Raw genomic sequence first — 227,148 nt, forward strand, 5'->3', positions numbered from 1 at the left:
CATCAGCCTTGCCCGCTTGTCGCGTCCAACACTTGCTTCCCTCCAGCCACAGTGAAAAGCCGATGACCCCGACCGGCCCCCTCAGCGGAATCCGCGTTCTCGATCTCACGAGCGTGCTGTTCGGTCCCTACGCCGCACAGATGCTCGGCGACTGGGGCGCCGATGTCATCAAGGTCGAGCCGCCCGCCGGCGACACCTGGCGCTACACCGGCGTGTTCCGGAACCGCGGCATGAGCGGCCAGTTCATGGCGGTCAACCGCAACAAGCGCAGCCTTGCGCTCGACCTGAAACATCCGGACGGCAAGGCGGCGCTGGCGAAGCTGATCCCGACGGTCGACGCGCTCGTCACCAATGTGCGGCCGGCGGCGATGGCGCGGCTCGGCTTCGGCTATGGCGACTGCGCAAAGCTCAATCCGCGGCTGATCTATGCCGCCGCCACCGGCTTCGGCCAGGACGGCCCGTGGGCCGCGCGGCCCGCCTTCGACGAGATCATCCAGGCGGCGTCGGGTCTGGCGTCATCGATCGGATCGGACGACGAGCCGGCATTCGTTCCCAGCCTGATCGGCGACAAGATCTGTGCGATGGCGATGGTCGGCGCGGTGTCCGCCGCCTTGTTCCGGAGCGAGCGCAGCGGGCAGGGCCAGATGGTCGAGGTGCCGATGCTGGAAACCATTGCCGGCTTCAACAGCATTGAGATGCTGGGCGGTCACGCGTTCGATCCGCCGATCGGCCCGACCGGCTACAAGCGGATGAAGAACCGCCGCCCGGTGCAGACCAAGGACGGCTGGCTGACGATGCTGCCTTACTCGGGCGATAATTGGTGCGCCTTCTTCGAGGCCGTCGGCCGCCGCGAGCTGATCGAGGAGCTTGGGGTGCGCGATCCCGTGCTGCGCTCGCAGAACATCGACAAGGTCTACGACCGCATGAGCGAGATCGGCCCGACTCGCACCACCGCGGAGTGGGAGGAATTGCTGCTGCGGCTCGACGTGCCGCATACGGCGTTTGCCCGGCTCACCGAGATCGGCGAGCAGCCGCATCTCGCTGCGGTCGGACTGTTTGCGGATATCGATCACCCCACCGAAGGACGCATCAGACAGGCCCGCCCGGCGACAAAGTTTTCCGAAAGCCCAGCCGGCCTTCATCGCATGGCGCCGCGCCTCGGTGAGCATTCGCGCGAGGTGCTGCGCGAGGCGGGCTTGAGCGAGACGGAAATTCAGGCGGCTATCGACAGCAAGGCGGTCGGCGCCGCCGTTCAGGAACCGTAATTGCGGAGCGCGGTGATCAGCACGACCGCGAGCACGGCCAGCGACACCGATACGGTCAGGCTCTTCGTGGTGTTCCGGGGAAAGACGACGAAGCCGGTGGTGAGAAGCGCCACTCCGGCCACGACAGAAGCAATCTGGGAGAGAATGTGAGACATCGGCTCGCGCTCCGATAGGCAGCGCCCAGGCTACGACCGACATTATGGCCCGATGACACAATTCTCTGTGATCACCGTCACATGCTGCTGCCGGCGGCGAGCGTACGATGGGGTCGTTCATCTTCGCCCCGGATCAGGTCATGACCGCCACCGACTTTGCTTTTGTTTTGCGCAAGCTGGGTCTTGCCGCTGCCCTCATCTGCGTTCTTCTGAGCCTCACGGTCTTCTCGGTCCTGCTGATCGTGGAGAGCGAACCGGTCGGGCAGGCCGCCTCGCAGGCTCTGCCGCTCATGATCTATGCGCTGTTCGGCCTGTTCGGCGCCGCAATGACCCGGCTGATCGGGCGCCGCACCCATTAACCGGACATTGTGCCGCAGCGATTCGTGACCAGCTCCCGGCCAGCCCCGGCCCCGGGCCATCTTCCGCCTTTTCGAGCCGTCGTATATGAGAGGCGTTGCCGCTGGTCCGTCCCGAATCTCGCCGGATACGGAACGCATGGTGGCTGCGATTTCTTAATCTAGAGATCGCAATCTGATCGAGATAGGCGCGGACTGGTACTGGACCGGGGTATGGCATGAAAGACCTGATGACGACGGCGCAATCCACCACGGCGATGCGGCGTTGGCGGCCCCCCGGACTTGTTGCGCTCGCCACGGTCGCCGCTCTGACGGCACTGGCCCCGGCCAACGCGGCCAAGCAGGCGCGCCAGCCGGCTGAGGCAGTGGCGCCGCGCGAGGCCGGCGAGCCGGTCATGGCGATCGTGTCGATCAAGGGCCAGCAGGTCACTTTCTACGATGCCGACGGCTGGATCCTTCGCGCGCCGGTCTCGACCGGCACCACCGGCCGCGAGACGCCGGCCGGCGTCTTTGCCATCGTCGAGAAGGACAAGGACCACCGCTCGACCATGTATGACGATGCCTGGATGCCGAACATGCAGCGCATCACCTGGAACGGCATTGCGCTCCACGGCGGGCCGCTGCCGGGTTATGCCGCCTCGCACGGCTGCGTGCGCATGCCCTTCGGCTTCGCCGAGGGCCTGTTCGACAAGACCAATATCGGCATGCGGGTGATCATCTCGCCGAACGACACGGCCCCGATCGAAATCGCTCACCCCTCGCTGTTCGTGCCGAAGCGCGAGGCCATCGCGGCCGTGCCGGGCCGTGCGGACAAGCTTTCCGCCGAAGCCGAGCAGGCGACCCAGGCTGCCGCCGAGGCCAAGAAGGCTGCGGCCGCGGCCGCGAAGGAGGCCGTGTCGCTCCCGGCGTCGCTGCGCAAGCTGGAACAGCAGAAGGCCAAGGCCGATGCCGAGCTCGCCTTCGCCGACAAGAAGCTCGCGAATGCCAAGACCGATCAGGCCCGCGCGCAAGCCGAGGAGCTGAAGCAGAAGGTCGCCACCAAGGCCGCCGACGCCGCCTCGGCGCTCGATGCGGCCAAGGCTGCTGCGCAGCCGAAGCGCGATGCGGTTGCCGCCACCAAGGAAGCCGCGAAGGTTGCCGCTGCCAGGAAGACCGAGGCGGTGACGGCTGCGACCGATGCCAAGCTCGCCCTCGAGCCGGTGTCCGTTTACATCAGCCGTGCGACGCAGAAGCTTTACGTGCGGCGGAACACGCACAAGCCGGCGCCGGACGGCGGCGGCGAGGTGTTCGACACCAGCATCGAGGTGCCCGTCACCATCCGCAATCCCGACCAGCCGCTCGGCACGCATATCTTCACCGCGATGGCGAAGACCGATAGTGGCCTGCGCTGGAGCGTGGTCACGATCGAGAGCGGCGACGACGCCAAGGACGCGCTCGACCGCATCACCATCCCGCAGGAGGTGTGGGACCGCATCGGGCCGACCGCATTGCCGCGCTCGTCCATCGTCATCTCGGACGAGCCGCTGAGCGCCGAGACCAACTACCGTACCGAGTTCGTGGCCGTGCTGAGCAATCATCCCCAGGGCGGCTTCATCACGCGCAAACCGACTGCGCCGCCGCCGATGGAAATGGCGAGCGACGACGGCTGGGGCGGCAACGGTTTCGGTGGCTTCTTCTTTCAGCCGCGCGAACCGCAACCGGTCAACCCGCGCCGGCAGCGCGGCCAGTATCAGTACTACCAGCCGCAGCAGCCGATGCAGCGGAGCTTTTGGTAGGACGCTCGACCGCGCGCCGGGCTGACTACCGGCGCGCCTCGATCACGATTGCCTGGATCTTGCCGTCGCAGGCACCGTTGCCGTGACTCGCTCGCAGCGCTTCGGCAACAAAATCCGTTGCCGCCTGAAGCTTGCTGGCGTCCCTGGCCTCGATCTCGCTGCGCAGCGGCGTGCCCTGGCAAAGCGCGGTCGCGACATAGTCGGCCGACGGCGCGCGGCTGATTTCGGATCGCGTTTCGATCGCGATGTCGCGGAATCCCGCACGTTCGAGGTCGGCCTTGATGACGGCCTTGTCGTGATAGCCGTGCGGCGTGCGGACCATGAAGCGGGGCGGATCGTCGGGAAACATCTTGCCGAGCGCGATCGTTGCTTCGTGCGTGACCTCGTTGTCCTCGATGCGGTCCCAGACGTTGAACACGAAGGTGCCGTTGCTTTTCAGGACGCGCTTCACTTCGCCGTACGCCTTGACACGATCCGGAAAGAACATCGCGCCGAACTGGCAGCAGACCAGATCGAACTCGGCGTCGCCGAACGGCAGCGCCATTCCGTCCGCCTGGCGCCATGTGATGCGATCGTCACCCGCCTGACGTTGCGCGGCGACAGCGAGCATCGGTTCGTTGAGATCGGTCGCGACATAACGAACGCCGCGCGGAAGCGCCGCCGCCACGGCGCGTGTCACGGCACCGGTGCCGGCCGCGATCTCGAGAAGCGTCGACGGAGAGCGTGCTGCGACGCGTCTGGCGATATCCTCCGCGTAGACGGAGAAAATCATCGGGACCAGATACTCGTCATAAAGTTTTGGGATCGAGCCGGCGAAAACCTTGTCAGTGCTGGACATGATTGCCTCGCTGAAGGTTCGGACGCGAGGCCTATGTTACCACGGATCGCCGCCTACCGCGCCAGCAGCGCGGTGAAACCCGCCGGTTCCTGCATCGCCTTGCGCGCCTCCAGCGACATCGGCTCAAAGCGGCCACCGCTGGAAACGCTGAGCCGGCTTTCGATGCCGTTCGATCCGGCGTAACAGCCCTCGGGCGTGTAGCTGACAAAGCCGTCGTCGCCGAAGCCGATCGCGGTGAGGAGCACGCGCCGTTCGGCGATGTCCCAGACCTTGATGGTCTTGTCCTCGCTCGCCGAGATCAGCCGCGTGCCGCCCGGGAAGAACGCGACCGCCTCGATATCCTCCTGATGGCCGGCGAAACTTGCGAGCAGGCGGCCGCTGTCGGCGTCCCACAAATTCACCGATTTGTCGCGCCCGCCGCCGCCGGTGACGATGCGCTTGCTGTCCGCGGACCAGCTGGCCGACACCACGTAGTCGCGATGGCCGGCGAGGGGCCGCGAGGAACCGGTTCTGACGTCAAACACCTTCGCCGAGCCGAGCTCCGCATCCGAGCCGGCCGTGACAACGCGCGTGCCGTCGGGCGAATAGGCGACCCGCAGCGCCTTGCGGCCGTAGGCCTCCTTCGTCTCGATCGTGCCGCTGGTGCGATAGAACCTGATCTTGCCGTCGTAGCCGGCCGAGACGAATTCGCCGGAGCCCGACGGCGCGTAGCTCAGCGAGCGCACCGCCGCGCGCGCGGGATCGGGGCTCTGGTGATCGAGCCTGCTCCTGGCGAGCTCGCGGGTGCCGAGATTCCAGATCCGGACGACACCGTCCTCGCCGGCCGAGGCCAGATATTTCAGCGAAGGCTCGGGCGCAAAGGCGACCGCGTATTGTTTGGCACCGGCATCGAATGTCAGGCTCTGGCCATCGCTCTTGAGATCCCAGACCTTGACCTTGCCGTCCCATCCGGCGGACGCGAGCAGCGTGCTGTCGGCCCAGTAATCGAGCGCATAGACCGCGCCGGCATGTCCGCGCAGCACGCGCATTTGCCGGAACGAGGACGCATCCCAGAGCCGGATCGCACCGTCGTCACCGGCGGTGGCGATCTCGCGGCCGTTGGGCGAGACGGCGATGGTGCGGACACTGGCGCCCTCGACATTCGGCTTGATCGAGACCGGAATGAAGGGGCCGCCGACGGCATCATTGCCACGCCGCGCGATCCGTGTGGTGCAGCTCGACGACGGGATAGCGGCGACGCTCTTGGTCTCGGCGACCGGCGGCGTGGTGAGCGCGAGCGGCGTGACGGTCGCAGGAACAGCCGCGAGCTTCGGCGCGACGACGGGCTTGGTCGCCTCCGGCGGCGGTGGCAGGACGGGTGTCGTCTGCACCTTCTTCGTTTCGATCGCGACCGCGGCCGGCGCTGGGGCAGGCCGGGTTGCGGCAAGCTTGTTGCGCTGAACCCTTGCGAGATCGGTATAGAACCCGCTCGGGTGCGCGGCGATATAGAGATCCCAGGCCTCCACCGTGCCGACGCGCTCGGAAAATTCGTAGTCACGCGATGCACTCGTGTCGGTGGATGCGATGGGCGCGGGTGGTGGCGGAGGAGGCGCCGCGGCCGGTGCCAGCACGACATCGTCGCCGCCGAGCGAGCCATAGATAAAAGGCTCCTGCTTGTTGGTGGTGGCCTGAAGCACCTCGTCGCGGACATAGCCGAACGCCTTGCGCAGATCGAGGCCCGGCGTCGCCAGATGATGTGCCAGCGCGGTGGCAAACGGGCTGTTCTTGCCGTCGCCGTCGAGCGCGGTGAGGCCGGCCTTCGCGGCGAACGCCACCAGCGTGTTCGGGCTTGACGGCTCGACCTTGGCAAGGCCGCGCGCGACCGCCCGCGACGCCATCGTGCGCTTCATGTTCTTCGAAAACGGATTGTCGCGGCACGCATCGAGGATGACGAGACGCAGCTTCTTCGCCGGTTCGATGGCGACAAGGATACGGTCGAGCCCGATGGTCTCGTCATAGACGTCGGTGTCGTTTTCGAGCTGGGCATCAACCGGCACGATATAATTGTTGCCGTCGATCTCGATGCCATGGCCAGCGTAATAGACCACGGCGATGTCGGCGCTGCGGGCCTTGGCACCGAAATCGCGCAAGGTCCGTCGCATGTCCTGGGCCGAGAGGTCGTTGCGGGCATCGACGACCGTGAAGCCGGCCTTCTTGAAGGTCTCGACGAGAAGGCCCGCGTCGTTCGTGGCGTTGGCGAGCTTGGGCGCGCGTTGATAGGCCGAATTGCCCATCACCAGCGCCATGCGCTGGTCGGCAAATGCCGCTTCCGGCTGGAAGGCGAATGCCAGCGCGCTGAAAACAAAGAGACAAATGAACTTCATCACGGCCCCCAAGCCGGGATCTGGAAATGCCGGCAAGAATATCCGACCGGGGCCGCAATACAATTTCTATTTGGTTTCGTCCGGCGCTTCTGGCCGACGACCTCGGGCGAACACATACGACGTCGTCATGCCCGGGCTTGTCCCGGGCATCCACGTTCTTGGCGCCGCGTGAAGATCGTGGATGGCCGGGACAAGCCCGGCCACGACGCCGCGGGAGCATCGATACGCCTAATGCTCACCTCAATGCGAACGTCCAAGCGGGTGATTGATCCTAGGTCTTCGTGACGACCTCGCGGATCGGCCGCGTGCCGTCCCAGTTCAAGGCCGCCTGCCGGACCTTCTCGAAGAACGGCCCCTTGGTGCCGCTGATGTCGGAGATCTCGATGATGGTCCCCGGGTGCGCCTGGGTGTCGAAATAGGCAAAGCGTCCCTTGTCGCCGCCGATCTGTCCCTCATGCCCGATCCTGTAGCCGAGCCCGAGGGCTTTGTCGTGGAGGGCCTGGTAGTCGTGGCTCCAGTACGACATGTGCTGGAGGCCTTCGTGGCCGGCGTCCAAAAACTCCTTGTACAGCGAGGGCGCGTCGTTGCGTTGCTGGATCAACTCGATCTGGAGATCGCCGGTGTTGGCGAGCGCGATGCTCATCTCGACGGCGGAGTCCTGGCCGCGATGGCGGAACCAGTCGGTCTTGACGCGGTCCATGTAGTACCAGGGACCGACGCCCATCACCTCGACCCAGTGATTCATCGCGGCCTGGATGTCCCGCACCACATATCCGTTCTGGCGCACCGCGCCGAAGATGCGGCTCATGCCCGCGCTCCCATTCTCAACCTGCTCACTTGACCTCGATCACTTGACCTCGATGCCGGCGTCCTTGGCAACCTGCTTCCAGGCTGCGATATCGCGGGCGTTGATGTCGCGCTGCTCGTTGCCCGGCACGAATTGCGGGGTGATGCCGAGGCCCAGAAGCTTCTCTTTCACCACGGCATCGCCGAGCGCATCCTTCAGCGCCGCCGACAGTTTCTCCGCGATCGGAGGCGCGATCCCCGCCGGGGCATACATCGCCCAGGACAGGCTGCGGTCGAACGCCACGCCCTGCTCCTTGTAGCTTGCGACATCGGGCAGGCTCGGCGAGCGCTCGCCGCAGGCGGCCAGCGCCTTGATCGAACCGTCCTTCACCAGCGGCGTCGCGGTCGCCACGTCGAGCGTCGCCAGCGAGATGTGGCCGCCGAGCAAATCGCCGGCGAGCTTGGCGATGCCGTTGAACGGCACGTGCTCCATCTTGATGCCGGTCTGCTGCATCAGGATTTCCGCGCAGAATTGCCCGGTCGAGCCGATGCCCCAGCTTCCGTACTGGATCGGCTCGCCCTTCTTGGCCATTGCAATCAGGCCCTTGATGTCGTTGGCGGCAAAATCCCTGGTCGCCACCAGAATGATCGAGGAGACGCCGACGCGGCCGATCGTCGTGAAATCCTTGATCGAATCGTAGGGCAGCTTCGGATAGATCGCCGGCGCCAGCACATGCGTGGTCATGCCGCCGACGGTGATGGTGTAGCCGTCATTCGCAGACGTCGCGACCATCTGCGTGCCCAGCGTGCCGGCAGCACCCGTGTGGTTCTCGATATAGATGCTCTGTCCGAGCGTCTTGCCCATCTTGTCCGCGAGCAGCCGCCCGACCACGTCGCCGCCGCCGCCCGCCGCGTAAGGCAGCAGCATGCGGATCTTGCGGGTGGGATAGGCCGCGGGATCTTCGGCGTGTGACGGCAGTGCTGCCGACAGCAACGCGAGAAACGAAAGCGTGACGGTGCGCAGCATCATGTTGGCATTCCCTAATCTTCGAAACGAAATCTGTAGGCCTCGCCATGCCGGATCACGTGGCCCGCGGTCGGTGCCGGAAAATGTCCGGTGAACAGATAGCTTGGCGTGTCTGCAAGCTCTTCCAGCAGCGCCATCCGCGTCGCGACCGCCGCGGCCGGATCGACATCGGCGGCATTCGACAGCCACGGCGCGGCGCACTGGATCGGGTGATGGATGACGTCGCCCGACATGACAGCGTGATCGTGGCCGCCATTGAGGTGGATCTGCATGTTGCCGGCGGTGTGGCCCGGCGCCGGCGCGAACCGCAGGGCGGCGTCGCGGTCGCTGAACAGGCGATGGTCGGTCTCGACGAACTCGGCGAGGCCCGCCGCGACCACCGGCAGCACGGAATCCTCGAATGAGCCGTGATTGACCGGGCTCTTCGGCGCGGCCTCGTGCGCGGCTTCGAAATGGCGGTACTCCTCGCGCCCCATCAGATAGCGCGCGTTTGGGAAGGTCGGCACCCAGCGGCCGTCGATCAAGCGCGTATTCCAGCCGACGTGATCGACATGCAGATGCGTGCACATCACGAAGTCGACCTGTTCGGGCGCAACACCCAGCGCCTGCATGTTCCCGAGATACGGCTGGTTGAGATCGTTCCACACCGGCACGCGCGGCCGCGGTTTGTGGTTGCCGCAGCAGGTGTCGACGATGGCAGTCCAGCGCGGCGTCCGCACCAGATAGGAGTGATGGCTGAGGATGAAGCGGCCGGTCTCGGGCTCGATATAGCGGTGATCGAGCCAGCTCCGGTTCTCCGCGATCACCGCGTCGGTGACGTTGGCGAACAGCCAGGTCTTGTCGAACGCAAGCGAAGGAATCTCGCTGACGAGATCCACCCGCATGCTGCCGATCTGGACCTGCCGCATCGGCTCAGTTCTTCAGGAGGTCGCCGAACGGCACCCAGCGCGTGCCGTCGAACCGGATCAGCTGGAGGCTCGTCATCGGCGTGTAGCGCTCCGGCGAGTTGTTCACCGCGGTGCCGTTGATCAGCATCGGCAGCTTGACGTCCTTGAGCGTCGTTGCCTGCTTCATCACATTGGCGCGGGTGAGGTCGTTGCCGGAGGCCTTCAGCACCGTCACCAGCGTCTGCGCGATGGTGTAGCCATAGACGTTGAGCCAGTCGCTCTTGTTGGCGTCCGGCATGTACTTGTCCATGAACGCCAGCCATTCCTTGTAGCCGGCATCGTCCTTCGACGCGGGATCGGTGGCGTCCTTCAGATACTGGCTGGAGATCACGCCGGTGGAATTGTCCTTGCCGGCCGGCTCCAGCACGCCGCTGATCGAGGCCGAAACGTTGGAGATGATGGTCACGGGCTTCCAGCCGATCTCGCCGATCTTCCGGATCGCCTGCGCCGCGAATTTCGGCGTCGCGGCGACGAGCACCACGTCGGCGCCCGCGGTTTTCAGTTGCAGGATCTGCGTGTCCACCGTCGGCGCAGATGTCTCGTAAGCGGCGCGCGCGACGATCGCCTCGCCGCTGCCGAGCCCTTCCTCCAGCGCCTTCAGATAATCCTTGCCGAGATCGTCATTCTGGTAGAGCACGCCGATCTTGGCGCTGGCATGGCTCGCCTTGATGTACTTCGCGTAGGCGATGGCCTCGTCGCGATAGGTCGGTTGCCAACCGACGGTCCACGGGAAGTTCCTGGGATCGTCCCATTTCGCGGCGCCTGAGCCTAAGAAGAGCTGCGGCACCTTGCGGTCGTTGAGATATTTGTGCACGGCGCTGTTGGTCGGCGTGCCGACGCCGCCGAAGATCAGCAGCACCTCATCGCTCTCCACCAGCCGTCGCGTCTGCTCCACCGTCTTCGGCGGGCTGTAGGCATCGTCTGCGATGATCATCTGGATGCGCCGTCCGTTGACGCCGCCGTCGTCGTTGATCTTGCGGAAGTAGGCTTCCGCCGATTTCGCGATCTGCGCGAACGCGGACACCGGGCCGCTCAATGGCGCGGTGGTTCCGATCTTGATGGTCTTGTCGTCGGCGCCGGGATCGTACTTGCTTTGGGCAGAGGCGGCGCTGGCTGCGAGCAGCGGCAACAGGATGCAGGCCGCACCAAGGCTGGCAAAGCGCGCCATGAAATCGTCTCCCCAAATTGCTCCCCGCCTCTCACTGGGGCGGAGTTGAAACGCGAGAACAGCGTCCGCGGACTTGCGGGCTGCGATCGTTGCCGCCAGACTGGCGAAACGAACGATCGTTCGTACGGTTGACTAGCGAACGATCGTTCGTTAGTCAAGCCATCATGGCTGTCCACACGACAAGCGCGGCGGAAGCGGCTGCGCCCACGACGCGCGAGCGCATCCTAACCGAAGCGCTCGATCTGTTCGCGCAGAGCGGCTATGGCGGCGCCTCGATGCGCGAGCTCGCACGCCGCGTCGGGATCCGCGAGAGCAGCCTCTACAATCATTTCACCGGCAAGGCCGCGATCCTCGAAGCGATCGTCAGCGAGCACGGTCCTGCCAGCTCCGCGAGCCGGCTGGAAGAGCTGCGCTACAAGCAGCTGTCGCGCCAGCCAGCCGCGTTTTGCCGGCAGTTCGCGCTCGACCTCGTCGAGCAATGGTCCGATCCGCGCGAGCACCAGTTCCAGAAGGTCATCACCGCCGAACGCAACCGCGTGCCCGGCATCCGCGCCAAATTCGCCGATCATTTCTATGCGCGCGAACAGAGCATGATGACCGACTATTTTCGCGGTTTTGCGCTCGCCGGCTTGGTCAAGACGCCCGATCCGCGCGAGACCGCACGGCTGTTCGCCGCCGGCCTGATCTATATCCGGCTCGAGCATTACGTGATGGGCGCGACGCCCTCGCCACGGCCGAAGGTGATCGAGGCGATCGACCGCTATCTCGCCTTTTTCCTGTCGCTGATCGCGGCGGGCACTGAAGACTACAGCAAGAAACGAAAACCCAAGGGAGAGACGCGTGGCAAGGCTGCCCCTGATTGATCCGAAGACGACGAGCGGCGACATCCGTGCCTCGTTCGACCGCATGCCGGTCAAGCTCAACATTTTTCGCATGATGGCCCATGCCGAGGCCAACATGATCCCGGCGATGCGGCTCGGCAATTCGATCCTGCACAAGCAGAAGCTCTCGGCGGTCAACCGCGAGCTGCTGATCCTCCAGGCCGCCCAGCTCGAAGGCGGCGCCTATGAATGGCGCCAGCACGTGCCGATCGCGCTTGGCGTCGGCTGCACGCAAGGCCAGATCGATGCGGTCGAGCGCAGCGATTACGACTCCGCCGCGCTGAACGAGTCCGAGCGCGCGCTGCTGAAGTTCGGCCGCGAGGTGGTCGAGAACGTTCGCGTCCCGGAAGCGACGTTCGCGGCCGCCCGCGCGCATTTCAGCGAGCAGGAGATCGTCGAATCCATCGTCGCGCTCGGTTTCTACATGATGATGGCCCGCCTCACCGAGGCGACTGAGACTGATCTCGATCCGGCGGCCGGCATGAAGGTCTATGACGGCGGCAAGAAGTAGGCGTTTGAGATGACGGAAACCGACAGCAAGCCGGAACGCTACGTCCGCCCACCCAGCGCAGAGTCGCTTGGCGAAGCGCCGGGCAGGGGGCGCCTGAAGGGGCGTCGCATCCTGATCGTCGGCGGCGGTCAGCGCGTGTTCGAGGCCGCCAGCGATCCGATCGGCAACGGCCGCGCCATGAGCATTCTTTGCGCGCGCGAGGGCGCGAAGGTCGCCGTCGCCGATCTCAACCACACCTCCGCCCAGCAGACCGTCAAGCACATCACCGACGAAGGTGGCGAGGGCTTTGCGATCACGGCCGACGTCACGAGCGAATCCGACGTTCAACGCATGATCGCCGAAGCCCACCGCGCCATGGGCGGCCTCGACGGCATGGTGCTGAACATCGGCACCTTCGGCAAGACCGGGCTCGACAATGTCAGCCCCGAAGAGTGGAACAGGATCTACGACGTCAACGTGCGCGGTCCCATGCTGTGCTGCCGTGCGGCGATGCCGGGATTCGACAATGGCGGCGCCATCGTCTTCATTTCCTCGATCGCCGCGCTGAAAGCGGGTTCGCAGATGGCGGTGTACGACTCGTCGAAAGCCGCACTCGGCGGCCTGATGCGCAACATCGCCCATCACGGCGCACGCCGCGGTATTCGCGCCAATCTCGTCTATCCAGGCCTCGTCGACACCCCCAACGGCCGCGAAGCCGGTGCCGGCCGACCCAACCGCGGCAAGGGCCACGTCCCCTTCGGCCGCCAGGCCACGGCGTGGGAGATCGCCTACGCCGTGCTGTTCTTCCTGTCGGACGAAAGCGTGTATGTCACCGCGCAGACGCTTGCCGTGGATAGCGGCCTGAGCGGGATGTAAGCCGCTCGCGCGGTCCATCGAGGCTACTGCCCACCACACCTCTTAACGTCATCCCCGCGCAACCGCAAAGCGGTTGTCGCTGGAGGTGCGAGCGGCGCGATGCGTAGCATCGTGCCAGGAGCCTCGAAGGATGGGCCACAGGCGCTCGCAGCTCATCCTTCGAGGCGCGCAAGAGCGCGCACCTCAGGATGACGTCTCGCTCGTAGATGCGAAAAGTCGTAAGCCGCATGAGTCCGTAGCCCGGATGGAGCGAACGTAATCCGGGACCGGCGCCTCTCCGCGCGAACTGCCCCGGATTTCGCTGCGCTCCATCCGGGCTACTGCCCACCACACCCCTTAACGTCATCCTGAGGCGCGAGCGGCGCGATGCGTAGCATCGTGCCGGGAGCCTCGAAGGATGGGTCACAGGCGTTCGCGAGGCCCATCCTTCGAGGCGCGCAAGGGCGCGCACCTCAGGATGACGCCGAGGTTGTGGCCACAGGACGCCCCCCGAGATTCACATTGCACCCGCTAGCCATTCCCTCTAATTATCTTGGACAAATGACCAAATAACATGGTCACGCGCCGAAGGGCGTGGTTTGGGATGGAAAGTGCAGCATGTCGCAGGATGGATTTCGGCTGGCTGGTGTGATCGGCATGCCGGTCGCGCATTCGCGTTCGCACGTGGTCCACAATTACTGGCTGAGGGCGCACGGCATTCGCGGCAGCTATGTGCCGCTCGCGGTGAAGCCGGAACGGCTTGAGGATGCGCTTCGCGGACTGGTTGCGCTCGGCTTCCGCGGCTGCAACGTCACCATGCCGCACAAGCAGACGGCGATGCCGCTGCTCGACCGCGTCAACGAAACTGCAAAACGCATCGGTGCCGTCAACACCATCGTGGTCGAAGAGGACGGCACGCTCTCCGGTTTCAACAATGACGGCAACGGTTTTGTGCAGAGTCTGCGTGACGCCAAGGCCGATTGGCGCGGCGATGCCGGGCCGATTCTGCTGCTGGGGGCAGGCGGTGCATCGCGCGCCGTGGTCGTCGCGCTGCTCGAAAACGGCGCGCGCGATATCCGCATCGCCAATCGCACGGCGGAGAAGGCGCAGGCGATCGCGACGGAATTCGGTCCGGCCGTCGGCGCCGTTGCATGGGACGATCGCGGCGTCGCGCTCGCCGACGTCGCGCTGCTGGTCAATTGCACCGACCGCGGCATGGTCGGCAAGAGCGCGCTCGAGATCGACCTCTCGCGCCTGAGGCCTGAAACGCTCGTCGCCGATCTCATCTACACGCCGCTTGAGACGCTGTTCCTGGCGGAGGCTCGCGCGCGCGGTTGCACCACGGTGAACGGGCTCGGCCTGTTGCTCAACCAGGCGCGGCTTGCCTTCAAGGCCTGGTTCGGCGTGATGCCCGACGTGACGCCCGAACTGATCAAGGCGATCGAAGCGACGTTCTGAACCACGCCGGGAGCTTTGTGCCATGACAATGCCGGCGGCCCCCAGGATCGACTGCCACATCCATGCCATCGATCCCGTCCGTTTTCCTTACGCCGATGATACGCCGTATCACCCGAGCGGACAGGAGATCGCGCCTGCTGCGCAGCTGATCCGCGTGTCCGACGCGTTCGACGTCAGGCACGCGCTCGTCGTCGCCACCAACACTGGATACGGCAGCGACAGTCGCATCCTGCTCGACACTTTGAGGCAGGGCGGGGGGCGCTTCAAAGGCGTCGCCGTGGTCGAGAACGACGTCGAGATCGAAGAGCTGGAGCGTTTGAAAGCCGCAGGCATCATCGGCGTGGCCTTCAATGTGCCGTTCCACGGCGCCGATTATTATCTCAAGACAGCGTCGCTGCTGGAGAAGCTGACAAGCCTCGGCCTGTTCCTTCAGATCCAGGTCGAGCAGGATCAGTTGCTCGACCTGCTGCCGCTGATCGAGAATTCAAATGTGCGTCTGGTGTTCGATCATTGCGGGCGCCCCTCGGTCGCGCAGGGCGTGAGCGGCAGGGCCTTCCAGACGTTGCTCGCGATCGGCCGGGAGCGCGACGCGCACATCAAGCTCTCGGGTCACTATAAATTCTCGCGGCAGGCGCATCCGTACGAAGACACCTGGCCGTTCATCGCTGCGCTGGTCGAGGCCTTCACGCTCGATCGCTGCGTCTGGGGCTCGGACTATCCGTTCCTGCGTGCACCCGAACGGCTCGACTACGGTCCGCTGCTTGCGGTGCTGACCAAACTGTTTCCGGACGCGAGCGATCAGCATCGCCTGCTCTGGCGAACGCCGGCGAAGCTGCTCGGCTTCGACCAATCATAAAAAACAAAGCAAAGGGGAGGAGGACATCATGAGGCATCTTGCAGGGACACTCGGCATCGCGGTTGCGGCATCGCTGTTGTCAGGTGCGGCCGGCGCGCAGAGCACGGTCTACATCCCCGACGTCATCGAACTCTCCGGCCCCGGCGCGGTCTCCGGCACCAACTGGCGCGACGGCGTCGCGCTTGCCGTCGACGAGATCAACGCCGCAGGCGGCATCCTCGGCCGCAAGATCCAGACAGAGCATCTGGACACCCAGAGCAATCCCGGCATCTCGCGCGCGCAAGTGCAGAAGGTTTTGGACAAAGACCCTTATGTGGTGCTCGGGCCGATCTATTCCGGCTCGGTCAAGGTCAACATGGCGCTGACGCAACAGGCCGAGATTCCGCAGATCGTCGGCGCCGAGGCCGCCGACATCACGACGCAGGGCAACCCCTTCGTTTTTCGCACCGCCTTCGGCCAGCAATTCTCGATGCCGAAGATCGCCAATTATCTGCACGACAAGCTCAAGGTGAAGTCGGTCGCGGTTCTCTGGGTCAACAATGATTTCGGCAAGGGCGGCCACGACAATTTCGTGAAGGAGATGAAGGTGCGCGGCATCGAGATCGCCGCCGACATCTCCACCGAGCAGGGCCAGGTCGATTTCGGCTCCGACGTCATCAAACTCAAGGGTGCCAAGGCCGACGCGATCTTCGTCTACACCAACGAGGAGGAGAGCGCGCGCTTCCTGATCGAGGCCAGGCGGCAGGGCCTGACGACGCCGCTGTTCGGCGAGACCACGCTGCTCAGCCAGAAGGTGGTCGAGCTCGCCGGGCCCGCCGCCAATGGCGTGCGCGGCCATGTCGGTCTGTCCGCCGATGCGCCGGCGCCGGCGATCGAGGCGTTCACGACGACATTCAGCGCGCGCTTCAAATACCGGCCCGACCATAACGGCATCAAGGGCTACACCGCGGTCTACCTCGTCAAATACGTCACCGAGAGGATCGGCAAGTTCGACAGCAAGGCTTTTGGCGCGGCCATGAAAGGTCTCACGCTGACGCCCGACAAGGCGCCCGGCATGCTGATGGAGGCGAGCTGGGACCAGAACGGCGATATCGATCGCGCCAGCTTCCTGGCTGAAATCGTCAACGGCAAGCAGAAGATCGTCGAGACCCTGCCGAAGCTGAAAGGCGGCAAGGAGTGAGTGAGGGCCTGTAGCCCGGATTGCGCTGCGCTCCATTCCGACTACGATAATGTGCTAACACATCCGCGCACGCCCTCCCGGACAGTCCCGCCCCATGAAAACCACGCTGCTCAAATCCGAAGATTACACCCGCTCGCCCTGGAAGAACGGCGGCGGGGTTTTCACCGATATCGCGGATGCGCATCGTGCAGGCAGCCCCCATAAGGATTGGGACAGCCTGCTTTGGCGCTTCGCCTCGACGCCGATCGTGGCGCGCGGCCCGTTCTCCTACATGCCCGGCATCGACCGGCTCCAGATGGTGGTCAGCGGGCGTGGGCTGGTGCTGAAGTCGCCCACGCAGGATTTCGACGAGCGTGAACCTTTTACGACGGTGCGCTTCACCGGCGAGATGGAGATCGTGACCGAGCTTGAGGCCGGGCCCGTCGAGGTTGTGAACCTGATGGCCCGGCGTGGCGCGGTGGAGATCGAGCTTGTGGCGCTGAGGCAGCCCGGCGACCGGTCGTTGCCGGTCGGCACACATCTGGTTTATGCGGTTTCCGGCGATTGCAGCATTCGCCTCAATAACGAGGAATTTGTCATTCCCGGCGGCGGCACGCTGAGGGTCGAGCTGACCGGGGCATCCGGACTGACGTTGGTGTCCGGGCTGGCCGTGCTGGGATCGATTCGGCTCGTCGCCTGAACGATAGGCCGTCCCGATCGGGCGATCGCATAATCCATGCAACTGGCCAGGTTGACGCCGCACGGCCGGAGCACGATATGTGCCACATGACCTCGCCTGATCAAGATCCCCCCGCTACGCTGTCCGACGGCGTTGTCCACTGGCTGACCAACGGCACGCGTAACGAGCGCTTCATCGACAATATCTTTGCCGAGATGTGCAACCGCCTTCAGCAGGTGGGCATTCCGCTCAAACGGTCCACGCTTCATATCCTGATCCAGCACCCGCAATGGCTGGGGGCCCGTTTCAAGTGGTCCGACGGCGCGCGCGAGGCGGAGACGTCGCTGGTCGATTTCGACGTGCGGGGGCGCTCCGAATATATCGGCAGTGCCGCCAACGAGATACAGGACGGCGCGAGCGAGGTGCGCGAGAGACTTGGACGCGACCCGGCGCTCGGCCGCAAGCACGCGCTCTATGACGAGATGCGCGCGAACGGCCTGACCGACTACGTCGCCTGGCCGCTCTACCATACCCTCGGCAAGCAGCATCTCATCACCTTCGCGACCGACCGGCCCGGCGGTTTCGATGACGCGCACATCGCAGCGTTGAAGAACCTGTTGCCGGTGCTGGCGCTGGTCAGCGAGATCCGCATCAAGAACCGCCTGGCGCGCACGCTGCTCGAAACCTATGTCGGCGCCCACGCCGGCCAACTGATCCTGGCCGGCGCCACCAGGCGCGGCACCGGCACCACGGTGCGCGCTGCGATCATGATCTGCGATCTGCGCGAGTTCACCAGGATCTCCGACAACTGGCCGCGCGACGACGTCATCGATCTGCTCAACGATTATTTCGACGCGATGTCCGAGCCGATCGCGCGGCACGGCGGCGAGATCCTGAAATTCATCGGCGACGGCCTGCTCGCGATCTTCCCGTTGAGCGAGCCGAACGCCTGCGCCAACCTGCTGCATGCGGTGACCGAGGCGAAGGCGGCGATGGTCGCGCTGAACGAGCGCAACAGTGCCACGAGCCGCGCGCCGCTGAACTACGGTATCGGCGTCCATGTCGGCGACGTCATGTACGGCAATATCGGCTCGTCCAGCCGGCTCGACTTCACCGTGATCGGGCCCGCCGTCAACATGGCCTCTCGCCTCGAGGCGCTCACCAAGCAGGTCGGACGGCCGGTGCTGCTGTCGCGCGATTTCGCCGAGCAGGTCGAGCCGGCGTTCGAGCTCGAGCATGTCGGTCAATACGAGGTGCGCGGCTTCAGCGATCCGATCGAGCTGTTCGCTTTTCACGGCTGAACGATCGTGCCTCATTCGAACGGATGAGCCGCCAGATCATTTCAAGGCCGGGCTTTTTTCCGCGCATGCAACGCACGCCCGCGAACGACAATGTTTCGCGGCCCGGCAAGCCCGCCCGATCGCGGCTACTGCTTTGCCCCGGTCCAGGTCCCCGTGCATCCGTCGGATCGCCGGAACGTCCCTGAACCGCTACGGCCCGAGAACCGGCCGGACATGGTCCAGCTCAGGCCGCCGGCGGCGCCGGTTCCGGAGACGCCGCCGTTCGGACTGACCTGACCGGTTCCGTATTGCCCCACCATTTTGCCGCTGGTGACGACCACCGTGTCGGTCGAGCCGGCGCAGGTCGCACCGGCGCTGGTGAGCGTCCACGCGCCGTCGAAATTGCCGCCTCCGCCACCTCTCTGCGGCGCGCGGCTGGGCTCGTCGTTCGCGGGCTTGCTGCGTCGTGCAGGCCTTGCAGGCTCGGCCGCCGCAGGTGCCGCGCGCGAACCGGACAGCGATTTTTCGTCATTGCCGATGCTGCCGCCGGCGCTTCCCGATTGCGCACGCGCCAGGTCAGGGGAGGCGGCGATGGCGAGCGCGGCGGACAACAAGGCGGCTTTACAGAAATAGCGAAATGGATTCTGCATCATGGCTCTGGTTTCAAATGGACTTGTTCTGACGGCGGATCGTATTGCCAATGCGGGAGTGTATCATTACGCTTGAGCTTGAGTAGCCCAAATGGTCCTTCGACTGGCCGCGTGTTCATGCCAAAGTTTCTTCGCATCGGAATCCATTGGTCGAACGTGTCGGGATACACGTCGAAGGCGTGGTGCGTCAGGCGCGCCGGCTCGGTGGTCCTCCTGAAGTGGGGCGCCGTGGAGGTCCATGGCGCCGGCGAGGCGCGAAAGGTCTCCTGGTCGCGCCAGCCGCAGGAGAAGACGGTTCGCTGCGGCACGGCGCAACGCGCCCAGGATTACGCCAGGGCCGCGATCGCGCGGCGTCGCAACCATCGCTATGAGCCGCTGGCCGGACCGATCGCGAACCAGCGCAAATCCGCACGCGCCGGCGCCGAGCTCAAGCAGGCGCTCGCCACCATCCTGATCGTCGATATCGTCGGCTCCACCGCAAAGGCCGCAAAGCTCGGCGATGCGCGCTGGACGAAAATCATGGGCCATTATTACGCGGCCGTTCGCAAGGAGCTGAAGAGCTCACGCGGCAAGGAGGTCGTGACGACCGGCGACGGCGTGCTCGCGACATTCAAGCTGCCGGCCGCCGGCGTCACTTGCGCGAGCGCAATCCAGAAGGCGGTGCGCACGCTGGGGCTCGAGATCAGGGTGGGGCTTCACCACGGCGAGTACACCATGAGCGGCGGCGAGATGGTCGGTCTCGCCTTCCACATCGGCACCCGCGTCGCCGCCAAGGCGCGCGGCGGCGAAGTCCTGGTGTCGAGCGCAGTCAAGGACCTCTTGAAGACGCAGTCCGCGATCCGCTTCGCAGATCACGGCACGCATCAGCTCAAGGGCGTGCCGGAGCGGTGGCGGCTGTGGCGGGTCGAGGGGTGAGGGAGCTTCTAAGCTTCCTTCCAGGCCAACGGTCCAGCGCGAACCGCCCGCGGCCTTGAAACCCGGCCGCGCTGCGACCGTTCGAGCGCTGTCAATGACGGTTGCGCATCTCCGCTGACGGTGCGGGTATCGAGGTGACCTGGACCCTCGTCCGGCGCTGTGGCGCGTCATATCATGGCTGATGCCGGGATCGCGGACGTGGTTTCCAAGCCCATGCATTTATGCGGCTTTCCGACCGAGTGGCAGGCGCCCGGCCGGCCCGCGCGGGGACGTCTTAGCATTTGCAGCAAGTCGTAGGTGATGCTACAGATTAAAGCATAAGACGTGAGATGAGCTGAAAAGGGAATCCGATGCAATTTCGTACACTTATGCGCCGTCGCTTCGGATCGACCGGTCAGGCGACGTGCTCCGTCCCGGCCGTGGTCATGTTTGTCCTCATCGGCGCGATGGGGCCTGCGCTTGCGCAGCAGGGTTCCGAGAGCGCGGCTGTCGCGACACTCCCTCGCGATCTCAGTCCCTGGGGCATGTTCATGCAGGCCGACATCGTCGTGAAGGCCGTCATGGTCGGGCTTGCTTTCGCTACGCTGGTGACCTGCACGGTTTGTCTGTCCAAGACGATCGAACTGCTGGGTGCACGCCGCAACGTGAGGCGGGCCCTGCGCGAGCTCGCGGTGGCGCGGAGCCTGGACGAGGCGGTGCAAGCCGTCCGCGAGGGGCCTGTCGCGCGGTTGCTCGAGGGGACCGTCGCCGAACTCGATCTGAGCACCGATCGGATGGACAGAGACGGAATCAAGGCGCGGATCGCGTCCCGCCTGCAGCAGATCGAAGCGGCTGCAAGCCGGCGCATCGCGTTCGGCACCGGCGTGCTGGCGACCATCGGCGCAACCGGTCCATTTGTGGGCCTGTTCGGCACGGTCTGGGGTATCATGAACAGCTTTATCGGCATCTCGAAATCGCAGACCACCAACCTCGCGGTCGTCGCGCCCGGCATCGCGGAAGCGCTGCTGGCAACCGCACTCGGGCTCGTCGCCGCCATCCCGGCGGTGGTGATCTACAACCTGTTTGCCCGCCAGATCGGAGCGTATCGCGCTTTGCTTGGCGACAGCTCGTCGGAGATCGCGCGCCTGGCAGGCCGGGATCTCGATGGCGGCACTTTCGCTGCCAGGCGGTTGCGGCTCGCGGCGGCGGAGTAGGCTGGTGGCGATCAATCTCGATCAGGCCGGCGGCGATCTCGCGGAGGTCAATGACATCAACGTGACGCCGTTCATCGACGTCATCCTCGTGCTTCTCATCATCTTCATGGTTGCCGCGCCACTGGCGACGGTCGACATCGCCGTCGATCTGCCGGCCTCGAGCGCGCAGCCGCATCCGCGTCCGGACAAGCCGGTCTATCTCACCGTGAAGCCGGATCTCTCCCTGTCGGTCGGCGACGAGACGGTCAGCCGTGCCGCGCTTGCCGGCGCGCTCGATGCCGCCACCAACGGCCAGAAGGACACGCGAGTCTTTCTTCGCGGCGACAAGATGGTGCCCTACGGCGAGATCATGCGGGTCATGAACGGGCTGCGCGCGGCCGGCTATCTGAAGGTGGCGCTGGTCGGGCTGGAGCAGACGACCGAACCATGAAGCATCTCGTTGCCGAAGATGCGTCGGACCTGAGGCGCTGGACGTTCAGCAGCCTCGCCGTCCTGACCATGTACAGTGCGCTTGCCGCTTCGATCGCGACGTGGCAACGGCCGGACGATCTCGATCCGGCCGAGCCGGCGGGCGCGGTGGTGGTCGAGCTTGCGCCGCTGTCCGCCGCGCCATCGACGACGCCGACCGACATGCCGCCCGGGCCGGAGCAGGTGATGTCCGAGGCACGCCCCGAGGCGAAGCCCGAGGTCGCACAGGCCGACGATGCGCCCGAGCTTCCGCAGGCCGCCAATCCGGAGGCCGTCGTCGATGCGCGAACCCAGGCGCAGCCGGACGCCGCGCCGCAGCAACAGGCCGCGGCCGCGACCTCGGCGCCGTCGACCTTGCCGGACCGCGTCGCGCCGGTGGCGGTGGCGCCGACACAGGGATTGCAGGCTCAAAGGGATTCGCAGGCGCTCGCGACCTGGCGTTCGCAGATCGCGGCACTGGTCGAACGCAACAAGCGCTATCCGGACGCCGCGCGATCACGCCGCGAGCAGGGCATCGCGCAGGTCCGGTTCACGCTGGACCATGGCGGCATGGTCGGCGATGCCCGCGTGATCCAGAGCTCGGGCTCTGATACGCTGGACGGCGAAGCTCTCGCTTTGCTGAAGCGCGCGCAGCCGTTTCCTGCGCCGCCCGATGCGTTCGGCAACGTCGTCGTGGTGAGGTTGCCGATCCGCTTCACCGTCAAGTAGGACCGCCGTCGCTGGCTTCAGTTCTTGTCGACCGTCGCAGCGAACTTGTAGTTCACGCCGACGCGGACGGTGTCGGTCCTGACCTGGGCATCGGAATCGAACGATGTTGCCATGCCGCCGGCCACGTTCGGCGTGGCGCGGAATGAGCCGAGATCGGCGTGAAGATACTCGATCCGTCCGGTCCAGTTGCCGGACAGCCGGCTTTCCAGTCCGGCGCCGACGGCCCAGCCGAAGCGGAATGTATCCACATTGAAGGGCGTCGTCGTCGCGGCACCGGTCGTGGTGAAACCCGACACCGATCCCGATGAACTCACGGTCCCGAACGGCACGCCGGCCGTGACATAGGCGAGGGTGGACGGCGTGACCGCGACGCCGACGCGGCCCCGCAGCGAGGCCATCCAGTCGAGCCGATAGGTCATGCTGGCCGTCGTCGCGGCATCGAGCGGAAGCAGCGCCGCATTGCAGGCCGCCGTCGGGCACGTCGTCGACGACTGGCCGTGCTGGTTGGCGTAGACGAAGTCGCCTTCGATGCCGGCAACCATCCGCCCCATCGTCCAGTTGTAACCGGCCTGGACGCCGAGGCCCGCATGATCGAGCCCGGCGCTCGGACGTTCGCCGTAGAGCGGGTTCTGGCTCGCATTGTCGATGAAGCCCGCATGGGTCCTTGCGGCACCCCATGCGTAGCCGGCATTGCCGCCGGCGTAGAAGCCGCTCCAGTCCCACGAGGCGGTCGCGGGCGCCTTGCGGAAGATCGACGGCGTGTCCTGTGCCCGCACGGCGCCAATTCTCGTATTCGCCGGCGCGTCGGCGCCGTATTTGACATTGAGGAACAGCTTGACGGTCCGGCCCGGTTGCAGGATCTCGTCCTTGTGGAACTGCACCGAGTTGCGGATGTCCGCATTGAGAAGATTGTCGCCGATCAGGCCGGTTGCCAATTCCACCGCGCCCCAGGGCGAATCCTTCCAGCGCTGCCGGTGCTCGATCTGGAGCTTGAGCAGATTGTAGCCGTCGGTCGTCGTGTCGAACTGCGCAAAGTCGTTCTGCCTGAAGGCGTGCAGCAGGTTCAGCCGTGCATACCAGGCGTCGCTGCGCCAGCTGACACCGCCACCGAGCCGCATCGGCGGGATGCGCGGCACGTTGCTGCCGTCGGTGAAGGTGGCCCGCACCATGTCGAACTGGCCTTCCAGTCCGAAGATGCCGCCGGCGAGCGGCGACACGTCCCATTGCCACGACAATTCGCCGCCGCGGAAGATCGCATCGCGCTGGGAGTAGGCGACCTGGATGTAGTCGCCGGTGCCGCCGGCCGCGCAGGTCGCAAACGTCGCCCCGCAGAAATTACCGGTCGCCTGGCCGACGATGAACTTGTCGTAGCGGGTGTAGTAGAGGTTGGCGTCGAACCTGACATCGCCGCGTGTCCGCTTCAGGCCGATCTCCGCGGTGTTGGCGGTCTCGAGGGTCAGGTCGGGATTGCCGATCTTGAAGGTCTTCTCCGAATCGTCGGGGCCGCTCGCGAACAGTTCGAGCGCGCGTGGCGCGCGCTGGATGCGCTGCATCGTCACGCTTGCCTGGAGATACGACGGCAGATCCTTGATCACGCCGAAGCTGAGGCTGGTCGGCAGGAACTCGGAGCGCGACGCCGAGCTTGTCGGCTGGCCCGGCGGCGGCAGGTAGGTCGACGGAAAGCCGAACGAGGTGCCGGCGACGTCGACGGATTCGACGCGGGCGGCGAACTGGGTTCGCAGCGTGTCGGTGTGCTTCATGTCCTCGAAGAGATATCCGGCGGCGGTCGTGGTCTGCGCCGGCAGCAGGATGGCCTGGCCGAGCGTATCGAGGCGCTGGTAGGCGGCTTGCACGCCGACGATGCTGGTCAACGCGCCGAGCGGCGTCGCGACGGGCTGGCTCTCGACTTCGATCTTGCCTTCGGTCGCGCGGTTCTTGAACGTCGCGCCGATGGTTTGGAAAGTCCCGAAAGCGGTCTTGTTGACGTCGATCTCGTCGTGCCGGTAGTCGGAGTAGCCGAGCCAGTAGCGGACGGCGGCGAGCGCCGTGGCGTCGGGACGATACTCGCCCTTGCTCATGATCTTGGTCTGTTCGAGATCGTTGTGCTGCTGGCTGTCGGCCGATGCGATGCCGGGGACGTGGTAGTCGCTGGTGAAGCGGGAGATCGACAATCCGGCATAGCCGCCGTCGAACAGATAGGAGCCGCCGATCGCGGCGCCCGCGCTCTGCATCGCGGAGTTCGGCTGTCGTCCGTTGAAGGCCGGCGCCGGGACGGGCGGAACGAGATAGGGATAGCTCGGGACGCGATAGTCCTGGGCGCCGCGGCCATAGACGTCGGCGTGCACGGCCGCGTTGCCGGCGCCGGCGTCGAGCAACAGGCCGCTTTCCCAGCCGCTGTCGACCGAGGTGACGGCCGACCGCAGCTCCGCGGCCACGCCGCCGACCGGCGCAGCAACGGGAATCCGGTTGTTGGTGACGTCGACGACGCCGCCGACCGCCTGCGAGCCGAAGCGCAGCGCGCCCGGCCCGCGAAACACTTCGGTTTTCTGAAGGGCCAGAGGATCGAGCGGCACGCCATGATCCTGCGCGATGTCGGAGACGTCGACGCTGCCGATGCCGTTTTCCTGGATCCTGACCTTGGCGTCGGACAGCCCGCGCAGAACAGGACGCGACGACTGGGTCGACAGGCCGGCCGAGGTCGCGCCGGGGGCGGTGAAGAACAGATTTCCGAAGCTCGGGCTCGTGCTCGCCTGAATCTGGTCGCCGGTCAGCGCCGATGGCGCGAAGGGCGGGGCAGCGGATGCGGCCGCGGGCGGCGTTGCAGGCGCGGGGGCCGGGCGCGATGGGGCTGGCCGGCCCGCCGGCTCGTTGCTGCCAGTGCGGCGCGTCGCGCGGGGCTGCCGGCCCTCGACCGTCACCTGGGGAATGTCGATTTCCGCCGGACCGCCGGCCTGTGCCGGCGATGATGGTGCGGGCGGTTGCGCGTTCGATGCGTCCGGCGCCACGGGCGGGGACTGGGTCGCGGGCGGGGTTGACGGCGTGTCGGTGGCGGGAGGGGAGGCGGTCTGGGCTGCCGCGATCCCGTGCAGGCAGATCAAGGCGACCGACGTCGTGCCCAACAGGGGCCGACGAGCAACGCAAACACGCATTCCCAACCTCCAACGCGCCTTCAACACGCTTAGTAAAGACACCAAGATGTAGCTAAAGCTACAATTGCGAGGCATCGGCTACGATGTCAAGGTGGGGCTGTTGCAATTGCGAAGCTGTTGCAGGAAGGCGACAGGATCAATCGCCGCCTTGCAATGTCCTGCCGGGGAGCCCATGGTCCGCCGACCATGAACGCGGATTCTCCCAGGAGCCGGAAGGCTTCACCTGCTCGCAAGGCCGCGCTGCATGCCCTCCCGACGGAGCAGGCGCAGGCGCGGCGCTTTGGCAAGGCCCGTACCGCGCGGTCGACGGCGATCCTCGAGGACTATGTCGAGCTGATCGCCGATCTGATCGAGTCGACGGGTGAGGCGCGCGCCACCGACATCGCGCGACGGCTCGGGGTGTCGCATCCCACCGCGATCAACACGATCGCGCGGCTGAAGCGCGAGGATCTCGCCACGGCGCGCCCCTATCGCGGCATTTTCCTGACCGAGAAGGGCGAGGCGCTCGCCAGGCGCGTGCGTGCGCGCCATCGTCTGGTTCTCGAAGTGCTGCTCGCGCTCGGCGTGCCGAGGGAGGCCGCCGAAGCGGATGCCGAAGGCATCGAGCACCACGTCTCGGAGGCGACCCTCAAGGCCTTTTCCGATTTCCTCAAGGGATCGCGGGTCAAGAAAGCCAGTTGAGAGCGGCTTCGTTGCGCTTTTGGTCCAGGACTTGTCTCGACAGGGCTTGTCGCGACAGGAGCAGGTCGGCCATCGCACCGACGGACCCGGCCGATTCTCAAATCAGGGACGCTGCCTCGCGCTGGACGGCATGCCTGTCACCTGGAGCGGCTCACCGGGCGCACGATCCAGCGGCGGGTGCGGCCGCGCAAGCCCGGTCGTGCCAGGTGGTGCGTCGATACTGGCTGTGCGCGTGTTGACGCGATCCATCGTGACCGTAGACGCGACCACAATGGCGACCGCCAGGGCGATAGCGCTCAAAACCAGGGTTGTCCGATTCTGGTCTTCCATAGCGAGACCTCCGCGAAACGGCTCCGTAGCGGGGATAACGCGGCGCTGACGATTTGGTTCTTGCGGTGGCTGCCGACGGTCGGAGCTTCCGTTTTTAAGCCAGCCGTGCCCGATAGCAGGCATCGAAACGGTGGCCGTCGCGACATTCAGGGTATCCGAGGGGCGATCGCCTCGACGTCACCGCAGGCCCGTGCCCTTGCAGCGCTGGCACTTCACCACCTTGTCGCCCTTCTTGAGCAGGCCCTTGCCTTCACAGTTTTTGCATTTCTGCTTCTTCTTGATGTTCGGACCTTTTTCACTCGTCATGAAGTTCTCCTGCCGCCAGAGGGCGCTCTTGTGCGGGTGCTCAGCAGAGCAGCCGAGCGGTGCCGGTAAGCCCTACACCGATGCCGGCTTCGGCACCACCAGCACCGGAATGCGTCCGTCCACCAGCACCTCGGATGTCTGGCTGCCCAGGAACAGCTTCCTGAGGCCGCGACGCCCGTGGGACGCCATGACGATCAGGTCGCATCCCCTCGACCTCGCCGTCTCGATGATCGCCGTCGCCGGGTGCGCATTCGGAACATGCAGGAATTCCGCAGCCGTGCCGATCTGCTCCGACATCGCGCGCGCCTCGTCGAGAACCTTGCCCGCACGGGCCTTGCTGGCCGCGTCGAAACTGTCGATCTCGTCCTGCGTCGGAATCCATCCCGAGGCGTGTCCGCTGCCATAATCGATCTGCAGCGCTTCCGTCACGGTGATGATCGTGAGCCTGGCGTTCAGGGCCTTCGCCAGCGCAATGCCATGCTCGACGCCTTTTCGCGCGACGTCGGAGCCGTCCGTGCTCAAGAGGATGTTGGCGTACATGCGTGGCTCCTTTGCTCGGAGAACAAAGTGATGCAGAGGGAGTATGAGGTGAAACGGGAGGAGTGTCTATGCGCTCTATTGGCATTCCGATGTAGTCACAGCGCTCGGCTGTATTTGATCCAGAGTCTCCGAATCCATGCGGCCGGCCCATTGAGCCTATTGCCACCGTTAGGCCTGCTCCATGCGAGCGCCCATTATTGATTCTCCGTGACTACACCCTCGAATTTGAGTGGCGGTACCTTGAGTAAGTTGGAAAGAATTCTATAGCGTTCTTTGATGCTCGATGCATCGTTCGTACCTTGCTGATTTAGCCGATCAAACTCGAGAAGTTCGAATGATGCGGATGGGTAGTTGTTAGCTGCCTCCTCCCGATTCTCAGCCAATTTTAGCCTGAAATTGAGAAGCTTCCTTCTGGTAATGTGACTTAGTTGGCCGGCCTCCAGGGCGCCTTTGAAAAGCAAATAGTAGACTACCATAATGCCTTGCGCCTGCAGCAATTCATCTTTGTTCGTAAACTCCTCACTCATAGCATCGAGGGTCGATGCCACCGTCGCCTTCAACTCCAGCGCCTTCTTTTTTTCCTTCGTGTGATAACGGTGGGCCAGCGCATCCAAGTAGACCTTCTTGGTGTCGACTAGGTTCGAGTGGTCTCTAATGCTTTCTTCAATGAGAAGAAAACGGGCAGCGACTTCTTTGTGCTGATAGCGGCCATTTCCAAATCGTACTTTCTCAGTAAAAAATTTATGCTTTGATAAATCGGTAATGATTGAGACCATGCGGCCACCGAACGCATTTCGTTTTTCTGCTGCGTTGAGCGGCACGGCTTCGTTAAGCCGGGAAAACATGTCTTCAATCAGATCTAGGTCTTCGTCTTGAATTGCGACGGTGACGACCGGCAAGACAAACGAGTCGAATTTAACCCTGATCTTTGGATGTTGCTTCGCTATATCAGCGTAGCTGAGTTTAGCTAAATCTAACGACTTGTCCCGTTGATACTCGAAGTCTGGCGACAACGTAAATTTGCCATCCATAAATCCCCAAATCGCCTCCAACCTTTGTCGACCATCAATCACGGCGAAGCGCTTGCCGGTTTTCTTCGCTGTAGAGGTGGTCAACGAATGAAAATAAATCTTGGGGATGTCGTAGTCATTCAAGATAGAGTCGATAAGCAGACGACGTTTCTCAAGAGTCCAAATGCCGCCCATGCGCTGATAGTCCGGGGACATGTCTATATCGTCGCGCTCCGAGTAAAGGAACATAATGGTACTGTTCTTCATCGAGGCTGTTTCGACGTAACTCATGCCATCATCTCCCGAAGAATAAATCCGACGCTGGTAAGTTCGGGGAAGAGGCTGAATTGGTTGAGCCCCAGCAACTTTAGTTCTCTCCGGATTGTCTCGCGCGCATTGCTGGGGATTACGTACTTGGTCACATGCGACTTGTCGCCCACGGCTTCAATTGCAACCTTCTTGGTGTGATGAATAGTGAAAGTGCCCATCTGCGCTTGGATTCGAGGGTTATTTCGGGTCGCGATCGTTGCGACCGGCAGGAGGCCGACGTTTGGTACATTGAGTTTTTCTGTCGCGTAGGGGCCGAGTTCTGGGGCTTCGAACGACGGAATGTAGTTAGCTTCGAGCGGATTAGAGATGCTGGCATTTTCGTTGAGAGCGGTCGGCTTGAGACACCAAACCGCAGCATCGGTATTTTTGTGCTTCTCAAGGTTATCGACGGAAAAAAATAGAGCGACGAGAGGGCTCTCGGTCCAGTCGAGCAGCCGAGTTGGCACACCATAGTGTTGCATCAAGAACGTCCAATCAAAGGCGGTGCTTGGTGTTCGGTCGGTTAGCATGGCCGCACTTTGTTTAAAGCGCGCCAGCGCAGACGCTTCCGTGAGCCCTGGCTTGGACCTCATAATTCCTGGCAGTAGCGGCCACTTGGCGTTGGCATGGCCACGAAACCATCTCGTGCTGCCGTCCTGATCGGCTCTCAAGGCGTCAATGAAGTTGGCGATATTTCTTACCTTGCGAATTGTCAAAATCGCGCCTTTCCGAAGCCGCCGCGTTTAGTTGATCTGCAATGTTTATCAACTAATGAGGGTGTTATTACAAGCGCTCGCGATTTAGTAAAGGTGCTCGGGAGATAACGGCACCCATATATGATAGTGAATTCAATTCATAAGCCCTCGAGTTCGCGAACCTGGTTGGGCCAGTCGAGCGCTAGTCACCGTTATCGAGGCGGCGAATGCAGTCACGTTCGTCGCGGGAGAACGGTACCGCGAGAGAGCGGCTCACACGCCTGCTCTAGCCTGCGAAACATCGATCACGTGGCGGTCCGTCCCGACCGTTATGATGATCGTGTAAGACTTCGGTCCGCCATCGCCTTGGTCGGTTGGTGGCGCAACATGCAATTGACCTCCGTACCATTCGCCCGGCATCAGAGTGTTGTCTTTGATCACCGATTGCTCAAGCACGGCCATATTGCGCTGACCGGTCTCCACTGTTGCTGAAATCATGGCATCGTTCTGCGCTGCGGCATTACCTTGCGCGATAGCCGCTGCCGTCGGGCTATAGAAGGTCCCTGTGCGACCGTGCGGTGTCGTATAAGTGCCGTACCCAGCGCGGGAAGCACTATATGCGTTCGCGCCCGCTGCTACACCGGTCAACAAAGCCGCGGCGACCTGGCGATTCTTCTCCTCCTGAACCAACATTTCATAAGTGACGATCTTCATCTCAAAGTCGGAACCAGCGACGTGCTGTGTTGCCTCAACCTGAGCAACCCGGAAATCCATGGGCTGACGGACTAGATTATTGATGCCGACAACGAATACTGGCCGGCCATTCATCTGGAGCTGTCGCGAGGCGGGGCGTACGAGTACGAGTGAGCCTTTCTGACGAGAGACGAGAGCAGGTTGCCCGTCTCGCATGAGTGCCTGCTGTTGTGGATTGGACGCCTTAAAGGAAACCGTCTCGCCGGCGGTCATACATCCGGTCAGTGCGACACAAATTGCCGCTATCGCTAAAATGCGCATGCTGAAATTCCTCCCCCAAGGAAAAAGATCATGCAAGCGCAACCGATGCGCGAGGGCAAGAGGAGTTTGCGCCCGAAGGTATCGAGGCACTCAGTCAAAAAGTCTAAGGCGATAGACGGTTGTCACTATTCGTTGCGAGTGACGTGTTCAGAAGGTTTGCGCAGCTCCTACTTCACGCTCGCAAAAACATCCGCCGCATAAACGGCCTTGCCACCCACGACCGTCAGCAGCGACGCCGTCGCGCCAATCTGCTCGACGGGCACCGACATGAAATCCCGGTCGAGAATCGCGAAGTCGGCGAGCTTGCCGGTCTCCAGCGTGCCGCGCCGGGTCTCGTCGAAGCAGAACCAGGCGCTTCCCACGGTGTAGAGGCGCAAGGCCTCTTCGCGGCTGGGTGTCTGGTCCGGGCCGCGCGTCGACAGGCCGCCGACGGTCTTGCCGTCGAGCATCCATTGCAGCGCGACGAACGGATTGTAGGATGCGACCCGATGCGCATCCGTGCCGGCGCCGACATGGACGCCGGTGCGCAACGCCGTGACGATCGGTGGCATGCTGCGCGCGGCATCGCCCGCCTGCGCGACGATGCGGTCGCCTCCGAGATACATGGCGTCCTGCATGGTCCAGCCGATGCCAAGGGCCTTCATCCGCGCCAGCGTCTCGGGCGAGGTGTTGTCGAGATGGGCGATGGACCAGCGCAGCGGCGCGATCGGAATCTCCTTGTTGACCTCTTCATAGAGGTCGAGGAGGTGATGGACGGATTTGTCTTCCTGCCAATGGATGGTGACCGTCAGCCCTTGTTTGGCCGCCCAGCGAATGATCTCGAGGAACTTGTTCTTGGCGGCCGCATCGGGTGCGTTGTTGTTGTACATGGCGCCGGTGATCCGCTCGCCGATGCCGTTGAAGCGCAGCATGTCGTCGCCGAATCCCATCGGCAGGAACGGCGTGAGAGTCTTGTACTCCTCGAACTCCGCGCCGACATTCTGGGCGAACAGGCTGTAGGCGACCCGCACCGACAGTGATTTCTCACGCCAGAGCTTTTGCAGGGCGGCGTAATGGCTGGGATAGATGCTGAAGCCGCCGGGATCGACGAGCCCGGTAATGCCGAGGCGATTGAGCTCCGTGAAGAACTGCCGGGTCCCGGCGACATTGTCCTCGAAAGTCGGCCGCGGCAGGCGATCGAACAGCGCGGAGATGCTGACGATGGAGCCGTTGAACCAGCCCGTGGTCTCGCCCGATGCGGCGCGCTCGGAGGTGATGCCGGCCGGTAGCTGATCCGCTGAGATCCCGAGCGCTTGCTGGGCTTTCGGCGTCATCAGCAGCGCCGAATAGAACAGCTGGATGTAGGCCGGATTATCAGGAACGGCCGACATCACTTCGGCCAGCGTTGGCCGCCGCTTCTCCGCGAACTGCAATTCGCTCCAGCCTCCGGCCACGATGATCCAGGATGCCGGGCGCGCTTTTGCTGCCTGCTGCAAGCGTTCCATGGCCTCGGGAATCGTCTTTGCGCCGATCCAGTTGACCTCGGTTGCGTAGGTGAGGCCGGCGCGCACGGCGTGAATATGGGAATCGATCAATCCCGGGATGACGGTGCGTCCGCCGGCGTCGACGCGGCGCGTCGCAGGCCCGATCAGGCCTTCCACGGCGTCGTTGCCGCCGACGGCGACGATCTTGCCGTCGCGGGCGGCGAGGGCCTGCGCGATGGTCGATGCGGGGTCCAGCGTCACGATCTTTGCGTTCGTGACAACGAGGTCGGCCTTTTGGGCGTGAGCCAGAGTGGCCCAGCACGAGATCACCAAAATCGCCAGAAGCTTGCGCATGTTCAGTCCTGAAATGAGAGAGGCAGGAGCGGGAGAGGCAGGATAACTGATTTTTGCAGTCCGTCTTCGCTTCCGCTGCGCTCTAGCTACGCCGGACACCACGCTTCGCCCTGCGTTCTCCGCGTGGCTGCGCCACGCGTAGCCCGCAGGGCGAAGCGTGGTGGGCCCGGCAGGACTTGAACCTGCAACCAGACCGTTATGAGCGGCCGGCTCTAACCATTGAGCTACAGGCCCCGCCGCGAGACGGCCGCTGGAGTGCGCGGCCGGCAACGGTGCGCGGTTCGTTTACAGGGATGGGGGCGGGGGTGCAATGCTGGCGCGGGCGGCGCGGAACGCCGGCGCGGCCACGCGAGCGGTTTTTGAATATCCGAAATTTGCGATTGTGCCCTTATAAACCTGTTTTGCCCGACGGGTCAACTCGGCTCTGCCGAGGCTTGTCGCATCATCTCCGTAACCCCTTGAAATCACTGGCCCCGTCTACTGTGCATGGGGTTGTTTTCTTAATTTTGGTGTGCGGGGGATCGCTGGATCCCCCGCATGTCGTGCCCGCAGGCGGACGACGCCGTCAGTCAACGGTCCTAGTCCACCGAAACCCCGGCGAACTCCACCACCTTCTTCCACTTCGCGGTCTCGTCCGCGACCAGCTTGCCGAACTCGGCCGGTGTCATCGGCTTCGGGATGCCGCCGTTCTCGGTCAGCCGCGCGATCACCTTCGGGTCCTTCAGCGCTTCGCCGACGGCCTTGTTGAGGGTCTCGATGATCTCGGGTGGCGTGCCCTTCGGCGCGGAGATGCCGTAGAAGCCGACCGATTCGAAGCCCGGCACGGTCTCGGCGATCGCGGGCACCTCGGGCACGGTCGGCCAGCGCTGCGGCGAGGTCACGCCGAGCGCGCGGACATTGCCGCCGCGCGACTGCTCGAGCGCGGAGGGAAGGTTGTCGAAGATCAGCTGCACCTTGTTGGAGATGATGTCGGGGAAGGCGATCGCAGATCCACGATAGGGCACGTGGATCATGTCGCACTTGGTCATCGCCTTGAACAGCTCCGCCGACATGTGCACCGAGGTGCCGTTGCCGGACGAGGCATAGGAGATCTTGCCGGGGTTGGCCTTGCAATAGTCGATGAACTCCTGGACCGTCTTCGGCGGAAATGCGTTGGCGACCACCAGCATGTTGGTGAGCTGCATGATGCTCGCCACCGGCACGGTGTCGCGCAAAAAGTCGAACGGCAGCTTCTTGTAGAGCGAGGTCGAGATCGCGTTGTTGGGCGCGACGAACAGCAGCGTGTAGCCGTCGGCCGGCGCGTTGATCGCGGCCGCGGCCGCGATGTTGCCGCCGGAGCCGGCCTTGTTCTCGACGATGAATTGCTGGCCAAGCCGATCAGACAGCGCCTGCGCCATGATCCGCGCCACGATGTCGACCGGGCCGCCGGCGGCGAAGCCGATCATCCAGTGCACGGGGCGGTCGGGATAGGCGGCGGAGGCGGGAGGGGAGGCGCCGAAAAGTGCTGAAATGATCGTGAGCCCAAAAAAACCGTTACGCAAAATTCGCAACATGACGTCTCCCATTGTTCTATTGTCGTTGGGCTGCACACTTCCACAAAAACGGGCCGCTGCCTACATCGCCGCAAGTCGGTGTTGACGCAGGCCTGCCGGGACTCATCATGAGATTCGCAATCACCATTCTTGTTGGCGCGGCGTTGCTCTCGAGCCCCGCCGCTGCTCAAACCGGAGGCAACGCCATTCCGACCACGACACTCAGTCTGGGTACCGCGACGCCCGGCGGCGGCTTCCCGCTCTATGGCAACGCGTTTGCGGAAGCGATGAACGCGGCCGATCCGCACATCACCATCGCCCCCCGCAACACCAAGGGCAGCAACGAGAACATTCCGCTGCTGGAAAAAGGCGAGCTCGATCTCGCTTTGGTCGCGGGCGAGCCGGCCTACGAGGCGTTCGCGGGCATCGGCCGCGCACCGGTGCGGCTGAAGATTCTCACGGCGATCTATTCCAATCCCGGCATGTTCGTGGTGCGCGCCGACAGTCCCTACAAGACCATCCGCGATCTGGTCGGACAGCCCGTTGCGTTCGGCGCCAAGGGCTCGGGCCTGCCGATCCTGGCGCGCTATGTGCTGGATGGGCTTGGCCTGAAGCAGGACGAAGACTTCAAGGCGATCTATCTCGACCGCGCCGGCGATGGTCCCGCGATGGTCGAGGACGGCCGCGCCGCAGCGCTCTGGGGCGCCGGCATCGGCTGGCCCGGCTTTGCCGCGGTGGCTTCGAGCCCGTCAGGCGCACGCTTCATCGCGCCGAGCGCGGAGGAGATCATCCGCATCCGCGCCAAGCATGCGTTCCTCAAGCCGCTGCTGGTGCCGGCCGGCTCCTATCCGAAGCAGGCCGCGCCGATCGCCTCGCTCGGCTCCTGGAGTTTTGTGCTGACGCGCGAGGATCTGCCCGACGATGTCGCTTATCGCCTCGCTAAGACCTTGCATGCGGTCGAGGCGACCTTCTGCAAGCAGCTGGCCCAGGCCTGCGAGACGACAGCGTCGAACACGGTTGCGGCGGCACCGAAGCCGGAACTGATCCATCCGGGCGTGATGAAATACTTTCGCGAGATCGGCGTGGTGAAGTGACGGTCGCCTGAAGCGGCCATCATTCCGGGGCGGTGCGTAGCACCGAACCCGGAATCTCGAGATCCCGGGTTCACGCTTCGCGTGCCCCGGGATGACGATCGCTTTAAACGATCGTCACTTCTTCACCATCGAACACGCCGGGTCCGGCGGGCCGAACGCCTTGTCGCCCGAGATGGTCGCGAGGATCTTGTAATAGTCCCACGGATATTTGCTCTCCTCCGGCGTCTTCACCTGCACCAGCCAGAGGTCGTGCACCATCAGATTGTCGTCGCGCAGTTTGCCGTTGCGGGCGAAGAAATCCTCGACCGGTTTTTCGCGCATCTTCGCGGCGACCTTGAGTGGATCGTCGGTGCCGGCGTCCTTGATGGCGTTGAGATAGTGGATCACGCTGGAGTAGACGCCGGCCTGCCACATCGACGGCATCTTGTTCATCTTGGCGAAATAGCGCTTCGACCATTCGCGCGTCTTGTCGTCCATGTCCCAGTAGAACGAGGTCGTCAGCAACAGGCCTTGCGCGGCCTGCAGGCCGAGGCCGTGGATGTCGGTGATCAGCGCGAGCAGCGCCGCCATCTGCTGGCCGCCCTTGAATACGCCGAACTCCGAGCCGGTCTTGATCTCGTTCATGTTGTTCGGCGGGCCCGCCGCGATGCCGATGATCTTGGCCTTGGAGGCCTGCGCCTGCAGCACGAAGGAGGAGAGATCAGGCGTTGCCAGCGGCGGCTTCACCGATCCCAGCACCTTGCCGCCATTGGCGGTGATGACGCTGGAGGCGTCGCGTTCCAGCGAGTGGCCGAAGGCGTAATCGTCGGTGATGAAGAACCAGCTGTCGCCGCCGCGCTTGACCACGGCGTCCGCGGTGCCGACCGCGAGCGCGCGGGTGTCGAACACCCATTGCATGGCGTAAGGCGAGCAGAACTTGCCGTGGAAATCCGCGGTGCCGGTGGAGTGGGTGATGAACAGCCGCTTCTTCTCGTTGGCCATGTTCTGCACCGCGAGTCCGACCGCGGAGACCGGCACGTCGACGATCAGATCGACCTGGTCGACGTCGTACCAGCGCCGCGCGATCGCGCCGCCGATGTCGGCCTTGAGCTGATGGTCGCCGACCACGATGCTGATCGGCTTGCCAAGCACGGTGCCGCCGAAATCGTCGATCGCCATCTGCGCCGCGGTCACCGAGCCCTGGCCGGTCGGCGCGGAAGCGGGACCGTTCATGTCGGTGAGCACGCCGATCTTGACGATGTCGTCGGACACCTGTGCTGATGCTGCGCCCGGCAGCAGTACTGCCGCGAGCGCAGCCGCGACCGGCAGTCCAAATCGAATTGGATTCACGCTAGTCCTCCCCTGATCCGGCGCGTTGGCCGAAGTTGCTTTTGCCGGGTGCAGCCCGGCTGAATTGGTTTCTTTTGCAACTATTTTGGGGTGGGCGTCAATCTCAGGCCGCGAAGCGGATTTGTCCGGCCGGCGAGGGATCGTAGCCGGTCAGCTCCTCGGCGCGCTGCCGCAGCCGTCTTTCGCTGAGGAACCGGATCAGGGCCTGCATCGGCGGCCTGAAATAGCTGCGCTGCCGCATCGCAAGGTCGAAATTCTCCCAGACCAGCGGCACGAAATCGAGCCCGGCCGAACGCGCGGCCGCGCGCGTCGCGACGCCGCAATCGGCTTGCCCTGCGCGGACCACTTCGGCGAGATCGGGCCCGGTGAGCGCCGGCGTCTCGATCCGCCGCAGATCGCGCATCGAGGCGCCCGCGCGCGTCAGCAGCACGTCGAGCAGCATCTGCGCGCCCGTGCCCTGTTGCCGCATCGCCATCTTGGCACCGAGCGAGAGCACGTCGGACAGGCCGCGCAGCCGCTTCGGATTGCCCGGCGGCAGCACGAGACCCTGCTCGCGGCGCACGAATGCGACAAGCACCGCATCATGCAGGTCGGGAGCGTCACGCAGCACCGTCGCGCTGGCGTCAGCGGCAAGATTGCCCTCGGTATCGAGGCTGTGGAAGTGCATCGCCACCGCCATCACTTCGTCGCGCTGCAAGCGCTCGAGGCCGCGCGCGCTGCCTTCGCTCATCGATCCCAGGCCCGAGCCGGATTCACGCAGGCTCCAGTCGAGCAGTTCGTCCTGGCTGCCGCCGACGACGGGTGGCGGCTCAGCCGTCAGCATGCCGGCCGGACGCGCCATTCCCGACAGCACCCAGAGATCGAGCTCATGGCGCGGGAAGAGCCATTTGCCGGTCACTTTGGTGCAGGGGATCGCTCCGTTGGTGACGAGTTCGTAGAGTTTACGTTCGCCAAGCCGGAGATAGTCAGCGGCTTCGCTTGTCGTCAGGAATTCCATCCTGCATTCCTATGCAAATTCTTGCTTCTTTTTGAACGTTCGTCGCAGGTGGAATTCTGCAGTTCAATTTTGGTCCGTGCGAACCATGCCTGATCATCTCGTTGCTTTGCAACACATGCTGACCGGCGATTTCGTATTGGGTTTACAATCTGCACCGCGCAAATGGTGCGGGCCTTGCGATCGCAATCGACATGCGCACCAATGCGTTGCCGAACTTTCCCGATCGTCGTGCGATTACGCAATGCGCGGGGCGTTCGGCAGGAGCCGCCGTTGGTGGTGGTTCCGCTTCCACTCTATCTCTTGTTGTCTTCGGCGGGTGCCGACAGGCAACGCGCGTCATCAGTGCGGCGCAATCGGTCATCATGATCGTGTCCTGTCCAATGGAACCCGCTTATGGCCGTCCGCCGTCTCTCCGCTCTCTTCGCGCTTCTCTGCGGCCTCGCCGCGGGCGTTGCAACCTCGTCCGCGGAGGACCGCGCGATCGTCCTGGCGACGACGACGTCGACGCAGGAGTCCGGCCTGCTCGATCATCTCCTGCCGGTCTTCCGCGCCAAAACCGGCATCGACGTCAAGGTGATCGCGCGGCGCGCCGACGAGGTGCTCGATGGCGCGCGCAAAGGCGAAGCCGACGTCGTGCTGATACATGCGCGCCCGCAGGAGGAAAAGTTCGTTGCCGACGGTTTTGCCGTGAAGCGCTACGACGTGATGTACAACGACTATGTGCTGATCGGGCCGAAGGGCGACCCTGCCGGCGTCAAGGGCAAGGACATCGCGACTGCGCTGAAGGCGATCGAGGCCAAGGGTGCGGCATTCGTGACGCGCGGCGACCGCTCCGGTACCCATGCGGCGGAGCTTGCGCTCTGGATCGTCGCCGGCATCGACATCGCCGCGGCCAAGGGCGCCTGGTATCGCGAGGCCAGGCAGGGCATGACGGCCGCCCTCGATGCCGCACGCGCGGCGAACGCCTATGTGCTGTCCGACCGTGGCAGCTGGATCGCCTTCAGGGAGCGCGGTGATCTCGACATCGTCGTCGAAGGCGACAAGCGGCTGCTCAACCAGTACGGCGTGATGCTGGTGAACCCCGAAAAATTTCCGGGCGTGAAGAAGGAACTGGGGCAGGCCTTCGTCGACTGGCTGGTCTCGTCCGAGGGACAGGCGGCGATTGCCGGCTACAAGGTCGACGGACAGCAATTGTACTTTCCCAATGCGGAAAAGCCCGGCGGCTGAACTCGACATGGCGGGCGGTTGCCAAACCGGACGAGGCGTGGTCCATCATGGCGCATGACCCAGCGCCTGCCGCCATCGCTGACGCCGCTCGACGCTGCGCTCGCTGCGTTGCTGCGGGACGTTGGTCCGGTCGCGCCGGTGGAATTGCAACTGGCGGAGGCAGCGGGATGTATCGGGGCGGGTACTTCCCTGGTCGCGTATCCGTCCAGTGACATTGCGGTCGCTGATGGCTGGGCGTTGCGCGCCAACGATCTCGTCGGCGCGTCCGCCTATTCGCCGCTGCCGCTCACAGAGGCTCCTGCCTGGGTCGAAGCTGGCGATGCGATGCCTGCGGGGTGCGATTCCGTGCTCGATGCCGACGCGGTCGATGCATCGGGCCCGCTGGTGCAGGTGCTCGCAGAGGGCGTGCCCGGACAGGGTGTCAGGCGGGCCGGAAGCGACATCGCCGGGCGCGCGCCTGTGATGGCAGAAGGGCATCCGGTCACTCCGGCCGCTCTGTTGCTCGCGCGTGTTGCCGGACTGAACCGGCTGAGGGTGCGGCGACCGCGACTGCTTGTCGTGAATGTACCGGGCGCCACGGCGACGATGCATATGATTGCCGAGATCGCGCGCGCCGCCGGGCTGGAGGTGCAACTGCGCGAAGCCGCCGCCCGGGATGCAGCATCGGTCGCAGAAGCGCTCGATGTGTCCGCCTGCGATCTCCTGCTGACTATCGGCGGTAGCGGTGTCGGCCGACACGATGCAGCCGCGACCGCGCTGGCGCGGCACGGTGATGTGCTCGCCCATGGTCTTGCGCTCCAGCCCGGACGCACCGTCGCGGTTGGGCGCCTTGGAAAGGTTCCCGTCGTCGCCTTGCCGGGTTCGCCGGATCAAGCGCTCGCGGCCTGGTTCGCGCTCGTGCGTCCGCTCGTCGATCGCCTGTCGGCGCGACAGCTGCGCCGGCAGGTGACCTTGCCGCTCGCGCGCAAAATCGCGTCCGGTGTCGGCATCGCCGAGATCGCTCTGCTGGTCGAGGAACATAAAGCATGGATGCCGCTTGCCGTGGGCGAATGGCCGCTCCAGGCGATTGCCCGTGCGGACGCATGGCTGCTCATTCCCGCCGGCGACGAGGGTTTTGCGGCGGGCGATCCGGCCGATGCTTATCTGATGCAGGAATGATAGGAATTCCGGCATGACGATGATCCCCAAGCCACCCGACCGCAACGGGCTCGAACAGGAGCAGTTTCTCAAGATCCTGTCGCGCGAGGATGCGATCGCGCGTTTCGAAGCCGCGCTATTTCCGCGCCGGATCCCGAGCGAAGCGCGCAAACTCGGCGATGCACTCGGCGGGGCGCTCGCCGAAGACATCACCGCGCCGATCGACGTACCGCCGTTCGACCGTTCCAATGTCGACGGCTTTGCCGTGCGCTCGGCCGATCTTTCAGCCGCTGGTGAAGGCGCGCCCGTTCGCCTCGCGCTGAACGGCGAGATTATTCACTGCGGCACTGCGTCGAAGCTGCAAGTCGGAACGGGAACCGCGACACCGATTGCGACCGGCGGTCCGCTGCCACGCGGCGCCGACGCCGTCGTCATGGTCGAGCACACCCAGCCGGCCGGCTCGGATGCGATCGACGTTCGCCGCGCCGTGTCGCCGGGGCAATTCGTGTCCTATGCGGGATCCGACATCGCGCGCGGCGAAGCCTTGCTGCGCGCCGGCACGATCGTCGGTTCGCGCGAGATCGGCATGCTGGCGGCTTGCGGCATTGCCGAGGTGAAGGTCGCGCGCAAACCACGCGTCGCGGTGATCTCGACCGGTGATGAGCTGGTGCAGCCTGGTGAGGCGCTTGCGCCCGCGGCAATCTACGACACCAACGGCGCGATCGTCGCGGCTGCGATCGATGAGAATGGCGGCGATGCGATCTTCCTCGGCGCAATTCCCGATGATGAGGCCGAGCTCGAAGCCGCCATGCGCAGCGCGCTCAGGGATGCCGACATGCTGGTGCTCTCCGGCGGGACGTCGAAGGGCGCGGGCGATGTGTCCCATCGCATCATCGGCCGGCTCGGCCAGCCCGGCATCGTCGCCCATGGCGTGGCGCTCAAGCCCGGCAAGCCGCTGTGCCTCGCGGTGTGCGACGGCAAGCCGGTGGTGATCCTGCCGGGCTTTCCGACCTCGGCGATGTTCACCTTCCACGACATGATCGTGCCGGTGTTGCGCAGGATGGCCGGATTGCCGCCGCGCTCCGATGCCAAGGTGAATGCGACCGTGCCGGTGCGCATCGCCTCCGAGCTCGGCCGCACCGAATTCGTCATGGTCTCGCTGGTCGAGGGCAAGGACGGCCTGATCGCCTATCCCACCGGCAAGGGCTCCGGCGCGATCACGTCCTTCGCGCAGGCCGACGGCTTCTTGCGCATCGACGCGCTCGCCGACCAGCTGCCTGTTGGCACCGAAGCCGAGGTAACGCTGTTCACGCCGCATGTGCGGGTGCCCCATCTCGTCATCGTCGGCAGCCATTGCACCGGCCTCGATCTCGTCACGGCACAGCTCGCGCATGCGGGCCTCACCGTGCGCTCGATCGCAGTCGGCAGTCTTGGCGGGCTCGCGGCGGCGAAGCGCGGCGAATGCGATCTCGCGCCGATCCATCTGTTCGACGACAAAAGCGAGACCTACAACACGCCCTATCTCGTCGAGGGACTCGAGCTCATCCCGGGCTGGCGGCGCATGCAGGGCATCGTCTTCCGCAAGGGCGACAAGCGTTTCGAAGGCCTCGGCGCGAAAGAAGCCGTTGCGGCCGCGCTCGCGGACCCCGCCTGTATCATGGTCAATCGCAACCAGGGCGCCGGCACGCGAATCCTGATCGACCGTTTGCTCGGCGGCGTGCGTCCGGAGGGTTACTGGAACCAGCCGCGCTCGCACAATGCTGTCGCCGCAGCGGTCGCGCAGCATCGCGCCGACTGGGGCATGACCATTGCGCCGGTCACCCATGCGGTCGGCCTCGGTTTCATTCCGTTCGCGGAAGAGCATTATGACTTCGCGCTGGTGACGGCGCGCAAGCAGCGGCCGGCCGTACAAGCCTTTCTTGATGCACTCGGGTCGGACGAGGCGCGCACAGCGTTGGAGCAAGCCGGCTTCCGGCCCGCCTAAGCAGACGGCGACGCGGCATTCAAGCCGCGCGGAAAATGGGGTGGGGACGCGATGGCAAGGCGGCTATCGGTTGCGATCGTCGGTGCCGGCATGGGTGGGCTCGCGACCGCCGCAGCACTCAGGCGCGTCGGCATCGACGTGATGGTCTACGAGCAGGCCTCCCGGTTCGCCCGCATCGGCGCCGGCATCCAGATCGGCTGCAACGCCATGAAGGTGTTGCGCGCGCTGGGCTGGAGGCACGGATGCGAGATCAGTCGTTCTACCCGCGCTCCTGGAACAACCGCGACTGGAAGAGCGGCGACATCAAGTTCGACATGATTTTTGGGGAGAGCGCGGAGCAGAAGTTCGGCGCGCCCTATCTGCTCGCCCATCGCGGCGATCTGCATGCGGCGCTCGCAAGCGCCGTGCCGGATGAGTTCGTGAAGCTCAATCACAAGCTGGTCGGTCTCGATCAGACCGGTGAGGGCGTCCGGCTGAGCTTTGCCGACGGCACCAGCGCTGTCGCCGATGCCGTTGTCGGCGCGGACGGCGTGCATTCAGCCGTGCGCGACATCCTGTTCGACACCGCGCCGGTGAAGTTTACCGGCCGCATCGCCTATCGCACGACCTATCCCGCCGCACTGCTCGGCGGAGAGAAGATCGACGACTGCACGAAGTGGTGGGGCGATGACCGCCACATCGTGATCTATTACGTCAAGCCTGATCGCAGCGAGGTCTATCTCGTCACCAGCCAGCCTGAGCCGGACTTCTGCATCGAGTCCTGGTCGGCAAAAGGCGATGTGCGCGATCTGCGCGCTTCGTTCGAGGGGTTTCATCCGCAGGTCGGACAGGTGCTGGCGGCGTGTCCCGACGTGCACAAATGGGCGATCATGGACCGCGACGCCCTGGCGTGCTGGTCTGACGGCAAGGTCGCACTGCTCGGCGATGCCTGCCATCCCATGACGCCCTATATGGCGCAGGGCGCGGCGATGGCGATCGAGGATGCCGCCGTGCTCTCGCGCTGCCTCGACGGCGTCGACCGCGATGGCATTGTCAATGCATTCCGCCGCTTCGAGGCGACGCGCAAGCCGCGCACCACGCGCGTGCAGGAAACCTCGCGCGCCAATATCTGGCTGAAGGAGCGGACCGATACGAGCTGGGTCTACGGCTACGACGCCTGGGAAGTGCCGCTGGCGGCCTGACTAGGCCGCGTCATCCAGCGCCGCCAGCCGCTCGGCTTCGGCGATGTCCTCGACCGTGTTGGCGTTGAAGAACGGATCCAGCGGCTCAGCCGGCCAGGTCACCGTCGCTAGCGGATAGCGCGCGGTCCAGCGGTCGATCTTGCGGAGGTCCTCGACGACCAGCGCGTGACGCAGCTCGTCGCGCAAGGCAACGCGCCACAGGCCGATCACCGGATGCGACTGATCGCCTGATGCAGCCACCGCAAGCTGTGCATTCTCCCGCGTGCGTGCCTCGTGCAGGCGCACAACGAGATCTCGTGGCAGGAACGGACAGTCGCCGGCGGCGCTGAGCACCCATTCGATGTCAGGACGGTTGGTCGCGGTCCAGTCGAGCGCGGCGAGGATGCCGGCGAGCGGGCCGGGGAAGTTGGGCACGTCGTCTGCGATCACCTGCAAGCCGAACTCGGCGAACCGCGCGGGATCGCCGTTCGCATTGAGGATCAGTCCGCTGCATTGAGGCGACAGCCGCGCGATCACGCGTTCCAGAATGGTGCGGCCGCCGATGGTGCGCATCGGCTTGTCGCCGCCGCCCATGCGGCGTGCGAGGCCGCCAGCGAGCAGCACACCTTGTGTTGCCGGAATCTCAGTCGTCACCACCTTCACCCTTGCGCTTGTGCTTCGCCGACTCCTCCTCGACATAAGCGAGGTTCTGGTCGTAGACGATCCGCTCCTCGCCCGCGAGCACGATGAAGCGCTTGCCGCGGGCGCGGCCGACCAGCGTCAGTCCGACCTGCCTCGCGAGATCGACGCCCCAGGCGGTGAAGCCGGAGCGCGACACCAGGATCGGAATGCCCATCCGCACCGTCTTGATCACCATCTCCGAGGTGAGCCGTCCCGTGGTGTAGAGGATCTTGTCGGAGGCATCGACGCCGTGGCGGTACATCCAGCCCGCGATCTTGTCGACGGCGTTGTGGCGGCCGACATCCTCGGTGTAGCAGAGCGGCTCGCCTTCCTTGCACAGCACGCAGCCGTGGATCGCGCCGGCCTCGAGATACAGCGAGGGCATGGTGTTGATGGTCTGCGTCATCTGGTAGAGCCAGGAGGTGCGCAGCTCGGCCTTCGGCAGCGCGACGCTTTCGACCGCCTCCAGCAGGTCGCCGAAGGCGGTGCCCTGCGCACAGCCCGAGGTCTGCGTGCGCTTCTTCAGCTTGGCTTCGAAATTGGTATGGTGCTCGGTGCGCACGACGACGACCTGAAGGTCGTCGTCGTATTCGACCTCGGTGACTGCGTCATTATATTTCAGCATGTTCTGGTTCAGCAGGTAGCCGAGTGCCAGATATTCCGGATAATCGCCGATCGTCATCATGGTGACGATCTCCTGCGCATTCAGATAGAGCGTCAGCGGCCGCTCCATCGGCACCTTGATCTCGACCTTGGCGCCGGATTGGTCGGTGCCGGTCACGCTCTGGGTCAGGCGCGGATCGTCCGGATTGGGGACGATCAGGGGCACCGGGGCTTTGTCGATCTTCATCATGGCCGCGACGTTAGCATGACATTCGGGTCAAGCCGATATAAGCATGCCGTGGAGAGAACGAAATGCCTCCGTTCGTCATTGCGAGCGCAGCGAAGCAATCCAGAATTATATCCGCGTTGGCAGTCTGGATTGCTTCGCTGCGCTCGCAATGACGGGGAGGGGACGGTGGTTCCATCAGGCATGGGGTCACGCGCGGATACGGAGCTGGAATGAAAGTCATCGGCCTTGCAGGCTGGAGCGGCGCGGGCAAGACCACGTTGTTGACGCGGCTGATCCCGCTTTTCAACGCGAAGGGCCTGCGCGTCTCCGTCATCAAGCATGCGCATCACCAGTTCGACGTCGACGTGCCCGGCAAGGATTCCTGGCGGCATCGCGAGGCGGGTGCGGCCGAGGTGCTGGTGGCCTCGTCGAACCGCTGGGCCCTGATGCATGAGTTGCGCGGCGCGGCGGAGCCGCGGCTGCCGGAACTCCTGAGCAAGCTGTCGGCCGTCGATCTCGTCGTGGTCGAAGGCTTCAAGCGCGAGCCGCATCGCAAGATCGAGGTGCATCGCGCTGCCAACGACAAGCCATTGCTGTTTCCCGACGATCCCGGCATCGCCGGGATCGCGACCGACGTCGCCATTGAAACCCGGCTGCCGACTGTCCATCTCGATGACATCGAGGCTGCCGCGGCGTTGCTTTTGCGCGCGGCGATGCCGGTCGAGGAAGCGGTGGCGAAAAGCGCCGCGATGCGCTGACGAGGCACCATGGCGCAACTGTCGGACGATTGTTTTGCTTTCGGCGGACCGATGATGTCGGTCGATGAGGCCGTTGGCCTGATCACAACCCGCGTCAACGCGATCGCCGATCTCGAAACGGTGGCGCTGGTTGATGCCGACGGGCGCGTGCTGGCGCGCGATATCGCCGCGCCGCTGCCGCTGCCGCCCTTCACCAACTCGGCCGTCGATGGTTACGCCGTTCGTAACGCCGACCTTCCGGAGAACGCGGAGCAGGCGTTGCCGCTCGACGGCCGCATCCAGGCCGGCGGTCTGGCGCAGGCCGCGATCAAACCCGGTCACACCGCGCGGATTTTTACCGGCGCGCCGATGCCGCTGGAGGCCGAAACCGTCTTCATGCAGGAAGACGTCCGCGTCGATGACGAAGGCAACATCGTATTGCCGCCGGGGCTGAAGCCCGGCGCGAATGTCCGCCCCGTCGGCGAGGATATTCCGCAAGGGCACGTCGCGCTGCGCGCCGGCCAGCGGCTGCGGCCGCAGCACGTTGCGCTTGCGGCGGCGTTCGGCCTTGTCAGGCTCGAAATGGTCAGGCGCATCCGCGTTGCGGTATTCTCGACCGGCGACGAACTGGCTTCGCCCGGCGAGCCGCGCGCGGCCTCGCAGCTGTTCGACTCCAACCGCTTCATGCTGATGGCGATGCTGCGCCGGCTCGGCTGCGAGGTCAGTGATCTCGGCATTTTGCGCGACGAGCGCAATTCGCTAGCGAATGGCTTGAAGCAGGTCGCGGGTGCGCATGATCTGATCCTCACGACCGGCGGCGTCTCGACCGGCGAGGAGGATCACGTCAAGGCGGCGGTCGAGAGCATCGGTTCTCTGGTGCTGTGGCGGATGGCGATCAAGCCCGGCCGTCCCGTGGCGATGGGCATTATCGACGGCACGCCGCTGATCGGCTTGCCCGGCAATCCCGTTGCGAGTTTTGTCACCTTCGTCCATGTGGTGCGGCCGACGGTGCTGGCGCTTGCCGGCGGTCTGCCGGAGCCGCTGTTGCCGATCCCGGTCCGCGCGGCGTTCGCCTACAAGAAGAAGATCGGCCGCCGCGAATATGTTCGTGTGTCGTTGCGGCGCGGAGAGGACGGCGCGTTGGAGGCGGTCAAGTTCCCGCGCGAGGGCGCCGGGCTGTTGTCGTCACTCGTCGAGACCGACGGCCTCGTCGAACTGGGTGAGGACGTCATTGGTGTCGAGCCGGGGCAGGGCGTAGGTTTCCTGTCCTACGCCGATCTGCTCTGAGCGCCTTGCGTTGACGCCATTGATCCCTCCCGCCATGTTGCGACCATGACCAGAACGACCCTTGATCTCACGGGACTAAAGTGCCCGTTGCCCGCCCTGAAGACGCGCAAGGCGCTGAAACCATTGCAGCCGGGCGATCAGCTCGAGGTGCACTGCACTGATCCGTTGTCGGTGATTGACATTCCGAACCTGATCCGCGAGACGGGCGACACGGTGGAGATCACCGAGCGCAACGAAGCGCGCATCGTGTTCTTGATAGAAAAGGTCGATGGTTCGATAGAAAAAACCAATGGTGCGCTGCGCTCGTAGTGCACGGTCACTCTGCCGATACCTACCTTTTGTCTATCGACATCCATCATGGCTTCTGCCCCAATTGACTTTGTCCGTGCAGGCGCGGAGGTTGAGTCGTGTCTGCGATACGCGGATCAACGGGCCACACTCACGAAGCCTGCACGATGTATCGGCATAGGGCCCCGCTTCAGGGGTTAACTTTTCGGATGCGCGTGATGATCCTGGCGCGCGTCGAATGATTGTGCGGAGCAGCAGGGACCGTTGGCTGCATCGCAAAGGGCTGAGGAACAGGATCGTAGCGGCAGGTTTGCTCAGAAGGGCAACTGCAGGGGAGGAATGCATGGCTACAGTTGAAAGCGCCGGAAGGCTGTCGGGCGCAGGCGCAGGATTTCTAGATCGCGAACGCACGATCGCAACGGCCGGCTTCAATCGCTGGCTGGTGCCGCCGGCGGCGCTTTGCATCCATTTGTGCATCGGCATGGCCTATGGCTTCTCGGTGTTCTGGCTGCCGCTCTCGCGTGCGATCGGACTGACCGCGCCGAAGGCATGTCCCGACATGTCGCTGGTGCAGGAGCTGTTCACCACCACCTGCGACTGGAAGGTCGCCAGCATGGGGTGGATGTACACGCTGTTCTTCGTGCTGCTCGGCATCGCGGCCGCGGTGTGGGGCGGCTGGCTGGAGCGCGTCGGTCCGCGCAAGGCGGCCTTCGTCTCGACGCTGTGCTGGTGCGGCGGCCTCTTCCTCGGCGCGATCGGCATCTACACCCATCAGCTCTGGCTGCTGTGGCTCGGCTCCGGCGTGATCGGCGGCATCGGTCTCGGCCTCGGCTACATCTCGCCGGTGTCGACGCTGGTGAAGTGGTTCCCGGATCGTCGCGGCATGGCGACCGGCATGGCCATCATGGGCTTCGGCGGCGGCGCCATGATCGGTGCACCGCTCGCGAACCTCCTGATGAACTACTTCAAGACCCCGAATTCGGTCGGTGTCTGGGAGACCTTCGTCGCGATGGGCGTCATCTACTTCGTGTTCATGATGATCGGCGCCTTCCGCTATCGCATTCCGCCGGCCGGCTGGCAGCCCGAGGGCTGGACAGCGCCGTCCAAGGCCAACGCGATGATCTCCAAGAGCAACGTCCATCTCAACGACGCGCACAAGACGCCGCAGTTCTGGCTGATCTGGTGGGTGCTCTGCCTGAACGTGTCGGCGGGTATCGGCGTGATCGGCATGGCCTCGCCGATGCTCCAGGAAATCTTCGGCGGCAAGCTCATCGGCCTGCCGGACGTCGGCTTCAACGCGCTCGATGCCAGTCAGAAGGCGCAGATCGCCGGCATTGCCGCGGGCTTCGCCGGACTGCTGTCGTTGTTCAACATCGGCGGCCGGTTCTTCTGGGCCTCGCTGTCGGACAAGATCGGCCGCAAGAACACCTATTATACGTTCTTCATCCTCGGCATCGTGCTCTACGCGCTGGCGCCGACCTTTGCGGCGATGGGTTCGAAGCTTCTCTTCGTGCTCGGCTTCGGCATCATCCTGTCGATGTATGGCGGCGGCTTCGCGACCGTGCCGGCCTATCTGGCCGACATGTTCGGAACGCAGTTCGTCGGCGCCATCCACGGCCGGCTGCTGACCGCCTGGTCCACCGCGGGCATCATCGGCCCCGTCGTGGTGAACTACATCCGCGAGTTCCAGCTCGCGGCGGGCGTTCCGCGTGACCAGCTCTACAACACCACCATGTACATCCTCTGCGCCATGCTGATCGCGGGCCTGATCTGTAACTATCTGATCAAGCCGGTCGACTCGAAGTGGCACATGAAGGAGACCGACGTCGCCAAGTTGCAGGCGGCGAGCGCGACCGCTGCGGCCTCGGGACCTCACGGTTCCTACGGCATCGGATTTGGCGGGCTCGACGGCAAGGCAGCCCTGTTCTGGGCCTTCGTCGGCATCCCGCTGCTCTGGGGCGTCTGGAAAACGCTGGAGAGCGCGGTCAAGATCTTCTGATCGAAAACCCACATGGTCGCGGGATGCTGACTGCTCAGCATCCCGCGGGCTACGTCTTTCAAGTCAAGAATGGGATCTAGGGGGATTCTGATGCTTCGTACCCGTATCTGCCTTGCCGCCATGATGCTGGCCGCAAGCCTTCATGCCGCGTCCGCGCAAACCGCAGCGGCGCCTGCCACAACGGCACCTGCTGCGACGACTGAAGCCAAGCCGGGCAAAGTCAAGCTCACCAAGAAGCTGAAGGACATGAAGGCCAAGTGGTCCGCCAACAAGCCGAAGCTGAAGGCGTGCCGCGCCGAGGTGAAGGCCAAGGGCCTGGCCGGTGACGATCGCTGGTTCTACATCGAAGACTGCATGAACAAGACCTGAGCCGAGGTTCCGCGAACAGTTTGCGTCAGGGGGCGTGGCGGGGCGGCTGCCCGCCCCTTAAATGATTGTAGAGGCGTTCTAATTATCTTGGAATCTGGTATACCAGAGGGTAGAGTTACCTGGAATGAGCCTGACATTGGAGGTGCGGACGACGCAGTTCCCGCGGGTCAGGCCGGAAATAAGGATGGATCGCGACGGCAATCCGCCCCGAGGTCATCGCGCTTTTGAGGAGAACGCGACGTTTCCATGAGCAGCAACGACGACGTTCACAAGGTCAGAGAATTCGAGCATCCGGGCGAAGGGCGCCGGCGCGCCAAATCCACGCCCAAGGGCCGGCAGGTCGACCCGACCGCCGCGCATGAGATCGAGCAATTGCTCGCCGACAAGCCGCGGCGGCGCGATCTGCTGATCGAATATCTCCACCTGATCCAGGACAGATATCGCCAGATATCGGCCGCGCATCTCGCCGCGCTTGCCGACGAGATGAAGCTCGCCTTCGCGGAGGTGTTCGAGACCGCGACGTTCTATGCGCATTTCGACGTGGTGAAGGAAGGCGAGCCTGATATCGCGCCGTTGACGATCCGCGTCTGCGATTCGCTGACCTGCGCGATGCTCGGCGGTGACAAGCTGCTTGAGGATTTGCAGAGCGCATCCGGCCCCGGCATTCGCGTCGTGCGCGCGCCCTGTGTCGGCCGCTGCGACACCGCGCCGGCCGCAGAAGTCGGCCACAATTTCGTCGACCATGCCACCGTTGCCAATGTGATGGCGGCGGCGAAGGGCGGCGACACCCACGCGCATCTCCCGAAATATATCGACTACGACGCCTATGTCGCGGACGGCGGCTACAAGCTGCTCAATCGCGTTCGCTCGGGCGAGTTGTCGAAGGACGATCTGCTGAAGGGTCTCGACGACGCCTCGCTGCGCGGTCTCGGCGGCGCCGGCTTCCCAACGGGGCGCAAATGGCGCGCGGTGCTCGGTGAACCCGGTCCGCGGCTGATGGCGATCAACGGTGACGAGGGCGAGCCCGGCACATTCAAGGACCGCGTCTATCTCGAAAGCGATCCGCATCGCTTCCTCGAGGGCATGCTGATCGGCGCGTTCGTCGTGCAGGCCTCCGATATCTACATCTATCTGCGCGACGAATATCCGGCCTCACGCGAGATCCTCGAGCGTGAGATCGCGAAGCTTCCCGCGGGCGGACCCACGCTGCACATGCGGCGCGGCGCCGGTGCTTACATTTGCGGCGAGGAATCCTCGCTGCTCGAAAGCATCGAGGGCAAGCGCGGCCTGCCGCGGCACAAGCCGCCTTATCCGTTCCAGGTCGGCCTGTTCGGCCTGCCGACGCTGATCAACAACATCGAGACGCTGTGGTGGGTGCGCGACATCGTCGAGAAGGGCGCCGACTGGTGGAAGGGCAATGGCCGCCACGAGCGCCATGGCCTGCGCAGCTTCTCGGTCTCGGGCCGGGTCAAGAATCCCGGCATGAAGCTCGCGCCCGCGGGCATCACCGTGCGCGAGCTGATCGATGAATATTGCGGCGGCATGGCTGACGGCCATCAATTCTATGCTTATCTGCCGGGCGGCGCCTCCGGCGGCATCCTGCCGGCGGCGATGGATGACATCCCGCTCGATTTCGGTACGCTGGAGAAATACGGCTGCTTCATCGGCTCGGCTGCGATCGTGATCCTGTCGCAGAACGACAGCGTGCGCGCAGCAGCCCTGAACCTGATGAAATTCTTCGAGGACGAGAGCTGCGGCCAGTGCACGCCATGCCGCGTCGGAACCCAGAAGGCGGCGCAGCTGATGCAGAAGCCGGTCTGGAACCGTGCCTTGCTGGAAGAATTGAGCCAGGCGATGCGCGATGCCTCGATTTGCGGGCTCGGACAGGCGGCATCGAACCCGCTCTCCACCGTGATCAAATATTTCCCTGACGAGTTCAAGGAAGCGGCCGAATGACCAAAATTACGTTCGAGCTCGATGGCAAACAGGTCGAAGCCAACGCCGGCGAGACGATCTGGCAGGTGGCCAAACGCCAGGGCCGCGAGATCCCTCATCTCTGCTATTCGCCCGCGCCCGACTATCGCCCCGACGGCAATTGCCGTGCCTGCATGGTCGAGATCGAGGGCGAGCGCGTGCTGGCTGCGTCGTGCAAGCGCACGCCGTCGGTGGGCATGAAGGTGAAGAGTGAATCCGCGCGTGCGACCGCCGCGCAGAAAATAGTGATGGAGTTGCTGGTCGCCGACCAGCCGGCGCGCGAGACCAGCCACGATCCGGAGTCGAAGTTCTGGCACTGGGCCGAGACCACGGGCGTCACCGAGAGCCGCTTCCCCGCCGCCGAACGCTGGGAGACCGATGCCAGCCATCCGGCGATGCGCGTCAATCTCGATGCCTGCATCCAGTGCGGCCTCTGCGTGCGCGCCTGCCGCGAGGTCCAGGTCAACGACGTCATCGGCATGGCCTATCGCAGCCATGGCTCGAAGATCGTGTTCGATTTCGACGATCCCATGGGCGAGTCCACGTGCGTGGCCTGCGGCGAATGCGTGCAGGCCTGCCCGACCGGCGCGCTGATGCCGGCCGTGATGCTGGACGAGAACCAGACCCGCGTGACCTACGCGGACAAGAAGGTTGATTCGCTCTGCCCGTTCTGCGGCGTCGGTTGTCAGGTCACCTACGAGGTCAAGGACGAGAAGGTGATCTATGCCGAGGGCCGCGACGGCCCGGCCAATCATAATCGCCTTTGCGTCAAGGGCCGCTTCGGCTTCGACTACATCCATCATCCGCATCGCCTGACCAAGCCGCTGGTGCGGCTGCCGAATGCGAAAAAGGATTCCAACGACCAGGTCGATCCCGCCAATCCCTTCACCCACTTCCGTGAGGCGAGCTGGGAAGAGGCGCTCGACATCGCAGCCAAGGGCCTCGTCAAGATTCGCGACGAGAAGGGCGTGAAGGCGCTGGCGGGCTTCGGTTCGGCCAAGGGCTCGAACGAAGAGGCCTATCTGTTCCAGAAGCTGGTGCGCACCGGTTTCGGCTCGAACAACGTCGACCATTGCACGCGCCTGTGCCACGCCTCGTCGGTGGCGGCGCTGTTCGAAGGCGTGAGCTCGGGCGCGGTGTCGGCGCCGTTCTCGGCTGCGATGGACGCCGAGGTCATCATCGTGATCGGGGCCAACCCGACCGTGAACCATCCGGTCGCCGCGACCTTCATCAAGAATGCGGTCAAGCAGAACAACGCCAAGCTGTTCGTGATGGACCCGCGCCGGCAGACGCTGTCGCGACACGCGACCAAGCATCTCCAGTTCAAGCCCGGCTCCGATGTCGCGATGCTGAACGCGATGATCAACACGATCATCACCGAAGGCCTGACCGACGACCAGTACATCGCCGGCTATACCGAGGGCTTCGACGACCTCAAGGAGAAGATCCAGGAATTCACGCCGGAGAAGATGGAGGCGATTTGCGGCATCCCGGCGCAGACCTTGCGCGAGGTCGCGCGCACCTATGCGCGGGCCAAATCGTCGATCATCTTCTGGGGCATGGGCATCAGCCAGCACGTCCACGGCACCGACAATGCGCGCTGCCTGATCGCGCTGGCGCTGATCACCGGCCAGATCGGCCGTCCCGGCACCGGCCTGCATCCGCTGCGCGGCCAGAACAACGTGCAGGGCGCCTCAGACGCCGGCCTGATCCCGATGTTCCTGCCGGATTACCAGCCGGTCAGCCGTGACGATCTGCGCGGGGCTTTCGAAAAGACGTGGGATCAGGATCTCGATCCCGTCCGCGGCCTGACCGTTGTCGAGATCATGAACGCGATTCATGCCGGCGAGATCACGGGCATGTACATCGAGGGTGAGAACCCCGCGATGTCCGACCCCGATCTCCAGCATGCGCGCCAGGCGCTGGCGATGCTCGATCATCTCGTGGTGCAGGATCTCTTCGTCACCGAGACCGCGTTCCACGCTGACGTCATCCTGCCGGCCTCGGCCTTCGCCGAGAAGGACGGCTCCTTCACCAACACCGACCGCCGCGTGCAGCTTGCGCGGCAGGTGATCAAGCCGCCGGGCGATGCGCGGCAGGATCTCTGGATCATCCAGGAGATCGGCAAGCGCATGGGCCTGCCGTGGAATTATGCCGGTCCCGGCGACGTCTTCACCGAGATGGCGCAGCTGATGCCGTCGCTGAAGAACATCACCTGGGAGCGCCTCGTGCGCGAAGGCGCGGTGACTTATCCGGTCGACGCTCCCGACGTGCCCGGCAACGAGATCATCTTCACCACAGGCTTCCCGACCGCGAGCGGTCGCGGCAAGATCGTGCCGGCGCATGTCATCCCGCCGGACGAGATTCCCGACGCCGAATATCCGATGGTCCTGTCGACCGGCCGCGTGCTGGAGCACTGGCACACCGGCTCGATGACCCGCCGCGCCCAGGTGCTCGACCAGATCGAGCCGGAGGCGGTGGCCTTCATGTCGCCGAAGGACATGCACAGGAAGAAGCTCGCGCCCGGCGATTTCATCCGGCTCGAGACCCGCCGCGGCGCCATCGAGGTCAAGGTCCGCTCCGATCGCGACGTGCCGGAGAACATGGTGTTCATGCCGTTCTGCTACGCGGAGGCGGCGGCCAACCTGTTGACCAACCCGGCGCTCGATCCGTTCGGCAAGATCCCGGAGTTCAAGTTCTGCGCGGCGAGAGCCGAGCGGGCGGAGATGCGGGATGCCGCGGAGTAGCGGCAACGGCCGTCATTGGGCGGCGCGCTGCTAACCAAATCCCGCTGTCGTCCCGGCGAAGGCCGGGACCCATACCGCGTGATCTGTCGGTTGTGGATGGCCGCAATACCGAGCGACTGGCCTTCGCCAAACTCCTCCCTGGGGTTATGGGTCCCGGCCTTCGCCGGGACGACACCGAACGTGTGGTGGGCATATGCCCGACATCGCCACCGCTTCGCGCCTCGCAATGACGGTGGTAAACACCGTCTATGTCCAAAGTCACCCCAGCCACGCGCGCGCTTGAAGCCGCCGGTGTTGCCTTCACAGTCCACACTTACGACTACGATCCCGACGCCGTGAGCATCGGCCTCCAGGCCGCGTCGGCGCTCGGCGAGGAGCCCGCGCGAGTCCTGAAGACGTTGATGGCGCTGGTGGACGGCAAGCCGGTCTGCGTCGTCGTCCCCTCCGACCAGGAAGTCTCCATGAAGAAGCTCGCCGCTGCCGCGAGCGGCAAGTCGGCGCAGATGATGAAGCCGCCGGAGGCCGAACGCGTCACCGGCTACAAGGTCGGTGGCATCAGCCCGTTCGGACAACGCAAGCAGGTCGGGACCGTGATCGAGCAGAGTGCGCTCGCGCATGACTTGGTTTATCTCAATGGCGGGCAGCGCGGCTTGCAGGTGCGGCTCAAGCCAACCGATGTGCGGGATGTATTGAAGGCGATCGTCGCGGATGTGCTGGCCTGAGGGCGACGGAGCGGGATCATGAGGCGTCCACAGCTGTTGTGGCTCTTGATCCTGCTCGGCATCTGCCTTCCGGCCGAGGCGCATCAGGTCAATCTCGTCACGGCGCGCGTGGCGCTGGCCGCCGATCGCACGGTGAGTGTCGAACTCGGCCTGAAGGGCAGCGATGTCGATCGCCTGATCGGCACGAAGATCTATGATACGCGGCAGGACGCGGTCGATCCAGCCGCGGTCGAAGCGGCCAAAGCCGCTATCCTTGTCTATCTCGACAAGCATCTGGCTGTCACGGGTGGCGGTACGCCTTGTTCGTCGGGCGATGCCGCGATCCTGCCGGACGGCGACGGCATCGTCTATCGCAACAGTTTCGCTTGCGCGCATGCGGCCGGTGACATCGTCTACCGCTCCAGCGTGCTGACCGAGAAAGATCCGACCGCCCGTCAGGTCGTGCTGATCGCTCAAGGCAAGTCCGAGATGCAGGCCCTGCTCGACGCCAGCAATACGACGGTCTCGCTCTCGACCGCGCCGCCGTCGCTGTGGCCGACGATGCAGCGCTACCTCGTCACCGGCGTCGAGCATATCTTCCTGGGCTATGATCACATCGCCTTCCTGATCGCCATCGTGCTGTGGGCGCGCCGGCTGATGCCGGTCGTCAAGATTGTCACCGCCTTCACGATCGCCCACTCGATCACCCTGTCGCTGGCGGCGCTGAACGTCCTTGTGATCCCGAGTCGCATCGTGGAGCCGGCGATCGCCGCGTCCATCGTGTTCGTCGCCGTCGAGAATTTCATGTCGCGCGACATCGACAGGCGCTGGCGCGTCGCCTTCCTGTTCGGGCTGATCCATGGCTTTGGTTTTGCCGGCGTGCTTCGGGAGATCGGCCTGCCGCCGAATGCGGTGGCGCCGGCGCTTGCCGCCTTCAATGTCGGCGTCGAGATCGGGCAGATCGCCATCGTCGCGATCGTGCTGCCGGTGCTCGGCCTGCTGGACCGGTTGACCGCGGTTGATCGTGCCGAGTCGGTGAGGGCGGCACGGCTGGTCCATGCGGTGTCCGCGCTGATAGGCCTGCTCGGCAGCTATTGGCTGCTTGTGCGCGTGCTCGAGGCGTAACGTGCCTACTGCTTCTGCAGCAATTTCAGCCGGCAGCGCAGTGCCTCGCGGATATGCGCGCGCGCAAGCTGCTCGGCCTTGTCGCCGTCGCGGGCGGCGATGGCCTCGATGATGGCCTGGTGCTCGCCGTGGCTGGTCGAGGGACGGCCCTTCACCGTGAAGGTGGTCGCGCCGAGCAGGGCGATCCAGTCCTGCAATTCGCCTGACGCGTTGTCGAGATAGCGGTTGCGCGCGGCGCGGCAGATGGCCTCGTGAAAGGCGCGGTTGAGTTTCGCCATCTCGGCGGGATCAGTCGCGGACGCCTCGACAAAAGCCTGCTCTATGTCGCGGAGTGCATCGATCTCCGGCGCGGAGGCGTGCTCGGCGGCGAGACGCGCTGCGGCGCCTTCCATGATCTCGCGCATGGCGTAGAGCTCAAGCACCTCTGAGATGTCGAGGTTGCGGACGATCAGCCCGCGGCCGCCGGCGGGTTCGACGAAGCCGCGTGCCGCGAGCCGGCCCAGCGCCTCGCGCACCGGCGTGCGGCTGACCTTGAGCCGCTGGGCGACCTCTTCCTCGCGCAGGCGGTCGCCGGCACGGTAGCTGCCGGCCTGGAGCGCCTCGCAGAGTGAGCGGAACACGGCTTCGCCGAGCGCGACGCCCGCGCCGCGCGCAATCGATCCGCCTGTCTTTGCCGGACGCTTGGCCATGATCTCCTCGGGTGCATCCCGTCCATGCAGAGAGGCCGCTTGCGCCGCCATTGTATATCTTTGTATACAAACGTACGCAATGGAGGATCGGGTTGACCGAGCCCCCCGCGGGCAGAATGTCTCTAATTTCGTCGCATCGGGCAGACGGCATGAGCAGCAAATACGACGTGCTGGTGATCGGCGGCGGCAACGCGGCGCTGTGCGCGGCGATCTCGGCCCGCCGCGGCGGTGCATCGGTCCTCGTGCTCGAAGGCGCGCCGAAATTCTATCGCGGCGGCAACACGCGCCACACCCGCAACATGCGCTGCGCCCACGACGCCGCCACCGAAATTCTCACCGGCCCCTACACCGAGGAGGAGTTCTGGGAGGATCTGCTGCGCATCACCGGCGGGCAGACCGACGAAGTGCTCGCCCGCCACATGATCCGGGAATCCAAGGACATCCTGAACTGGATCGTGGAGCAGGGTGTGCGCTGGCAACCCTCGCTTGGCGGCACGCTGAGCCTCGGCCGCACCAACTCCTTCTTCCTCGGCGGCGGCCGCGCGATGCTCAACGCGCTCTATCTCACCGCCGAGCGGCTTGGCGTCGAGGTTGCGTATGACGCGGAGGTGACCGACCTCGTGATCGAGGACGGCATGTTCCTCGCAGCCCGCCTCAAGCGGCCGGTCAACGGCGAGACCGAAATCCGCGCGACCTCGCTGGTCGCGGCGGCCGGCGGGTTCGAGGCCAACATCGAATGGCTGAAGCAATATTGGGGCGAGGCCGCCGACAATTTCCTGATTCGCGGCACGCCCTATAATCGCGGCTCGATCCTGAAGATGCTGCTCGCCAAGGGCGTCCAGGAGGTCGGCGATCCCACCCAGTGCCATGCAGTCGCGATCGACGCCCGCGCGCCGAAATTCGATGGCGGCATCATCACCAGGCACGACTCCGTCGTGTTCGGCATCGTCGTCAACAAGCATTCGCAGCGCTTCTATGACGAGGGCGAGGACATCTGGCCGAAGCGCTACGCGATCTGGGGCCGGCTGGTCGCGGCCCAGCCCGACCAGATCGCCTACATCATTTTCGACTCCACCGTTGTCACGAGCTTCATGCCGACGCTGTTCCCGCCGATCGCTGGACAGACGATTGCCGAGCTCGCCGGCAAGCTGGAGCTCGATCCGGTCGCGCTGGAGAAGACCATCACCGAGTTCAACGCCGCGGTGCGTCCCGGCACCTTCGACCACACCATCCTGGACGACTGCGTGACCGAAGGCATCACGCCGCAGAAGACGCATTGGGCGCGCAAGATCGAGACGCCGCCTTATCTCGCCTATCCGGTGCGGCCCGGTATCACCTTCACGTATCTCGGCACGCGCGTCACCAAGGAGGCACGCATGCTGATGGCTGACGGCAAGCCCTCGGCAAACATGTTCGCGGCCGGCGAGATCATGGCGGGCAACGTGCTCGGCAAGGGTTATGCCGCCGGCATGGGCATGACCATCGGCAGCGTATTCGGGCGGATCGCTGGACGGGAAGCGGCACGCCACGCCAGGAACTAGGATCAAGAAAAGACGGAGGGAGTCATCATGTCACGCATTGCCATTGCTTCGATCGCGGCGCTGCTGATGGTCGGCCACGCCAGTGCCGCCGAGCCGATCAACCTGCGCGACATGGGCTCGTTCCATGTCGGCGGGCGCCTCGTCGAAATCTCCGGCAAGCCGGTCAAGGAAGTCGTGTTCACACCGGGCGGCGTGCCGGCCAAGGTCGATCCCAACGGCACCTATCAGGTCGAGCAGATGTATGTGCAATATTTCCTGCCGGCCAACGAGAAGGGCGCCTATCCGCTGCTGATGTGGCATGGCGGTGGGCTGACCGGCGTCACCTACGAAACCACGCCTGACGGACGCGAAGGCTGGCTGAATTATTTTCTGCGCAAAGGGTGGCCCGTCTACAATTCCGATGCGGTGGAGCGCGGGCGCGCAGGCTGGGCGCAATACCCCGATATCTTCAAAAGTGAGCCGGTCTTCCTCACCACGGCCAATCCATTCGAGCGCTTCCGCATCGGCGACGGGCCGAACTCCTATGATCCAGATCCCGCCAAGCGAAAATTGCTGCCGGGCAACCAGTTTCCCGTCGAAGGCTACGAGAATTTCGTCAAGCAGAGCGTGCCGCGCTGGACCACGACGGACGATGCGACCATCGCCGCCTATATCGCCGAGATCGATCGCGTCGGTCCTTCGGTGATCCTGTTCCACAGCCAGGCCGGCAGCTTCGGCTTCAAGGTCGCGCAGGCCCGGCCCGACAAGGTCAAGGCGCTGATCGCGATCGAGCCAGCCGGACTCGGCGATCCCGCCAAGGCCGATGTGCTGAAGAACATCCCGACCCTGATCATCTATGGCGACTATATCGCGCAGGATTCGCGCTGGCCCAAGATTCGCGCCAACGGCGTCGCCTTCGCGGACGCAATCAAGGCGGCCGGGGGCAGCGTCGACATCGTCGACCTCCCGCAGGCCGGCATCAAAGGCAATTCGCACATGGTGATGATGGACAAGAACAACCTCGAGGTCGCAGCCCTGATCCAGAAATGGCTCGAGGGCAAAGGCCTGACGAAGTAGGCGCCATGCACGGAACCCGAATTTTGGACGAAGCCGACCGTCTGATGACGGTCTGCAATTCCTGCCGCTACTGCGAGGGACTTTGCGCGGTCTTTCCCGCGATGGAGATGCGGCGCGCCTTCTCCGACGGCGACCTCAATTATCTCGCCAACCTCTGTCATTCCTGCGGCGCCTGCTATGTCGACTGCCAGTTCTCGCCACCGCATGAGTTCAACGTCAACGTCCCCAAGACGCTCGCGGTGGCGCGCGCCGAATCCTATGCGGCTTATGCCTGGCCGCAGGCGTTGTCAGGCAGTTTCGCGCGCAACGGCCTCGTCATCAGTATCGTCACCGCGCTCAGCATGGCCGCCTTCATTCTCGGCTTCGCCGCCCTCAACGACCGCAGCGTGCTGTTCGGCGTCCACACCGGCCCCGGCGCGTTCTACAAGCTGATGCCGCATAACGCGATGGCCGCCTTGTTCAGCGCCGCGTTCCTCTTTGCGATGTTCGCGCTCTTCATGAGCGTGCGCGCGTTTTGGCGCGACATCGGCGCGCCGATCGGCGGTCGGGCCGACGGCGGCTCGATCTTCCAGGCGATGCGTGACGCCGGCGAGTTGCGCTATCTCCATGGCGGTGGTGTCGGCTGCTACAACGAGGACGACAAGCCGACCGACCGTCGCAAGCTGTTCCATCATCTGACCTTCTACGGCTTCCTGCTCTGCTTTGCCGCGACCTCCGTCGCCACGCTGTACCACTATCTGCTTGGCCGGGAGGCGCCGTATCCGGTGTGGGATCTGCCCGTGGTGCTTGGCACGCTCGGCGGCATCGGGCTCGTCGTTGGTCCGATTGGCCTGTTTCTCGCAAAAACACGCCGCGATCCGGCGCTGCTCGATGAGAGCCGCTACGGCATGGATGTCGGCTTCATAGCCATGCTGTTCCTGACCGGTCTCACCGGTATGCTGCTGCTGATCCTGCGCGAGACCGCCGCGATGGGGCCGCTATTGGCACTGCATCTCGGCGCGGTGTTCGCGCTGTTCATCACCATGCCCTACGGCAAGTTCGTGCACGGCATCTATCGTTTCGCTGCGCTGGTGCGTTATGCGCAGGAACGGCGTAGCGAGGCCGGATCTTGAGGGGCGTGCTGCGCTGACGTATGTCTTCCCGGCTCGCGCACAGCGCGAATCGCTCAGGGAGCCTGCGCTCATGTATATGTTTCTGCCGTTTCTGCTGGCGCTCGCGGGCTGCGCGTCCGTCTGGCGTTCGCGCGCGGGACTGAGCTATGCGCTCTGGAGCGCAACAATCGCGGTGACCGTGGCGTGGTTCTTCCACCACGCGACCGATCCGCTGAAATTTTCCTTCTGACGGTGTCGAGATGAGCATTGCAGAGATGGGCGAGCAACGGCCAGCCGGCGCGATCCTGAACGTGCTTGGGCTGCTCGGGATCTCGCTGATCCTGGCCGTCGCATTCTTCTATCAACTCGCACTTGGCGAGTTGCCTTGTCCGCTTTGCCTGCTGCAGCGCGCCGGGTTCATCGCGATCGGCATGGGTTTCCTGTTCAACATGCGCCTCGGTGAGCGTCCGTCACACTACGCGATGATCCTCATAGCGAGCCTCGTCACCGGCTTCATCTCGCTCCGGCAAGTGTCGCTGCACATCGCGCCTGATGATCCTGGCTACGGCTCGGCGTTGTTGGGCTTGCATTTCTACACTTGGGCGCTGATCGCGGCGATCGGTGTCATCTGCTACGTTGCGCTCGTCTTCGTCCTGAAAGATGTCACCGACAAGCGAGACGCCTCGCCCCTCAACGGACCGGCATCGAACGCGGTGTTCGCGATCTTCGCGTTACTTGTTGCCGCAAACCTCCTGTCGACCGTGCTGGAGTGCGGCGCCGGTCAGTGCGACGACAACCCGGTTCGCTATCTCCTGCTCAAGTGACCGGATTGAAGCAGCGGTCGCGCAGGAAGCGATGGTCTGCGCGATCGCGACAGCGCGACGCGGAAGCCCGGTATGCGATGCCGTGAAGCAACCACTCCGGGACATCGCGCGACGCCTGTTTGAGGCGCTTCGCGCATCTCTCTTAGGCCACCTCGCGCTCCGGCGAGGATGCCTGCTCACGGGCCATGGTCGTTGCCGTGACATAGTCGGTCTTGCCGGTGCCGAGCAGCGGCACCTTGTCGACCACCATGATCGCCGCAGGCACGGTCAACTCGGACGCACCGATCGTCTTGGCCTGGCCTTGCATCGCGCTGCGCTCAGCGTTCTTCTCTGTCGTCAGCAGCACGATGCGCTCGCCCTTGCGCTGGTCCGGGATCGACACGGCAACCGAAGCGGCCTGCGGCCACAGCGTCGTCGCGATCGCCTCGACCGCAGACAGCGAGACCATTTCACCCGCGATCTTGGCGAAGCGCTTGGCGCGGCCCTTGATAGTGATGAAGCCGGCTGCGTCGATCGCCACGATGTCGCCGGTGTCATGCCAGCCCTCGGCGAGCGGTTCGAGCACGCCGGGGTTTTCGGCCCTGAGGTAACCGAGCATCACGTTCGGTCCGCGCACCGAGAGGCGTCCGCCTTCCTCGATGCCGGGGACCGGATCGAGCTTGCTTTCCATCAGCGGCGAGAGGCGGCCGACGGTGCCGGGACGGTTGGCCATCGGCGTGTTCATCGCCAGCACCGGCGCGGTTTCGGTCACGCCGTAGCCTTCGAGGATGCGGATGCCGTAGCGCTCCATGAACACCTGCCGCGTGCGGTCCTTGACCGCCTCGGCGCCGGCGATCACGAGGCGCAGGGTACGGAAGTCGTAGGCATGGGCCGACCGTGCGTACCCGGACAGGAACGTGTCGGTGCCGAACAGGATCGTGGCGCCGGTCTGGTAGATCAGCTCGGGCACGATGCGGTAATGCAGCGGCGAGGGATACATGTAGATCGGAATGCCCGCGAGCAGCGGCATCATCATTCCGCCGGTCAGACCGAAGGAATGGAACACCGGCAGAACGTTGAACACCTTGTCATTGGCGTTGGCATCGACCCGCGCCAGCGCTTGCGCCGCGTTGGCGAGGATGTTGCGGTGAGACAGCACGACGCCTTTGGGCGTGCCTTCCGAGCCTGACGTGAACAGCACGACGGCCGGATCGTTGGCCTGACGGGCCACGCGCGGCGCCGTGCCCGCGAGCAGGCCCTTGATCTTGTCGGCCGTGCCGATCGTGGCGCGGACATCCTCAAGATAGACGATTCGGGCCTCCGGGGAGATCGCGGCCATCAGCTTGTCGAGCTTGCCCTTCTCGATGAAGGCTTTCGACGTCAGCACGGTCTTGACCTGCGCGGCCTTCATGGCGGCGAGGACGTTGACCGGGCCGGCCGAGAAGTTGAGCATCGCCGGGACGCGGCCGATGCTTTGCAGCGCCATGAACACGACGGCGACGCCCGCGGAGTTCGGCAGCAGCACGCCGACATTCTCGCCGGCCATCGTGCCGGTCTCGAGCTTGCGGCTCAGGACCTGCGCGCCGAGGATAAGCTTGCGATAGGTCAGCTTGGTGCCGAGCGCGTCCTCGATGATGACCTTGCCGGTATCGCGGTCGCGATAGGCGTGTCCCAGCGCTTCGAACAGCGTGTGATCGAGCATGGCATTCTTGACCATCGCATCAATCATGACGTCCTGAAGTGCTGCGCCCGCGGCATTGCGGCGTGTCTTGCCCTTCAGCGCCGGATCGACCGGCAGCTTGACCGGCGGCAGGATCGTCACTGTCACCCGGGGGAACCACGTGCGCTTGATCTGGCTGCTGTTGAGATAGCTGAGATGCGAGCGCTGGGCACCTTCGATACGCACCGGCACGACCACGGCGTCGGCCTTGTCGGCGATCATCGCGGTGCCGTCATAGACCTTCATCAGCGATCCCGAGACGGTGATGCGTCCTTCCGGGAAGATCACCACCGGCTCGCCCGCGGCGACCAGCTTGATCAGGTCGCGCGCGGCGAGCGGCTTGGTCGGGTCCATGGTGTAGTGCTTGACCACGCGCAGGAACGGCTTGGCCCACCAGGCCTTGGCGATGCCGGTGTCGACCGCGAAGCTGGCGTCGATCGGCAGCACGGCGTGCAGCAGCGGGCCGTCGATCAGGCTGACATGGTTGGGTGCGATCAACATACGCGTGCCGGCTGGCGGCAGGTTTTCAAGGCCGCGCACTTCTGTGCGGAACAGCGCGCGGAACAGCAGCCCGCCGAAATCGCGCACGCCTTCCTTGCCCCACTTGGTCAGCACGAACCAGACCGCGCCGAAGCTGGCGACGCCAAGGCCGAAGAAGATCCAGCCGATATGCAATCCAGCGGCCTGCAACAGCGCGACGAACAGCGATCCCGCGACCATGAAGGCGGCCTGCAACACGTTGCCGGCGGCGATGATGCGGGCGCGCTCGGTCGGCGCCGACCAGGCTTGCACGGCTGCGAAGGAGGGAACAACGAACAAGCCGCCGCCGAACGCGAAGGCGACGAAGTCGACCAGCATGCGAAGGCCGGCGAACGAGGTGGCGAAGTCGGCTGCCGTGATATCCTGGCCCTTGGCAGTCACGCCGATGGCCCAAGCCAGATCGAGGCCGGCAAAGCCCATGATGATGGCGCCGATCGGCACCAGCGCGAGGTTCGGGCGAACATGGCTCAGGCTGGCCGCGAACAGCGAGCCGATGGCGATACCGATCGCGAAGACCGCAAGGCACAGCGTCACGACGCCTTCGGTGCCACCGACGACGTCCTTGACCAGCGCCGGCAGCAGCGACAGCACAATCGCGCCAACCAGCCAGAACCAGGAGACGATCACGGTGCCGTCCCACAGCCGGTGATCGGCGTGCAGCGTCTTGAGCAGGCTGACGGTCGAGGTCCAGGGATTGGCATCGACCGGCAATTCGGGCGCGGACGGCGTCGTTTGCGGAATGCGGGAAGCGAACGCCCAGGACAGCAGGGCCAGCACGACCACGGCCGATGCGACCCAGCCCATATGCGCGGAGCCGGCCACGAACTGGCCGCCGGCGACGGTGCCGAGCAGGATGGCCATGAAGGTCGCGCCTTCGACCAGCGCGTTGCCGGTCGCGAGCTCACCGAGCTCGAGCTGGTCCGGCAGCATGGCGTATTTCACCGGGCCGAACAGGGCTGCGATGGTCCCGAACAGTGCGAGCGCCGTGAACAACAGCGGCACCGAATGCAGGAAGAAGCCGGCGGCGGCAAAGCCTGCCGCAAAGATCTCGACGAATTTGAGCCGCCTTGCGACGACGGACTTGACGTATTTGTCGGCGAGCTGGCCGCCGAGCCCGGACAGGATGAAATAGGGGAAGATGAAGACGGCGCCTGCCACCGTCACCAGGGCATCGCCGTGGCCGGTCGCGGCGCTGTAAAGCAGGATGATGACGAGTGCGTTCTTGAGCACGTTGTCATTGAGCGCCGAGAAGAATTGCGCCCAGAACAGCGGCGCAAAGCGGCGTGACGACATCAAATCCCTGATCATGACGAGTCCTGTTTTGGAAGGGCAGCCTGAGGTTGTTAAACTGTCGGTGAAACGTCACGACCGGAAGGTTATGGGATGAACGATGGCCCGGTGATGATGGTCGCCGGCCTGCTCTGTCCCCTCGATCCTTCCGATCCTGTTGGTCTCCAAGTGGTCTCGTTAGGTTCGCAAATATCTGGTCGCGGCCGTGGTTCGGGCGGAAGGGCCGCACCTACCGGGATATCGGGCCGGGCGATGAGGAAAAGCTGAACCGCATCGCCGAAATCCGCAAGGCCGGCTGCGAATGGCGGGACATGGTAATTCCTTCCTTGCAGCCAGATGTTGCATTCGAGCCGACCGGAACGTGCCGGCTGCGCCCGCCTCAGGTGAGATGGGCGAGGTGGCGAAAGGGCGAGAGGCGTCCGAGCAGGTTGAACCGGCGGCCCTCGTAACGGCTGCGGGCGCGGCTCGCCCGCCACATCCGAAAGGTCGCGCGACGCTCGGTCAGCACGCCGGCGATGTCGCAGGCATTTGCGATGCGATCGATCGGGCCCATGGCGAACCGCAGGAGGGCACGACCAGATCCGCTCACGAGAGCGGCGGCGTCGTCGACGAAGGTGGTGACGATATCAACAGCAAGGGTTTGCATTTTGAAGGTCTCCGGGTTAAGTTGAACAATGTTCACGTTGGTAGCTTGAAAATGAACAATGTTCAAGAAGAATCGACCCGAGACCAGAAAAAAAATCGGCGACGGCTCCAGATCTTGGAGATCGCCCGCGGTATTATCGCAACTAAAGGATTGAGATCGTTGAAGGTTCGGGACGTTGCGGAGGCCGCCGGCTGCTCGGTCGGCAGCGTCTATAACGAGTTCGGCGACTTCGACGGGGTGATCCTGACCGTTAATCGGGAGACCGTACAGGCGCTGACGGTGCGGTTGGGCGGGGTTCCGGCCGAAGATCCGGTTCGCCAGCTCTACGGCCTGGCCGAGACCTATCTCGATTTCTTCGCCGCGCACGCCAACCTGCTGCGCTCGCTGTTCGAGCATCGGATGGAGGACGATCGTCCCTATCCCGACGACATCCTTCAGATGGTCATGGACGCTTTCGCGTTGATGCATCCGCCCCTGGTGCGGGTGCTACCGGACGCCGACGACGTCAAGATCGCGCTGCTGTCGCGCACGCTGTTCTCCGCCGTGCACGGGATCATCTCGCTCGGCCTCGAAGAACGCATGATTGCCGTGCCGCCGCAGATGCTGCGCCAGCAGGTCGTGCAGTTCGTGGACGTGCATCTCGCGGGTCTTGGAATCTTGCCGGTCCGCTGACCGGGCGAGCAACGTCACGCGCGCGCAGCTTCGCGCGGCCGCGACGCGACCACGACGACGTCCGGCCGGCCGCTGTCGACCTGGATCCGGTTGCGTCCCTTGTCCTTGGCGCGATAGCAGGCCGCATCCGCGCGCCGCATCACGTCCTCGAGCGCGGCACCGCCATCTGCGATGCAGGCAACGCCGATGCTGGCCGTCACTGCAAAGCAACGATCGTCCCAGATGAAGTTGAACAGCTCGAGCGACCGCCGTAGCCGTTCGGCGACATCGACGGCGTTCGAGGGCGGGCAACGCGGCAGGATCAGGCCGAATTCGTCGCCACCAAGCCGGGCCACCAGATCATGCGGACGTCTGTCCTGCTGCAACAGCTGCGCGATCTGGTAGAGCAGGCGGTCGCCGGCGAGATGGCCGCAGCTGTCGTTGACGTTCTTGAACTGGTCGAGGTCGATCAGGATCAGGCCAAGTGAATCCGGTCCGATGGCGTCCAACTCGCTTTGCAGACGGGCCTCGAAGGCGCGGCGGTTGGAAAGGCCGGTCAGCCAGTCGTGCGATGCCTGGTACGCCAACCGCTCCTTCTCGGCATGCAGGGCATCTTCGAATTCCTGTCGTTGCAGCACCAGCCGTCGCGTGTGCCAGATCAGGAGCAGGATCAGCGTCACGGCGGTGACGACGTTGATGCAGGTCAGCGTCACCGTGATGGCGCGCGAGCCCTCGCCGAGAACGGTCGAGAACCGCTCGGCATGCCCCGTGAACTGCCGGTTCAGCTCCGACAATCGCGTCGACAGGACTTGCAGGCGGTCGCTGTCCCGGATGGGGCCGTTCTTGAGCTCACTCCGGATGACCTCGCCGAAGACGCTGAGCTCCAGCAGCATGGGATCGGTTGCAGCCCACTCCCGGATCGCCTCCCGGAGGAAGCTGACCTGGTTGAAATAGCGGAACAGCCAGATCAATCCCGGGACGTCGTCGGGATGGTTGCCGCCTTGCAGGAAGCCGATGCGAGCAGTCTCGACATCGACCGGATCGCGTTCGAGCGCCCACCTCGCATATTCGTCGCCGATGGGGATGGCGAGCGAGGTCTGGTACTGCGCGAACTGGCTCGCTTCGCCCGAATGCAGATAGAGATTGAGGAAATAGACGGCGTTCTTCTGCGAGCGCGACCACATCGCCTCGCCCGCGACATAGGCGCGGACCGAAGACATGACGTCGAGGCTGAATCCCGCGATCGCCGCCTGAAGCACGACGACCATGACGAAGGGCGAGACGAGTTTGATGACGTGAAGGAAGCTGCGTTCCTTCGCCGACGTTGCGGTTCTGCGAAACACTCTGCGTTCCCCAATCGCTCAACGACCCCAGCCGAGCGTTGCGCTGATAACGCGAATAACGCGGGAACGCTGCTTAACTCGACCTCAAAAACTTGAGGGACCGCATCACAGGGTGAAAGCGCTATGACACGGATGCGAACACATTGATGAAAATGTCGCAGATCAAAATGGATGTGAACTCCGCCGAGCCAAAGGCTCGACGTCATCGCAATTCATACCTCGAAGATATGGGTGTCGCGCTTAGACCAGCACCGGCTTGCGCACGCGGCCGGCGTCGCCGAACACGCGCAGATAACGCTCGATCTCCGAGGGCAGGCCGGTCGCCTTCTCCGGATTGTCGGAGAGCTTGACCGCCGGATGGCCGTCGACCGACGACACCTTGCAGACCAGCGAGATCGGATCGAGATTGAACGAGCCGTCCGGCGGGCAGCCGACGAAGTCGTTGGTGAGGTTGGTGCCCCAGCCGAAAGAGAGCCGCACCCGTCCCGAGAAGTGGTGATAGGTCTCCTCGATCGAGCCGACGTCCATCGCGTCGGAGAACACCAGCAGCTTGTCCTTGGGGTTGCGGCCCTTCTTCTCCCACCAGGCGACGATCTCCTCGCCGGCCTGGACCGGCGGCGCGCTGTCGGGGCGGAATCCGGTCCAGTCGGCGACCCAGTCCGGCGCATCGCGCAGGAAGGCCTTGGTGCCGAAGGCGTCGGGCAGCGCGATCAGCAGATTGCCGCCATAGGTCTGGCGCCACTGGTCGAGGATGCGATAGGGCGCCCAGCGCAATTCCTCGTCGTCCTTGGCGAGCGCGGCCGCCACCATCGGCAGCTCGTGCGCGTTGGTGCCGATGGCTTCGAGATCGTTGTCCATCGCGAGCAGCACGTTGGACGTGCCGATGAAGGACGGGCCCAGGCCTTCCTTCACGGCTTCCACGCACCAGCGCTGCCAGAGGAAGCCGTGGCGGCGGCGGGTGCCGAAGTCGGAGAGCCGCAAATTCTCGAGCTGGCGCAGCCGCTCGACCTTGGTCCACAACTTGGCCTTGGCACGGGCGTAGAGCACGTCGAGCTCGAAGCGGCCGCGGCCCTTCATCGCCGCACGCGAGCGCAATTCGTTGAGGATGGCGAGCGCCGGAATTTCCCACATCGTGGTGTGGGTCCAGGGACCGTGGAAATGCAGCTCGTACTGGCCCTCGACCTTGCGCAGCTCGTATTCGGGCAGTCGGAATTCGGCCAGCCAGCGGATGAAGTCCGCCGAGAACATATGGGTCTTGCCGTAGAAGGTATTACCGGCGAGCCAGATCAGCTCCTTCTTGCCAAAGCGGATGGTGCGGGCGTGATCGAGCTGGGCGCGCAGCTCGCCCTCGTCGATGATCTCGGCGAGCCGCACATGGCGCGAACGGTTGATGACCGAGAAGGTCACCTGCTGAGCAGGGTAATCTTCCCGAATCATTTGTAACATCAATAGCTTGTAGAAGTCGGTATCCAGCAGGCTGCGGATGATGGGATCCAGCCGCCAGCTGTGATTGTAGGTCCGGCTCGCAATGTCGGTCACTGTCATGGGGCAATTCTAGCGTGGCCGTCCCGACGCAACCAGTGGGTTTGATGGGGGCGGGCCATTGCATGAGGCGTGGACCGGGGCATCCTCCCCGCGCCTCAGCGGTCGGAGAACAATTCCTTCGTCCAGCGCAGAGGCGCCGTGAGTTTCCAGGAGGTCGAGTCCTGGACCGCTTTCAATCGCGCCTGTGCGGCATGGGTCTCCGCCTGCAATGCATACCGCTCGGCCATGGCGGAGTCGCGCTCGGTCGTGACCCAATCGCGCATGTTTGCGTCCTCGCGCCACGGGCTGAACAGACGGGCAAAGGCCTGACGCAACTCGGCGCCCGCATGCTCGCGCAACGCGGCGGTCATGGCATCCGCCTCGATCATCCTGAGCCGCGTCGACGGATTGCTGATCCCCGCATAGTGGTGAACGATCGGGTCCGGCGCGGTGGCGAGACCGGGGATCGAATTCCAGGCTGTGTCGAGATGCGCGAGGCGGGACCGATTGGGCTCGTCGGGACGATCAGGGCCGAGCCCCAGACAGCCATCGTAACCGAGTGCGTGGAGGATGGTTGCCTGGTCGAACCAGGGATGCCGCAATTGGCCGGTCTCCCAGACCCGCGTGAAGAATGCGCGTGACCAGTCGGTCGTCCGGATCAGCATGATTCCGGAATTGAAGTGCGGGACGAAATCCGCCGCCATGATCTCGGACGTATCGGGACCGTGCCAGGCCATATGCAGATCGGCGCCGTCGACGGCCGCCGTCCTGATGTCGACATCGTTCCGAAGCACGACGGCATCGACGTCCATCCAGAGAATGAAATCGAAATCGTCTTCGAGCGCGGCCTGGATCACCTCGACCTTGAGCCAGCCGCGTGGACGCTTCCAATCATCGCCATGCACGACACGGCATTCGTAACCGTGCGCTTGCGCGAACGCCTGCATGCGGGGGACGGTGAAGGCGGCGAGCGGTTGCTGAACGGAGTCGTAAGCTGTCAGAAGACAAAGGCCTGATGTCACGAGTATTCTCCGGGCGCCTTTGGCTGGCATCCCATCCGCACGGCAGCGGAATTTTAGCGTAGTCATCGCAGCGCAGCCAATGAACCGGCATTCGCAAAGGCTCAGCCAATTCAGGTTGCGGCGGCCGCAGCCACAGACTCGAGTTGTGCTCTGATCCAGCGATGGGCCGGGTCTTTCTGATAGCGCTGGTGCCAGACCATGAACATCGGCAGCTCCGCCAGCGTGCTTGTGCGCGACGCCAGCGGAATTCGCGTTTGCGCGAAACCCCGCATCACGCCGGAAGCGAGCAGGCTCGGCATGCTCGCCAGCATCTGCGAGCCGCGCAGGAAGGATGGCACGCCGGAAAAGCTCGGCACCGAGATGGCGATGTCACGATGGCAGCCGTTGGCCGCCAATCGGCGGTCGAAGTCGAGCCGCTCGTTGTCGGTATAGACCACCGTGATATGACGCGCCGCGAGATACCCGTTTCGGCCGGTGGGAGCGGCGCGCGCCTTGGGATCGAAATAACAGACGTAATGATCGCTCAGCAGCCGCTTCTGCACGATGTCGACGCCGGACGGCGGCAGCGGCGTGATCAGGAGATCGCAGCGGTTTTCGCGCAGCATCGCGGGCGAGGGCGATTGCGAGGGGATCACCCGCAGGTTCAGGCCCTTCACCTGTCCTGCGACATGATCGAAGAACCGCGGCAGCAGCAGATCGCGCTGGAGGTCGTTGGCGGCGACCGTCAGCGACAGCTGCGCGCTGGCCGGCGCGAAGGTGACGCCGCCGGCAAAGCTGCGCATCTCGTCGATCAGCGCTCGCGCCTTCGTGGCCAGCGCCTGCGCGTGGGCGGTCGCGACGATGCCGCGGCCGGATTTGGCAAACAGCGGATCGCCCGCGATCCGCCGCAGCTTGTTCAGTCCGTGGCTGACCGCGGATTGTGTCAGGCCGAGTCGCGTGGCTGCCGCCGTGACCGAGCCTTCCTCCAGCACGGCAAGGAACAGCTCGAGCGCGTGACCGTCGAGGGCCAAATGATCGATTTCTTTCATGAAACATATTATAATCGATCTATATATCTGTGGAATAGGCTGGCCCATGATCTCCCGATAAGCCGAGCGCCCGGACCCTGGGCGCCAAGGGAGAGACAATTCCGATGAATGCCCAGGCGCCAGCCTTGCAGGATCCCCGCCTCAATCGCCCCGAGCCGTTCACGCCGCCGCTTGGCGATGGCGGCTTCTTCCAGCGCGACCACTCCATCCATCCGCCCGCACATGCCCCCGGCTACAAATCCTCGGTGTTGCGCTCGCCGCGTCAGGCGCTGTTGTCGCTGGAGACTTCGGTCTCGGAAATCACCGGCCCGGTTTTCGGCCACAACGATCTCGGCCCGCTCGACAACGATCTGATCCGCAACTACGCCAAGGACGGCGATCCCGTCGGCGAGCGCATCATCGTCCACGGCCGCGTGCTCGACGAGACCGGCCGCGGCGTGCCGAACACGCTGGTCGAGTTCTGGCAGGCCAATGCCGGCGGCCGTTACCGGCACAGGAAGGACACCTATCTCGCGCCGGTCGATCCGAATTTCGGCGGCTGCGGCCGCGCGCTGACCGACGACACCGGCTATTACTATTTCCGCACGGTGAAGCCCGGCCCTTACCCCTGGCGCAACTTCGTCAACAGCTGGCGGCCTGCCCACATCCACTTCTCGGTGTTCGGCTCGGGCTTTGCGCAGCGCTTGATCACGCAGATGTATTTCGAGGGCGATCCCCTGATCCCGGTCTGCCCGATCCTGACCACGATCCCGGACAAGGACGCGCTCGACCGCCTCGTCGCTCCGCTCGACCTGAACGCCTCGACGCCGTTCGACTCGCTCGCCTACCGCTTCGACATCGTGCTGCGTGGCCAGCGCTCGACCTATTTCGAAAATCGCACCGCGGGGAACTGAATCATGCCGCAGCCGCTCAACTATCTCAAGGAAACCGCGTCGCAGACCGCCGGGCCCTACGTTCATATCGGCCTGATCCCGGCCATGGCCGGTTTCGACATCTTCGAGAAGAACTTTTCCAACGTCCTGGTGACGCCTGATACGCAAGGTGAACGCATCGCTCTGGAAGGCAAGGTGATCGACGGCAGCGGGTCGCCGCTGCGCGATGTGCTGTTGGAGATATGGCAGGCCAATGCGGCCGGCCGCTACAACCATCCGGCCGATCGTTCGTCCGGCGCGCTGGACGGGGACTTTCGCGGCTGGGGCCGCGGGGGCTCGGATTTCGAGAGCGGCCTCGTCACCTTCGAGACCGTCAAGCCCGGCGCTGTCATCGACAAGACCGGGCGCAAATGCGCGCCGCACGTCAATGTCTGGATCGTCGCGCGCGGCATCAATATCGGTCTCAACACGCGGCTCTACTTCTCGGACGAGGAGGCCGCCAACGCCGCCGATCCCGTGCTCAATTTGATCGAACCGGCCGTCCGCCGCAAGACGCTGATCGCCTCGCGCAGCGAGCGCGCCGGCAAGATCGTGTATTCCTTCACGATCAATCTTCAGGGGCCGGACGAGACGGTGTTCTTCGACGTGTGAGACCTCAGGCCTCGTCGCCATGGAGCTGCGCGCGGAAGGCGCGCGGCGACACGCCGGTGGCGGCGGCATAGACGCGGCTGAAATAGGCGGGATCCTCGAAGCCCAACGCGTAGGCGATCGTCGACACCGGCAGATTGGTATAGACGAGGTTGCGCCGCGCCTCACGGATCAATCGGTTGAGGATCAGATGAGAGGCGGTGTCGCCGGTGGCGGCCCGCGTCACGCGATTGAGATGCGTCGGCGTGATCGACAGCGCGTCGGCATAGTCCGCGACGCTCCAGCGCTCCAGATGACGCTGCTCGAGCAGCGCCTCGAAGCGGCGGAACAGGACGTTGTCCGCCGCGCCGCTGCCGCCGCTCTCGCTGCTGAGCGCGCGCGCGACCAGCCCGATCATGGCCGCCGACAACGCACGCAGCACATGCGCACGGCCGAAATCGCGCGCGGCATGCTCCGCGAAGATCTGCTTCATCGTGGTGCGGATCTGCGTCGTGCCGTGTAACACGGCGGATTGCGACAGGGCGCCACGCAGTCCTTCCGAGGCAAGCAGCACCTCGTCCAGAATTTCCGCGGCGATCGTCAGCACCCAGCCCTGGGTATCGGGCACGAAGCGGAAGCCGTGGACGTGACCGACCGGCACGTTGACGATCTGCATCGGTTTCAGCGGCACCACGCGTCCGTCGAGCGTCGCCTCGCCGCCGCCGCGCTCGATCAGCAGAACCTGGTGCAGCCGGGCGTGGCGGTGCACCGCCAGCGTCCAGTCATGCAGCACCGAGCGCGACGCGATCGTTTCGCAATGCACGACGTCGGGCAGGTCGCCGGACTCGCCGAACAGATTGTAGACCCGGATGGCCGGGGCGGAGGCTGTGGTTCTCATGTTCGAATAGTACAAGACAAAGGCGAAAGCCTCCATCGGGTCGCGGCACTGAATCTGCAAAAAAGTGCCGACAGGAGGACGCAAAAATGAAAGTTCAGGTCTGCATCATCGGCGGCGGGCCGTCCGGGCTGTTGTTGTCCCAGCTGCTGCACCTGAAGGGCATCGACACAATCGTGCTGGAGAAATACGGCCGCGACCACGTCCTGGCCCGCATCCGCGCCGGTGTGCTCGAGCACGGTTTTGCAAAACTGATGCGCGAGGCGCAATGTGGCGAGCGGATGGACCGCGAGGGCGAGATCCACGGGGGATTCGAGATCGCCCATGACGGCGTGCTCTCCCATATCGACCTGCACAGGCATTCCGGCGGCAATTCGGTGCTGGTCTACGGCCAAACCGAGCTGACGCGCGACCTCTATGAAGCGCGCGACCGCCTCGGCGGCAGGGTCGTGCATCATGCGGAAGACGTGACGCCGCACGATCTCACGTCGGAGCGGCCGTACGTCACGTATCGCTCGAATGGCGAAACCATTCGCATCGATTGCGATTACATCGTCGGCGCCGACGGATTCCACGGCGTCAGCCGCAAGTCGATCCCGAAAGACGTGCTGCGCGAATACGAGAAGGTCTATCCGTTCGGCTGGCTCGGCGTTCTGTCGCGGACCAAGCCGGTGTCGCCGGAGCTCGTCTATGCCAGGCACGCGCGCGGTTTTGCGCTGTGCTCGCTGCGTTCACAGGTGCTGAGCCGCTATTACATCCAGGTGCCGTTGACCGACAAGGTCGAGGACTGGAGCGACGATGCGTTCTGGGCCGAGCTGAAGCGCCGCCTGCCGGACGAGGTCGCCGGCCGCCTGATTACGGGACCCTCGATCGAAAAGAGCATCGCCCCGCTGCGCAGCTTCGTGGCGGAGCCGATGAGCTATGGCCGCCTGTTCCTCGCCGGCGATGCCGCCCACATCGTGCCGCCGACCGGCGCGCGCGGGCTGAACAGTGCCGCGTCCGACATCTATTATCTCTATCACGCGATGCTCGCGCATTATCAGAGCGGCGACGATTCCGGCCTCGAGGGCTATTCGGCCAAAGCCCTCGCGCGGATCTGGAAGGCGCAGCGGTTCTCGTGGTGGATGACGATGCTGCTGCATCGGTTTCCCGATCGGCTCGACTACGAGGATCGGCTTCAGCAGACGGAGCTGGAATATCTGCTCTCGTCGGAAACGGCGCAGCGCCTGCTCGCAGAGAATTACGTGGGGCTGCCGTTCTAGCGTGGCTAACGCCGCTACTTCCCTTCCAGCGTATTCACCGGCGTCCAATCCGGCGGTGGTGGATTCGCAGCGAGCGATTTCGCGCGCTTGGCGAACAGCGCCGATGCCGGGTCGGCCTCTGCCGCCCGTCCGAATGCATCAGCCGCCTTCGCAAACTCACGCGCGCGCCAGCAGGCGAGCCCCTCGGCATACGCCGCTGCCACCTTTGCCTGTTCCGCGCTTTCCGTATCCTTGCCGGCCCGCGGCTCGAACACCTTGATCGCTTCGCCGCGACCCATCACCCTGATGGCGTCGAGCTCGCGCCAGGCGAAGCTGTCGCCGGTCTGCGCCATCGTCGTCTCCGAGGCCATGATCGCGGTGCCGTAATATTTGTTGGCGCCTTCCAGCCGCGAGGCGACGTTCACGGTGTCGCTCATCACGGTGTAGTTGAAGCGACGGCGCGAGCCGATATTGCCGACCACGGCTTCGCCGCTGTTGAGGCCGATACGATGCGACAGGCCGTGGCCGGCGAAGGCCGGATTGTTGGCGTTGAGGTCCGCGAGCTTCTCGTGACACTTCAGCGCGGCATGGACGGCGTTGCGCGCGTGCGCGGGATCATCGGCCGGCGCGCCGAACATCGCGACGATGGAATCGCCGATATATTTGTCGACATAGCCGCCATGGCCTTCGATGATGTCGGTCATGGCGGAGAGATATTCGTTCATCAACGTCACGAGCTCGCCCGGCGTCATCGTCTCTGCGATCGACGAGAAGCCGCTGAGGTCGGAAAAGAACATGGTGACGTTGCGCATCTCGCCGCCAAGCGCCGGCATCTTGCCGGACGCGACCATGGTGTTGATCACTTCGGGTGCGAGATAGAAGGCAAAGCTCTTGCGCAGGAAGCGCTCGTCGCGATCGGCGAGCACGAAGCGATAGCCGATCATCATCGCGAGCGCGGCCAGGCTCGCGAGCGCGGGCTCGGTCAACGGCAGTGCCAGGGCGTAAACGAATGCGCCGACGGCCGCGACTGCGTAAACGGCGGTGAGGCCGAACCAGACAATCAGCGCGCCGCCCGGTGCAAGCACGCAGGCTGCGCAGGCGATGACCGCCGCGAATGCGATGGTGAGGATCGTCCGCGCCAGAAAGCCGGGTTCAGTCACGGCGTCGCGCTCGATCAGGTTTCGGACGGCGGTGGCATGCACGAAGACACCGGCAATGTCGCTGCGGGCCTTCGGCGCGGCAACGGTCGGCGCGGGCAGGGTGCATCGCGCGGCCGGCGTCCCGTCATAGCCGCCGGAGAGGCGCATCGAGGTGAGCTTGCGGTCCTCGAAATTGAGGATGGTGCCGAGCAACACGACCTTGCCGTCGAAGGCGCGGCGGAAGAAATCGCGGTCGCCTTTTTCGGCGCAGGCGCGCAGATCGGCAAAGGAGAAGGTCGGAACGTCGCGGCCCAACCCGCGAAAATTCAGCGTCAGCGTGTTTGGCACGGCACTCGGGATGGCATAGCCGGACAGCTCGGTCGCGCCGGACGGCGCAATCCCGGGCTTTGCGCCGAGCGCCCGCGCGGCGAGCTCGACGGCCATCGCGGGCACCGGCTTGCCGTCGATGGAGAAGCTCAGCGGCATCCGCCGGATCACGTCGTCCGCGTCGGTGTGGACGTTGAGCGCGCGGATATTGGTGCGCACCGCCAGTTGCTGCGCGCGGTAGGGCCGCTCCGGATGGTCGTTGCTGAGGATTTCTCCGAGCACGAGTTTGCCGTTGTCGGAGAGTTGCCGGAGCGCGATCAGATAGTCCCGGTCAAACCCCCTCATGCGCGTGCCGAGCGGCGCCTCGCCAAAGGGGATTTCAGATTGCTCGATCGAGCTCGGAAAGATCACATCGAAGCCGACCGCCTTGGCGCCGCCGTCGGCGATGCTGCCGAGCACCCGGCCGATCTCGCGCGTCCAGGTCAGCGTCGGCGATCCCTTGAAGGGCGGGGTGTCGTAGGTCTCGCCGTCGATGGCCACGACGACGACCGGCGATGTCGCGGGATCACGGCGGTCACCGATGAGCTTGGCACGCAGCGCTGTCAGGATATCGAGCGAGAGACCTTGCAGCGTCTGAAGCGGCGGAGACGTGAAGACTGCGCCCGCAAGGAGCGCAATCAGGAGCGCCGCAACGATGTCCCGCCTGCCGATCCGCCGCATCGCCCCGACGCTAGGCCGTTTATTCGAGCCGCAGCAGGCGGCCGACGATCGGTGTCGGCGACGACGTGGCGCTGGCATCGACCTGGAAGGCGTAGCGCTTGGCGCCGAGGATGGCGAGATAGCTGCCGCCCGGGGTCAGCGTCTTGCCGGCCTTGGCAAAGTCGTAGAACTTGCCGCCGACCATGATCTCGCTCTTGAGCGGTACGCTGATCGTGGGCTCCTTGCCGTCGGTGCGCTCGATCACCAGCGTGCTGCCGCTCTTGGCCTGCACCAGCGGTGAGACGCCGTAGAGCGTCGGCAGCTTGGCCGGCGGCGCTCCCTTGGCGTCCGAGCGCATGGTGCGGAAGGTCGTTGCGGCGCTCTGGTTCGCCTCGCGGTCCGAGAGCTTCGCTGCATTGGTATCGCAAGGCACCTTTTCCCGCTTGACGTCGCCCAGCTGCACGGTGCTCTGCTCGGCGCCGACCAGGACGACGCCTTCGCTGATGGTCTCGCGCTGGCAGGATTTGAGGTAGCTGAGCGTGATGCTCGCCTTGGGCCCGAGCTTGATGATCTTTCCCGGCGCGACATAGTCCATGAACGCGATGCCGTCGACCTTGCCCTGGACATCCTCGACGATTGCGGCCGGGGTCTCCGCCAAAGCGGGGGCCGCAAGACAGAACGCGCCGACAGCGGCGCCGATCAGGCTTTTCATGGGAGCTCTCATCCAGTTCGACCGATATATGACCGGTCCCCGTCCTGGTCCGATGCTTAGCAGCGGAACGCCCAGGCAAGTGTGACCAGAATCACTCTTTATTATTGGTGACATTCTAGCAGGAACAGGTTCAACCCGGCGACCGGAGAAAACGGAGCCGTGGCAAGCCGTTGGCCGGATGGCTAATGTCAGGCGGCCGGGACGGCTTCGGGCAAGCGGTCCCCGACCGGACGACTCTCCACCGCAGTCTCTATATTAGGAACGAGCGTGGCTTCGGTCTTCTGATACGGCGTCGCTTGCTGCCCGGCGGCGATCTCGACGACCGCGTCCCAGCGCGCCAGGAAGGCTTGGACGCAGGCCGGGTCGAATTGCTGGCCCTGGTGCTCGACCAGATAATTGCGCGCCACGTCCAGCGGCATCGGCTCCTTATATGGTCGCCGCGTCGTCAGGGCGTCGAAGACGTCCGCGACCGCGACCACGCGCGCGGCGACCGGGATCTCGTCCGCGCGAAGGCCGTTCGGATAGCCCGCGCCGTCCCAGCGCTCGTGATGGCCTGCGGCAATTTGCGCTCCGAGCTGGATCAGCTCGCAGCTGGAGTCCGCCAGAATCTTTTCGCCGATAGTCGCGTGGGTGCGGATCACCGCCATCTCGTCGTCGGTCAGCTTGCCGGGCTTGAGCAGGATGTTGTCGGGAATGGCGACCTTGCCGACGTCGTGCAGGGGCGCGGCGAGATAGATGTCGCGGCAGAGCCGGGCCGGCAGGCCGAGCTGCTCGGCGATGATGCGGCTGTAGCGGGCGACCCGCAGCGTGTGCTCGCCGGTGTCACTGTCGCGGTATTCGACTGCGAGTGCGAGTCGCAGGATGATCTCTTCCTCGCGCTCACCGAGCTTCCGGGTCGCGGCGGCCACCGCGCTCGCGAGATCCGCGGCGCGGTCGTTCTGCTTGCGCACAGCTGCACCAAGCCGCACCAAATTCCGCAGGCGCACCGTCATCTCGAGGCTCTGCGGCGCCTTGGGCAGGAAATCGGTTGCACCAGCCTGCAGCGCTTCCATCTTGACGTCATCGGTCTGCCGCGACGTGATCATCGCGATCGGGATGTCGGCGCAGCCGGGCAGGGTACGGAAGGCGCGGATGAAGCTGATGCCGTCCATATGCGGCATCTCGTAGTCGACCAGCACGAGATCGAACACGCGCTCGCGTGCGCAAGCCAGCGCTTCGACGGGATCGAGGAAGGTCGTGGCCTCGACCAGGCCCTCCGCTTCGATATGACGTTTCAGGAAATTGAGGACAGAGCGGCTGTCGTCAATCAGAAGCGCTTGGGTCAGCATCGGCGGCCCGACTCGTTCGGATGGCGAGGCATGACATCAACAAATAGCCTGTGCGATTTAACGCGGAGCAAACGTCCAACGTGCGACGAACTGACTCACGACTGCGCACAACGCATGAGAATTGAGCGATCCATGCACGCCTGCATGCATACGCGAAGTTCTTCGATATGTGACCCGTAGTTGTACGGTGATGCCCATTAGGGGTTTGCTCACTCTCCAACGCGAATAGTCATTGCGCGGGATTCGCGCGATGCGTGCAGCGAGTCCCTGGGAATTTGGGGGACGAATGTCGTCTGATACTACGGAGCCGAAGTGGTCCCTACGGCTGCCCGCGGATTGCAGCATTGCTGCGATCCGCAGCGTCTATGACCTGATCCGCGAAGCTTTCGGCCGGCAGGACCGGCTCGAGATCGATTGTTCGAGCGTCGACAAGGCCGACGTGACCTCGATCCAGCTTCTGCTGTCTACCGCCAGAACGGGGGAGGCCCAGGGCCGCCCGGTGGTGCTCACATCATTCTCCCAGTCACTGCGCAACACCCTTCGCCGCGCCGGCTTCGCCAGCGACGCGATGATCGATCAGCATTTCCCGCAAAAGAAAGATGGCACCTGATGGCCACGATTCTCACGGTCGACGATTCCCCCAGCATCCGTCAGATGATCAAGGTCGTGCTCGAGCCGGCCGGTCACAACGTGATCGAGGCCGGCGACGGCGCGCAAGGGCTCGCCAAGGCGCAGGCCGGCAAGCTCGATCTCGTCATCACCGACCTCAACATGCCCGTCATGAACGGGCTGGAACTGATCCGGGCCCTGCGCAAGCTGCCGAGCGCGGTCGGCATGCCCATCGTCTTCCTGACCACCGAGTCGAATGACACGGTGAAGCAGGAAGCCAAGAGCGCGGGCGCCACCGGCTGGATCACCAAACCCTTCAAGCCCGAACAGCTGCTCGCCGTCGTCGGCAAGCTGGTGCGCGCATGAACGCGATGGACCCGACCGAGGTCTTTCGCCAGGAAGCCAGCGAGTTGTTCGAGGTCCTGGAAGGGGCCTTGCTCGACCTCGGCCAGCGTCCCGACGACCGCGAGCTGGTCGATTCCGCTTTCCGCGCCCTGCACACGATCAAGGGTTCGGGCGCCATGTTCGGCTTCGACAAGGTCGCCTCGTTCACCCATGAATTCGAGACCGCGTTCGACCGCGTCCGCAAGGGCGAGATCAAGCCGACGCAGGATCTGATCTCGGTCGCGCTCGCCGCCAAGGACTATATCCGCGCGCTGATCGAGGACCCGCAATCGACCGACGACATTATCGGCGAAGCCATTCTCGACGACCTCAAGCGCTACGTGTTTCCCGACCAGGCCGCTGCGCCGGTCGCGGCAATCGTAGAGGCGCCGCCGCCGCTCGCACCCGCGCAGAGCAAGCAGGCCGGCTGGCACCTGTATCTCGAATTCGAATCCCATATCCTGCGCAACGGCTCGAACCCGCTCGACTTGCTGGAAGACCTTTGCAAGCTCGGCCCCTGCTTCGTCGTGCCCGTGACCGACGGCATCCCGTTCCTCGACGAGATGGATCCGGAAGACTGCTATCTGAAGTGGGACGTCAAGCTGCACGCGGCCTGCGACAAGGACGCCATCGACGACGTCTTCATGTTCGTCTCCGACGAGATGAAGCTGACGCTCTCGCCGCTCGAGCAGGTCGAAGCGCCCGCGCCGATGCCGCTGTTCAATCTCCTCGACGAGGAGCCGGCTCCTGCGGCTGAAATGCCTGCGCCAGTGGTTCAGGTAGCTCCTGCGCCGGTTGCGGCGCAGCCCGTCGTCAAGGCAGAATCGAAGCCGGAACCCAAGTCTGAATCGAAGCCCGAAGCCAAGCGCGACGATCGCGGCATCGCCACCGTTCGCGTCCAGGCCGAGCGTCTCGACGAGTTGATGGACCGCGTCGGCGAACTGGTCATCGCCCAGGCGCGGCTGACCCAGCTGGCCTCGTCCGGTTCCGACCTTTCGATCAAGATGATTGCCGAGGAAATCGAGCGCTTGGCGTCCTCCTTGCGCGACACCACGATGGGCGCGCGCATGGTGCCGATCGGCTCGCTGTTCGGCCGCTTCCGCCGCCTGATCCATGATCTGTCGCGCGATCTGTCGAAGCCGGTCGACTTCGTCACCACGGGCGAGGATACCGAACTCGACAAGACCATGATCGAGTGCCTCGCCGATCCGCTGGTGCACCTGATCCGCAACGCCATCGACCACGGCATCGAGGACACGGCGACCCGCTCCGCCAACGGCAAGACCGAGCAAGGCCGGATCGAGCTCGCCGCCGTGCATTCCGGCGCGCAGGTGCTCGTCACCGTGAAGGACAATGGCGGCGGCCTCAACACCGCGCGTATCCGTGCGAAGGCGGAAGAGCAGGGGCTGATCGCCGCCGGCGCCGTGATGACCGATCACGAGATCCACCAGTTCCTGTTCCACCCGGGCTTCTCGACCGCGCAGACCATCTCGGCGCTGTCGGGCCGCGGCGTCGGCATGGACGTGGTCAAGCGTACCATCGAGAACATGCGCGGCACGATCGACCTGTCGACCCGGCCGGGCCAGGGCACGACCGTGACGCTGCGCCTGCCGCTCACGCTCGCGATCATCGAGGGTCTTTTGATCCGCGTCGGCGAAGGCCGCTACATCATTCCGCTGTCGGCGGTGGAAGAATGCATCGAGCTGACCGCCGAGGACGAGCGCTCCCGCGGCCGCAACTTCCTCAACGTCCGCGGCAATTTGGTCCCGTTCCTGCGCCTGCGCGAGATCATGGCCGCGTCGGGCACGCCAGACCGGCACCAGAAGACGATCATCATCTCGACCGGCGAGACCCATGTCGGCCTCGTCGCCGACCAGATCATCGGCAACCACCAGACCGTGATCAAGTCGCTCTCCAAGCTGCACTCCGACGTGACGATCTTCTCCGGCGCGACGATTTTGGGTGACGGCACGGCGGCGCTGATCCTCGACGTCGCCCAGCTCGTCACGCTGGCGCAGTCCAAGGTCGAGAAGCAGCACATCAGCGAGGCGGCGTGATGAACGATGGTTTGACGGGCGAGCATCACGCCGACGCGATGCAGGTCGTGATGATCGGTCTCGGCGAGGAGAAGTTCGCGCTCGACGCGGGCCTCGTGCGAGAGATCATCGACCCCGTTCCGGTGACAAAGGTGGCGGGCGCGCGCGCTTTCGTTCCCAGCGTCATCAACGTGCGCGGCAATGTCATTCCACTCGCTGATTTGCGCATCCGTTTCGGCATGCCGCAGCCCGACGATTCCGCCGACACCCGCATCGTCGTCATCGAGCTCCAGCTCGACGGCGAGCCGGTTCTGGTCGGGGTCACAGCCGACAAGGTCTACGAAGTCACCGAGATTTCGCAGACCGACGTGCAGCAGACGCCGCGCGTCGGCATGCACTGGAAGCCGGAGTTCATCCGGTTCATTGCGAAGTGGCGTGAAGAGTTTGTCATCGTTCCCAATATGGAACGCATTCTCAATTAAATCCGGCCTCGAGGGGACCGGGGGACTAGGGGCTCGATATGCGATTCACTATCAAAGCGAAGCTGGCCTGTGCGTTCGGCGCGATCATCGTGCTGTCGGGGTTCACGGGCGGGTTGGCCTACCTGAAACTTGCGGACCAGGTGGAGGTCTCGGCAGATTTTGTGGTGCGCGCGGCGCGTATCGACAAGGCCGGCGAGCTGCAAAACAACGTGCTCTATCAGACCAGGGCGGAGCGCGACATCATTCTTGCGTCGACCGATGCAGAGATGCAGAAGCTGGCCGACGACATCAAGAAGTATCGCTCCGAGGTGAGCCGCCTCCTTAACGAGATCAAGGCCTCCGCGTCGGATGTCGGCAAGCACCTCCTGGACAAGTTTTCCGCGTCTTACGACAAGATGAATGCCGGCGAAGACATGATTGTCGGCTTCGCGATGAAAAATTCGAACTATCGAGGCGGCCAGCTGTGGACGTCCGATGCGGTTCCGCTTCTGAAGCAGTGGAACGACACCCTTGACGCATCTCTCGCCGAGTTGAATCGCCAACCAGCTTCGTCTGAGAAGAACAGCGCGGTTTTGGCGGTCAATGCCGTCCGGCTGGAAGGCGTTCGCCTTCAGCGACAGGTCGCCCTGTCCTTCTCTGCCTCCAGCGTTGACGAACTGAATGCTGCCATCAAGGCAATCAGCGAAGCAGACGAAGCGGTCAGGGCCGCAGTCAAACAGGCTGTTGCCCCAATTACCGCGGCCGGTTTGTCTCCCGCGAGCATGATCGCTCAGACCGATCGCCTTTTCAGTGTGGTCTCGCGTGTGGCCGACATCGTGAAGGAGGGCGGTAACATCAAGGCGACCACGCTTGCCTCGACCGAAGGCAAAGCGAACGCGGTCGATGCGATCGCAACCTCGGGCGAGTACATCACGCTCGTGAAGAAGCAGATGGCGGACATGTCGGCGGCTTCGGTCCAGGACGCCGGTCGCGCTAAAATCATGCTGATCAGCGTTATCGGACTGTCGCTCCTGCTTGGTGCAGTATCGGCGATCATGATGGCCCTCAGCATCAGCCGCGGACTGTCGCGTGCTGTCAACCTTGCCGGTGCGGTTGCCAATGGCGACCTGAGCCAAACCATCGTTGCCAAGAGCAACGACGAGATCGGTGATCTCATTGGCTCGCTCAATGCGATGGTCGAGAAACTCCGTCAGGTGGTATCCGAAGCTCTGACCGCCGCGCAAAATGTGTCCGCGGGCAGCCAGGAGCTCTCCGCCAGCGCCGAGCAGCTGTCGCAGGGCGCAACGGAGCAGGCTTCCTCGGCGGAAGAAGCATCCTCGTCGATGGAGGAAATGGCCTCCAATGTGAAGCAGAATGCCGATAACGCCAATCAGACGGAAAAGATCGCGGCGCAATCGGCGCGCGATGCCGAATCCAGCGGCAGTGCCGTCGGACGGGCCGTCCAGGCGATGCAGACGATTGCAGAGAAGATCACGATCGTGCAGGAGATCGCGCGCCAGACCGATCTGCTCGCTTTGAATGCGGCGGTCGAGGCCGCCCGCGCCGGCGAGCACGGCAAGGGATTTGCTGTGGTTGCCTCCGAAGTGCGTAAGCTTGCCGAGCGGAGCCAGGCCGCCGCCGCCGAGATTGGCACGCTCTCGTCTGAAACGGTCAAGGCGGCCCGCGAGGCGGGCGACATGCTGTCCAGGCTCGTACCCGACATCAAGAAAACGGCCGAGCTGGTTCAGGAGATCACCGCGGCGTGCCGCGAGCAGGACGTCGGCTCCGCCCAGATCAACCAGGCGATCCAGCAGCTCGACAAGGTCGGCCAGCAGAACGCGAGCGCGTCCGAGCAGGTGTCCTCGACCTCGGAGGAACTCGCTTCCCAGGCCGAACAGCTGCAATCGACCATCTCGTTCTTTCGAATTGAGCAGTCAGCACGAAGGGACAAGACAGCTCCGGCCGCTGTCGATCATGCTGTGGGCCAGCTACGCGCGAAGGCGGCCAGCATGGCCGCCGCCGAACGCGGCGCCAAGAAGCCTGCCGTCAAACCAGCGCGTGCCCTGAAAGTTGCGGGCGGCGGCGGCTTCGCATTCGACATGGAAAGCGGCGAAGACGATCGCGATTCCGAGTTTCAACGGTAATCGGCGGACCCGGCTGACGCCGGGTCAACGCTTTCTGGAATGACTTCATCCGTGGAATGTATGATGACCGCAACCTCGCAATATCTGACCCTCGGGCTTGCCGGCGAGACGTTCGGCATCAGCATCCGCAACGTCCGCGAGATCCTGGACATGCGGCCGATCTCGCGCCTGCCGCATGCGCCGGATTTCCTGCTCGGCATGATCGACGTGCGCGGCAGCGGCTACCCGATCGTCGATCTCAGGATCAAGCTTGGTCTGCCGAGCGTATCGGCCACCGAAGCCACGCGTATCATTATCCTGGATGTTCCGATGAAGGACCGCTTGGTCGGCGTCGGCTTCGTCGCAGATTGCGTCTTCGAGGTCACCGACATCGACGAGCAGGCAATCGAGCCCATCCCGGACGTGGGCGGGAAATGGCAGTCCGACTATGCCGCCGGAATCGGCCGCAAGGGAGAGAAGTTCGTCGTCATCCTCGACCTCGCACGTCTCATGGCCGGAACGGATATGTCGACCCAGGGGAAAGCCGAGGCTGCCCTCCTCACGGAAGCATAGGCGCATCGCTTCCAACCAGTTTTGTATTTGCGTGAGAAGCAACAACAAAAATCAGGAAATAGACGATGAGACTGACCGTCAAGACCAAGCTGGCCGGCGCCTTCGGTGTCGTAATTTTCCTGTCGGCGATTACGGGTGGGCTGGCTTACGTGAAGCTGACCCAACTCGCCGACACCTCGGATCTTCTGGTCAATCGTTCCGCGCGGCTCGAGAAAGCGGGCGAATTGCAGAACTTCATCCTCGAGCAAGCGCGAGCCGACCGGGACATCATCATCGCCTCGACCGATGCCGAGATGCAGAAGGTGGTCGACGAGATCAAGCAGCATCGGCAGGAAGCGACGCGGCATCGCGACGATATGTACGCGGGGTCGACGAGCGAGGCCAGCAAGCGAATGATCGACAAGTTTGCGACCGCCTACGCGAAGATGATCACCTCTGAGGATTCGATCATCAAATTCGCGCAGCTGAATTCCAACAATCGCGGCGCCCAGCTCTGGTCCGCCGAGGGGCAGGCGATCCTGAAGGAATGGAACGACGCGATCGACGCCCTGTTTGCAGAAGCGAGCCGCGCGCCGATCTCGATCGAGCGCGCCAGCGCGCTGATGGCGCTTCAGACCATCAGGCTGGAAGGCGCGCGGGCCCAACGGCAGGTTGCGCTGTCGTTCTCGGCGTCCAGCATGGACGACCTGAATGCGGCCATGAAGGTCATGGACGAGCGTCTGACGGCGCTTCGTAGCGCCATGCAACAGGCCAATTCGCCTCTGGTGGCCGCCGGGCTGTCGCCGACGACCCTCGCGTCGCAGACCGAACGGGTTACGAAGATCGTGACCCAGGTCGCGGATATCGTCAGGGAAGGCGGCAATATTCGCGCCGGTATACTTGCCGCGACCGAAGGCAAGGCCAATACCGCCGAAGCGATCAATGCATCCGCCGCCTATATCAGCTACCTGAAAAAGACGATGTCCGATTTGGCGGATGAGTCGGCAACCGATGCCGCCCGTGCCAAACTGATATTGATCAGCATCATCATGGTTTCGCTCCTGGCGGCCGTGGGGTCCGCGATCTGGATTGCGATGAATATCAGCCGCGGTCTTTCGCGGGCCGTCGGTCTTGCCAATGCGGTCAGCATCGGCGATCTCAGCCAGAAAATCGATGTGTCCAGCGACGACGAGGTCGGCGATCTGGTCAAGGCGCTCAACGGAATGACGGTGAACCTCAATGTCACGGCCGCACTCGCCAACGAGATCGCGCATGGCAACCTGATGGTCGAGGCCAAGCCGCTGTCGGACAAGGATACGCTCGGCCTCGCGCTCGAGCGCATGGTTGAAAAGCTCCGGCAGATCGTGTCGGAAGCCCTGACCGCGGCGCAGAACGTCTCCGCCGGCAGCCAGGAACTGTCCGCCAGCGCCGAGCAGCTGTCGCAGGGTGCGACGGAGCAGGCTTCGTCGGCTGAAGAAGCCTCTTCTTCGATGGAGGAAATGGCGTCGAACGTGAAGCAGAACGCCGACAACGCCAACCAGACCGAGAAGATCGCCGCGCAGTCGGCCAAGGACGCCGAGGCCAGCGGTGCCGCGGTGGGCCGCGCCGTCAACGCGATGCAGACTATCGCCGAGAAGATCACGATCGTGCAGGAGATCGCACGCCAGACCGACCTGCTCGCGCTCAACGCGGCGGTCGAGGCCGCGCGCGCCGGCGAGCATGGCAAGGGCTTTGCGGTGGTCGCATCCGAAGTGCGCAAGCTCGCCGAACGCAGCCAGGCGGCCGCGGCCGAGATCGGTACGCTGTCGAGCGAGACCGTCAAGGTTGCGCAGGAAGCCGGCAATATGCTCTCCAAGCTCGTGCCCGATATCAAGCGGACGGCGGAGCTCGTCGAGGAGATCACCGCTGCCTGCCGCGAGCAGGATGTCGGTTCGGCCCAGATCAACCAGGCGATCCAGCAGCTCGACAAGGTCGGGCAGCAGAACGCCAGCGCGTCCGAGCAGGTGTCCTCGACGTCCGAGGAGCTTGCCTCGCAGGCCGAGCAGCTGCAGTCGACTATCGCTTATTTCCGTATTGAGCAGGGACGGGCCCAGGCGGCCGCGCCGGTCGATCGGGCCGTGAACCAGCTGCGCGCCAAGGCGGCGACGATGGCGGCGGTCGAGCGTCCGGCCAAGAAGTCGCAGGCCAAACCCGCGCGCGCGATGAAGGTCGCCGGCGGCGGCGGTTTCGCTTTCGACATGAACGGCGGCGAGGACGATCGGGACGCCGAATTCCAGCGCTGAGATTCGATAAAGGATCGGTCCACCCGTCACTGGTGGGCCGATCCGTTTTCAGAAATTGTGTGAACGCGTAGGATTCAAGATGGCCCGTTCGGCCCGACATTCAGTGCAGGCGGCCATCGCGGATCGGGGCATTCAGCCATGATGCCCGCCGTGCAGGATACGGCCGTCCATCTGTCGGACCGCCATTTCCGGACCATCGCCGAGTTGATCGAGGGCCAGGTCGGCATCAAGCTGCCGCAGGGCAAGCGGCTGATGCTGGAGGGACGGCTGCACAAGCGCGTGCGCGCGCTGAATTTCTCCGACCTCAACGAATATGTCGACAACCTGTTCGAAGCCGATCATTTCGACACCGAGCTCACCCATCTCATCGATGTCGTGACGACGAACAAGACCGACTTCTTCCGCGAGCCGCAGCACTTCACCTTCATGCGGGACGTCGCGATTCCCGCTCTGCTGAAGTCGCAAGGCCGCAAGAACGCGAACCTGAAGATATGGAGCTCGGCGAGCTCCACCGGCATGGAGGCCTACACCACCGCCATGGTGCTGGACGACATGACGCGGAGCGGATCGCGGTTTCAGTACCGTATCCTCGGGACCGATATCTCGACCGCCGTGCTGCGCCTGGCCAAGACCGCAATTTACACCCGCGATGTGCTCGCGCCGGTGCCCGAGCCGTTCCTGAAGCGCTACTTCCTGTCGTCGCGGGACAGGTCGCGCAGCGAGGTGCGGGTGGTGCCCGAATTGCGCCGCATGACGCATTTCATGCGCATGAACTTGATGGATGGGTCCTATCCGGTGGATCGGGACGTCGACATCATCTTCTGCCGCAATGTGCTGATCTATTTTGACAAGCCGACCCAGCGCAAGGTCGTCCAGCAGCTCTGCAGCCATTTGCGGCCGGGCGGGTATTTGCTGGTTGGGCACTCGGAATCCATGATCCACAGTTCCGTTCCGGATTTGAAGCAAGTTCAGCCAACCATTTTCCAGGTCTGATTGGAGCCACACCGGATGCCGAGGGAGAAAGTTCGCGTGCTGATCGTGGACGATTCGGCGTCGGTGCGCCAAATCCTGCAAACGATCCTCAACGACGACCCCGATATCGAGGTGATGGGGACGGCGTCCGATCCGTTCGCGGCGGCGCGGCGTCTCCAGAACGAGATCCCCGACGTCATGATCCTTGATCTGGAAATGCCGCGCATGGACGGCATGACATTCCTGCGCAAGATCATGGCGCAGCGTCCGATTCCCGTGATCATCTGCTCCTCGCTCACCGAAGAAGGCTCGAACGTGATGTTCGAGGCGTTCGAGGCCGGCGCCGTCGATATCGTGCCGAAGCCGAAGATCGACACGCGACAGGCGCTGCTCGAATGCTCCACGCGGCTGCGCGAGGCCGTGAAGTCGGCCGCGCGCGCGAAGGTGCGGCCGCGCTCGGAACGGCGGGCGATCGAGAAGAAGCTCACCGCCGATGCCATCATCCCGCCGCCGGTGCAGGGCAAGGTCCGACCGACGACGGAACGCATCGTGTGCATCGGTGCCTCGACGGGCGGGACCGAGGCGCTCAACGACGTGCTCGAGATGCTGCCGCCGCATTGTCCGCCCATCGTCATCGTCCAGCACATGCCGGCCGGCTTCACCGCGGCCTTTGCGAAGCGTCTCGACAGCGTCTGCCAGATCAAGGTCAAGGAAGCCGAGGATGGCGAGCCGGTGCTGCCGGGCTGCGCCTATATCGCGCCAGGCGCCCGCCACATGCTGCTGCAACGCATCGGCCTGCGTTACCAGATCGCGATCAAGGACGGTCCGCCGGTGTCGCGTCATCGCCCCTCCGTCGACGTGCTGTTCCGTTCGGCCGCCCAGCATGCCGGTGCCAATGCGCTCGGCGTCATCATGACCGGTATGGGCGACGACGGCGCGCGCGGCATGCTGGAAATGCGCAAGCTCGGCGCCTCGACCCGCGCGCAGGACGAAGAGAGTTGCGTGGTGTTCGGGATGCCCAAGGAAGCCATCGCCCATGGCGGTGTCGAGAAAGTCGTCTCGCTGAATCATATCCCGCGCGAGATCATGCTCTGGTACCAGGCCGGGCACCCGGCGCTGACGGGTTGATTGCAATGTCCGCCATTCCGGCCCATGCGCTGACTGAAGCGACCGCGGCGATCGAGGATGTCTCGTCGCGGATCGAGGACGTCTTCGCGCGCGTCGGCCAGGAGCTCGGTCGCGGCCACCTCATCTTTGGGGAGTTGAACCAGGGCCTCGCGACGCTTTCGGAGGAGCTCTCCGGTGCCGAGATCGAGGGCGCTGCCACCGCGTTGCAGGAGATTTCCGCGCGGCTCAGCGAGCTTGCCCGGGCCCTGCCGGCCGAAAGCGCGCTGCTGGCGACGATCGGCACGAGCACGGCGGAGGCGTCGTCGCTGCTCAAGCCGCTGTTCAAGCACATCGGGATGATCACCATCATCGCGCGCAGCGCGCGGATCGAGGCGGCTTCGCTCGACGGCGACCGCGAGGGCTTTCTCGCCTTCACGCAGGAGGCCTATGATCTCGGCAAGGCCGTGCAGGGGTCGATCGAGGGCTGCGCACGGGACCAGCAGCGCCTGTCGGACGCCGTTACCACCGCATCCGGTCGGCAGAAGGAATTCGAAAACCGCTACGGCAAGCAGTTGGTGTCGGAGAGTGCCGAGCTCGGGGGAGCCTATTCGGGCTTGCGCGATCAGCGCCGCAACAGCAGCCAGCTTGCCGTTCTTGCCGGCACCAGCACCAAGAAGATCGCGGAGGCGGTCGGCAGCGCGATCATTTCCTTGCAGGCCGGCGACAGCACGCGCCAGCGCCTCGAGCATGTCTGTCACGGCCTCGGCCTTGCGTCGGAATCTGCGCCGGGCCTCGTTCCGGACCCGGTCGCGAGCGACGACGGCACGCGCGCGATCTGCCAGTTGCAAGCGGCCCTGCTCAGGGACGCCCAGCGCGAGTTCGGCGGCGATATCGGCCAGATCGTTCGTGCGCTCACCTCCATCCTGCACGATGCGGGCAGCGTCGTCGGCCATGGCCGCACGCTGTTCGGCGGCGAGGATGGGGGCGCATCGTCATTCCTGGCGCGCATCAAGCAGACGCTGGCGCATGCCTCGACCCTGATCGCCACCTGCGAGAGCGCCGGTCGTTCGGTCGACGATGCGCTCGCCATCGTCGAGGACACGCTGACAAAATTTCGTCAGGCCATTGCCGGTCTTGCCGAGGCGACCGTCGACATCACGCTGATCGGCATGAATGCCGGCCTCAAGGCCAGCCATCTCGGCAGCCGCGGCAGCGCCTTCGTCGTGATCGCCAACGAGCTCAAGGCGACTGCCGACCAGGTCTCGGCGGGCGCGGGGCGCTTGAGACCCGTGCTCGACGGTATCGAGCGCTCGGCCAGGGAGTTGAAGACGCTCCGCGTGCAGGGTGATCCCACGCAGCTCGCCAAGCTCGAGCCACAGATTCTCCAGGCGCTGCGCGAGGTCGAAGCCGGCAACGAGCGGCTCGGCACGCTGATGAACCGGCTGGTCGATGAGGGCGCGGAATTCGAGGGCCTGATGAATTCGGCCCAGGGCCTGATGAACTCGCTCGGCGAGAGCTCCGCGGCCTTGCCTGCGGTTGCCGCGCGCCTCGAGACCGCGAGCGCAGGCGCGCAACGGCCGCAGCCGGAGGCGCAGGATCAGGCCATGCTCGACGATCTGTTTGCGCGCTACACGATGGAGCGCGAGCGGGACGTCCACCGCGAATTCCTGCAAACGCTGGGCATTGCGTCGATCGCCGCCACCCGCCGCGTCGAAGCGGTCGAGGCCGCGGACGACGGCATAGAATTGTTTTGACGTTCGCTGCCGGCCCCATGCGTCGGCGGCAATTCGATGGATTGGATTTTCGGGGCATTAACCTTGCCCAAAGGGCTGGCCGTTCGGTCATTGTCGCGCCCCAGAGTTGGTCGCAAATACAGGTCAATTTTCACGTCGGGAAATTTCCCATGCTGAGAGACGGCAAATACGCAGCCTGGTTCAGGACCCCCCGCGGTCAGGGCACCGGCGTCGTGGATCTGGTCCAGGGCCGGATTTCGGGGCGCGACAGCTTCTTTACCTATGGTGGCTCGTATCAGGTCGACGAGCAGCAGTTCACGGCGATCCTGACCGTGCGACGCCATGCCGAGGGCAATCCGAGCGTGTTCGGTCCGGACGAGGTCGAGGTCGATCTTCTGGGCAAGTGCAGCGGCCTGGTGGCGACCTGTTCGGGAACGGCCAGAGAAGCGCCGGACGTCCAGTTCGAGGCGACCCTGATCTACAGCCAGGATGATGCGCCGGCCGCCGACGCCAGATGCGCGATCGTGAAGCTCAATGCCGACAAGCTGCCCAAAGGGCTCGACGGCCGCTCCCGGCCGCGCCATCCGTTCGCCCCCACCAGGACGCCGCCGTCTTAGGTTTGCATTGACGCTGTTGTCGCGAAAACACGGTGAGGCCGCGCTGCCGCAATACTGCTTTTAGAACTGAAATCTAGGTTGAGGCCCATAACAAAAGACGGACAGGGACATGCCTCAAATCTGGATGACTTATGACGAACTCGCGACCCTCAGCGGCTGTAGCGCCACCGAGGCCAGGATGCAGGCGATGCATCTGTCACTCGATCGCCGCAAGAGCCGTGACGGGAATACGCGCGTCAAGCTGAACCTCGCTTTGATGGCCCGGTTCTTCGAGGCGATTCGCGAGACCGAATTCGATCTCGATGAAGCGATCACGGCGCTGCGCGATGCCCATCAGCAGATGTCGGGGGGCCGCTCGATCGATCACCCGGGCTTGCGGCGCGGCGTGGCGTAAGCGGCGACAGTCGGCTCGCTTCGAATCAGGCATATTCACCCAGCCGGAATTTGGCGCGACCGCCGGTGTTTTACACCGGAGCGGGAAGGCCCAATATCGTCACGGCTGGGAGGATGCCATGAACAAAGTCATGTGCCTGACGGGTGCGTTGGTTTTTGCGCTCCCGTCTGGACTTGCGACCGTTGCCAGCGCGGAAGTCGTCAAATTGCAGGCCGAGCTCAAGGGCAGCAACGAGGTGCCGCCCAACACGAGTTCCGGTTCCGGCAAGGCCGAAGCGACGTTCGACACCGACACAAAATTTCTGACCTACCTGGTCAGCTATTCCGGTCTTAGCGGGCCCGCGTTGGGCGCCCACTTCCACGGACCCGGCGAGGCTGGCAAGAACGCCGGTATCGCGCTTCCTTTCAAGTCGACGGAAAGCCCGATCCAGGGAACGGCAACGCTTACCGACACGCAGGCCGCGGATCTCGTCGCCGGCAAGTGGTATGCGAACATCCATACCGCAGCCAACCCCGGTGGCGAGCTGCGCGGGCAAATGGCGAAGTAAGCCGCCCGCCAGCAGTTCCATAGTCATCTCCGCCCGATGGATCGGAGCGGGACTTTAGAGTCTCGTTTTGACGCGTCCTCTTGACGCAAGCCAGGGCCCGCTTCGTTCGAATGCGCTTCAGGACGGCGGTCTGGGCAGGAAAGCCAGAATCGTCTGGGCGAGCAGAACGCCGACGGTACCTCCGGCAGCTTTCTGCAGCACGTCGATGAATTGGGGATCGCGGTCCGGTACCAGCGATTGCAAGAGCTCAAGACTGACCGCAACGGCGATCACCAGAGTGCAAGCCAGCCTGAGACGCCCTGGCAGGAGGAAGGACATCAGAAAGCCCAACAAGCCATACGCGCTGAAGCGCTCGATGATGACCACCCAATAGGCTTCGGCATGGCCCATGAGTGCGGGCCTGCCCGACAGCTTGGACAGCGTGGCATAGACGATGAGCGCGAAGCAGATTGCTGCGGCTGCGATGAAATGGTTACGACGCATTGCAGCATGATAGCCCGTCGATCGCCGCGACGCCTCCGAAAGCCACGAACATCGTTAAGGTCCGCAAGTCGCTGCGGCGTTTATGACCGGTGGTTCGCAAGGGGACATATGTGCGCGCTATGCTGTCCATAATCGAGGCAGTGGGGCGGTCAGGCGACTTGCGCGACCGTGGCGTCCGGAGTTGCGGCGGCATCCGCAGGACATTGCGATTCAACCAGTTCGTTGAATTTTTTGAACGGCAGGGGCGCGGCGACGAGATAGCCCTGGCCTTCCTCGACACCGCATGAGATCAGCGCGCGGACCTGCTCCTCCGTCTCGATGCCTTCGGCGACCACCGTCATGTGGAAGTCCCTGGCGAGCGCCACCAGCATCTCCACGATCGTCGTGGTCGAGGCGTCCATTGTGATGGTATCGACGAAGAATTTGTCGATCTTGATGGTGTTGGCGCCGAGACCCTTCAGTCGCGACAGCCCGCTATGGCCGACGCCGACATCGTCGATGGCGACGCGGAAGCCGTAGTCCCGCAATTCACGTACAACGGCGGCTGCGCGCGGGAGATCTTCGAGTTCGTCGCGCTCGGTGATTTCCACCACGATCTGCCGCGTGGAAACCTTTGCGGCGTTGACGGTTGCGCGCAGGGTTTCGACGAAGCCGGCACTCAAGAGGTGCTTCGGCACGACGTTGAGCGACAGCTTGAACTCCTTGTCGGCCTTGAGCTGCGGCTGAAGATCGGCCAGCGCGTACCTCAGGATCTGCCACGTCATGGATTCGATGCGTCCACTGGATTCCGCCAGCGGAATGAAATTCATCGGCGGGACGACCGAACCGTCCTCGCGCAGCCAGCGTGCCAGGACTTCGCAGCCCTTGATCTGGCCGGTTCTGAGATCGAAGATCGGCTGGAAATACGGCCTGAACTCGCGGCGCGCCAGGCCGCGATCGAGATCGGCGACCGGTCCCTCGACGCGCCGGGTTCGTGACAACAGGATTCCGAACAGCACGCCCAGCGCGAGCGCAACGGCCATCGCCGGCCAGTAAGCCTCGGTGCTCCAGGTCGAGAGCGCAGTCTTGTCGATGCGGATGACGGTATGCAGAGGGAAGCGCGTCGAGCTCTTGGTAAACGCGACCGGATGCGGCAGCGTCTTGTCGGCGTCGAGGATGAATTTGCCGAGCTGTGCGCCGTTGTTGAGTGCCAGCTGCACCTCGCCATGCGCGCGGAGCTCGGCCGGCATGATGTCGAACAGGCTGGCATTGACGCCGAGGATCGCGACCAGTGCTTTCTTGTTACCGATGTCCCTGAGCACACCGAGCGCGTCGCCGCCGAATTGCTCGACGCGGAACAGCATCAGCCTGGAATCGCGAGAGGCGAGCATGTCGCTACGTTCGACCCAGCCCTTGTCGAATTCGAGCGTCTCGGAATAGGCCGAGCAGATCACCGAGCCGTCCACATTGACGATGCGAACGTCCTTTACGGCGGAACGCTGATAGACGTGGAGGCGGATCGCTTGCAGTGAGGCCGGATCGCATGTGGCGAGTCCGCGGTTTGCAAGCTCATCGAGGCTGGCCGCAGCGAAGTCGACAGCAAATTCGGACCGGCGCAGCATGACCTCGGTCAGCTCGTCGAGGTGATGTGCCTGCTGATCGTGGATGAAGCGGGTCGCGGCAAGATGACCGGCAAGCGCAAACGCCGTCGTGCTCGCCAGCACGAGCGCTGCCAGTGTCAGTTTTGGCCGTACCGACGTCATCCCGGCCCGCGGGTTAAAAGAAGATTACCCCGACCGTAGCCACCCATGCGCTAAGATAAGGTTTAGACCCATGCTTGTGGTTGTATCAACCTCGGTTCGCAGGCCGCTCCGGCCGCGGGGCCCTCATGCGACATTCGTCGAGACGTCAGGCTTGCCGGTGCAATCGCGATTTCACGCGGACGGTGCTGAGCTGGCGCGTGCAGATGCCGATGTGCCAGTCTTTCGGTCTGGTGACCCACAGCCGCATGGCCAGGAACAGGATGTTGACTCCGATCCAGCTCGACATCGCGATAACGAAAGTGTTTGCCATGGCGGCTCCGCTTCCCGCATTTCTTTCGGAAACAATGCAGAGCACGGTCGAGAGTTCCGCTTTGGCGGAGCGGGCAGGCGATCGTCGCCTGGATTCGCGTCATCGACGAGGCGGTTACTTCGGACAGGAAGCCGCCTCTGCGGCAGAGACTAGCTCTTCTTGGAGCCCTTGGATTTCAGCGACAGGCCGAGGCGCAAGGCCATGCGCTTGATCGCATCGGGCGTGCGCCCGAGAAGTTTTGCCGCTTCCTCCAGCGACGTCGAAGACTTGGCCAATTCCATCAGCCGGCGGTCTTCCTTGAATGACCAGGGCCTGCGCGCCATAACCGAATTCATCCTCTCGTCGACACAACGACAAAGCCGTCAAGCAAACCCACGTTCGCTCGACGGCTCTGCTTGGGTGGGGCCGGGCTTGGGGGAGCCCGGTGAGAGGATGGATATGCGATCCCGCCGCGTTCGCAACAAACAACGCGGATTAAGCTAACTGCTCAACCTTACCGCGATAAAAGCGGTGCGCAGCGCTCCGTAGTACCACGGGGTTTTACGAGCCAAGACCGATCCGCGTGCTCCGATAGCCGCGATCGAGAATGTCCTGCCACCATGTCCGGTTGTCGCAGAACCAGCGCACGGTCTTCGCAAGTCCACTTTCGAAATCCTCGCGCGGGCGCCAGCCGAGCTCGCGTTCGATCTTGCCGGGATCCATGGCGTAGCGCAGATCGTGACCGGGCCGGTCGGCGACGAAGCGGATCAGTTCGTGGCGCTTGGCGGCGCCGGGCGCTATCTCGTCGAGCAGCTCGCAGATGCGCTTGACCACGTCGAGATTGGTTCGCTCGCAGCGCGCGCCGATGTTGTAGGTCTCGCCGATCCTGCCGTGCTCGAGCACGAGCGTCAGCGCCTCCGCGTGGTCGACGACGTAGAGCCAGTCGCGCACGTTGCCGCCGTCGCCGTAGACCGGCAGCGGTTCGCCCGCCAGTCCGCGAATGATCATGTGCGGGATGAGCTTTTCGGGGAAATGATAAGGGCCGTAATTGTTCGAGCAGTTCGTCACCATGGTGGGAAGGCCGTAGGTCTCCCGCCAGGCGCGAACGAGATGATCGGACGACGCCTTGCTCGCCGAATAGGGCGAGTTCGGCGCATAGGCGGTGTCCTCGCCAAACAGGCCGCTCGCGCCGAGCGATCCGAACACCTCGTCGGTCGAGACGTGGAGAAAGCGGAAGCGCGCGCGCTTTTCCGGCGTCAGCGCCTGCCAGTGGCGCAGTGCCTCCTGAAGCAGGGTGAATGTGCCGACCACATTGGTCTGGATGAACTCCGCCGGCCCGTCGATCGAACGGTCGACATGGCTTTCAGCCGCGAGGTTGATCACGGCGTCGGGCTGGTATGTCTCGAACAGCGCCCGCAGGCCCGCGCCTTCGCCGATACATTGCTGCGCGAAGGCATAGCGCGGATGATCGGACGCTCCCGGCAGCGAGCCGAGATTGGCGGCGTAAGTCAGTTTGTCGATATTGACGACACGCGCGCCGGTATCCGCCAGCAGATGCCGGATCACGGCCGAGCCGATGAAGCCCGCGCCGCCGGTCACGAAGATGGTGATGCCGTCAAAGCGCATTCGGTCTCTGCTTCAGGAGCCGCCCGCCTCGCGCCCGAACGAGCGGTAGACCGACAGCAGATATTGGCCGTAGCTGCTCTTGGCGTTCTTTTGCGCCAGCTTCTCGAAGGCTTCAAGCGAGATGTAGCCCTGCCGCAATGCAATTTCCTCGGGGCAGGCGATGCGCAGCCCCTGGCGCTGCTCGAGGATCTGGACGAAATGGCTGGCTTCGACCAGCGACGAATGCGTGCCGGTGTCGAGCCAGGCCATGCCGCGGCCCATGAGCCGCACGAACAGCTCTCCGCGCTCGAGATAGACCCTGTTGACGTCGGAGATCTCCAGTTCACCGCGCGCGGACGGTGAAATCCCGGCGGCGATGTCGAGAACGTCATTGTCGTAGAAATAGAGCCCGGTCACCGCGATGTTGGAGCGCGGCTGGGCCGGCTTCTCCTCGATGGACAGTGCGCGCCCGCTCGCATCGAGCTCGACCACGCCAAACTGCTCGGGCGTGTTGACGGGATATCCGAACACCGTGGCTCCGCGCTTCGGTGCCGCGGCGAGGCTCAGCATTTCCGGCAGCCGGTTGCCGTAGAAGATGTTGTCGCCCAGCACGAGGGCAACGGAGTCCGTGCCGACGAAGTCGCGGCCGACGATGAAGGCGTCCGCCACGCCGCGCGGGCTGTCCTGATGGGCATAGGAGAACCGCAGGCCGATCTCGGAACCGTCGCCGAGCAGCCGCTGGAACAGCGGCTGGTCCTGCAGCGTGGTGATGATGAGGATATCCCTGATGCCGGCGAACATCAGGGTGGACAGTGGGTAATAGATCATCGGCTTGTCGAAGACAGGCAATAGCTGCTTCGACACCACGGCGGTCACGGGGTAGAGCCGGGAACCCGTTCCCCCTGCCAGGATGATGCCCTTCATATGTCCTCGAAGCCCAGATCGGCAAAGCTTAAATCCGCAACCTCCACTTGATAATGGATGGCGCGGCGGGCGCAAGCCGGTTCTGGGCGCGTGATCGCATGCGGGAGATGGCCAAGGCAGACACGGTCGCGGCAGCTCACTATACTGAGGGTCCAATTTCCGGATAATCGCGATGATCCGTGCACTGAAATACTACGGCGCGATTGTCGTGGCGGTTGCTGCCGCTCAAATCTGGTCCGGTCAAGGTCTAGCCGGGGATGAGGCGGATCGGATGGCCGCGTTTGCGGTCGTCGAGCCGTTGCCTTCGCCCGACAGCCTGGTCTCTCGCGAGGATTGGAAACGTCGAATCGAGGATGCGCGCATCCGCGCTCAACAGGCGCGACGGGAATGGCGGCTGCATCCTCCCGCGCCCGAGCCGCCCGAAAAAATCGCCACGCAGCGCGTCCTCACCGACGACACGCTTCAACCCGGCGATATCGTGTCGACGGACAAGGGACTTTTCCTGTACCGCGGCAAGTCGCGTGATGACGGCCAAGCCGCCGACTTCGTTGCGATTCCGCGGCGCTGAGCCGTCGCGTTCTTCGCGTCGCCGGTCCATGCGTCTCTGATGCAATCAGATCGTCATATTGCGCAATGGCTCTCAAGGAGACTCGCGACAGATTTGAGTCATGCATTCCACGACGATCTCGGCGAGTGGCTTTGCACATTTGCTACGATGAGTCGTCACGAGTTCGTCGAATTCGTTCGATTAAGATCGCCGCAACACGAACGAACAAAAAGAAATTCAAGATGCTTCAGAAGGCGCGAGTGGCACTTCCTCTTACCAAGATCAGAGACCGGGCATTCGAAGGCGCATTCTTCGGTGTTGCGCTGATCGCAATGGCCGGCTGGGTGTATTTCGTCACGCTGCTGCTGGTGAGATTCTTCCTCTGGTTCCTCGGGTGATGCGCGGGCGATCGATTACTTTGCAAGCAAAGTGCTGCCCAAAGATTCTTGGATCTGACTCTAAAATCGGCGACGCTCATCACGATCTCGACACAACTCGAAGATGAGATGGCCGTGTCGCCAATGAAGCACCTAACAGCGGAAGAATTCCCGAATGATCGCAGTTGTGATTTTGATTTCGCTTCTTGCCGGCTTTGGTGCAGGCTATGCAATGCGTGCGCGGATATCGCGTAAGCGCAAGGTGCGTCGCCCGCTTTATCAGAGCTACCGGTCAATCGAATCGCAGCAAAATCCGTCGCTGGCCAGATTGCGGCGAGCATTTTGAGGGTTTGCAACCGTGCTCGCGTTGAGCCCGTTCGTTCAATGCCGCTGGACGACGAACGTAACCGGGAATCATGAAGACGTGAGAACCCGTTTCGGCGCTGGCGACCACGTAACCATGTTTGCTTAGGTTAAATCCACTTCGCGCTGGTTCGTCGTTGCAGGATCGCGCATGGAGCCTGCAAGTCACTTTTGTCTGGTTCTTAGGCTGCGATACCGGTGCGTTGAGCGGTTCGTGGGCTGCGGAAGAGGGAGGGCGTGTTGACTGACCTGATGAACAATGCGCCACGACGATATTTCGTCGATGCGGTGGGACGGCGCGTTCTGATCGGCCTCACGCAGGAGGAGACTTTCGAGTTCGAGCGGCTCGACAGCGTCCAGGCCTTCGATCAAGAGAGCGTGCGGATTACCGCCGATGACCGCCGCTTATGGTCGGGGACAGGCGAACGGCGCTGGCTGGAGCTTTACGAGAAGCACGAAGGTGCCTGGAAGGCCTGGATGGCGCAAAGCCGCACCGAGCTGCGTCAAGGATTTAGCCTTTCTTAACCATCCTGGGCCCATTTTCCGGTCTGGCGCCTCGAACCGGAAAATGCGCGCATGTTTCAGCTCTTCCTGCGGGCCCGCACCCATAACTTCTTGAAAGATCGTTTCGGCGGAGAACAGACGTTCCGCGCGCGCTCCCCTGAGCGCGACGCCGAAACCGATCGCACGCGCATCGAGGCCATCATGATCGCGATCGACGACGCTCTGCATGCAGCCGAGCGTGAACAGACGGGCCTGAATCGCCGCGTCGAGGACGTCCTGGCGCGGGCAGCCGTGACCTTCGGCAATGGCGATGACGAATATCTCGAGCGCGAGGCGCTCGACAATCATCACCAGGATCTATTCGACAAGGAGATCCTGAATGGCCAGCGCCGGCTCAAGGAGCTCGGCGCTTCAGTCGCACATTTCAAGTTCCTGAAGGCGGCGATGCTCAGCCGTTTCCCGGAATTCCGACCCGTCGGCAAGACGAACTGATCAGCAAGCCGGCCGCTAGGCTTTTCCGGTCAAAACATCCTGTGTCACGACATCCCGCGTTCGGAAAGCTGCGGTTGGTTGCCGAGCAGGGCTCACGGCCGACTGGCCGGGAGCTTGCTGCGCTGAGACAGCGTCGATTCCGTCAGTAAGCCGAGATCCGATCTGGATAAAGCGGATCGACAAACCGCACATAGGTTCGGGTCGGCCCGTAGAAATAGGCTGGCTCGCCCCTGGTGCGGGGGTCGAAACCGGACGGATAGCCCATGCCAAGGCTGCGATGCCGGACTCGGTCCGTGATCGGGCAACCATATCTCGGTCCGCAATACGGGTTCGGCCCACGATCGATTGTCACGATCTGCGCGACCCGCCGCTCCGTGGGGACCGCGTACGCGGGTACTGCGTAATCCGCGGCAAGCGCCGGGCTCGCGCACGCCACCAGAGCCGATACCAACAAAAATCCCATCCCAGAGCGCATCGCCAACTTCCTCAAAATTTGCAGCTGATCTTAGACATTCGGCGATCGAGGATCAATATCCCGCTTAAGCGGGGCCAATTTCATGTTTCGGTAGAGGCGATCTAGCCTCCCAGCGACTTCAGAACAGAAGGATCGGCCGTCCGAACCGCCTTCTCAAGCAAAGCCTTACCCTGACTGGATGCCCGCCGATAGGCCGACAACACCGCGGCGCGCTGGTCAGGTTGACGCGTCAGCATGAGCCGTACGTCTCCCTCTGCGAGCAGTTGGAGTTGCATATCGATGGGGCCGCTTATTCGAGTTGCGATCTCGAGCCGTGTCGGCATCGATCGAGCGTCGTTCGAAGCCAGGAAATAGGCCAGCTTGAGCGGCTCGGAGCCGGCGGCGCCATTCGAATTGCGAGACACTTCAAGGGCGGCCAGGGCAAGCCAGAGCCGGGCATCGTGAGGTGTGTGCGAAAGTGCCGCGCGGAGCGCATCCCTCGCGCGCTCCATGTCCTCGCGCTGGAGAAGGCTATTTGGGGGACTGCGCAGCATCTTGAGCGCATCGCCAACGGCACGTTTAGTTTCATTGTCATATGCGGCAGGCGAGGTGGGCCAGCCGGGCAGCAATTGCGCGACGATATCGGCTTGTGGTGCGGCCGGCGTCCGCATCGAGGCCATATCGGAGATGATGATGCCGATTGCCTCGCAGCCGATCACGGCGGCAAGGCCAATCAAGGCTGCTCGAAATTTGGGATGCGAGACCATAAGCAAGCGATAGACCCAGCCCGTTTTCACAGGGCCAGCAGCCGTTGCCCCTGGATCGTCAGGAGCGTCAGGTTTCCGGTCGCGTAGGCCCCTGTATCGATATTCGCCCGGTTAGGCCGAATGTCGGCTTCCCGGACCGGTGTATGACCGTGGACGATATATTTCTCGTGCATCTTTTCGCTCAGCAGAAATTCGTCGCGAATCCAGAGAAGATCTTCCTCGCGCTGACGGGCGAGCGGAAGTCCCGGTTTGATGCCGGCATGGACAAAAAAGAAGTCTCCGCAGACAAAACTCGTGCGCAGGCGTTCGAAGAACATGCGGTGATGCATCGGAATCGTCATCGCCAGCCGATGTATCAGTTCTTTCTGCTCTTCGGCGTTCGGATTGAGCGAAGCCTGGATACCATACGAGCCCAGGGTCTGGAGGCCGCCATACTGTCTCCAGTTCTGGAGCATCTCGGGATTCCTGAGGACCTCGAAAAGGAACTCTTCGTGATTGCCTTTGAGGAAGATTGATTCGTGCCTCCGGGCGCGATCAATCAGGAGGTCGATGGTCCCCGAGGAATCCGGGCCCCGGTCGATGTAGTCACCGAGAAACACATGAAGCGCTCGCCGCCTGCCGATCGTCATCAAATCGCGGTCGATGACCGAGAACATCGTCTTGAGCAAGTCGGAGCAGCCGTGGATGTCGCTCAGGGCGTAGACGCGAATGCCGTCCGGCAACCGTGGTTTGGGTCGCAAATTCTTTGCACGAGGCAATCTCAACATCTGCTGGCCTAGGGTCCCCTTGTCGTTCGAGGGAGGAACCAGTCATGGGAAAGATTAGTTCCGGAACGTTGTCCGACACTTACAGTAAATAAGTCCGTAACAGAACAAGCGGCTATTGAACCAATTTGGCCGCTTTGCGCGTCCATAATCTCAAGTCGTCCTGCTTAGGCTGCCTGGAAATGGGGAGCAAGGACATGCGCAGAATATCCGCAAGCTTGGCTGTTGCAATCGCCTCGTGGTGCCTTGCTGCGCCCGCGGACGCAGGTTTGCTTGGATCCACGATGGGCTTTCGGCCTCTGCTGGAGCACATCAAGTTCGACGCTCCGGCACTACCTCCAATGGCATTCAACCGCTTCTGTCACCGCTACGAAGCGGAATGCCGCAGCCGTCCGATATTTCGTGGGGGGCCGATCCAGCTCACGCCCGAGCGGCTGAAGGATCTGAAGCAAGTCAACGACACGGTCAATCGTGGCATCGTGGGGGAACGTCTCGACAACGAGGTTGAAGAGGCCTGGGTTCTCAGCCCGTCGCGCGGCGACTGCAATGACTATGCGGTGACCAAGCGCCACGAGCTTTTGAAACGCGGTTGGCCGGCACGCGTGTTGCTGCTGAGCGAAGTGGTCGTGCCCAGCGGTGAGCACCATCTCGTCCTGGTCATTCGTACCAATGAGGGCGACCTTGTGCTGGACAACCTCAACGCACAGGTCAAGGCGTGGTCCCGCGCCCCCTATCGATGGGTTCGCATGCAGTTGCCTCACAGCAGCAAGCTGTGGACGACGATCGCGGATCGAAGGGTCTAGGCCAGAGCTAGTTCGAGCGCCGGCCCGTACCCGTTCGTTGCGATAGGCCAAGCCCGATCGACATCGCGACGATCGCTTGGGGAATGCTCCCGAGGAGGCTGGGGTCTGCAAAGGCCTCGCACAGCGTCAGGAGTACGACCGTCGCGGCGAGCAGGGGGAAATGGGCATCGCGTGATCGCCGCAAGGTCGCCCAGAACAGCATCAAACAAAACAGCGCCGCCAACGCGGTCGTGATCGACAAGGCTACGCCTCCCCATTCGATCGAGATCGCAATGGCGGTTGACGGCGCGATAGACAGCGGCTGAAGGCCGAAGCTTCGATAGGTCTGCATCACGGAGCCGAACGTGCCCGCGCCGGTACCGAGCCACGGCGTATCCGACAGAGCGCGTCGGATGTCCGAGAGATCCTCCGGGCGAATGCGGTCTGCAAGTTCGACCCAGCCCGGACTTTTTGTGCCGGCGACGGCGATCGCGAGCGCGGCAAGCACCAGGAAGATCGCGAAGGCTTGCCATGACCGGAATCTGAGGCGCCGCATGAGCACGATGAAACCCTGGACGGCCAGTCCCATCAGGGACAGGACGGACAGCGTGACCTGTGCAGCAGCCTTCAGCGCGAAAAATGAAATCGCAATGGCAATGATGGCGAACGCGGCAAGTCCGAGCCGGTCCAAAGACGACCCGTTGTCGTCCTTGCCCGCGGCGAGGGTGAGAATGCTTCCATTCGCGACGATTGCAATCGCGGCCACTGCGGCCATGGCGATTCCGCTCGAGCTATCCGATGTCGGCAGGCCGCTGTTGGGATTGAGCTGGCCGATCAGCAGCAGAAGCGCTGTGAGCGACGACCCGACGCTGAGTGCGATCAGAACGTCTTTTGCATGGAAGCGATCGCGGCCGACAATGGCTGCGGAAATCGCCAGCGCCAGAGCGCCGAGATAGGAGATCATGCTGCGAAATGTGGATCCCGGATCGACCGTGACATGTCCGGTGCTCCAGTGCTCGCCTAGCGCCAGCGCTGCCGCCGACCAGAGGGGATTGGTCAGCGATGAGAGGGGGAGAGGTGCCAGTTGAAAAGCCAGCCACACGAGCGGCACGGCGGCGATGAGCCAGATACTCTTTAGCCGATGCAGGACGAAAGCAATCTTCTCAGGTGCTTCACATGCTGCGACGATCAAAACGAGTGCTGCGGCGGCCAGGCTGACATCCTGGCCGAGAGCTTGATTGCTGATCGCAAAGACAGGCGTTGCGATGGCCAGAAGAATTAGGCCGATCAGTGGTGCCGACAATCCTGCCAACCTTTTGCGGGCGGCGTATCAACTGGAGCGTGGTTCGCTGACCTGCTGCAAAGCCGTAAACTATGGGCCTGTGACCGATTTACAGCGTATCGGAGCCACGGCGCACTTCGGCGACACTGTATGAATCGGAACTCTGCTTGTAAAGTTTTGCGACGCTGCTGTGCGGATGGTCGTGCGCCAGTGGCGCCCGCAGGGCGAACATGACGTAACGGGCGAGCAGGCCCAGCATAAAGCCGAACTGAGGCACCAGTGCCATGACGAGCGCGGACCACGTCATTGTCGCGGCGCTTGTCCCGCCGACGAGATCAGAGATGACCTGTGTGATGAGAGCGACGCCTGTGATCGGAATGAGTATCCAGACGCGAAAGCTCCACGCCAGGACCGCACAGACAAGAAACAGAAAGATGACAACCGGAACCATGAGTAAACTCCCCGGTTCCACCTTCTTTTCCGCGACTTAAGAGACAATGAATTCTGCCTCACGCTTGCCTGAATCTGGCCGCTACCCGGCGGGACAGTATACAGACAGTGAACTCAAAGCATTGATTAGGCCGGTAATTGGAACGACGCCGGCGATGGCGAGAGGCTGCGTGTCGATGGACACCGAAACTTCGGTCGTACCCTTCCTCGCTGCATTCGAGATGGTTGTTGCGGCGAGCGGCAGCAACAGGGCTCGTCCGTCCTGAAGCACTGATGCATCGACCCGGGTCTTCGTAGGTCCGGCTTGCAGAGTCACGGCGGGTGGATTTGCCGAGGGGACTTGATCCAGCAAAATCAGGATTGCTTCGGGACCGATCGGGCCGCACCGCAGACTCAGTCCTGCGAGTCCCAGGTCGGATTTCGTCGTATCGACCGCGTGCATAATGGACACGATCTCGCCCCCTCCGTTGGGGTTGCGGCTTTTCACCAGGCGCCATCCGCCTGCAAGATTGGTGCTCTGACTGAACTGAGGTTGTGCCAGAGGCCCGCTACAAGTGGGGCAATCTTGAGCAGTTGCCTGTCCGGCAACCAGCAGACCGGTTATTGCAAGAAAAACAATTCTACATTGCACCGATACGGCCTCTCTTAGTTGCAAATGCGCGCACATTTTGTCCTAAGTTTGCGCGTATTTTGTTCATCGCGAGACGGCATTCAGTCTTGACGACATGATTAATTTTTTGACATTTAGCATCTACAAAATTTGATCTGTTGCAATGCGCAAATTTATTGTAATGCAGCGCAAAATCGTATTTTAGTACCCGTTAAGTTTGTTGCTGCGCCAAGTTTCGAGGTGATTCATGGTACCTCAAGAGTCTATGACCGACGCTATGACGGCGTCGGACAAAGGTCTGCGTGGTCCTCAAGCCCATGAGACGCTCAAGAACGGGCCGTGGCTCTTGCCTGCGCTGGGACGAAAATTTCCGTACGCTGCACTTCAGTACCTGCTGATGTCCGTGGATGCGGGTGTCATCGCGTTCTCCAGCGTGATTGGCGGTGCGTTCTACCAGCTTGTCGCGAACGGCGATTTCAAGAGTCCGGAGCAGCTGTTGGGGGCCGGGATCATGTCCGCCCTGCTCTATGTCCTGCTGGGACATTCCAGTGGCTTCTATGATCTCCGAGCGGTCTTCTCGCGACGCAGGGACGCTGCTCGCATCTTCCTGCAATGGTCGCTCGTCATCCTTCTGCTGTCTCAACTCGCCTTCCTGATGAAGGTCGGTGCGTCTTTCTCGCGCGGGTCCGTCCTGTGCTACGGCACGCTCGCTTTTGTCTTGCTGATCGTCTCCCGGCGCTTCTCCAAGCGACTCGTCGTGGGCGCCGTCAGCGAGGGGCGTGTTCAGGGGCGCGCAACCGTATTGCTTGGCACGCGGGCCGAGCTTGCTGCGCTGGGCCAGGACGAATTGCTGGAGCGTTTCGGTCTTGCGGAAGTTGATCGTGTGACGCTGTCGTCGGTGGACGGCGTCGGCGGTTTTTCCATGACCGAGGATGAAGATGCGGCCCTCGACAAGGCGTTGTCGATCGCACGCGATCGCGGCGTCGATGAGATCGTGCTGGCTCTTCCCTGGAATGACACGCGCAAGCTGGAATTGGTCCGGGATCGCCTGCGCGTCTCGCCATTGCCGGTGCGCCTCTTGCCCGACCGGCGCATCCGCTCGGTCGCTTCGAATCCGTCCTACCGTCTCGGAAAGTCGCTGTCCGTCGAAGTTCAGAGAGGGCCTCTCTCCCAGTGGGAGCAGTTCGGCAAGCGGATTGTCGACATCATCGGGGCCAGCATCGGTCTCCTCATTCTGGCTCCGCTGATGATTCTCACTGCGGTCGCCGTCAAGCTCGACTCGTCGGGGCCGGTGTTCTTCCGCCAGCGGAGAAATGGTTTCAACGCGAAGCAGTTCTCGATCTTCAAATTCCGCACCATGACCGTGATGGAGGATGGAGCGGTGGTCACCCAGGCGCAGCGGTTCGATCCGCGCGTGACCCGGGTCGGCAGACTTCTTCGTCGATCCAGCATCGATGAGATTCCGCAACTCCTGAATGTGCTTTTGGGAGATATGTCGCTGGTCGGGCCCCGGCCCCACGCTCTCGCGCATGACGATCATTACGGCGATCTACTCTCGGAATACGCGTTCCGGCATCATGTGAAGCCCGGCATCACGGGCTGGGCTCAGGTGCGGGGATATCGAGGCGAGACGGCCAGAGTTGAGCAGATGAAAGGCAGGGTCGACTGTGACATCTGGTACATCAACAACTGGACGCTCACTCTGGATGTTAAGATCATCATGATGACGTGCTTCGAGGTCGTTCATAACAGGAACGCCTACTAACGTACGTTCACAATTCGACGGCAACGGCGACGCATGCGGCACGCATTGCGTCGCCGTTGCCGTTTATTCTGGCAGATCACCGCATGCGTTGTAGCGGACGCGCAACATGCCGCGCAAAACGGAGCGAAGACCCCGAGACCGATTGACTCAGCTACGGTTTTCCCGCAACCGTTCATCGTCAATTGGGGATGGTAAGCTTGCAGTTTGAGTATTTTCAGCGCGCCGCGCTAGCCGGCTTCCTGCTGCTTTGCGCAGGTTGCTCGATTATGCCGAGTTCTGGTCCCCAAGACTTCCAGGTCAAGTCCGAACAGACCAACTCCGGCCCTCGTTACGCCGTGGTGAAGCTGACCCCGGACGTCGTCGGTGTTCTTCAGGAATACGGCCCGGGCGCTTTGGCGGGATCGTTCCCCGACAAGAGACGGCCGGAAACCATCAAGTTCGGCATCGGCGACGTGGTGTCCGTGACGATTTTCGAAGCGGCTGCGGGCGGCTTGTTTATCCCTGCCGAGGCAGGCGTGCGGCCGGGTAACTTCGTGTCGCTGCCAAACCAGAACGTCGATTCTGCCGGCAACATCACCGTCCCCTATGCCGGTGCAGTACGCGCGACTGGGCGGACTCCGGCTGAAGTGCAGCAGGATATTGTCAAGGCGATTGGAAATCGCGCCATCGAACCGCAGGTGGTGGTGGCGCTGATTACTCAGAACACGTCCTTGATCAGCGTTCTCGGCGAGGTCAATCAGCCCAATCGTTTCCCTGCGAATGCCGCGGGCGAGCGTGTGCTGGACGCGATCACGCGCGCAGGCGGTCCGAAGGGGCCGGGTTGGGAGACGTGGGTCACGCTCGAGCGGAACGGCAAGCGTGCGACCGTGCCGTTTGGTTCGGTGGTGTTCTCGCCCATGAACAACGTGTGGGTCCATCCGGGCGACTCGATCTATGTCTACCGCGAGCCGCAGGTGTTCCTGGCTTTCGGTGCCTCGGGCCAGCAGGGACAATTCCCGTTCGATATGTGGAAGATCACGATGGCGCAGGCGATGGCCAAGGCTGGCGGTCTGCTTGACGCGCAAGCCGAGCCGGCGGGTGTCTACGTCTACCGCCGCGAGCCGCGCGAGCTTGCCGAACGTCTTGGTGTTGATGGTTCGAAGTATGTCGGACCTCTCGTCCCGGTCGTCTACAACGTCGATTTCCGCGATCCCGCTGGATATTTCCTCGCGACCAAGTTCGACATGCGTGACAAGGACGTGCTCTTCGCGGCCAACGCTGCGACCGTGGAGACGGCGAAATTCTTGCAGTTCGTCCGAACTGTCGTTGCCACGGCGGACGATACGATCGTCACGACGAACAATGCGCATATCTTGCGGCTTAACCTGAAGAATACGACCGGCTTGAACACGAACTAAGTTACGAGCTGAGCGCAGTTTTACTGTGCTCAGCCGCGTAAGGGCGGGTCGTCATTGCGGTCTCAGCTCTGCTCACAAGAGCGGGCTTGAACGACGCAGCGCCTTGGTGCGGTCTTTGTAGGCTGCACAGCGCGCGAAGTCCGTTGATGTCGTCGTTCAGCCGTCAGCGAGGCGGCAACAGCCAGAGGAAATTTGGCCCGGGCATGCGCCAATTCGGAGCCGTCCGGGCGCGCCTCTCTGGCCTCGTAGCTGCCCCCCTGCGCAGCCGGTCCCTTCGCCAGTTGAAGGAACACAGGCAGGCCACCCCGCGTCGAGCTGCTTCCAAACAGCTTGCGCGGGATGGGGCGGGCCGTCTTGGCAGCTTAGACTACCAGATCATGCCAGACCGTCAGGTTCACCGCGGCCGATACTGCGCTGTGGTTACCGGCGGCGTCCACTGCATCTCCGGTGATCGCGTGAGTGCCATCGGCCAGCGTGGCGGTCGTAAACGACCAGACGCCGCTGCTGTTGGTCGTCGTCGTGCCGATCCGCGTCGAACCATCGAATATCTCGATTGTCATATTGGCTGCGGCTCCGCCCTTCAGGGTGAACTGATCGACGCTGGTCGACGCGCCATTGCTCATCGCATGACCGCTCGGGTCATAGGCCGTGAAGTTGGGCGTCCCAGGTGCGACCGTATCGACCGTGACCTTCAAGACGGAGGACGCGGCGCTCACATTGCCGGCCGTATCGACCGCCTTGCTCGTGAAGCTGTGATTGCCGTCGGACAGCGCTGCCGTGGCGAAGGACCAGGTGCCGTCGCTTCCGGCGGTCGTGCTGCCGATCTGCGTGGTGCCGTCATAGACCTTGACGGCAAGGCCGGCTGTCGCCGCGCCAGTCAGCGTGACTTGTTTGGCGTTCGTGATGCCGTCGCCAACGACATTGCTGTCAGGCGAGAACGATAACACGGCCGGCGCATCAGGTGCGACGGTATCGACCGCGACACTCAGCGCGGTCGAGGCCGCGCTGAGATTGCCGGCGGCGTCCATGGCCTTGGCGGTAAGCGTGTGATTGCCGTCGGCTAGGGTCGCGGTCGTGAACGACCATACGCCGTTGCCATCGACCGATGCGGTTCCGATCTGTGTAGCGCCGTCGTAGATCTTGACCGTGCTGTTGGCCGCAGCGCCGCCGTCGAGCGTGATGTGGTTGGCATTCGTGGCGCCGCTGGTGACCAGATGGCCGTCGGGCGCGAAGGCGGAAAAACCCGGCTTGTTGGGAGCCGCGGTGTCGACCGTGACCTTCAAGGCCGAGGACGCCGTGCTGTAATTGCCCGCCGCGTCGACCGCCTTGCTGGTGAAGGTATGAGTGCCATCCGTCAGCGCCGCCGTCGCGTACGACCAGAGACCGCTGCTGTTGGCGACCGCGGTACCGATCAGAATGCTGCCATCGTAGACCTTGACGGTGGCGCCGACCGCCGCCGCCCCATTCAGTGTGATCTGATTGGCGCCCGTGATGCCGTCACCGACGACGTTGCTGTCGGGCGAGAACGATTGCAGGGCGGGCGCATCGGGCGCGACGGTATCCACCGTAACGCTCAGGGCCGTCGATGCCGCGCTGAGATTGCCGGCCGTATCCATCGTCTTGGCGGTGAGCGTGTGATTGCCGTCGGCCAGCGCGGCGGTCGTAAAGGACCATACGCCCTTGCTATCGACCGACGCGGTTCCGATCTGCGTCGCTCCGTCGAAAATCTTGATGGTGGTGTTGGCCGCAGCGCCGCCGCTCAATGTGATGTGGTTGGCGTTCACGGCGCCACCGGTGACGAGATGGCCGTCGGGAGCGAACGCGGAGAAGCCGGGCTTGTTCGGCGCTACCGTGTCGATCGTCACTTTCATGGCAGAGGACGCCGCGCTGAGATTGCCCGCCGCATCGAGCACTTTGCTCGTGAAGGCATGAGTACCGTCCGACAGCGTGGCGGTCGCATATGACCACAGTCCGCTGCTGTCGGCGACGGCGGTACCGATCAGGGTACCCCCATCGTAGATCTTGATGGTGCTGCCGACCGCTGCTGCGCCGTTCAGCGTGATGTGGTTCGAGCCGGTGATACCGTCGCCGGCGATGTTGCTATCGGGTGAGAATGACAGCAGGACGGGTGCATCGGGCGCGACGGTGTCCACCGTGATGGCCAGAGCGGTCGATGCGGCGCTGAGATTGCCCGCTGCGTCCATGGTCTTGGCGGTGAGTGTGTGATTGCCGTCGGCCAGTGCTGCTGTCACGAAAGTCCAGATACCGTTGCCGTCGACGGGAGCGGTTCCGATCTGCGTGCTGCCGTCGAAAATCTTGATCGTGCTGTTTGGCAGCGCGGCCCCGTTCAGGGTGATATGATTGGCGTTGGTCGCCCCGCTGGCCACGACATGTCCGTCGGGTGCGGTCCCGTAGAACGCGGGCTTGTTTGGCGCGACAGTATCGACCGTCACGCCGAACGAGGTGGAAGCCGTGCTGACATTGCCGGCCGCGTCGATCGCCTTGCTGCTGAAGCTGTACTTTCCGTCCGACAACGTCGCCGTAGCGAACGACCACAGACCGTCGCTGCCAGCAACGGCGGTACCGATCAGGTTGCCGCTTTCGAATATTTCCACGGTGATACCGGCCGCCGCCGCGCCATGCAGGGTGATCTGGTTGGCGTTGGTGATACCGTCGCCCGCGATGTTGCTGTCCGGGGTAATCGAAAGCAAGGTCGGCGCGTTCGGTGCGGTCGTGTCGACCGTCACGTTCAGAGCGGCCGAAGACGCGCTGGCGTTGCCGGCGGAGTCGATCATCTTGCTCGTGAAAACGTGGGTGCCGTCCGACAGGGTCGAGGTCGTGAATGACCAGGAATTATCGGCCCCCGTGATCGCCGTTCCTATCTTGGTGCCGTTATCGTAGATCTCGATGGTGCTGCCGACGACCGCGGCGCCGCCGTTCAAGGTGATCTTGTTGGCGCTGGTGAGGCCGTCCCCGACCACATTGGTGTCGGGTGAGAACGAGCCGATCACCGGCACCGAGGTCGTGCCGGGTGTCGTCACGGTGCTCGTCACGTCGGTGCCGCTAATCGTGGTCGACGTGACGGCACCGAGCGCGTCCTTGGTTTTGACGGCGAAATCGAGATCGTTGATGGTCAGCGATCCCGCTCCGGAAACGACCTCGGCACCGAGTTCGATCGACGCCAGATATTCGCTGGAGGATACGATGCCGAGGCTCTGGAGCTTGTTCAATATTCCACTGAAGTCGATGCTGCCCGCGGGCAGATCCGTATCGAGAACGACGGCGGTGTAGGGGCGGCCATTGTTGTCACCATGATATATCTTGGCGGAGATGGCGCCGTCCTGATAGGTGCCGATCAGATCGCCGTACGGCTTGACGTCTCCCTTGTGCAGCCAGACCATGATTTCGTTCGTGATGGTCGATGCTCCACCATTGGGCACGCTGGTCAGCCAGATGTCGAAGGAGACATCGAAGCCGTCCATGTTCCCCTGATAGGAGAGGTCGAAGCTGGCGGTGAGACCGGACAAGGAGCTCAATTGGACCGGGAAGACGGCGCCGGGTGCCGGGGTCTGAACGTCGCTGAGAGGATTCGGACCGAAGCTTATTTCGGGATAGGCGCGAACGGTCGAGACGGCCTCGGTCACGAGCGGAAACGACCAGGTGAACGTCGTGTGATCGGTGAGGTCGGCAGCCTTGTACGAGCCGGAGATAGAATAGTCGCTCGATCCGAGGTTTCCAGGATTCCAGACATTGTTGAAGATCACCCAGCCGTTCGCGACGGCGATCTCGCCGGATCCGACCAGCTCGCTGTAGCCGGGCTGCAACGCCGAGACGGCAGCGGGGAGGCCGAAGTCGTAGGCGGTCAGATCGGAAAGGCTCACGTCGCGCAGGACCAGCTTCTCGCCATTGGCGAAGGTGAACTGGACGTCGGAACCGTTCTGGGTTCCGAGCGACATCAATTGATCGAAGCTCGATATGCCGTAGCCGCTCAGTTTGACGACGTCGCTGCTCGGTTTGAAGTTCACGATCGCATCCGAGCCGTTGCCCGCTGTGACCTTGAAGATATCGGCTCCCGCGCCGCCGACCAGAACGTCATCGCCCGCCCCGCCGTCGAGCGTTGCGCCGATCGCGCCGGCCACGATGATGTTGTTCAATGCGTTGCCTGTTGCCGAAGTCGAGCCGTCGGACCTCAAGAACAGGTTTTCGACATTGTCAGAAAGGGTAACCGCACCCCAATATTCGGAGTAGACGGTGTCGATCCCCTGGCCAGCCTGCTCGGTGATCGTGGATGCCGAATCCCAGAGAAAATATGTATCGTCTCCGGCTCCGCCGATCAGGAGATCGCCGCCTGCACCCTGGAACTGATCATTCCCGGACGTGCCGATCTGAGTTTCCGAAGCTGTCGTGCCTGCGGGCCAGTTGTCCGGCGTTTGAGAGATTGGAAGCACCAATCCGTTCGCAGTAACGTAGGTAGCCATGCGCCTCTCCTTGAATTCCTAGGCGCAAAAAGCCACTCATTTGCAAATTTCAGCTTGGTGTGACCCTCAAGATTTACAACAAATCGTCCAAATATGAATCGTCGCGCTCAACCTCAGTAGGCGCTACTTCAGTCAATAATCTGTTCAGAATTTGGCGCCCGTGGTTCTTGCAGGCGCAAATAATGAGCACGCTCTTGCTGAGACACGATCGGCGAATGGAAATAACTTGTCACAAAGCTGTCGCGCAGACAGCTTGCGATTTCGCATTTCGCTGGTGTGAGTAGAAATAATGCCGCGTTCTTTCCCGGAAATGCAGATTTCCGTGCGTTGCTGGATCAGCTGCTCGTCAGCGTATTCTGCAGTCGCCTCGTTCGTTCGAATGAGACGATTGAGAGCCGCGACATGAAGACGCGCATGCTGTGCGCCGAAAAATTGAGCGGTAAGATCCGCGATCGAGTCGCGTCATCTTTCGATGAGCTGTTTCTCGTTTCATCGAACGAGGTGAAGAATTTACGAGTGAACCGGGCTGGTTCTGATTTCGATTTCCGTACTATTACGGGATCACATCCATGACATGCTGCTGCTCGAGATGAGTCGGGGCCAGCGCGGACGCGGCAGGTGACTGATTGCAGTCACCGAAGCTGCGGAGAGATTTTCTCCGCGACCAGGGCCGCTCCGATGTCCGTCAGATGATCGCTGTCGAACAGCAGCGGCACACCCGGAGCTGCGTAGGTGATGCAGCTTCTGTCGGAGCCTGAACAGACGGCATCAGCAAGAGACACGTAGGCGATCCCGTGTTTCCTGGTGAAGTCGGCCATCTGGCGATCCAGCGCGAGTGAATCCGGCGTCAGAGAGCGAGACGCAAGTCCGGGGTCGTGGGTCTGGATCGACTTCGCCAGCAATCTCGGCAAGCGGGACTCATATTCCGGCATCGGACCGATCACGATCGGATCGATACCATGCCGCCGCAGATCCTCCACGGTCTGCAGCAGATCTGTCAGCCAGTCCTTGTTCCAGCCAGGCCCTTGGCCGAGGCGCCCGACATTCCATCGCGCGACCAGCCAGGCCTTGGTGATCTTGCGCGTCCTGGGGAGTTCTTCGAAAGCAACATGGTTCAGGCCGCTGCAGGCCTCGCTGGCGGCAGGTTGAAGTGCGATTGTCGGCGGACAACCGACGCCCGAGAGCTGAAGGACGTTCGCGTCGGGAAAGGCCTGACGTAATCCGGAGGAGATTGCCGCGGCGTGACTATCGCCGATCAGGAGATAGCTGGGGCGTCCCGGGATGTCCGGCAGGCAGGCGGCCCGATCGAAGCGCTTGAACGGGGTGTCGCGGTCGAGAAAGCAACTGCCCTCACGAAACTGCGTCTTCTCATCGTAGTCGAGATATCGCGCGACAGCCAAAGCGTCGGGCGGGAAGCGCTGCTGGAAACCCCCGGTGTAGCTCAGGACGCCGGCTGCGAGCAGCAGCGTCAATGCTGCCGCGCCGGAGCCCAGGACAACGGCTCTGGAAGAGACGATCCGCCGGTTGCGCGTGGTCCGTTCGACGATCCACCAGGACAGAATTGCGCAGGCAAAGGAGGCGACGAAGACCGCCCCGCGCGTGACCAGACGGGAGTCGCTGTGCACCAGCAGGAAATCGGTGCGTTGAAGCACCATGAGAGGCCAGTGCCAGAGATAGAGCGAGTATGAGATCAATCCGACGAACACGACGGGACGCATCGACAACAGCCGGCCGACCAGGCTGCTGCCGGTTTCGCCGGCCAGCATGATCAGGGCTGCGCCCAGACAAGGAGGAACGGCTGCCAGTCCCGGAAACCGCGTATACGGCCAATAGAGAAACATGGGGAGTGCGATCAGCGCGAGCCCCGCAGCGGCTGTCAGGTTTCTCTGCAGTTCGGTTCGCGGCGATGGCCCGATCTTGAGCGCAAGCAGCGTTCCCAGCAGCAGCTCCCAGGCACGCGTCGGAAGGAGATAGAACGTGGCGATCGGGGCCGCATAGGCTCCCCAGATGCTGACGGCCAGTGAGACAAGAAAGATCGCGAGGACGATGACGCCGTGCCGTCCGGGAAACCATCGATGGATGGCAACAACCAGAAACGGAAACAGGAGATAGAACTGTTCTTCGACGGCAAGCGACCACGTGTGCAACAACGGCAATTCTTCGGCCGCGACCGCGAAATAGTCCGACGTGGCCCAGAAGTAGATATTGGTGATGGAGGCGATCGCCGCGCCGAGCGCCTTCGCATAGGCGTTGATCTCGCTCGGGACGAACTTCCAGACGACGGCCGCGGTGGTGAAAGCCAGCACGACGGCATAGGCCGGAAATATCCGCCGCAGCCTATGCTCGTAGAACCGCGCGATGCTGAATTTTCCCTGCTCGGCCTGCGCAAGGATATTCGAGCTGATGAGATAGCCGGAAATCACGAAAAAGACGTCGACCCCGACGTAGCCACCGCGAAGAAACGATTGGGCAACGTGGAAAATCAGCACGCCAACGACCGCGACGGCCCGCAGGCCGTCGATGTCGGGGCGGTACCGCACGTCGGACGACGACATCAGTAGACCGAGCGCAGGTTGTCGACGATCCGGTCCCAGCGGAGCCGTGTGTCAGTGGTGTGGCGCGCTCCGGCCTTCAGACGCTGGCGAAGCTCGCTGTCGGATGCGGCAAGCTTCAGAGCATCGGCCAGCGCCCGAGGATCGTTCGGCGGTACGAGAATTCCGTCTTCCATGTGAGTGACGATGTCCGGAATGCCGCCAACCCGGCTCGCAATCACGAAACGGCCGTTGGCGAAGGCTCCCGCCAGGACGCCGCTCTGCGTCGCGCTCAAATACGGCAAGACGACGCAGTCGGCATCCGCGATCGATTCGACGAGCCCCTTTGCCGGAACGAACGTGTTGAGCACTTCCACGCCGGGAATGCGTTCGTATCGTTGCTGGAAGCGATCGATCTCGGGTCCGCGTCCGGCGATGCGGAGCCTGAAGTCGATGTTCTCGTCCTTCAGGATCTCGGCAGCCTCGCACAGCACGTCCACGCCCTTGTATTCCTCCATTCGGCCGAAGAACAGGATGCTGAATGGGGCTGAAGGAGCTTCGGTCGTCTCTCCGTCGGACAGGATGACGCCGTGCTCCGTGATATGCACCTTTTGTCCGGGGAAGTCGTGGTTCGCGACGTACTCGTCGTAGCAAAAGCGCCCGTGCACGAGCACGACGTGAGCCCGCCCGCGGACATAGCGGCGAAAGCGATCGAGACGGCCGGCAATGGCTGCATCGCGTCCGGAATGCGGCACCGGGTCGTGTACTGTCAGGATCACCTTGCAGAAAGGGCGAGCGACGGTGACCACGCAGGCGCAGATGATCGATTTGAGCAGGCCGGAAGCTTCTTGAACAAACAGCTCGTTGGAGCGCGATCGGATCATTCCGAAAAGAATTCGGAATACGTCGAGGATCGAATTGAGTCCGACATGGTGGAGGGTAACGTTGGCAGCGACGGGCATCTCGCGGTCGCTGAACTCGCTCTTCAATCGCTTCAGGTCGATGAATAGCCTGACGGGAGCATTGCGCGAGAGTGCATTGGCGAAGAGCAGCGAGTACTCCTGGAAATGCGGTGCGATCACCGATATGCGCTTCATCGGGCTACTCTGCTGGAAATCATCTGCAAGCATCGGGAGTGAGTTGTCATTGCCGTTGTGAGGCCCGCGCTGGGTCGGGTAGCGGTACGGCGAGCTCGACTGAATCGATTCTCCGCTCGGGCGGCGTCCGGGAGCTGAACAGCCCGGCGAGTAGCCCCCAAGCATATGTATTCCACATCGTGAAGGAGTAGAGACCGAGTCGAAGCGACTTCCTGCGCACGACCAGCAGCAGCAATGGCAGCACGAGGAGGGTCAGCGCGATAAGAGGATACAGGAAGGCAAGCACGATCAGCGCGGCCCACCAGGCGATCACGGCAATGCTGTTCCTGATATGACTGAGGTGCCGGACGACCAAGGACAGATGCGGCTTGCCGATCGCGCCCCGCAAGACCTCGCCATGCGCCGCCGCGTAGCCGGATTTCAACCGCCGCCACAGCAGCTTGAAGCTTCCCATGGTATGGCCGTGGTGATCGACGGCGGGAACGTCGATCCGGGCGAGTTGCCAGCCCCGTTCGCGCAGGCGTGCGCCGAGCTCGAACTCCTCGAAGGCGTGGAGATTGCGGTCGGCGAAATACCCGAGCTCCTTCAGCGCGGATGCGCGATAGAGGCCACCACAATCGAGCCGATCGACTGTGCCAGGCCGCCAGTTCGCATCGGCCTGCACTGTGCTGGCGCGGATCTTGTACTCTTCGGTATCGGTGTTGACTTCGCGGACCCGACCACCGACCGCGGCGAAGGCGGAATTGGATTCGAGAAAGGAGATCCCGGCAGGGAGGAACGACGGATCGAGCACCATGTCTCCGTCCAGCAGATAGAAATAGTCGCCGTTGGCATGCTGGAAGGCGAGCTGCGCACCGGTACCGCACGAGCGTTCGGAAGGAACCGCGAGCTGATAGATCCTCACCGGGAACTGTTTGGCGATCTCTATCGTACGGTCGGTCGAGCCACTGTCCGCCAGGATGACCTCACCGCCAAACGAGCGAACGGCCTCGACGGCGCTCGCGAGCGATGCGGCGATGTGGCCCTCTTCGTTCAGGGCCTTGATGCCGACTGAGACTTTCATGAAGTCTGCTCCTCGTCGACGCGCTCGCGTGGCTGGGTTTGATCGTCCCCGGACGAAGCTGCAATCGGCCCGGAGGGATTGGAGCGGGCGGCGAGCTGGCGACGTCGCCAGAGTGCGGCCTCACGCCAGATCCAGGCGGCATAAACCACCTCGCCGATGAGGATTCCCGCAATGGACCAGAGCGGCCCGACCCAGAACAGCAAGGCGATGACAGCCAGCACCGAAACGCCGGACGAAATCATGCTGGCATAGGCGAGCTCGCGGAATACGCCGCCCGCCTGAAGCAGAACGCTGTCGGCGGTGCGTAGCGATCGCATTCCCGCGACGGCCATCCACAACGCGGCCGCGGCTGCCACATAGTCGATTGCATAGCGTTCGGGGAAGACCAGGCGTGGAGCGAGCGCGATGAGGGCGACGGCCGCCACGGCGGTCAGCGCCCAAATTCCGATCATGGCGATGCGGAAAGTGCGCAGGGAATGTAGCGCACCGTCGAAGCTGCCGGCGTCGAGCTGGCGCGCCATCTGCGGACGTTCGAAGTCGGTCAGCGCGTTCATGACGACGCTGATGGGGCGGATCAGCAATGCACTCGCCGACAGGGGGGCGAACGCGGTCGGTCCGAGAATGAAGGTGACGATATAGGCGTGCGCATTGGCGGTGGCTTCGGTGGTTACCACGCCGGTCAGCGACCAGCTCGAATGCCGGCGCCAGACCTCGCGATAACGGGGAATGTCGCGGAAGGAGAGTTTGACGAATTGTTGCAGGAGATAGGAGCCCCCGAACGGAATCAGACTCAGAACGGCGCTGATCATCAGCGCTGCATTTGGCAGATAGAGATCGGAGGATTTCGAGAGGTAGATTGTCCCAAGTCCCGCGAGGAGCGCGAAGCTGTACAGCAAATCGGACATGGTGGCCCTGATCTGCCGTCCGGTGACGTAGGCGTAGGCCCGGCCGAACCAGCGGAGCAGCGCGAAAGCGCCGTACCCTGCGAACAGTGCGGCCGCGCCGTGCGCGATCCCGAGGGCTGCTCCCAATGCCCAGAATGCGAAGAATGCGACTGCCGCGAGCACGAGATTGGTCGCGAAAAGGCAACGCAACATCGTTTGCCGCTGCTCGGCGGAGCCTTGCGTGACAAGCACGGGAAGTGGCGCGCAGAACAACGCGCTCCAGACGCCGCTGCTGAATTGCGAGGTGACCAACAGGAAGGCGAAGCTCCCGAACGACTTGATGTCGAGAACGTGCAGCAGCTGCAATGACAGAATGAACTGGCTGCCCGCGGTTGCAACCGGCCCGACCGCTGCCAGACCGTACCGAAGCGCCTTTTCAAGCCCAGAGTGTTGTCTGTTGCCTTGGCTCAATAGTTTCAACCATGCAGGCTGGGCACCGCCGTCGCGGGCGCAGACTGCGCCGAGCGCGCAGACGCCAGGATCAATGCGATTGTGAACATCAAGAGGATGCCGACGATGGAGTCCCGGTCTAGCACGCTTGTTTCCGTGAGATTATGACCGACACAGAAGATCAGGAAGGATGCGAGCAGGCCCCGCTGACTGCGCGGGATCGATCCGGAGCCCAGGTTCGCGAGCGGGATGATAACCGTCGACAGAATCACCAGGACGAGCCCTGGAAGCCCGGTCTGGCAGAGCAGATCGATGTAGCCGTTGTGTCCGATCGCGACCAGGGCAACCCAATCTGTCTCTCTGACGTAGTGGTACAGCGGACTCTTGTTGCCGCCGATATTCCAGAACGAGCCGTAGCCCGAACCGAGCAACCAATTGTCCTTCCAATAAGACAGCAATGTCGACCAGATGTGCACGCGTCCGGTGAACGCGTCCGGCCGGCTGAAGATCGCTTGGATGTCGCTCCAATATGCGATCGCGAGACCGACGATCACCAGAAGTGTGCCTAGCAGGGCCGGCAGGAGCAGCGGCCGAAATTTCGGATTGTAGACCTGGAACGCCCACCCGGCCGTCAGGGACACGACGATCATGCCAATCGACGTTTTAGCATGCGTCTTGAACAGGAAAAACGCGCTGGCAAGGATCACTGCCCATCGAATCCAGGTCTTGATCGAACGGGCATCGAACAGAAAGACGGTGATCGTGAGCGCACAGACCGCGCCGGCGAAGTTCTTCTGCGTCAGAACTCCCTTCCAGTTTCCGATCAATTCGGGATCGAGACCAAATCCCTCGACGTCCAACTGCTGGTGGATGCCCACCGAGGGTAACAGAACAACGGACAGAAAATTGATCGCGAGAATCACGATCATCATCTCGCGGAAGATGAGAATGGTCCTCGCATAGCCCAGAATGTCGACCATGCTGAATACGGTGAGGACGATCATCGTCGTGAGCAGGAGACGACGCATGGCGATGTCGGGATCGACCGCCCAGGTAAGGCTGAGCCAGAACCATACGAGCGTGAGTCCGAGGCTGAAGGGGAGCGGAAAGAGACGGCGCGGGTTGGCCGCAACACGTGCCGCGGTCATCGCCGCGATATAGATGCCCGTGAAGGCAAGTTGCCGAAGAACGCTTCCTTCGCCCGTGTAGGGCAGCGTTTTGAGCGTCAGATACGGGCCGGCCACCATCAAGCCGAGCAGCGCGTACATCGTCAGGCCGGCGATCGGCACCGAAGGCGGCGCAGGTCTGCGGTGAAGAGCAATCGAAGCGCTTCGTTCGGATTGAATGGTCATTCGTGCCGGACGTTGGTTGCCGTGTGGATTAACGGTACTGAAAGCGAAGGCCGCCTGATCGTCGTGGCCATGAGGTGTCAGGCGAGCGGCTGGACTTAATACTATCGGGATGTTTGTTGCGGTGCAATGTCGGCGCCAATATGGTTGCCACTACGGTTTATGCGTTCCCTTCGGAAGATCTACCCGGCAGCCTTTACCATGCCCAGCTACTCAGTCCGCCTCGTTCTTCTCGTCGCCACGTTCATGATATTGGCCGGCCAGGCGCCTGCGCGGGCAGGGGGCACATGCATTCTTCGACCGGAGCCGATCCGGCTTCGCTCGGACGTTGTAAGTTGGGCGATTGAACTCCGTGCGGGCGCGGAATGCGTGCAGGGACTTCGTTGGTCGACCCTTCTCATCGACCAAGTTGTCGTCATGAATCAGCCGAAATTCGGCCGCATCGCGATCAACGGTCCGTCATTCCGCTACATAGCGGGCTCATCGAACGAGCCTGATAGCTTCCGGTTGCTGGTGAAAGGAAGTGCACTTCGCGTCCCCGGCGAGACGACGATCGAAGCCACGGTGCAGATCAGCGAATCCCCAAGCCGGACGCGCCGCTGGGAGCCGGCAGCGCGCTGACGCCTCCTATTTCGAGGGTTCCGCGTTGGCGCTCCGAGTCGAGCCCATCAAGGCAAGCGTGTTCTTGGAGAAGTTTCCATACAACAGGTCGTTGCCGAAACCGCTGAGATGATCTGCATCGAAGAATAACGGTTTTCCGTCGCGGAAAGATCTGCAGGTCTGATCAGGGCACAGGAGCGGGAAGGGATCCCAGACCGATATCTTCGAATTCTTGGCGGCGAGCTCGGTCATCGCAGCCAGAACCGGTGTCCGCAACTTCTCGAGATCCTCGCGGCTCATGCTGAAGCCGGGCGTGCAAACGGCATTGTCCCGATTGAACCAGTCGGAACAACGGAATGGAGGACTCCGGAATATTGGCTTAGGCGCCTCGAATTCAACGCGCGCGCCGAGTTGGGTGATCGGAGCAAGGAGCTGCATCGCTTCTGCCACGACTGCCGCCTGATTCTGGGCTGCCGGCGTGGATGCCTTGCTCTCACCGTCGATATCGCCCCATTGATTGCCGAAGCGCGGCAGGCGCAGGCTCGGAAGGAAGACGAGGTCGTGCGGCTTGATCGCATCCTTCAGATATTGCGCAATTGCCTGATGAGACTTCCTGCATGCGCTGTCGTGTTCGGCGATCGGCCGGTCCAGCGGAATGAACGCGCAGCCCTCGTGAGAGTAGACCTTGACCGTGGTGCCGGTATCGAGCGCGAATTGACGGACCATCGTGGTGTAGGCGCTGGCATGGGAGTCGCCAACGACATAGACGATGCCGGCCGAGAGCGCTCCTTGACACTCGGTCGGTTTCCAGATCGTCAGCGGAACGCCTCCCTCCACCACGTCGGATCGCACGATCCTGCAGTCTTTCGCAGACGCCACGCTCTTGCGGGCCAGCGGATACCAGACGTCGGTGTTGCCGGTGACGCTGAGCGTCAGCGTCGATTTATATTTGAAAACGGCGGCCGTGGCCCCCGTGATCACCAGAACGACGGCAAGCGAGGCGGGGATGAACTTGGCAACGGACAGGCGCTTCTGCCACTGGAAGCGTCGTGCAGGCTGTTCGACGATCCAATAGGAGGTGATCGCCAGGAGCACTGCGATTGCAACTGCGGCGAGGCAGGTCTGGATCTGGTCCAGGCCGACCGTCCAGCGAAATACCACGAAAGTCGGCCAGTGCCAGAGGTAGAGCGAATAGGAGATCTTTCCGACGAAGACGGGAGCTGGTTTCGCAAACTGCCCCGCCAGCGCACGTCCGGGTTGCGCCACGATGAAAGCAATCAGGCAGGCCGTGCCCGCCACCGGAACGAGCGCTGCGGGGAACGGGGAGAAGATCGAAGCCGGAATTGCAAAGGAAATTGCGACCAGCAGCAACCCGGTGATAAATCCGAGATTGTATTTCTGCGGGCTCAGGGCGCTGATGTGCGGCGCCCATGCGTTCATCGACAGATACAGCACGACGCCGGCGCCCAGCTCCCAGAAGCGCGCCGGGATGAGGTAGAACGCGTATTCCCAGCGATACCAGGTCAACAGTCCGCACAAGACGAACGAGATGACCGAAAGAGCCGATATGACGGCGACGGCGCGCGTCGTCTTGGCGCCCGGCCGCTCGTGATGGAAAAAATAGATCAGGATCGGAAACAGGAGATAGAATTGCTCCTCGACGCCGAGAGACCAAGTATGGACGAACGGGTTGAAGGCGGCCCTCGGCGAGAAATACTCGTCGTTATTGATCGCCAGCACGATATTGCTGCCGCCGAAGAAGGCTGCGAGGCCCGTCTTCGCCAGCATGTTGCTCAGCCATGACGAGGGGATGAACAGCGTTCCAACAACAGCTGTGACCACGAGGCAGAACACCAGCGCCGGCATGATGCGCACGATGCGCCGCGCGTAGAAATGTCCCTGGAACTGGAACAGGCTGTCAAACCGCGCCCCGGCGACCGACCCGGTGACAACGAAGCCCGAGATGACGAAGAAGATGTCGACGCCGAAATATCCGCCCGGCAGATAGGTTTCGTGCAGGTGATAGAGAAGTACCGACAGTACTGCGACGGCCCGGAGCCCGTCGATGCCGGGAAAATATCTCGATTTTGCGCTCATGATCCTACTCTGCGGCCTGGCTCACGGCGCGACGGCCAGCGCGAAGGTCCCGCAGAGCACGAAGCACCGGCTTCTCGACGAAAATGTGGGCGAGCACGCCGGCGATAACCGAGATGATTGCGGTCGACAGGAAGAGGAGAATAGACGGTATCCAATGCAGCGCGAGGCGCGCATTGAGCAGGGCGACAACCGTGATGACGGGGGAGTGCACCAGATAAATGGAATAGGTGGCGTCACCGATCTTGAGCAAGATCGGCGAAAAGCTCCAATTGTGCTGTCGCTCGCCCAAAGCGCCGCCCAGCAGGATCAGGGCGAAGGGCACTGCAAGCGTGAGAAGAACGAGCGGATCTTTCTGGGTGACCCCGATCCGGCCACCGGCAAGCGTGGAGGCCGTCAGGACCAGAAGCACCAGGCCCAGGCCCAGCAGCGGAACGCCCCACCGTTCGGCGGTGACGGTGAAGGCAAAATACGTGCAGACGCCGATGAGAAAATAGGCGCACCACATGTCGTTCCACATCTGGAGCAATCCCGGCTCGTGACCGAAGACGAGGCTGTTGACCAGGATCGAAACGGCCCAGCCGACGAGCACCACGGTGCCCAGCAGCCTGTTCAGGATCAGCGTGCAGAAAACGGCGTAGAACGCCATTTCATAAAACAGCGTCCACGCCACCTGTAGCGGCAGGCTCAGGGGTTCGGCGAGTTTGACGAGAGCGTAGGCCGAGAGCAGGTTTTCCGTATTCCACGAAAAGTTGGGGTGGCCGATGCCGCGATAGGCGGCGGCCAGGAAGAGCGTGAGGAATATCCAGTAAACCGGATAGACCCGCACAAATCTCTTCCATAGATAGTTTCCAAGTCTGGCGGGTTTGCCCACGTCTTTGACGTGAGCGAACATGATGATGAAGCCGCTCAGGACGAAGAAGAAGTTGACGCCAAGCCATCCCTTCGAGGCCACGGCACCGAACACGCCGATGCCGCCATACTCGGGTTGTCCGAGGATCAAATGCGTGTGGTAGATCGCGACGGCAACGGCCGCCAGTCCGCGCATGACCTGCACGGACTGGAGCGCCTTCTTTGTCGGACGAGACGGTTGGCCACCTCCGGCGGACTCTTCTGGCCTCAACATTCCACTCCTAATTACGCCGGCCTAATCACGTCGGTCCCGGACATGCCGGAGGTTCCAAGCCCGGCATGCTGCCCATGCACCGGAGTGTAGCCGTTCTGCGCAGGCCCTCGCGCTGACTGGACTGCCGTTGCGCCCAGCCATCTGCCCAGGGCTGCAACCTTCGTGCCGATCCCGCGTGTCTCGAGGCTCTTCAGGAACCCGAGAACCGGACGCTCCACGAACATATGGGCCAGAACGCCCGCGGCGATGGAACCCACGCATGTGATAGCAAATAAAGCCATCGGCGGCACTACTCCTGCTGCGAACTTGTAGTTCAGCAAAGCGATCATGGTGATAGCGGGAGAATGTACCAAATAGATGGCATAGGTGGAGTCTCCGAGATTCAGCAGCACGCGCGGCGGCTTCCAGCCGTAGCGCTGCTCCGCCAGGACGCACCCGAGAAGGATCATCGCGAACGGCAATGCAATCGAGATCATCATCCACGGATGTGTCTGTGCGTACTCCATCTCCTTGATATAGCCGCGAAGCATCACGAGCAGCAACAGCGTGCCGCTGATCAGGAGCGGTATCGCCCAGCGCCCGTCCATCTTGCGGTAAAGCAGGTAAACGAGCATGCCGACCACAAAATAGGCATTCCAGATGTTCAGAAGCCCCCACTCGACGTTTCCGAGAACCAGGCTGCTGAAAGCGACGCATAGCATCCAGGCCGACAATACGGCGATGCCGACCGTGCGGTTCACCAAAAGCACGATGAACACCGCATAGAACGTGACCTCGTAGAACAGCGTCCAAGCGACCTGGAGGGGAAGGCTGAATTGATCGCAAAGCTTGAAGAGTGCGTAGGCTGTCAGAATGTTGGCATTATCCCATGAGAAATTGGGATGCCCTATCCCGCGATACGCGGCCGCCAGGAAGAACGTCAGGAAGATCCAGTAGACCGGATAGACGCGCGAAAATCTCTTCCAGACGTAATTGGCGATGCGGTCCGGTCGGCCCACGTCGTTCGCGTGGGCAAACATGATGATGAAGCCGCTGAGGACGAAAAAAAAGTTGACGCCGAGCCAGCCCTTCGTGGCGATGCTCGGCAGGATCGTGAAGCCGCCGTATTCGGGCCTTGCTAGAATGACGTGTGCGTGAAATATCGCGACTGCTACCGCGGCCAGGCCGCGCATGACTTGAACCGAAAGAATTGTCGTTCTGGGCTTGGACGCGGCGGCGTCAGCCGGTCTCACTCCCATGATTGCTATCGTCATGTACTAACTCCTCGTACGCTAAAATCATGCCTTCATAAGTGATCGCGTTTGCGAGATGGCGCGCGCGATTCGTCCACGTCAAATAATGAGCCGGGTCGTCGAGTAGCCGCAGGATCTCCCGGGCAAGTGCCTTGTCGTCGCTCGGATCGACGGCGATGCCGCAGGCCGTTCCGTCCTTGGCGGTGATGCCTTCGATCTGAACGGGAACGTTGGATACGACCAGCGGCAATTGCAGCTTCGCAGCTTCGATCAATCCGAGGCTATGTCCTTCAAACCAGCTCGGCTGCACGAAGACGTCGCCTTCGGACAGCAGCTCCAGCGCTTCCTTGCGGGAGCGGTGCCCGACAAAATCGATGCGATCCGTCACACCGAGCTCCGCGGCGAGCGCCTTCAGCATGGCCTCCTCGGGACCGGTGCCGACGATGACGACCTTGACGTCCGGCATGTGCGCAGCGGCGCGCACGAGAACGGGATAGTTCTTCTGCGGGAAAAGCCGTCCGGTTGCCACGACGCGCCGACCGCGCGTCGCCTTGCGCTCGCGCTCGACGGAAAGCGTCGCGAGCAGCGCTTCGATCTCCGGCGGGAGCGCGTTGTGAATGGTTCGTCGCTTGGCGACATAGGCGTTCGGCTTGCCGTTCAGCGATTCACCGACGGCATCCGAGACGGTCACGACCGTCTGCACGTTCGGCCACGATCCAACCCAACCGTCGATCGTGTTGAGGATCCGGCTGTGCGTGCTCACGGGAGAATGATGCGAGATGATTATTCGCGTCGATGCGCCTGCGAGCCTTGCAGCGATCGGAGCGAGAACATTGGCCGCCGGCATCGCCGTGAAAATCATGTCCGGCGCGTTCTTGCGCAGCAGGCTCACCAGTGACATCAGCATCTTGATCTGCGCGACGATCGCCGTCGGCCGGCGAGAGATGACGTATTGCCAAGGCAGTTGAGGAGAAGTCTCGCGGACCTGCGCGCGGTACGGGTAGAGCGCCATCAACCGTACGTCGAAACCTCGGACGCGAAAACCTTCGGCCAGATTGGCCCAGATTTCCTGAACGCCTCCCGCGGACGAGTGAGAGAGGAGAAAAACGATCGACTGCGCGTTCATTTGGCTAACCGTAGGCTGGGTGTCGGAGCCTCGTCAGATCACCTGCAAAAGCCGTTACGAGTCCGCGCCGCACATATTCTCGAAGAATTTGAGTGGTTTGATCCGTACCATGGTCCGCCGGAAAGAAAAAGAGACTCTCGGCCCCGTTTCCGCCCGGCTTTTGCACCATGGCATGGGAATGGCATCTTCGGCGGGAGCCTGCAGGATAGTCCCACTAACTTCGGTCCCGATTATCCCGTTTTGGATTAAACCGGCTGGCAAAGGTGTCATATACGTGCGAACCGTTGGTGAACGAGCATTGTTGAGAGTTCTTTGTTGATGAAGGTTCTTATTCTCGGAGGCAGTCCTGCGCGCCCAGGTGGTGTGGAGGCGTTCTGCAGCCGCGCTTATGATGCTGTGAATTTGGAGGCACGGCTCGAGGTCGACTGGCTGCCGACGAATACGGCCTATCTGAGACCCGCAACTGCGGCCCGGGCCTGGCAGTCGCTCCTCACGTTCTGGCGGCGGCATAATGAAGGCTGGAACGTGGTGTGGCTCCAATATGTGAACCTCGCGGATCTGGTCTTTCTGCTCGTGGCACGGGCGATGGGTTTGAAGGTCATCGTGACGCCGCATCTCGGAGCCAATTGGAAATCCACGCGGATCGCGATGCTTCGCGCGTTAAGTCGCGCATTGCTCGGCTTGTCGAGCAAATTTGCGTATTTGTCGGAAACTCAGCTTCAGGAACTGGCATTGCCGGTCGGTGTGCCGCGCTGTCGCATTCACACTTTTCTGCCACGTTCGATCGGCACACGGCGGCTCGTGGTCGAGAGCAGAGCGGGCCGCCAAGGTCTCAGGCTGATCCACGCGGGTCGGCTTTCGCATGAAAAGGGCAGCTTTCTGTTCCTTGAGGCCTGCGCCGGGCTGAAGCAGCGTAACGTGGCTTTCACCGCGGACGTCATCGGAGGTTGCGATGACGATACGCGGACCGCGCTGAATAAGCGGATCGTCGAATATGGCCTCGAGGAGAATGTTACGCTTTTTCCCGCAATGGACGAAGAAGCGCTCATGAAGAGGCTCGCGACCGCAGATTTTCTGGTTCACCTCTCGGTGTTGGATTCATTCCCCTTGATCGTTCTCGAGGCGCTGGCGGCAGGCGCCTATCCGATTTGCATCGATTTGCCGGGCGCGAGGAAGATGACTGAAGATTATTGTGGGCGGGTCGTCCCCCAGCAGACCGCTGTGCAGGCAGTGGTTGACATTCTTTGCCGGGGCGATTTGGAAGTCGTGAGGCGCGAGGCTGACGCGGTCAGAAACAAGGTCTTGAACGACTATGACTGGAGCACCTGCGTCCGGATGCTCGAAAGCTGCATCGAGCAAGATTGAGACCGGATGAGCCCGTTTTTGTTTATGAATATTTGCGAAACCATTTGATGCCCCACCGTGTAGGACAGTTGGTCGACATCGGCGGTGTCAGCGTGCTTTCCTCGAATGTTGGGGAGTTCGTGGCGCTGTTTGATGCGTCGGTAACGGCCCAGCAGCCGATGAAGGTCGCGTTCCTGAACGCCAACCTGTTCAACTTCACGCGCTCCGATCCGTTCGTTCGCGACATCCTGCGGGAGTTCACCGTCCTCAATGACGGAGTTGGATTGAATCTTGCTAGCGTGATCCTCAAAGGAGCAGTTTTTCCGGCGAACATGAATGGAACGGATCTCATTCCGATCGTCCTCTCGAGGACGACGCACCGGTTGCGGATATTTCTCATGGGATCTAAGCCGTCCTCCGTTCAGCGGGCATCGGAGGTCATTTCGGCTATGTGGCCTCAGCATACAGTGGTGGGATGTCAGGATGGCTACTATGAACAAGGAGAGGAAGAAGAGATCGTCGAACGGATCAAATCATCAAACCCTGATCTTGTGCTGGTAGGGCTTGGAAATCCGAGGCAGGAACTCTGGATTGCAAAGCACATTCCCTACGCGTGTCCTCGCGCATTCGCCGTCGGTGGGCTATTCGACTTCGTCTCGGGCGAGGTTCCTCGCGCGCCTGCGGCGCTGCGGGCACTGAACCTGGAATGGTTGTTTAGGTTACTCTACGAGCCCCTTCGTCTGTGGCGCCGCTACTTGCTAGGGATACCTGTCTTTATCGCTCGCGTGACCGGGGAAGCGGTCGGCCGGGCAAGCCGTTGGGGAAAGCGGATATGACCGTAAAACGACTGATGCTGGTCGCGTCTGGTGGAGGGCATTGGGTCCAGCTGTCGCGCCTTAGTCCCGCTTTCGAGGGACACAAGACCTTGTATGTGACCACGATGGAAGGAGCCGAAGCGCCGTCCGGTGCCAGCCCGGTGGCTGTCGTGACCGACGCCTCGCGAAGCCATCCCGCACTTTTTGCGTTGCTGTTCGCCCAGATGATCTGGATCATCGCGAAATATCGTCCGGATGTGATCGTGACGACGGGAGCAGCGCCCGGACTGGTTGCAATTCAGGTGGGCAAAGTGCTAGGGGCGCGAACCGTCTGGATCGACAGCCTTGCGAATTCGGAACGTATGTCGCTATCGGGAAAGCTCGCCAGACGCTATGCAGATCTGTGGCTTACGCAATGGCCTCATCTCGTGGAAAAATACCCCAACCTTTCTTCCTTCGGGGCGGTACTGTGATTCTGGTTTCTGTCGGCACCCAATTTCCTTTCGACCGCCTCATCAGTACCGTGGATATGTGGGCGGTCGAGAACGGAAGAACCGATGTCATGGCGCAGACGGGACCGTCGGGCTACACGCCTCAGGCGCTCAAGTGTTTCGACATGATGAGCCCGGACAAGTTTCGCAAGCTCCAGTCGGAGGCCGAGTTGCTCGTCGCCCATGCCGGCATGGGGTCGATTCTGACGGCACTCGAATTCAGAAAGCCGATTATCATCATGCCGCGTGACCACACGCGTGGCGAGCACAGGAACGAACATCAGGCGGCAACTGCTGCGCGTTTCTCGAACACACCAGGTCTCTACGTGGTGAGGGACGAAGCCGAACTCCTCGACCGGTTGAACCATCTCAGCGATATGGTTGCATCCCAGGGCGTTTCACGGAAAGCGCCTGAGGAGTTCGTATCACAGCTTCGCGCCTTTATCGAAGAAGAGAGACCAAGCTCTAGGGTCTGGACACTGCCATGGCGCCGAAGCGAATCGAGCGCAGCCAAGCGGTAGGAAATCCCGACAGGAAGCGTCGCGGTGTCGTGCGCCTGGTCGCCACCCAGGCCGCATTGGCCTGTGTCGCCGCCGTCATATGTTTGTCGCCGTTCCCGCTCGGCTCGACAGGCGCGAGCTTTGTCGCCGCATGGGGACTGTTGCTGGGTCTGGCCGCGATCTGCAGCGTGCCGACGCGGCTTTCCGGGAAGGCGATAGCCCTTCTGCTGGCGGCCTTTGTGTGCCTTGGCGCTTATCTGATCGTGATCCATGAGCAGATATCGGTGCGCCCATGGTTTTCCGGCGGCCTGGTTCATCCGATCTGGGCCCGTGCAGGTGCCGTGCTGGGAGAAGATTTTCCTCCCATCGTCTCGGTCGTGAGGGATGTCCCGCTGATCGCGATAGGGGCGGAGCTCGCCTTCGTCCTCATGCTGCTCGTGTCTTTCGTGATCGGGTCGGATCGGCGCGACGGTCTCAGGCTGCTTCGCGTCGTCGCTTTCGCTGGAGCCGCCTACGCGTTGCTCGGGATTGCCACGTTCGCGATCGACCCGGGCAAGATCCTGTTCTGGAAGAACAAGACGGATCATCTTGCCAATCTCACGGGAACATTCACCAATCGCAACACGGCGGCGGTCTTCTTCGGGCAGGTATCGGTCCTGTGGCTTCTCTTCTGGTGTGAGGAACTGCGCGACATGCGAGAGCGGCGCTCCTTGTCGCTGCGCGGTGCGTTCCAGCGGCTGGTCGCGCATCCAACGAATCGCAGCCTGTTCGCTCTCGCTGTTCTCGTCACCACGCTATGTGCCGTATTCATGACGGGATCGCGAGCCGGCTCCGTTCTCACGCTGATCGTGTTGCTGGTTGCGTTCCTGGCATATTTCCGGCGCGAATTCGCCCACTGGAAAGCCATGGTTTCGGTCGGCGCAATCGGCTCATTGGTGGCGACCGGCCTGATGCTCATTGTCGGGGGTAATGTCGGGCATCGCTTCAGCATTCAGGGTCTCAGCGACGAGGGGCGTTGGCCGGTCTATCGCACAACCATGCAGATAGCGCGTGATTTCCCCGAGCTCGGTACGGGTCTGGGGAGCTTCGTCGCGGTGTTCCAAGCCTACCGCCCGACAGATATATCGATCTCCGGCACCTGGAATCGGGCTCACGACGTTTTGCTCGAGATTGCGTCGGATACCGGCCTTTTCGTCGCGGGCGGTGTATTGGCGTGGTACTTGGCGATTCTCTTTTTGTTGATTTGGGCGATCATGCGCCGCCCGACTCGAGACCCTTTGCCCATTTCAGCGGCACTGGCGGTTTGGCTCTTGGCCGGACTGCACTCGCTGGTTGATTTTTCGCTTCAGATCCCCGGATACGCGTTAACAGTGGCCGCGATAGTTGGCATAGGACTTGCTCAGGCCCTAGCTCCGCCGGCCACATCTAGCCACGCGAAACGTCGCGCGGTTAACCCGGATCCCGACAATGTAGATGAACGCAGCCGTTAAACTTACTGTCATCCAATCGTGGATGTTTGGCTTTAAATTGCGGGAGCATGCTATAGGGGGGCCTGTTAACTGCCTCGGTTGGTGGGAGAAAGCCGTGTTTAAAGAATATCTGGGTTCGATGCTTGGACGCGTCGTTGTCGTCGTTGCAACCATTTCGCTGGTTTCTGTCCAGGCTGCCTCTGCTGCGTGCTTGTCCGGCGATCAGAAGTTGCCAGCTGCTACCGTCAACAACTTCGTTGCCAATCCGAGTTCGATCCTGGCGTCAGCCGATCTTGCGCAGACCGTCAGGGATCTGGTCGCATCGGATTCCTCGGCGCTGTCTCCGGTTCTCGCCCTGCTTCAAGGCGCATCGGGGGATCAGCAGAGTGCGATCGGATCTGGTCTCGGTCAGGCAGCTTCCGTGCTTTGTTTGCGTACGGACCCTAATTTCGCCGCAGAGATTCAGGATCGAGTGAACAACAGCCAGTCTGCTCCGGCCAAGACCGCCTACGCGGCGATCACTGGCGACGACAAGAACAGAACATCGGCGACAAACGCTTCCGGCGCTGGAATTTCGCCGGGGGGCGTTGGGGGCGGAACCAACCCATCGGCGACTACGGGCAACGGTACCGGCGCAGCGTTTACGTTCTCGGCAGAGAGCGTGCGCGGTAACGGACTCAATTATTTCAGTGGCGGAGTGACGGGAATTTCGGGCGCCACTTCGACAACGACGACGGCGGCGCAGACGACGAGCCCGTAGGGCCGGCGCTCGCCACCAAACAAAAGATGGACGAGTTGGATTGATGCTCAATATTACCAAGCCTACCACCGCCATTTCGTCCGTTACCCAAGAGTACTCATCGGCAGAACAGACCCTTCAGTCCTTGAAGGGTCTGATTTCGCGACATGTGACTCTCCTCGTGACGGTGGTGCTCGTCTGCGTTCTTCTGGGTGGCGTCATCATGCTGACGACGCCGGCGCGCTTCACCGCGACCGGCCTGCTCATCATCGATACGAAGAAGGTGCAGACGATTCAGCAGCAGGCGCCTCTCGGGACGGAATCCCCGCTGGATACCGGAACGGTCGACAGCCAGGTCGAAATCCTTCAGTCCGAGACGATTGCGCTCAACGTCATCAAGCAGCTTCGCCTGACCGAACTCGACGAGTTCGTCGGTCCCGGCGGCGGGATTCCGGGCGCGATCCTCGGTGCCATCAGGTCTCTGCTGTCCGATGGTCCGCGGTCCGATTTCGAGTTGACGCGCAAGGCGCTGGAGAAGTTCCAGAAGCGTCTCTCTGTCAAGCGGCTGGGACTGTCGTACGTCATCCAGATCGACTATCAGTCCGAAAACCCCGACCGCGCGGCGAAAATCGCCAATGCGGTGGCCGAAGCCTATATCAACGATCAGCTTGAATCGAAGTACCAGGCGTCTCGCCGTGCCGCCATCTGGTTGCAGGACCGGTTGAAGGAGCTTCGCAGCCAGGCCTCCGCGGCCGAGCGTGCCGTGGTGCAGTACAAGGCGCAGAACAACATCGTCGACACCGGCGGCCGCCTTCTCACCGAGCAGCAGCTGGCTGAAATCAACAGCGCGCTGACCATCGTGCGTGCTCAGAAGGCCGAAGCTCAGGCGCGCTTCGATCGTATCAATGGCATTCTCCAGAAGGACACTGGTGACGGCACGATCATCACTGAGGTAGGAGCCGTCGCCGACTCGCTCCATAACGACGTGATCACGCGGCTTCGCCAGCAATATCTCGATCTCTCGAACCGTGAAGCCGATTGGTCGAACCGCTACGGGCCCCAGCATCTCGCGGTCAAGAATCTTCGCGATCAGATGCGGGAAATCCGCCGGTCGATCGGGGACGAACTCAAGCGAATTGCCGAAACCTACAAGAGCGACCTCGAGATCGCCTCCTCCAAGGAAGATAGCACGCAGAAGACGCTCGATCAGACGGTCAAGGCCTCGAACGATACGAGCCAGGCCCAGATCGCGCTGCGGGAGCTCGAAAGCAATGCGCAGAGCTATCGTGCGCTCGCCGATAACTTCCTGCAGCTCTACATGGTCTCCGTGCAGCAGCAGTCGTTCCCGATCACCGAAGCTCGCTTGATCACGCAGGCTACGCCGCCGCTGAAGCCGTCGTTTCCAAATATGCTGGTCGTGATGCCAGGGGCTCTGGTCGGCGGAATCGCGCTCGCATTCGGCCTCGCGGTGTTCAGGGATATGTCGGACCGTGCGTTCAGGACCGCGTCGAGGGTGCAGCGCGAGCTCGGGCTCGACTGTATCGCCGTGCTGCCCAAATTGTCGTTCGATGGCGCCAAGTCTCCGCGCGGGGTGCGTGGCATGGTGGCCCGCGCCCTGGGCAAGCAACCCGCGGATGGCACTCCGGTCCGCTCGCCGCCACAAAGGCCGGCAGGGCGCTCCCAGCGCGAAGACGAGCGGCTGGCGGGGATCGATCGTCCACTGGTATTCCGTCCAAGCCCCATGCGCTACGTGATGGAAGCGCCATTCTCGCGGTTTGCCGAGGGATTGCGGGCGATCAAGCTTGCCGCGGACCTGCATAGTTCGAGCAGGACCAACAACGTCCTCGGCATCACCTCGGCTCTTCCGAACGAGGGAAAATCGAGCACGGCAGCTTCGCTCGCCCGCGTCATCGCGCATGGCGGGACGCGCACCCTGCTGATCGACGGTGACTTGCGCAATCCGTCGTTGACCAAGCAGCTTACGCCGGGTGCGAAGGCCGGACTGGTTGACGTCATCTCCGGGGAAGCTGCATTGCAGGATGCGCTCTGGACGGATCCCGAGACCGGACTCGACTTCCTTCCGGTCGTGATCGATCAGTGGTTGCCCCACAGCCATGAGATCATGCTTTGGCAATCCACCGAGAAGTTGTTCGCGGGCTTGCGCGCATCGTATGACAGGATCATCGTGGATCTTCCGCCGATGGCCCCGATCGTCGACGTGCGTGCAACCAGTCGCCTCGTTGATTCCTATCTCCTGATCGTCGAGTGGGGTAAGACCAAGATCGACGTCGTGCAGATGGCGCTGAATGACGCTCCGAATGTCACGGAACGCACGATCGGTTGTGTGCTCAACAAGGCCAACATGAAGGCCGTCAGCCGCTACGACCTGCGGCACTCCGAGTATTACGGGAATTCCTATTATTCGAGATACGGCTACGTGGATTAAGGCGTGGCGATGTCGTGTCGATAGCCGACGTTTTTCTAAAACTGCTCCTCGCCGCTGCCGGTGTGCTCACGATCGTCTGGAGCGTGGGCACGTATCAGCGCGTGATGCCCTTCAGGGATTTGGAAGCGGTCGGGTATCGGATTTCGCTCGGTGAGACTTTCAGCCCGGGCATATTGGAAGGTGTCGAGCCTGATGCCGACCGCGCGATCGCTGCTGCGGACTGCAACACTCCCGCGATCCGCAGCGCGGTATTCGTGAAAGTGCAGTTGTACGAGGTCAAGGGCGGCGAGACGGATAGACTTGCGTTGAACAAGCTCTCCGGCGATCTGCGTAGCGCGATCCGCAAGTCGCTGGGCTGTTCTCCATACGATCCGTTCTTCTGGTTTGTCAGGTATTGGGTCGAAGTGTCCAGCTCGGGAATATCGGAGAAAGCTCTTCGCTACCTGGAGATGTCCTACGAGACCGGGCCGAACGAAGGCTGGATCGCCCTGCGTCGAAACCGATTTGCGCTTGCCGCGTTTCCATCACTCGGCAGCGAGCTGCAGAAGAAGGTTCTGTCCGAATTTTCGGAGCTGGTAGCTGCCGGCTTTGTCGACCTGGCCGCAGCCAATCTTGCGGGTCCGGGTTGGCCGGTGCGGGAGCAGTTGCTCGCGGGACTAGGCGACGTCGGGCGATACAATCGCGAGCAATTCGCGAAGCTCCTCGAGGATCAGGGAATTCGTGTCGACATTCCCAATTTCGAGCCGCGCCAGCAGAGATACTGGAATTGAGCCAAGTCGGAGTTTCGTAATGTCGAAGATGGGATCACTCGCTTGTGCGATGGCGTTGGGCTTCATCGTCATGATTGCGGCTGGCGAACGGGCGCATGCCCAGGCGGACAGGCCGGGACTGAGCGGAGGCTCGGTCGTCGGCTCGACACCGGGCCTTACGGTCGATCCCAGTGCAGCCTCCATGAGATTCGGTTCGTCCCGGACGCCCCAGCGCCACATGGATTCCACCGGCCGTCCCTGCATCTACGTGCTCGGAGAAGCCAAGCCGCAGGTCGTAAATCCGAAGCTCTATGACCACGTCCTGATCGTCAACAATTCATGCAGCGTCCCGGTCAAGCTGCGCGCGTGCTATCTCGGCACGGAAAAGTGCAATGATGTCGCTGTCGCAGCCTTTACCAAGCGGCGCGAGATCTTTGGCATCGCGCCGGATGCGAAGGATTTCAGGTTCGAGTACCGCGAGTATTTCAACTAGCCGCTGTCGCGGCAATGTCTGCATCTTCGTTACGAGAACGTAATGTCGTGAGACCTTTGGAAGCAGGACGGCCGGCTTGCTTCCCCTGACCGTTTTCGTGCAAGATTCGGCGGGCATCGCAACGCGGCCACTGAGGCTCTGGATGGATTTTCATATTGGACGTCTGGTGAAAGCCGCCTTGCTGATCGGATTTTTCGCCATGGGGGCGATGCCATCGACGGCATGGGCCGGATGCTTTTGCCAATGCGTCGATGGTGCCTTCCGCGCCATCTGCAGTGGTCAGTATGACATTGCTCCGATTTGCCCGGCCCGTTCGTGTTCGACCACGCTCCGGCAGAAGCCGATGCGCATCGGCGAAGGAGGGCGGTCGCAATGCGCGCCGGTCAAGGACTGCGACATCTATGGGCATTGCCAGTGGAAGAGCAGCTGCGACAAGTAGCCTTCGCTTCCTCGGTTCGAGATCGATCACTGGTGCCGGCTGAGCGTGTGAATGTTGTCCGTATTTGGTCGCAAACCTGCCGCGCTTGGCCGACATTTTGAGATCGGGCAATGATCGCGACGCTACGTGCCGGATCGAGAAGGAGCTGATATGCGTCTAGTCTCGCGAGCCTTCGTCCTCGCTTCCGCTTTGCTTGTGTCTGTGACGTCGGTCGGAGCGGCTGAGTTGCGCCGCTTCGGTGATCACCAATTGTTCACCAAGGGGCCGTTTTCGGCATTCATGGATCCCTTCAACAAGCGGGAATATGTCGCCGGAAAGGACTTTGATCAGAGCTTTACCGTAGATCCCGAGAATTTTCCGGTTGGGACGACGATCACCTGGAATTGGCCGATCCGGGATCCGAAATTCATCGTCGGATTCCTTCAGGCTGCCGCGTATGGCGACTATTTCAACACCGTGCCGCAACGGCAAATCCGGCCCTCCCGGATCGATGAAATCCAGCAATTGTCCGTGTCGCACGATCTGACCTTTTCCGGGACACACAACGGATTCGACGTCATCTATGATTACTTTCTCACCAAGGCTCCCCGCGGCTGGTCATCGCGCCTGTTTGAGATCGAGGTGTTCCTCCGCACGCCCGAATATTCGGTGAAGTATTTCAACACGGCGACGCCGATTGGAACGTTCACCCATGCCGGTGTGCAATGGAAGGCGGCGATCGACAGGCGACCGAAGGTGCCTGACATCCTGTTCATGCCGGTCGATCACGCCGACCATGCCAAGGGCTCGATCGATCTTCAGGCGATGCATCTCTTCCTGAAGTCCAAGGGAATTCTGACCGGCGAGGAGTACTACAACGGCCATTCGCTTGGTGTTGAGCCGGCGCAGGGAACGGGCTCGTTCCTGGTGAACTCGGTCTCCGTAGACTACCGGTAAGCGCCGTCTCTCGCTATCGCACGGCCGTGCGCGGCTGAGCTTGCGCGCTGCTGCCGTCCTGGCTCACGGACGCAGACGTGGAATCTGCTTCTGCGCGGCTCGAGATGTTTGCCTGCGTCTTCCTGACCTTCGCAAGATCGTGATTGACCGCTGCATCCCGCAGCGGCGTCGAGAACAATTGTTCCGCTGTGCTCGGTCCGGAGCTGAACAGGGCTAACAAGACGATAATCGCTGCGCTTTTCATTGGCCGCCTCAGAGATGGACTGCGCTGGTTTTCACGCGAGGTTTGCTTCTCAGCGGAATATGGCAGTTGAAGGGCCTTCGACCCTTCCGGAACCCTTGTTCATTTTCTGAAAATCTTACCAGAGTCTCAATCGGGTCCGAACGATTAGCTGCAATCCCGCCCCCGGATATTTGGGAATGAATGTTTTCATGCGCTTAGGGGGACGGGCGCATGACGACCTACAGCACTGCCAATGGGATAACTTTGTCGACATCGGGGAGCACGACCCGATGGGCGATCAATACGTCGGGGGGTGAGACCCAAGTCGGGACGTCCGGCAACGACGCGTTCAGCGGCGCCGGCGGAGATGTTCTCATCGGCGGCCTCGGCGACGACACCTACTACCTCTGGGACAATCGTGAGACCGTCGTCGAGCAGGCCGGACAGGGTGTCGATACGGTCGTCGTGAACTATTGGGGCGCGGCGACGCTCGCTGCCAACGTCGAAAATCTCATTCTCAATTCGCCCGGCGCCAATTCCGGAACCGGCAACGCCCTCAACAACATCATCATCGCCGGCTCGGTCGGCGCGACGCTGGACGGCGGTGCAGGCAACGACATCCTGGTCGGCGGGGCCGGGGCCGATTTGTTCATCGTCAAGGCGGGAAATGGCTCCGATGCCATCGTCAATTTCGCGCCGAGCAACGACGTCATAAAGCTGCAGGGCTACGGGATCACCAGCTTCGATCAGCTCGCGGCATTGGCCACGCAAAATGGTGCGGACGTGAAGTTCGCATTCGCCAATGGCGAGAGCCTCGTGTTGCGGAACGTGAGCCTGTCGAGCCTGAGCGCGTATGACTTTGGCATGCTGCCCAGCTCTCCGGCGTCTCTGACGGCGCTCTCCCAGATGGTCGGTCCAGCCAAGGCGCTGACCATGAATGGCTGGACGATCGTCAACAACGTCTGGAATCCGGGCAGCCTGGCCTATGGCACGGACTATTCCGTCTCGACCGCCTATTCGGCTGGCGACCTGACCAAGCAGACGACCTTCAGCTGGTCGTTTCCCATCGTCATCGATCCCAATCCCACCATCAGGGCCTATCAGGAGATTTCGTACGGCCTCAATCCATATGCCAGCACGTCGAGCTCGCCTGCCAATCCGTTCGCAATCCAGCTTTCCAGCCTCTCGAGCCTCGAGGTCAAATACGATGTCGAATACCACGGCAATCTCGCCGGCTTCGATGTCGCCTTCGATCTCTGGCTGACGAGCCGCCCGAACGGAAACGCGAGCACGATCACCAACGAAGTGATGATCTGGCTGCACAAGGGCGGGCTCATTCCCTTCGGAAGCCAGGTTGGCACTTACAGCGATGGGGTCATTTCGGCCAAGATCTACTATCAGGCCGGTGCCCGGCCATACACGGCGGTTGTTCTCGATACGGATTCGACGAGCGGCGACATCGATATCGCCTCGATCCTCGCAAAGCTCGTAAGCCTCAACCTGGTCTCCAGCAGTGAATACCTGGCCTCGCTGGAGTTCGGAGCCGAGGTCGGATCGGGCGCGGGAGCGCTGACGATTCACAGTCTCGACCTGAGTGTCGGGAAGGCAGACGCCGCCGCCGCAGCAGCCGCCGCGCCCCTCGCGCCGACGATCACGGCGTCGTTGTCCGACAACGCCGGCCTCGCGAACGGGCTGACAAAAGTCAATCACGTCACGTTGAGCGGAACGGCTGCGGCGGGAACCGTGGTGCAGATTCTCGACGGCAGCAGCCAGATCGGCACCGCTGTTGCGGGCAGCTCCGGAGCCTGGAGCTTTGCAACTGGCACGCTCGCGGACGGCAGCCATGGCTTTACCGCAAAAGCGGTCGATGGCAGCGGTAACGCCAGTGCGATGTCCTCGTCGTTCAACGTCATCGTGGATACGACGGCGCCCGTCGCGCCTGCGATCACGAGCTTTTCGCCGGATAGCTACGTCGCCGGCGACGGCGTCACCAATGCCAATCAGGTTACGCTGAACGGTTCGGCCGAGCAGGGCAGCACCGTCAAGCTCTTCGACGGCGCGACCCTGATTGGAACGGTGGTGGCCGGTGCCAACGGCTCCTGGTCTTACACGACTTCAACCCTGTCGGACGCCACGCATTCATTTTCCGCGCGGTCAACCGACGCGGCGGGCAACGTCAGCGCGATGTCGCCGGGCTTCAACATCACGGTGGACACCGTGGCGCCACGACCCACGGTGACGTCGTTCTCGCCCGACAGCAATGTGGTGGGTGACGGGATCACCAACGCCAATCAGATCACGCTGCGGGGAACCGGCGAGGTTGGCCGTCAGGTCCAGGTGTTCGACGGCGCGAACCAGATTGGAACTGCGTCAGTCGATGGCACGGGAGCCTGGACATTCGCAACTGCGACGCTGGCGAATGGAGTGCATTCTTTCACGACCAAGCAAACGGATGCAGCTGGGAACGTCGGAACGTCTGCCGCGCTCAGCGTCACTGTCGATACCATCGGGCCGGGCGCGCCCGTCATCAGCTCGAGCGCGTCCGTATCGGCCAGTTCGACAAGCGTCTCGGGCACCGCAGAGGCGGGCGCCAAGGTCTGGCTCTATGACGGCGCCAATCTGCTCGGCACGGGCGTTGCCGCCGCAAACGGCTCGTGGACGATCGGCTCCGGCGCGCTCGTTGCGGGCATCCATACGTTGACTGCGGTTGCGACTGATACGGCGGGCAATTCGAGCGGTGTGTCGAATGCGCTGAATCAGATTGTCGGCACGGTCATGGAGTCGACCGGGACGACGACGCTCGCCACGGGCGGCACGAACTACTATCTGTCGGATGGTGGCGCAGCTCTTCTCCTGAAATATTCAGGCGCGGCCGTCCAGACAGGGCAGTTCGGTGCCTTCACGGCGATCGCGGCGGAGAAGACCGCAAGTGGCTATGATGTCGCTTGGAAGGCCGCCGGCTCCGACCAATATATGGTGTGGAGCGTCGATGCGAACGGTGCATTCACCGCCAATCTGACCGGGACCGTGTCGGGCGCGAGCTCGGCTCTGCAAGCGCTGGAGTCGGTCTTCCACCAGGATTTGAACGGGGACGGCGTGATTGGCCAGGCCGCCCCGCAGGTCATCGCCCAGTCCGCAAGCGTGCAGATCGGCACCACCGATCTCGTGTTCTTCAACAACAGCTCCCATACGGCTGCGATATGGCAAGTGGGCGGCCCGTCGCAAGGCAGTCCGCAGGTGGTGGCGGGAGCATCGGGCTCCAACTTCGCTGCCAAGGCCGACTTCAATGGAGACGGCCTTACGGATCTGCTGTTCATCAACAGCGTCACCCACGAAGTCTCGGAATTGCTGAGCAATGGAGCGCAGGCGGCTTCGGCTGTCACCGTCGGGTCGATCAACACCGCGAGCGGCTGGCATTTCGCCGATATCGTGGATTTCAATGCCGACGGAAAGAGTGACCTGCTGTTCGTTAACAGCGCGACCAACGGCATCGCCGTCTGGCAGATGGATGGTGCGAAGATCGCCGCGGGCCCCCAGATCGGCGTGATGGCGCAGGGCTTCCATATCGCGTCGACCGGCGACTTCAATGGCGACGGAAAAACCGACCTGTTCATGATCAACGACAATACGCACGACGCGATGATCTGGCAGATGAACGGCACCCAGGTGGCATCGAAGACGACGATCGCAACGATCAATGTTGCGGGCGGGTGGGACTTCGTCGGAACCGGCGACTTCAATGGTGACGGAAAAACCGATCTTCTGTTTCTGAACGAGCAGACGCACGGCGTCGCGACCTGGCAGATGAACGGCAACCAGATCACGTCCGGCTCGCAGATTGCGGTGATGAACGCCGCGGGCGGCTGGCGCTTCGCAGACGTAGGCGACTTCAATGGCGACGGAAAATCAGACTTGCTGTTCTTGAACGATACGACTCACGGCGTTGCCGCCTGGGAGATGAACGGAACGAAGATCATGGGCTCGGCGGTGCTCGGAACGGTTGGCGCCGACGATCACTATGTCGGCTTGCAGAGCATCGACGGTGGCCAGAAGTCGGCGATCCTGTTTGAGAACAGCGTTACTCATGCGCTGACGGCCGTGGAGATCAACGGCGGCCAGGGTGTGCTCCAGCAGCTCGGCGTCATGAACGCGGATGCCGGCTGGCACTTGGCCATTTGAGCTCGATGATCTCGGCGTCCGCGTAAGCTGCGGCCGGTGACGCATGGAAAGCTGCATCCAGCACTCGCGACGCGCCATCTTAGCCGCCATGGGTGAGTTGTTCCTTGGGCCGGCAACGGGCTATGGTATGGCGATTGACGGCCTTCTTCGAAGAGCGATCTCGGGAGGCGGATATGGTCAGCAGAGGACCTGGGAGAAGGAAGGCAATGGTTTCCAGATGGAAGGTTGGCGCGGTCGCAATCGGGGTGATTTGCCTTGCGGGCGGGGCAACTCCCGATCGGGCGTGGGCGATCACGGCCGAGTTGGCCAAGACTTGCAAAGCGCTGACCACCAAGCGCTTTCCACCCCGCGAAGTCGCTAACCCCGCCGCCGGGAGCGCCAAGGGGTCCGGACGCGATCAAACCTCCTATTTCAACAAATGCGTCGCCAACAACGGCAAGATGGACGACGGCGACAAATAAGCCTCACCGGCGGCCCCGAGCGGTCTTCCGCAGCCATCATTGCTCCTTGGCGGGCGCAGGTTCCGGGACAGCACCGTCCTTGGCCATGCAATCCCTAAAATAGGCCTGACGGTCGCCGCTCATTCGGACAGCGCCCGGCCGCTTGTATGGAAAGGCGATATAGGAATAGTGCATGCATTTCCTGGCGGTTTCGGCGCTGGGGCTGGCCCAGACCTCGATCGGGCACGCAATCATCAGGAGAGCGGCGATCCCGGATACTCTGAGCATCAGGTCCATCTTTCCCATCAGCGAGCCTGCCGTCGGGCTCGGCAAGCGCATCGGTCCCTCGGACAAATCAATGCGTGGATTTTGACGCCAGATCACGATTTCGGATGAGGAACGCCGGCGGCTGCCTGAACTCCGCCGGCGGCAAATAGGCCCGGAATCTGAGGGATCGTTCTCGACGTCGGCGCGAGATGAATTCCCTCGTTGCGTAACCGGCCGCGAAAGACAAGGCAGCAATTGCCAGAATGACGACGAGGCCCAGCACGCTATACTCCACGTTAACGATGTGCCTCTTGTCTCAAAAGAGGCGCGCGCCTGCAAGACGGAGACGGCGGATTTGAACGAGAGATCGGCCCGAAGCTAGCGTCGGCCGGACCGTCTCACCGGCGCGCAACAGCCCGAGGCGTTCGGGCCGACAAAGGATGGATCTGCCGGCGAAAAGTAGTTTGTGGGCCGGTTCGGCGTGCTCTGGGGTCTGGTCGACACGGTCGGTCCCGGCGCGACCACATAGCCGGAAGGAGCCCCGCTATAGGGGGGCTGTTGAGTGCCCTGAGCCGTCGCCTGCGCGCTAGCGCACACGAGAGAGGCACAGGCATACAGCAGGGGCAAGGCGTATCTCATGGACTCGAAATGGATACCCGATCCGGAGCGTCAAGGCGGGCGGGCAGGAATCTTGCTGAAATCCGGCGCTGCAAGCCGATGTTCCTGACACTCGCGAAGCGGTACGCAATCGTGGGACGAATCTTGCCTCGGTTGAGAGGGCATCCTGCACGGCCCCACTGCCGTCGTTTAGTTCGATCTTAAGCATCGCCTCGAAGGTTCCGCCACCTCTTACCATTTTTTCAGTCCCCTCCGGCATCGTCAGCGCCGATACGGAGGGAGATCAGCATGTTGCGTATGACCGGCTGCGCGTCTGTCGCGGGGTTGTTGATGTTGGCATCGGCGTTCGAAGCGCATGCGACGCCAAACTGCATGCGCGACATCAAGCCTTACCAGCTTGCCAACGACACGATGGAATGGTCGATGACGATCGCTCCCGGCGCGAACTGCATCCAGGGTCTGCGTTGGTCGACGATGCAGCTCTACAACGTCTCAGTGTCTGAAAAACCGAAGTCAGGCGAGCTTGTTCTTGTCGGCCCCGGCTTTCGCTATTTCGCCAAACCTGATTTTGCCGGGACGGACACCTTTACCCTGGTGGTCGTCGGCAAGAACCGCCACGACGAAGGAACTTCCAGTATCCAGGTGACCATCTCGAGCGCGGATCGCCCGATTGTGGTGGGCTTAGCCAGCAATCCCTAGTAGCGTCTATCGCGATGATCTGGCCTGTGGCGAGCCGATTTCGTGCCCGCTCGAGGGGCTCCGCCAGCCATTTGTTCGACCGATGTTCGGGGTTGACCTGGCTGGTCGATATGTCCAAGAAAAGGCTCGTTTGCTAGCGCTTCTCGCGCGGGCCGCTGCCTTTTTCTAGACTGGATCTAAGCCCTGATCATGGCTGAGCGGATCGCTCTCATCACCGGCGTGACCGGGCAGGACGGCGCCTATCTCGCCGAACATCTGCTGTCGCTCGGCTATGTCGTGCACGGCATCAAGCGCCGTTCGTCCTCGTTCAACACCGCGCGCGTCGATCATCTCTATCAGGATCCGCATGTCGGCGATGTGCCGTTCCTGATGCATTACGGCGACATGACGGACTCGACCAATCTGATCCGCCTGGTGCAGCAGATCCGCCCCACAGAGATCTACAATCTCGCCGCCCAGAGCCACGTCGCCGTCAGCTTCGAGAGCCCGGAATATACGGCGAACGCCGACGCGATCGGCGTGCTGCGCCTGCTGGAGGCGATCCGCATCCTCGGCATGGAGAAGGAGACCAAGTTCTACCAGGCCTCGACCTCCGAGCTCTACGGTCTGGTGCAGGAGATTCCGCAGAAGGAGACCACGCCGTTTTATCCGCGCTCGCCCTATGGCGTCGCAAAGCTCTACGGCTACTGGATCACGGTGAATTACCGCGAAGCCTATGGCATGTTCGCGAGCAACGGCATCCTGTTCAACCATGAGAGCCCGATCCGCGGTGAGACGTTCGTCACCCGCAAGATCACGCGCGGCGTATCGCGCATCGAGGTCGGTTTGGAAGACACGCTCTATCTCGGCAATCTCTCGGCCCAGCGCGACTGGGGACATGCGAAGGACTACGTCGAGGGCATGCATCTGATCCTGCAGGCCGACAAGCCCGATGATTTCGTGCTGGCGACCGGCGAGACGCGCTCGGTGCGCGAGATGGTCGAATTGTCCTTTGCCCATGTCGGCCGTCGCGTCGAATGGCGTGGCGCGGGTGTCGACGAGACCGGCGTCGACGCCAAGAGCGGCAAGACGGTGGTGAAGGTCGATCCCTCCTATTTCCGTCCGACTGAGGTCGATCTCCTCGTCGGCGACGCGAGCAAGGCGCGCGAGGTGCTCGGCTGGAAGCCGAAGCGGAGTTTTGCAGAGCTCGTCGAGGAGATGATGGTGAGCGATCTGGCCGAGGCAAAGCGGGATGCTGGCCGTGGCAACCGCGTTGTTTGAACTGAAGGGCAAAAGCGTTTACGTCGCCGGCCACCGCGGCATGGTCGGCAGTGCGCTCGTGCGCCGGCTCGCGCGGGAAGACGTCAATCTGGTCACGGTCGACCGGCGCGAGGTCGATCTCTGCAACCAGGCCGCCGTGTTCGACTGGTTCGCGAAGGCGCGGCCGCAGGTTGTATTTATGGCCGCCGCAAAAGTCGGCGGCATCGTCGCCAACAACACGCTGCGCGCCGAGTTCATCTACGACAACATCGCGATTGCCGCCAACGTGATCCAGGCCGCGCATCAGAACGGCGTCGAGAAGCTGATGTTTCTGGGCTCGTCCTGCATCTATCCGAAGCAGGCCGCGCAGCCGCTGCGCGAAGACTCGGTGCTGACCGGCCCGCTCGAGCCGACCAACGAGCCTTACGCCATCGCAAAAATCGCCGGCATCAAGATGGCCGAGGCCTATCGCAGCCAGTACGGAAGCGACTTCATCAGCGTGATGCCGACCAATCTCTACGGCCCCGGTGACAATTATCATCCTGAACTCAGCCACGTCGTCGCCGCGCTGATCCGGCGCTTTCATGAGGCGAAAATGTCCGGCGCCGGAAGCGTCGTCGTGTGGGGCACCGGCACCCCGCGGCGCGAGTTCCTCTATGTCGACGACATGGCGGATGCCTGTGTGCACCTGATGAAGATCTATTCTGGTGCCGATCTGGTCAACATCGGCACCGGCGAGGACATCACTATCGCCGAGTTCGCGCGCGTCGTCGCCGAGATCGTCGGTTACGGCGGCGAGATCAGCTTCGACACCTCGCGGCCGGACGGAACACCGCGCAAGCTGCTCGATGTCGGACGTATTGCCAAGCTTGGCTGGCGCGCAACCACCACGCTTGAGGATGGGGTAAGGCGCGCATACGCGGCGTATCTGTCGTCGCATATGTAGAATGCAACAATGCATGTCGCGTATTTCGGGAGTTGTGAGCAACGCCTGTCACGCGCGGCGGCTAAGATTTATTCGGTTCGCGCAGCAACCTGCCCTAATGTTGGGCGCGCGGTCGGATAGTGAAATGGTCTAGGATGTTCAGTGGAACATCCGTCTTCAACGGAAAGAGTTTTTCATGCGAATCGCGATGATCGGAACGGGCTATGTGGGACTTGTGTCCGGAGCCTGCTTTGCGGATTTCGGTCACGACGTCGTCTGCGTCGACAAGGACGAGAAGAAGATCGCAGCGCTCCATCGTGGCGAAATCCCGATCTACGAACCGGGCCTCGACGAGCTGGTGGCAGCCAATGTGAAAGCCAAGCGGCTGGAGTTCACCACCGACCTCTCGAAGCCGGTTGCGGATGCCGATGCCGTGTTCATCGCGGTCGGGACGCCCTCGCGGCGCGGCGACGGTCACGCCGATCTGTCCTATGTCTACGCCGCCGCGAAGGAGATCGCGCAGTCGCTGTCCGGCTTCACGGTCGTGGTGACGAAGTCGACCGTCCCGGTCGGTACCGGCGACGAGGTCGAGCGCATCATCCGCGAGACCAATCCCAAGGCCGACGTCGTCGTCGCCTCCAATCCCGAATTCCTGCGCGAAGGCGCGGCGATCCGCGACTTCAAGTTTCCCGACCGCGTCGTGGTCGGCACGTCCGACGAGCGCGGCCGCAAGGTGATGGGCGACATCTACCGCCCGCTGTCGCTGAACCAGGCGCCGCTGATGTTCACGGAACGCCGCACCGCCGAGATGATCAAATACGCCGCGAACGCATTCCTCGCGACCAAGATCACCTTCATCAACGAGATCGCGGACCTCTCCGAAAAGGTCGGCGCCAACGTCCAGGAAGTCGCGCGCGGCATTGGCCTCGACAACCGCATCGGCACGAAGTTTTTGCATGCCGGCCCCGGCTTCGGCGGCTCGTGCTTCCCGAAGGACACCAAGGCGCTGATCAAGATCGCGCAGGACTACGACGTCTCCTTGCGCATCGTCGAATCCGTGCTCGCGGTCAACGAGAACCGCAAGCGTGCGATGGCGCGGAAAGTCAGCCAGGCGCTCGGCGGCTCCTTGCGCGGCAAGACCATTGCCGTGCTAGGCCTGACCTTCAAGCCCGACACCGACGACATGCGCGACGCGCCGTCGATCCCGCTGGTCACAGGCCTCATCGACATGGGCGCGAAGGTCAAGGCCTTCGATCCCGTCGGCATGGAGCAGGCGAAGAGCGAGCTGCCGAACATCACCTACTGCGAAGACGCCTATTCCTGCGCACAAGGCGCCGACGCGATCGTCATCGTCACCGAATGGGTGCAGTTCCGCGCGCTCGATCTCGACCGGCTGAAGGCGACCATGGCGCAGCCCGTCGTCGTCGACCTCCGCAACATCTACCGCCCCGAAGAGATGGCCGCCGCCGGCTTCGTCTATGAGAGCGTCGGGCGGTCGTCGCAGGCCTGACAAATCATGCGGAGCTGATCATCGCCCGTCTCACCCGTGAGGCGGGCGAAATCGTTTCTGATGCGGTATGCTCCGGTTGCGGCTGCCGCGATGGAGATTGCCATGACCGACGACACGCACACGATCCGCAGCGGCGGGCTCAGCGCGGCCATCAAGGCGCATGGTGCCGAGCTGTGCTCCCTAAAGGATGGCAGCGGCACCGAATTCGTCTGGCAGGCCGGGACGGCCTGGCCGCGTCACGCGCCGCTGCTGTTTCCGATCGTCGGGCGTCTCGCAAACGACGAATTGCGGCATCGGGGCAAGACATACCGGATGACCCAGCACGGCTTTGCCCGCGACAGCCGCTTTGCGTGGGACGCGCGTGAGGCGAGCCGCTGCACGCTGGTGCTCGAAGACAGCGAGGCAACGCGCGCGCTCTATCCGTTCGCGTTCCGGCTGACAGCGGCCTATACGCTCGATGATGCCGGTCTCGATCTCACGCTCACCGTCGCGAATACCGGTCAGGAGACATTGCCGACCTCGCTCGGGGGGCATCCCGCTTTCAATTGGCCGCTTCGGGCTGGCGCGCCCAAGGAGAGTTACGCGCTGACCTTTGCGAACGCAGAGGCATCACCCGTGCGCCGTCTCGACGGCGGCCTGTTGCGTGCGGCGACAGAACCAGGTCCCGTCGAGGGCACGATGCTGCCCTTGTCTGAATCCCTGTTCGCCGATGATGCCATCATCTTCGACCGGGTCGCGAGCCATGCGGTTCGCTACGCCGGGCGGGGGGCCGGGCCGTGGCTCGAAATGTCGTGGCGCGGTTTTCGCGAACTCGGCGTCTGGTCGAAACCCTCGGGCGCGCCGTTCCTCTGCATCGAGCCCTGGCACGGCTATGCCAGCCCTGCCGGCTTTGACGGTGACTTCAGCGACAAGCCGGGCCTGATGCACATCGCGCCCGGCGCGGAGGAGCAGCTGTCCTTCCGGATCGAGGTCGGATCGTCCTGACGCTCAAGCCCCGGCACTGCGGCTATTGAGGACGACACCCGCTGCGGCCACGGCGTCTGCGCGCGGCGCAGCCCTGACTGTCGAAGACGTCAGCCGGTGCGCAAGGTCCTGCGCGTGCCGCTCGACCAGATGCCAGGTCGCGCGCGCGACGAGATAGCTGAGCGCGGCGGTGACGACATAGGCGATCAGCAGCGAGACCAGTCCGTCCGCCAGCGGCCAGACCTGGCGCAGTCCGGCGATCACCGCGAAGTGCGACAGATACATCGAATAAGAATTGCGGCCGAGCGCCTCGACCGGCCGGAAGCGGGTCGCGAGCTTGATGCAGCCGGCCACCAGCGCGCCGAGCACGAGGTTGATCATGAGATAGTTGAATTCGTGCGAGCCGGTTGCGCGGTCGGCGATGAAGGACAGCGCGATGAAGATGGCGAAGATCGCCGCGTCCGACTTCGCAAAGCCGTCGCGCAAGGAGAAGAACAGCGCGCATCCGACGAGGAAGACGGGGAGCTGGTTCAGGAAGCTGATGTGCAGCGCGTTCCACACGAACGCTTCATGCCCTGGTCCGTAATAGGCCGAGAACAGCGCGAAGGCGAAGGGCTTGAACAGGCAGACATTGACGAGATGCAGCACGATCGCGAGCGCAAGATACAGATGCCGGCGCGATCCGAACGCGGTGATGACGAGCGGGAAGACGAGATAGAAAATCATCTCGGCGGCGATCGACCAGTCGCCCGGCACGACGCTGTTGACGCTGTCGGGCCAGAAGCCGTGCAGGAACGTCGCGGTCAGGATTACCTGGAGCGGCCCGATGCCATCAGGTGCGTTGGCGCTCGGGCCCGTGCCGTTGACGACGAGATAGAGCGGGATCGCCAGCCAGAACAGTGGCGCGATACGCAGGAAGCGGCGGATGTAGAATTTGCGCGTCGAATTGGCTTCGGTACGCTGCGTCCACATCAGGCACATCGTCATGGCGCTGACGAAGTAGAACACGTTGACGCCGGTCCAGCCGCACATGAAGGCGAAGTCGACGACGTGAATGTTCGACGGGAATGATTGTGAAACGTGGATCGCCATCACGCCGACGATGGCGAGGCCGCGCAGGAAATCGAGCGTGTGCGAACGGGCGAATGGCGCCGTGCCCTGTTCGGTTCGTCCGGCAGCCAACCGGGCCTGCCCCTGCATCACGCCTGCTCCGTGGTTACGCATCCGCAAGCGGGACCATAGAGGCGCGGCCGGCTTTTCCGAAGCCGAAGCCTCTCTTTACGTTAACCAGCGGTTGAGTCCGGTGCCGAATGTGCGGGATCGGAGATGGTGAGGCGGCTTGAAGGCATGATGATGCGCACGATGAGAATTGTGGGCCAATTCATACTTAATGCGTCGAGATCATGACCAATATTGTTTAGGCGGCACAAGGCGCCTAGTATTCCGGCAGGCAATTCGGGGGCTCGAATAAGTCGTGAATGTTCGTTCACAGGACAGCGCGGTGCGCGACGACTTGAATTTTCAAGCCGGGTCGCAAGCACACAGGACATCCAACAACGTGGCTGATTCCGCACGTCAGGAATTACGGCCTGCTGGTCGCGAACGGCTGATCGTCGTCGAAGACGATCCCGTGACGCGGACGATGCTGGTCGGCTATTTCAGCGAGAACAATTTCGACGTGGTCGGAGCCGGCTCCTGCGCGGAATGCCGCCAGGCGCTGCGCTCGCGCACGGATCTCGTCTTCCTCGACGTGCAGTTGCCGGATGGCGACGGCTTCGAGCTCGCCAAAGAGATCCAGGCGACCAGCAATGCCGGCATCATCTTTGTGACCCGCCGCGACACCGACGTCGATCGCATCCTCGGCCTCGAGATCGCCGGCGATCACTACGTCACCAAGCCGATCAATCTGCGCGACCTGCTCGCGCGCGCACGCAGTGTGTTGCGGCGGCGCTCGATCGACCGCAAGGCGGCGCGCAACCACAATTCGATCGCGTTCGGCGACTGGATCATCGACCTGACGCGGCGCGAGCTGCTCGGCAGCGACGGCAAGCCGGTGGCATTGACGCGCGCCGAATTCGATCTGCTCGCGGCACTGGTCGGCGCCGACGGGCGGCCGCTCAGCCGCGACTATCTGATCGAGGTTGTCAGCAACCGCCAGGCCGAGGTCGACATCCGCACCGTCGATGCGCTGGTAGCGCGGCTGCGCCGCAAGCTCGTCGGCAGCGGCACGCCGGTGATCGTGACCGTCACCGGCGTCGGCTACAAGCTCGCGCTCAGCGAGCGGCTCTAGTCGCGCATACCGGATGCATCGGCGCTAGCGCGATGCGAGCCGTTTCCATCGTGCTTCGATGCGCGCTTTGATGAGGCCGATTTTGGACTCATGAGCGGCCCAATAGGCGCGGCTCGCAGCCGTCGTTCCCTGACGATAGCGCGTATAGACGGCCTTGGGCTGCGCCGGCATTTTGGCGACACGCGGCTGTCTTGGCCGGGCGGCCGGAGCCGCGGGCGCAGATCCCGGCTCCGAGGATGGCGTTGCCGTGGCTTGGGCCGCTGTCGGCGGTGCTCCCATGGCGAGCAGTCGATTCCGGGCCCTGTTGCAGTAGACCTGCGACCGCGCCGTCATGATCTCCTCGCCATGACCTGCCCGATACTTCATCAATGCACGGCAGAGATCGCCAGCCGCCAAACTCCAGGCACGGTGGAGGTAGAGCACGCCGTAGTGGATGTTGGTCTCGGATACGGCAAGCTCCGCATCGCTGCCCTTGAAGCCCAGCATTTTTGCGGTTTCGGGCCGGACCTGCATGACGCCCACTTCGCCGACGCTGCCGACGACGGCCGGGTTGTATCCGCTTTCAACGAAGACGACGGCTTCGGCGATGTCGGCGGGCAGATTGGTGCCCTTCGTTTCCTTCTCGATCAAGGCCCGGATCGCCGTGCGTGAAGTCGGGGTCTCGCCGGCACCGAATTCCCGGATGTTGCTGCCAATTGCCGAAGTCGTGCCGACATCGTGTGACACGTCGTCGCTGGCGCGGCCGCTGGTCGCGACCAGTGAAAGCGCGATGGCCGCAACACGTCCACACGTCGCGAGGAAATGTAAAGGTGGCCGGCGCCTTGGCATAAGGGCAGGCAGTACACTTCTAGTGTTAATAAACCAAGGCGTTCCGCTTGCTCCATGTTGCAGCTCAAAACGTGAGCTCCGGCCTGAATCCCGGAACGGCCAACCAACTGCGTCGTTATCCCTGCAATCAACAGGGAGAACTGGCATGCGTCCGTCGAAATTTGCCATCGTGCTGCTGACATCGTTGACGACATCCGCTGGCGTCCATGCGCAAGGCGCGGGCGGTGGGGGAGGAGGAGGTGGCGGCGCCGGTGGTGCCGGTGCCGCAGGTGGCGGAGCTGCCTCGAGCGCCGGCACTTCCGCGGGCAGCGCGGGCTCGGCGGCGGGAACAGCGGCAGGCTCGACCGGAACGAGCGCGACCGGACACACGGCGACGGGCACCAACGGCACGAACGCAACGCCGCCCTCGGCGACCCCCAATCAGACCCAGAATTATTTCAATCCCAGCGGCGGCGCCTCCGGTCGGAATGCGACCAGCACGACGAACAATCAGAACAATCAGGCAGCGCCCAATTCCGCGGGCACGACGACCGGCCAGGCTCAACAGAACTCGGGCGCGGGCCACACTGCGAGTGGCCTTCCGGTCGGTTCGCCCGGGTCGGGGCCGGGCTCGCCTGAACAGCCAATTGGTTCCGGGCGATAGGCTCATCCAAGGATCATCCATCGGCCGGAGCATCGTATCGCCTCATGTGGAGGAAACCGGTGCAAGGTAACAGATCGCGTCTATGGAGCGAGGAGGAGGACGAGCGCCTGCTCGCCCTCGATGAGAAAAACGAGCCTGCGAAGCGAATCTCGATTCTTCTCGGGCGAAGCGAACGCGCGGTCGCGTTGCGATTGAGGGAATTGGATCGGCGCCGGAGAGGCTCGGCTCGCCGTTAGCCGCGCCTAGCGCGCGCGGGAGCTCTGGTCCGTTGAGGTTTGCCGCGTCGCCCCGGCGAGCCGGTCGTCGACCGCATAGATCGTGCAGGTTGGCGACCATTTCATGCAGGCGGCAAGCGAATCGCGTTGGGCGTCGTCGGTCGTCGCGCGGCCCGACCGCCAGCCGTAACCGCCGTTCGGCGACACCGCAAACGCCTTGTGCGGCATGGTGCTGGCGAGATAGCGCGAGAATTCGGCGCGCGCGGCCTCGTTGAGCTGGCCTGGTGGCGGCAGCGGATCGGGCGGGCTCAGGATGTCGTGGCCGAGCCCGCGCTCGCGCAGGAAGGCGTCGAGATACGGCGTCCATTGCGGCCGGCCCACCACCGAATAGAGATAATGGCCGTCGTCGCCGTATGGCGGCGCCGCGATGAATTTCGCCTGACCGCCATTGCCGCGAAATCCGTTGTGGAGCCGGTGCGCGAGATCGGGGCCGAAGAAGGAATCGTTGCTGGCATAGACCCACAGCATCGGCACGCGCGAGGTCTTTCCGAACGTGGCAAAAGCCTGCACCAGCCCGTCCTCGTTGCAGACGTCGTCGTCGTCGCGCGAGCCGCGGCCGCCGGCAAAGCTGATCGCGGCGACGAGACCGCTCGGTGCCTGCGCCGTCAGCGCGACGGTGGCGAGCCCGCCGGCGGAATGGCCGGCCGCAATCATCCCCGATGTCGTCACGTCGCTCCTGCGCCCCATGGCGTCGATCGCCGCGCGCAAATCCGCGACCGCAACGGCTGCCGCTGGCAAATAGGCGGCGTTGGCACAGCCGCCGACGCTATCGACGCGCCCGCCGGGCGAGGTGCCGTAGCCGCGCCGCATCACGATCAGCGCCGCAAAGCCGCGCCGGGCATATTCCAGCGCGATGCCGTAATATTTGTGCGCCGACATCGTCGCGCGGTCGTCGAAGCTGCGCGGTGAGCCGTGGCTGAGCAGCGCGAGCGGGTAGCGCTTCGTTCCGGCCGGGCGGACCAGGAACGCCTCGAGCCCCTGCGGCCCGGCCTCCGCCATCGGGATGCGCAGGTCTTCGGTGTAGAACTCCGCGGCCATCGCATCGGGCGCGATGCCGGCTGTCGCAAGCCAGGCCATCAGAACAACCAAGAGCCTGTGAAACAGCGTCATGCCCCGACTCGAAAAAGCCCCGATCCGAAAGACCATAGCATGATCTCAGGAACGGCCAGCCCGCCGCGCGGGTTGTGGTTTGGCGGGGGCGCGGGCGATGCTATGCTGCTCCGCAATCTCTACGACAGGACGAGGATATTTCAGTGGCTGATGTTCATCCCGCGGCGGGCAAGCTTGCCTCGCCTGACGCGCTCACCAACGTTCCGCGGCTGGTGACGGCCTATTTCGCCGGCAAGCCCGACGTCTCCGACCCCGCGCAGCGCGTGGCGTTCGGCACTTCCGGTCACCGCGGCACCTCGTTCAAGAATACGTTCAACGAAGGCCACATCCTCGCGACCACGCAGGCGATTTGCGATTACCGACAGGAAAAGGGTCTGACCGGCCCGCTCTTCATCGGCATCGACACCCACGCGCTGGCCGAGCCGGCGCTGGTCAGCGCCGTCGAGGTGTTTGCCGCCAACAGCGTCGACATCATGATCGACAAGGACGGCGGCTACACGCCGACGCCTGTGATCTCGCACGCGATCCTCACCTACAACAAGGGCCGGACGTCGGGCCTCGCCGATGGCGTCGTCGTCACGCCCTCGCACAATCCGCCCGAAGACGGCGGCTACAAATACAATCCGCCGCATGGTGGCCCGGCCGATACCGACGTGACAGGCGTGGTCGAGAAGCGCGCCAACGCCTATCTCGCCGACGGCATGAAGGGCGTAAAGCGCATCGACTACGCGAAAGCGCGCAAATCCGCGAACGTGCATGCATACGACTTCATCACGCCCTACGTTGCCGATCTCGGCAATGTCGTCGATCTCGACCTCGTCAAATCCGCCGGCATCAATATCGGCATCGATCCGCTCGGCGGCGCCGCCGTGCATTACTGGCATCCGATCATCGAGCGCTACGGCCTGAAGGCGACGGTGGTCAACGAGGCGATCGACCCGACCTTCCGCTTCATGACGGTCGACTGGGACGGCAAGATCCGCATGGACTGCTCCTCGCCTTATGCGATGGCGAGCTTGATCGCGATGCGCGACCGCTTCGACGTCGCCTTTGCCAACGACACCGACGCCGATCGCCACGGCATCGTCACCCGCACCGGCGGCCTGATGAATCCGAACCATTATCTGGCGACCGCGATCTCCTATCTGTTCGCGCACCGCCCGAACTGGGGCAGGGACGCCGCGATCGGCAAGACCGTGGTGTCGAGCTCGATCATCGATCGCGTCGCCAAGAAGCTCGGCCGCAAGCTGGTGGAGACGCCGGTCGGCTTCAAATGGTTCGTCGACGGTCTCGTCAGCGGCGGCTTCGGCTTCGGTGGCGAGGAGAGTGCGGGCGCCTCTTTCCTGCGTCGCGACGGCACGACCTGGACCACCGACAAGGACGGCGTCATTCTCGGCCTGCTCGCCGCCGAGATCATGGCGAAGACCGGCCGCGATCCGAGCCAGCTCTTCAACGATCTCACCGCCGAGCTCGGCGTGCCCCATTATGCGCGCATCGATGTCGCGGCCACGACACCGCAGAAGACCATTTTGAAATCCGTCACGCCCGAGCAGCTCGGCCTGAAGGATCTCGCCGGCGATCCCGTCCGCGCGACGCTGAGCAAGGCGCCGGGCAACGGCCAGTCCTTCGGCGGCATCAAGGTCGAAACCGATTTTGGCTGGTTCGCGGCACGGCCGTCGGGGACGGAGGACGTCTACAAGATCTACGCGGAAAGCTTCCGCAGCACCGAGCACCTGAAGCGGATTCAGCAAGAGGCGCAGGCCGGGCTGAAGAAGGTGTTCGAGGCGTAGCACGCCGGCAATACCGTCAGGCTGGTTCTCCAAGGGAGGAGTGGCCGTATCCTCCGGTGTCATCGTCCGCGAAAGCGGGCGATCCAGTACGCCGCGGCCGAAGTTGTCAATCAATGTCCGCCGCGGCGTACTGGATTCCCCGCTTTCGCGGGGAATGACCACAAATTTCGGTCGGTATACATAAAGTGCCAATAAAGGTATTTTAGTAAGGTCAAATTGACCTTGAACGATTCCATCCCTTCTATATTGTATACATAACGCATACATAAGCCTTGGGAGATCGTCCGGTGACAAAACCCTTCCCCATGAACGCCTGGTACGCCGCCGCCTGGGACGCTGACGTCAAGCCGGCGCTGCTGCCGCGGACGATCTGCGGCAAGCATGTCGTGATGTACCGGAAGGCCGACGGCTCGGTGGCCGCGCTGGAGGATGCCTGCTGGCATCGTCTGGTGCCGCTGTCCAAGGGCCGGCTCGAGGGCGACACCGTCGTCTGCGGCTATCACGGCCTCAAATACAATGCGCAGGGCCGCTGCACCTTCATGCCCTCGCAGGAGACCATCAACCCGTCCGCCTGCGTCCGGTCCTATCCCGTGGTCGAACGCCACCGCTACATCTGGCTCTGGATGGGCGATCCTGCCTTGGCGGACCCTGCGCTCGTGCCCGACTTGCACTGGAATCATGATCCGGCCTGGGCCGGCGACGGCAAGACCATCCATGTCAATTGCGACTACCGCCTCGTGCTCGACAATCTCATGGACCTCACCCACGAGACCTTCGTGCACGGCTCCTCGATCGGGAATGAGGCGGTCGCGGAAGCGCCATTCGACGTCACCCATGGCGAGAAGACGGTGACCGTGACGCGCTGGATGCGCGGCATCGAGGCGCCGCCGTTCTGGGCGAAGCAACTCGGCAAATCAGGCCTCGTCGACCGCTGGCAGATCATCCGCTTCGAAGCGCCGTGCACCATCGCGATCGACGTCGGCGTGGCGCCGACGGGCACCGGCGCGCCGGAAGGCGACCGCTCGCAGGGCGTCAACGGCTTCGTGCTCAACACCATCACGCCCGAGACCGAGAAGACCTGCCATTATTTCTGGGCCTTCGTCCGCAACTACCAGCTCGGCGAGCAGCGCATCACCACCGAGATCCGCGAAGGCGTCTCCGGCATCTTCCACGAGGACGAGCTGATCTTGGAGGCGCAGCAGCGCGCGATGGACGAGAACCCCGATCGCATCTTCTACAACCTCAACATCGACGCCGGCGCGATGTGGACGCGCAAGCTGATCGACAGGATGGTGGCGAAGGAAAATCCGTCGCCGCGCCTCCAGGCCGCGGAGTAAATCATGGCCGAGCGTGAGGTCGACCGCTCCGTCTCGCAGACCGTAAAGGCGCAGCTTGCGTTGCGCGACCAGATCTTGTCGGGCGCCTTGCGGCCGGGCGAGCGCATCTCCGAGCTCCAGGCGGTGGAGACGACCGGCGCCTCGCGCACGCCGGTGCGGATGGCGCTGGTGCGGCTGGAAGAGGAGGGCCTGCTGGAGGCGATCCCCTCCGGCGGCTTCATGGTGAAAGCGTTCTCCGAGCGCGACATCTCCGATTCGATCGAGCTGCGCGGCACGCTGGAAGGCCTCGCCGTGCGCTTCGCTGCCGAGCGCGGCGTCTCCGCGCGCGAGCTCGAACCGTTGAAGGAATGCCATCTCGCGATCGACGATCTCCTGCGCCAGGTGCCGATCACGATCGAGGCGTTCTCGGCCTATGTCGCGCTGAACGCGCGCTTCCACGCGCTGCTCACGGAATTGTCGCGCAGCCCGCCGCTGATCCGGCAGATCGACCGGGCGTCGGCGCTGCCGTTCGCGTCTCCAAGCGGGTTCGTGATGGCGCAATCGGCATTGCCGGAGGCGCAGCAGATCCTGATCATCGGGCAGGAGCACCACCGCGTCGTGATTGACGCCATCGAGAACCGCGAAGGCGCACGTGCCGAAGCGATCATGCGCGAGCATGCGCGGCTTGCCGTGCGTAATCTGCGGCTTGCGCTGCGCAACCGGACCCATCTCGACCTCCTGCCGGCGCTCGCGCTGATCAAGGCCGCAACCGACTAAGGGGAGTGCCATGCGCTTCATCGAAACCTGGATTCCGGCAACACTGGTGTCGACGCGCGACCTTGCGCCGGGCATTCGCGAATTCCTGATCCGGCCCGATCAATTCGACGGCGCGGCCTATCCGGTCGGCAGCCACGTCAATGTCAGCGTGACCATCGATGGGCAGCCCGAGACGCGGTCCTATTCGCTGGTCGGCGAAGCCTCGTCGGGTGGTCTCAAGATTGCCGTGCGCCGCGCCGAAGATTCCCGCGGCGGCTCGCGCTATATGTGGTCGTTGCAGCCGGGTGCACGGCTCGACATCACGCAGCCCGCCTCGCTGCTCGCGGTCGACTGGGCTCGCCAGACCTATTGCCTGATCGCCGGCGGCATCGGCATCACGCCGATCCTTGGCGCGGCGCAGGCGCTGGCCCGGCGTGGCGCCGACGTCGCGCTGCACTATGCCATGCGCTCGCGGAATGAGGCCGCCTATCTCGATGACCTCGCCGCGATGCTCGGTGATCGCCTGGTCGTCCATGCCAGTGACGAAGGCCGGCGGCTCGATCTCGACGCGCTGTTCGCCTCGCTGCCGCAAGGCGCGCTGGCGCTGTTCTGCGGGCCGATGCGGATGCTCGATGCCGCGCGCCACGCCTGGATCGGCGCCGGCCATCCGCTGCCCGATCTCCGCTACGAGACCTTCGGCTCCAGCGGCACGCTGCCGACCGAGACGTTTCGCGTGCGCCTGAAGGGCTTCGATGTCGAGCTCGAAATCCCGCGCGAGCGCTCGATGCTCGATGTGCTCAATGCCAGCGGCCACGACGTCATGTACGATTGCAAGCGCGGCGAATGCGGCCTGTGCGCCATCGACGTGGTCGCCGTCGACGGCGAGATCGACCATCGCGACGTCTTCTTCAGCGACCACCAGAAGCAAAGCAACGAAAAGATCTGCGCCTGCGTCTCGCGCGCGAGGGGCACCATCACCGTGGATACGCTGCTGCGGGCGGATGCGATTTGAGGCGGTAGCTCGGCCTGCATGGTTCGAGACGCGCCGCGAGCGGCGCTCCTCACCATGAGGGTCCAGCATTCGGGCCGCAACACAAGTCCTCATCCTGAGGAGCCCGCCGAAGGCGGGCGTCTCGAAGGATGGCCGCATATGAAAACCTACGCAGCAAACGTCGCCCGCAGCTTCTTCGTCTCCAGCAGCGCCAGCACCGCATCGGCCGAGACAGGCCGGCTGATCAGATAGCCCTGCACTTCGTCGCAGCTGAACTGCCTGAGATATTCGAGCTGGTCGGCGGTCTCGACACCTTCGGCCACCACGCCGATGCCGAGGTCGCGCGCCAGCGAGATGACCGACTTCACGATTGCGGCGCAGTCCGGCTGCACCAGCATGTCGCGGATGAAGGACTGGTCGATCTTGATGCGGCTGAAGGGCAGTTTGCGCAGATATGTGAGCGAGGAGAAGCCGGTGCCGAAATCGTCGAGCGCCACCGTGATGCCGAGCTCCAGCAGCGCGTTCAGGATCGACGCCGCGGAGCCGTATTTCGACAGCAGCATCGATTCCGTGATCTCGATCTCGAGCCGGTGCGGAGCAACCTTGGTATCGGCCAGCGCCTGCACGATGGTCTGCAGAATGCCGGTGTTGTGAAACTGCGCCGCCGAAAAATTGACCGCGACCCTGATGTCCTCGGGCCACTCCGAAAGCGTCGCGCAGGCGCGGCCGATCACCCATTCGCCGATCTCGTGGATCAGCCCGGTCTCCTCGGCGATCGGGATGAACTCGCTTGGCGGCACCAGCCCGCGCGTGGGATGTTGCCAGCGCAGCAGCGCCTCGAAGCCGGTGATGCGGTTCTCGCCGAGGTCGAGGAACGGCTGGAATACGAGGAAGAGTTCGTTCCGCGCGATCGCGCCTTTGAGATCGGCTTGCAGCGCCTTGCGGTCGCGCGACGAGCGATCGTCGGCTTCCTCGAAGAAGCAGACCGTGCCGGGACCTGCCTTCTTGGCGCGGTAGAGCGCGGCATCGGCGTTCTTCATGATGTCGAGTTGCGTGGTGCCGTCGCGCGGCGCCAGCACGATGCCGACACTGGTCGCGCCGGCGATCTGGCGGCCCTCGATCTGGAACGGCTCGTTGAAGGCCGCGACGAAGCGCTCGGCGATATCGAGCGCATCCTCGGGGCGCGCCAGATTGGCCATCACCAGCGCAAACTCGTCGCCGCCGATGCGGGCGACATGCTCGGCGGCGCGGGTGCAGCGTTGCAGGCGGCTTGCGACCTGGACCAGGAACTCGTCGCCGGCCGGGTGGCCGAACTTGTCGTTGACCTCCTTGAAGCGGTCGAGGTCGAGCAGCAGCACGGCGAATTCCTCGCCTGAGAGTGTCAGCCGCTTCAGTGCGGCTTCGAGCGTCTCGTTGAAGGCGAAGCGGTTGGGCAACAGCGTCAGCGGATCCTGCCGGACCGTGCGCTCCGCCTCGATCTGCCGGACCACGCGCCGCGCGAACGTAAAGGAATTGACGAACACCGCGCGCAGCAGCACGCTGCCGTACACCACCACCAGGATCGACATCAGCACATAAGCGGGATCGCCGTCGCGGCCGAGGCAGATGGCGATGCCGACGAAGATCGGGGCGGTGAAGGCAATCGCTGCGATCGGGATGGTGGCGAAGGCCAGGGCGCCCCCGGCCAGCATGCCCGAGCAGAGGCAGGTGATGACGAGCTGGCCGCCGGTCGCGGCATTGGCGAAGAACGCGACGGGGACGATGCCCCAGGCCACACCAAGGACGAAGGCATTGCGCACCAGCCGGTGCATCGCGCGGCGCGAGACGAATTGCGGTTTGGTGACGCGGCGCGAGGCGTGGGATTGCAGGCCGAACGCGATCGCGGCACCGGCCACGATCACCGCCCAGGCCAGCGCAAATTTCCAGTCCGGCGAGTGCCACAGCGCGATGGCGAGCACGGCGGCGTTGCAGGCATTGGCCAGCATGATGCCGACGGAATAGCCGAGCACCAGCGACATCTGGTCGGCGCGGATATGGCCGGCGACGGCTTCGTCGGTTGCGGGACCGCCAAAGGCCGACAGATCGCCGGCAAACAGCCGTGCGACATAGCTGGTCAGTTGAGTCCGCATTCCAGAGCCTAGCAGCATGAGCCGTTTGTCCGGCTCGATCCGGAGAATTCGCCGCAAACCTTTGACGAACTATGAATTATCCCCGTTTGCCACGACCGGTGCGACCACTTCTACGTGTTGGTCACGGAGTATCGATAACAAATCGATACAAATGCGGCGTCGCGCGTTACGGCTGTAACGGCGCGAGGGTGACGGCGGCGAGAATGCTCGCCACGAACTCCGCTGTCATACCCCGGCTTGACCGGGGCATCCGGTACGCCGCGGCCTGTCGGTTCAACCGCAGCTTCTCGGAGTACTGGACCGCCCGGTCAAGCCGGGCGATGACACCGGTCGTGTGGCGGCTGTCCGAAGTTCTCAGGAAGGCGCTCGCACGTCTTTGGGCCCCGGATTCAGAACATGCAAATTGCGCACGGCGTCAGCCTGTACCCGTTCGATGTAGGGGTGGAAGCTCTCGTCGTAGTCCCGGAATGCCAGTTGGAAATCCCCGTTGTTGTTCTGAAATGCCTTGGCCAATGCCGTCGCGCCGATGATCGCCAGCGATCCGCCCATGCCCGCAGCCGGAGAGGCGCAATAGGCGGCATCGCCGACGAGGGCCACTCTGCCCTTCGTCCATGACGGCATTTTTATCTGGCAAATCTTGTCGAAGTAGAACGACGTCGAATTCGCGACTTTCTCCAACAGCTCCGGGATTTTCCAGCCTTGTCCGGCGAATCGTTCTGAAATGATCCTTCGCTGCTGCGCTTCGTCTCGATAGTCGTAGGAGATCTCGTTCTCGGAGGCGAAGCAGAGGACGATATCCGTCTTGTTGTTGTAAGCATTCAGCATCACGAACCTGCCGTGTTCGTTGAACACCTGCGTGGTGTTTTCCCGGATCAGAAGTTCGTCCACGATCGTGATCGAAAAATACTGGCCGAGGAAATGCGCGTACAGGGCTTCGTCTCCGAACCGCAATTTCCGGACGCGCGAATGGATACCGTCGCAGCCGAATATCAGTGCGAATGATCGCTGTGAGCCGTCTTCGAATGTAACTCTGACATCATTTTCCGTTTCGGCCAGTTCCTGGATACTGTTTCCGAAAACGAACTCGACGTCGTCCTTCACGGCGCCCCATATGACATCCAGAAGCGTGTCGCGCTCGATCTCCCAATCGATTTGGGACTGGATGCTCCCCGTCGGCATCTCCAGCATTCCCGCTGTGACGTCGTCGACGCTCTTGCGCTCGGGCACTTCCATCCTCAGTCGGGCTGCCTCCACCTGTTCGATCAGGCCCATGCGGTTCAGGATGTCCGCAACCTCATCGCCGACGTTCACCGGCGTCCCGCCTGTCTTGAGGCCCTTCGAGACTTCGACGACCGTTACGGCGTAGCCAAGTTGGTTCATCCAATAGGCCGTGGTCAGTCCGGCGAAACTTGCCCCGGAAACGAGCACGCTTTCTCGTGGGCGAAGGCCATCATGTTGATTTTCCATGTATTTCATCCAATTATGTACGCACAATATTTATGGACTAACCATAAATATATACTGAGTATATAAATCTGCGCTTTTGGAGATTTGTCAATGCCGCCCGATCGACGGATCCGTAAGCGCCTTGTCACACGACAGGGCATTTCCGACGCTGCGACCCGCCTCTTCATCGAGCGCGGCTTTGACAACGTGACGGTGGATGAGATCGCGGAGGCCGCCGATGTCGGCCGCATGACGGTCTTCAATCATTTTCCGCGCAAGGAAGACATGTTCTTCGATCGGGACGAGGAGGGGCGCGAAGCGCTTCGCAATGCGCTACGGCATCGCGATGCAGGTGTTGGCCCTGTCGAGGCGCTGCGTCTGTTCGCGCACCGGGCCGCTTCGGAAGAGCCTCACTACGTGCAGTTCTCATCCGAGACTCTGAGCTTTGTGGAAACGGTCGAGAAAAGCGCCACGCTCATCGCTCGGGCCAGAGCGATCCGTGACGAGTTCGCGCAAGTCGTGACGGTGGCGCTCGCCGAAAGCGCAGGACAGGAAGCAACCGATCCCGATGCTCAGTTGGCGGCCAACCTGCTGCTGGCAACATGGACCGTGGCCTTCATCCGGGCACACCGCACCTATCGGGACAGCCGCGATCCCATGAAGGCGAAATCCGTCTTTCTTGCCCTGATCGAGCGGGGAAGCCGCGCCATCGAAGCGGCCATGGCAGGCACGCCCTACGTCCAGGCAGGGAGTCCACAGACAAGCGCACCGATCCACGTTCAGCGAAAGCGGGACAAGAACCCACGCTAGGACTTGCATTTCTTTTGGACGGTCTGCGTCGACTTTGATGGCGCGACATCCGCGCCACGGTCGCTGCCCCGGCAGCTTCAGGTCCTGGAAGAACTGCCCTTCGATCGGCTTTTTGCCGCACCCCAATCGGATCGAACGCCCCCTTGATCGCGTGATACGTTTCGTGGACCGAGGCCACCGTGCCGCGCTCCGGCACTGGATGCATTCGAAATCCCGAGGGCCTGTTCATGAGCGAGCCTTCAGCCGATGTTTCGGCAACGGTCGAATACACCATGGACAAATGGCGGATGGACCGGGTTCCCTGGGCCATGTGGGCTTGCTTCGTGGGCGTTGCGATCGCGCTTCACGCAGAGGGCCGCGGCCAGAATGGAGCGGCTCTGGCCGCCGTCTATCTGGCTCTCCTGGGGCTGGCGTTCGCGGGCTATGCGCTGACGACCCTGATCGGACGGTCCGGCCTGCCATTGCTGCTGGAATTATTGATCGGCGCCCTCGTCCTGATCATCGTCTCCGGCGTCATCGGTGCGATCAGCCTGATGGTCGGCGGGTCGAGCGGCCGCTCCAGCTACGTCGGCACCATGCATGGTCTCTATTGGAGCCATCTCGTGAACCCATCGCTGAATGTTTTCGGCTGGATGTTGCTCTATCTGGGATTGGGATGGATCGCGTTTTCGTCTTATCGGCACTTTCATGCGGATCGGGCAGTCGTCTCCATGTCTTCCGCGGGCATCCGGTTTCACAGGCCCTGGCTTAGGGGTCTCTTCATTCCCTGGTCAGAGGTGCGGGGAGTGGGACACCTGGAGATGCCCGGCATCTCGGGGGTGCCGTTTGTCAGTCCGTATGCCGCGGCCGTCACGGTCGGTCAGGATTTCTACGAGCAGCACGTCGCACCGAAGCGCAGCTTCCTTGCGCCACCCGGGTCCGAAGCGATGTTCCAGCCGAAAGGCGACATGATGCAGGTGGTGCTCAACAGCGCCGACATGATGATCAAGCCCGAGAATTTTCTCGTGCCTGCCGAGGCGCGCTGGAAGGCGTTCCGGGATCAATCCGGGTCGTCATCCCAACACGTCGGCACAATCGCCTATGGACGCTGGTCGATCGACGGCTCTCGGTGGCAGGCCGTTCAGTTTCTTGCGCCGCTCGTCGGCATGGCCTTGGTCATGCTGTACCGGTAGAGGCAATCCTGCTCAGCGTCCGAGTTGCTTCGGATCGTAGAAGAAGCGCTCCTCGATGATCTCGTTGCCTCGCCAGGTCTGCCACGCGATCTCCTCCAGCGTCCGCGTCACGCCCTCGGCGTTGGTGAAGGAGAATTTCCAGCGGCTGGCGACAATGTCGCCATCGATCAGGCTCGGGCCGAGGCGCACGGCAGTGACCTCGTTGAACGCGGCCAACACGCCGCGCTCCTTGTCCGCGAGCTTGTCGCGCCCGACCACCGGCGCGGCGAGGTTCTCGTAGGTCGCGGCATCAGGGGTGTAGTAGTCGAGGATCGCCCCGACGAAGTCTCCGGCCTCCAGCCGCAGCGCAAACGCTTCGACGATGTCACGGCTCGGCATGGGCCACCTCACGATTAAAACCGACTAATAGTCGGTAAATACCGACCGGTAGTCGAGAAGTCAACTGGCCGCGTGAGGCTGAATCGATTACAGCATCAGGAGTTCAGATCGAGTCGCGTCCGCGAAGGAGGTCGGCCCCCTCTCCCGCTTGCGGGGGAGGGTTGGGGTGGGGGTATCTCCGCAATGATGAACCCCAAGAGGAGAAAACCCTCACCCGGCACTTCGTGCCGACCTCTCCCGCAAGCGGGCGAGGTGCAGCGAGCCCGCGGCCCAATCGGTTCAAGTTAAGATCCATTCTGTTCTTGATGGACCCATGGCGAAACAGGCGGAGCGGCGCGCAGCAACGACCGAGGCGATCCTGACGGCGGCGCGCCGCTTGTTCGGGACGCAAGGCTTTGCCGCCACCACCATGGATGAGATCGCCGAGGCCGCGAGCGTCGCCAAGGGCGCGGTCTATCATCACTTCAAGACCAAGGAGGCCGTGTTCGAAGCCGTGTTCGACCTGGTCTCACGCGATCTCGTCGCCGAGATCGACAGCACTGCGCGTGCCGAGAAGGACGTGCTGGCCGCCATGGTCGCCGGCACCCAGCATTATTTTGCAGCGACTGCCAAGGGCCCGACCGGCCAGATCATTTTGCGCGACGGCCCGGCCGTGCTCGGCTGGGAGCGCTGGCGCGAGATCGACGCGCGGCACTTTGGCGGCAAGATGCCGCGTGCGCTTTCCGCTGCGATGGAATCCGGCCTGATCGCGCAGCAACCGGTCGAGCCGCTGGCGCGGCTGCTGCTCGGCGCGGTGACGGAGGCCGCGGTCGCCTGCGCCGGACGCGCGGATATCGCAAGGGCGGGTGCGGAATATGCCCGTGCGTTCAAGTCGCTGGTCGAAGCGCTGCGCCTCGCGGCATGATCATGCTAGTCACGAAACGGAAACGCCCACACCAACAAGAAGAACAGTAGCGCATGAACGCAAATTCCTCCCTCACGCCGTCCGATCCTGAATTCGATTACATCATCGTCGGGGCCGGCTCGGCCGGCTGCGTGCTCGCCAACCGGTTGTCGGCCAACGGCAAGCACAGCGTGTTGCTGTTAGAGGCAGGCCCTAAGGATTCCAACATCTGGATCCACGTGCCGCTCGGCTACGGCAAGCTGTTCAAGGAGAAGACCGTCAACTGGATGTACCAGACCGAGCCGGAGCCCGAGCTGAAGGGGCGGCAGGTTTTTCAGCCGCGTGGAAAAACGCTGGGCGGATCGAGCTCGATCAACGGCCTGCTCTATGTCCGCGGCCAGCACGAGGATTACGACCGCTGGCGCCAGCACGGCAATGCCGGCTGGGGCTATGACGACGTGCTGCCCTATTTCAAGAAGGCCGAGAACCAGACGCGCGGCGCCGACCAATATCACGGCACCGGCGGTCCGTTGCCCGTGTCCAACATGGTGGTAACCGATCCGCTGTCGAAGGCCTTCATGGACGCCGCGGTCGAGACCGGGCTGCCCTACAATCCCGATTTCAACGGCGCCACGCAGGAAGGCGTCGGCCTGTTCCAGACCACCACGCGCAACGGCCGTCGCGCCTCCACATCGGTGGCCTATCTCGGCCCCGCGAGGACGCGCGTCAATCTCAAAGTCGAGACCGAGGCGCTCGGCCAGCGCGTGCTGTTCGAGGGCCGCCGCGCCGTCGGCGTCGAGTATCGTCAAGGCGCAAATGTGCGCCGCGCGCGGGCGCGCAGGGAGATCGTGCTGTCGAGCGGCGCCTACAACTCCCCGCAACTGCTGCAGCTCTCCGGTGTCGGGCCTGCCGATCTCCTGCGCAAGCACGGCATCGATGTGGTGCTCGACGCGCAGGGCGTCGGCCACGATCTCCAGGATCACATGCAGGTCCGCATCGTCATGCGCTGCTCGCAGAAGATCACGCTGAACGACACCGTCAACAATCCGCTCCGCCGCACACTGGCCGGCGCGCGCTATGCGTTGTTCCGCCAGGGCTGGCTGACGATCGCGGCCGGCACGGCGGGTGCGTTCTTCAAGACCAATCCACGCCTCGCATCGCCCGACATCCAGGTTCACTTCCTGCCGTTCTCGACCGACAAGATGGGCGAGAAGCTGCATGATTTTTCCGGTTTCACGGCGTCGGTGTGCCAGCTCCGGCCCGAGAGCCGCGGCAGCCTGCGTATCAGAAGCGCGGATCCGACCGTGCCGCCGGAGATCCGCATCAACTACATGTCGACCGAGACCGACCGCACCACCAACGTCGAGGGTCTGAAGATCCTGCGCAAGATCCTGAATGCGCCGGCGCTGAAGCCGTTCGTGGTCAGCGAATACGATCCCGGCGCGAAGGTATCCACGGACGCCGAGCTGCTGGATTATTGCCGCGAGCGGGGCAGCACCATCTACCATCCGACCTCGACCTGTCGTATGGGCAATGACGCGCTTTCGGTGGTGGACCAGCGGCTGAAGGTGAGGGGGCTCGAAGGCCTTCGTGTCGTCGACGGCTCGATCATGCCGGACCTCGTCTCGGGCAACACCAACGCGCCGATCATCATGATCGCCGAAAAGGCCTCCGACATGATATTGGAGGATGCGCGCTGATCCGCGCGCACCGAAAGGACAAGAGCTTGGCTACGCGATTCAAGATCGGCACCCGCAAGAGCGCGATGGCGCTGGCACAGACGGAAGAGATTGCGCGCCGTCTGACCGCCGCCATGCCCGGTCTCGATGTCGAGATCGTCAAGTTCGACACCACGGGCGATCTCGACCAGACCAGCAAGCTCCTGCCCCACGGCGGCAAGGGCGGCGCCTTCGTCGCGCAGATCCGTGCCGCCGTGCTGTCGGGCGAGCTGCATGCGGCGATGCATTCGCTGAAGGACATGCCCGGCAACGAGGACACGCCGGGCCTCGTCATCGGCGCCACGCTGTCGCGCGATCCCGCAAGCGATGCGCTGGTGCTGCGCGACGGTGTCACGCTGGAGGCGCTGCGCCAGTCCCGCGGCAAGGGTTTTAAAGTTGGCACCAACGCCGTTCGTCGCGCGGCCTATGTGCGGCGGTTGTTTCCCGAGATTGACGTCATCCACTTCCGCGGCGCTGCCGACACGCGCGTGCGAAAACTCGACAATGGCGAGATGCAGAAGCTCCCCGATGGCGGCGCGGTGGGACCTGCCGATGCGTTGATCATGGCGCGCTCAGGTCTCGACCGCGTCGGTCTCTCCCATCGCATCGCCTACGAATTCACCCCGACAGAGATGCTGCCCGCGGCCGGGCAGGGCATCGTCGCGGTCGAATGCGCGGCGCAGGACTGGCAAACGCGAAAAATCCTGTCGTCGATCGATGATCCCTCCGCGCACGCCTGCGCCGACGCCGAGCGTGAGGTGCTGTGGGTGCTCAACGGTCATTGCAACTCGCCGATCGCGGGCTTCTCGACCATATCAGGCGATCAGATGTCGCTGACGGCCTCTGTGCTCGACCTCTCCGGCAACACCATCATCGAAGCCTCGTGCGCAGGCCCGGCCAACCGTCCGCGCGAGCTTGGTCGTAGCGTCGGACTGGATCTGCTGGGCAAGGGCGCCGCCGCGATCATCGAGCGCAGCCGGCCGCGCTAGGCTTCCCCGCGTTCTCCGCCGTCATTGCGAGCGCAGCGAAGCAATCCAGAATCTTTCCGTGAGCAGCAGTCTGGATTGCTTCGCTGCGCTCGCAATGACGGGTGTGGCAACGCGGGATGATGACATCATACCCCTGTTTTGCCCGACGGGTCAAGTGCAATTTCGGATTATGTGAATTTTCAGGGAAATCCAACGACGTCCCTACTGTGCATGGGGTTGTTTTCGCGATTTTTGTTTCTGTCGACCTGAAAAGATCGTCATGGCCGGGACAAGCCCGGCCATGACGCCGCAGAGAAACCGCGCGTCCCTTACCCCCGCACGCGCTTCAGCATCTGCTCGACATGGGCGATCGGCGTCTCCGGCTGGATGCCGTGGCCGAGGTTGAAGATGAAGCGCCCTTGCGCGAAATTCGCCAGCACGTTGTCCACCGCGCGGTCGAGCGCCGCGCCGCCCGTGATCAGCACCAGCGGATCGAGATTGCCCTGCACGGCGACGCGTGCCTGCACGCGCTCGCGGATGAAGGCCGGCTCCGCGGTCCAGTCGATGCTGACCGCGTTGACGCCGGTCGCCTCGACATAGCCAGGCAGCTGTGCACCTGCGCCGCGAGGGAATCCGATGATCTTCGCATCCGGCACTTTCGCGCGCACGCCCTCGACGATGCGGCGGGTCGGCTCGGTTGACCAGCGCGCGAACTCGGCTGGCGGCAGCACGCCGGCCCAGGTGTCGAAGATCTGCAACGCATTGGCACCGGCCGCGAGCTGCTTCAGCAGATACGCGATCGAGTTCTCCACCAGCACGTCGATGATTTTCGAAAACGCCTCCGGATGCCGGTAGGCCATCATCCGCGCCGGCGCCTGGTCGGGTGTGCCGTGGCCGGCGACCATGTAGGTCGCCACCGTCCACGGCGCGCCGCAGAAGCCGATCAGCGCGGTCTTTGCGTCGAGCGTGCCGCGCACGATCCTGAGCGCCTCGAACACCGGTTCGAGCTTGCCGAAGTCGGCATGCGCGGCGAGCGTCGCGACCTTGGCGGGATCATCCAGCGGCTCCAGCCGCGGACCTTCGCCGACCTCGAAGCGCACCGAGCGGCCGAGCGCGTAGGGGATCACCAGGATGTCCGAGAAGATGATCGCCGCATCGAAGCCAAACCGGCGGATCGGCTGCAGCGTCACTTCGGCGGCAAGCTTCGGGTTGAAGCAGAGATCGAGGAAGCCGCCGGCCTTGGCACGCAGCTCCCGATATTCCGGCAGATAGCGGCCGGCCTGCCGCATCATCCACATGGGCGGGATGGTTTGCCGCTGGCCGGAGAGCACGTCGATGAAGGGCTTTGTCGCAGACTGGGGCACGGACTGTCCTGATGCAGATTTGAGGCTTCTGATACACCGCCACGAGCCCGAGCGGAACAGTGGAACCTGAGCAAATCCGCCGCGTTGACCAAGCCATCGGAGGAGACATCCATGGCTGAGACATTCAATCCCGCGCCGCACGACAAGCACGCCGATAATCTGCACGAAGCGCTCGCGGCCGACCGCCACTCGAAGCTCGATGCCGGGCTGAAGGACAGCTTCCCCGCGTCCGATCCCGTCAGCGCGACACAACCCACGCCCTCCAAGGCGGACGCCGAGGCCGACAGTCCCTCCCTCTGGGATAAGGTCAAGGCGATCTTCAGCTAGGGCGTAAGCCGGTTTCCGATAGGGTCGCTAACGCATTGTTAGCGATCCCATGACGCGCAGGTCCGTAGGAGTACGGGAAAGCCCGCAGATTGCTGCGAATGTCCGCAAGCGTTTCAGGGTTCAATAACAGAAGCGGTGGAACTTCCGGATAACGGAGAGTTCTGCCGCATGTACGCCGCTTACCGAGCCGGATGGAGTCGCCTGCCGCTGCGTGCGGCGGCGTTCGTCGCGCTGACTTGCGCGACCATCCTCGGCGTCAGCGGCTGGCGCGAATGGACCACGCGCGACACGGTGCTCAAGGGCGCCGAGACGGAGATGGCAAACGTCGCCCGCTCGCTGACGCAGCATGCCGAGGACATCCTCGATCTGCTCGACTACGGAGTGGTCGGCGTGGTCAGCCGGCTGGAGATCGACGGCATCGATCCCGGCACCATCGCAAAGCTGCGAACCCTCCTCGAAGCGCGCAAGGCGGCGATGGATCGCGTGCACAGCCTCGCGGTGATCGACGACCATGGCAATTCGCTGACCTCGCCCGGTACGATCGGCTCGACGTTCAGCGACGATGCGTTTTTCCGCTATCATCAGCTGTCGCCGAAACGAGATGCCCATGTCGGCCATCCCGTGAAGAGCCTGATCGACGGCGAATGGGTCGTCACCCTGTCGCGCCGCTTCAACAAGCCGGACGGCAGCTTCGGCGGCGTGGTGCTCGCGGCCATCAGCTCGAAATATCTTTCGCACTTCTACGAGCAGTTCGAGATCGGGCGCAACAGCTCGGTGGCGCTGATGCATGGCGCGGGCCTGATCATCGCGCGCAACCCGAGCAACGAAAAATTCGTCGGCCGCAACGTCGGCGACACGCCCCTGTTCCGCGACGCGAGCCTGCAACGGCCGAGCGGCGCCTATCATTTCAAGTCGCCGCTGGACGGGGCCGACCGCGTCAGCTTCTTCAAGCGCTCCGGCCGCTATCCGCTCGTCCTGCTCGCCACCGTCGACAAGGACGAACTGCTCGCCCCCTGGCGCGCCGCCGCAATTTCCCGCATGCTCTACGTGGTCGCGCTGGTCATGCTGATCGCGGTGATCGGCGCGGTCCTGGTGCGGCAGTTGCAGCGGGGCCAGCGCATGGCAGCCGCACTGATCGAGAAGGAAGCGCATTTCCGCCTGCTCGCCGAAGGCTCCAGCGACATGGTGACGCGTATCGGGCTCGACGAGCGGCTGCGCTACGTCTCGCCCTCGTCGGCCCGCGTCGTCGGCTGGCGCGCCAATCAACTGATCGGCACGCTCGCACTCGCCGGCATTCACGAGGAGGATCGGCCGCACGTCCAGGCCATCGTCGACGCCATGAAGCGCGGCGATGCGGAGGAGGCACGTGTCACCTATCGCAACGTGCACCGGACCAATTCCGAGGTCTGGCTCGAATCGACCATGCGGATCACGCGCAAGGACAGCGGCAAGGTCGACGGCGTGGTTGCGATCTCGCGCGACATCACCGAGCAGAAGAAGCTCGAGACCAAGCTCGAGACGCTTGCGATCGAGGACGGCCTCACCGGCCTTGCCAACCGCCGCCGCTTCGACGAGCGTTTCGACGAGGAATGGGCCCGCGCCTATCGCGACCGCTCCAGCCTCGCTCTGCTGATGATCGACGTCGACCACTTCAAGTCCTACAATGACGAATACGGCCATCCTGCGGGCGACGCCTGCCTGCGGGTTGTGGCCCAGGTCATTGCCGCCGAGATGAAGCGCCCGGGCGATCTGGCTGCGCGCTATGGCGGCGAGGAATTCGCCATGCTGCTGCCGAACACCGACGCGGCGGGTTGCGCGCGCATCGGCGAGCGGATCCGCAAGGCCATTCGCGCGGCGGGCCTCGTCCACGGCGCCAACCACGAGTCAGGTTACGTCACCGCTTCCTTGGGCGGTGCGACCTGCCGGCCGGCGCTGGAGCGCACGGCCGGCGTCGGCACGCTCGTCGAGGCCGCCGATCAGGCGCTCTATGCGGCGAAGGAAGCCGGGCGCGACCGTCTGATGATGTCGGTCGAGGTGGCGCACCTGCCCAAGGCGGTCGGCCTGTAATATCGTTCAATAATGCGGCGGACGCTCGTTGGCGGGCCCCGGCGCATTCGTCTCGGCTTCCTGAAGCCGCTCGCCGAGCTCTGCGATCTTCCGCGTCAACGCGTCGATCTGTTTCCATTGCGCGGTGATGGTCTGGTTCAGCGTCTCGATGGTGTCGTCCTGATAGGCGATGCGCATCTCCAGCGCCTCGACGCGCTCGCCGAGCGTTTTGATCTCATTCGTCACGGTCGTGCCCCATATCTTGTTCGAGCTTGTCTTTTTCGCGCAAACCGTGACTGAGCGCGACGCGCTCGTCGAACACGAAACATTCGCCGCGCCAGCGGCTCTGCGCTTCCGGCACCTCTTCCAGATATTTCAGGATGCCGCCCTTGAGGTGATAGACCTCGGCAAAGCCGCGCGCGAGCAGATGTGCGCTCGCCTTCTCGCAGCGGATGCCGCCGGTGCAGAACATCGCGATCCTGCGGTGCCTGGCCGGGTCGAGCTGCTCGGCGGCAAATTCCCTGAACTGGCCGAAGCTCTTGATCTCAGGGGCGACCGCGCCTTCGAACGTCCCCATCGCGACCTCGAAGGCATTGCGGGTGTCGAGCACCAGCATGTCGGGCGAGGCGATCAGCGCATTCCATTCGCGCGCATCGACATAGGTCCCGACCTGCCGGGTCGGATCGGCGGCGGCGTCGCCGAGCGTGACGATCTCCTTCTTCAGCCGCACCTTGAGCCGCCCGAACGGCATCGCTTCCGCGGTCGAGAATTTGAGTTCGAGATTGTTCAGCCGGCCGCCGAACAGGGCGCCATGGGCGAGTTCGTGGGTGAAGGCGTCGATGGCATCAGGCGCGCCGGCGATCGTGCCGTTGATGCCTTCGCCGGCCAGCAGCACGCTGCCTTTCAGCGCGAGGTCAGCGCAGAGCGCGCGCAGCGGCTCGCGCAGCTCGCGGTAATCGGGCAGGGCGGCGAATTGATAGAAGGCGGCGACCTTGTGGATCATGGCGGCTCGTTTAGCAGGCGGGCAGCGCCCAGAAAACCCGCATGGTCCCGGGCGGCGAAAGGTCTATACGCCCAGCGGATGGCAGCCATTTACCTGGTATGCCAGCATTGCCCGGACCGGCCTGAATGTGTCATGTAGGCCGGGTTTTCCGAGATGGCGCGCCAGCTGTGCCCACGGCCCCAGGGGCCCTTAACACGGCCCCAAGGGCCCTTAACGAGAGCAAGAATGCGATGAGAAACTTCCACTTCCCCGGCAGGTCCACGGTCCACGCCACCAACGCGATGGTCGCGACCTCGCATCCGCAGGCCTCGCTGGCCGCGATCGAGGTGCTGCGCGAGGGCGGCACGGCGGTGGACGCGGCGGTGGCGGGCTCCGCCTTGCTCGGCGTGATTGAGCCGCAATCGACCGGCATCGGCGGCGACTGCTTCGCGCTGATCCAGCCGCGCGGCGAGGGCAAGATCATCGCCTATAACGGCTCCGGCCGCGCCCCGAAGGCGGCCAACGCCGACTGGTATCTCGAGCGCAAGATCAATTCGGTGCCGCTGACCTCGGCGCATGCGGTTTCGATCCCCGGCGTGATCGACGCGTTCGCGACCGTGCTGCGCGACCACGGCAAGTTCGGCTTCGACCGGCTGCTCCAGCCCGCGATCAAGGCGGCCGAGGAGGGCTACGTCGTCGCCCCCCGCATCGCCTTCGACTGGAAGAACCAGTTCGAGAAGCTGAAGAATGGCACCAACACCGAGCGCTATTTGCTGCCGGGCGGCAAGCCGCCGGTGGCCGGCGACGTCATCCGCCAGGCCGAACTCGGCAAGACGCTGCGCGCGATCGCCAAGGACGGCCGCGATGCCTTCTACAAGGGACCGATCGCCGAAGACATGGTCGAGACCCTGCGTTCGATCGGCGGCCTGCACACGCTCGACGATTTCGCCGCGCACACCACCGAGACGACGACGCCGATCGGCACCCAGTACAAGGGTTACGACGTCTGGCAGTGCCCGCCGAACGGCCCGGGCCTGACCATGCTGCTGATGCTGAACATCCTGTCGCGATTCGACCTGACGAAATACGCACCGCTCAGCATCGAGCGCTTCCATCTCGAGGCGGAAGCCGCGCGCATCGCCTACATGTACCGCGAGCTGCACGTCGCCGATCCCGACCACATGCAGATTGAAGTCGCCAAGATCCTGGCGAAGGGTTTTGCCGACGAGCACATCAGCAAGATCCGGATGGACGGCATGCTCGACCTGCCGAACGTCGCGCCGCCGATGAATCCCTCGACCATCTACATCACGGTGGTGGACAAGGACCGCAACGTCTGCTCGTTCATCAACTCGGTCGCGCATTCCTTCGGCTCGGCGATCGTCTCCAACAAGACCGGCGTGCTGTTGCAGAACCGCGCTGGCGGCTTCCGCATCCAGCCCGGCCATCCCAACTGCATCGAAGGCGGCAAGCGTCCGCTGCATACCATCATGCCGAGCCTGATGACCAAGGGCGGCCGATCCGTGATGCCGTTCGCGGTGATGGGCGGGCAGTACCAGCCGGTCGGCCAGACCCATGTCGTGACCAACGTCCTCGACTATGGCTGCGACGTGCAGGAGGCGCTCGACATGCCCCGCGGCCTGCACTACGAGGGCCAGTACCAGCTCGAGGACAGCGTGCCCGCCGACATCGTCGACGGCCTCAAGAAGCTCGGCCACAAGACCACGAGCGTGGTCGGCCCGCTCGGCGGCGCCCAGGCGATCTGGATCGACTGGGACAAGGGCACGCTCACCGGCGGTTCCGACCCGCGCAAGGACGGCTGCGCGCTCGGCTATTGATCGCCGGCGGGGGTAGAAACCCCGATGGCATTGCGCTAGACACCTTCCGCCTCACACGGAAGGTGTTCTATGCAGCGTTTTCAGCGCGCACTCCTCGCCATCATGTCAGCACTCGCGATCACCGTGATCGCTGGCGTGTCGACATTCGTCTCCACCACGGCATCGGCCCAGACCGCAGGAAAACCCATGACCACAGCTTCAGGCTTGCAAGTAATCGACAGCGTTGTCGGCACCGGCGCTTCGCCGAAGCCCGGCCAGATCTGCGTGATGCACTATACCGGCTGGCTCTATGAGAACGGCCAGAAGGGCAAGAAATTCGACTCGTCCGTCGATCGCAACGAGCCGTTTGAATTCCCGATCGGCAAAGGCCGCGTCATCGGCGGCTGGGACGAGGGCGTTGCCACCATGAAGGTCGGCGGCAAGCGCACGCTGATCATTCCGCCCCAGCTCGGCTACGGCGCCCGCGGTGCCGGCGGCGTGATCCCGCCGAACGCGACGCTGATGTTCGACGTCGAACTGCTCGCGGTGAAGTGACGCACTCTCCGCGTCGTCATGCTCGGGCTTGTCCCGGGCATCCACGTTCTTCCTCTCGCGCGGCAAAGACGTGGATGGCCGGGACAAGCCCGGCCATGACGGATAGAGATAAGCAAACAAAAAGACCGGCCTCGCGGCCGGTCTTTCGCTTTCAGATATACGCGCGTTACTCGGCTGCGCGTTTTGCTGCCGCCGCGGCACGGTCGATCGCTTCCTTCGCGGAATCCTTGGCGTCGCCCATGGCCTGCTGGCCCTTGCCCTTCACTTCCTGAATGACGCCTTCGCCCTGCAGGCGCTCGGAACCGGTGGCTTCACCGATGCCCTGCTTGGCCTTGCCGATGGCCTCGTTGGTGGCGCCCTTGATCTTGTCGGTCGTGCTACCCATGAAACTCTCCTTCCAGTTTGCTCGGGATGACAACGTCCGGCGGCTATGAGAGTTCCGATTTTGGTATGGCTTGATGTCGCAGCTTTGGTTAGTTTCGCGCGCACGGAACCAACAGATAGCAAGACTCATGACCGGCCATGACCACACGCATTCCCACCATGACCACGATCATCATGACGATCGCTGGAAACATGACGGCGTGCGCGTCATTCCCGGCAACCAGCTCGATACCAACGTGCCGTCGACCGCAGGCATGGACCGCGCGGCCGCGATCAATTTCGCCCGCGTCGGCGCCCAGAAATTGTGGGCGGGCACCGTAAGCATCAAGCCCGACGCCAAGACCGGCGCACATCACCACGGCCATCTCGAAAGCGTCATCTACGTGGTGAAGGGCAAGGCGCGGATGCGTTGGGGCGAGAGCCTGCAATTCACCGCGGAGGCCGGTCCCGGCGATTTCATTTTCGTGCCGCCCTACGTGCCGCATCAGGAGATCAACGCCAGCCCCGACGAGGTGCTGGAATGCGTGCTGGTGCGCAGCGACGGCGAGGCGGTCGCGATCAACCTCGATATCGAGCCGGTCGAGAAGCCCGAGACCGTGCTGTGGGTCGATCCCATCCACCGGGATCCCAACGAAAAGAAATAAGGTGACGGCCGCGCGGGGTTCGGTGCGACAGAACCTCGCGGGTTAAGGGCCAAAAAATATCCGGAAGCGATGTCGGATGGCCGTCGGGCCATCCGTCCTTGGGGCAGAACACCCCAAGGAGCGACCGATGCCCAGGATGATTTTCGTCAATTTGCCGGTGACCGACCTCAAGCGCGCGACCGCCTTTTACGAAGCGGTCGGCGCGACCAGGAACCCGCAATTTTCCGACGACACGGCGAGCTGCATGGTCTTTTCCGAGACCATCTTCGCGATGCTGATGACCCACGATAAATTCCGCCAGTTCGCGCCGAAGCCGATCGCTGATGCAAAGACCTCGAACCAGGTCCTGTTCTGCCTGTCCGCCGACAGCCGCAATGAGGTCGACGAGCTTGTCGGCAAGGCCGAGGCCGCGGGCGGGGTGGCCGATCCCAGCCCGAAGGACGAATACAGCTTCATGTATGGCCGCAGCTTCGAGGATCCGGATGGCCATTTGTGGGGCGTGAATTGGCTCGACATGGCGGCCATGCCTCCTCAGCCTCACATGGCAAACGCCTGATCGAAACGCGCAGTCATCGAAACCTGAAGAGGAGCGTTCTCCATGTCCAAGCTCGTACCCTGCATGTGGTTCAACGGCGATGCCGAGGAAGCCGCGAAATTCTACACCTCACTCGTGCCGAACTCGGAGATCACGCACGTTCAGCAAAACGTTTCGGACGGCCCGTCCGGCAAGACGGGATCCGTGCTCGTCGTTGAGTTCACGGTCGCCGGCCAGCCGCTGGTCGCGCTCAATGGCGGCATGAAGATGGAATACACCCACGCGCTCTCGCTGATGATCCATTGCGACGATCAGGCCGAGGTCGACAGCGTCTGGAACGCGTTCCTCGCCCATGGCGGCAAGGAGCAGCAGTGCGGCTGGATCAGCGATCGCTGGGGCGTGTCCTGGCAGGTGGTGCCGAAGGTGATGTTCGAATTCCTGTCGAGCCCCGACAAGGCCGCGGCCGCGCGCGCGATGCAGGCGATGATGAAGATGGTGAAGCTGGATGTGGACGTGCTGAGGCAAGCATTCGAGGGCAAGTCGGCGGCGTGATTTTGGCCTTTCTCGCTACACGATAGATGTCATCGCCCGGCTCGACCGGGCGATCCAGTACTCCGAGACGGTCATGATTGAAGTGGATGGGCTGCGGCGTACTGGATGCCCCCGGTCAAGCCGGGGCATGACAGCGGAAGTGGAGGCTGCTTTGCGCGTACCAAACCGCCGGCTAATAATTGATCCTCAGTCCCACGCCGCCGTGAATGGTGTTTCCCACCGGCTGCGGGCCGAGCGTGCCGTTCGCGAACAGATCGACGACCCAGCCCTTCTGCACGCGGAAGCCGAGGCGGCCGCCATATTCGAACCAGCCCTGGTTGCCCATGGTCGGCACCACCACGCCGTCGCCGGTCACGGTGGCGACGATGCCGCTGTGGCTGGCGAAGGACTGCACCCAGCCGCCATTGATGTTGGTCTCGATGTTGTTGCTGAACAGATGCGTCCACTGGGCGCCGATCTTGACCAGGCTGGTGCGGTCGGTGCCGGTCGCAATATTGGCGTCGAACGGATTGAACGCCACCGCGCTGTCCGAATAGCCGGAGACGCGCTGCCAGAGTTGCCAGACTTCGATGGAAGCCGCGACCTCGTCGCGCGGTGACACGCGGCTCATCCAGCCGGCGCGGCCGTAGACGGCATAGTTGGAGGCGTTGGTCGAGCCCGTCACGGTCACCGGGCCCAGGCTGGTGTTGTAGTTGCGCGTGTAGCGCGCCTTCTCCCACGGCGTCAGGATGGTGCCGACGTCGAAGAACGGGCGCGACGAGCCCCAGTCGGTGAAGTCATAGCGCAGCGCGAAGGCGCCGATCGGCGCGCTGGTGATGTGGTAGCCGCCCTCGTTGTATTGCGTGTAGGCGATGCCGGCGAGCAGCGACAGATTGTTGGTCAGCTCCTTGCGGCCGTGGATGCCGGCCGAGAACGAGCCGGCCGAGCCGAACGCGCTGATGCAGTCGCTGCAATTGACCTGCTCGTTGACGCCGAGCAGCACCGTGCCGAGCACCCGGTTGGTGATCATCTGGTTGAAGCGCTGGTTGGCGAGGCCGCCGATCGAATTGCCGCTGGAATCGGCGCCGGTTGGGCCGGTCGGTGGCGGCGGATACGGGCTCGGCGAGGACGACGGATAGGGGCTCGGCGAAGGCGAGGGCGCCGGGGTCGGTGTGGGGGTCGGGGATGGTGAATAGGTTGGTGACGGGTACGGCGATGGAGAATAGGTCGGGGAAGGGTTGGGATTCGGCTCGCTGCACTCGGACTCGCACGCCACTGCGGCTGCCGCCGGACGCGCAGCGGACGCCACGAGCGCCAACGCAGCGGTTGCGGTCAGCGCAGCGGCAAGGATGAAGCGCCTAAGGTTGAGTTTCACCATCATCACCGCCCGCACAGCATGCCGTCGTCCTGGACGGCGGGCGTGATGGTCGGCGAGGCGGCCGCGTACTGCGTGACCGAGCACAGCCCGGCACTCGCCGCGCAGTTGGCGGCGAAAGTCCAGGGCGGCGTGTTGGTCTTGGTGATGCTGACCTTTCCGCCGGCCGAGGTGATGACCGCGGTGTCGCCGGGCTGGGTGAGCTGCACGCATTGGGAATTTGTGGTGCACACGCTGGCGGCGCCGTCCTGAAGCACGACGACGGAGCGTCCGCGCTGGGAGAGGATGTCGAGCGTGGTGCCGCGCACGCCGATGGTGGCGAGCGGCGTCGTGATCTTGTAGGCGGTCTTCTCCGAATGTCCGGTGACGAAACGGAATGCGCCGGTGGTCATGCGGATCGCGACGTCGCGATAGCTGTGCTCGTCGTTGAAGACGGTGCGGTCGAGCTTCAGCGTCGCGCCCGGCCCCAGTGAGAGGTTGGTGCTGTCGGCCATGACGAAGCGTGCCGCGCTGTCGGCGCCGGTGCGCACGGTTTCGTCGCGCAGCATGCTGTCGCCGACGCTGATCGGTGTCGTGGTCGCGGCCACGCGCACCACGTCGTTCCGGACCACGACGGCTTCGCCGACGCGCGTCTGCGCCTGCGCGCAAGGCGCCGCGCACAAAGCAGCCGGCAACAGAGTGGAGAAAAACCAGAAACGCAAATTCATTTCGCAACCGATCGATATGTCCCTGATCGTACCGGATCGCGCGCGCTTCTGATGTGGCGAAATTATCACAAGCGGCGCAGTACGTGCGTTATGCTTAGTGACAGCCGCGGCAGAATGCGTTCAATGAAAACTGCGAACTTTATTTTTGTCGGCGGTGACGCAAATTTGCCACGCAAAATGTCCCCAGAAAAGCAGATCGAATTGCCTGTGGTTCCGAAGGTGTCGCAGAGCGCAGTAATCGCTGTCGCGATTTTCCTGATTGCCCATCTTGCGCTGCTGATCGGTCTGGCTTCTCCCGAGAAGTTCGTTTTCGACGAGGTGCACTATGTGCCTGCGGCGCGGCAGATGCTGGCGCCGTCGCTGTCACAGCCGATGCTCAATCCGATGCATCCGCCGCTCGCCAAGGAGCTGATCGCGGCATCGATTGCGGCTTTCGGCGACAATGCGTTCGGCTGGCGCTATCCGGCAACCTTGTTCGGCGCACTCGCGATCGTCGCGGTCTATCTGTGCGGCCTCGCGCTGTTCGTCGCGCAAGGGCCTGCGATCGCCGCTGCGCTGATCGCGGCGTTCAACCAGATGGTCTACGTGCAGGCGCGCATCGCGATGCTCGACGTCTTCGCGCTCGGATTCGGCCTGCTCGCGATCGCGGCCTTCATGCACGGATTTCGCAGGGACCGGCCGCACGCGCAGTTTGCGCTCGCGGGGGCGTTGTTCGGGTTTGCAGCCGCATGCAAATGGAGCGGCCTGTTCCCGCTCGGTGTCTGCATCGTGATCGTCGCGGTGATCCGCCTGATGCAGGGCTGGCGCATGCTGTTTGCCGACGCGAGGCCCGACGACTGGTATCGGCCCGACCTCTGGCCCGGCTTCAGGCTGAATCATGCCGTGCTCTGCTTCGCGGTCTTGCCGGCGATCACGTATCTTGCCGCGTTCGTTCCGCTCTACGGATTGTCGCTGTCGGATCTGATCGAGGCGCAGCGCCGGATCTTTACCGACAACACGACGACTGCGATCGCCGGGCATACCTATATGAGCTCGTGGCCGTCCTGGCCGCTGCTGGCGCGCCCGGTGTGGTTCCTGTTCGACAAGACCGCGGAGAACAACGTCTCGGCGATCGTCTTCCTCGGCAATCCGCTGGTGGCGTGGCCGGCGCTGCTCGCGCTCGTGGTGGTGCTGCGCGACTTCATCGTCGCGCGCCGCTGGGACGCCTTCCTGATCGCGGTGTTCTATTTCGGCTGCTGGCTCGCCTGGGCGCTGCTGCCGCGCACGCTCGGCTTCATCTACTATTATCTGCCGGCCGCGACTGTTGCATCGCTCGCGCTGGTCTATGTGTTGCGCAGGAAGGGCCTGCCGCGCTGGCTGCTGTGGGCCTATGTCGGCGTCGCGGCCGCAGGCTTCGCGGTGATGCTGCCGATCTCGGCGGCTTTCATCGGCACGTCGATGCAGATGTTCAACCGGCTGATGCTGTTCCAGAGCTGGATCTGACAACGCCGCCTGCCGGAGGAAATGGCAGACGGCGTGTGTCGTCTAACGATCGATCGAAGATTACTTCGACGCCGTCGTCTTGGCTTCCATGTTGACGACCTGGACGCGGCGGTTGACCGGGTCGGCGCCGTTGGCGGTGTCCTTCAGCTTGGTCTTGCCGTAGCCGACGGTGACGAGGTCGGTGCCGGTGAGGCCGTACTTCTCGACAAGATACTTCTTGATGGTGTCGGCGCGGCGCTCGGAGAGCCCCTGATTGTAGTCCTCGCCGCCGACCGCATCGGTGTGGCCGGCGACCACGAAGGTCGAACCCTTCAGCGACGGATCGGACAGCGCCTTGCCGAGCGCCTGTACCGACGGCACCGAGGTCTTGGCGATGTCGGCCGAGTTGTACTCGAACTGGATTTCCAGATCGATCTTCGGCTTGGTCGCAGCCAACTCGGCGATCTGCTCGCGCTCGCCGGTCGAGAGCGACCGGGTCGAGCGGTTGCGTACGGTGTTGAGGAAGGTGCTTTCCTTCGCCTGCACCGCCGGATCGGCCTGCGGACCGACGGACAGGCCGCGGGTCGCGGGCTTCGACTTCAATGCGTCCAGGATCTTGTCGGACGAGATGTTGTTGTCGCCGGCCAGGGCCAGGCCCGCCGTCATCGACAGTGCGGCCGTCAGAGTGATCGCCTTCAGTGCAAAAAACTTATCAAAACGGGTCATTGTGATATCCTCGCTGTTACGCCTGATGGCGATTTGATGCTGCGAGCCTAGGGCAGGTTCAAAAGCCCTGATGTGATCCTCATCACGGTGTTGGCAGGAGCTTATGGGCTCAGTCTAGCGCATTTCGGGGTGTTTCGGGCGCAGGATCGGGGATCTTTCCTTCTCGCCCCGACGAGGGGGACGATCATGCGAATAGTGGTGGTCGTGCGCACTGCGCCTCCGGTTCAAGCCGCGGCGGTCCCCTATGTGCGACAGGTCACGTCGAGGACCGCGCGTTCGCCCGATGGGTGGGGAATAGGGCGCACCACCTGTTCCGGGGCTGGCGAAAAGTCCGGTGGGCGTCGCGGAAACCTGCGCACATCGATCGTCGCAAAGCCGTCGCGGCATGGCCCGCCCGCGAACAAGAAATCGGCCACATGCACGACTAGCAGGAGCCCTTCGCCGATTGCCCCAAACGAAGGGAGCCGAGTTCCATCCAGTGCCGAGGCCAAGTGATTATCAGTTTTATCGCAATGGCCCGCCGGATCGGACCGTTTCTCTGAATGCCATGCCGATCTATATCGGTGCGGCGATGATCGCGCTTGCGATCCTGCTGTCGACGCTGATCACGGGGCTCACCTCCCGCTATGTCGGCTTCGAGGCGCCCACCGACGAGACCATGTGGCTGGTCGACCGCCTCACCGGCAGCGTCTACCGCTGCCAGGCGGAGGGGCGCGGCAAGGCGTCGTGCGAGCCGGACATTGCCACGGGCAGCGTGAGCGACCGGTCCAATGCGACGAAGGACGGCCGTTAGGCCAATCCCCTTCGCAAGCGCAGCAAGAAAAAATCCTTCTCCGCGAAACAAAGCCGCCAGCGCAAACGTAGTTACGATTGCCGGTATGACGCCGGTTTCGTTTCATGCAGGAGAATTTTCGATGAAGACCTTGCTCACAGCCGCAGCTCTTTTGGCATTCGCTTTTTCACCCGCGTCCGCCGCGATGATGGCCTGCACCAGCGATAACATGATGAAGTCGGCCGCCATGATGGGCGGTACGCCCGACACACCCGGCAAGATGGCGGCCAACAAGGAAATGGCCATGGCCAACACGGACATGAGCAACGGCAAGATGAAGGGCGCCTGCATGCATTACATGAAAGCGCAGAAGGCGATGATGATGAAGTAAGCGCGAGGCGCACAGCATCGGGCCGCGCTGTCAGCAGTTGGCAGCGCGGTTTTTCCTTGGATGCTTCTATGCCTTCCCGCGAATCCCGCTACATTGCCTCCTGCAATGTCACGCGCGCCCAAACCGCTTCCACTCACCACGACGCAGGCCCGGCAGATCTGGCTGCATGCCCAGCGGCTGGATGAGCGCATGCCGTTCGGGGAAGGCGCGGCCGCGGTGGCGGATGCCATCGCCCATCTCGGCTATGTCCAGATCGACACCATCAACGTCATCGAGCGCAGCCACCACCACATCCTGTTCAGCCGCATCCCGTCCTACCGACGCGCGGACCTGCGTCAGGCGCAGAGCATCGACAGAAGCGTGTTCGAATACTGGACCCATGCGCTGTCCTACGTGCCGGCCAACGACTTCCGCTTCTTTCTGCCGGCGATGCGCGAGCACAAGCGCGAAGGCCATCGATGGTACGCCTCGGTGACGCCGGCCGACACGCGCAAGGTGATGCGGCTCTTGCGGGCCGGTCCGCTGACGATCCGTGACATCGAGGACGACGTGCTCACCGAGAAGGAGCATCTCTGGCAGAGCCGAAAGCCCTCCAAGCGGGCGCTGCAGCTCGCCTTCTATACCGGCGTCGCGACCGTCAGCGCACGTCAGGGCATGCTCAAGACCTATGAGCTGATGACCAGGCATTTCGGCTGGGACAAGCTGCCGAAGCCGGCCTCAACGAAAGACATCACGGCCTATCTGCTCGACCGCGCGCTTCGCTCGCAAGGCGCCGTGAGCCTGGATTCGATCTGCCATCTGGATGCGCCGAGCAAGAAGGCGGTGGCAAGCCTGATTGCGTCGCGCGTCCGCCGCGGCGAACTCGTGCCCGTCGCGATCGACGGCGCCGGCAAGCAGGAGCATTGGGCGACGCCCGCGGCGCTTGACGCGAGCGGCGAGGTCTCACCCGATCTCGTTCACATCCTCTCGCCGTTCGATCCCCTGATCATCCAGCGCAAGCGCACCAATCTCATCTTCGGCTACAATCATCTGTTCGAAGCCTATGTGCCGAAGGCCAAGCGCAAGCTCGGCTATTTCGCGCTGCCGGTGCTGGTCGGCGACGAGATCGTCGCAGCCCTCGACCTCAAGACCGACCGGCAAGGCAAGACGCTCCTGATGCAGAAATGGACCTGGGTCGGGCAGGGCAAGAAGACCGCGGGGCGCAAGGAGCTCAAGGGCAAGATCGAGGACGAGCTCGATCGGTTCGCGCGGTTTCAATTGGAAGAGTGAGGATCGCAGGGTGGATTAGCCGAAGGCGTAATCCACCACTGTTTGTCTCCGCGGAGGCGAAAGCGGTGGATTACGCCAGCGGACTGCGCTTCGCGCAGCCGCGGGCTAATCCACCCTACGCTTCTCGGCCAGCCGATCGATCCAAATCCCAAACGCAATCCCGATCGCATACGCCACCAGATTCCACAGCGAGAAGATGCGCCCCAACAGCAGCGCGCCGGCCGTCGTCAGCCGGAACGCATCGAGCCACGGCGTATGCACCAGCCGCGAGAATTCGACCATGACCGCGATCGCCAGCGCAATGGCTGCAATTTGCGTCCGCGTCAGCCGCGGCAGCAAAACCCCGACCAGCAGAAACACCATCGTCGCCCACAGCAGCGAGCCGCCATACTTCACGACGAACGCAGGCAGGCCGAGCGGAAAGCCGTACCAGCGCAAGCTCAGCCCGCAGGCGATCACCACCAGCGCGAGGCTGGCGCGGATCAGCGATGTCCGCCGCGGCGCAATGGTGTTGACCGGTTGCGCCGCGTGCATTGCTTGCTCCATTGACTCTTTGCCTGCGATGCTGAAAACCCCGGATCAGCTCACAAAAGCAATAACCCGGGGGAAAGCCATGAGCCAGACCACGACCTATGCCGGTTCGACCGGTTCGCCCAAGTCGGACATCGAGACCTCGACCATCCGCGCCATCTCCTGGCGCCTGATTCCGTTCCTGGTGCTGGCCTACTTCTTCTCCTATCTCGACCGCGTCAATCTCGGCTTCGCCGCACTGACCATGAACGCGGAGCTGAAGTTCACACCGCTGATCTTCTCCTGGGGCGCCGGCATCTTCTTCATCGGCTATTTCATCTTCGAGGTGCCGAGCAACCTCGCGCTGGAAAAGTTCGGTGCCAGCCGCTGGATCGCCCGCATCATGGTGACCTGGGGCATCATCTCGGCGCTGATGGCGCTGACGAGCGGCGTCACCAGCTTCTATGTGCTGCGCTTCCTGCTCGGCGTCGCCGAAGCCGGCTTCTTCCCCGGCATCATTCTCTATCTCACCTATTGGTATCCGGCGGAGTATCGCGCCCGCTTCCTCGCAGCCTTCGCCATCGCCGTTCCTGTTTCAACCGTGATCGGCGCGCCGGTTTCGGGCCTGCTGCTCGGGCTCGACGGCATGATGGGCCTGAAGGGCTGGCAGTGGCTGTTCATCATCGAGGGCATCCCCTCGGTGCTGCTCGGCATCGTCACCTGGTTCTACCTCACCGACAGACCGGAGAAGGCGGACTGGCTCTCGGCCGAGCAGAAGGCCTGGCTCAAGGCCAGGCTCGATTCGGAAATCGCGGCCAAGCAGGCGGTGAAGCATTTGTCGCTCGGCGAGGCGCTGTCGTCGCCGAAGGTGATCATGCTGAGCTTGGTCTATTTCGGTTTCGTCGGCGCGCTCTACGGCATGCAGTTCTGGCTGCCGCAGATCGTCAAGGCGTTCGGCCTCACCAACGCCCAGACCGGCTTCGTCACCGCGATCCCCTATCTGTTCGGCACCATCGCCATGATCCTGTGGGCGCGACATTCCGATGCCACGCGCGAGCGCGTGAAGCATGTCGGCGCGCCGCTGCTGCTCACGGCCGTCGCGCTCGCCGTCTCCTCCTATCTCACCGATCCCACCATGACGATGGTGGCGCTGACGGTGGCGGCGATCGGCGTGTTCTGCTGCTTCGGCGTGTTCTGGACCCTGCCGACTGCCTGGCTGTCCGGTACGGCCGCGGCCGGCGCCATCGCGTTGATCAATTCGATCGGCAACCTCGCCGGCTTCGGCGGTCCCTATCTGATCGGCTGGGTCAAGGAAGCGACGGGGCAGACCTCGACTGGCCTGCTCGTACTCGCCGTCCTGCCGCTGCTCGCAGGCATCCTTGTGTTTGTCGGCGGCCACGAGACCAAGCACGAGTTTGTGGAGCAGGGGCGGTGAGGCATTAGCCTCGTGGGGTGGGCAAAGGCGTAAAGCGCCGTGCCCACCCTCTCCCCCGATCAGCCCGATCTCGGGGGCACGCTCCACTTTGCCCACCCTACGATAGCACCTTTGCGGCTGCAGTCTTCCAATCGTTACCACCCCTTAACGATCACGCTTTCCTGATGACTGACGAATATTGACTTTTATCAGTGATTAGTCGACATTCCTCTCATTGCAGCCGCAGGAGTGTCCTCCGATGTTCGTTCAGTCGGTTTTGTCCAACTATTCCAGACTGTTGGCGGGCGTATCGCTGGCCTTGATGGCCGCCGCCCTGGCCGGGTGCAATGACACCGTGGCCGAAAAAGCCGAGCCGCCGCGGCCGGTTCTGGTCGCAACGGCCCATTATGGTGCCGAGACGCCGGAGCGCAGCTTCGTCGGGACCGTTCGCCCCCGGATCGAGAGCGATCTCGGCTTCCGCGTCGCCGGCAAAGTTGCAAAACGTCTGGTCGAGGTCGGCCAGACCGTCGAGATCGGCCAGCCGCTCGCGACCCTCGACGAGGTCGATCTGAAGCTCCAGGCCGAGCAGTCCGTCGCCGAGCAGACCGCCGCGACCGGCGTGCTGGCCCAGGCCGCCGCTGCCGAGCAGCGCGCCAAGGATCTGAAGGCCAAGGGCTGGACCACCGACGCGCAGCTGGATTCGAGCAAGGCATCCGCCGACGAGGCCCGCGCGCGCCTGAACCGGGCCGAGCGCGCGGTCGAGCTCACCAAGAATTCCCTTTCCTACGCGACGCTCAACGCCGACGCCCGTGGCGTCGTCACCGCAACGCTGATCGAGCCCGGCCAGGTGGTTTCCGCAGGCCAGACCTCGATCCGTGTCGCCCGCTTTGCCGAAAAGGAAGCGGTCGTCGCGATCCCTGAGACGCTGGTCGGACGTGCCAAGTCGGGCGCCGCCAGCGTCACTCTTTGGTCGGAGCCGGGCAAGAAATACGCGGCCAAGCTGCGCGAGATCGCGCCCACGGCGGATTCCGCCACGCGCACCTATCTTGCAAAGTTCTCGTTGCCCGAGGCCGACGACAAGGTTTCGCTCGGCATGACCGCGACGTTGACACTGTCCGACGCCGCGACCGAGCGCGTTGCGCGGCTGCCGCTGTCGGCGCTGTTCAACGAAGGTGACAAGCCCTCCTTCTATGTCGTCGACGACAACGGTGCGATCACGCTGAAGCCGGTGACCGTGAAGTCTTATGAGAGCAACTACGTCGTCATCACCGGTGGCGTGGAAGAGGGCGCGAAGATCGTCGCGCTCGGCGTGCAGAAGCTCGATCCGGGCCAGCGGGTGCGGATCGTCTCGTCGCTTTCTTTCTAAGCGTTGTTACGAGTTACGTCGTGTGAGGTGAGTTTCGGCCCAGGCGCAAATGCCGGGGCTGAAGCGGCGAAGCGATCCAGAACCTGCCCAGCCCCCTGGGTTGCTTCGCTGCCTCGCGACGACGGTTTGAACAGAGCGGCTGTCGTTTTTTGCAACTGGATCGTCTTTCGGAGAGAGCGATGAAGCGCTTCAATCTTTCGGCCTGGGCCGTCAGCCATCCGACGCTGGTCCTGTTCCTGATGATCATCCTCGGCGTCGCCGGCTTCTTCTCCTATCAGAAGCTCGGGCGTGCCGAGGATCCGTTCTTCACGGTGAAGGTGGTCAACGTCTCCGTGATCTGGCCGGGCGCGACTGCGCAGGAGATGCAGACCCAGGTCGCCGATCCCATCGAGAAGAAGATCCAGGAACTGCCCTATTTCGAGAAGGTGCAGACCTACTCCAAGCCGGCCTTCACCGCGCTCCAGGTCACCTTCCGCGATTCCACGCCGCCGAAGGACGTGCCCTATCTCTTCTATCTGCTGCGCAAGAAGCTCGCGGACGTGCAGGGCCAGCTGCCCACGGGCATTCTCGGACCCGTCGTCAACGACGAGTTCTCCGACGTCGATTCCATCCTCTATATGATGACGGGCGACGGCGCCGACTATGCCCAGCTCAAGAAGGTCTCTGAAGGCTTCCGTCAGCGCATGCTGAAGGTGCCCGGCGTCACCAAGGTCGACGTCTACGGCAATCAGGACGAGCGCATCTTCGTCGAATTCTCGCATGCCAAGCTCGCCACCCTCGGCATCACGCCGCAGGCGCTGTTCGATTCGCTTGCCAAGCAGAACAACGTGACGCCGGCAGGCACGGTCGAGACCTCCTCGCAGCGCGTGCCGCTGCGCGTCACCGGTGCGCTCGACGGCGCCAAGGCCGTCGCCGAGACGCCGGTCGAGAGCAACGGCCGTGTGTTCCGCCTCGGCGACATCGCCACCGTCACCCACGGCTATGTCGACCCGCCGAGCTTCATCGTCAGGCAGGAAGGCAAGGCCGCCATCGGCATCGGCGTCGTCACCGCCAAGGGCGCCAACATCCTCGAGCTCGGCAAGGAGGTCGAGAAAGCCACCGCCGAGTTCATTAAGGCCGTGCCGCAGGGCATCGACGTCAAGCTGATTGCCGACCAGCCCAAGGTGGTCGAGCACGCCGTCGGCGAGTTCGTACACTCCTTCATGGAAGCGCTCGTCATCGTGCTGTTCGTGTCGTTCCTGGCACTCGGCTGGCGCACCGGCATCGTGGTCGCGCTGTCGGTGCCGCTGGTGCTCGGTATCGTCTTCGTCGTCATGAACATGATGTCGCTCGACCTGCACCGCATCACGCTGGGTGCGCTGATCATTGCGCTCGGCTTGCTCGTCGACGACGCCATCATCGCGGTCGAGATGATGGTGGTGAAGATGGAGCAGGGCTGGGATCGCTATCGCGCTGCGTCCTTTGCCTGGGAATCCACCGCGTTTCCGATGCTCACGGGAACGCTGGTCACGGCCGCTGGCTTCCTCCCCATCGGCTTTGCCAATTCCGCGGTCGGCGAATATGCCGGCAGCATCTTCTGGATCGTGGCGATCGCGCTGGTCGCCTCCTGGTTCGTGGCGGTGATCTTCACGCCCTATATCGGCGTCATGCTGCTGCCCAACATCAAGGTGCACCACAATCACGATCCGCACGCGGTCTACGAGACCCGCATGTACCGCGGCCTGCGCGCCATCGTGCAATGGTGCGTCAATCACCGCATCACCGTGGTGGCGGCGACCGTCGGTATCTTCATTGCCTCGATCGTCGGCTTCGGTCATGTCCAACAGCAGTTCTTCCCGCTGTCGGAGCGGCCCGAGCTGTTCCTCCAGCTCCGCCTGCCCGAGGGCACCGCCTTCAACGTCACCGAGAAGGCCGTGAAGACGGCCGAAACGCTGCTCAAGGACGACAAGGACATCGAGACCTATACATCCTATGTCGGCCAGGGCTCGCCGCGCTTCTGGCTCGGCCTCAACCCGCAGCTTCCGAACGAGGCGTTTGCCGAGATCGTCATCGTCGCCAAGGGCGTCGAGGCGCGCGAGCGCATCAAGGCCAAGATCGAGGGCGCAGCTGCTGACGGCATGCTGAGCGAGGCGCGCGTTCGCGTCGACCGCTTCAATTTCGGTCCGCCGGTCGGCTACCCCGTGCAGTTCCGCGTGATCGGCCCCGACGCCAACAAGGTGCGCGAGATCGCCTACCAGGTCCGCGACGTCATGCGGCAGAACAAGAGCGTCAAGGACGTCCAGCTCGACTGGAACGAGCAGTCGCCGTTCCTCAAGCTCGTCGTCGACCAGGATCGTGCCCGCGCCATGGGCCTGACCCCGCAGGACGTCTCGCAGGCGCTCGCGCTGCTGATCTCGGGCACGCCGGTCACGACCATCCGCGACGGCATCGAGAAGGTCGGCGTGGTTGCACGCGCGATCCCGTCCGAACGCCTCGACCTCGGTGGCGTCGGCGATCTCACCATCACGTCGCGCAACGGCGTGGCCGTGCCGCTCCAGCAGGTCGCCAAGATCGAGTATTCCCACGAGGAGCCGATCATGTGGCGGCGCAACCGCGACATGGCGATCACCGTGCGCTCCGACGTCGTCGACGGCGTGCAGGCGCCCGACGTCACCGGCCAGATCGCGCCGAAGCTGAAGGCGATCAAGGACAATCTCGAGCCGGCCTACCGCATCGAAGCGGGCGGTGCGTTCGAGGAATCCGCCAAGGGCAATGCCTCGATCTTCATTCTCTTCCCGCTGATGGTCATGGTGATGCTGACGCTGCTGATGTTCCAGCTGCAGAGCTTCTCGCGCCTGATCCTGGTGTTCCTGACCGCGCCGCTCGGCATCGTCGGTGCCTCCTTCGGCCTCAACGTCGCCAACGCTCCGTTCGGCTTCGTGGCGCTGCTGGGCCTGATCGCGCTCGCCGGCATGATCATGCGCAACACGGTCATCCTGGTCGACCAGATCGAGACCGACGTCTCGCATGGCCTCACCCGCCGCGAGGCGATCGTGGAGGCCACCGTCCGCCGCGCCCGTCCGGTGGTGCTGACGGCGCTCGCCGCGATCCTCGCCATGATCCCGCTGTCGCGCTCGGCCTTCTGGGGCCCGATGGCGATCACGATCATGGGAGGCCTGTTTGTGGCGACGTTCCTGACGCTGCTGTACCTGCCGGGCCTCTACGCCCTGTGGTTCAGGAAGAGCCTGGACGAGGCCGGTTCGGCCGAGCAACCTCCCGCGCCGCAGCATGGGAGCGATGATCATCCCGCTATTCCGCTTGCTGAAGCGGCTGAATAAGTGGGATGAAGTACTGACGAATGAGTCCTGACACATGACACTGGTTGCGGAACATATCGAAGGCGACACCCGGGATCGTATTCTCGAGGTGGCCGAGCGGCTGTTCCGCGTGATCGGCTATCAGAAGACCACGGTCGGAGACATCGCCAAGGAGCTCAGGATGAGCCCCGCCAACGTGTATCGCTTCTTCGAATCGAAGAAGGCGATCCACCAGTCGGTGGCACGAGGCCTGATGGGCGAGGTCGAGCTCGAGGCGCAGCGGATCGTGGCGAAGCCCGGTCCGGTGAAGGAGCGTTTCCGCGAGCTGCTGACCACCATCCATCGCATGAATACCGAGCGTTATGTCGGTGATTCCAAGCTGCATGAGATGGTCGAGATCGCGATGCAGGAGGACTGGGACGTCTGCGTCACCCATATGGAATGTATCGCCGGGGTGATCGGCCAGGTGATCGCGCAAGGCACGGCCACCGGTGAGTTCGAGGCGCCGGACCTGCAACTGGCCTCGCTCTGCGCCTGCACCGCGATGATGCGCTTCTTCCACCCCCAGATGATCGCCCAGTGCGCCAACAAGCCGGGCCCGAGCATCGACCAGATGATCGATTTCGTCATCGCGGGTCTGTCCCCGCGCCACTGACGGGCGGGGGAATTTCCTTCTATAAAGCAGGCCGACCGCCCCGAACGGGTGGCCGGCGATGACAGATCAACAAACTCCGTCATTGCGAGCGTAGCGAAGCAATCCAGAGTGCCTCCGCGGAGGGATTCTGGATTGCTTCGCTGCGCTCGCAATGACGAGCAGGGGAAAGCCAGCGTGACCGACAAAGACCTTCACTTCTACGAGCCCTCCAAGGGCCACGGCCTCAAGCACGATCCCTTCAACGCCATCATCGCGCCGCGGCCGATCGGCTGGATCTCCTCCCGCGACACCAAGGGCCACGTCAACCTCGCGCCCTACAGCTTCTTCAACGCGTTCTGCTACGTGCCGCCGATCATCGGCTTCTCCTCCACCAACTGGAAGGACTCGGTCGAGAACATCAAGCAGACCGGCGAGTTCGTCTGGAATCTCACCACCATGGACCTGGCCAAGCACATGAACGCGACCGCCGCGCATGTCGGCCCCGAGGTCGATGAGTTCAAGCTCGCAGGCCTCACCGCCGTACCCGGCAAGATCGTCAACGTGCCGCGCGTCGCCGAGAGCCCGGTCGCCTTCGAATGCAAGGTCTCCGACATCGTCCGCCTCAAGGGCGCCGACGGCAAGGAGGCCAATGCCTGGCTGACGCTCGGCGAGGTCGTCGCCGTCCACATCGACAAGGCCATGATCAAGGATGGCGTCTACCAGACCGCCGCCGCCCACCCGATCGTGCGCGCCGGCCGCCAAGGCGATTATTTCGAGATCAAGCCGGAAAACATGTTCGAGATGGTCCGGCCGGATTAGGACGGGCAAGCTCTCTCCCCGCCGTCATTCCGGGGCGCGCCGCAAGGCGCGAGCCCGGAATCCATACTCCCGATGGTGGTTATGGATTCCGGGCTCGACGCTTGCGCGCCGCCCCGGAATGACGTGGGGAGACATTGCGACCCATTTCCCCCTCCCGGAACTGCCCCCACGCTCCGGCCGTTATGGTCCCCGGGGGCGGCCGCCCGGCCGCGTCAATTCGCGTCATTTTGCGCGCGAAGTGTTCACTTGCCCCGGCCAGTTTCCGCTAAAATGCCCTGTAACCGCGCCGATGCATGAGGTCCGCCATGAGCTTCCGCCGCGACAAAATCACCAAGCCGATCTTCTCCTGGGCGCGCGGCGTGCTGCCGGCGATGTCCGACACCGAGCGCGAGGCGCTGGAGGCCGGTGACGTCTGGTGGGATGCCGATCTCTTCACCGGCAACCCTGACTGGTCGAAGCTCTTGAAGGTGCCGCAAGCGCGGCTGGCCGACGAGGAGCAGGCCTTCCTCAACGGCCCCGTCGACGAGCTCTGCGCCATGCTCGACGAGTGGAAGATCTTTTGGGAATGGCGCGACCTGCCGCCCGAGGTTTGGTCCTTCGTCAAGCGCGAGAAATTCTTCGGCATGATCATCCCGAAGGAGTTCGGCGGCCTCGGCTTCTCGCCCTATGCGCATTCGGAAGTGGTGCGCAAGATCTCGACCCGCTCGATCGCCGCCGCCGTCACCGTGATGGTGCCGAACTCGCTCGGGCCCGGCGAGTTGCTGATGCATTTCGGCACCAAGGAACAGCGCGAACGCTGGCTGCCGCGCCTGGCCGATGGCCGCGACATTCCCTGCTTCGGCCTTACCAGTCCGGAAGCCGGCTCCGATGCCGCCTCGATGGTCGATACCGGCATCATCTGCAAGGGCGAGTTCGAGGGGCGCGAGGTCACAGGCCTCAGGCTGAACTGGCACAAGCGCTACATCACGCTCGGTCCCGTCGCGACGCTGCTCGGTCTCGCCTTCAAGGCCTATGACCCCGATCATCTCGTAGGCTCCCAGGAAGAGCTCGGCATCACCGTGGCGCTGATCCCGACCAATCTGCCCGGCGTCGAGATCGGCCAGCGCCATTTGCCGTCGATGCAGGTCTTCCAGAACGGCCCGAACTGGGGCCGCGATGTCTTCATTCCGCTGGATTATGTCATCGGCGGTCAAGAGCGGCTCGGGCAAGGCTGGAAGATGCTGATGACCGCGCTTGCCGCGGGCCGCGGCATCTCGCTGCCGTCGCTGTCGGCGGCCGGTGCCGCCTACGCCGCGCGCACCACCGGCGCCTATGCCCGCATCCGCGAGCAGTTCGGCATCTCCATCTCGAAATTCGAGGGCGTCGAGGAGCCGCTCGCGCGGATCGTGGCGACCGCCTATCAGCTCGATGCGGCGCGACGGCTGACCTGCGCGGCGCTGAATGCCGGCGTTCATCCCGCCGTCATCTCCGGCATCATGAAACTGCACGCGACCGAGCGGATGCGCATCGCGGTCGACGACGCCATGGACATCCATGGCGGCAAGGCCGTGATCGACGGCCCGCAAAACTATCTCGGCAATCTGCACCGCGCCGTGCCAGTCGGCATCACCGTCGAGGGCGCCAACATCCTGACGCGTAACCTCATCGTGTTCGGGCAGGGCGCAATCCGGGCGCATCCCTATCTGCTCGACGAGATGAATGCGCTGGCCGACGCCGACCACGAGCGCGGGCTCACCGCGTTCGACAAGGCCTTCTGGAAGCACGTCAGCCACAGCTTCAATACGTTGCTCCGCGCCTTCGGCCGGAGCTGGACCTTCGGTGCCTTCGCGCTGGCGCCAGATGCGGGCGACGCCACGCCATTCTATCGCCAGCTCTCGCGCTACTCTGCGGCGTTCGCGCTCTGCGCCGATATGGCGCTGCTGACGCTCGGCGGTGCGCTGAAGCGCAAGGAGATGCTGTCGGCCCGCTTCGGCGATATCCTCTCCGAACTGTATCTGCTCTCGGCCGCGCTGAAGCGCTGGCAGGACGAGGGCCGGCAGAAGGAAGATTTCGCCGCGCTGGAATGGTGCATGGCGACGGGCTTCCGGACCATCGAGAACCGGCTTGCCGAAATCCTGGCCAATCTGCCCAACCGCTTCGTCGCGATCATCCTCAAGTTCGTGGTGCAGCCGTTCGGCGCCCGTGTGCTCGGCCCCTCCGACCGCGTCGTGCACCAATGCGCCGGCATCGTGCTGGAGCCGTCGGCGGCGCGCGAGCGTCTCACGCCGGATCTGGCGCATGTCGACGATGACGGCGGCTTTGCCCGGCTGGAGCGCGCGTTCAAGCTGGTGGTGGGCGCGGATGCGATCGCCAAGCGCATGCGTGCTGCACATTTAAGCGACTGGAAGGACGCCGTTGCCAAGGGCGTGATCACGCAGGCCGAAGGCGAGCAGCTCGCGGCGGCTCACGAAGCCGTCACAAAGGTGATCGAGGTCGACGATTTTGCGCCGGAGGCGCTGTCGCCGATTTACAAGAAAACCGGCGACGTGCATCAGTTCTTCCAGGAACTCGGAGAGCAGAGGGCGGCGAGCTGATGGCACGACCGGTTTTCATCGTCGACGGCAGCCGGACGCCGTTTTTGAAGGCGCGCTCCGGGCCGGGGCCGTTCACGCCGGTCGATCTCGCCGTGCAGTGCGGACGACCCCTGCTGGCGCGCCAGCCATTTGCTCCAACGGATTTCGACCAGGTCATCCTCGGCTGCGTCAACGTGATCGCGGACGAGATGAACCCGGCCCGCGTCGCCGCGTTGCGGCTCGGTATGGGCGAGGACATGGTCGCCTTCACGGTGCAGATCAATTGCGGCTCCGGCATGCAGTCGATCGACACCGCCTACCGCTACATCCGCGAGGGCCACGCCGACATGATCCTCGCCGGTGGTACCGAGGCGTTGAGCCACGCGCCGCTGGTCTGGCCGAATTCCGGCGTGCGCTGGTTCGCAGGCCTTGCCACCGCCAAGGGTGTGGCCGCGAAGATGGCCGCCGCGTTCAAGCTGCGGCCAAGTTATCTCAAGCCGATCATCGGCCTCGAGCGCGGGCTGACCGATCCCATCACCGACCTCAACATGGGCCAGACCGCCGAGGTCGTCGGCCATCTCTTCGGCATCACCCGCGCACAGTCGGATGCCTACGCGGCCGAGAGCCATCGCCGGCTCGCGCATGCGCAAGCCGAAGGCTATCTAAAAGACGAAGTCGAGACCGCCTTCTCCCGCGACGGCAAGTTTTTCGACCATGACGACGGCGTGCGGCCGGACTCGACGGCCGAGACGCTGGCAAAACTGAGACCGGTGTTCGAGCGCCCGTGGGGACAGGTCACGGCCGGCAATTCCTCGCAGATCACCGATGGCGCCTCCTGGGTGATTCTTGCTTCCGACGCGGCGGTTGCGAAACACAGACTGACGCCGAAGGCTGCAATCGTCGACAGCAACTGGGCGGCGCTCGATCCTGGCATCATGGGGCTCGGTCCCGTGATGTCGGCGACGCCGCTGCTTCAGCGCAACGATCTGACCATCCAGGACGTCGACACCTGGGAGCTGAACGAGGCCTTTGCGACGCAGGTGCTCGGCTGTCTCGCCGCCTGGAACGACGACAAATTCTGTCGCGAGATCCTCGGCCTCGATGGCGCCGCCGGCGACATCGACCGTGACAAGCTCAATGTGGACGGCGGTGCGATCGCGCTCGGCCATCCCGTCGGCACCTCCGGCAACCGCATCGTGCTGCATCTGGTCAACGCGATGAAGCGGCTCGGCACACGGCGCGGCGTGGCCACCGAATGTATCGGCGGCGGACTTGGCGGCGCCATGCTGATCGAGGCGGTGTGACCATGGAATCCAAGATCATGACCGCGCTCGGCGACCGCGTGCTGGAGCTTGGGCCACAGCCCGCGACCGACAGCCCCTACAAGCATTTCAAGCTGACGCGCGATGCCGACGGCGTCGCCTGGCTGCTGTTCGACCGCGCCGATGCCAGCGCCAACACACTGTCTTCGGACGTGATGGAGGAGTTCGACGCCGTGCTCGCGGCGATCGAGACCGAGCGCCCGGCCGGCCTCGTGCTCCGCTCGGCAAAGCCGTCCGGCTTCATCGCCGGTGCCGATGTCAACGAATTCCGCGGCGCGACCGATCCCGAGATGGTCGAGACCCGCATCCGCGCCGCGCATGCGGTGGTCGATCATCTGGAGGCGTTGAAGCTGCCGACGGTCGCGGTCATCCACGGCTTCTGCCTCGGCGGCGGGCTCGAGGTCGCGCTCGCCTGCCAGTCACGCATTGCCATCGACGGCGCGCGCTTCGGCTTCCCGGAGGTGATGCTGGGCCTGCATCCCGGTCTCGGCGGTACCGCGCGCTTCACGGCGCTGGTCAATCCGACCCAGTCGATGGCGCTGATGCTGACCGGCCGCACCATCGATGCGCGCCGCGCCAGATCGCTTGGCCTCGTCGACACCCTGACGCAGGAGCGGCACGTCCGTAACGCCGTGAAGGACGCGCTGTTCGGTCGCCTGAAGCGGGCGCGTCCCGGCGCTCTCACGCGCGCGGCCAATTTCGGACCGGTGCGCGGGCTTTTGGCGAAGCGCATGCGCTCCGAGGCGGCGAAGGCGGCGTCCCGCGAGCATTATCCGGCGCCTTACGCGCTGATCGACCTCTGGGAGGCCCATGGCGGCAGCAAGGCCGCGATGCTGAAGGCCGAGCAGGCCTCCTTCGCCAAATTGATGGTGACGCCGACCGCGCAGAACCTGATCCGCGTGTTCTTCCTGCGCGAGCAGATGAAGAAGACGGCGGGCAGCGGCAACACCATCAAGCATGTCCACGTCATCGGCGCCGGCGCCATGGGCGGCGACATCGCGGCGTGGGTAGCCGGGCAGGGGCTGCGCGTCTCGCTCGCCGACATGAAGGCCGAACCGATCGCGGGCGCGGTAAAGCGTGCCGCCGAGCTCTACGGCAAGATCATCCGCAAGCCGACCGAGGTGCGCGATGCGCTGGATCGCCTGATCCCCGACATGGATGGGGAAGGCGTCCGCAACGCCGATCTCATCATCGAGGCGGTGCCGGAAAAGCTCGAATTGAAGCAAAAGGTCTATGCCGGCCTTGAGCCGAAGATGAAACCGGGCGCGATCCTTGCGACCAACACGTCGAGCATTCCGCTGCAGGATCTGCGCACCACGCTGGCGCGGCCGGAGCGGCTGGTCGGTTTGCATTTCTTCAATCCGGTGTCGCGGTTGCAACTGGTCGAAATCGTCAGCCATGACGGCAACGATGCGCAGGTGCTGAAAGAGGCGATGGCCTTCGTCGGCGCCATCGACCGTCTGCCGCTGCCGGTGAAGAGCTCGCCCGGGTTCCTCGTCAACCGCGCGCTGACGCCCTACATGCTGGAAGCGATGGTGATGCTGGACGAGAAGACCGACCAGCGCCTGATCGACGCGGCGGCCGAGCAGTTCGGAATGCCGATGGGGCCGATCGAGCTGGCGGACCAGGTCGGGCTCGACATTTGTCTCGCTGTCGGTGACATGCTGCGCACCAAGTTCGGTGACTTGCTGCCGCCCACGCCCGCGTGGTTGCGCGAAAAAGTCGCCAAGGGCGAGCTCGGTCGCAAGACCGGCAAGGGCTTTTATGTCTGGAAGGACGGCAAGGCGGAAAAGCAACCGCTCTCCGACACCGGCCCGCGCGTCACCGACCAGATGATCGACCGCCTGGTGCTGCCGATGTCGAACGTCTGCGTCGCGGCCCTGCGCGAAGGCATCGTCGATGATCCCGATACGGTCGACGGCGCCATGATCTTCGGTACGGGTTATGCACCGTTCCGCGGTGGGCCGCTGAACTATGCACGCACGCGCGGCGTGGAAAATATCGTATCGACGCTGCGCACGCTGGCCGAGCGATTCGGCGAGCGCTTTGCGCCCGATCCCGGTTGGGACAATTTCAAGTGAGAGTCAGATGACCGAACAGGCCGACACCGAGCCGCGCGGCGATCTCTGCATCCGCACGCTGGCGATGCCTGCCGACACCAACGCGAACGGCGATATCTTTGGCGGCTGGCTGCTCAGCCAGATGGACGTCGGTGGCGGCGTGTTCGCATCGAAGGTCGCGCGGTCGCGCACCGTGACCGTGGCGATCGAAGCGATGAATTTCCGCAAGGCCGTTTATGTCGGCGATCTCGTGTCGGTCTATGCCAATCTCGTGCGTGTGGGCCGCACCTCGATGACCGTGCATCTCGAAGCCTGGGCGCTGCGGCGCAGGGAGCTTCAGCCGATCCTGGTGACCGACGGGAATTTCACCTATGTCTCGATCGACGACGACGGCCGTCCGCAAGCGATCCAGCGCAACGATCCGCCGATCGCGACGTAATCGCGCGCGACGCTCTGCCCCATTTCACGAAGATGTGCGGCCCGCCAAACGCGGCGTGACTGAGTCAACGCGTCGCGCCTTCGCCAACAACCAGTCATAAAACGGATGAGGTCCCGGCGTACTTCATTGCACGTCGATTCGGGGTGGGAACGACCAATTTGCGCTTGGGAACCTTTGCGCAAAGTCGTCGTTATTTGCCCGCACTGAGGAATCTACGGGCCATGCCAGACAGCTACATCATCGAAGTCAATTCACAGACCGCGGGCATCGTCGTTCGCGGGCAGGGCGGCTACTGCTTCTTCGCCTCGTCCCACCAATTCAATCGCCTGGAAGGCCAGCTCTTCCGCAACGCCCGCGAAGCCGAACGTGCCGCGCGCAAGCTGGTTAACGGCGATGTGAAGGAAGCGGCCTAGGCGCTTTCCGCTGGTGATGTCCGACGCGCAAAGCGTGGTCGGAAATTTTTGCAGCCCTTGATGTCGCTGCCTATTCCTTCTCCTCTTGCGGGAGAAGGTGGCACAGGCCGCCCTGGGGCGGCCGTTCTTAAGAGAACGCCGAAGCAAAGCTTCGGCTATGGCGCCGGATCAGGGGTCTGCTTCGATAAATTCAATTGTGAGAGGTTCGCTCGCGGAGAGAACCCCTCACCCGTCTCGCCGCTTTGCGGCAGCCACCCTCTCCCGCAAGGGGGAGAGGGCAAGCGAAGCATCACACCTTCGTCGCGGAGCGCGACAACAGCTTCCAATCGTCGCCCTGCTTCAGCCAGTTCATCAGGATGTAAAGGCTGTTTGCCACTTTCTCTCCGCCGGTCGTCATCTCGGCCAGCCAGTGGAAGCGCACGATCGCGGCTGGGCCGACGATCTTGATGGTCGGGTCCTTGTACGTGATCGACAGGAACACGGTCTTGCCGTCGGTGGCGTTGGCGACGAAGGCCGCCTTGTCCTCGAGGAAGCCGCTGGAGTGGCTGTAGCTCAGATCATCCGCGCACAGCGCGCCGAGCGCCTTCGGATCGGCCGCGATCTGGGCAACGCGAAATGCCTCGACGTTCTTTGCCACCGCCTCGTGGTCCGTCGTGGCAGCCTGATCGCGATTCAGTGTCATCATATCCCCATCCTTGATCTTGCGCCTACTGTTGCAGCCGCACTTGATTTTGTCGAGCGTCGGGTGGGCAAAGCGACTTGTCCGCCGTAGCTCGAAGAGCAAGGCGGAAGCGTGCCTACCGCTTCTGTTGCTGTATCGGATAGGCGGTGGGCACGGCGCTGGCGCGCCTTTGCCCACCCTACGGTTCTGTGCTCGCGGAAAGATACCTCACCCGTCTCGCCGCCTTATGGCGAGCCACCCTCTCCCACAGGGGGAGAGGGCAAGGGTCACATCACAACTTCGTCGCAGCGCGCGACAGCAGCTTCCAGTCGTCGCCCTGCTTCTGCCAGTTCATCAGGATGTGAAGGTTGGTCGACACTTTTTTCCCATCGGCCGCCATCTCCTGCTCGCCCAGCCAGTGGAAGCGCACGATCGCGGCGGGGCCGACGACCTTGATGGTCGGGTCCTTGTATTCGATCGACAGGAATTTGGACTTGCCGTCGGTGGCGTTGGCGATGAAGGTCGCCTTGTCCTCGACCTTGCCGCTGGAATGGCTGTAGCTCACATCGTCCCAGCACAGCGCGCCGAGCGCCTTCGGGTCGGCCGCGATCTGGGCCAGGCGGAAGGCCTCGACCTTCTTCGCCACGGCGTCCTCGTCCGCTGAAGCGGCGAACGCCGGTGTGGTGAGTGCGAGCGCTGAAACAGCGAGCGTCGAAACAGCGAGCGTCGAGAGAGCCAGATCGCGTCGATTGATCGTCATCGTTTCCTCCGTTTTTGATCTTGCACGGAGTGTTGCAGCCGCGCGCGCCTTTGTCGAGTGTCGCGTGATGGTCATGCACGTGCGTCATTGCGCGATGGAGGCTGTATTGATACGTGTTTCGCATTGATGGGTCATGCATTCGGGAAAGTACGGAAATGATCGAGGCTTTCGGCAACGGAATGAGCAAGGCGCTGCTGTTCGACATCGACGGTACGCTCGCCAACACCGACCCGCTGCACCTCAAGGCGTTCAACCAGGTGCTCGGGCCGCGCGGTCATGTCTTCGATCACACGCGCTTCTCCAGGGAGCTGCAAGGCTTTGCCAATGCCTCGATCGGCGAGCGATTTCTGCCCGGCGAAACCGTGGAGCGGCGCGCCGCGATCCTCGGCGAGAAGGAAGAGGTTTTCCGTTCGCTCGTGGCCGGACAGATCGAGCCGCTGCCGGGCCTGATGGCGCTGCTCGACCGGGCGGACGCCGCCGGCATTCCCATGGTTGCGGTGACCAACGCGCCGCGTCTGAATGCCGAGCTGCTGCTCTCGGGTCTCGGCATCACGCAGCGCTTCAAGGCGATCGTGATCGGCGATGAGCTGGCGTACGGCAAGCCGCATCCGCTTCCATATCAGGAAGGGCTGCGTTGCGTCGGCGGCAGTGCGGCGGCCTCGATCGCCTTCGAGGACTCCCGTTCCGGCGTGCAATCGGCAACTGCTGCCGGCATTCCGACCATCGGCATCCGGACCAGCCTCAACCATGCTGACCTTGTGGGCGCCGGCGCGGTCACCTCCGCCAGTGCGTTCGACGATCCGGAACTGCTGGCGCGTCTCACGGCTGCGATGGCATGGTGAGAGGCCTCGATCGTTAACCGTGATCGGCGCGCGCATTGACCGAAGGCGCGAACCGCCGCACCATGCTGCATCCTGATTTGAGGCCATCGCCGTGACCGGATTGACCCATCGCCAAGCCGAAATCCTCAACATCGCGCGGGCCTCCGGCCGCGTCATGGTGGAAGAGCTCGCGCGCAAGTTCGAGGTTTCGGCACAGACCATCCGCAAGGATCTCAACGATCTCTGCGAACGCCGCTCGCTGACCCGCGTCCATGGCGGCGCCATCATTGCCTCCGGTGTCGAAAACCTTGCTTACGAGGCTCGCCGTTTCGTCGCCGCCGACGAGAAGAAGGCCATTGGCGCTGCGGCCGCGTCGCTGATCCCGAACGGCTGCTCGCTCTTCATCAACATCGGCACCACGACCGAGGAAGTTGCGAGCGCGCTGACCTCGCACGAGGACCTGCTCGTCATCACCAACAACCTCAACGTCGCGATGCTGCTCTATCGTCATCCGCGCATCGAGGTGGTGGTTGCCGGCGGCACGGTGCGGCGCGCCGACGGCGCCGTGGTCGGCTCGACCGCGACGCAGCTGATCGGCCAGTTCAAGGTCGACTACGCCATCATCGGTGCGTCCGCGATCGACGAGGAGGGCGCCCTGCTCGACTTCGACTATCGCGAGGTGCAGGTGGCCCAGGCCATCATCGCCAATGCCCGCAGCGTCATGCTGGTCGCGGATTCCACCAAGCTCCGCCGCAGCGCGCCGGTCCGCATCGCCCATATCAGCCAGATCCAGACTTTCGTGACCGATCAGGAGCTCCCCGAGCGCCTCGCCACCATCTGCCACAGCAGGGGTATCGAGGTGATGGCGGCGATGCCGAAGGAGGCGGGGGAGGTCGACGATTCCCAGGCCGAAGCGCAGGACGCCGCGCCTGAAGCAGCACCGGTGGTGCGGCTGAGATAGGCTTATACGTCGTCCCACGGATTGAGCAGGGGCACGCCGGTGGGTTCAAAATCCCCCACATTGCGCGTAACGATCGTCAAGCCGTGAACGAGTGCGGTCGCCGCTATAAGAGCGTCGCGTTCGGCCCGCGGGTTGGGAACGTGAAGTTGTGCACAACGCTGGGTCACGGCCGTATCGATGGCGAGGATCCGGCCTTCGAAGCGAACCAGGATGTAATTGTCGATCCAATTGCGCAGCACGGCAGCTTGCGCCCCGTCCTTGCGCTCGATCAGGCGTGCGCCAAGTTCAATTTCGAGGATCGAGATAGCCGAAATGAAGAAGCTCGCCGCTGGAATCGCATGGGCCCAAGCGATGACGTTGCGATGAGCCTTATCAGGCCGCCTCAGTTCGGAAATGACATTGGTGTCCAGCAGAAACATCAGTCGAGATCGGCGGGCTTGAAGATTCCGCCGGCCATACGCGGCGGATCAAAATCAAAGTCCGTCCCCTCCTGCGCCAAGGCTTCTGCAAGGCTCATGTGCCCACCGGTCAGACGCAAATAATCTTCGATCGTTAGCAGGACGTGAGCCGGGCGGCCGCGATCAGTAATGAAGACGGGTCCGTGCGAAGCCGCTTTCTTGGCGCCGCTGGTATCGTGGTTGAACTCCCGGCTGGTGAGAGTGGTCACCATTTTTTGCGTCTCCTGACCCAAATCTCATTCGATGGAAAGTCATATGTAGGTACGTTGCTACATTCAAGGTTTGAAGCATTCGCTGATGCTGTCGGACACCGCGCGTCACTTGGCTCTCTAAACTTGGCCGTTCCCACTGCCGATTTTTGCATCGCATTGCCCACCAAAATGTTCCGCTTTCACTTCCTTTCGCCTCTCTTTCATCTTGCTTTCGTTTTTCGGTGTGATCTAATCAAAAACGAAAGTAGCCACTCGAAGGAATGAGTGGTCGCCGGGGGATGCGTCTGTTGGATCGTATTTTCGACCTCGCCATCATTGGAGGCGGTGTTAACGGCTGCGGCATCGCGCGCGACGCGGTGGGCCGCGGCAACACGGTTTTCCTGTGCGAAATGAACGATCTGGCGAGCGGGACGTCGTCCTGGTCGACCAAGCTGGTGCATGGCGGCCTGCGCTATCTCGAATATTACGAGTTTCGCCTGGTCCGCGAGGCGCTGATCGAGCGCGAGATCCTCTGGGGCATTGCGCCCCACATCATCCGCCCCCTGCGTTTCGTTTTGCCGCATCACGCCGGCCTGCGCCCGGCCTGGCTGCTGCGCCTCGGCCTCTTCCTCTATGATCACATCGGCGGCCGCCACCTGTTGCCCGCGACCCGCTCGGTTGATCTCAGGCGTGACGAGGTTGGCAAGCCGCTGATTCCGAATCGCTACTCTCGCGCGTTCGAATATTCCGACTGCTTCGTCGACGACGCCCGTCTTGTCGTGCTCAACGCGCGCGACGCCGCCGACAAGGGCGCCGAGATCCGCACCCGCACCCGTGCCACCGATATCAAGCAGTCCGACGGCATCTGGACCGTCAGCATGGTCAACACGCTGACCGGTGAGCGTTCACAGGTCCAGGCGAAGGCACTGGTCAATGCCGGCGGGCCCTGGGTCGAGGACGTGCTCGGCCGCGGCGCCGGCGTGAATGCGAAAGCCAAGGTGCGCCTGGTGCAGGGCTCGCACATCGTGGTCAGGAAGCTCTACGACCACGACCGCGCCTACATGTTCCAGAACGCCGACGGCCGCATCATCTTCGTGATCCCGTACCAGGACGACTTCACGCTGATCGGCACCACCGATCGCGACTATGACGGCGATCCTGCCAAGGTGAAGGCGACTCCGGAGGAGATCCAGTATCTCTGCACGGCCGCAAGCGAATATCTGGCCAAGCCTGTCACGTCCGACGACGTGGTCTGGACCTATTCCGGCGTGCGACCGCTGTATGACGACGGCGCCAGCGAGGCCAAGGCCGCGACCCGCGACTACGTGTTCGAGCTCGACACGCCCGGTGGCGTGCCGCTGCTCTCGATCTATGGCGGCAAGATCACGACCTATCGCCGCCTCGCCGAAGAGGCACTGGAACGGCTCGCGCCCTATCTTCGCAGTGCGAAAGCGCGCGAAGGCTGGACCGGCAAGGCATCGCTCCCCGGCGGCGACATGGGCGTGTCGGATGTCGACGGCCTGATCGCCGAGCTTCAGCGCGGCTATCCCTTCCTCAGCCACGAGCATGCCCGCCGCCTCGCCCGCGCCTACGGCACCCGTGCCGCGAAGCTGCTCGGCGATGCAAAATCGGCCGCTGACATGGGCCAGGCGTTCGGCGCGACATTGACCGAGCGCGAGGTCCGCTACCTCATGGCCAACGAGTGGGCCGCCACCGCCGAGGACGTCGTCTGGCGCCGTTCCAAGCTTGGCCTGCGACTATCTGCCGACGAGATCGCGACATTGAACGACTGGATTGCAACCCACGCTGTGCCGCAAAGTCCCCTGCTGGAAGCGGGAGGACGCCCATGAGCGTGACACTCGACCACGTAACCCGGACCGTCGAGGGTGTCCCCCACATCCGCGACGTCTCGCTGACGCTCGAGAGCGGCACGCTCAACGTGCTGCTCGGGCCGACCCTGTCGGGCAAGACCTCGATCATGCGGCTGCTCGCCGGCCTCGACAAGCCGACCACGGGCAAGGTGCTGGTCAACGGCAAGGACGTCACCGGCGTCGACGTGCGCAAGCGCTCGGTTGCCATGGTCTATCAGCAGTTCATCAACTACCCCTCGCTCTCGGTCTACGAGAACATCGCCTCGCCGCTGCGCGTGCAGGGCAAGCCACGCGCGGAAATCGAGCAGCGCGTGGCGGAGGCCGCAAGACTGCTGCGACTGGAACCGTTCCTGAAGCGCACGCCGCTCCAGCTCTCCGGCGGCCAGCAGCAACGCACCGCGATGGCGCGCGCGCTGGTCAAGGGCGCCGATCTCGTGCTGCTCGACGAGCCGCTGGCCAATCTCGACTACAAGCTGCGCGAGGAGCTGCGCGCCGAACTGCCGCGCATCTTCGAGGCTTCGGGGGCGATCTTCGTCTATGCCACCACCGAGCCGACCGAGGCGCTGCTGCTCGGCGGCAACACGGTCTGCATGTGGGAGGGCCAGGCGCTCCAGATCGGCGAGACCGCCAGGGTCTATCGTCAGCCGCAGACCTTGCGGGTCGCGCAGGTCTTCTCCGATCCGCCGCTCAATCTGGTCGGCATCGAGAAGAAGAACGGCTCTGTCCAATATGCCGGCGGCACGGCCTCGCCGGCCTCGGGCCTCTATTCGTCGCTCGCCGACGGCGCCTATCGCGTCGGCTTTCGCGCGCATCAGCTCGCGCTCGCCAATGGCGAGGCCGACCGCCACGCCTTCCATGCCACGGTGACGGTGACCGAGATCACCGGTTCGGAGAGTTTCGTGCATCTGACCCGCGACGGATCGAACTGGGTTGCGGTGCTGCACGGTGTGCACGAGTTCGAGCCCGGCCAGACCATCGATGCCGTGCTCGATCCCAACGATGTCTTTGTCTTCGATGCCGCCGACCGCCTGGTCGCGGCGCCGAATTCCTGAGGGAGATGCGACATGGCCCGCATTGACCTCGTCGATCTCGCCCATTCCTACGGCGGCAATGATGCGCCGCAGGACACGTTCGCGCTGAAGCCTGTCACCATGACCTGGCGGCAGGGCGGTGCCTATGCGCTGCTCGGGCCGTCCGGCTGCGGCAAGACCACGCTGCTCAACGTCATCTCCGGCATCATCACGCCGTCGCGCGGGAAAATCCTGTTCGACGGCCAGGACATCACACCGCTGTCAACCCAGAAGCGCAACATTGCCCAGGTGTTCCAGTTTCCGGTGATCTACGACACCATGACGGTGGGGCAGAACCTGGCGTTTCCGTTGAAGAACCGCGGCGTGCCGAAGGCCGAAATCGACAAGCGCGTCGCCGAGATCGGCCGCCTGCTCGATCTCGAACCCTATCTGAACCGCAAGGCGACGCGGCTCACCGCCGATGCCAAGCAGAAGATCTCGCTCGGCCGCGGCCTCGTCCGCTCCGACGTCGCCGCCGTGCTGTTCGACGAGCCGCTCACCGTGATCGATCCCGAGCTGAAATGGCAGCTCCGCTCCAAGCTGAAGGCGCTGCATCGCGAGCTCGACCTCACGATGATCTACGTCACCCACGACCAGACCGAAGCGCTGACCTTCGCCGACACCGTGGTCGTCATGCATGACGGCCGCGTGGTGCAGAGCGGCACGCCGGCCGAGCTGTTCGACAAGCCGGCGCACACATTCGTCGGCTATTTCATCGGTTCGCCCGGCATGAACATCATTCCGGCCGAGGTGAGGGGACGCGAGGCCAGGGTCGACGGCCACGTCATCGCGCTCAACCGCGCCTACGACAATCTGCCGGCGGGCGCCAAGATCGAGATCGGCGTGCGTCCCGAATTCGTCGACGCCGTCGCGCCTGCGCCGGGCCTGCTCACGTCGAAGATCGAGCGCATCGACGATCTCGGCCGCATCCGCTTTGCGCGCGTGCGCATCGGCGAAGCGAAGATCGCCGCCCGCGCGCCGAACGGCTTCACCAGCTCCGACGGCACCGCCGGGCTGAAATTCGATCCGTCGCATATCCACGTCTATGCCGACAGCCTCCTGGTGGAGGGAGCCGCCTGATGGACAAGACCGTCAACCAAAAAGCCTGGTTCCTGGTGCTGCCGGTGTTCCTGGTCGTCGCCTTCTCGGCGGTGCTGCCGCTGATGACGGTGGTGAACTATTCGATGCAGGACACCTTCGGCAACAACCAGTTCTTCTGGAACGGTGTCGGCTGGTTCAAGGAGCTGCTCGATCCCTCGACCGATCTCGGCGGCCGCTTCCTCGCCTCGCTCGGCCGCAATCTGTTCTTCTCGCTGGTGATCCTCGCGATCGAGGTGCCGCTCGGCATCGTCATCGCGTTGTCGATGCCGCGCCAGGGATGGACGGTGGCGGCCTGCCTCGTGATCCTCGCGCTGCCGCTGCTGATTCCGTGGAACGTGGTCGGCACGATCTGGCAGATCTTCGGCCGGCCCGACATCGGTCTGATGGGGTACGTCCTCAATCACATCGGGCTCGACTACAATTACGTCTCCAACGAATTCGACGCCTGGGTCACCGTCATCGTGATGGACGTCTGGCACTGGACCAGCCTCGTCGCGCTGCTTTGCTACGCCGGCCTCAAGTCGATTCCGGAGGCCTATTACCAGGCCGCCCAGATCGACGGCGCCTCGCGCTGGGCCGTGTTCAAGGCGATCCAGCTGCCGAAGATGAATCGCGTGCTGCTGATCGCGGTGCTGCTGCGCTTCATGGACAGTTTCATGATCTACACCGAGCCGTTCGTCGTCACCGGCGGCGGCCCCGGCAACTCCACGACCTTCGTGTCGATCGAGCTCGTCAAGATCGCGCTCGGCCAGTTCGACCTCGGTAAGGCGGCAGCCCTCTCGCTGGTCTACAACCTCATCATCCTGATCGTCTGCTGGATCTTCTATACCGTCATGACCAATGCCGGATCTGACCGGAAGCCTCAGGAAGGAGCCGCGTGATGCATTCGATCCCCGGCCGTCGCGTCATCATGGCGCTGTTCCTGATCTTCCTGCTGTTGCCGATCTACTGGCTCGTCAACATGAGCTTCAAGACCAACGCCGAGATCGTCTCGTCGATGACGCTGTGGCCGCATACGCCGACGCTGCAGCACTACAAGCGCATCTTCACCGACGAAAGCTGGTATTCCGGCTACATCAACTCGCTGGAATACGTCGTCCTCAACACCATCATCTCGATCTCGGTGGCGCTTCCGGCGGCCTATGCGTTCTCGCGCTACCGCTTCCTCGGCGACAAGCATCTGTTCTTCTGGCTGCTGTCGAACCGCATGGCGCCGGCGGCGGTCTACGCGCTCCCGTTCTTCAACCTCTATTCGGCGATCGGGCTGTTCGATACGCCCTGGGCCGTTGCGCTCGCGCATTGCATCTTCAACGTCCCGCTGGCGGTCTGGATCCTCGAAGGTTTCGTCTCCGGCGTGCCGCGCGAGATCGACGAGACCGCCTTCCTCGACGGCTATTCCTTCCCGCGCTTCTTCATCAAGATCCTGGTGCCCCTGATCGCAAGCGGCATCGGCGTCGCTGCCTTCTTCTGCTTCATGTTCTCCTGGGTCGAGCTGCTCCTCGCACGCACGCTGACCTCGGTGTCCGCAAAGCCCATCGCCGCGATCATGACGCGCACGGTGTCGGCCGCCGGCATGGACTGGGGACTTCTGGCTGCTGCCGGCGTGCTCACCATCATTCCGGGTGCGCTGGTGATCTGGTTCGTCCGCAATTACATCGCGAGCGGTTTCGCGCTCGGCCGCGTATAAGGAGGCATCGATGGAATCTATTGCATGGATGGCCTGGACGCTGCCGACGGGAATCTTCTTCGTGGCGCTCGCCTGCACCCTCGCGGTCATGACGTACCTCGCCGCGGTCTATCCCGAGGCTGAACGCGTCGGCGTGCTCAGTATTCCGACCACACGCGGCGACCGCCTGTTCATCTCGCTGATCACGGCCGCTGTCATCCATCTCTTGTGGATTGCTTTCTTCGGCACCGATGCGATCGCAACGCTGCCGATCGGCGAGGAGGGCGTCGAGATTTCGCGCCTCTGGCTCGCATCAGGAATTTCGCTTGTCACGGCCGTGCTCATTTTCCGCACGGTCTGAATCTCGCGAAGGAACGGCCAGATCCGGGGGCAATCCGGGTCTGTATAAAAGTTTGTCGCTGCAACGGAGGAACAACATGCGACAGTTTAGGAGAAGGGAACGTCCATTGACCAAGAATAGCTTGCTGACAATGTCCAGCGCCGCCGCCATCATTGCGGTGTCGTTCGCCGTCTCGGCGCCGGTGCGCGCCGCCGACGACGCCGCGATCCAGAAGTGGATTGCGGAATTCCAGCCCTCGACGCTGTCGAAGGATGACCAGAAGAAGGAGCTGGAGTGGTTCGCGAAGGCCGCCGAACCGTTCAAGGGCATGGAGATCAACGTCGTCTCCGAGACCATCACGACCCACGAATACGAATCGCAGACGCTGGCCAAGGCGTTCTCCGAGCTCACCGGCATCAAGCTCAAGCACGACATCATCCAGGAAGGTGACGTCGTCGAGAAGCTGCAGACCCAGATGCAGTCGGGCAAGAACGTGTACGACGGCTGGATCAACGATTCCGACCTGATCGGCACCCACTTCCGCTACGGCCAGACCATTGCGCTGTCGGACTACATGACCGGCGAGGGCAAGGAGGTCACCGACCCGATGCTCGACGTCAACGACTTCATCGGCAAGTCGTTCGGCACCGCGCCGGACGGCAAGCTCTATCAGCTGCCCGACCAGCAGTTCGCCAACCTCTACTGGTTCCGCTACGACTGGTTCACCAACGCCGACTACAAGGCGAAGTTCAAGGCCAAGTATGGCTACGAACTCGGCGTTCCCGTGAACTGGTCGGCCTACGAGGACATCGCCGAGTTCTTCACGAACGACATCAAGGAGATCAACGGCGTCAAGGTCTACGGCCATATGGACTATGGCAAGAAGGACCCGTCGCTCGGCTGGCGTTTCACCGACGCCTGGCTGTCGATGGCCGGTAACGGCGACAAGGGCATCCCGAACGGTCTGCCGGTCGACGAATGGGGCATCCGCATGGAAGGCTGCCGTCCGGTCGGCTCCAGCGTGGAGCGTGGTGGCGATACCAACGGTCCGGCTGCGGTCTACTCGATCACCAAATATCTCGAGTGGATGAAGAAGTATGCTCCGCCGCAGGCCCAGGGCATGACCTTCTCCGAGTCGGGTCCGGTGCCGGCGCAGGGCAACATCGCCCAGCAGATGTTCTGGTACACCGCCTTCACCGCCGACATGGTGAAGCCGGGCATCGCCGTGATGAACGCGGACGGTACGCCGAAATGGCGTATGGCTCCGTCGCCGCACGGTTCGTACTGGAAGGAAGGCATGAAGCTCGGCTACCAGGACGCCGGCTCCGTGACGCTGCTGAAGTCGACCCCGGCGGATCGCCGCAAGGCAGCCTGGCTCTATCTCCAGTTCATCGTCTCCAAGACGGTGTCGCTGAAGAAGAGCCATGTCGGTCTCACCTTCATCCGTGAGTCCGACATCTGGGACAAGTCGTTCACCGAGCGTGCGCCGAAGCTCGGCGGTCTGATCGAGTTCTACCGCTCGCCCGCGCGCGTGCAGTGGACCCCGACCGGCAACAACGTGCCCGACTATCCGAAGCTTGCGCAGTTGTGGTGGCAGAACATCGGCGATGCGTCGTCCGGTGCGAAGACGCCGCAGGCCGCGATGGACTCGCTCGCCGCCGCCCAGGACTCCGTGATGGAGCGTCTGGAGAAGTCGGGCGTGCAGGGTGCCTGCGGTCCGAAGCTGCACAAGAAGGAGACGGCCGAGTACTGGTACGCCAAGGCCCAGAAGGACGGCACCATCGCCCCGCAGCGCAAGCTCGCCAACGAGAAGCCGAAGGGCGAGACGGTCGACTACGACACCCTGATCAAGTCGTGGCCGGCACAGCCCCCGAAGCGCGCGGAAGCGAAGTAAGCGGCGCGTCGAGCAACAGCAAACGCGAAAGGCCGGGAGCGATCCCGGCCTTTTGTTTTGTGGCACATACGTTCCACATTCTCGGTGTCATCGTCCGCGAAGGCGGACGATCCAGTACGCCGCGGCCCCGTGTTTAGATCTCGCTGCCGGTGGTTACTGGATGCCCCGCCTTCGCGGGGCATGACAACGTCATGGGTGGAGACTACTCCGCCGGCTCAGCCGCCAGCGCCGGGTAATCCGTGTACCCCTTCGCGCTGCCGCCGTAGAACGTGGTCTTGTCCCAGTCGTTCAGCGCCGCGCCCTGCTTCAGCCGCTCGACGAGGTCGGGGTTGGAGATGAACGCCTTGCCGAAGGCGATGAGATCGGCGGCGTTCGCATCCAGCACCTTGGTCGCCAGATCGAAGTCGTAGCCGTTGTTGGCGATATAGGCACCGGTGAAGCGCTTGCGGATGCCGGCATAGTCGAACGGCGCGATGTCGCGGGGGCCGCCGGTGGCGCCTTCAACGACGTGAAGATAGACCAGCTTGAGCGCGCTGAGACCGTCGACGATGTGATCGAACAAGGCTTGCGGGTTGCTGTCGGAGAGGTCGTTGGCCGGCGTCACCGGCGAAATGCGGATGCCGGTGCGATCGGCGCCGGCTTCGGCGGCCACCGCTTGGGAGACCTCCAGCATCAGCCGTGCGCGGTTCTCGATCGAGCCGCCATAGGCATCGGTCCGCTTGTTGGCGCCGTCGCGCGCGAACTGATCGAGCAGATAGCCGTTGGCGCCGTGGATCTCGACACCGTCGAAGCCGGCCTCGAGCGCATTCTTCGTCGCACGCTTGAAGTCGTCGATGATGCCTGGAATTTCGGAGAGCTCAAGCGCGCGCGGCTCGGAGACGTCGGCGAAGCCGCCGTTGACGAACGTCTTGCCCTTGGCGCGGATCGCGCTCGGCGCGACCGGAGCGCCGCCGTTCGCCTGGAGGTCGACATGCGAGATGCGGCCGACATGCCAGAGCTGGATGAAGATCTTGCCGCCGCGCTCATGCACCTGGTCGGTGACCTTGCGCCAGCCGGCGACCTGGTCCTTGGTGTAGATGCCGGGTGTATCCTGATAGCCCTGGCCCTGCTGCGAGACCTGGCTGGCTTCGGTGATCAGAAGTCCTGCGGAGGCGCGCTGGGCGTAGTAATCGGCGGCGAGCGAGCCGGGCACGAATGTGCCAGGAACGGCGCGGTTACGCGTCAGCGGCGCCATCGCGAAACGATTGGCCAGCGTGATCGGGCCAAGCTTGTAGGTCTCAAATAATTTGGTCGGACGGCTCATTGGGATGTTTCCAGGCGATGAAAGGTCCGGAACACTTGTGCATCGCGGCAATCAGCGCAAGAGAGGAGCCATACGGAAAGTGCAGGCGAGCTACGCGGCGGTGACCGCGTAGCATAATTCGTGTGCAATCTCGGCTGCGAAAGCGGAATCCCGCCTGTCGCAGCCGGGCAACTTTCGAGATCAGTTCGCGCCGAGGAAGTCGCGCTTGCCGATCTCGACGCCGGCGTGGCGGAGCAGGCCGTGGGCGGTCGCGGCATGGAAATAGAAGTTCGGCAGCGAGAATGCGCTGAGGAATTCCTGGCCCTTCATCGTGGTGGTCTTGTTGGGTCCGGACGGGAAGGTGACATCCTTGGCCTCGGCCCCCTCGAACTGTTCGGGCTTGAACGACTTCACGTAGTCGATGGTCCTGGCCAGCCGCTGCTTCAATTCTTCAAAGGTCTTTTCAGTATCGGGATTGGAGGGCACTTCGCTGTGCGTGAGCCGCGCGCAACCTTTGGTGGCGAAATCGCTGACCAGCTGGATCTGCTTCGACAGCGGCAGCATGTCCGGGAAGAGGCGGGAGCCGAGCAGGACGGCGGGATCGATCTTTTTGGCCGTGCAATGCGCCTCGGCCTTGGCGAGCAGGCCGGTCATGCTGTTCAGCATCTGCAAATAGGCGGGGACGACGGCGTCGTGGAAGGACATGTGATGCTCGCTCGAATGAGTGGGAAATTTCAGGAGAAAACCTGAGCCACTCACATGGGAGCCTCATGGAAAAATACAATCGTCGGAATGGACGATGCAGTGCGAAAATTCTATTGGCCCGACTTCTGGTGCTATCGGCGCCACACCCTCGCTGTCATCGCCCGGCTTGACCGGGCGATCCAGTACGCCGCGGCCGGAGCCGCGTGCACCACCATCGCCGCGGCGTACTGGATGCCCCGCTCCAGTGCGCACTTGCGCACAAGGTGGGGCATGACTGAGAGTTGGGCTTACCGCACCATCGCCCCCGGCTGCGCCTGTGCCGTGCCGCCGCGCATGCGCGCCAGCAGCTCGGCGGTCGGCCAGGAATCCGCCGGCAACCCGAACTTGATCTGCATGGCCTTCACCGCGGCGCGGCTCTGCTGGCCCAGCACGCCGTCGACCTTGCCGACATTGAAGCCGGCCTGGACCAGAAGCTGCTGCAATTGCTTCAACTCATTGAACGGCAGCTGTGCGACCGGCTGGGCCGGCTTGCGCATCGGCGCCGCGCCCGCGATGCGGGTGGCGAGATAGCCCGCGGTGGTCGAATAGATCAGCGAGTTATTCCACTCGGTGTAGGCCGCAAAATTCGGGTACGCCATGAAGGCTGGCCCGTTGCGTCCCATCGGCAGCAGCACGGACGCCGTGAGATTGTCGTTCGGCAGCGCACGGCCGTCGGGATAGCTGACCCCAAGCTGCGCCCATTTCGAGCGCGGCAGCTGCACGGTGAGGTCGGTCTGATCCCATGGCAGGCTCGAGGGTACCTTGATCTCTTCCAGCCACGGCTCGCCACGCCGCCACTTCAAGCCGTTGGCGATGTAGTTCGCGGTCGAGCCGATCACGTCGTCCTCGCTGCGCAGCAGATCGCGCCGTCCGTCGCCGTCATAGTCGACGGCGTAGTTGACGTAGTGCACCGGCAGGAACTGCGTCTGCCCGAGCTCGCCGGCCCAGGAGCCGACCATCTCGTCCGGTGTGAGATCGCCGCGGTCGATGATCTTCAGCGCTGCGATGGTCTCCTTCACGAACATCTCGGAGCGCCGGCAATCATAGGCGAGCGACACCAGCGATTTCAGCGTCGGCAGATTGCCCATGTTGACGCCGAAGTCGCTCTCCAGGCCCCAGAACGCCGCGATCACCGCCGGCGGTACGCCATATTCCTTTTCGGCGCGCGCGAACGCCGCCGCGTGTTTCTTGATGTGCTGCTGGCCGTTCTGCATGCGATAGGGCGCGGCCATCCGTCCGGCGAATTCGGTGAAGAGCTGGCCGAACACGCGCTGACCGCGATCGCGGTTGACGATGCCCTGGTCGTAGACAAGGTAGGGCGAGGCCTCGGACATCGTCCGCTGCGACACGCCGGCCGCAATCGCTTGTTGTTTCACGTCCGCCAGGAAGCGATCGAAGCTCGCGCCGTTATGGCAGGACGCTGCGCGCGGCGACGGTGCGCTAGCCTTGGGCGCGGCGGGCTTTGCCGGCGGCGGCGCGAATTGAGCGGAGGCGGGAAGGGCGAGCGTGAGCAGGGCGGCGGCCGCGATCGCAAATCGGGTCTGGAGCATGAGGTTTCCGCAAGGGGGGAGACGCTTGGATTCTTGACGAACTCTAAGTGAAATAGGCCCCTCAAACCATCCCTTAGTCATGGCCGGGCTTGTCCCGGCCATCCACGTCTTTCGCGCCTTGTGTGGATGAAGAACGTGGATGCCCGGGCCTTCGCCGCGCCGAAGCGGCTTCGGCCGCGCAGGCGGGACAAGCCCGGGCATGACGGAAAGGCAATGTTGGTCATAACCGCGGCTCCGCGACGCACCTTGAAACCTTGCGCCCGGGCCGGGGTCATCCCTACCTCTGTCGTGCCGGCCAAAGGCTCGCCCGCGGCCGCTCCAGGAGAGGGCCATGAACTATCTGCGTACCGCAATGCTGCTTGCGGGTCTCACCGCCCTGTTCATGGGCGTGGGCTATCTGATCGGGGGTGCCACAGGCGCCATGATCGCGCTCGTCATTGCCGCCGCGACCAATCTCTTCGCCTACTGGAACTCGGACCGCGCGGTGCTTTCGATGTACGGCGCCCATCAGGTCGACCGCCAGAGCGCACCCGAGCTGGTCGGGCTCGTCGCCGAGCTTGCGGGCCGCGCGCAGCTGCCGATGCCGCGCGTGTTCGTGATGGACGAGGCGCAGCCGAACGCGTTCGCGACCGGACGCAATCCCGAGAATGCCGCGGTCGCCGTCACCACCGGCCTGATGAACCAGCTCAGCCGCGAGGAACTCGCCGGCGTCATCGCGCACGAGCTGGCTCATATCAAGAATCACGACACGCTGCTGATGACGATCACTGCGACGCTCGCGGGCGCGATTTCCATGCTGGCGCAGTTCGGCATGTTCTTCGGCGGCAACCGCGGCAACAACGGTCCGGGCATCGTCGGCTCGATCCTGATGATGATCCTGGCCCCGCTTGGCGCCATGCTGGTGCAGATGGCGATCAGCCGCACGCGCGAATACGCGGCGGACAATCTCGGTGGGCGCATCGTCGGCCAGCCGATGTGGTTGGCGTCGGCGCTGGTGAAGATCGAGGGCGCCGCGCATCAGGTCCCGAACTTCGAGGCGGAGCGCAATCCCGGGACCGCACACATGTTCATCATCAACCCGCTGTCGGGCCACGGCGTGGACAATCTCTTCACCACCCATCCCTCGACGCAGAATCGCATCGCCGCGCTCCAGCAGCTTTCAGCGGAGCTCGGCGCGCAGGCGGCGCCGTCGGTCGGCGCCAACGAAAACTATCCGTCGCAGGGGCCGTGGGGCCGCTCGTCGCGGGGTCCCTCAAGCGGTCCTGTACGTGGGCCTTCACGCGGTCCTTGGGGCTGATGGAACCGGCTGGAAATTGCGCCGTAGCTTTGTGACCTGGCGCACACAGGTTGGTCCCGGCCGGTGTTAACACCTCGGCGTGACCATTTCTTCGAAAGGGGATGCGTGGCCGGCCCTCCGCCTGCCGCCGTCGAAGATGACCAAAGCAGTCGTACCATTGCTGATCGTCCTGGGCGTGCTCATCGGGCTGTCCACGCATACGGTCGTCAATTGCGGGGATGAGGACGATCCCGACATCTGCTCGGCCGTGATCGGCTTCTCGCCGCTGCGGGGATCGCTGATCGCCTTTGCCTATGAGGGACGCGGGCGGATCGCGCTGCGCCACGGCGACTTCAGGCGGGCGATCGCGGATTTCGACGAGGCGATCCATCTCAATCCGAACCGCGCCTCGCTCTATCGCGACCGTGCACTCGCGCGCCGGCAGAACGGCGACCTCGCGCTCGCGATCGAGGATTATGACGAGGCCATCGCGCATGACCCCAGGCGCGCCGGGCCCTATCACCAGCGCGGTCTGGCGCTCGCCGCCACCGGCGATCTGGATCGTGCCATCCTGAGCTACAACACCGCGGTCCGGCTCGATCCGTCGGATGCGCAGGCCCGTCTCGACCGTGGTCTCGCCTTCCTCGCCCGCGGCCAGGCCGACGATGCGCGCGCCGATTTCGAGGCCGCGCTGGCGCTGCCGGCCGGCAAGGACGCCAGCACCCGCGACGCCGCGCGCGCCAAACTCGCCGAGCTCGCCAGTGCCGAGCCGACCCAAATCGCCGCGCCGAGACGGTAAGGGAAGTTCTCTCCCTCTCCCCGTTCTTACGGGGAGAGGGGCGGGGTGAGGGGCTCCATCCACACGGTAGACTGCTGCGGGACCTGTACCCCCCTCACCCGGATCGCTGAAGCGATCCGACCTCTCCCCGCAAGCGGGGCGAGGTGAAGTGCGAGCCGCGCCTACTTCGCCTTCTTGGTTTTCGCCTTTTTCGCCTTGGCCTTCTTCGCAGGCTTCTCCTTCGCCGTCTTCTCCGCCTTCACCGCGATCGGTGTGCTGGCAGCGAGGCGCATCGCGCGGGCGTAGCTGTCGGCGACGTTGTCGGCGGACATCTGCAGGCGCTTGGCGGCGGCGGTGGCCTGTTCGATGGTGGCCTTGGCCAACATCTTGAAGCGGTCGCCGGTCTCCTTGCCCTTGGCCTTGGCCGCAAGGCCGTTGAAGCGATCCCGCCGCTCCTTGGCGCGGGTCATCAGGCCCGTCTGCAGCTGTCTGGCCAGTTGCCGGATCACGACATCCAGGTCGGCGTCCGCCATGTTGTTCTATCCTCTTGAAAACAGGTATCGATGCGGGCGGGACTATGCAGATCGGGCCCCACCTTGGCAATTCCCGGCGGCCCGTCATCCGCAGCTTCCGGTGACCAAAACGAAAAAGCCGCGCATTTCGCGCGGCTTTTGGTGTGCTTTGGCGCAGACGCCTTATTTCAGCGAGGCAACCGGGCCGCTCGACGCTGCCGGCTCGGGGTCGAAGCCGAACACGCCGACCAGATATTTGTAATAGTCCGGCATCTTCTCCTTCAGAGCCTCGCGCGACTTCGGATCGTGGAATTCGCTTTTTCCCGCGAGAAAGATGCTGGAGGTCACGGCAAAGAACTCCATGGGATTCTTCATCGCATAGGAGTCCTTCGGCAACAGGTCCTTGGACTTGGCCAGGGCGTAGTAGCCGATCACGCCCTTGTTGGCATAGCCGTCCGGCAGCAGGCGTGCGTGATAGGCGTGCAGCAACTCGTGCAGCAGCACGGCTTCCTTCTCATACCGCATCATGTCCGGCCGCAGCATGATGACGCCGAGGCCCGAATCGACCGCGAGGTCGACCGCATTGGGATTGGTCCAGCGCTGCGTGGCATGGTCCCAGACGGTCAGCGCCCGCGGCACGCGGCGCTCGACGTTCGGGGTGACGCGGCCGTAGCAGGCGGTCGCGGCGCCTTCGTCGAGGCAGGCCAGCTCGCTCGCGACGATCGGGACGGTCCGGAAGAAGCGCAGCACGCGCGGCGACAGGCCGGAGGCCTCGACCACGTCGATCTGGCTCTTCAGATTCTCGGTGAGCTTGTCGACGTCCTTGCGGTCGGAATTCTCCGAGATGTCGAACATGTAGCCGCGGTAGCCCTGGAAGCCGGGCGGCATCGCCTGCGCCGCGTCGGCATCGAGCGAACCGGCATTGGATGGACCGGCGAAGAGCGCGCCGACAATGGTTGCGGTCAGCAGCAACGCAATGCGCATGATGAACCCCCTGATGTCACTTCGCCCGGCAGAATAGGCCACCGTTGTTTGCGAAAAGTGAGTGGGGCGAGACTAAGGCACCGATGTTGAGGCGTGCTTAACCGTTGGTTGCAGATCGCGGAGACGGATTAGTGTGGGATTAACCAAGCCATTTGCCGCGTGCGCAATCCATCACCGTCACCCTGAGGTGGCCGCTTCTTCAGCGGCCCTCGAAGGGCGACGGCCCGGCTACAGCGGGGCCGTTCATCCTTCGAGGCTCCCGGCGCGATGCATTTGCATCGCGCCACTCGCACCTCAGGATGACGGAATGGACACTCGGGTGTAGATTCATCGGCGGGCAGGATGCCCCACATCAGTAGCCGGAGGAGGATGCCATGTATGCTGCCATCCGTCAGGCCAAGGCGAAAAGCGGAAGCGCGGAAGCGCGGAAGAGCGGAAGAGCTGGCGCGCCGCATCAAGGACGGCGCCGTTCCGATCATCAGCGACGTCGACGGTTTCCGCGCCTATTACGTCGTCTATGCCGGCGACGACACGGTCACCGCGATCTCGATCTTCGACAAGTTCGAGCAGGCGGAGGAGGCGAACCGGCGCGCGATCGCCTGGATCGAAAAGGATCTGGGGCCGTTGCTGGCGGGACATGCGAGTGCGGCGGCCGGGCCGGTGATCGTGCATACACTGGCGTGATGCGTTAGGGGGGGCAGTCAGGCTACATCTTCCGCTGTCATCGCCCGCGAAGGCGGGCGATCCAGTACTCCGTGACAGCAGTGATCGAGCCGATAGGCCGCGGCGTACTGGATGCTCCGCTTTCGCGGAGCATGACAGCGGAGTGAGTGGCGCGTGCGTGCCCTTAAGCGCCCCCTCACAACTCCCGGGCATTCGCGAACGCGAAACGCGACACCCTCCGCGTCGTCTCGTCCAGAATCAACGTGCGCGTGATCGGCGGCTCGGCGCGCTGAGCGCAGTTTTCGCGTTCACAGAGGCGGCAGTTGACGCCGATCGGCGTGCCCTCGGATCTGTCGGGCAGCTTTTTTGTATCCGATTTGAACGGTCAGCCACCGCGCAGCGTGTTACTGATCCTCGTGACGACACTGTCCCACTGCCGTTTCTCGGCCGCCGGATAGTTGATCAGCACGCAATGCACGTAGCGGCCGGAAAAGTTGCAGCGGTTGTACCAGATGGTGTCACGTTTGACGCTGGAGACCACGAAGAAGCGACGTGTGACGCGCTGGTAGACGATGCCAGTCGGCGGATTCTTCCGGGCCAGGAAAGCAGCCGGAGATTCGCCGGTTTGGGGCACCGCTTGCACGGTAAGATCAGCTCTGCCGTCCGCCGAGCGAAACCGCTGCCCCTCTCCGTCCGGCTTGCCGGCGTCCTCGGTGAAAATCGAGGTGGGGATGTCCACCGTTGTCCCGGTTCCAGGAATGCGATAGGCGGTCCAGCTCGCCGCGTGCGCACCCGCAGAGCCGCAAAGTGCCAACACGGCCGCAGCAATGCCCGCTTCGACTCTCATGATTTACCTCTTCATGTTCGCGTCGCCAGGCTGAGCTCCATCAGCGCAATCCGCTGCAATACCGTGACGTTGCGCTCGCCGGTGCCGGCCGTACGGAGAATGGATTGAGCAATCGTGTCGACATGCCCCGAATGCACCGGCTCTGGCAGGGTGGCGACCGCCGCGCCAAGGGCGGCGGTCATGGCTGCGATCACGTCAGGTGCGAATGCCGCATTTGAAAAGTTCTTCATGTCGCCGACCGGCGGTAACTAAGCCGCGCTGCCCTTCTGCCGGGACAACGTAGGGAAAAAACGGAAGTTCCTGAGAGAGCCGCTGTGGTGACGGCGCAGATGGCCTCACAACTCCCGTGCATTCGAGAACGCGAAACTCGAGACTCTCCGCGTCGTCTCGTCCAGAATCAGCGTGCGCGTGATCGGCGGCTCGGCGCGCTGGGCGCAGTTTTCGCGTTCGCAGAGGCGGCAGTTGACGCCGATCGGCGTGCCCTCGGTTTTCTCCAGGTCCATGCCACCGGCATAGACCAGCCGTGACGCGTGGCGGATCTCGCAGCCGAGGCCGATGGCGAAGCGGGGCTGCGGCAGCGGGTGCGGCGCGACGGGGCGGCGCACCATCTGCGCGATCGAGAAATAGCGCGTGCCGTCGGACAGCTCGATCACCTGCTTGAGAAGGCGATCCGGCGTGTCGAAGGTCGAGTGCACGTTCCACAGCGGACAGGTGCCGCCGAACTTCGAGAACGGGAACGTGCCGGAGGAAAAGCGCTTCGAGACGTTGCCGGCATTGTCGACGCGCAACAGAAAGAACGGAATGCCGCGCGCGTTCGGCCGTTGCAGCGTGGTGAGGCGATGGCAGACCTGCTCGAAGCCGCAATTGAAGCGCTGCGCCAGCAAATGGATGTCGTAGCTGAGCGCTTCAGCCGCCGCGAGGAACGCGGGATAGGGCATCATCACGGCCGCTGCAAAATAATTGCCGAGCGTGATCCGGAACAGCCGCCGCGGCGCATCGTCGAGCGGGCCGGCGCGGTTGATGATGGTCTCCAGGGCTTGCGCGCATTCGCCCAGGCCCAGCTGAAACGCGAGCTGGAACGCGCGGCCGGCCGGATCGACCAGCTCCGAGATCAGGAGCTGGCGGCGGTGGCGGTCGAAGCGCCTCAGCGTCTCGCGCATCACGTCCACAGGCATGATGCGGGTCTGGATCGAATGCTTTTCGCGCAGCCGCGCGGCGAGCGCGGCATAGAGCCCCTCGGCCGGCACGTCCAGCTCGTCGCGCAGGGTCTCCGCGGCCTGCTCGAGCTCCGGAAAATAATTGCGGTTGGCCTCGATCAGCTCGCGCACGCGCTCGACCGGATTGGCCTCGTAGCGCGTGCCGACGTCGCGGTCGGCCATCTGTGCCGCGGCCAGCGTCTCGCCCTGGCGTGCCTCGGCATAGGCCGCGTAGAGCCGCTGCAACGCATGGGTGACGCCGGGGCAGAGCTCGGCGAGGTCACGCAGTTCCTGCTTGGGAACGTCGATCTGGCGGAACAGCGGATCGGAGAAGATTTCGTTGAGCTCGGCGAAAAAGCGGTCCTCGTCGGCGGTAGCGAGGTCGCGCAGATCGAGGTCATAGGTCTCGGCCAGCCGCAGCAGAATTTGGGCAGTCACCGGCCGCTGGTTGCGCTCGATCAGATTGACGTAGCTCGGCGAGATTCCGAGCCCCTCGGCGATCTGGGTCTGCGACAGCCCCAATTGCTGCCGGATCCGCCGGAAGCGCGGGCCGACAAACAGTTTCTTCCCGGGCTCGGCGGGCATCTTTACATCTCTAGAGGCATCAAGGACAGTCTTGCTGACCCAATAAATTTACAAACTTTACAATATAACATCTATTACATGTTCTGATGTTACATGACATCACCATTCAATTACAAGGCCTCTATACGAACTTCCCTTTCTCGCGTTTAGCTCATGACACGCATTTCGCAATGCACTGTCAAAAATGTCGATGACATCGCCAACCGCTTTGTCATCCGTCGAAAGGGATAAGGCACATGAACTACCAGCCCCGTGGCATCAACACCCTCCAGGGTCCGGCGTCGTACCAGAACGAGGTCGACGCGGCCCGCGCGCTCCTTGAGACGCAGCCGACCTGGAACGGGGTGTCGGCCGAGGCCGTCGCACGCATGCGCCTCCAGAACCGCTTCAAGACCGGCCTCGACATCGCCCGCTACACCGCGGCGCTGATGCGCGCCGACATGGCGGCCTATGATGCCGATCCGACCAAGTACACGCAGTCGCTGGGCTGCTGGCACGGTTTCATCGCGCAGCAGAAGCTGATCTCGGTCAAGAAGCATTTCGGCGGCAAGACCGACCGCCGTTACCTGTATCTGTCGGGCTGGATGATCGCGGCGCTGCGCTCCGAGTTCGGCCCGCTGCCGGACCAGTCGATGCACGAGAAGACCTCTGTGCCGGCGCTGATCGAAGAGCTCTACACCTTCCTGCGCCAGGCCGACTCGCGCGAGATGAACGACATCTTCCGCCAGCTCGACGCGGCCCGGAAGGAAGGCGACAAGACCCGCGAGAAGGAATTGATCGGGAAGATCGACAACTTCCAGACCCACGTCGTGCCTGTCATCGCCGACATCGACGCCGGCTTCGGTAACGCCGAGGCGACCTATCTGCTCGCCAAGAAGATGATCGAGGCGGGTGCCTGCGCGCTCCAGATCGAGAATCAGGTCTCGGACGAGAAGCAGTGCGGCCATCAGGACGGCAAGGTGACCGTGCCGCACGAGGTCTTCCTAGCGAAGATCCGCGCCTGCCGCCACGCCTTCCTCGAGCTCGGCATCGAAGACGGAATCGTCGTGACCCGTACCGACTCGCTCGGCGCCGGCCTGACGCAGCAGATCGCCGTCAGCCACAAGCCGGGCGACATCGGCGATCAGTACAACAGCTTCCTCGATTGCGAGGAAATCACGCCGGAGAACGCCCGCAACGGTGATGTCATCATCAACCGCAACGGCAAGATGCTGCGTCCGAAGCGCCTGCCCAGCAATCTCTACCAGTTCCGCGCCGGAACGGGCGAAGACCGCTGCGTGCTCGACAGCATCACCTCGCTGCAGAACGGTGCCGACCTTCTGTGGATCGAGACCGAGAAGCCGCATATCGAGCAGATCGCCAAGATGGTCGATCGGATTCGCAAGGTCGTCCCGAACGCCAAGCTCGCCTACAACAACTCGCCGTCGTTCAACTGGACGCTCAACTTCCGTTGGCAGGTCTACGACGCGATGAAGGAAGCCGGCAAGGACGTCAGCAAGTACAACCGTGCCGAGCTGATGAAGCAGGAATACGACGAGACGCCGCTGGCGATCGAAGCCGACGAGCGCATCCGGACCTTCCAGGCGGATTCGGCCAAGCGTGCCGGCATCTTCCACCACCTGATCACGCTGCCGACCTATCACACGGCAGCACTCTCGACCGACAATCTCGCCAAGGAGTATTTCGGCGAGCAGGGCATGCTCGGCTATGTGAAGAACGTTCAGCGCGCCGAGATCCGTCAGGGCATCGCCTGCGCCAAGCATCAGAACATGGCCGGCTCCGACATCGGCGACGAGCACAAGGAATACTTCGCGGGTGAAGCTGCCCTGAAGGCGGGCGGCGCCCACAACACGATGAACCAGTTCGGCTAACGCACCACGCTATCCAAGAGGAGACTGACAATGACCAAAGGCAGCAATTTCTGGGTGATCGGCGGCGAGTTCGGCTCGATGAACTTCCACAAGCTCGTGGAAGGCTCGGCCCAGGTGCAGGGTCCGTTCAAGACCCGCAAGGAAGCCGAGGACGCCTGGAAGGAAGTGTCGGAAGAGAACCGCCACAGGGCCGGCGTCCGCTTCTCGATCGTCGAGGAGCCGTCGCGGGTCTCGGCCTGACGCCCGGCTGCCGACTTAAAATCTAAGAAGACGTCCAAGGACGGAGGATCCCATCCGGCGCAAGCCGGGTGGGATCGTCTGCTTTTGGCACAGGCGAACCGGCTGTGGGCGCCGTAAGCCTCTGGAATTGTGGACCCTTTGCGGGAGGATTGGTTGCTGATAGGTTAACGGCGGATAGTCGAGGATAAGGCCGACAATGTCAGAGCCCGAGACCAGCGGGATGAATCCCGGCCAGGCGCGCCCGGTGCGGCTGCGCGACGCGCTGCTGCGCGCGCGGATCGAGGCCGCCGACCGGACCGGCGTGGTCGTCGATTTGCGCGACGCCGAGGTGGCGCGGCTGGAAATCCTCAACGACGCGCTTGATCCGCTGTTTGTGCAGGTGCCGGACAAGATCGACCTGTTCGACCGTGGCATCAGCCAGGGCGATACGCCCCGACTCTGGATCGACGTCGTCGCGCACATCATGATGGGGCGCGACAAGCGGCAGTACCGCTTCGTTCAGGACACCCGCTTCGGCCGCATCGTGCTCGCCGAATCCCACGACATTTCGGTGATCGTCGAAGCCGTCACCGACTACGTCGCGCGCCGCATGATCGAGCGTGAGCATGCGATGGTGGTTCCGCCCGAGCCGAAACCCGAGGTCGCGCCGCCGCCGCGCCGCTCGCGCGTCTGGCCGTTCGTGTTCGGGTTCGTGCTCGGTGCTGCCGCGCTGTTCGGGGTGGCGGTGGTAGCGGCGCTGCGGAGCTGGTGACTTTCTCCTTCGTCGTCATTGCGAGCGCAGCGAAGCAATCCAGGAATCTTTCCTCGGAGGGGCTCTGGATTGCTTCGCTGCGCTCGCAATGACAGCGAGTCTAGATCAACCTCACATGCTTGATCTGCCCGACCTGAAATCCCGCCCCGAGCTCCCGCACCGTCTGCTCGCAGCGCCAGCCGGCATTGTCCTTCTCGACCGTGAACAGATTATACGCCGCCGCCGGATAGTGCCCGTGCGCCAGCGCGGAGGCCGAGGGTACGCCGATCGCGGGAATGTTGCCGTTGGGACCCTCGAACCACATCGTCGAATGAATGTGGTCGTGGCCATGCAGGATCAGCTCGACGCCGTGGCGCTTCAACAGCGCCAACAGATCGGCGGAGTCGGTCATCCGCTTCTGCCACGCCCTCGACTTGAGCGGATGATGCACCAGCAGCACGCGGAAGACGTCTTCAGTCGCGAGCCGTTCGAGGACTTGGTCGAGCGCTGCGAGCTGGTCGCGGCCGAGCGTGCCCGTCGCCATCAGCGGCAAGGTCGGCACCGCCGTGGACAGGCTGATCAGCGCCAGCGGTCCGCGCCGGCGCACCGACGGAAATCCGATGCGGCCGTCGTCGCCAGCCAGATAAGGCGCGAAGGTCTCGCCGAAGCGATGATAGGTGCTGCGCACATAGGCGTCGTGATTGCCGGGAATCGTGGTAACGCGGTCAGGTGGACCGACGCCGTCGAGCCAGGCGCGCGCCGGCGCGAACTCGGCTTCCAGCGCCAGGTTGACCAGATCGCCCGTCACCGCGATGTGGTCGGGCGCCTGTGCGTGGACGTCGGCGACGAGTGCGTCGAGCACCTCGCGGCGCTGATATTTGTAGCGGTTGCGCGTCCAGTTGACATAGCCGAGCGCACGCTTGCCGGCGAGCTCGATCAGCCGCGGCTTCGGCAGCGGCGGCAGATGCGGGTCGGACAGATGGGCGAGCGTGTAGGGGGCCATGGTGTGCGATTGCCTCGCTATTCCTCCGCTGTAATGGCAAGGTCGCGAGGACTGCGCAAGCGGGGCATCAAGGGAGCCTGATGGGGGATCGTCTGAACGGTATAAGACGAAAATTCGAGCCGCTGCTGCGGCGAATCTTCCACGCCTGGTTTTTGCTGGTGCGCGGCATGACACTCGGCGTCCGCGCCGTGGTGCTGGATGCCGACAACCGGGTGTTCCTGGTCCGGCACAGCTACATCACCGGCTGGTATCTGCCCGGCGGCGGCGTCGATCTCGGCGAGACCATGGAGCAGGCGATGCGGCGCGAGCTCAAGGAGGAGGGGGACATCGATCTCACCGGAGACGCCGTGCTGCACGGCATCTTCCTCAACAGCCACGTCTCCCGCCGCGACCATGTCGCGGTCTATGTCGTCAGGCAGTTCAGGCAGGATCGCGTGCCCGCGCCCAACCACGAGATCGTCGAATGCGGCTTCTTCGCCATCAACGCGCTGCCCGAGGGCACCACGCACGGCACGCGGCTGCGGATCGCCGAAGTGCTGGATGGCAGGCCAGTGATCGCGACGTGGCGTTGAAGTGACGTGGCGTTGAACTGACCTGGCGTTGAACGCTCAAGCCCCGGGCTGGCCGCTTTCCTTCGCCCTCAACTCCAGCGCCAGCAGGCTCGTCTCCTGGATCAGCGCGCAGTTCTGCCGCTCCAGCCGGTGCAGCCGCGCCGTCATGTTGTGCATGAACGCGAACACCACCAGGAACAGCGCGCCGAACATCACGACGAACGGAAACACGACGCCGGTCAGATGGCTGACAAGATAGGCCAGCGTCGGAAACAGCGTGAAGCCTGCGGGGATGATCGCCACCATCGACAGCATCAGGAAATCGTAGAGATCGAATTTCCCCTGCAGCGTCTTGCGCAGCAGCACCAGCATGTAGATCAGCGCAAAGGCCGAGATGACGGCAACCGTCTCCGGGCTCGGAAGGACATTTGTCACGGTCGCCTCCTCAAAATGTTCGGTTCGATGATGATGTGAGCCCGGATCGGCGCGAGAGCGTCATGTCCGCCTCATCATGCGTGCGAGCAGGATGTAGCCGAGGACGCGGATCATGTAGCTCGCGGACTTCAATCCGTCGATCGAGCTGACGCCGGTCTCACGCGCCCGCATCTCCACGGGAACCTCGCCGACCGTGAGGCCGGCGCGCATCGCCCAGGCCAGCGAGATCGGCTCCGGAAAATCCGTCGGATACGCCTTTGCAAAGAACGCGATGGCGGAGCGGTCCATCAGCCGCATGCCGCTGGTCGGATCGGTGATGCGGCCGCCGCCGGTGAAGAGGCCGTTCAGCGCAAGCACGATCAGCCTGATGCCGGCGCGCCGCATCCGCGTGGAGCAGAAGCCGGCATGGTCGATGAAGCGGCTTCCGATGGTGATGTTGCTCGGGTCCTTGCGATAGGCGTTCAGCAGCGTCTCGATGGCGCGCGGATCGTGCTGTCCGTCGCCGTCGATCTGGATGCAGAAATCAAAGCCCTGACGCGCCGCGTATTTGATGCCGGTCTGCACGGCGCCGCCGATGCCCAGGTTCTGCGCGAGGCGGGCGACGGGCGAGCGGCAGGCTGCCACCGCGGATGTCGCATCCGACGAGCCGTCGTCCACGACCAGCGTATGGTAGCCGCGGCCGGTTGCCGCGATCTCGGTCAGCAGACCGCCGACCGAGGCCTCCTCGTTGAAGCAGGGAATGATGAGCAGGATTCGCGACGCGTCGCGCTGCGGTGCGGCGGCACCGTTGTGACCCGTGTCAGTTGAACTCAAGCCCAGTCCCGTGTCGGCCACGTCCGCGTCACCTCCCAAATCCCCACCTTGCTATACTTGCCGGTGCTTTTCCTGTACAGGCGGCGGGCCATTTCAAGCTGCGCGGGGCCCCCCGGCGAATGCCGATGAAAGCTGTTAAAATCTTTTTTTCAACTGTGTTTCTGGCCATTCTGGCCAGCAACATCCGGCTGATTTCGCAGTGGACCGAGAGCCGGGGCGTCTATGACGACATCTGCTACCTCAGGCAGGCGCATCTGTTCCAGCGCTTCGGATGGCAGGGACTCGACACCAGCCTCGCCCGTGAAACCGACGGCTATCTCGCCGCCAGGCTGCGCAGCATCGATTTTCCGAACTGGAACGAGCCGACACGGGCGCCCTGCCATACCCAGACCGCCGACGGCAGCAAATGGGTGATGACGCCCCCGCCGGGCACGGGCTTCGCGCTGGCGCTGTTCCCCGAGGGGTTCCAGGTCGTTCCGCTCTATGTCGTGGCGAATGTGCTCATCGCCGGCTTCGCCCTGTACGGGCTGTGGCGTGCGCGGGAGAAAGTCACGTTGACGCTTGCCGCGCTGTTCGGCGCGCTCGCGATCTACTTCATGATCAATCCGACCAAGGCCAGCTATTCGATGGCGCCGACCATGGTCGTCTGCGCATTGGCTGGTCTGTTCACCGCACGACTGTTCATCGATGAAGGCCGGCGCCGTCTGCTGATGATCGCGGCCGTCGGCATTCTGCTCGGCCTGTCCGCGAGCTTCAGGATCGCGAACGTGGTTCTGTCGGCCGGCTATTTCCTGTTCTTCGGATTGTCGTTCCTGATCTGGCGGACCCGCGAGACCTTTGTACAAGGCCTCACGCTCGGCTTGGCATTCCTCGTCGGCATGGTGCCGGTGTTCGCGGCGAACCTGGTCAATTCGGGCAATCCGCTGGTCTCTGCCTATGGCGGCCAGGACACGGCCCCGCCGAGCCTGGATCCCGCCGTCTTGCGGGCCTATCTTCGTGACACGCAGTTCCCGTTGATCTTGATTGCCGGTGTCGGGACCGCGTTGCTGTGGCGTTTTGCGCGCGTTGCCGGGATCAGGAAGCTCGCGCTGCTGGTGGCCGCGAATCTCGCGCTGAATCTTGCGTTCTTTGCCACGCATCCTGTCTTCACGCAGTATTACATCATTCCCGTCCTGATGCTGTCGCTCTGGACACTGCTGTTCGCGGCGGTCCTCACCCGCGGCTCGGCACAGGGGGCGATCGTCCACGAGCCCGATGGACCGCGGCCCCCTGAGATGTTATCCCGCCCGGCGACATGACCGATCTCTCACTCACCATCCTTCCCGAAGCGGCCGGCGACGCCCAGGCGATCGAACGGCTGCACGAGCGCACCTTCGGCCCCGGCCGTTTCGTGCTCAGCGCCTATCGCATCCGCGAGCATGTCGACCATCTGCTCGATGTGTCCTTTACCGCCCGCATCGGCACGCTGCTGGTCGGCTCGGTCCGGCAATTGCCGGTACTGGTCGGCGAGACGCCGGCCCTGCTGCTCGGGCCGCTCACCGTCGAGCCGCCGTTCCGCGACCGCGGCATCGGCCGTCTGCTGATGGAGCGCGCGCTGAAGGACGCGAAGGAGAAGGGCCACCGCCTCGTGCTGCTGGTCGGCGACGAGGCCTATTACAGTCGCGTCGGATTCAAGCAGGTCCCCAAGGGCCGCGTCACCATGCCGGGCCCGGTCGACGCCGCGCGCATCCTGGTATTCGAGCTCGCCGACGGCGCCTTCGAGGGCGTGTCAGGGCAGGTCGGTCCGGACTGGAGCAAGGCGCGGGCAGGGTAGGGCCCGTACGACGCCGTGAAATGGAAGCGCGGCGGCGGAGCCTCATACTCCGTCATTGCGAGCGCAGCGAAGCAATCCAGAATATCTCCGCAGGGGCAGCCTGGATTGCTTCGTCGCAAGGGCTCCTCGCAATGACGGTGTGGAGGCAGTCTCGCCTTACGGAGTATCGACAATGCAGGTGCGTCCCGCTGATGCCGATGAGACCGATCATCTCGCGCAGCTGTGGCACGAT

Annotated in this window: 212 protein-coding genes and 1 tRNA gene (1 of these 213 cut by a window edge); 131 read left to right on the forward strand and 82 right to left on the reverse strand. The window is 63.4% G+C overall.

Annotated elements, in window-relative coordinates:
• Positions 1-62: 62 nt before the first annotated feature.
• Positions 63-1,265 (forward strand): CaiB/BaiF CoA transferase family protein, encoded by a 1,203-nt coding sequence (locus tag AB7532_RS06970; protein WP_441234068.1) that lies wholly within the window; start codon positions 63-65, stop codon positions 1,263-1,265.
• Here the strand turns inward: AB7532_RS06970 and AB7532_RS06975 are convergent.
• The gene (locus tag AB7532_RS06975; protein ID WP_441234069.1) at positions 1,253-1,420 is read right to left on the reverse strand and encodes a hypothetical protein; all 168 of its coding nucleotides are present in this window, start codon (positions 1,418-1,420) and stop codon (positions 1,253-1,255) included. The genes AB7532_RS06970 and AB7532_RS06975 overlap by 13 nt on opposite strands.
• A 140-nt stretch (positions 1,421-1,560) precedes the next feature.
• Between AB7532_RS06975 and AB7532_RS06980 the strand changes: the two genes are divergently transcribed.
• Positions 1,561-1,779, forward strand: a complete 219-nt coding sequence (locus AB7532_RS06980; protein WP_441234070.1) for a hypothetical protein — start codon at positions 1,561-1,563, stop codon at positions 1,777-1,779.
• A gap of 215 nt (positions 1,780-1,994) precedes the next feature.
• Positions 1,995-3,551, forward strand: coding sequence for a L,D-transpeptidase (locus tag AB7532_RS06985; protein WP_441234071.1), 1,557 nt, complete (start codon positions 1,995-1,997; stop codon positions 3,549-3,551).
• Positions 3,552-3,576: 25 nt separating this feature from the next.
• Here the strand turns inward: AB7532_RS06985 and AB7532_RS06990 are convergent, their stop codons facing one another.
• The 6 genes from AB7532_RS06990 to AB7532_RS07015 all read right to left on the reverse strand — a co-directional run bounded on the left by AB7532_RS06990 (position 3,577) and on the right by AB7532_RS07015 (position 10,680).
• Positions 3,577-4,389 carry a class I SAM-dependent methyltransferase gene (locus tag AB7532_RS06990; protein WP_441234072.1) on the reverse strand — a complete coding sequence of 271 codons (813 nt, stop codon included), beginning with the start codon at positions 4,387-4,389 and terminating at the stop codon, positions 3,577-3,579.
• Positions 4,390-4,442: 53 nt separating this feature from the next.
• Positions 4,443-6,752 carry a caspase family protein gene (locus AB7532_RS06995; RefSeq protein ID WP_441234073.1) on the reverse strand — a complete coding sequence of 770 codons (2,310 nt, stop codon included), beginning with the start codon at positions 6,750-6,752 and terminating at the stop codon, positions 4,443-4,445.
• Positions 6,753-7,023: 271 nt separating this feature from the next.
• Positions 7,024-7,560, reverse strand: a complete 537-nt coding sequence (locus AB7532_RS07000) for a VOC family protein (RefSeq protein ID WP_441234074.1) — start codon at positions 7,558-7,560, stop codon at positions 7,024-7,026.
• 39 nt (positions 7,561-7,599) lie between these two features.
• On the reverse strand, positions 7,600-8,568 hold the full coding sequence (locus AB7532_RS07005) for a Bug family tripartite tricarboxylate transporter substrate binding protein (protein ID WP_441234075.1): 969 nt from the start codon (positions 8,566-8,568) through the stop codon (positions 7,600-7,602).
• An 11-nt stretch (positions 8,569-8,579) separates the two neighbouring features.
• Positions 8,580-9,473, reverse strand: a complete 894-nt coding sequence (locus AB7532_RS07010) for an MBL fold metallo-hydrolase (protein ID WP_441234076.1) — start codon at positions 9,471-9,473, stop codon at positions 8,580-8,582.
• Positions 9,474-9,477: 4 nt separating this feature from the next.
• Entirely contained in the window at positions 9,478-10,680 is a 1,203-nt protein-coding gene (locus AB7532_RS07015; protein WP_441234077.1) for an ABC transporter substrate-binding protein, read from the reverse strand.
• Between the two features lie 164 nt (positions 10,681-10,844).
• On the opposite strand from AB7532_RS07015, the gene AB7532_RS07020 reads away from it, so the two are divergent.
• The 8 genes from AB7532_RS07020 to AB7532_RS07055 all read left to right on the forward strand — a co-directional run bounded on the left by AB7532_RS07020 (position 10,845) and on the right by AB7532_RS07055 (position 18,359).
• On the forward strand, positions 10,845-11,543 hold the full coding sequence (locus AB7532_RS07020; RefSeq protein ID WP_441234078.1) for a TetR/AcrR family transcriptional regulator: 699 nt from the start codon (positions 10,845-10,847) through the stop codon (positions 11,541-11,543).
• A complete protein-coding gene (locus AB7532_RS07025; protein ID WP_441234079.1) occupies positions 11,521-12,072 on the forward strand; it encodes a carboxymuconolactone decarboxylase family protein in 552 nt (183 codons plus the stop codon). Before AB7532_RS07020 ends, AB7532_RS07025 begins: the two co-directional genes overlap by 23 nt.
• Before the next feature lie 9 nt (positions 12,073-12,081).
• Entirely contained in the window at positions 12,082-12,927 is an 846-nt protein-coding gene (locus tag AB7532_RS07030; protein ID WP_441234080.1) for an SDR family NAD(P)-dependent oxidoreductase, read from the forward strand.
• 597 nt (positions 12,928-13,524) lie between these two features.
• Positions 13,525-14,364 (forward strand): shikimate dehydrogenase, encoded by an 840-nt coding sequence (locus tag AB7532_RS07035; protein WP_441234081.1) that lies wholly within the window; start codon positions 13,525-13,527, stop codon positions 14,362-14,364.
• A 22-nt stretch (positions 14,365-14,386) separates the two neighbouring features.
• Entirely contained in the window at positions 14,387-15,220 is an 834-nt protein-coding gene (locus AB7532_RS07040) for an amidohydrolase family protein (protein WP_441234082.1), read from the forward strand.
• Positions 15,221-15,248: 28 nt separating this feature from the next.
• On the forward strand, positions 15,249-16,400 hold the full coding sequence (locus tag AB7532_RS07045; protein ID WP_441234083.1) for an ABC transporter substrate-binding protein: 1,152 nt from the start codon (positions 15,249-15,251) through the stop codon (positions 16,398-16,400).
• Positions 16,401-16,494: 94 nt separating this feature from the next.
• Entirely contained in the window at positions 16,495-17,079 is a 585-nt protein-coding gene (locus tag AB7532_RS07050) for a HutD/Ves family protein (protein ID WP_441234084.1), read from the forward strand.
• An 86-nt stretch (positions 17,080-17,165) separates the two neighbouring features.
• The gene (locus AB7532_RS07055) at positions 17,166-18,359 is read left to right on the forward strand and encodes an adenylate/guanylate cyclase domain-containing protein (protein ID WP_441234085.1); all 1,194 of its coding nucleotides are present in this window, start codon (positions 17,166-17,168) and stop codon (positions 18,357-18,359) included.
• Positions 18,360-18,484: 125 nt separating this feature from the next.
• On the opposite strand, the gene AB7532_RS07060 is transcribed toward AB7532_RS07055, so the two are convergent.
• Positions 18,485-18,988 carry a hypothetical protein gene (locus AB7532_RS07060; RefSeq protein ID WP_441239204.1) on the reverse strand — a complete coding sequence of 168 codons (504 nt, stop codon included), beginning with the start codon at positions 18,986-18,988 and terminating at the stop codon, positions 18,485-18,487.
• A gap of 117 nt (positions 18,989-19,105) precedes the next feature.
• On the opposite strand from AB7532_RS07060, the gene AB7532_RS07065 reads away from it, so the two are divergent.
• The 4 genes from AB7532_RS07065 to AB7532_RS07080 all read left to right on the forward strand — a co-directional run bounded on the left by AB7532_RS07065 (position 19,106) and on the right by AB7532_RS07080 (position 22,272).
• Positions 19,106-19,903, forward strand: a complete 798-nt coding sequence (locus AB7532_RS07065; protein WP_441234086.1) for an adenylate/guanylate cyclase domain-containing protein — start codon at positions 19,106-19,108, stop codon at positions 19,901-19,903.
• 446 nt (positions 19,904-20,349) lie between these two features.
• The gene (gene exbB / locus AB7532_RS07070) at positions 20,350-21,096 is read left to right on the forward strand and encodes a tonB-system energizer ExbB (protein WP_441239205.1); all 747 of its coding nucleotides are present in this window, start codon (positions 20,350-20,352) and stop codon (positions 21,094-21,096) included.
• A 4-nt stretch (positions 21,097-21,100) separates the two neighbouring features.
• On the forward strand, positions 21,101-21,526 hold the full coding sequence (gene exbD / locus AB7532_RS07075) for a TonB system transport protein ExbD (protein WP_441234087.1): 426 nt from the start codon (positions 21,101-21,103) through the stop codon (positions 21,524-21,526).
• Positions 21,523-22,272, forward strand: coding sequence for an energy transducer TonB (locus tag AB7532_RS07080; RefSeq protein ID WP_441234088.1), 750 nt, complete (start codon positions 21,523-21,525; stop codon positions 22,270-22,272). The genes exbD and AB7532_RS07080 overlap by 4 nt, the downstream gene beginning before the upstream one ends.
• Positions 22,273-22,289: 17 nt before the next feature.
• On the opposite strand, the gene AB7532_RS07085 is transcribed toward AB7532_RS07080, so the two are convergent.
• Positions 22,290-25,421 carry a TonB-dependent receptor domain-containing protein gene (locus AB7532_RS07085; RefSeq protein WP_441234089.1) on the reverse strand — a complete coding sequence of 1,044 codons (3,132 nt, stop codon included), beginning with the start codon at positions 25,419-25,421 and terminating at the stop codon, positions 22,290-22,292.
• A 186-nt stretch (positions 25,422-25,607) separates the two neighbouring features.
• Between AB7532_RS07085 and mntR the strand changes: the two genes are divergently transcribed.
• The gene (gene mntR / locus AB7532_RS07090; protein WP_441234090.1) at positions 25,608-26,102 is read left to right on the forward strand and encodes a manganese-binding transcriptional regulator MntR; all 495 of its coding nucleotides are present in this window, start codon (positions 25,608-25,610) and stop codon (positions 26,100-26,102) included.
• Positions 26,103-26,609: 507 nt separating this feature from the next.
• Here the strand turns inward: mntR and AB7532_RS07095 are convergent.
• From AB7532_RS07095 to AB7532_RS07130, 8 genes are all read right to left on the reverse strand, one after another.
• Positions 26,610-26,738, reverse strand: a complete 129-nt coding sequence (locus tag AB7532_RS07095) for a hypothetical protein (RefSeq protein WP_256466938.1) — start codon at positions 26,736-26,738, stop codon at positions 26,610-26,612.
• A 72-nt stretch (positions 26,739-26,810) separates the two neighbouring features.
• Entirely contained in the window at positions 26,811-27,278 is a 468-nt protein-coding gene (locus tag AB7532_RS07100; protein WP_441234091.1) for a universal stress protein, read from the reverse strand.
• 194 nt (positions 27,279-27,472) lie between these two features.
• Entirely contained in the window at positions 27,473-28,579 is a 1,107-nt protein-coding gene (locus tag AB7532_RS07105; RefSeq protein WP_441234092.1) for a DUF262 domain-containing protein, read from the reverse strand.
• Positions 28,576-29,313: an FRG domain-containing protein gene (locus AB7532_RS07110; RefSeq protein WP_441234093.1), complete on the reverse strand. Its 738-nt coding sequence runs from the start codon at positions 29,311-29,313 to the stop codon at positions 28,576-28,578. Before AB7532_RS07110 ends, AB7532_RS07105 begins: the two co-directional genes overlap by 4 nt.
• Before the next feature lie 252 nt (positions 29,314-29,565).
• Entirely contained in the window at positions 29,566-30,306 is a 741-nt protein-coding gene (locus AB7532_RS07115; protein WP_441234094.1) for a hypothetical protein, read from the reverse strand.
• 167 nt (positions 30,307-30,473) lie between these two features.
• The gene (locus tag AB7532_RS07120) at positions 30,474-32,123 is read right to left on the reverse strand and encodes an amidohydrolase (protein WP_441234095.1); all 1,650 of its coding nucleotides are present in this window, start codon (positions 32,121-32,123) and stop codon (positions 30,474-30,476) included.
• 158 nt (positions 32,124-32,281) lie between these two features.
• Positions 32,282-32,357, reverse strand: a tRNA-Ile gene (locus tag AB7532_RS07125).
• 344 nt (positions 32,358-32,701) lie between these two features.
• Positions 32,702-33,676 carry a Bug family tripartite tricarboxylate transporter substrate binding protein gene (locus tag AB7532_RS07130; RefSeq protein WP_441234096.1) on the reverse strand — a complete coding sequence of 325 codons (975 nt, stop codon included), beginning with the start codon at positions 33,674-33,676 and terminating at the stop codon, positions 32,702-32,704.
• Positions 33,677-33,783: 107 nt separating this feature from the next.
• Between AB7532_RS07130 and AB7532_RS07135 the strand changes: the two genes are divergently transcribed.
• A complete protein-coding gene (locus AB7532_RS07135) occupies positions 33,784-34,749 on the forward strand; it encodes a TAXI family TRAP transporter solute-binding subunit (protein WP_441234097.1) in 966 nt (321 codons plus the stop codon).
• Between the two features lie 114 nt (positions 34,750-34,863).
• On the opposite strand, the gene AB7532_RS07140 is transcribed toward AB7532_RS07135, so the two are convergent.
• Both AB7532_RS07140 and AB7532_RS07145 read right to left on the reverse strand, forming a co-directional pair.
• Positions 34,864-36,078, reverse strand: a complete 1,215-nt coding sequence (locus AB7532_RS07140) for an ABC transporter substrate-binding protein (protein WP_441234098.1) — start codon at positions 36,076-36,078, stop codon at positions 34,864-34,866.
• A gap of 103 nt (positions 36,079-36,181) precedes the next feature.
• On the reverse strand, positions 36,182-37,075 hold the full coding sequence (locus AB7532_RS07145; RefSeq protein ID WP_441234099.1) for a substrate-binding domain-containing protein: 894 nt from the start codon (positions 37,073-37,075) through the stop codon (positions 36,182-36,184).
• Positions 37,076-37,468: 393 nt separating this feature from the next.
• On the opposite strand from AB7532_RS07145, the gene AB7532_RS07150 reads away from it, so the two are divergent.
• The 5 genes from AB7532_RS07150 to AB7532_RS07170 all read left to right on the forward strand — a co-directional run bounded on the left by AB7532_RS07150 (position 37,469) and on the right by AB7532_RS07170 (position 42,604).
• Positions 37,469-38,302 carry a substrate-binding domain-containing protein gene (locus AB7532_RS07150; protein WP_441234100.1) on the forward strand — a complete coding sequence of 278 codons (834 nt, stop codon included), beginning with the start codon at positions 37,469-37,471 and terminating at the stop codon, positions 38,300-38,302.
• A 54-nt stretch (positions 38,303-38,356) separates the two neighbouring features.
• On the forward strand, positions 38,357-39,460 hold the full coding sequence (locus AB7532_RS07155) for a molybdopterin-binding protein (RefSeq protein ID WP_441234101.1): 1,104 nt from the start codon (positions 38,357-38,359) through the stop codon (positions 39,458-39,460).
• 13 nt (positions 39,461-39,473) lie between these two features.
• Complete coding sequence (locus tag AB7532_RS07160; RefSeq protein WP_441234102.1) at positions 39,474-41,423, forward strand: molybdopterin biosynthesis protein; 1,950 nt, start codon at positions 39,474-39,476, stop codon at positions 41,421-41,423.
• A gap of 90 nt (positions 41,424-41,513) precedes the next feature.
• Entirely contained in the window at positions 41,514-41,741 is a 228-nt protein-coding gene (locus AB7532_RS07165) for a hypothetical protein (RefSeq protein WP_441239206.1), read from the forward strand.
• Positions 41,666-42,604 (forward strand): FAD-dependent monooxygenase, encoded by a 939-nt coding sequence (locus AB7532_RS07170; protein WP_441234103.1) that lies wholly within the window; start codon positions 41,666-41,668, stop codon positions 42,602-42,604. The genes AB7532_RS07165 and AB7532_RS07170 overlap by 76 nt, the downstream gene beginning before the upstream one ends.
• Here the strand turns inward: AB7532_RS07170 and mobA are convergent, their stop codons facing one another.
• Complete coding sequence (mobA, locus tag AB7532_RS07175) at positions 42,605-43,282, reverse strand: molybdenum cofactor guanylyltransferase MobA (protein ID WP_441234104.1); 678 nt, start codon at positions 43,280-43,282, stop codon at positions 42,605-42,607.
• A complete protein-coding gene (fdhD, locus tag AB7532_RS07180) occupies positions 43,227-44,117 on the reverse strand; it encodes a formate dehydrogenase accessory sulfurtransferase FdhD (RefSeq protein WP_441234105.1) in 891 nt (296 codons plus the stop codon). Before fdhD ends, mobA begins: the two co-directional genes overlap by 56 nt.
• Positions 44,118-44,326: 209 nt before the next feature.
• Between fdhD and mobB the strand changes: the two genes are divergently transcribed.
• From mobB to AB7532_RS07225, 9 genes are all read left to right on the forward strand, one after another.
• Positions 44,327-44,854: a molybdopterin-guanine dinucleotide biosynthesis protein B gene (gene mobB / locus AB7532_RS07185; RefSeq protein WP_441234106.1), complete on the forward strand. Its 528-nt coding sequence runs from the start codon at positions 44,327-44,329 to the stop codon at positions 44,852-44,854.
• A gap of 9 nt (positions 44,855-44,863) precedes the next feature.
• On the forward strand, positions 44,864-46,120 hold the full coding sequence (locus AB7532_RS07190) for a molybdopterin molybdotransferase MoeA (RefSeq protein WP_441234107.1): 1,257 nt from the start codon (positions 44,864-44,866) through the stop codon (positions 46,118-46,120).
• A gap of 45 nt (positions 46,121-46,165) precedes the next feature.
• Positions 46,166-46,429: a sulfurtransferase TusA family protein gene (locus AB7532_RS07195; protein ID WP_441234108.1), complete on the forward strand. Its 264-nt coding sequence runs from the start codon at positions 46,166-46,168 to the stop codon at positions 46,427-46,429.
• A 322-nt stretch (positions 46,430-46,751) separates the two neighbouring features.
• Positions 46,752-48,407 (forward strand): OFA family MFS transporter, encoded by a 1,656-nt coding sequence (locus AB7532_RS07200; RefSeq protein WP_441234109.1) that lies wholly within the window; start codon positions 46,752-46,754, stop codon positions 48,405-48,407.
• Positions 48,408-48,497: 90 nt separating this feature from the next.
• Positions 48,498-48,776: a hypothetical protein gene (locus tag AB7532_RS07205; protein WP_441234110.1), complete on the forward strand. Its 279-nt coding sequence runs from the start codon at positions 48,498-48,500 to the stop codon at positions 48,774-48,776.
• 246 nt (positions 48,777-49,022) lie between these two features.
• On the forward strand, positions 49,023-50,732 hold the full coding sequence (locus AB7532_RS07210; RefSeq protein WP_441234111.1) for an NADH-ubiquinone oxidoreductase-F iron-sulfur binding region domain-containing protein: 1,710 nt from the start codon (positions 49,023-49,025) through the stop codon (positions 50,730-50,732).
• Complete coding sequence (gene fdhF / locus AB7532_RS07215) at positions 50,729-53,497, forward strand: formate dehydrogenase subunit alpha (RefSeq protein WP_441234112.1); 2,769 nt, start codon at positions 50,729-50,731, stop codon at positions 53,495-53,497. Before AB7532_RS07210 ends, fdhF begins: the two co-directional genes overlap by 4 nt.
• 248 nt (positions 53,498-53,745) lie before the next feature.
• Entirely contained in the window at positions 53,746-54,219 is a 474-nt protein-coding gene (gene ybaK, locus AB7532_RS07220) for a Cys-tRNA(Pro) deacylase (protein WP_441234113.1), read from the forward strand.
• 18 nt (positions 54,220-54,237) lie between these two features.
• Positions 54,238-55,323, forward strand: a complete 1,086-nt coding sequence (locus tag AB7532_RS07225) for a HupE/UreJ family protein (RefSeq protein WP_441234114.1) — start codon at positions 54,238-54,240, stop codon at positions 55,321-55,323.
• A gap of 5 nt (positions 55,324-55,328) precedes the next feature.
• Here AB7532_RS07225 and AB7532_RS07230 read toward each other — a convergent pair whose 3' ends face one another.
• Complete coding sequence (locus AB7532_RS07230) at positions 55,329-56,012, reverse strand: GntR family transcriptional regulator (protein ID WP_441234115.1); 684 nt, start codon at positions 56,010-56,012, stop codon at positions 55,329-55,331.
• A 149-nt stretch (positions 56,013-56,161) separates the two neighbouring features.
• Between AB7532_RS07230 and tcuA the strand changes: the two genes are divergently transcribed.
• The 5 genes from tcuA to AB7532_RS07255 all read left to right on the forward strand — a co-directional run bounded on the left by tcuA (position 56,162) and on the right by AB7532_RS07255 (position 60,524).
• The gene (gene tcuA, locus AB7532_RS07235; protein ID WP_441234116.1) at positions 56,162-57,553 is read left to right on the forward strand and encodes an FAD-dependent tricarballylate dehydrogenase TcuA; all 1,392 of its coding nucleotides are present in this window, start codon (positions 56,162-56,164) and stop codon (positions 57,551-57,553) included.
• A gap of 27 nt (positions 57,554-57,580) precedes the next feature.
• Positions 57,581-58,609: an esterase gene (locus tag AB7532_RS07240; RefSeq protein WP_441234117.1), complete on the forward strand. Its 1,029-nt coding sequence runs from the start codon at positions 57,581-57,583 to the stop codon at positions 58,607-58,609.
• A 5-nt stretch (positions 58,610-58,614) separates the two neighbouring features.
• Positions 58,615-59,721 (forward strand): tricarballylate utilization 4Fe-4S protein TcuB, encoded by a 1,107-nt coding sequence (gene tcuB, locus AB7532_RS07245; protein ID WP_441234118.1) that lies wholly within the window; start codon positions 58,615-58,617, stop codon positions 59,719-59,721.
• 70 nt (positions 59,722-59,791) lie between these two features.
• On the forward strand, positions 59,792-59,950 hold the full coding sequence (locus AB7532_RS07250; protein ID WP_441234119.1) for a DUF5993 family protein: 159 nt from the start codon (positions 59,792-59,794) through the stop codon (positions 59,948-59,950).
• 10 nt (positions 59,951-59,960) lie between these two features.
• Complete coding sequence (locus AB7532_RS07255) at positions 59,961-60,524, forward strand: disulfide bond formation protein B (RefSeq protein WP_441234120.1); 564 nt, start codon at positions 59,961-59,963, stop codon at positions 60,522-60,524.
• 142 nt (positions 60,525-60,666) lie between these two features.
• Here the strand turns inward: AB7532_RS07255 and AB7532_RS07260 are convergent, their stop codons facing one another.
• Both AB7532_RS07260 and AB7532_RS07265 read right to left on the reverse strand, forming a co-directional pair.
• Positions 60,667-64,071, reverse strand: coding sequence for an acyl-[ACP]--phospholipid O-acyltransferase (locus AB7532_RS07260; protein WP_441234121.1), 3,405 nt, complete (start codon positions 64,069-64,071; stop codon positions 60,667-60,669).
• 361 nt (positions 64,072-64,432) lie between these two features.
• Positions 64,433-64,699 carry a hypothetical protein gene (locus tag AB7532_RS07265; protein ID WP_441239207.1) on the reverse strand — a complete coding sequence of 89 codons (267 nt, stop codon included), beginning with the start codon at positions 64,697-64,699 and terminating at the stop codon, positions 64,433-64,435.
• Positions 64,700-64,750: 51 nt separating this feature from the next.
• Between AB7532_RS07265 and AB7532_RS07270 the strand changes: the two genes are divergently transcribed.
• Positions 64,751-65,371 (forward strand): TetR/AcrR family transcriptional regulator, encoded by a 621-nt coding sequence (locus AB7532_RS07270; protein WP_441234122.1) that lies wholly within the window; start codon positions 64,751-64,753, stop codon positions 65,369-65,371.
• A 14-nt stretch (positions 65,372-65,385) separates the two neighbouring features.
• On the opposite strand, the gene AB7532_RS07275 is transcribed toward AB7532_RS07270, so the two are convergent.
• The 4 genes from AB7532_RS07275 to AB7532_RS07290 form a co-directional block, all read right to left on the reverse strand.
• Complete coding sequence (locus tag AB7532_RS07275; RefSeq protein ID WP_441234123.1) at positions 65,386-66,693, reverse strand: GGDEF domain-containing protein; 1,308 nt, start codon at positions 66,691-66,693, stop codon at positions 65,386-65,388.
• Positions 66,694-66,933: 240 nt separating this feature from the next.
• The gene (gene pncB / locus AB7532_RS07280; RefSeq protein ID WP_441234124.1) at positions 66,934-68,238 is read right to left on the reverse strand and encodes a nicotinate phosphoribosyltransferase; all 1,305 of its coding nucleotides are present in this window, start codon (positions 68,236-68,238) and stop codon (positions 66,934-66,936) included.
• A gap of 95 nt (positions 68,239-68,333) precedes the next feature.
• Entirely contained in the window at positions 68,334-69,239 is a 906-nt protein-coding gene (locus AB7532_RS07285; protein ID WP_441234125.1) for a putative nucleotide-diphospho-sugar transferase, read from the reverse strand.
• Between the two features lie 110 nt (positions 69,240-69,349).
• On the reverse strand, positions 69,350-70,315 hold the full coding sequence (locus AB7532_RS07290; RefSeq protein ID WP_441234126.1) for a LysR family transcriptional regulator: 966 nt from the start codon (positions 70,313-70,315) through the stop codon (positions 69,350-69,352).
• A gap of 56 nt (positions 70,316-70,371) precedes the next feature.
• Between AB7532_RS07290 and pcaH the strand changes: the two genes are divergently transcribed.
• Together pcaH and pcaG are read left to right on the forward strand one after the other, a co-directional pair.
• A complete protein-coding gene (gene pcaH / locus AB7532_RS07295) occupies positions 70,372-71,160 on the forward strand; it encodes a protocatechuate 3,4-dioxygenase subunit beta (protein ID WP_441234127.1) in 789 nt (262 codons plus the stop codon).
• Positions 71,161-71,163: 3 nt separating this feature from the next.
• Positions 71,164-71,790 carry a protocatechuate 3,4-dioxygenase subunit alpha gene (gene pcaG, locus AB7532_RS07300; protein ID WP_441234128.1) on the forward strand — a complete coding sequence of 209 codons (627 nt, stop codon included), beginning with the start codon at positions 71,164-71,166 and terminating at the stop codon, positions 71,788-71,790.
• A 4-nt stretch (positions 71,791-71,794) separates the two neighbouring features.
• On the opposite strand, the gene AB7532_RS07305 is transcribed toward pcaG, so the two are convergent.
• Positions 71,795-72,700, reverse strand: coding sequence for a helix-turn-helix domain-containing protein (locus AB7532_RS07305; protein WP_441234129.1), 906 nt, complete (start codon positions 72,698-72,700; stop codon positions 71,795-71,797).
• A gap of 50 nt (positions 72,701-72,750) precedes the next feature.
• Between AB7532_RS07305 and pobA the strand changes: the two genes are divergently transcribed.
• Positions 72,751-73,923, forward strand: coding sequence for a 4-hydroxybenzoate 3-monooxygenase (gene pobA, locus AB7532_RS07310; RefSeq protein ID WP_441234130.1), 1,173 nt, complete (start codon positions 72,751-72,753; stop codon positions 73,921-73,923).
• Between the two features lie 14 nt (positions 73,924-73,937).
• Here the strand turns inward: pobA and AB7532_RS07315 are convergent, their stop codons facing one another.
• The 3 genes from AB7532_RS07315 to AB7532_RS07325 form a co-directional block, all read right to left on the reverse strand.
• Positions 73,938-76,088: a CHASE2 domain-containing protein gene (locus AB7532_RS07315; RefSeq protein WP_441234131.1), complete on the reverse strand. Its 2,151-nt coding sequence runs from the start codon at positions 76,086-76,088 to the stop codon at positions 73,938-73,940.
• Between the two features lie 19 nt (positions 76,089-76,107).
• Complete coding sequence (locus AB7532_RS07320; RefSeq protein ID WP_441234132.1) at positions 76,108-76,779, reverse strand: hypothetical protein; 672 nt, start codon at positions 76,777-76,779, stop codon at positions 76,108-76,110.
• Positions 76,780-76,967: 188 nt separating this feature from the next.
• On the reverse strand, positions 76,968-78,107 hold the full coding sequence (locus AB7532_RS07325; protein ID WP_441234133.1) for a response regulator: 1,140 nt from the start codon (positions 78,105-78,107) through the stop codon (positions 76,968-76,970).
• A 286-nt stretch (positions 78,108-78,393) separates the two neighbouring features.
• Here AB7532_RS07325 and AB7532_RS07330 point away from each other — a divergent pair, with 286 nt between their 5' ends.
• The 13 genes from AB7532_RS07330 (at position 78,394) to AB7532_RS07390 (ending at position 91,924) form a co-directional block, all read left to right on the forward strand.
• A complete protein-coding gene (locus tag AB7532_RS07330) occupies positions 78,394-78,717 on the forward strand; it encodes an STAS domain-containing protein (RefSeq protein ID WP_441239208.1) in 324 nt (107 codons plus the stop codon).
• A complete protein-coding gene (locus AB7532_RS07335; protein ID WP_008142319.1) occupies positions 78,717-79,082 on the forward strand; it encodes a response regulator in 366 nt (121 codons plus the stop codon). Before AB7532_RS07330 ends, AB7532_RS07335 begins: the two co-directional genes overlap by 1 nt.
• On the forward strand, positions 79,079-81,157 hold the full coding sequence (locus AB7532_RS07340; RefSeq protein ID WP_441234134.1) for a chemotaxis protein CheA: 2,079 nt from the start codon (positions 79,079-79,081) through the stop codon (positions 81,155-81,157). The genes AB7532_RS07335 and AB7532_RS07340 overlap by 4 nt, the downstream gene beginning before the upstream one ends.
• A complete protein-coding gene (locus AB7532_RS07345; protein WP_441234135.1) occupies positions 81,157-81,618 on the forward strand; it encodes a chemotaxis protein CheW in 462 nt (153 codons plus the stop codon). Before AB7532_RS07340 ends, AB7532_RS07345 begins: the two co-directional genes overlap by 1 nt.
• A gap of 38 nt (positions 81,619-81,656) precedes the next feature.
• Complete coding sequence (locus AB7532_RS07350; protein WP_441234136.1) at positions 81,657-83,741, forward strand: HAMP domain-containing methyl-accepting chemotaxis protein; 2,085 nt, start codon at positions 81,657-81,659, stop codon at positions 83,739-83,741.
• Between the two features lie 63 nt (positions 83,742-83,804).
• The gene (locus AB7532_RS07355; protein WP_441239209.1) at positions 83,805-84,293 is read left to right on the forward strand and encodes a chemotaxis protein CheW; all 489 of its coding nucleotides are present in this window, start codon (positions 83,805-83,807) and stop codon (positions 84,291-84,293) included.
• 65 nt (positions 84,294-84,358) lie between these two features.
• Positions 84,359-86,554, forward strand: coding sequence for a HAMP domain-containing methyl-accepting chemotaxis protein (locus tag AB7532_RS07360; RefSeq protein ID WP_441234137.1), 2,196 nt, complete (start codon positions 84,359-84,361; stop codon positions 86,552-86,554).
• A 138-nt stretch (positions 86,555-86,692) separates the two neighbouring features.
• Positions 86,693-87,547 (forward strand): CheR family methyltransferase, encoded by an 855-nt coding sequence (locus tag AB7532_RS07365; RefSeq protein ID WP_441234138.1) that lies wholly within the window; start codon positions 86,693-86,695, stop codon positions 87,545-87,547.
• A 15-nt stretch (positions 87,548-87,562) separates the two neighbouring features.
• Positions 87,563-88,654, forward strand: coding sequence for a protein-glutamate methylesterase/protein-glutamine glutaminase (locus AB7532_RS07370; protein WP_441234139.1), 1,092 nt, complete (start codon positions 87,563-87,565; stop codon positions 88,652-88,654).
• A gap of 5 nt (positions 88,655-88,659) precedes the next feature.
• On the forward strand, positions 88,660-90,387 hold the full coding sequence (locus AB7532_RS07375) for a chemotaxis protein (RefSeq protein ID WP_441234140.1): 1,728 nt from the start codon (positions 88,660-88,662) through the stop codon (positions 90,385-90,387).
• 149 nt (positions 90,388-90,536) lie between these two features.
• Positions 90,537-90,983, forward strand: a complete 447-nt coding sequence (locus AB7532_RS07380) for a hypothetical protein (RefSeq protein ID WP_441234141.1) — start codon at positions 90,537-90,539, stop codon at positions 90,981-90,983.
• 109 nt (positions 90,984-91,092) lie between these two features.
• Positions 91,093-91,377, forward strand: coding sequence for a hypothetical protein (locus AB7532_RS07385; RefSeq protein ID WP_441234142.1), 285 nt, complete (start codon positions 91,093-91,095; stop codon positions 91,375-91,377).
• A gap of 118 nt (positions 91,378-91,495) precedes the next feature.
• On the forward strand, positions 91,496-91,924 hold the full coding sequence (locus tag AB7532_RS07390; protein ID WP_441234143.1) for a CHRD domain-containing protein: 429 nt from the start codon (positions 91,496-91,498) through the stop codon (positions 91,922-91,924).
• A 117-nt stretch (positions 91,925-92,041) separates the two neighbouring features.
• On the opposite strand, the gene AB7532_RS07395 is transcribed toward AB7532_RS07390, so the two are convergent.
• From AB7532_RS07395 to rfbA, 6 genes are all read right to left on the reverse strand, one after another.
• Positions 92,042-92,407: a VanZ family protein gene (locus AB7532_RS07395; protein WP_441234144.1), complete on the reverse strand. Its 366-nt coding sequence runs from the start codon at positions 92,405-92,407 to the stop codon at positions 92,042-92,044.
• Between the two features lie 149 nt (positions 92,408-92,556).
• Positions 92,557-94,149, reverse strand: a complete 1,593-nt coding sequence (locus tag AB7532_RS07400) for an EAL domain-containing protein (RefSeq protein ID WP_441234145.1) — start codon at positions 94,147-94,149, stop codon at positions 92,557-92,559.
• 145 nt (positions 94,150-94,294) lie between these two features.
• Entirely contained in the window at positions 94,295-94,459 is a 165-nt protein-coding gene (locus AB7532_RS07405; RefSeq protein ID WP_441234146.1) for a hypothetical protein, read from the reverse strand.
• Positions 94,460-94,608: 149 nt separating this feature from the next.
• Complete coding sequence (locus AB7532_RS07410; protein ID WP_441234147.1) at positions 94,609-94,782, reverse strand: hypothetical protein; 174 nt, start codon at positions 94,780-94,782, stop codon at positions 94,609-94,611.
• Between the two features lie 217 nt (positions 94,783-94,999).
• Positions 95,000-96,064: a dTDP-glucose 4,6-dehydratase gene (rfbB, locus tag AB7532_RS07415; RefSeq protein ID WP_441234148.1), complete on the reverse strand. Its 1,065-nt coding sequence runs from the start codon at positions 96,062-96,064 to the stop codon at positions 95,000-95,002.
• A 12-nt stretch (positions 96,065-96,076) separates the two neighbouring features.
• Positions 96,077-96,967 carry a glucose-1-phosphate thymidylyltransferase RfbA gene (rfbA, locus tag AB7532_RS07420; protein WP_441234149.1) on the reverse strand — a complete coding sequence of 297 codons (891 nt, stop codon included), beginning with the start codon at positions 96,965-96,967 and terminating at the stop codon, positions 96,077-96,079.
• 172 nt (positions 96,968-97,139) lie between these two features.
• On the opposite strand from rfbA, the gene AB7532_RS07425 reads away from it, so the two are divergent.
• The 5 genes from AB7532_RS07425 to AB7532_RS07445 all read left to right on the forward strand — a co-directional run bounded on the left by AB7532_RS07425 (position 97,140) and on the right by AB7532_RS07445 (position 99,250).
• On the forward strand, positions 97,140-97,535 hold the full coding sequence (locus tag AB7532_RS07425; protein ID WP_441234150.1) for a hypothetical protein: 396 nt from the start codon (positions 97,140-97,142) through the stop codon (positions 97,533-97,535).
• Between the two features lie 239 nt (positions 97,536-97,774).
• Positions 97,775-97,912 (forward strand): hypothetical protein, encoded by a 138-nt coding sequence (locus AB7532_RS07430; protein WP_441234151.1) that lies wholly within the window; start codon positions 97,775-97,777, stop codon positions 97,910-97,912.
• A 154-nt stretch (positions 97,913-98,066) separates the two neighbouring features.
• Positions 98,067-98,237, forward strand: coding sequence for a hypothetical protein (locus AB7532_RS07435; protein WP_441234152.1), 171 nt, complete (start codon positions 98,067-98,069; stop codon positions 98,235-98,237).
• 254 nt (positions 98,238-98,491) lie between these two features.
• Complete coding sequence (locus AB7532_RS07440; protein WP_441234153.1) at positions 98,492-98,779, forward strand: hypothetical protein; 288 nt, start codon at positions 98,492-98,494, stop codon at positions 98,777-98,779.
• A 51-nt stretch (positions 98,780-98,830) separates the two neighbouring features.
• Positions 98,831-99,250, forward strand: coding sequence for a hypothetical protein (locus AB7532_RS07445; protein WP_441234154.1), 420 nt, complete (start codon positions 98,831-98,833; stop codon positions 99,248-99,250).
• Positions 99,251-99,826: 576 nt separating this feature from the next.
• On the opposite strand, the gene AB7532_RS07450 is transcribed toward AB7532_RS07445, so the two are convergent.
• Positions 99,827-100,441: a hypothetical protein gene (locus tag AB7532_RS07450; protein WP_441234155.1), complete on the reverse strand. Its 615-nt coding sequence runs from the start codon at positions 100,439-100,441 to the stop codon at positions 99,827-99,829.
• Positions 100,442-100,497: 56 nt separating this feature from the next.
• Positions 100,498-101,238 (reverse strand): metallophosphoesterase family protein, encoded by a 741-nt coding sequence (locus tag AB7532_RS07455; RefSeq protein ID WP_441234156.1) that lies wholly within the window; start codon positions 101,236-101,238, stop codon positions 100,498-100,500.
• Positions 101,239-101,432: 194 nt separating this feature from the next.
• On the opposite strand from AB7532_RS07455, the gene AB7532_RS07460 reads away from it, so the two are divergent.
• Positions 101,433-102,038: a transglutaminase-like cysteine peptidase gene (locus AB7532_RS07460; RefSeq protein WP_441234157.1), complete on the forward strand. Its 606-nt coding sequence runs from the start codon at positions 101,433-101,435 to the stop codon at positions 102,036-102,038.
• A 7-nt stretch (positions 102,039-102,045) separates the two neighbouring features.
• Here AB7532_RS07460 and AB7532_RS07465 read toward each other — a convergent pair whose 3' ends face one another.
• Together AB7532_RS07465 and AB7532_RS07470 are read right to left on the reverse strand one after the other, a co-directional pair.
• Positions 102,046-103,320 carry a hypothetical protein gene (locus tag AB7532_RS07465; protein WP_441234158.1) on the reverse strand — a complete coding sequence of 425 codons (1,275 nt, stop codon included), beginning with the start codon at positions 103,318-103,320 and terminating at the stop codon, positions 102,046-102,048.
• 88 nt (positions 103,321-103,408) lie between these two features.
• A complete protein-coding gene (locus AB7532_RS07470; RefSeq protein WP_441234159.1) occupies positions 103,409-103,750 on the reverse strand; it encodes a hypothetical protein in 342 nt (113 codons plus the stop codon).
• Positions 103,751-104,624: 874 nt separating this feature from the next.
• On the opposite strand from AB7532_RS07470, the gene AB7532_RS07475 reads away from it, so the two are divergent.
• Both AB7532_RS07475 and AB7532_RS07480 read left to right on the forward strand, forming a co-directional pair.
• Complete coding sequence (locus AB7532_RS07475) at positions 104,625-106,124, forward strand: undecaprenyl-phosphate glucose phosphotransferase (protein WP_441234160.1); 1,500 nt, start codon at positions 104,625-104,627, stop codon at positions 106,122-106,124.
• Positions 106,125-106,312: 188 nt separating this feature from the next.
• Positions 106,313-107,521 carry a polysaccharide biosynthesis/export family protein gene (locus AB7532_RS07480; protein WP_441234161.1) on the forward strand — a complete coding sequence of 403 codons (1,209 nt, stop codon included), beginning with the start codon at positions 106,313-106,315 and terminating at the stop codon, positions 107,519-107,521.
• A gap of 362 nt (positions 107,522-107,883) precedes the next feature.
• On the opposite strand, the gene AB7532_RS07485 is transcribed toward AB7532_RS07480, so the two are convergent.
• Positions 107,884-111,999 carry an Ig-like domain-containing protein gene (locus AB7532_RS07485; protein ID WP_441234162.1) on the reverse strand — a complete coding sequence of 1,372 codons (4,116 nt, stop codon included), beginning with the start codon at positions 111,997-111,999 and terminating at the stop codon, positions 107,884-107,886.
• A 402-nt stretch (positions 112,000-112,401) separates the two neighbouring features.
• On the opposite strand from AB7532_RS07485, the gene AB7532_RS07490 reads away from it, so the two are divergent.
• The gene (locus tag AB7532_RS07490) at positions 112,402-112,572 is read left to right on the forward strand and encodes a hypothetical protein (RefSeq protein WP_441234163.1); all 171 of its coding nucleotides are present in this window, start codon (positions 112,402-112,404) and stop codon (positions 112,570-112,572) included.
• Between the two features lie 59 nt (positions 112,573-112,631).
• Here the strand turns inward: AB7532_RS07490 and AB7532_RS07495 are convergent, their stop codons facing one another.
• The 5 genes from AB7532_RS07495 to AB7532_RS07515 form a co-directional block, all read right to left on the reverse strand.
• The gene (locus AB7532_RS07495; protein ID WP_441234164.1) at positions 112,632-114,554 is read right to left on the reverse strand and encodes an acyltransferase family protein; all 1,923 of its coding nucleotides are present in this window, start codon (positions 114,552-114,554) and stop codon (positions 112,632-112,634) included.
• Positions 114,554-115,627, reverse strand: coding sequence for a glycosyltransferase family 4 protein (locus AB7532_RS07500; protein WP_441234165.1), 1,074 nt, complete (start codon positions 115,625-115,627; stop codon positions 114,554-114,556). Before AB7532_RS07500 ends, AB7532_RS07495 begins: the two co-directional genes overlap by 1 nt.
• A gap of 46 nt (positions 115,628-115,673) precedes the next feature.
• On the reverse strand, positions 115,674-116,690 hold the full coding sequence (locus tag AB7532_RS07505; RefSeq protein ID WP_441234166.1) for a glycosyltransferase family 2 protein: 1,017 nt from the start codon (positions 116,688-116,690) through the stop codon (positions 115,674-115,676).
• The gene (locus AB7532_RS07510) at positions 116,687-117,940 is read right to left on the reverse strand and encodes a hypothetical protein (RefSeq protein ID WP_441234167.1); all 1,254 of its coding nucleotides are present in this window, start codon (positions 117,938-117,940) and stop codon (positions 116,687-116,689) included. The genes AB7532_RS07505 and AB7532_RS07510 overlap by 4 nt, the downstream gene beginning before the upstream one ends.
• Positions 117,941-118,050: 110 nt before the next feature.
• Entirely contained in the window at positions 118,051-119,376 is a 1,326-nt protein-coding gene (locus AB7532_RS07515) for an O-antigen ligase family protein (protein ID WP_441234168.1), read from the reverse strand.
• A 414-nt stretch (positions 119,377-119,790) separates the two neighbouring features.
• Here AB7532_RS07515 and AB7532_RS07520 point away from each other — a divergent pair, with 414 nt between their 5' ends.
• Positions 119,791-119,994, forward strand: coding sequence for a hypothetical protein (locus AB7532_RS07520; RefSeq protein WP_441234169.1), 204 nt, complete (start codon positions 119,791-119,793; stop codon positions 119,992-119,994).
• A 6-nt stretch (positions 119,995-120,000) separates the two neighbouring features.
• Here the strand turns inward: AB7532_RS07520 and AB7532_RS07525 are convergent, their stop codons facing one another.
• The 4 genes from AB7532_RS07525 to AB7532_RS07540 form a co-directional block, all read right to left on the reverse strand.
• Complete coding sequence (locus AB7532_RS07525) at positions 120,001-122,070, reverse strand: acyltransferase family protein (RefSeq protein WP_441234170.1); 2,070 nt, start codon at positions 122,068-122,070, stop codon at positions 120,001-120,003.
• 4 nt (positions 122,071-122,074) lie between these two features.
• On the reverse strand, positions 122,075-123,115 hold the full coding sequence (locus AB7532_RS07530; RefSeq protein ID WP_441239210.1) for an acyltransferase family protein: 1,041 nt from the start codon (positions 123,113-123,115) through the stop codon (positions 122,075-122,077).
• A gap of 89 nt (positions 123,116-123,204) precedes the next feature.
• Complete coding sequence (locus tag AB7532_RS07535; protein ID WP_441234171.1) at positions 123,205-124,446, reverse strand: acyltransferase family protein; 1,242 nt, start codon at positions 124,444-124,446, stop codon at positions 123,205-123,207.
• Positions 124,412-125,551: a glycosyltransferase family 4 protein gene (locus AB7532_RS07540; protein ID WP_441234172.1), complete on the reverse strand. Its 1,140-nt coding sequence runs from the start codon at positions 125,549-125,551 to the stop codon at positions 124,412-124,414. Before AB7532_RS07540 ends, AB7532_RS07535 begins: the two co-directional genes overlap by 35 nt.
• A 318-nt stretch (positions 125,552-125,869) precedes the next feature.
• On the opposite strand from AB7532_RS07540, the gene AB7532_RS07545 reads away from it, so the two are divergent.
• From AB7532_RS07545 to AB7532_RS07630, 18 genes are all read left to right on the forward strand, one after another.
• On the forward strand, positions 125,870-126,916 hold the full coding sequence (locus AB7532_RS07545) for a glycosyltransferase family 4 protein (RefSeq protein WP_441234173.1): 1,047 nt from the start codon (positions 125,870-125,872) through the stop codon (positions 126,914-126,916).
• Between the two features lie 68 nt (positions 126,917-126,984).
• Positions 126,985-127,731, forward strand: a complete 747-nt coding sequence (locus AB7532_RS07550) for a WecB/TagA/CpsF family glycosyltransferase (protein WP_441234174.1) — start codon at positions 126,985-126,987, stop codon at positions 127,729-127,731.
• The gene (locus AB7532_RS07555) at positions 127,728-128,183 is read left to right on the forward strand and encodes a UDP-N-acetylglucosamine--LPS N-acetylglucosamine transferase (protein ID WP_441234175.1); all 456 of its coding nucleotides are present in this window, start codon (positions 127,728-127,730) and stop codon (positions 128,181-128,183) included. The genes AB7532_RS07550 and AB7532_RS07555 overlap by 4 nt, the downstream gene beginning before the upstream one ends.
• Positions 128,180-128,722 (forward strand): glycosyltransferase, encoded by a 543-nt coding sequence (locus tag AB7532_RS07560; protein ID WP_441234176.1) that lies wholly within the window; start codon positions 128,180-128,182, stop codon positions 128,720-128,722. Before AB7532_RS07555 ends, AB7532_RS07560 begins: the two co-directional genes overlap by 4 nt.
• Positions 128,686-130,191 carry an O-antigen ligase family protein gene (locus tag AB7532_RS07565; protein ID WP_441234177.1) on the forward strand — a complete coding sequence of 502 codons (1,506 nt, stop codon included), beginning with the start codon at positions 128,686-128,688 and terminating at the stop codon, positions 130,189-130,191. Before AB7532_RS07560 ends, AB7532_RS07565 begins: the two co-directional genes overlap by 37 nt.
• Entirely contained in the window at positions 130,175-130,930 is a 756-nt protein-coding gene (locus AB7532_RS07570) for a hypothetical protein (RefSeq protein WP_441234178.1), read from the forward strand. The genes AB7532_RS07565 and AB7532_RS07570 overlap by 17 nt, the downstream gene beginning before the upstream one ends.
• 148 nt (positions 130,931-131,078) lie before the next feature.
• Complete coding sequence (locus AB7532_RS07575; RefSeq protein ID WP_441234179.1) at positions 131,079-133,355, forward strand: exopolysaccharide biosynthesis protein; 2,277 nt, start codon at positions 131,079-131,081, stop codon at positions 133,353-133,355.
• Positions 133,356-133,369: 14 nt separating this feature from the next.
• A complete protein-coding gene (locus AB7532_RS07580) occupies positions 133,370-134,125 on the forward strand; it encodes a hypothetical protein (protein WP_441234180.1) in 756 nt (251 codons plus the stop codon).
• A gap of 19 nt (positions 134,126-134,144) precedes the next feature.
• Entirely contained in the window at positions 134,145-134,597 is a 453-nt protein-coding gene (locus tag AB7532_RS07585; protein ID WP_441234181.1) for a hypothetical protein, read from the forward strand.
• 76 nt (positions 134,598-134,673) lie between these two features.
• Positions 134,674-135,036, forward strand: a complete 363-nt coding sequence (locus AB7532_RS07590; RefSeq protein WP_441234182.1) for a hypothetical protein — start codon at positions 134,674-134,676, stop codon at positions 135,034-135,036.
• A 225-nt stretch (positions 135,037-135,261) separates the two neighbouring features.
• The gene (locus AB7532_RS07595) at positions 135,262-135,972 is read left to right on the forward strand and encodes a hypothetical protein (RefSeq protein ID WP_441234183.1); all 711 of its coding nucleotides are present in this window, start codon (positions 135,262-135,264) and stop codon (positions 135,970-135,972) included.
• 454 nt (positions 135,973-136,426) lie between these two features.
• A complete protein-coding gene (locus AB7532_RS07600) occupies positions 136,427-140,374 on the forward strand; it encodes an Ig-like domain-containing protein (RefSeq protein WP_441234184.1) in 3,948 nt (1,315 codons plus the stop codon).
• Positions 140,375-141,007: 633 nt separating this feature from the next.
• Positions 141,008-141,187, forward strand: a complete 180-nt coding sequence (locus AB7532_RS07605) for a hypothetical protein (protein ID WP_441234185.1) — start codon at positions 141,008-141,010, stop codon at positions 141,185-141,187.
• Between the two features lie 800 nt (positions 141,188-141,987).
• Positions 141,988-142,398 carry a hypothetical protein gene (locus tag AB7532_RS07610; RefSeq protein WP_441234186.1) on the forward strand — a complete coding sequence of 137 codons (411 nt, stop codon included), beginning with the start codon at positions 141,988-141,990 and terminating at the stop codon, positions 142,396-142,398.
• Positions 142,399-142,587: 189 nt separating this feature from the next.
• Positions 142,588-143,658, forward strand: a complete 1,071-nt coding sequence (gmd, locus tag AB7532_RS07615; protein WP_441234187.1) for a GDP-mannose 4,6-dehydratase — start codon at positions 142,588-142,590, stop codon at positions 143,656-143,658.
• Positions 143,630-144,583: a GDP-L-fucose synthase gene (gene fcl, locus AB7532_RS07620; protein WP_441234188.1), complete on the forward strand. Its 954-nt coding sequence runs from the start codon at positions 143,630-143,632 to the stop codon at positions 144,581-144,583. Before gmd ends, fcl begins: the two co-directional genes overlap by 29 nt.
• Positions 144,584-144,758: 175 nt before the next feature.
• A complete protein-coding gene (locus AB7532_RS07625) occupies positions 144,759-146,072 on the forward strand; it encodes a UDP-glucose dehydrogenase family protein (protein WP_441234189.1) in 1,314 nt (437 codons plus the stop codon).
• A gap of 102 nt (positions 146,073-146,174) precedes the next feature.
• Positions 146,175-147,056: an aldose 1-epimerase family protein gene (locus tag AB7532_RS07630; protein WP_441234190.1), complete on the forward strand. Its 882-nt coding sequence runs from the start codon at positions 146,175-146,177 to the stop codon at positions 147,054-147,056.
• A gap of 3 nt (positions 147,057-147,059) precedes the next feature.
• On the opposite strand, the gene AB7532_RS07635 is transcribed toward AB7532_RS07630, so the two are convergent.
• Positions 147,060-148,235 (reverse strand): acyltransferase family protein, encoded by a 1,176-nt coding sequence (locus AB7532_RS07635; RefSeq protein WP_441234191.1) that lies wholly within the window; start codon positions 148,233-148,235, stop codon positions 147,060-147,062.
• A gap of 274 nt (positions 148,236-148,509) precedes the next feature.
• Here AB7532_RS07635 and AB7532_RS07640 point away from each other — a divergent pair, with 274 nt between their 5' ends.
• A complete protein-coding gene (locus AB7532_RS07640; RefSeq protein ID WP_441234192.1) occupies positions 148,510-149,325 on the forward strand; it encodes a response regulator in 816 nt (271 codons plus the stop codon).
• Between the two features lie 24 nt (positions 149,326-149,349).
• Here the strand turns inward: AB7532_RS07640 and AB7532_RS07645 are convergent, their stop codons facing one another.
• Both AB7532_RS07645 and AB7532_RS07650 read right to left on the reverse strand, forming a co-directional pair.
• Positions 149,350-150,321, reverse strand: a complete 972-nt coding sequence (locus AB7532_RS07645; RefSeq protein WP_441234193.1) for a transglycosylase SLT domain-containing protein — start codon at positions 150,319-150,321, stop codon at positions 149,350-149,352.
• Positions 150,322-151,038: 717 nt separating this feature from the next.
• Positions 151,039-152,181, reverse strand: a complete 1,143-nt coding sequence (locus AB7532_RS07650) for an alpha/beta hydrolase family protein (protein ID WP_441234194.1) — start codon at positions 152,179-152,181, stop codon at positions 151,039-151,041.
• Between the two features lie 143 nt (positions 152,182-152,324).
• Between AB7532_RS07650 and pgm the strand changes: the two genes are divergently transcribed.
• From pgm to AB7532_RS07670, 4 genes are all read left to right on the forward strand, one after another.
• Positions 152,325-153,971, forward strand: coding sequence for a phosphoglucomutase (alpha-D-glucose-1,6-bisphosphate-dependent) (gene pgm / locus AB7532_RS07655; RefSeq protein WP_441234195.1), 1,647 nt, complete (start codon positions 152,325-152,327; stop codon positions 153,969-153,971).
• Positions 153,972-154,258: 287 nt separating this feature from the next.
• Positions 154,259-155,308, forward strand: a complete 1,050-nt coding sequence (locus tag AB7532_RS07660) for an aromatic ring-hydroxylating dioxygenase subunit alpha (RefSeq protein ID WP_441234196.1) — start codon at positions 154,259-154,261, stop codon at positions 155,306-155,308.
• 3 nt (positions 155,309-155,311) lie between these two features.
• Positions 155,312-156,064 carry a GntR family transcriptional regulator gene (locus AB7532_RS07665; protein WP_441234197.1) on the forward strand — a complete coding sequence of 251 codons (753 nt, stop codon included), beginning with the start codon at positions 155,312-155,314 and terminating at the stop codon, positions 156,062-156,064.
• Positions 156,065-156,074: 10 nt separating this feature from the next.
• Positions 156,075-157,055, forward strand: a complete 981-nt coding sequence (locus AB7532_RS07670) for a PDR/VanB family oxidoreductase (protein ID WP_441234198.1) — start codon at positions 156,075-156,077, stop codon at positions 157,053-157,055.
• A gap of 146 nt (positions 157,056-157,201) precedes the next feature.
• On the opposite strand, the gene AB7532_RS07675 is transcribed toward AB7532_RS07670, so the two are convergent.
• Positions 157,202-159,163: a putative bifunctional diguanylate cyclase/phosphodiesterase gene (locus AB7532_RS07675; RefSeq protein ID WP_441234199.1), complete on the reverse strand. Its 1,962-nt coding sequence runs from the start codon at positions 159,161-159,163 to the stop codon at positions 157,202-157,204.
• Positions 159,164-159,517: 354 nt separating this feature from the next.
• Positions 159,518-160,630, reverse strand: a complete 1,113-nt coding sequence (locus AB7532_RS07680; protein WP_441234200.1) for an FAD-dependent monooxygenase — start codon at positions 160,628-160,630, stop codon at positions 159,518-159,520.
• A 90-nt stretch (positions 160,631-160,720) separates the two neighbouring features.
• Here AB7532_RS07680 and AB7532_RS07685 point away from each other — a divergent pair, with 90 nt between their 5' ends.
• Entirely contained in the window at positions 160,721-161,419 is a 699-nt protein-coding gene (locus AB7532_RS07685; protein ID WP_441234201.1) for a TetR/AcrR family transcriptional regulator, read from the forward strand.
• Between the two features lie 227 nt (positions 161,420-161,646).
• Positions 161,647-162,591, forward strand: coding sequence for a hypothetical protein (locus AB7532_RS07690; RefSeq protein WP_441234202.1), 945 nt, complete (start codon positions 161,647-161,649; stop codon positions 162,589-162,591).
• Between the two features lie 12 nt (positions 162,592-162,603).
• Here the strand turns inward: AB7532_RS07690 and AB7532_RS07695 are convergent, their stop codons facing one another.
• Positions 162,604-162,969 carry a nuclear transport factor 2 family protein gene (locus tag AB7532_RS07695; RefSeq protein ID WP_441234203.1) on the reverse strand — a complete coding sequence of 122 codons (366 nt, stop codon included), beginning with the start codon at positions 162,967-162,969 and terminating at the stop codon, positions 162,604-162,606.
• Between the two features lie 313 nt (positions 162,970-163,282).
• On the opposite strand from AB7532_RS07695, the gene AB7532_RS07700 reads away from it, so the two are divergent.
• From AB7532_RS07700 to hemC, 3 genes are read left to right on the forward strand one after another with little or no spacing between them, the layout of a single operon-like run.
• On the forward strand, positions 163,283-163,873 hold the full coding sequence (locus tag AB7532_RS07700) for a TetR/AcrR family transcriptional regulator (RefSeq protein WP_441234204.1): 591 nt from the start codon (positions 163,283-163,285) through the stop codon (positions 163,871-163,873).
• A gap of 53 nt (positions 163,874-163,926) precedes the next feature.
• Positions 163,927-165,552, forward strand: a complete 1,626-nt coding sequence (locus tag AB7532_RS07705) for a GMC family oxidoreductase (RefSeq protein ID WP_441234205.1) — start codon at positions 163,927-163,929, stop codon at positions 165,550-165,552.
• Between the two features lie 26 nt (positions 165,553-165,578).
• Positions 165,579-166,559 carry a hydroxymethylbilane synthase gene (gene hemC / locus AB7532_RS07710; RefSeq protein WP_441234206.1) on the forward strand — a complete coding sequence of 327 codons (981 nt, stop codon included), beginning with the start codon at positions 165,579-165,581 and terminating at the stop codon, positions 166,557-166,559.
• Between the two features lie 308 nt (positions 166,560-166,867).
• On the opposite strand, the gene hemE is transcribed toward hemC, so the two are convergent.
• Positions 166,868-167,902 (reverse strand): uroporphyrinogen decarboxylase, encoded by a 1,035-nt coding sequence (gene hemE / locus AB7532_RS07715; RefSeq protein ID WP_441234207.1) that lies wholly within the window; start codon positions 167,900-167,902, stop codon positions 166,868-166,870.
• A 111-nt stretch (positions 167,903-168,013) separates the two neighbouring features.
• Here hemE and AB7532_RS07720 point away from each other — a divergent pair, with 111 nt between their 5' ends.
• Positions 168,014-168,229 carry a hypothetical protein gene (locus AB7532_RS07720; RefSeq protein ID WP_441234208.1) on the forward strand — a complete coding sequence of 72 codons (216 nt, stop codon included), beginning with the start codon at positions 168,014-168,016 and terminating at the stop codon, positions 168,227-168,229.
• A 168-nt stretch (positions 168,230-168,397) separates the two neighbouring features.
• Positions 168,398-170,296 carry a sensor domain-containing diguanylate cyclase gene (locus AB7532_RS07725; RefSeq protein ID WP_441234209.1) on the forward strand — a complete coding sequence of 633 codons (1,899 nt, stop codon included), beginning with the start codon at positions 168,398-168,400 and terminating at the stop codon, positions 170,294-170,296.
• Between the two features lie 6 nt (positions 170,297-170,302).
• On the opposite strand, the gene AB7532_RS07730 is transcribed toward AB7532_RS07725, so the two are convergent.
• Together AB7532_RS07730 and trhO are read right to left on the reverse strand one after the other, a co-directional pair.
• The gene (locus AB7532_RS07730) at positions 170,303-170,521 is read right to left on the reverse strand and encodes a SlyX family protein (RefSeq protein ID WP_441234210.1); all 219 of its coding nucleotides are present in this window, start codon (positions 170,519-170,521) and stop codon (positions 170,303-170,305) included.
• A complete protein-coding gene (gene trhO, locus AB7532_RS07735; protein WP_441234211.1) occupies positions 170,511-171,278 on the reverse strand; it encodes an oxygen-dependent tRNA uridine(34) hydroxylase TrhO in 768 nt (255 codons plus the stop codon). The genes AB7532_RS07730 and trhO overlap by 11 nt, the downstream gene beginning before the upstream one ends.
• A gap of 230 nt (positions 171,279-171,508) precedes the next feature.
• On the opposite strand from trhO, the gene ggt reads away from it, so the two are divergent.
• The gene (ggt, locus tag AB7532_RS07740) at positions 171,509-173,095 is read left to right on the forward strand and encodes a gamma-glutamyltransferase (protein ID WP_441234212.1); all 1,587 of its coding nucleotides are present in this window, start codon (positions 171,509-171,511) and stop codon (positions 173,093-173,095) included.
• A gap of 69 nt (positions 173,096-173,164) precedes the next feature.
• Positions 173,165-173,629 carry an FKBP-type peptidyl-prolyl cis-trans isomerase gene (locus tag AB7532_RS07745; RefSeq protein ID WP_441234213.1) on the forward strand — a complete coding sequence of 155 codons (465 nt, stop codon included), beginning with the start codon at positions 173,165-173,167 and terminating at the stop codon, positions 173,627-173,629.
• 166 nt (positions 173,630-173,795) lie between these two features.
• On the opposite strand, the gene AB7532_RS07750 is transcribed toward AB7532_RS07745, so the two are convergent.
• Positions 173,796-174,014 carry a CsbD family protein gene (locus AB7532_RS07750; RefSeq protein WP_441234214.1) on the reverse strand — a complete coding sequence of 73 codons (219 nt, stop codon included), beginning with the start codon at positions 174,012-174,014 and terminating at the stop codon, positions 173,796-173,798.
• A gap of 127 nt (positions 174,015-174,141) precedes the next feature.
• Here AB7532_RS07750 and AB7532_RS07755 point away from each other — a divergent pair, with 127 nt between their 5' ends.
• The 3 genes from AB7532_RS07755 to AB7532_RS07765 all read left to right on the forward strand — a co-directional run bounded on the left by AB7532_RS07755 (position 174,142) and on the right by AB7532_RS07765 (position 175,744).
• Positions 174,142-174,657, forward strand: a complete 516-nt coding sequence (locus AB7532_RS07755; RefSeq protein WP_200472516.1) for a cupin domain-containing protein — start codon at positions 174,142-174,144, stop codon at positions 174,655-174,657.
• Between the two features lie 127 nt (positions 174,658-174,784).
• The gene (locus AB7532_RS07760; RefSeq protein ID WP_441234215.1) at positions 174,785-175,213 is read left to right on the forward strand and encodes a VOC family protein; all 429 of its coding nucleotides are present in this window, start codon (positions 174,785-174,787) and stop codon (positions 175,211-175,213) included.
• Positions 175,214-175,255: 42 nt separating this feature from the next.
• On the forward strand, positions 175,256-175,744 hold the full coding sequence (locus tag AB7532_RS07765) for a VOC family protein (RefSeq protein ID WP_441234216.1): 489 nt from the start codon (positions 175,256-175,258) through the stop codon (positions 175,742-175,744).
• Positions 175,745-175,916: 172 nt separating this feature from the next.
• On the opposite strand, the gene AB7532_RS07770 is transcribed toward AB7532_RS07765, so the two are convergent.
• Together AB7532_RS07770 and AB7532_RS07775 are read right to left on the reverse strand one after the other, a co-directional pair.
• The gene (locus tag AB7532_RS07770) at positions 175,917-177,101 is read right to left on the reverse strand and encodes a hypothetical protein (RefSeq protein ID WP_441239211.1); all 1,185 of its coding nucleotides are present in this window, start codon (positions 177,099-177,101) and stop codon (positions 175,917-175,919) included.
• Between the two features lie 2 nt (positions 177,102-177,103).
• Positions 177,104-177,805 carry a FecR family protein gene (locus AB7532_RS07775; protein WP_441234217.1) on the reverse strand — a complete coding sequence of 234 codons (702 nt, stop codon included), beginning with the start codon at positions 177,803-177,805 and terminating at the stop codon, positions 177,104-177,106.
• Positions 177,806-177,856: 51 nt separating this feature from the next.
• Here AB7532_RS07775 and AB7532_RS07780 point away from each other — a divergent pair, with 51 nt between their 5' ends.
• Positions 177,857-179,287 (forward strand): phospholipid carrier-dependent glycosyltransferase, encoded by a 1,431-nt coding sequence (locus tag AB7532_RS07780; RefSeq protein ID WP_441234218.1) that lies wholly within the window; start codon positions 177,857-177,859, stop codon positions 179,285-179,287.
• A gap of 60 nt (positions 179,288-179,347) precedes the next feature.
• On the opposite strand, the gene AB7532_RS07785 is transcribed toward AB7532_RS07780, so the two are convergent.
• Positions 179,348-179,992: an OmpA family protein gene (locus AB7532_RS07785; RefSeq protein WP_441234219.1), complete on the reverse strand. Its 645-nt coding sequence runs from the start codon at positions 179,990-179,992 to the stop codon at positions 179,348-179,350.
• 547 nt (positions 179,993-180,539) lie between these two features.
• Here AB7532_RS07785 and AB7532_RS07790 point away from each other — a divergent pair.
• The 3 genes from AB7532_RS07790 (at position 180,540) to AB7532_RS07800 (ending at position 182,424) form a co-directional block, all read left to right on the forward strand.
• The gene (locus AB7532_RS07790) at positions 180,540-180,785 is read left to right on the forward strand and encodes a hypothetical protein (protein ID WP_441234220.1); all 246 of its coding nucleotides are present in this window, start codon (positions 180,540-180,542) and stop codon (positions 180,783-180,785) included.
• A 121-nt stretch (positions 180,786-180,906) separates the two neighbouring features.
• The gene (locus AB7532_RS07795) at positions 180,907-181,155 is read left to right on the forward strand and encodes a hypothetical protein (protein WP_441234221.1); all 249 of its coding nucleotides are present in this window, start codon (positions 180,907-180,909) and stop codon (positions 181,153-181,155) included.
• A 105-nt stretch (positions 181,156-181,260) separates the two neighbouring features.
• Positions 181,261-182,424 (forward strand): winged helix-turn-helix domain-containing protein, encoded by a 1,164-nt coding sequence (locus AB7532_RS07800; RefSeq protein WP_441234222.1) that lies wholly within the window; start codon positions 181,261-181,263, stop codon positions 182,422-182,424.
• Positions 182,425-182,529: 105 nt separating this feature from the next.
• On the opposite strand, the gene AB7532_RS07805 is transcribed toward AB7532_RS07800, so the two are convergent.
• Positions 182,530-182,958 (reverse strand): DUF2809 domain-containing protein, encoded by a 429-nt coding sequence (locus AB7532_RS07805; protein WP_441234223.1) that lies wholly within the window; start codon positions 182,956-182,958, stop codon positions 182,530-182,532.
• Positions 182,959-183,037: 79 nt separating this feature from the next.
• Here AB7532_RS07805 and AB7532_RS07810 point away from each other — a divergent pair, with 79 nt between their 5' ends.
• From AB7532_RS07810 to AB7532_RS07855, 10 genes are all read left to right on the forward strand, one after another.
• Positions 183,038-184,369 (forward strand): MFS transporter, encoded by a 1,332-nt coding sequence (locus tag AB7532_RS07810; protein WP_441234224.1) that lies wholly within the window; start codon positions 183,038-183,040, stop codon positions 184,367-184,369.
• Between the two features lie 238 nt (positions 184,370-184,607).
• The gene (locus tag AB7532_RS07815; protein ID WP_441234225.1) at positions 184,608-185,714 is read left to right on the forward strand and encodes an efflux RND transporter periplasmic adaptor subunit; all 1,107 of its coding nucleotides are present in this window, start codon (positions 184,608-184,610) and stop codon (positions 185,712-185,714) included.
• Positions 185,715-185,893: 179 nt separating this feature from the next.
• The gene (locus AB7532_RS07820) at positions 185,894-189,031 is read left to right on the forward strand and encodes an efflux RND transporter permease subunit (protein WP_441234226.1); all 3,138 of its coding nucleotides are present in this window, start codon (positions 185,894-185,896) and stop codon (positions 189,029-189,031) included.
• 34 nt (positions 189,032-189,065) lie between these two features.
• Positions 189,066-189,665 (forward strand): TetR/AcrR family transcriptional regulator, encoded by a 600-nt coding sequence (locus AB7532_RS07825; RefSeq protein WP_441234227.1) that lies wholly within the window; start codon positions 189,066-189,068, stop codon positions 189,663-189,665.
• A 174-nt stretch (positions 189,666-189,839) separates the two neighbouring features.
• The gene (locus AB7532_RS07830) at positions 189,840-190,463 is read left to right on the forward strand and encodes a flavin reductase family protein (protein WP_441234228.1); all 624 of its coding nucleotides are present in this window, start codon (positions 189,840-189,842) and stop codon (positions 190,461-190,463) included.
• Between the two features lie 305 nt (positions 190,464-190,768).
• On the forward strand, positions 190,769-193,036 hold the full coding sequence (locus AB7532_RS07835; RefSeq protein ID WP_441234229.1) for an acyl-CoA dehydrogenase: 2,268 nt from the start codon (positions 190,769-190,771) through the stop codon (positions 193,034-193,036).
• Positions 193,036-194,319, forward strand: coding sequence for an acetyl-CoA C-acetyltransferase (locus AB7532_RS07840; protein ID WP_441234230.1), 1,284 nt, complete (start codon positions 193,036-193,038; stop codon positions 194,317-194,319). The genes AB7532_RS07835 and AB7532_RS07840 overlap by 1 nt, the downstream gene beginning before the upstream one ends.
• 2 nt (positions 194,320-194,321) lie before the next feature.
• Complete coding sequence (locus AB7532_RS07845) at positions 194,322-196,418, forward strand: 3-hydroxyacyl-CoA dehydrogenase NAD-binding domain-containing protein (protein ID WP_441234231.1); 2,097 nt, start codon at positions 194,322-194,324, stop codon at positions 196,416-196,418.
• Between the two features lie 7 nt (positions 196,419-196,425).
• Entirely contained in the window at positions 196,426-196,836 is a 411-nt protein-coding gene (locus tag AB7532_RS07850) for an acyl-CoA thioesterase (RefSeq protein ID WP_441234232.1), read from the forward strand.
• A gap of 221 nt (positions 196,837-197,057) precedes the next feature.
• Positions 197,058-197,249 (forward strand): hypothetical protein, encoded by a 192-nt coding sequence (locus AB7532_RS07855; RefSeq protein WP_195799755.1) that lies wholly within the window; start codon positions 197,058-197,060, stop codon positions 197,247-197,249.
• Positions 197,250-197,538: 289 nt separating this feature from the next.
• Here the strand turns inward: AB7532_RS07855 and AB7532_RS07860 are convergent, their stop codons facing one another.
• Positions 197,539-197,934: a nuclear transport factor 2 family protein gene (locus AB7532_RS07860; protein WP_441234233.1), complete on the reverse strand. Its 396-nt coding sequence runs from the start codon at positions 197,932-197,934 to the stop codon at positions 197,539-197,541.
• 268 nt (positions 197,935-198,202) lie between these two features.
• Complete coding sequence (locus AB7532_RS07865) at positions 198,203-198,670, reverse strand: nuclear transport factor 2 family protein (RefSeq protein WP_441234234.1); 468 nt, start codon at positions 198,668-198,670, stop codon at positions 198,203-198,205.
• A gap of 155 nt (positions 198,671-198,825) precedes the next feature.
• Here AB7532_RS07865 and AB7532_RS07870 point away from each other — a divergent pair, with 155 nt between their 5' ends.
• Both AB7532_RS07870 and AB7532_RS07875 read left to right on the forward strand, forming a co-directional pair.
• Positions 198,826-199,512 (forward strand): HAD family hydrolase, encoded by a 687-nt coding sequence (locus tag AB7532_RS07870; protein ID WP_441234235.1) that lies wholly within the window; start codon positions 198,826-198,828, stop codon positions 199,510-199,512.
• A 91-nt stretch (positions 199,513-199,603) separates the two neighbouring features.
• On the forward strand, positions 199,604-200,452 hold the full coding sequence (locus AB7532_RS07875; RefSeq protein ID WP_441234236.1) for a DeoR/GlpR family DNA-binding transcription regulator: 849 nt from the start codon (positions 199,604-199,606) through the stop codon (positions 200,450-200,452).
• Between the two features lie 2 nt (positions 200,453-200,454).
• Here the strand turns inward: AB7532_RS07875 and AB7532_RS07880 are convergent, their stop codons facing one another.
• Together AB7532_RS07880 and AB7532_RS07885 are read right to left on the reverse strand one after the other, a co-directional pair.
• Positions 200,455-200,871: a type II toxin-antitoxin system VapC family toxin gene (locus AB7532_RS07880; RefSeq protein ID WP_441234237.1), complete on the reverse strand. Its 417-nt coding sequence runs from the start codon at positions 200,869-200,871 to the stop codon at positions 200,455-200,457.
• Positions 200,871-201,122 carry a type II toxin-antitoxin system prevent-host-death family antitoxin gene (locus AB7532_RS07885; RefSeq protein ID WP_441234238.1) on the reverse strand — a complete coding sequence of 84 codons (252 nt, stop codon included), beginning with the start codon at positions 201,120-201,122 and terminating at the stop codon, positions 200,871-200,873. Before AB7532_RS07885 ends, AB7532_RS07880 begins: the two co-directional genes overlap by 1 nt.
• Positions 201,123-201,400: 278 nt before the next feature.
• On the opposite strand from AB7532_RS07885, the gene glpD reads away from it, so the two are divergent.
• From glpD to AB7532_RS07920, 7 genes are all read left to right on the forward strand, one after another.
• Positions 201,401-202,951, forward strand: a complete 1,551-nt coding sequence (gene glpD, locus AB7532_RS07890) for a glycerol-3-phosphate dehydrogenase (RefSeq protein ID WP_441234239.1) — start codon at positions 201,401-201,403, stop codon at positions 202,949-202,951.
• Positions 202,948-204,024: an ABC transporter ATP-binding protein gene (locus tag AB7532_RS07895; RefSeq protein ID WP_441234240.1), complete on the forward strand. Its 1,077-nt coding sequence runs from the start codon at positions 202,948-202,950 to the stop codon at positions 204,022-204,024. The genes glpD and AB7532_RS07895 overlap by 4 nt, the downstream gene beginning before the upstream one ends.
• 12 nt (positions 204,025-204,036) lie before the next feature.
• Positions 204,037-205,122, forward strand: coding sequence for an ABC transporter ATP-binding protein (locus tag AB7532_RS07900; RefSeq protein ID WP_441234241.1), 1,086 nt, complete (start codon positions 204,037-204,039; stop codon positions 205,120-205,122).
• Positions 205,122-206,024, forward strand: coding sequence for a carbohydrate ABC transporter permease (locus tag AB7532_RS07905; RefSeq protein ID WP_441234242.1), 903 nt, complete (start codon positions 205,122-205,124; stop codon positions 206,022-206,024). Before AB7532_RS07900 ends, AB7532_RS07905 begins: the two co-directional genes overlap by 1 nt.
• On the forward strand, positions 206,024-206,830 hold the full coding sequence (locus AB7532_RS07910) for a carbohydrate ABC transporter permease (protein ID WP_441234243.1): 807 nt from the start codon (positions 206,024-206,026) through the stop codon (positions 206,828-206,830). Before AB7532_RS07905 ends, AB7532_RS07910 begins: the two co-directional genes overlap by 1 nt.
• A gap of 10 nt (positions 206,831-206,840) precedes the next feature.
• Entirely contained in the window at positions 206,841-207,170 is a 330-nt protein-coding gene (locus AB7532_RS07915) for a DUF2160 domain-containing protein (RefSeq protein WP_441234244.1), read from the forward strand.
• Positions 207,171-207,300: 130 nt separating this feature from the next.
• Complete coding sequence (locus AB7532_RS07920) at positions 207,301-209,043, forward strand: ABC transporter substrate-binding protein (protein ID WP_441239212.1); 1,743 nt, start codon at positions 207,301-207,303, stop codon at positions 209,041-209,043.
• Between the two features lie 202 nt (positions 209,044-209,245).
• Here the strand turns inward: AB7532_RS07920 and AB7532_RS07925 are convergent, their stop codons facing one another.
• The 3 genes from AB7532_RS07925 to AB7532_RS07935 all read right to left on the reverse strand — a co-directional run bounded on the left by AB7532_RS07925 (position 209,246) and on the right by AB7532_RS07935 (position 212,619).
• A complete protein-coding gene (locus AB7532_RS07925; RefSeq protein ID WP_441234245.1) occupies positions 209,246-210,346 on the reverse strand; it encodes an alkene reductase in 1,101 nt (366 codons plus the stop codon).
• A 180-nt stretch (positions 210,347-210,526) separates the two neighbouring features.
• Complete coding sequence (locus AB7532_RS07930; protein WP_441234246.1) at positions 210,527-211,030, reverse strand: DUF1993 domain-containing protein; 504 nt, start codon at positions 211,028-211,030, stop codon at positions 210,527-210,529.
• Positions 211,031-211,317: 287 nt separating this feature from the next.
• Positions 211,318-212,619: a lytic murein transglycosylase gene (locus tag AB7532_RS07935; RefSeq protein WP_441234247.1), complete on the reverse strand. Its 1,302-nt coding sequence runs from the start codon at positions 212,617-212,619 to the stop codon at positions 211,318-211,320.
• A gap of 331 nt (positions 212,620-212,950) precedes the next feature.
• Between AB7532_RS07935 and htpX the strand changes: the two genes are divergently transcribed.
• Positions 212,951-213,916, forward strand: a complete 966-nt coding sequence (gene htpX / locus AB7532_RS07940; protein WP_441234248.1) for a zinc metalloprotease HtpX — start codon at positions 212,951-212,953, stop codon at positions 213,914-213,916.
• A 136-nt stretch (positions 213,917-214,052) separates the two neighbouring features.
• Positions 214,053-214,694, forward strand: coding sequence for a tetratricopeptide repeat protein (locus AB7532_RS07945; RefSeq protein ID WP_441234249.1), 642 nt, complete (start codon positions 214,053-214,055; stop codon positions 214,692-214,694).
• 161 nt (positions 214,695-214,855) lie between these two features.
• On the opposite strand, the gene AB7532_RS07950 is transcribed toward AB7532_RS07945, so the two are convergent.
• Positions 214,856-215,206: a hypothetical protein gene (locus tag AB7532_RS07950; RefSeq protein ID WP_441234250.1), complete on the reverse strand. Its 351-nt coding sequence runs from the start codon at positions 215,204-215,206 to the stop codon at positions 214,856-214,858.
• Between the two features lie 162 nt (positions 215,207-215,368).
• The gene (locus AB7532_RS07955; RefSeq protein WP_441234251.1) at positions 215,369-216,169 is read right to left on the reverse strand and encodes a hypothetical protein; all 801 of its coding nucleotides are present in this window, start codon (positions 216,167-216,169) and stop codon (positions 215,369-215,371) included.
• 378 nt (positions 216,170-216,547) lie between these two features.
• On the opposite strand from AB7532_RS07955, the gene AB7532_RS07960 reads away from it, so the two are divergent.
• Positions 216,548-216,853, forward strand: coding sequence for an antibiotic biosynthesis monooxygenase (locus AB7532_RS07960; RefSeq protein WP_441234252.1), 306 nt, complete (start codon positions 216,548-216,550; stop codon positions 216,851-216,853).
• Between the two features lie 175 nt (positions 216,854-217,028).
• On the opposite strand, the gene AB7532_RS07965 is transcribed toward AB7532_RS07960, so the two are convergent.
• From AB7532_RS07965 to AB7532_RS07980, 4 genes are all read right to left on the reverse strand, one after another.
• The gene (locus AB7532_RS07965) at positions 217,029-217,193 is read right to left on the reverse strand and encodes a short-chain fatty acyl-CoA regulator family protein (RefSeq protein ID WP_441239213.1); all 165 of its coding nucleotides are present in this window, start codon (positions 217,191-217,193) and stop codon (positions 217,029-217,031) included.
• Positions 217,194-217,217: 24 nt separating this feature from the next.
• A complete protein-coding gene (locus tag AB7532_RS07970) occupies positions 217,218-217,679 on the reverse strand; it encodes a hypothetical protein (RefSeq protein WP_441234253.1) in 462 nt (153 codons plus the stop codon).
• 11 nt (positions 217,680-217,690) lie between these two features.
• Positions 217,691-217,909 carry a hypothetical protein gene (locus AB7532_RS07975; RefSeq protein ID WP_441234254.1) on the reverse strand — a complete coding sequence of 73 codons (219 nt, stop codon included), beginning with the start codon at positions 217,907-217,909 and terminating at the stop codon, positions 217,691-217,693.
• Between the two features lie 105 nt (positions 217,910-218,014).
• Positions 218,015-219,460: a helix-turn-helix domain-containing protein gene (locus AB7532_RS07980; RefSeq protein ID WP_441234255.1), complete on the reverse strand. Its 1,446-nt coding sequence runs from the start codon at positions 219,458-219,460 to the stop codon at positions 218,015-218,017.
• 236 nt (positions 219,461-219,696) lie between these two features.
• Between AB7532_RS07980 and AB7532_RS07985 the strand changes: the two genes are divergently transcribed.
• The 3 genes from AB7532_RS07985 (at position 219,697) to AB7532_RS07995 (ending at position 222,322) form a co-directional block, all read left to right on the forward strand.
• Entirely contained in the window at positions 219,697-221,331 is a 1,635-nt protein-coding gene (locus AB7532_RS07985; RefSeq protein WP_441234256.1) for an isocitrate lyase, read from the forward strand.
• 30 nt (positions 221,332-221,361) lie between these two features.
• Complete coding sequence (locus AB7532_RS07990) at positions 221,362-221,571, forward strand: DUF4170 domain-containing protein (RefSeq protein WP_441234257.1); 210 nt, start codon at positions 221,362-221,364, stop codon at positions 221,569-221,571.
• A gap of 196 nt (positions 221,572-221,767) precedes the next feature.
• Complete coding sequence (locus tag AB7532_RS07995) at positions 221,768-222,322, forward strand: hypothetical protein (RefSeq protein ID WP_441234258.1); 555 nt, start codon at positions 221,768-221,770, stop codon at positions 222,320-222,322.
• Between the two features lie 100 nt (positions 222,323-222,422).
• On the opposite strand, the gene AB7532_RS08000 is transcribed toward AB7532_RS07995, so the two are convergent.
• Positions 222,423-223,304, reverse strand: coding sequence for a metallophosphoesterase family protein (locus tag AB7532_RS08000; protein ID WP_441234259.1), 882 nt, complete (start codon positions 223,302-223,304; stop codon positions 222,423-222,425).
• 80 nt (positions 223,305-223,384) lie between these two features.
• Between AB7532_RS08000 and AB7532_RS08005 the strand changes: the two genes are divergently transcribed.
• Positions 223,385-223,876 carry an NUDIX domain-containing protein gene (locus AB7532_RS08005; protein WP_441234260.1) on the forward strand — a complete coding sequence of 164 codons (492 nt, stop codon included), beginning with the start codon at positions 223,385-223,387 and terminating at the stop codon, positions 223,874-223,876.
• Between the two features lie 36 nt (positions 223,877-223,912).
• On the opposite strand, the gene AB7532_RS08010 is transcribed toward AB7532_RS08005, so the two are convergent.
• On the reverse strand, positions 223,913-224,290 hold the full coding sequence (locus AB7532_RS08010) for a DUF2304 domain-containing protein (RefSeq protein ID WP_441234261.1): 378 nt from the start codon (positions 224,288-224,290) through the stop codon (positions 223,913-223,915).
• A 60-nt stretch (positions 224,291-224,350) separates the two neighbouring features.
• The gene (locus AB7532_RS08015) at positions 224,351-225,103 is read right to left on the reverse strand and encodes a glycosyltransferase family 2 protein (RefSeq protein WP_441234262.1); all 753 of its coding nucleotides are present in this window, start codon (positions 225,101-225,103) and stop codon (positions 224,351-224,353) included.
• A 125-nt stretch (positions 225,104-225,228) separates the two neighbouring features.
• Here AB7532_RS08015 and AB7532_RS08020 point away from each other — a divergent pair, with 125 nt between their 5' ends.
• The 3 genes from AB7532_RS08020 to AB7532_RS08030 all read left to right on the forward strand — a co-directional run.
• Complete coding sequence (locus AB7532_RS08020) at positions 225,229-226,401, forward strand: hypothetical protein (protein ID WP_441234263.1); 1,173 nt, start codon at positions 225,229-225,231, stop codon at positions 226,399-226,401.
• Positions 226,398-226,916, forward strand: coding sequence for a GNAT family N-acetyltransferase (locus tag AB7532_RS08025; RefSeq protein ID WP_441234264.1), 519 nt, complete (start codon positions 226,398-226,400; stop codon positions 226,914-226,916). The genes AB7532_RS08020 and AB7532_RS08025 overlap by 4 nt, the downstream gene beginning before the upstream one ends.
• Before the next feature lie 172 nt (positions 226,917-227,088).
• Positions 227,089-227,148: the 5' end (the start) of a GNAT family N-acetyltransferase gene (locus AB7532_RS08030; protein WP_441234265.1), read on the forward strand. Its footprint extends 423 nt past the window's final position; only the first 60 of its 483 coding nucleotides appear in the window; its start codon is at positions 227,089-227,091; the stop codon falls past the right edge of the window.

This window comes from Bradyrhizobium sp. 930_D9_N1_4, assembly GCF_052076015.1.
Classification (GTDB): domain Bacteria; phylum Pseudomonadota; class Alphaproteobacteria; order Rhizobiales; family Xanthobacteraceae; genus Bradyrhizobium.

What these genes read in the sequence shown, in the direction of transcription:
- AB7532_RS06970 (WP_441234068.1), top strand. Translation starts at nt 63, where the DNA reads ATGACCCCGACCGGCCCCCTCAGCGGAATCCGCGTTCTCGATCTCACG.
- AB7532_RS06975 (WP_441234069.1), bottom strand. Translation starts at nt 1,420, where the DNA reads ATGTCTCACATTCTCTCCCAGATTGCTTCTGTCGTGGCCGGAGTGGCG.
- AB7532_RS06980 (WP_441234070.1), top strand. Translation starts at nt 1,561, where the DNA reads ATGACCGCCACCGACTTTGCTTTTGTTTTGCGCAAGCTGGGTCTTGCC.
- AB7532_RS06985 (WP_441234071.1), top strand. Translation starts at nt 1,995, where the DNA reads ATGAAAGACCTGATGACGACGGCGCAATCCACCACGGCGATGCGGCGT.
- AB7532_RS06990 (WP_441234072.1), bottom strand. Translation starts at nt 4,389, where the DNA reads ATGTCCAGCACTGACAAGGTTTTCGCCGGCTCGATCCCAAAACTTTAT.
- AB7532_RS06995 (WP_441234073.1), bottom strand. Translation starts at nt 6,752, where the DNA reads ATGAAGTTCATTTGTCTCTTTGTTTTCAGCGCGCTGGCATTCGCCTTC.
- AB7532_RS07000 (WP_441234074.1), bottom strand. Translation starts at nt 7,560, where the DNA reads ATGAGCCGCATCTTCGGCGCGGTGCGCCAGAACGGATATGTGGTGCGG.
- AB7532_RS07005 (WP_441234075.1), bottom strand. Translation starts at nt 8,568, where the DNA reads ATGATGCTGCGCACCGTCACGCTTTCGTTTCTCGCGTTGCTGTCGGCA.
- AB7532_RS07010 (WP_441234076.1), bottom strand. Translation starts at nt 9,473, where the DNA reads ATGCGGCAGGTCCAGATCGGCAGCATGCGGGTGGATCTCGTCAGCGAG.
- AB7532_RS07015 (WP_441234077.1), bottom strand. Translation starts at nt 10,680, where the DNA reads ATGGCGCGCTTTGCCAGCCTTGGTGCGGCCTGCATCCTGTTGCCGCTG.
- AB7532_RS07020 (WP_441234078.1), top strand. Translation starts at nt 10,845, where the DNA reads ATGGCTGTCCACACGACAAGCGCGGCGGAAGCGGCTGCGCCCACGACG.
- AB7532_RS07030 (WP_441234080.1), top strand. Translation starts at nt 12,082, where the DNA reads ATGACGGAAACCGACAGCAAGCCGGAACGCTACGTCCGCCCACCCAGC.
- AB7532_RS07035 (WP_441234081.1), top strand. Translation starts at nt 13,525, where the DNA reads ATGTCGCAGGATGGATTTCGGCTGGCTGGTGTGATCGGCATGCCGGTC.
- AB7532_RS07040 (WP_441234082.1), top strand. Translation starts at nt 14,387, where the DNA reads ATGACAATGCCGGCGGCCCCCAGGATCGACTGCCACATCCATGCCATC.
- AB7532_RS07045 (WP_441234083.1), top strand. Translation starts at nt 15,249, where the DNA reads ATGAGGCATCTTGCAGGGACACTCGGCATCGCGGTTGCGGCATCGCTG.
- AB7532_RS07050 (WP_441234084.1), top strand. Translation starts at nt 16,495, where the DNA reads ATGAAAACCACGCTGCTCAAATCCGAAGATTACACCCGCTCGCCCTGG.
- AB7532_RS07055 (WP_441234085.1), top strand. Translation starts at nt 17,166, where the DNA reads ATGACCTCGCCTGATCAAGATCCCCCCGCTACGCTGTCCGACGGCGTT.
- AB7532_RS07060 (WP_441239204.1), bottom strand. Translation starts at nt 18,988, where the DNA reads ATGCAGAATCCATTTCGCTATTTCTGTAAAGCCGCCTTGTTGTCCGCC.
- AB7532_RS07065 (WP_441234086.1), top strand. Translation starts at nt 19,106, where the DNA reads ATGCCAAAGTTTCTTCGCATCGGAATCCATTGGTCGAACGTGTCGGGA.
- exbB (WP_441239205.1), top strand. Translation starts at nt 20,350, where the DNA reads ATGGGGCCTGCGCTTGCGCAGCAGGGTTCCGAGAGCGCGGCTGTCGCG.
- AB7532_RS07080 (WP_441234088.1), top strand. Translation starts at nt 21,523, where the DNA reads ATGAAGCATCTCGTTGCCGAAGATGCGTCGGACCTGAGGCGCTGGACG.
- AB7532_RS07085 (WP_441234089.1), bottom strand. Translation starts at nt 25,421, where the DNA reads ATGCGTGTTTGCGTTGCTCGTCGGCCCCTGTTGGGCACGACGTCGGTC.
- mntR (WP_441234090.1), top strand. Translation starts at nt 25,608, where the DNA reads ATGAACGCGGATTCTCCCAGGAGCCGGAAGGCTTCACCTGCTCGCAAG.
- AB7532_RS07095 (WP_256466938.1), bottom strand. Translation starts at nt 26,738, where the DNA reads ATGACGAGTGAAAAAGGTCCGAACATCAAGAAGAAGCAGAAATGCAAA.
- AB7532_RS07100 (WP_441234091.1), bottom strand. Translation starts at nt 27,278, where the DNA reads ATGTACGCCAACATCCTCTTGAGCACGGACGGCTCCGACGTCGCGCGA.
- AB7532_RS07105 (WP_441234092.1), bottom strand. Translation starts at nt 28,579, where the DNA reads ATGAGTTACGTCGAAACAGCCTCGATGAAGAACAGTACCATTATGTTC.
- AB7532_RS07115 (WP_441234094.1), bottom strand. Translation starts at nt 30,306, where the DNA reads ATGCGCATTTTAGCGATAGCGGCAATTTGTGTCGCACTGACCGGATGT.
- AB7532_RS07120 (WP_441234095.1), bottom strand. Translation starts at nt 32,123, where the DNA reads ATGCGCAAGCTTCTGGCGATTTTGGTGATCTCGTGCTGGGCCACTCTG.
- AB7532_RS07130 (WP_441234096.1), bottom strand. Translation starts at nt 33,676, where the DNA reads ATGTTGCGAATTTTGCGTAACGGTTTTTTTGGGCTCACGATCATTTCA.
- AB7532_RS07135 (WP_441234097.1), top strand. Translation starts at nt 33,784, where the DNA reads ATGAGATTCGCAATCACCATTCTTGTTGGCGCGGCGTTGCTCTCGAGC.
- AB7532_RS07145 (WP_441234099.1), bottom strand. Translation starts at nt 37,075, where the DNA reads ATGGAATTCCTGACGACAAGCGAAGCCGCTGACTATCTCCGGCTTGGC.
- AB7532_RS07150 (WP_441234100.1), top strand. Translation starts at nt 37,469, where the DNA reads ATGGCCGTCCGCCGTCTCTCCGCTCTCTTCGCGCTTCTCTGCGGCCTC.
- AB7532_RS07155 (WP_441234101.1), top strand. Translation starts at nt 38,357, where the DNA reads ATGACCCAGCGCCTGCCGCCATCGCTGACGCCGCTCGACGCTGCGCTC.
- AB7532_RS07160 (WP_441234102.1), top strand. Translation starts at nt 39,474, where the DNA reads ATGACGATGATCCCCAAGCCACCCGACCGCAACGGGCTCGAACAGGAG.
- AB7532_RS07165 (WP_441239206.1), top strand. Translation starts at nt 41,514, where the DNA reads ATGGGTGGGCTCGCGACCGCCGCAGCACTCAGGCGCGTCGGCATCGAC.
- AB7532_RS07170 (WP_441234103.1), top strand. Translation starts at nt 41,666, where the DNA reads ATGCGAGATCAGTCGTTCTACCCGCGCTCCTGGAACAACCGCGACTGG.
- mobA (WP_441234104.1), bottom strand. Translation starts at nt 43,282, where the DNA reads ATGTCGAGGAGGAGTCGGCGAAGCACAAGCGCAAGGGTGAAGGTGGTG.
- fdhD (WP_441234105.1), bottom strand. Translation starts at nt 44,117, where the DNA reads ATGATGAAGATCGACAAAGCCCCGGTGCCCCTGATCGTCCCCAATCCG.
- mobB (WP_441234106.1), top strand. Translation starts at nt 44,327, where the DNA reads ATGAAAGTCATCGGCCTTGCAGGCTGGAGCGGCGCGGGCAAGACCACG.
- AB7532_RS07190 (WP_441234107.1), top strand. Translation starts at nt 44,864, where the DNA reads ATGGCGCAACTGTCGGACGATTGTTTTGCTTTCGGCGGACCGATGATG.
- AB7532_RS07195 (WP_441234108.1), top strand. Translation starts at nt 46,166, where the DNA reads ATGACCAGAACGACCCTTGATCTCACGGGACTAAAGTGCCCGTTGCCC.
- AB7532_RS07200 (WP_441234109.1), top strand. Translation starts at nt 46,752, where the DNA reads ATGGCTACAGTTGAAAGCGCCGGAAGGCTGTCGGGCGCAGGCGCAGGA.
- AB7532_RS07205 (WP_441234110.1), top strand. Translation starts at nt 48,498, where the DNA reads ATGCTTCGTACCCGTATCTGCCTTGCCGCCATGATGCTGGCCGCAAGC.
- AB7532_RS07210 (WP_441234111.1), top strand. Translation starts at nt 49,023, where the DNA reads ATGAGCAGCAACGACGACGTTCACAAGGTCAGAGAATTCGAGCATCCG.
- fdhF (WP_441234112.1), top strand. Translation starts at nt 50,729, where the DNA reads ATGACCAAAATTACGTTCGAGCTCGATGGCAAACAGGTCGAAGCCAAC.
- ybaK (WP_441234113.1), top strand. Translation starts at nt 53,746, where the DNA reads ATGTCCAAAGTCACCCCAGCCACGCGCGCGCTTGAAGCCGCCGGTGTT.
- AB7532_RS07225 (WP_441234114.1), top strand. Translation starts at nt 54,238, where the DNA reads ATGAGGCGTCCACAGCTGTTGTGGCTCTTGATCCTGCTCGGCATCTGC.
- AB7532_RS07230 (WP_441234115.1), bottom strand. Translation starts at nt 56,012, where the DNA reads ATGGCCAAGCGTCCGGCAAAGACAGGCGGATCGATTGCGCGCGGCGCG.
- tcuA (WP_441234116.1), top strand. Translation starts at nt 56,162, where the DNA reads ATGAGCAGCAAATACGACGTGCTGGTGATCGGCGGCGGCAACGCGGCG.
- AB7532_RS07240 (WP_441234117.1), top strand. Translation starts at nt 57,581, where the DNA reads ATGTCACGCATTGCCATTGCTTCGATCGCGGCGCTGCTGATGGTCGGC.
- tcuB (WP_441234118.1), top strand. Translation starts at nt 58,615, where the DNA reads ATGCACGGAACCCGAATTTTGGACGAAGCCGACCGTCTGATGACGGTC.
- AB7532_RS07250 (WP_441234119.1), top strand. Translation starts at nt 59,792, where the DNA reads ATGTATATGTTTCTGCCGTTTCTGCTGGCGCTCGCGGGCTGCGCGTCC.
- AB7532_RS07255 (WP_441234120.1), top strand. Translation starts at nt 59,961, where the DNA reads ATGAGCATTGCAGAGATGGGCGAGCAACGGCCAGCCGGCGCGATCCTG.
- AB7532_RS07260 (WP_441234121.1), bottom strand. Translation starts at nt 64,071, where the DNA reads ATGATCAGGGATTTGATGTCGTCACGCCGCTTTGCGCCGCTGTTCTGG.
- AB7532_RS07265 (WP_441239207.1), bottom strand. Translation starts at nt 64,699, where the DNA reads ATGCAAACCCTTGCTGTTGATATCGTCACCACCTTCGTCGACGACGCC.
- AB7532_RS07270 (WP_441234122.1), top strand. Translation starts at nt 64,751, where the DNA reads ATGAACAATGTTCAAGAAGAATCGACCCGAGACCAGAAAAAAAATCGG.
- pncB (WP_441234124.1), bottom strand. Translation starts at nt 68,238, where the DNA reads ATGACAGTGACCGACATTGCGAGCCGGACCTACAATCACAGCTGGCGG.
- AB7532_RS07290 (WP_441234126.1), bottom strand. Translation starts at nt 70,315, where the DNA reads ATGGGCCAGCCTATTCCACAGATATATAGATCGATTATAATATGTTTC.
- pcaH (WP_441234127.1), top strand. Translation starts at nt 70,372, where the DNA reads ATGAATGCCCAGGCGCCAGCCTTGCAGGATCCCCGCCTCAATCGCCCC.
- pcaG (WP_441234128.1), top strand. Translation starts at nt 71,164, where the DNA reads ATGCCGCAGCCGCTCAACTATCTCAAGGAAACCGCGTCGCAGACCGCC.
- AB7532_RS07305 (WP_441234129.1), bottom strand. Translation starts at nt 72,700, where the DNA reads ATGGAGGCTTTCGCCTTTGTCTTGTACTATTCGAACATGAGAACCACA.
- pobA (WP_441234130.1), top strand. Translation starts at nt 72,751, where the DNA reads ATGAAAGTTCAGGTCTGCATCATCGGCGGCGGGCCGTCCGGGCTGTTG.
- AB7532_RS07315 (WP_441234131.1), bottom strand. Translation starts at nt 76,088, where the DNA reads ATGCGGCGGATCGGCAGGCGGGACATCGTTGCGGCGCTCCTGATTGCG.
- AB7532_RS07320 (WP_441234132.1), bottom strand. Translation starts at nt 76,779, where the DNA reads ATGAAAAGCCTGATCGGCGCCGCTGTCGGCGCGTTCTGTCTTGCGGCC.
- AB7532_RS07325 (WP_441234133.1), bottom strand. Translation starts at nt 78,107, where the DNA reads ATGCTGACCCAAGCGCTTCTGATTGACGACAGCCGCTCTGTCCTCAAT.
- AB7532_RS07330 (WP_441239208.1), top strand. Translation starts at nt 78,394, where the DNA reads ATGTCGTCTGATACTACGGAGCCGAAGTGGTCCCTACGGCTGCCCGCG.
- AB7532_RS07335 (WP_008142319.1), top strand. Translation starts at nt 78,717, where the DNA reads ATGGCCACGATTCTCACGGTCGACGATTCCCCCAGCATCCGTCAGATG.
- AB7532_RS07340 (WP_441234134.1), top strand. Translation starts at nt 79,079, where the DNA reads ATGAACGCGATGGACCCGACCGAGGTCTTTCGCCAGGAAGCCAGCGAG.
- AB7532_RS07345 (WP_441234135.1), top strand. Translation starts at nt 81,157, where the DNA reads ATGAACGATGGTTTGACGGGCGAGCATCACGCCGACGCGATGCAGGTC.
- AB7532_RS07350 (WP_441234136.1), top strand. Translation starts at nt 81,657, where the DNA reads ATGCGATTCACTATCAAAGCGAAGCTGGCCTGTGCGTTCGGCGCGATC.
- AB7532_RS07355 (WP_441239209.1), top strand. Translation starts at nt 83,805, where the DNA reads ATGACCGCAACCTCGCAATATCTGACCCTCGGGCTTGCCGGCGAGACG.
- AB7532_RS07360 (WP_441234137.1), top strand. Translation starts at nt 84,359, where the DNA reads ATGAGACTGACCGTCAAGACCAAGCTGGCCGGCGCCTTCGGTGTCGTA.
- AB7532_RS07365 (WP_441234138.1), top strand. Translation starts at nt 86,693, where the DNA reads ATGATGCCCGCCGTGCAGGATACGGCCGTCCATCTGTCGGACCGCCAT.
- AB7532_RS07370 (WP_441234139.1), top strand. Translation starts at nt 87,563, where the DNA reads ATGCCGAGGGAGAAAGTTCGCGTGCTGATCGTGGACGATTCGGCGTCG.
- AB7532_RS07375 (WP_441234140.1), top strand. Translation starts at nt 88,660, where the DNA reads ATGTCCGCCATTCCGGCCCATGCGCTGACTGAAGCGACCGCGGCGATC.
- AB7532_RS07380 (WP_441234141.1), top strand. Translation starts at nt 90,537, where the DNA reads ATGCTGAGAGACGGCAAATACGCAGCCTGGTTCAGGACCCCCCGCGGT.
- AB7532_RS07385 (WP_441234142.1), top strand. Translation starts at nt 91,093, where the DNA reads ATGCCTCAAATCTGGATGACTTATGACGAACTCGCGACCCTCAGCGGC.
- AB7532_RS07390 (WP_441234143.1), top strand. Translation starts at nt 91,496, where the DNA reads ATGAACAAAGTCATGTGCCTGACGGGTGCGTTGGTTTTTGCGCTCCCG.
- AB7532_RS07395 (WP_441234144.1), bottom strand. Translation starts at nt 92,407, where the DNA reads ATGCGTCGTAACCATTTCATCGCAGCCGCAGCAATCTGCTTCGCGCTC.
- AB7532_RS07400 (WP_441234145.1), bottom strand. Translation starts at nt 94,149, where the DNA reads ATGACGTCGGTACGGCCAAAACTGACACTGGCAGCGCTCGTGCTGGCG.
- AB7532_RS07405 (WP_441234146.1), bottom strand. Translation starts at nt 94,459, where the DNA reads ATGGCAAACACTTTCGTTATCGCGATGTCGAGCTGGATCGGAGTCAAC.
- AB7532_RS07410 (WP_441234147.1), bottom strand. Translation starts at nt 94,782, where the DNA reads ATGGCGCGCAGGCCCTGGTCATTCAAGGAAGACCGCCGGCTGATGGAA.
- rfbB (WP_441234148.1), bottom strand. Translation starts at nt 96,064, where the DNA reads ATGCGCTTTGACGGCATCACCATCTTCGTGACCGGCGGCGCGGGCTTC.
- rfbA (WP_441234149.1), bottom strand. Translation starts at nt 96,967, where the DNA reads ATGAAGGGCATCATCCTGGCAGGGGGAACGGGTTCCCGGCTCTACCCC.
- AB7532_RS07425 (WP_441234150.1), top strand. Translation starts at nt 97,140, where the DNA reads ATGATCCGTGCACTGAAATACTACGGCGCGATTGTCGTGGCGGTTGCT.
- AB7532_RS07435 (WP_441234152.1), top strand. Translation starts at nt 98,067, where the DNA reads ATGATCGCAGTTGTGATTTTGATTTCGCTTCTTGCCGGCTTTGGTGCA.
- AB7532_RS07445 (WP_441234154.1), top strand. Translation starts at nt 98,831, where the DNA reads ATGTTTCAGCTCTTCCTGCGGGCCCGCACCCATAACTTCTTGAAAGAT.
- AB7532_RS07455 (WP_441234156.1), bottom strand. Translation starts at nt 101,238, where the DNA reads ATGTTGAGATTGCCTCGTGCAAAGAATTTGCGACCCAAACCACGGTTG.
- AB7532_RS07460 (WP_441234157.1), top strand. Translation starts at nt 101,433, where the DNA reads ATGCGCAGAATATCCGCAAGCTTGGCTGTTGCAATCGCCTCGTGGTGC.
- AB7532_RS07470 (WP_441234159.1), bottom strand. Translation starts at nt 103,750, where the DNA reads ATGGTTCCGGTTGTCATCTTTCTGTTTCTTGTCTGTGCGGTCCTGGCG.
- AB7532_RS07475 (WP_441234160.1), top strand. Translation starts at nt 104,625, where the DNA reads ATGACCGACGCTATGACGGCGTCGGACAAAGGTCTGCGTGGTCCTCAA.
- AB7532_RS07480 (WP_441234161.1), top strand. Translation starts at nt 106,313, where the DNA reads ATGGTAAGCTTGCAGTTTGAGTATTTTCAGCGCGCCGCGCTAGCCGGC.
- AB7532_RS07485 (WP_441234162.1), bottom strand. Translation starts at nt 111,999, where the DNA reads ATGGCTACCTACGTTACTGCGAACGGATTGGTGCTTCCAATCTCTCAA.
- AB7532_RS07490 (WP_441234163.1), top strand. Translation starts at nt 112,402, where the DNA reads ATGAAGACGCGCATGCTGTGCGCCGAAAAATTGAGCGGTAAGATCCGC.
- AB7532_RS07495 (WP_441234164.1), bottom strand. Translation starts at nt 114,554, where the DNA reads ATGTCGTCGTCCGACGTGCGGTACCGCCCCGACATCGACGGCCTGCGG.
- AB7532_RS07500 (WP_441234165.1), bottom strand. Translation starts at nt 115,627, where the DNA reads ATGAAGCGCATATCGGTGATCGCACCGCATTTCCAGGAGTACTCGCTG.
- AB7532_RS07505 (WP_441234166.1), bottom strand. Translation starts at nt 116,690, where the DNA reads ATGAAAGTCTCAGTCGGCATCAAGGCCCTGAACGAAGAGGGCCACATC.
- AB7532_RS07515 (WP_441234168.1), bottom strand. Translation starts at nt 119,376, where the DNA reads ATGACCATTCAATCCGAACGAAGCGCTTCGATTGCTCTTCACCGCAGA.
- AB7532_RS07520 (WP_441234169.1), top strand. Translation starts at nt 119,791, where the DNA reads ATGAATCAGCCGAAATTCGGCCGCATCGCGATCAACGGTCCGTCATTC.
- AB7532_RS07525 (WP_441234170.1), bottom strand. Translation starts at nt 122,070, where the DNA reads ATGAGCGCAAAATCGAGATATTTTCCCGGCATCGACGGGCTCCGGGCC.
- AB7532_RS07530 (WP_441239210.1), bottom strand. Translation starts at nt 123,115, where the DNA reads ATGCGCGGACTGGCGGCCGTTGCCGTCGCGATCTACCACACGCATTTG.
- AB7532_RS07535 (WP_441234171.1), bottom strand. Translation starts at nt 124,446, where the DNA reads ATGACGATAGCAATCATGGGAGTGAGACCGGCTGACGCCGCCGCGTCC.
- AB7532_RS07540 (WP_441234172.1), bottom strand. Translation starts at nt 125,551, where the DNA reads ATGAACGCGCAGTCGATCGTTTTTCTCCTCTCTCACTCGTCCGCGGGA.
- AB7532_RS07545 (WP_441234173.1), top strand. Translation starts at nt 125,870, where the DNA reads ATGAAGGTTCTTATTCTCGGAGGCAGTCCTGCGCGCCCAGGTGGTGTG.
- AB7532_RS07555 (WP_441234175.1), top strand. Translation starts at nt 127,728, where the DNA reads ATGACCGTAAAACGACTGATGCTGGTCGCGTCTGGTGGAGGGCATTGG.
- AB7532_RS07565 (WP_441234177.1), top strand. Translation starts at nt 128,686, where the DNA reads ATGGCGCCGAAGCGAATCGAGCGCAGCCAAGCGGTAGGAAATCCCGAC.
- AB7532_RS07570 (WP_441234178.1), top strand. Translation starts at nt 130,175, where the DNA reads ATGAACGCAGCCGTTAAACTTACTGTCATCCAATCGTGGATGTTTGGC.
- AB7532_RS07585 (WP_441234181.1), top strand. Translation starts at nt 134,145, where the DNA reads ATGTCGAAGATGGGATCACTCGCTTGTGCGATGGCGTTGGGCTTCATC.
- AB7532_RS07600 (WP_441234184.1), top strand. Translation starts at nt 136,427, where the DNA reads ATGACGACCTACAGCACTGCCAATGGGATAACTTTGTCGACATCGGGG.
- AB7532_RS07605 (WP_441234185.1), top strand. Translation starts at nt 141,008, where the DNA reads ATGCATTTCCTGGCGGTTTCGGCGCTGGGGCTGGCCCAGACCTCGATC.
- AB7532_RS07610 (WP_441234186.1), top strand. Translation starts at nt 141,988, where the DNA reads ATGTTGCGTATGACCGGCTGCGCGTCTGTCGCGGGGTTGTTGATGTTG.
- gmd (WP_441234187.1), top strand. Translation starts at nt 142,588, where the DNA reads ATGGCTGAGCGGATCGCTCTCATCACCGGCGTGACCGGGCAGGACGGC.
- fcl (WP_441234188.1), top strand. Translation starts at nt 143,630, where the DNA reads ATGCTGGCCGTGGCAACCGCGTTGTTTGAACTGAAGGGCAAAAGCGTT.
- AB7532_RS07625 (WP_441234189.1), top strand. Translation starts at nt 144,759, where the DNA reads ATGCGAATCGCGATGATCGGAACGGGCTATGTGGGACTTGTGTCCGGA.
- AB7532_RS07630 (WP_441234190.1), top strand. Translation starts at nt 146,175, where the DNA reads ATGACCGACGACACGCACACGATCCGCAGCGGCGGGCTCAGCGCGGCC.
- AB7532_RS07635 (WP_441234191.1), bottom strand. Translation starts at nt 148,235, where the DNA reads ATGCAGGGGCAGGCCCGGTTGGCTGCCGGACGAACCGAACAGGGCACG.
- AB7532_RS07645 (WP_441234193.1), bottom strand. Translation starts at nt 150,321, where the DNA reads ATGGCAAATTTCGACGGACGCATGCCAGTTCTCCCTGTTGATTGCAGG.
- AB7532_RS07650 (WP_441234194.1), bottom strand. Translation starts at nt 152,181, where the DNA reads ATGACGCTGTTTCACAGGCTCTTGGTTGTTCTGATGGCCTGGCTTGCG.
- AB7532_RS07665 (WP_441234197.1), top strand. Translation starts at nt 155,312, where the DNA reads ATGGCCGAGCGTGAGGTCGACCGCTCCGTCTCGCAGACCGTAAAGGCG.
- AB7532_RS07670 (WP_441234198.1), top strand. Translation starts at nt 156,075, where the DNA reads ATGCGCTTCATCGAAACCTGGATTCCGGCAACACTGGTGTCGACGCGC.
- AB7532_RS07675 (WP_441234199.1), bottom strand. Translation starts at nt 159,163, where the DNA reads ATGCGGACTCAACTGACCAGCTATGTCGCACGGCTGTTTGCCGGCGAT.
- AB7532_RS07680 (WP_441234200.1), bottom strand. Translation starts at nt 160,630, where the DNA reads ATGGAAAATCAACATGATGGCCTTCGCCCACGAGAAAGCGTGCTCGTT.
- AB7532_RS07685 (WP_441234201.1), top strand. Translation starts at nt 160,721, where the DNA reads ATGCCGCCCGATCGACGGATCCGTAAGCGCCTTGTCACACGACAGGGC.
- AB7532_RS07690 (WP_441234202.1), top strand. Translation starts at nt 161,647, where the DNA reads ATGAGCGAGCCTTCAGCCGATGTTTCGGCAACGGTCGAATACACCATG.
- AB7532_RS07695 (WP_441234203.1), bottom strand. Translation starts at nt 162,969, where the DNA reads ATGCCGAGCCGTGACATCGTCGAAGCGTTTGCGCTGCGGCTGGAGGCC.
- AB7532_RS07700 (WP_441234204.1), top strand. Translation starts at nt 163,283, where the DNA reads ATGGCGAAACAGGCGGAGCGGCGCGCAGCAACGACCGAGGCGATCCTG.
- AB7532_RS07705 (WP_441234205.1), top strand. Translation starts at nt 163,927, where the DNA reads ATGAACGCAAATTCCTCCCTCACGCCGTCCGATCCTGAATTCGATTAC.
- AB7532_RS07720 (WP_441234208.1), top strand. Translation starts at nt 168,014, where the DNA reads ATGGCTGAGACATTCAATCCCGCGCCGCACGACAAGCACGCCGATAAT.
- AB7532_RS07725 (WP_441234209.1), top strand. Translation starts at nt 168,398, where the DNA reads ATGTACGCCGCTTACCGAGCCGGATGGAGTCGCCTGCCGCTGCGTGCG.
- trhO (WP_441234211.1), bottom strand. Translation starts at nt 171,278, where the DNA reads ATGATCCACAAGGTCGCCGCCTTCTATCAATTCGCCGCCCTGCCCGAT.
- ggt (WP_441234212.1), top strand. Translation starts at nt 171,509, where the DNA reads ATGAGAAACTTCCACTTCCCCGGCAGGTCCACGGTCCACGCCACCAAC.
- AB7532_RS07745 (WP_441234213.1), top strand. Translation starts at nt 173,165, where the DNA reads ATGCAGCGTTTTCAGCGCGCACTCCTCGCCATCATGTCAGCACTCGCG.
- AB7532_RS07750 (WP_441234214.1), bottom strand. Translation starts at nt 174,014, where the DNA reads ATGGGTAGCACGACCGACAAGATCAAGGGCGCCACCAACGAGGCCATC.
- AB7532_RS07755 (WP_200472516.1), top strand. Translation starts at nt 174,142, where the DNA reads ATGACCGGCCATGACCACACGCATTCCCACCATGACCACGATCATCAT.
- AB7532_RS07760 (WP_441234215.1), top strand. Translation starts at nt 174,785, where the DNA reads ATGCCCAGGATGATTTTCGTCAATTTGCCGGTGACCGACCTCAAGCGC.
- AB7532_RS07765 (WP_441234216.1), top strand. Translation starts at nt 175,256, where the DNA reads ATGTCCAAGCTCGTACCCTGCATGTGGTTCAACGGCGATGCCGAGGAA.
- AB7532_RS07770 (WP_441239211.1), bottom strand. Translation starts at nt 177,101, where the DNA reads ATGGTGAAACTCAACCTTAGGCGCTTCATCCTTGCCGCTGCGCTGACC.
- AB7532_RS07775 (WP_441234217.1), bottom strand. Translation starts at nt 177,805, where the DNA reads ATGAATTTGCGTTTCTGGTTTTTCTCCACTCTGTTGCCGGCTGCTTTG.
- AB7532_RS07780 (WP_441234218.1), top strand. Translation starts at nt 177,857, where the DNA reads ATGTGGCGAAATTATCACAAGCGGCGCAGTACGTGCGTTATGCTTAGT.
- AB7532_RS07785 (WP_441234219.1), bottom strand. Translation starts at nt 179,992, where the DNA reads ATGACCCGTTTTGATAAGTTTTTTGCACTGAAGGCGATCACTCTGACG.
- AB7532_RS07790 (WP_441234220.1), top strand. Translation starts at nt 180,540, where the DNA reads ATGCCGATCTATATCGGTGCGGCGATGATCGCGCTTGCGATCCTGCTG.
- AB7532_RS07795 (WP_441234221.1), top strand. Translation starts at nt 180,907, where the DNA reads ATGAAGACCTTGCTCACAGCCGCAGCTCTTTTGGCATTCGCTTTTTCA.
- AB7532_RS07800 (WP_441234222.1), top strand. Translation starts at nt 181,261, where the DNA reads ATGTCACGCGCGCCCAAACCGCTTCCACTCACCACGACGCAGGCCCGG.
- AB7532_RS07805 (WP_441234223.1), bottom strand. Translation starts at nt 182,958, where the DNA reads ATGCACGCGGCGCAACCGGTCAACACCATTGCGCCGCGGCGGACATCG.
- AB7532_RS07810 (WP_441234224.1), top strand. Translation starts at nt 183,038, where the DNA reads ATGAGCCAGACCACGACCTATGCCGGTTCGACCGGTTCGCCCAAGTCG.
- AB7532_RS07815 (WP_441234225.1), top strand. Translation starts at nt 184,608, where the DNA reads ATGTTCGTTCAGTCGGTTTTGTCCAACTATTCCAGACTGTTGGCGGGC.
- AB7532_RS07820 (WP_441234226.1), top strand. Translation starts at nt 185,894, where the DNA reads ATGAAGCGCTTCAATCTTTCGGCCTGGGCCGTCAGCCATCCGACGCTG.
- AB7532_RS07825 (WP_441234227.1), top strand. Translation starts at nt 189,066, where the DNA reads ATGACACTGGTTGCGGAACATATCGAAGGCGACACCCGGGATCGTATT.
- AB7532_RS07835 (WP_441234229.1), top strand. Translation starts at nt 190,769, where the DNA reads ATGAGCTTCCGCCGCGACAAAATCACCAAGCCGATCTTCTCCTGGGCG.
- AB7532_RS07840 (WP_441234230.1), top strand. Translation starts at nt 193,036, where the DNA reads ATGGCACGACCGGTTTTCATCGTCGACGGCAGCCGGACGCCGTTTTTG.
- AB7532_RS07845 (WP_441234231.1), top strand. Translation starts at nt 194,322, where the DNA reads ATGGAATCCAAGATCATGACCGCGCTCGGCGACCGCGTGCTGGAGCTT.
- AB7532_RS07850 (WP_441234232.1), top strand. Translation starts at nt 196,426, where the DNA reads ATGACCGAACAGGCCGACACCGAGCCGCGCGGCGATCTCTGCATCCGC.
- AB7532_RS07855 (WP_195799755.1), top strand. Translation starts at nt 197,058, where the DNA reads ATGCCAGACAGCTACATCATCGAAGTCAATTCACAGACCGCGGGCATC.
- AB7532_RS07860 (WP_441234233.1), bottom strand. Translation starts at nt 197,934, where the DNA reads ATGATGACACTGAATCGCGATCAGGCTGCCACGACGGACCACGAGGCG.
- AB7532_RS07865 (WP_441234234.1), bottom strand. Translation starts at nt 198,670, where the DNA reads ATGACGATCAATCGACGCGATCTGGCTCTCTCGACGCTCGCTGTTTCG.
- AB7532_RS07870 (WP_441234235.1), top strand. Translation starts at nt 198,826, where the DNA reads ATGATCGAGGCTTTCGGCAACGGAATGAGCAAGGCGCTGCTGTTCGAC.
- AB7532_RS07880 (WP_441234237.1), bottom strand. Translation starts at nt 200,871, where the DNA reads ATGTTTCTGCTGGACACCAATGTCATTTCCGAACTGAGGCGGCCTGAT.
- AB7532_RS07885 (WP_441234238.1), bottom strand. Translation starts at nt 201,122, where the DNA reads ATGGTGACCACTCTCACCAGCCGGGAGTTCAACCACGATACCAGCGGC.
- glpD (WP_441234239.1), top strand. Translation starts at nt 201,401, where the DNA reads ATGCGTCTGTTGGATCGTATTTTCGACCTCGCCATCATTGGAGGCGGT.
- AB7532_RS07895 (WP_441234240.1), top strand. Translation starts at nt 202,948, where the DNA reads ATGAGCGTGACACTCGACCACGTAACCCGGACCGTCGAGGGTGTCCCC.
- AB7532_RS07900 (WP_441234241.1), top strand. Translation starts at nt 204,037, where the DNA reads ATGGCCCGCATTGACCTCGTCGATCTCGCCCATTCCTACGGCGGCAAT.
- AB7532_RS07905 (WP_441234242.1), top strand. Translation starts at nt 205,122, where the DNA reads ATGGACAAGACCGTCAACCAAAAAGCCTGGTTCCTGGTGCTGCCGGTG.
- AB7532_RS07910 (WP_441234243.1), top strand. Translation starts at nt 206,024, where the DNA reads ATGCATTCGATCCCCGGCCGTCGCGTCATCATGGCGCTGTTCCTGATC.
- AB7532_RS07915 (WP_441234244.1), top strand. Translation starts at nt 206,841, where the DNA reads ATGGAATCTATTGCATGGATGGCCTGGACGCTGCCGACGGGAATCTTC.
- AB7532_RS07920 (WP_441239212.1), top strand. Translation starts at nt 207,301, where the DNA reads ATGTCCAGCGCCGCCGCCATCATTGCGGTGTCGTTCGCCGTCTCGGCG.
- AB7532_RS07925 (WP_441234245.1), bottom strand. Translation starts at nt 210,346, where the DNA reads ATGAGCCGTCCGACCAAATTATTTGAGACCTACAAGCTTGGCCCGATC.
- AB7532_RS07930 (WP_441234246.1), bottom strand. Translation starts at nt 211,030, where the DNA reads ATGTCCTTCCACGACGCCGTCGTCCCCGCCTATTTGCAGATGCTGAAC.
- AB7532_RS07935 (WP_441234247.1), bottom strand. Translation starts at nt 212,619, where the DNA reads ATGCTCCAGACCCGATTTGCGATCGCGGCCGCCGCCCTGCTCACGCTC.
- htpX (WP_441234248.1), top strand. Translation starts at nt 212,951, where the DNA reads ATGAACTATCTGCGTACCGCAATGCTGCTTGCGGGTCTCACCGCCCTG.
- AB7532_RS07945 (WP_441234249.1), top strand. Translation starts at nt 214,053, where the DNA reads ATGACCAAAGCAGTCGTACCATTGCTGATCGTCCTGGGCGTGCTCATC.
- AB7532_RS07950 (WP_441234250.1), bottom strand. Translation starts at nt 215,206, where the DNA reads ATGGCGGACGCCGACCTGGATGTCGTGATCCGGCAACTGGCCAGACAG.
- AB7532_RS07955 (WP_441234251.1), bottom strand. Translation starts at nt 216,169, where the DNA reads ATGCGCATTGCGTTGCTGCTGACCGCAACCATTGTCGGCGCGCTCTTC.
- AB7532_RS07960 (WP_441234252.1), top strand. Translation starts at nt 216,548, where the DNA reads ATGCTGCCATCCGTCAGGCCAAGGCGAAAAGCGGAAGCGCGGAAGCGC.
- AB7532_RS07970 (WP_441234253.1), bottom strand. Translation starts at nt 217,679, where the DNA reads ATGAGAGTCGAAGCGGGCATTGCTGCGGCCGTGTTGGCACTTTGCGGC.
- AB7532_RS07975 (WP_441234254.1), bottom strand. Translation starts at nt 217,909, where the DNA reads ATGAAGAACTTTTCAAATGCGGCATTCGCACCTGACGTGATCGCAGCC.
- AB7532_RS07980 (WP_441234255.1), bottom strand. Translation starts at nt 219,460, where the DNA reads ATGCCCGCCGAGCCCGGGAAGAAACTGTTTGTCGGCCCGCGCTTCCGG.
- AB7532_RS07985 (WP_441234256.1), top strand. Translation starts at nt 219,697, where the DNA reads ATGAACTACCAGCCCCGTGGCATCAACACCCTCCAGGGTCCGGCGTCG.
- AB7532_RS07990 (WP_441234257.1), top strand. Translation starts at nt 221,362, where the DNA reads ATGACCAAAGGCAGCAATTTCTGGGTGATCGGCGGCGAGTTCGGCTCG.
- AB7532_RS07995 (WP_441234258.1), top strand. Translation starts at nt 221,768, where the DNA reads ATGTCAGAGCCCGAGACCAGCGGGATGAATCCCGGCCAGGCGCGCCCG.
- AB7532_RS08000 (WP_441234259.1), bottom strand. Translation starts at nt 223,304, where the DNA reads ATGGCCCCCTACACGCTCGCCCATCTGTCCGACCCGCATCTGCCGCCG.
- AB7532_RS08005 (WP_441234260.1), top strand. Translation starts at nt 223,385, where the DNA reads ATGGGGGATCGTCTGAACGGTATAAGACGAAAATTCGAGCCGCTGCTG.
- AB7532_RS08020 (WP_441234263.1), top strand. Translation starts at nt 225,229, where the DNA reads ATGAAAGCTGTTAAAATCTTTTTTTCAACTGTGTTTCTGGCCATTCTG.
- AB7532_RS08025 (WP_441234264.1), top strand. Translation starts at nt 226,398, where the DNA reads ATGACCGATCTCTCACTCACCATCCTTCCCGAAGCGGCCGGCGACGCC.